The sequence below is a fragment of the Hylemonella sp. W303a genome (genome assembly GCF_046452315.1).
Lineage (GTDB): Bacteria > Pseudomonadota > Gammaproteobacteria > Burkholderiales > Burkholderiaceae_C > Hylemonella.
On the sequence record NZ_JBKFDG010000007.1, the window covers coordinates 1 to 230,686 of the forward strand.

At 63.5% G+C, this 230,686-nt stretch carries 199 protein-coding genes, 2 tRNA genes, 1 pseudogene and 2 riboswitches (1 of these 204 cut by a window edge); of the genes and pseudogenes, 121 read left to right on the forward strand and 81 right to left on the reverse strand.

The window, feature by feature from the left end; translation table 11 throughout:
• The first annotated feature begins 57 nt into the window (after positions 1-57).
• The 3 genes from ylqF to ACLBKS_RS13495 all read left to right on the forward strand — a co-directional run bounded on the left by ylqF (position 58) and on the right by ACLBKS_RS13495 (position 2,240).
• Positions 58-1,056 carry a ribosome biogenesis GTPase YlqF gene (gene ylqF, locus ACLBKS_RS13485; RefSeq protein WP_410193327.1) on the forward strand — a complete coding sequence of 333 codons (999 nt, stop codon included), beginning with the start codon at positions 58-60 and terminating at the stop codon, positions 1,054-1,056.
• On the forward strand, positions 1,050-1,964 hold the full coding sequence (locus ACLBKS_RS13490; protein WP_410193328.1) for a DHH family phosphoesterase: 915 nt from the start codon (positions 1,050-1,052) through the stop codon (positions 1,962-1,964). The genes ylqF and ACLBKS_RS13490 overlap by 7 nt, the downstream gene beginning before the upstream one ends.
• 69 nt (positions 1,965-2,033) lie before the next feature.
• Positions 2,034-2,240, forward strand: coding sequence for a hypothetical protein (locus tag ACLBKS_RS13495; protein WP_410193329.1), 207 nt, complete (start codon positions 2,034-2,036; stop codon positions 2,238-2,240).
• 107 nt (positions 2,241-2,347) lie between these two features.
• Here the strand turns inward: ACLBKS_RS13495 and ACLBKS_RS13500 are convergent, their stop codons facing one another.
• Positions 2,348-2,656 (reverse strand): 2Fe-2S iron-sulfur cluster-binding protein, encoded by a 309-nt coding sequence (locus ACLBKS_RS13500; RefSeq protein ID WP_410193330.1) that lies wholly within the window; start codon positions 2,654-2,656, stop codon positions 2,348-2,350.
• A gap of 171 nt (positions 2,657-2,827) precedes the next feature.
• Between ACLBKS_RS13500 and ACLBKS_RS13505 the strand changes: the two genes are divergently transcribed.
• Positions 2,828-3,730, forward strand: a complete 903-nt coding sequence (locus tag ACLBKS_RS13505; RefSeq protein WP_410193331.1) for a DUF3014 domain-containing protein — start codon at positions 2,828-2,830, stop codon at positions 3,728-3,730.
• 4 nt (positions 3,731-3,734) lie between these two features.
• Here ACLBKS_RS13505 and ACLBKS_RS13510 read toward each other — a convergent pair whose 3' ends face one another.
• The 6 genes from ACLBKS_RS13510 to ACLBKS_RS13535 all read right to left on the reverse strand — a co-directional run bounded on the left by ACLBKS_RS13510 (position 3,735) and on the right by ACLBKS_RS13535 (position 7,943).
• Positions 3,735-4,166 carry a DUF6691 family protein gene (locus tag ACLBKS_RS13510; protein WP_410193332.1) on the reverse strand — a complete coding sequence of 144 codons (432 nt, stop codon included), beginning with the start codon at positions 4,164-4,166 and terminating at the stop codon, positions 3,735-3,737.
• Entirely contained in the window at positions 4,163-4,651 is a 489-nt protein-coding gene (locus ACLBKS_RS13515; RefSeq protein ID WP_410193333.1) for a YeeE/YedE family protein, read from the reverse strand. Before ACLBKS_RS13515 ends, ACLBKS_RS13510 begins: the two co-directional genes overlap by 4 nt.
• Positions 4,652-4,720: 69 nt before the next feature.
• Positions 4,721-5,362 carry a DUF938 domain-containing protein gene (locus ACLBKS_RS13520; protein WP_410193570.1) on the reverse strand — a complete coding sequence of 214 codons (642 nt, stop codon included), beginning with the start codon at positions 5,360-5,362 and terminating at the stop codon, positions 4,721-4,723.
• Positions 5,343-6,503, reverse strand: a complete 1,161-nt coding sequence (locus ACLBKS_RS13525) for a GGDEF domain-containing protein (protein WP_410193334.1) — start codon at positions 6,501-6,503, stop codon at positions 5,343-5,345. The genes ACLBKS_RS13520 and ACLBKS_RS13525 overlap by 20 nt, the downstream gene beginning before the upstream one ends.
• Before the next feature lie 50 nt (positions 6,504-6,553).
• A complete protein-coding gene (locus ACLBKS_RS13530) occupies positions 6,554-6,877 on the reverse strand; it encodes a hypothetical protein (RefSeq protein WP_410193335.1) in 324 nt (107 codons plus the stop codon).
• 19 nt (positions 6,878-6,896) lie between these two features.
• On the reverse strand, positions 6,897-7,943 hold the full coding sequence (locus ACLBKS_RS13535) for a tetratricopeptide repeat protein (protein WP_410193336.1): 1,047 nt from the start codon (positions 7,941-7,943) through the stop codon (positions 6,897-6,899).
• Positions 7,944-8,014: 71 nt separating this feature from the next.
• On the opposite strand from ACLBKS_RS13535, the pseudogene ACLBKS_RS13540 reads away from it, so the two are divergent.
• Positions 8,015-8,218 (forward strand): annotated as a pseudogene (locus ACLBKS_RS13540) (DDE-type integrase/transposase/recombinase); the annotation flags it as partial.
• A 35-nt stretch (positions 8,219-8,253) separates the two neighbouring features.
• On the opposite strand, the gene ACLBKS_RS13545 reads toward ACLBKS_RS13540, so the two are convergent.
• The 5 genes from ACLBKS_RS13545 to ACLBKS_RS13565 form a co-directional block, all read right to left on the reverse strand.
• On the reverse strand, positions 8,254-9,477 hold the full coding sequence (locus tag ACLBKS_RS13545) for an alpha/beta hydrolase family protein (RefSeq protein ID WP_410193337.1): 1,224 nt from the start codon (positions 9,475-9,477) through the stop codon (positions 8,254-8,256).
• Between the two features lie 93 nt (positions 9,478-9,570).
• Positions 9,571-9,987: an OsmC family protein gene (locus tag ACLBKS_RS13550; protein ID WP_410193338.1), complete on the reverse strand. Its 417-nt coding sequence runs from the start codon at positions 9,985-9,987 to the stop codon at positions 9,571-9,573.
• Positions 9,988-9,999: 12 nt separating this feature from the next.
• Positions 10,000-10,248 carry a hypothetical protein gene (locus ACLBKS_RS13555; RefSeq protein WP_410193339.1) on the reverse strand — a complete coding sequence of 83 codons (249 nt, stop codon included), beginning with the start codon at positions 10,246-10,248 and terminating at the stop codon, positions 10,000-10,002.
• Positions 10,249-10,442: 194 nt separating this feature from the next.
• A complete protein-coding gene (locus tag ACLBKS_RS13560; protein WP_410193340.1) occupies positions 10,443-11,777 on the reverse strand; it encodes a c-type cytochrome in 1,335 nt (444 codons plus the stop codon).
• A gap of 30 nt (positions 11,778-11,807) precedes the next feature.
• A complete protein-coding gene (locus ACLBKS_RS13565; protein WP_410193341.1) occupies positions 11,808-13,679 on the reverse strand; it encodes a glutamine--tRNA ligase/YqeY domain fusion protein in 1,872 nt (623 codons plus the stop codon).
• Between the two features lie 303 nt (positions 13,680-13,982).
• On the opposite strand from ACLBKS_RS13565, the gene ACLBKS_RS13570 reads away from it, so the two are divergent.
• Positions 13,983-14,843: an undecaprenyl-diphosphate phosphatase gene (locus ACLBKS_RS13570; protein ID WP_410193342.1), complete on the forward strand. Its 861-nt coding sequence runs from the start codon at positions 13,983-13,985 to the stop codon at positions 14,841-14,843.
• A 112-nt stretch (positions 14,844-14,955) separates the two neighbouring features.
• A complete protein-coding gene (locus ACLBKS_RS13575) occupies positions 14,956-15,441 on the forward strand; it encodes a glutathione peroxidase (RefSeq protein WP_410193343.1) in 486 nt (161 codons plus the stop codon).
• Between the two features lie 34 nt (positions 15,442-15,475).
• Here ACLBKS_RS13575 and ACLBKS_RS13580 read toward each other — a convergent pair whose 3' ends face one another.
• On the reverse strand, positions 15,476-16,729 hold the full coding sequence (locus ACLBKS_RS13580; RefSeq protein ID WP_410193344.1) for an HD-GYP domain-containing protein: 1,254 nt from the start codon (positions 16,727-16,729) through the stop codon (positions 15,476-15,478).
• Positions 16,730-16,887: 158 nt separating this feature from the next.
• Here ACLBKS_RS13580 and ACLBKS_RS13585 point away from each other — a divergent pair, with 158 nt between their 5' ends.
• Positions 16,888-18,720, forward strand: coding sequence for a hybrid sensor histidine kinase/response regulator (locus tag ACLBKS_RS13585; RefSeq protein WP_410193345.1), 1,833 nt, complete (start codon positions 16,888-16,890; stop codon positions 18,718-18,720).
• 36 nt (positions 18,721-18,756) lie between these two features.
• On the opposite strand, the gene ACLBKS_RS13590 is transcribed toward ACLBKS_RS13585, so the two are convergent.
• From ACLBKS_RS13590 to mutS, 3 genes are read right to left on the reverse strand one after another with little or no spacing between them, the layout of a single operon-like run.
• Complete coding sequence (locus tag ACLBKS_RS13590) at positions 18,757-19,410, reverse strand: response regulator (protein ID WP_410193346.1); 654 nt, start codon at positions 19,408-19,410, stop codon at positions 18,757-18,759.
• Between the two features lie 3 nt (positions 19,411-19,413).
• On the reverse strand, positions 19,414-20,253 hold the full coding sequence (locus ACLBKS_RS13595) for an alpha/beta hydrolase (protein ID WP_410193347.1): 840 nt from the start codon (positions 20,251-20,253) through the stop codon (positions 19,414-19,416).
• Positions 20,250-22,883 (reverse strand): DNA mismatch repair protein MutS, encoded by a 2,634-nt coding sequence (gene mutS, locus ACLBKS_RS13600; protein WP_410193348.1) that lies wholly within the window; start codon positions 22,881-22,883, stop codon positions 20,250-20,252. Before mutS ends, ACLBKS_RS13595 begins: the two co-directional genes overlap by 4 nt.
• Before the next feature lie 162 nt (positions 22,884-23,045).
• Between mutS and ACLBKS_RS13605 the strand changes: the two genes are divergently transcribed.
• From ACLBKS_RS13605 to ACLBKS_RS13635, 7 genes are all read left to right on the forward strand, one after another.
• Positions 23,046-25,952: an EAL domain-containing protein gene (locus ACLBKS_RS13605; protein WP_410193349.1), complete on the forward strand. Its 2,907-nt coding sequence runs from the start codon at positions 23,046-23,048 to the stop codon at positions 25,950-25,952.
• A gap of 128 nt (positions 25,953-26,080) precedes the next feature.
• Positions 26,081-26,827: a response regulator gene (locus ACLBKS_RS13610; RefSeq protein ID WP_410193350.1), complete on the forward strand. Its 747-nt coding sequence runs from the start codon at positions 26,081-26,083 to the stop codon at positions 26,825-26,827.
• 112 nt (positions 26,828-26,939) lie between these two features.
• Positions 26,940-27,311 (forward strand): hypothetical protein, encoded by a 372-nt coding sequence (locus ACLBKS_RS13615; protein WP_410193351.1) that lies wholly within the window; start codon positions 26,940-26,942, stop codon positions 27,309-27,311.
• Positions 27,312-27,369: 58 nt separating this feature from the next.
• Positions 27,370-29,961, forward strand: a complete 2,592-nt coding sequence (locus ACLBKS_RS13620; RefSeq protein ID WP_410193352.1) for an ATP-binding protein — start codon at positions 27,370-27,372, stop codon at positions 29,959-29,961.
• A 567-nt stretch (positions 29,962-30,528) separates the two neighbouring features.
• Entirely contained in the window at positions 30,529-31,467 is a 939-nt protein-coding gene (locus ACLBKS_RS13625; protein WP_410193353.1) for a LysR family transcriptional regulator, read from the forward strand.
• A 205-nt stretch (positions 31,468-31,672) separates the two neighbouring features.
• A complete protein-coding gene (locus ACLBKS_RS13630; protein WP_410193354.1) occupies positions 31,673-34,396 on the forward strand; it encodes a putative bifunctional diguanylate cyclase/phosphodiesterase in 2,724 nt (907 codons plus the stop codon).
• Positions 34,397-34,494: 98 nt separating this feature from the next.
• Positions 34,495-36,171 (forward strand): methyl-accepting chemotaxis protein, encoded by a 1,677-nt coding sequence (locus ACLBKS_RS13635; RefSeq protein ID WP_410193355.1) that lies wholly within the window; start codon positions 34,495-34,497, stop codon positions 36,169-36,171.
• Between the two features lie 75 nt (positions 36,172-36,246).
• Here ACLBKS_RS13635 and ACLBKS_RS13640 read toward each other — a convergent pair whose 3' ends face one another.
• Positions 36,247-37,122 carry an inositol monophosphatase family protein gene (locus ACLBKS_RS13640; protein ID WP_410193356.1) on the reverse strand — a complete coding sequence of 292 codons (876 nt, stop codon included), beginning with the start codon at positions 37,120-37,122 and terminating at the stop codon, positions 36,247-36,249.
• A 346-nt stretch (positions 37,123-37,468) separates the two neighbouring features.
• Here ACLBKS_RS13640 and ACLBKS_RS13645 point away from each other — a divergent pair, with 346 nt between their 5' ends.
• Together ACLBKS_RS13645 and cysE are read left to right on the forward strand one after the other, a co-directional pair.
• The gene (locus ACLBKS_RS13645; RefSeq protein WP_410193357.1) at positions 37,469-38,233 is read left to right on the forward strand and encodes an RNA methyltransferase; all 765 of its coding nucleotides are present in this window, start codon (positions 37,469-37,471) and stop codon (positions 38,231-38,233) included.
• 33 nt (positions 38,234-38,266) lie between these two features.
• Complete coding sequence (cysE, locus tag ACLBKS_RS13650; protein ID WP_410193358.1) at positions 38,267-39,040, forward strand: serine O-acetyltransferase; 774 nt, start codon at positions 38,267-38,269, stop codon at positions 39,038-39,040.
• Positions 39,041-39,397: 357 nt separating this feature from the next.
• Here cysE and ACLBKS_RS13655 read toward each other — a convergent pair whose 3' ends face one another.
• Together ACLBKS_RS13655 and ACLBKS_RS13660 are read right to left on the reverse strand one after the other, a co-directional pair.
• The gene (locus ACLBKS_RS13655; RefSeq protein ID WP_410193359.1) at positions 39,398-40,276 is read right to left on the reverse strand and encodes an EamA family transporter; all 879 of its coding nucleotides are present in this window, start codon (positions 40,274-40,276) and stop codon (positions 39,398-39,400) included.
• A gap of 57 nt (positions 40,277-40,333) precedes the next feature.
• Positions 40,334-41,317, reverse strand: coding sequence for a sodium-dependent bicarbonate transport family permease (locus ACLBKS_RS13660; RefSeq protein WP_410193360.1), 984 nt, complete (start codon positions 41,315-41,317; stop codon positions 40,334-40,336).
• 86 nt (positions 41,318-41,403) lie between these two features.
• Between ACLBKS_RS13660 and ACLBKS_RS13665 the strand changes: the two genes are divergently transcribed.
• Positions 41,404-42,321, forward strand: coding sequence for a LysR family transcriptional regulator (locus ACLBKS_RS13665; protein WP_410193361.1), 918 nt, complete (start codon positions 41,404-41,406; stop codon positions 42,319-42,321).
• 43 nt (positions 42,322-42,364) lie between these two features.
• Here ACLBKS_RS13665 and mog read toward each other — a convergent pair whose 3' ends face one another.
• Both mog and yjgA read right to left on the reverse strand, forming a co-directional pair.
• On the reverse strand, positions 42,365-42,985 hold the full coding sequence (gene mog, locus ACLBKS_RS13670) for a molybdopterin adenylyltransferase (protein WP_410193362.1): 621 nt from the start codon (positions 42,983-42,985) through the stop codon (positions 42,365-42,367).
• Positions 42,978-43,640, reverse strand: coding sequence for a ribosome biogenesis factor YjgA (yjgA, locus tag ACLBKS_RS13675; RefSeq protein WP_410193363.1), 663 nt, complete (start codon positions 43,638-43,640; stop codon positions 42,978-42,980). Before yjgA ends, mog begins: the two co-directional genes overlap by 8 nt.
• Positions 43,641-43,830: 190 nt before the next feature.
• On the opposite strand from yjgA, the gene ACLBKS_RS13680 reads away from it, so the two are divergent.
• The 12 genes from ACLBKS_RS13680 (at position 43,831) to ACLBKS_RS13735 (ending at position 61,603) form a co-directional block, all read left to right on the forward strand.
• Entirely contained in the window at positions 43,831-44,256 is a 426-nt protein-coding gene (locus ACLBKS_RS13680; RefSeq protein WP_410193364.1) for an ArsR/SmtB family transcription factor, read from the forward strand.
• Entirely contained in the window at positions 44,237-45,238 is a 1,002-nt protein-coding gene (locus ACLBKS_RS13685) for an SRPBCC domain-containing protein (RefSeq protein WP_410193365.1), read from the forward strand. The genes ACLBKS_RS13680 and ACLBKS_RS13685 overlap by 20 nt, the downstream gene beginning before the upstream one ends.
• A 55-nt stretch (positions 45,239-45,293) precedes the next feature.
• Positions 45,294-46,688 carry a metalloprotease PmbA gene (gene pmbA, locus ACLBKS_RS13690; protein WP_410193366.1) on the forward strand — a complete coding sequence of 465 codons (1,395 nt, stop codon included), beginning with the start codon at positions 45,294-45,296 and terminating at the stop codon, positions 46,686-46,688.
• A gap of 821 nt (positions 46,689-47,509) precedes the next feature.
• Entirely contained in the window at positions 47,510-51,574 is a 4,065-nt protein-coding gene (locus tag ACLBKS_RS13695; protein WP_410193367.1) for a response regulator, read from the forward strand.
• Positions 51,571-52,581: an HD domain-containing phosphohydrolase gene (locus tag ACLBKS_RS13700; RefSeq protein WP_410193368.1), complete on the forward strand. Its 1,011-nt coding sequence runs from the start codon at positions 51,571-51,573 to the stop codon at positions 52,579-52,581. Before ACLBKS_RS13695 ends, ACLBKS_RS13700 begins: the two co-directional genes overlap by 4 nt.
• 145 nt (positions 52,582-52,726) lie before the next feature.
• Positions 52,727-52,834, forward strand: a riboswitch (guanidine-I (ykkC/yxkD leader).
• A 76-nt stretch (positions 52,835-52,910) separates the two neighbouring features.
• Entirely contained in the window at positions 52,911-53,972 is a 1,062-nt protein-coding gene (locus ACLBKS_RS13705; protein ID WP_410193571.1) for a putative urea ABC transporter substrate-binding protein, read from the forward strand.
• 92 nt (positions 53,973-54,064) lie between these two features.
• Complete coding sequence (locus ACLBKS_RS13710) at positions 54,065-54,880, forward strand: ABC transporter permease (protein ID WP_410193369.1); 816 nt, start codon at positions 54,065-54,067, stop codon at positions 54,878-54,880.
• Entirely contained in the window at positions 54,877-55,674 is a 798-nt protein-coding gene (locus ACLBKS_RS13715) for an ABC transporter ATP-binding protein (RefSeq protein ID WP_410193370.1), read from the forward strand. Before ACLBKS_RS13710 ends, ACLBKS_RS13715 begins: the two co-directional genes overlap by 4 nt.
• Positions 55,671-56,420 (forward strand): urea amidolyase associated protein UAAP1, encoded by a 750-nt coding sequence (locus tag ACLBKS_RS13720; RefSeq protein ID WP_410193371.1) that lies wholly within the window; start codon positions 55,671-55,673, stop codon positions 56,418-56,420. The genes ACLBKS_RS13715 and ACLBKS_RS13720 overlap by 4 nt, the downstream gene beginning before the upstream one ends.
• Before the next feature lie 10 nt (positions 56,421-56,430).
• Positions 56,431-57,066, forward strand: a complete 636-nt coding sequence (locus tag ACLBKS_RS13725) for an urea amidolyase associated protein UAAP2 (RefSeq protein ID WP_410193372.1) — start codon at positions 56,431-56,433, stop codon at positions 57,064-57,066.
• Between the two features lie 112 nt (positions 57,067-57,178).
• On the forward strand, positions 57,179-60,832 hold the full coding sequence (gene uca, locus ACLBKS_RS13730) for an urea carboxylase (protein ID WP_410193373.1): 3,654 nt from the start codon (positions 57,179-57,181) through the stop codon (positions 60,830-60,832).
• 126 nt (positions 60,833-60,958) lie between these two features.
• Complete coding sequence (locus ACLBKS_RS13735; RefSeq protein ID WP_410193374.1) at positions 60,959-61,603, forward strand: dihydrofolate reductase family protein; 645 nt, start codon at positions 60,959-60,961, stop codon at positions 61,601-61,603.
• Between the two features lie 45 nt (positions 61,604-61,648).
• On the opposite strand, the gene ACLBKS_RS13740 is transcribed toward ACLBKS_RS13735, so the two are convergent.
• On the reverse strand, positions 61,649-62,620 hold the full coding sequence (locus ACLBKS_RS13740; RefSeq protein WP_410193375.1) for a LysR family transcriptional regulator: 972 nt from the start codon (positions 62,618-62,620) through the stop codon (positions 61,649-61,651).
• A gap of 190 nt (positions 62,621-62,810) precedes the next feature.
• Between ACLBKS_RS13740 and ACLBKS_RS13745 the strand changes: the two genes are divergently transcribed.
• A complete protein-coding gene (locus ACLBKS_RS13745) occupies positions 62,811-63,917 on the forward strand; it encodes an alpha/beta hydrolase (protein WP_410193376.1) in 1,107 nt (368 codons plus the stop codon).
• A 68-nt stretch (positions 63,918-63,985) separates the two neighbouring features.
• The gene (locus ACLBKS_RS13750; RefSeq protein ID WP_410193377.1) at positions 63,986-64,543 is read left to right on the forward strand and encodes a cyclophilin-like fold protein; all 558 of its coding nucleotides are present in this window, start codon (positions 63,986-63,988) and stop codon (positions 64,541-64,543) included.
• A gap of 113 nt (positions 64,544-64,656) precedes the next feature.
• Here ACLBKS_RS13750 and garD read toward each other — a convergent pair whose 3' ends face one another.
• The 9 genes from garD to ACLBKS_RS13795 all read right to left on the reverse strand — a co-directional run bounded on the left by garD (position 64,657) and on the right by ACLBKS_RS13795 (position 74,659).
• Positions 64,657-66,225 (reverse strand): galactarate dehydratase, encoded by a 1,569-nt coding sequence (gene garD / locus ACLBKS_RS13755; RefSeq protein ID WP_410193378.1) that lies wholly within the window; start codon positions 66,223-66,225, stop codon positions 64,657-64,659.
• Positions 66,226-66,234: 9 nt separating this feature from the next.
• Positions 66,235-67,269 carry a lactonase family protein gene (locus ACLBKS_RS13760; protein WP_410193379.1) on the reverse strand — a complete coding sequence of 345 codons (1,035 nt, stop codon included), beginning with the start codon at positions 67,267-67,269 and terminating at the stop codon, positions 66,235-66,237.
• 38 nt (positions 67,270-67,307) lie between these two features.
• A complete protein-coding gene (locus tag ACLBKS_RS13765; protein WP_410193380.1) occupies positions 67,308-68,315 on the reverse strand; it encodes a Bug family tripartite tricarboxylate transporter substrate binding protein in 1,008 nt (335 codons plus the stop codon).
• A gap of 41 nt (positions 68,316-68,356) precedes the next feature.
• Positions 68,357-69,460 carry an SMP-30/gluconolactonase/LRE family protein gene (locus ACLBKS_RS13770; RefSeq protein WP_410193381.1) on the reverse strand — a complete coding sequence of 368 codons (1,104 nt, stop codon included), beginning with the start codon at positions 69,458-69,460 and terminating at the stop codon, positions 68,357-68,359.
• Positions 69,461-69,489: 29 nt separating this feature from the next.
• On the reverse strand, positions 69,490-70,797 hold the full coding sequence (locus tag ACLBKS_RS13775; protein WP_410193382.1) for a glucarate dehydratase family protein: 1,308 nt from the start codon (positions 70,795-70,797) through the stop codon (positions 69,490-69,492).
• 31 nt (positions 70,798-70,828) lie between these two features.
• Entirely contained in the window at positions 70,829-72,121 is a 1,293-nt protein-coding gene (locus ACLBKS_RS13780; RefSeq protein ID WP_410193383.1) for a TRAP transporter large permease, read from the reverse strand.
• A gap of 41 nt (positions 72,122-72,162) precedes the next feature.
• Positions 72,163-72,651, reverse strand: coding sequence for a TRAP transporter small permease (locus ACLBKS_RS13785; protein WP_410193572.1), 489 nt, complete (start codon positions 72,649-72,651; stop codon positions 72,163-72,165).
• Positions 72,652-72,813: 162 nt separating this feature from the next.
• Entirely contained in the window at positions 72,814-73,791 is a 978-nt protein-coding gene (locus ACLBKS_RS13790; RefSeq protein WP_410193384.1) for a TRAP transporter substrate-binding protein, read from the reverse strand.
• Between the two features lie 40 nt (positions 73,792-73,831).
• The gene (locus ACLBKS_RS13795; protein WP_410193385.1) at positions 73,832-74,659 is read right to left on the reverse strand and encodes an NAD-dependent epimerase/dehydratase family protein; all 828 of its coding nucleotides are present in this window, start codon (positions 74,657-74,659) and stop codon (positions 73,832-73,834) included.
• 123 nt (positions 74,660-74,782) lie between these two features.
• On the opposite strand from ACLBKS_RS13795, the gene ACLBKS_RS13800 reads away from it, so the two are divergent.
• From ACLBKS_RS13800 to ACLBKS_RS13825, 6 genes are all read left to right on the forward strand, one after another.
• Positions 74,783-75,547, forward strand: a complete 765-nt coding sequence (locus ACLBKS_RS13800; protein WP_410193386.1) for a FadR/GntR family transcriptional regulator — start codon at positions 74,783-74,785, stop codon at positions 75,545-75,547.
• Between the two features lie 197 nt (positions 75,548-75,744).
• Entirely contained in the window at positions 75,745-76,656 is a 912-nt protein-coding gene (gene kdgD, locus ACLBKS_RS13805) for a 5-dehydro-4-deoxyglucarate dehydratase (RefSeq protein WP_410193387.1), read from the forward strand.
• A 123-nt stretch (positions 76,657-76,779) separates the two neighbouring features.
• Complete coding sequence (locus tag ACLBKS_RS13810; RefSeq protein ID WP_410193388.1) at positions 76,780-77,754, forward strand: Bug family tripartite tricarboxylate transporter substrate binding protein; 975 nt, start codon at positions 76,780-76,782, stop codon at positions 77,752-77,754.
• A gap of 39 nt (positions 77,755-77,793) precedes the next feature.
• Positions 77,794-78,750, forward strand: a complete 957-nt coding sequence (locus ACLBKS_RS13815) for a Bug family tripartite tricarboxylate transporter substrate binding protein (protein ID WP_410193389.1) — start codon at positions 77,794-77,796, stop codon at positions 78,748-78,750.
• A gap of 87 nt (positions 78,751-78,837) precedes the next feature.
• Entirely contained in the window at positions 78,838-80,172 is a 1,335-nt protein-coding gene (gene gudD / locus ACLBKS_RS13820; protein WP_410193390.1) for a glucarate dehydratase, read from the forward strand.
• Positions 80,173-80,238: 66 nt separating this feature from the next.
• The gene (locus ACLBKS_RS13825; RefSeq protein WP_410193391.1) at positions 80,239-81,732 is read left to right on the forward strand and encodes an aldehyde dehydrogenase (NADP(+)); all 1,494 of its coding nucleotides are present in this window, start codon (positions 80,239-80,241) and stop codon (positions 81,730-81,732) included.
• A gap of 124 nt (positions 81,733-81,856) precedes the next feature.
• On the opposite strand, the gene ACLBKS_RS13830 is transcribed toward ACLBKS_RS13825, so the two are convergent.
• From ACLBKS_RS13830 to ACLBKS_RS13840, 3 genes are all read right to left on the reverse strand, one after another.
• Positions 81,857-82,303 carry a GatB/YqeY domain-containing protein gene (locus ACLBKS_RS13830; protein WP_410193392.1) on the reverse strand — a complete coding sequence of 149 codons (447 nt, stop codon included), beginning with the start codon at positions 82,301-82,303 and terminating at the stop codon, positions 81,857-81,859.
• Between the two features lie 117 nt (positions 82,304-82,420).
• A complete protein-coding gene (gene rpsU / locus ACLBKS_RS13835; RefSeq protein ID WP_006296472.1) occupies positions 82,421-82,633 on the reverse strand; it encodes a 30S ribosomal protein S21 in 213 nt (70 codons plus the stop codon).
• Between the two features lie 174 nt (positions 82,634-82,807).
• A complete protein-coding gene (locus tag ACLBKS_RS13840; protein ID WP_410193393.1) occupies positions 82,808-84,103 on the reverse strand; it encodes an NAD(P)/FAD-dependent oxidoreductase in 1,296 nt (431 codons plus the stop codon).
• Between the two features lie 300 nt (positions 84,104-84,403).
• Between ACLBKS_RS13840 and ACLBKS_RS13845 the strand changes: the two genes are divergently transcribed.
• Both ACLBKS_RS13845 and tsaD read left to right on the forward strand, forming a co-directional pair.
• The gene (locus ACLBKS_RS13845; protein ID WP_410193394.1) at positions 84,404-85,516 is read left to right on the forward strand and encodes an HD-GYP domain-containing protein; all 1,113 of its coding nucleotides are present in this window, start codon (positions 84,404-84,406) and stop codon (positions 85,514-85,516) included.
• Between the two features lie 38 nt (positions 85,517-85,554).
• The gene (tsaD, locus tag ACLBKS_RS13850) at positions 85,555-86,664 is read left to right on the forward strand and encodes a tRNA (adenosine(37)-N6)-threonylcarbamoyltransferase complex transferase subunit TsaD (protein ID WP_410193395.1); all 1,110 of its coding nucleotides are present in this window, start codon (positions 85,555-85,557) and stop codon (positions 86,662-86,664) included.
• Positions 86,665-86,788: 124 nt separating this feature from the next.
• On the opposite strand, the gene ACLBKS_RS13855 is transcribed toward tsaD, so the two are convergent.
• The gene (locus tag ACLBKS_RS13855) at positions 86,789-87,172 is read right to left on the reverse strand and encodes an Hsp20/alpha crystallin family protein (RefSeq protein ID WP_410193396.1); all 384 of its coding nucleotides are present in this window, start codon (positions 87,170-87,172) and stop codon (positions 86,789-86,791) included.
• 153 nt (positions 87,173-87,325) lie between these two features.
• Between ACLBKS_RS13855 and ACLBKS_RS13860 the strand changes: the two genes are divergently transcribed.
• The 25 genes from ACLBKS_RS13860 (at position 87,326) to ACLBKS_RS13980 (ending at position 111,829) form a co-directional block, all read left to right on the forward strand.
• On the forward strand, positions 87,326-88,624 hold the full coding sequence (locus ACLBKS_RS13860; RefSeq protein WP_410193573.1) for a branched-chain amino acid ABC transporter substrate-binding protein: 1,299 nt from the start codon (positions 87,326-87,328) through the stop codon (positions 88,622-88,624).
• Positions 88,621-89,886 carry a pyridoxal phosphate-dependent aminotransferase gene (locus ACLBKS_RS13865; RefSeq protein WP_410193574.1) on the forward strand — a complete coding sequence of 422 codons (1,266 nt, stop codon included), beginning with the start codon at positions 88,621-88,623 and terminating at the stop codon, positions 89,884-89,886. The genes ACLBKS_RS13860 and ACLBKS_RS13865 overlap by 4 nt, the downstream gene beginning before the upstream one ends.
• A gap of 230 nt (positions 89,887-90,116) precedes the next feature.
• Complete coding sequence (rpsO, locus tag ACLBKS_RS13870; protein ID WP_410193397.1) at positions 90,117-90,383, forward strand: 30S ribosomal protein S15; 267 nt, start codon at positions 90,117-90,119, stop codon at positions 90,381-90,383.
• Between the two features lie 257 nt (positions 90,384-90,640).
• The gene (gene pnp / locus ACLBKS_RS13875) at positions 90,641-92,794 is read left to right on the forward strand and encodes a polyribonucleotide nucleotidyltransferase (RefSeq protein WP_410193398.1); all 2,154 of its coding nucleotides are present in this window, start codon (positions 90,641-90,643) and stop codon (positions 92,792-92,794) included.
• 19 nt (positions 92,795-92,813) lie between these two features.
• Entirely contained in the window at positions 92,814-93,803 is a 990-nt protein-coding gene (locus ACLBKS_RS13880; RefSeq protein ID WP_410193399.1) for an NAD(P)H-quinone oxidoreductase, read from the forward strand.
• Positions 93,804-93,810: 7 nt separating this feature from the next.
• Positions 93,811-94,554: a triose-phosphate isomerase gene (tpiA, locus tag ACLBKS_RS13885; RefSeq protein ID WP_410193400.1), complete on the forward strand. Its 744-nt coding sequence runs from the start codon at positions 93,811-93,813 to the stop codon at positions 94,552-94,554.
• Positions 94,555-94,625: 71 nt separating this feature from the next.
• Entirely contained in the window at positions 94,626-95,048 is a 423-nt protein-coding gene (gene secG, locus ACLBKS_RS13890) for a preprotein translocase subunit SecG (RefSeq protein WP_410193401.1), read from the forward strand.
• A gap of 223 nt (positions 95,049-95,271) precedes the next feature.
• Positions 95,272-95,356 (forward strand) — tRNA-Leu (locus tag ACLBKS_RS13895).
• An 86-nt stretch (positions 95,357-95,442) separates the two neighbouring features.
• Positions 95,443-95,802: an NADH-quinone oxidoreductase subunit A gene (locus tag ACLBKS_RS13900; protein ID WP_410193402.1), complete on the forward strand. Its 360-nt coding sequence runs from the start codon at positions 95,443-95,445 to the stop codon at positions 95,800-95,802.
• Between the two features lie 60 nt (positions 95,803-95,862).
• Entirely contained in the window at positions 95,863-96,342 is a 480-nt protein-coding gene (locus ACLBKS_RS13905) for a NuoB/complex I 20 kDa subunit family protein (protein WP_006296490.1), read from the forward strand.
• A gap of 36 nt (positions 96,343-96,378) precedes the next feature.
• Positions 96,379-96,987 carry an NADH-quinone oxidoreductase subunit C gene (locus ACLBKS_RS13910; protein WP_410193403.1) on the forward strand — a complete coding sequence of 203 codons (609 nt, stop codon included), beginning with the start codon at positions 96,379-96,381 and terminating at the stop codon, positions 96,985-96,987.
• Positions 96,988-97,000: 13 nt separating this feature from the next.
• The gene (locus tag ACLBKS_RS13915; RefSeq protein ID WP_410193404.1) at positions 97,001-98,254 is read left to right on the forward strand and encodes an NADH-quinone oxidoreductase subunit D; all 1,254 of its coding nucleotides are present in this window, start codon (positions 97,001-97,003) and stop codon (positions 98,252-98,254) included.
• A complete protein-coding gene (gene nuoE, locus ACLBKS_RS13920; protein WP_410193405.1) occupies positions 98,251-98,796 on the forward strand; it encodes an NADH-quinone oxidoreductase subunit NuoE in 546 nt (181 codons plus the stop codon). The genes ACLBKS_RS13915 and nuoE overlap by 4 nt, the downstream gene beginning before the upstream one ends.
• The gene (nuoF, locus tag ACLBKS_RS13925; protein WP_410193406.1) at positions 98,793-100,136 is read left to right on the forward strand and encodes an NADH-quinone oxidoreductase subunit NuoF; all 1,344 of its coding nucleotides are present in this window, start codon (positions 98,793-98,795) and stop codon (positions 100,134-100,136) included. The genes nuoE and nuoF overlap by 4 nt, the downstream gene beginning before the upstream one ends.
• An 8-nt stretch (positions 100,137-100,144) precedes the next feature.
• Positions 100,145-102,271 carry an NADH-quinone oxidoreductase subunit NuoG gene (nuoG, locus tag ACLBKS_RS13930; RefSeq protein ID WP_410193407.1) on the forward strand — a complete coding sequence of 709 codons (2,127 nt, stop codon included), beginning with the start codon at positions 100,145-100,147 and terminating at the stop codon, positions 102,269-102,271.
• The gene (nuoH, locus tag ACLBKS_RS13935; protein WP_410193408.1) at positions 102,268-103,344 is read left to right on the forward strand and encodes an NADH-quinone oxidoreductase subunit NuoH; all 1,077 of its coding nucleotides are present in this window, start codon (positions 102,268-102,270) and stop codon (positions 103,342-103,344) included. The genes nuoG and nuoH overlap by 4 nt, the downstream gene beginning before the upstream one ends.
• 181 nt (positions 103,345-103,525) lie before the next feature.
• Positions 103,526-104,053, forward strand: a complete 528-nt coding sequence (gene nuoI / locus ACLBKS_RS13940; protein ID WP_410193409.1) for an NADH-quinone oxidoreductase subunit NuoI — start codon at positions 103,526-103,528, stop codon at positions 104,051-104,053.
• Positions 104,054-104,146: 93 nt separating this feature from the next.
• A complete protein-coding gene (locus ACLBKS_RS13945; RefSeq protein ID WP_410193410.1) occupies positions 104,147-104,800 on the forward strand; it encodes an NADH-quinone oxidoreductase subunit J in 654 nt (217 codons plus the stop codon).
• Positions 104,797-105,105 (forward strand): NADH-quinone oxidoreductase subunit NuoK, encoded by a 309-nt coding sequence (gene nuoK / locus ACLBKS_RS13950; RefSeq protein WP_410193411.1) that lies wholly within the window; start codon positions 104,797-104,799, stop codon positions 105,103-105,105. Before ACLBKS_RS13945 ends, nuoK begins: the two co-directional genes overlap by 4 nt.
• 34 nt (positions 105,106-105,139) lie before the next feature.
• Positions 105,140-107,200 (forward strand): NADH-quinone oxidoreductase subunit L, encoded by a 2,061-nt coding sequence (gene nuoL / locus ACLBKS_RS13955; protein WP_410193412.1) that lies wholly within the window; start codon positions 105,140-105,142, stop codon positions 107,198-107,200.
• A gap of 34 nt (positions 107,201-107,234) precedes the next feature.
• A complete protein-coding gene (locus ACLBKS_RS13960; protein WP_410193413.1) occupies positions 107,235-108,734 on the forward strand; it encodes an NADH-quinone oxidoreductase subunit M in 1,500 nt (499 codons plus the stop codon).
• 55 nt (positions 108,735-108,789) lie between these two features.
• Positions 108,790-110,289, forward strand: coding sequence for an NADH-quinone oxidoreductase subunit NuoN (gene nuoN, locus ACLBKS_RS13965; protein WP_410193414.1), 1,500 nt, complete (start codon positions 108,790-108,792; stop codon positions 110,287-110,289).
• A gap of 22 nt (positions 110,290-110,311) precedes the next feature.
• Positions 110,312-110,623, forward strand: a complete 312-nt coding sequence (locus ACLBKS_RS13970; RefSeq protein ID WP_410193415.1) for a DUF2818 family protein — start codon at positions 110,312-110,314, stop codon at positions 110,621-110,623.
• A gap of 83 nt (positions 110,624-110,706) precedes the next feature.
• Positions 110,707-111,312, forward strand: a complete 606-nt coding sequence (locus tag ACLBKS_RS13975; RefSeq protein ID WP_410193416.1) for an NUDIX domain-containing protein — start codon at positions 110,707-110,709, stop codon at positions 111,310-111,312.
• Between the two features lie 25 nt (positions 111,313-111,337).
• Complete coding sequence (locus tag ACLBKS_RS13980) at positions 111,338-111,829, forward strand: DUF1178 family protein (RefSeq protein ID WP_410193417.1); 492 nt, start codon at positions 111,338-111,340, stop codon at positions 111,827-111,829.
• 24 nt (positions 111,830-111,853) lie between these two features.
• Here the strand turns inward: ACLBKS_RS13980 and ACLBKS_RS13985 are convergent, their stop codons facing one another.
• The 3 genes from ACLBKS_RS13985 to ACLBKS_RS13995 all read right to left on the reverse strand — a co-directional run bounded on the left by ACLBKS_RS13985 (position 111,854) and on the right by ACLBKS_RS13995 (position 115,354).
• Positions 111,854-112,351, reverse strand: a complete 498-nt coding sequence (locus tag ACLBKS_RS13985; protein ID WP_410193418.1) for a TspO/MBR family protein — start codon at positions 112,349-112,351, stop codon at positions 111,854-111,856.
• Positions 112,352-112,395: 44 nt separating this feature from the next.
• Entirely contained in the window at positions 112,396-114,219 is a 1,824-nt protein-coding gene (locus ACLBKS_RS13990; protein WP_410193419.1) for an ABC transporter transmembrane domain-containing protein, read from the reverse strand.
• Positions 114,220-114,388: 169 nt separating this feature from the next.
• Positions 114,389-115,354, reverse strand: a complete 966-nt coding sequence (locus ACLBKS_RS13995; protein ID WP_410193420.1) for a chemotaxis protein — start codon at positions 115,352-115,354, stop codon at positions 114,389-114,391.
• A 309-nt stretch (positions 115,355-115,663) separates the two neighbouring features.
• On the opposite strand from ACLBKS_RS13995, the gene ACLBKS_RS14000 reads away from it, so the two are divergent.
• Positions 115,664-116,752 carry an alkene reductase gene (locus tag ACLBKS_RS14000; RefSeq protein ID WP_410193421.1) on the forward strand — a complete coding sequence of 363 codons (1,089 nt, stop codon included), beginning with the start codon at positions 115,664-115,666 and terminating at the stop codon, positions 116,750-116,752.
• Between the two features lie 6 nt (positions 116,753-116,758).
• Here the strand turns inward: ACLBKS_RS14000 and ACLBKS_RS14005 are convergent, their stop codons facing one another.
• Genes ACLBKS_RS14005 through ACLBKS_RS14025 form a run of 5 tightly spaced genes read right to left on the reverse strand, consistent with a single transcriptional unit; the run spans position 116,759 to position 123,200 of the window.
• Positions 116,759-117,973: a murein transglycosylase domain-containing protein gene (locus ACLBKS_RS14005; protein WP_410193422.1), complete on the reverse strand. Its 1,215-nt coding sequence runs from the start codon at positions 117,971-117,973 to the stop codon at positions 116,759-116,761.
• Positions 117,970-119,127, reverse strand: coding sequence for a tRNA (adenosine(37)-N6)-dimethylallyltransferase MiaA (gene miaA / locus ACLBKS_RS14010; RefSeq protein ID WP_410193423.1), 1,158 nt, complete (start codon positions 119,125-119,127; stop codon positions 117,970-117,972). The genes ACLBKS_RS14005 and miaA overlap by 4 nt, the downstream gene beginning before the upstream one ends.
• A 57-nt stretch (positions 119,128-119,184) precedes the next feature.
• Positions 119,185-120,147: an alpha/beta hydrolase gene (locus tag ACLBKS_RS14015; protein WP_410193424.1), complete on the reverse strand. Its 963-nt coding sequence runs from the start codon at positions 120,145-120,147 to the stop codon at positions 119,185-119,187.
• Between the two features lie 54 nt (positions 120,148-120,201).
• On the reverse strand, positions 120,202-122,208 hold the full coding sequence (mutL, locus tag ACLBKS_RS14020) for a DNA mismatch repair endonuclease MutL (protein WP_410193425.1): 2,007 nt from the start codon (positions 122,206-122,208) through the stop codon (positions 120,202-120,204).
• Between the two features lie 59 nt (positions 122,209-122,267).
• On the reverse strand, positions 122,268-123,200 hold the full coding sequence (locus tag ACLBKS_RS14025) for a LysR family transcriptional regulator (protein WP_410193426.1): 933 nt from the start codon (positions 123,198-123,200) through the stop codon (positions 122,268-122,270).
• Positions 123,201-123,331: 131 nt separating this feature from the next.
• Between ACLBKS_RS14025 and ACLBKS_RS14030 the strand changes: the two genes are divergently transcribed.
• The 5 genes from ACLBKS_RS14030 to ACLBKS_RS14050 all read left to right on the forward strand — a co-directional run bounded on the left by ACLBKS_RS14030 (position 123,332) and on the right by ACLBKS_RS14050 (position 127,010).
• A complete protein-coding gene (locus tag ACLBKS_RS14030) occupies positions 123,332-124,300 on the forward strand; it encodes a Bug family tripartite tricarboxylate transporter substrate binding protein (RefSeq protein WP_410193427.1) in 969 nt (322 codons plus the stop codon).
• A gap of 30 nt (positions 124,301-124,330) precedes the next feature.
• Complete coding sequence (gene ttdA, locus ACLBKS_RS14035; protein WP_410193428.1) at positions 124,331-125,230, forward strand: L(+)-tartrate dehydratase subunit alpha; 900 nt, start codon at positions 124,331-124,333, stop codon at positions 125,228-125,230.
• Positions 125,227-125,835, forward strand: coding sequence for a L(+)-tartrate dehydratase subunit beta (gene ttdB, locus ACLBKS_RS14040; protein WP_410193429.1), 609 nt, complete (start codon positions 125,227-125,229; stop codon positions 125,833-125,835). The genes ttdA and ttdB overlap by 4 nt, the downstream gene beginning before the upstream one ends.
• 69 nt (positions 125,836-125,904) lie before the next feature.
• On the forward strand, positions 125,905-126,552 hold the full coding sequence (locus ACLBKS_RS14045; protein ID WP_410193430.1) for a DedA family protein: 648 nt from the start codon (positions 125,905-125,907) through the stop codon (positions 126,550-126,552).
• A 110-nt stretch (positions 126,553-126,662) separates the two neighbouring features.
• Positions 126,663-127,010, forward strand: coding sequence for a hypothetical protein (locus ACLBKS_RS14050; protein WP_410193431.1), 348 nt, complete (start codon positions 126,663-126,665; stop codon positions 127,008-127,010).
• Positions 127,011-127,043: 33 nt separating this feature from the next.
• Here ACLBKS_RS14050 and ACLBKS_RS14055 read toward each other — a convergent pair whose 3' ends face one another.
• Entirely contained in the window at positions 127,044-128,471 is a 1,428-nt protein-coding gene (locus tag ACLBKS_RS14055; protein ID WP_410193432.1) for an N-acetylmuramoyl-L-alanine amidase, read from the reverse strand.
• Complete coding sequence (gene tsaE / locus ACLBKS_RS14060; protein WP_410193433.1) at positions 128,468-129,043, reverse strand: tRNA (adenosine(37)-N6)-threonylcarbamoyltransferase complex ATPase subunit type 1 TsaE; 576 nt, start codon at positions 129,041-129,043, stop codon at positions 128,468-128,470. The genes ACLBKS_RS14055 and tsaE overlap by 4 nt, the downstream gene beginning before the upstream one ends.
• Between tsaE and queG the strand changes: the two genes are divergently transcribed.
• The 12 genes from queG to ACLBKS_RS14120 all read left to right on the forward strand — a co-directional run bounded on the left by queG (position 129,026) and on the right by ACLBKS_RS14120 (position 144,520).
• A complete protein-coding gene (gene queG, locus ACLBKS_RS14065; protein ID WP_410193434.1) occupies positions 129,026-130,213 on the forward strand; it encodes a tRNA epoxyqueuosine(34) reductase QueG in 1,188 nt (395 codons plus the stop codon). The genes tsaE and queG overlap by 18 nt on opposite strands.
• A 78-nt stretch (positions 130,214-130,291) precedes the next feature.
• Entirely contained in the window at positions 130,292-131,245 is a 954-nt protein-coding gene (locus ACLBKS_RS14070; protein WP_410193435.1) for a histone deacetylase family protein, read from the forward strand.
• Between the two features lie 9 nt (positions 131,246-131,254).
• Positions 131,255-132,592 carry a mechanosensitive ion channel family protein gene (locus ACLBKS_RS14075; RefSeq protein ID WP_410193436.1) on the forward strand — a complete coding sequence of 446 codons (1,338 nt, stop codon included), beginning with the start codon at positions 131,255-131,257 and terminating at the stop codon, positions 132,590-132,592.
• Between the two features lie 61 nt (positions 132,593-132,653).
• Positions 132,654-133,403, forward strand: a complete 750-nt coding sequence (locus tag ACLBKS_RS14080; protein WP_410193437.1) for an electron transfer flavoprotein subunit beta/FixA family protein — start codon at positions 132,654-132,656, stop codon at positions 133,401-133,403.
• Positions 133,404-133,413: 10 nt separating this feature from the next.
• A complete protein-coding gene (locus tag ACLBKS_RS14085) occupies positions 133,414-134,346 on the forward strand; it encodes an electron transfer flavoprotein subunit alpha/FixB family protein (protein ID WP_410193438.1) in 933 nt (310 codons plus the stop codon).
• 14 nt (positions 134,347-134,360) lie between these two features.
• Positions 134,361-134,831, forward strand: coding sequence for a DUF4442 domain-containing protein (locus ACLBKS_RS14090; RefSeq protein ID WP_410193439.1), 471 nt, complete (start codon positions 134,361-134,363; stop codon positions 134,829-134,831).
• Positions 134,832-134,862: 31 nt separating this feature from the next.
• A complete protein-coding gene (locus ACLBKS_RS14095; protein WP_410193440.1) occupies positions 134,863-136,641 on the forward strand; it encodes an acyl-CoA dehydrogenase C-terminal domain-containing protein in 1,779 nt (592 codons plus the stop codon).
• 674 nt (positions 136,642-137,315) lie between these two features.
• Entirely contained in the window at positions 137,316-137,903 is a 588-nt protein-coding gene (locus ACLBKS_RS14100) for a sigma-70 family RNA polymerase sigma factor (RefSeq protein WP_410193441.1), read from the forward strand.
• Positions 137,904-137,960: 57 nt separating this feature from the next.
• Positions 137,961-139,247 (forward strand): FecR family protein, encoded by a 1,287-nt coding sequence (locus ACLBKS_RS14105; RefSeq protein WP_410193442.1) that lies wholly within the window; start codon positions 137,961-137,963, stop codon positions 139,245-139,247.
• Between the two features lie 146 nt (positions 139,248-139,393).
• Positions 139,394-141,778: a TonB-dependent receptor domain-containing protein gene (locus ACLBKS_RS14110; RefSeq protein WP_410193443.1), complete on the forward strand. Its 2,385-nt coding sequence runs from the start codon at positions 139,394-139,396 to the stop codon at positions 141,776-141,778.
• Positions 141,779-141,824: 46 nt separating this feature from the next.
• Positions 141,825-142,997 carry a PepSY-associated TM helix domain-containing protein gene (locus ACLBKS_RS14115; RefSeq protein WP_410193444.1) on the forward strand — a complete coding sequence of 391 codons (1,173 nt, stop codon included), beginning with the start codon at positions 141,825-141,827 and terminating at the stop codon, positions 142,995-142,997.
• Between the two features lie 542 nt (positions 142,998-143,539).
• Complete coding sequence (locus ACLBKS_RS14120) at positions 143,540-144,520, forward strand: NAD(P)H-dependent flavin oxidoreductase (RefSeq protein ID WP_410193445.1); 981 nt, start codon at positions 143,540-143,542, stop codon at positions 144,518-144,520.
• A 156-nt stretch (positions 144,521-144,676) separates the two neighbouring features.
• Here the strand turns inward: ACLBKS_RS14120 and ACLBKS_RS14125 are convergent, their stop codons facing one another.
• Positions 144,677-145,015, reverse strand: coding sequence for an ArsR/SmtB family transcription factor (locus ACLBKS_RS14125; RefSeq protein WP_410193575.1), 339 nt, complete (start codon positions 145,013-145,015; stop codon positions 144,677-144,679).
• 111 nt (positions 145,016-145,126) lie between these two features.
• Between ACLBKS_RS14125 and ACLBKS_RS14130 the strand changes: the two genes are divergently transcribed.
• From ACLBKS_RS14130 to ACLBKS_RS14145, 4 genes are all read left to right on the forward strand, one after another.
• Positions 145,127-146,101, forward strand: coding sequence for an efflux RND transporter periplasmic adaptor subunit (locus tag ACLBKS_RS14130; RefSeq protein WP_410193446.1), 975 nt, complete (start codon positions 145,127-145,129; stop codon positions 146,099-146,101).
• Between the two features lie 16 nt (positions 146,102-146,117).
• Positions 146,118-149,450 carry an efflux RND transporter permease subunit gene (locus tag ACLBKS_RS14135; RefSeq protein ID WP_410193447.1) on the forward strand — a complete coding sequence of 1,111 codons (3,333 nt, stop codon included), beginning with the start codon at positions 146,118-146,120 and terminating at the stop codon, positions 149,448-149,450.
• Between the two features lie 55 nt (positions 149,451-149,505).
• Positions 149,506-149,715, forward strand: a complete 210-nt coding sequence (locus tag ACLBKS_RS14140; protein ID WP_410193448.1) for a DUF2892 domain-containing protein — start codon at positions 149,506-149,508, stop codon at positions 149,713-149,715.
• 175 nt (positions 149,716-149,890) lie between these two features.
• The gene (locus ACLBKS_RS14145; protein ID WP_410193449.1) at positions 149,891-151,132 is read left to right on the forward strand and encodes an MFS transporter; all 1,242 of its coding nucleotides are present in this window, start codon (positions 149,891-149,893) and stop codon (positions 151,130-151,132) included.
• 58 nt (positions 151,133-151,190) lie between these two features.
• On the opposite strand, the gene ACLBKS_RS14150 is transcribed toward ACLBKS_RS14145, so the two are convergent.
• From ACLBKS_RS14150 to moaA, 10 genes are all read right to left on the reverse strand, one after another.
• The gene (locus ACLBKS_RS14150; protein WP_410193450.1) at positions 151,191-152,216 is read right to left on the reverse strand and encodes a cytochrome d ubiquinol oxidase subunit II; all 1,026 of its coding nucleotides are present in this window, start codon (positions 152,214-152,216) and stop codon (positions 151,191-151,193) included.
• A 14-nt stretch (positions 152,217-152,230) separates the two neighbouring features.
• Positions 152,231-153,625: a cytochrome ubiquinol oxidase subunit I gene (locus ACLBKS_RS14155; protein ID WP_410193451.1), complete on the reverse strand. Its 1,395-nt coding sequence runs from the start codon at positions 153,623-153,625 to the stop codon at positions 152,231-152,233.
• Positions 153,626-153,627: 2 nt separating this feature from the next.
• Positions 153,628-154,215 (reverse strand): GbsR/MarR family transcriptional regulator, encoded by a 588-nt coding sequence (locus tag ACLBKS_RS14160; protein ID WP_410193452.1) that lies wholly within the window; start codon positions 154,213-154,215, stop codon positions 153,628-153,630.
• A gap of 86 nt (positions 154,216-154,301) precedes the next feature.
• The gene (locus ACLBKS_RS14165; protein ID WP_410193453.1) at positions 154,302-154,964 is read right to left on the reverse strand and encodes a hypothetical protein; all 663 of its coding nucleotides are present in this window, start codon (positions 154,962-154,964) and stop codon (positions 154,302-154,304) included.
• A gap of 191 nt (positions 154,965-155,155) precedes the next feature.
• Positions 155,156-156,289, reverse strand: a complete 1,134-nt coding sequence (dnaJ, locus tag ACLBKS_RS14170) for a molecular chaperone DnaJ (protein ID WP_410193454.1) — start codon at positions 156,287-156,289, stop codon at positions 155,156-155,158.
• Positions 156,290-156,424: 135 nt separating this feature from the next.
• The gene (gene dnaK, locus ACLBKS_RS14175) at positions 156,425-158,395 is read right to left on the reverse strand and encodes a molecular chaperone DnaK (protein ID WP_410193576.1); all 1,971 of its coding nucleotides are present in this window, start codon (positions 158,393-158,395) and stop codon (positions 156,425-156,427) included.
• A 44-nt stretch (positions 158,396-158,439) separates the two neighbouring features.
• On the reverse strand, positions 158,440-158,964 hold the full coding sequence (gene grpE, locus ACLBKS_RS14180) for a nucleotide exchange factor GrpE (protein ID WP_410193455.1): 525 nt from the start codon (positions 158,962-158,964) through the stop codon (positions 158,440-158,442).
• Between the two features lie 164 nt (positions 158,965-159,128).
• Positions 159,129-159,488, reverse strand: coding sequence for an FKBP-type peptidyl-prolyl cis-trans isomerase (locus ACLBKS_RS14185; protein WP_410193456.1), 360 nt, complete (start codon positions 159,486-159,488; stop codon positions 159,129-159,131).
• A gap of 156 nt (positions 159,489-159,644) precedes the next feature.
• Positions 159,645-160,268, reverse strand: a complete 624-nt coding sequence (gene mobA / locus ACLBKS_RS14190) for a molybdenum cofactor guanylyltransferase MobA (RefSeq protein ID WP_410193457.1) — start codon at positions 160,266-160,268, stop codon at positions 159,645-159,647.
• Positions 160,261-161,400 (reverse strand): GTP 3',8-cyclase MoaA, encoded by a 1,140-nt coding sequence (gene moaA / locus ACLBKS_RS14195; RefSeq protein WP_410193458.1) that lies wholly within the window; start codon positions 161,398-161,400, stop codon positions 160,261-160,263. The genes mobA and moaA overlap by 8 nt, the downstream gene beginning before the upstream one ends.
• 478 nt (positions 161,401-161,878) lie before the next feature.
• On the opposite strand from moaA, the gene ACLBKS_RS14200 reads away from it, so the two are divergent.
• From ACLBKS_RS14200 to ACLBKS_RS14210, 3 genes are all read left to right on the forward strand, one after another.
• Positions 161,879-164,026, forward strand: coding sequence for a TonB-dependent receptor plug domain-containing protein (locus ACLBKS_RS14200; protein WP_410193459.1), 2,148 nt, complete (start codon positions 161,879-161,881; stop codon positions 164,024-164,026).
• Between the two features lie 75 nt (positions 164,027-164,101).
• Positions 164,102-165,178, forward strand: a complete 1,077-nt coding sequence (locus tag ACLBKS_RS14205; protein WP_410193460.1) for an ABC transporter substrate-binding protein — start codon at positions 164,102-164,104, stop codon at positions 165,176-165,178.
• 119 nt (positions 165,179-165,297) lie between these two features.
• Complete coding sequence (locus tag ACLBKS_RS14210) at positions 165,298-167,331, forward strand: ATP-binding protein (RefSeq protein ID WP_410193461.1); 2,034 nt, start codon at positions 165,298-165,300, stop codon at positions 167,329-167,331.
• A 37-nt stretch (positions 167,332-167,368) separates the two neighbouring features.
• Here the strand turns inward: ACLBKS_RS14210 and ACLBKS_RS14215 are convergent, their stop codons facing one another.
• On the reverse strand, positions 167,369-168,055 hold the full coding sequence (locus tag ACLBKS_RS14215) for a response regulator (protein WP_410193462.1): 687 nt from the start codon (positions 168,053-168,055) through the stop codon (positions 167,369-167,371).
• 425 nt (positions 168,056-168,480) lie between these two features.
• Positions 168,481-170,544 (reverse strand): sodium-translocating pyrophosphatase, encoded by a 2,064-nt coding sequence (locus tag ACLBKS_RS14220; RefSeq protein ID WP_410193463.1) that lies wholly within the window; start codon positions 170,542-170,544, stop codon positions 168,481-168,483.
• Positions 170,545-170,746: 202 nt separating this feature from the next.
• On the opposite strand from ACLBKS_RS14220, the gene ppa reads away from it, so the two are divergent.
• The 3 genes from ppa to ACLBKS_RS14235 all read left to right on the forward strand — a co-directional run bounded on the left by ppa (position 170,747) and on the right by ACLBKS_RS14235 (position 173,818).
• Positions 170,747-171,283: an inorganic diphosphatase gene (gene ppa / locus ACLBKS_RS14225; protein WP_410193464.1), complete on the forward strand. Its 537-nt coding sequence runs from the start codon at positions 170,747-170,749 to the stop codon at positions 171,281-171,283.
• A gap of 118 nt (positions 171,284-171,401) precedes the next feature.
• Positions 171,402-171,902 (forward strand): chemotaxis protein CheW, encoded by a 501-nt coding sequence (locus ACLBKS_RS14230; RefSeq protein WP_410193465.1) that lies wholly within the window; start codon positions 171,402-171,404, stop codon positions 171,900-171,902.
• A 197-nt stretch (positions 171,903-172,099) separates the two neighbouring features.
• A complete protein-coding gene (locus ACLBKS_RS14235; protein WP_410193466.1) occupies positions 172,100-173,818 on the forward strand; it encodes a methyl-accepting chemotaxis protein in 1,719 nt (572 codons plus the stop codon).
• Positions 173,819-173,833: 15 nt separating this feature from the next.
• On the opposite strand, the gene ACLBKS_RS14240 is transcribed toward ACLBKS_RS14235, so the two are convergent.
• A complete protein-coding gene (locus ACLBKS_RS14240; protein WP_410193467.1) occupies positions 173,834-175,060 on the reverse strand; it encodes a GNAT family N-acetyltransferase in 1,227 nt (408 codons plus the stop codon).
• A 37-nt stretch (positions 175,061-175,097) separates the two neighbouring features.
• Between ACLBKS_RS14240 and ACLBKS_RS14245 the strand changes: the two genes are divergently transcribed.
• Positions 175,098-176,795, forward strand: coding sequence for an NAD+ synthase (locus ACLBKS_RS14245; protein ID WP_410193468.1), 1,698 nt, complete (start codon positions 175,098-175,100; stop codon positions 176,793-176,795).
• Positions 176,796-176,835: 40 nt separating this feature from the next.
• Positions 176,836-177,174 (forward strand): P-II family nitrogen regulator, encoded by a 339-nt coding sequence (locus tag ACLBKS_RS14250; RefSeq protein ID WP_006298395.1) that lies wholly within the window; start codon positions 176,836-176,838, stop codon positions 177,172-177,174.
• A gap of 79 nt (positions 177,175-177,253) precedes the next feature.
• On the opposite strand, the gene ACLBKS_RS14255 is transcribed toward ACLBKS_RS14250, so the two are convergent.
• The 3 genes from ACLBKS_RS14255 to ACLBKS_RS14265 are packed head-to-tail and all read right to left on the reverse strand — an operon-like array spanning position 177,254 to position 178,853.
• The gene (locus tag ACLBKS_RS14255; protein ID WP_410193577.1) at positions 177,254-177,865 is read right to left on the reverse strand and encodes a TIGR00730 family Rossman fold protein; all 612 of its coding nucleotides are present in this window, start codon (positions 177,863-177,865) and stop codon (positions 177,254-177,256) included.
• Positions 177,866-177,898: 33 nt separating this feature from the next.
• On the reverse strand, positions 177,899-178,306 hold the full coding sequence (locus ACLBKS_RS14260) for a diacylglycerol kinase (protein ID WP_410193469.1): 408 nt from the start codon (positions 178,304-178,306) through the stop codon (positions 177,899-177,901).
• Entirely contained in the window at positions 178,299-178,853 is a 555-nt protein-coding gene (locus ACLBKS_RS14265; RefSeq protein ID WP_410193470.1) for an RDD family protein, read from the reverse strand. The genes ACLBKS_RS14260 and ACLBKS_RS14265 overlap by 8 nt, the downstream gene beginning before the upstream one ends.
• Before the next feature lie 249 nt (positions 178,854-179,102).
• Between ACLBKS_RS14265 and ACLBKS_RS14270 the strand changes: the two genes are divergently transcribed.
• The 6 genes from ACLBKS_RS14270 (at position 179,103) to ACLBKS_RS14295 (ending at position 186,771) form a co-directional block, all read left to right on the forward strand.
• Positions 179,103-180,878, forward strand: a complete 1,776-nt coding sequence (locus ACLBKS_RS14270) for an acetolactate synthase 3 catalytic subunit (RefSeq protein ID WP_410193471.1) — start codon at positions 179,103-179,105, stop codon at positions 180,876-180,878.
• Between the two features lie 122 nt (positions 180,879-181,000).
• Positions 181,001-181,492, forward strand: a complete 492-nt coding sequence (ilvN, locus tag ACLBKS_RS14275; protein WP_410193472.1) for an acetolactate synthase small subunit — start codon at positions 181,001-181,003, stop codon at positions 181,490-181,492.
• A 57-nt stretch (positions 181,493-181,549) separates the two neighbouring features.
• Positions 181,550-182,566, forward strand: a complete 1,017-nt coding sequence (gene ilvC, locus ACLBKS_RS14280; protein ID WP_410193473.1) for a ketol-acid reductoisomerase — start codon at positions 181,550-181,552, stop codon at positions 182,564-182,566.
• 207 nt (positions 182,567-182,773) lie between these two features.
• Positions 182,774-183,598 carry a CDP-diacylglycerol--serine O-phosphatidyltransferase gene (gene pssA / locus ACLBKS_RS14285; RefSeq protein WP_410193474.1) on the forward strand — a complete coding sequence of 275 codons (825 nt, stop codon included), beginning with the start codon at positions 182,774-182,776 and terminating at the stop codon, positions 183,596-183,598.
• A gap of 225 nt (positions 183,599-183,823) precedes the next feature.
• Complete coding sequence (gene leuA, locus ACLBKS_RS14290) at positions 183,824-185,515, forward strand: 2-isopropylmalate synthase (RefSeq protein ID WP_410193578.1); 1,692 nt, start codon at positions 183,824-183,826, stop codon at positions 185,513-185,515.
• A 215-nt stretch (positions 185,516-185,730) separates the two neighbouring features.
• Complete coding sequence (locus ACLBKS_RS14295; RefSeq protein ID WP_410193475.1) at positions 185,731-186,771, forward strand: serine hydrolase; 1,041 nt, start codon at positions 185,731-185,733, stop codon at positions 186,769-186,771.
• 45 nt (positions 186,772-186,816) lie between these two features.
• Here ACLBKS_RS14295 and ACLBKS_RS14300 read toward each other — a convergent pair whose 3' ends face one another.
• From ACLBKS_RS14300 to ACLBKS_RS14330, 7 genes are all read right to left on the reverse strand, one after another.
• Positions 186,817-187,614, reverse strand: coding sequence for an IclR family transcriptional regulator (locus ACLBKS_RS14300; RefSeq protein ID WP_410193476.1), 798 nt, complete (start codon positions 187,612-187,614; stop codon positions 186,817-186,819).
• A 155-nt stretch (positions 187,615-187,769) separates the two neighbouring features.
• Positions 187,770-188,546 carry an arginyltransferase gene (locus ACLBKS_RS14305; RefSeq protein WP_410193477.1) on the reverse strand — a complete coding sequence of 259 codons (777 nt, stop codon included), beginning with the start codon at positions 188,544-188,546 and terminating at the stop codon, positions 187,770-187,772.
• Positions 188,547-188,565: 19 nt separating this feature from the next.
• Complete coding sequence (aat, locus tag ACLBKS_RS14310; RefSeq protein WP_410193478.1) at positions 188,566-189,354, reverse strand: leucyl/phenylalanyl-tRNA--protein transferase; 789 nt, start codon at positions 189,352-189,354, stop codon at positions 188,566-188,568.
• 21 nt (positions 189,355-189,375) lie between these two features.
• A tRNA-Pro gene (locus ACLBKS_RS14315) sits at positions 189,376-189,452 on the reverse strand.
• A gap of 32 nt (positions 189,453-189,484) precedes the next feature.
• Positions 189,485-190,315 carry a glutamate racemase gene (gene murI, locus ACLBKS_RS14320; protein WP_410193479.1) on the reverse strand — a complete coding sequence of 277 codons (831 nt, stop codon included), beginning with the start codon at positions 190,313-190,315 and terminating at the stop codon, positions 189,485-189,487.
• 4 nt (positions 190,316-190,319) lie between these two features.
• The gene (locus tag ACLBKS_RS14325) at positions 190,320-191,873 is read right to left on the reverse strand and encodes a fumarate hydratase (protein WP_410193480.1); all 1,554 of its coding nucleotides are present in this window, start codon (positions 191,871-191,873) and stop codon (positions 190,320-190,322) included.
• Positions 191,874-191,920: 47 nt separating this feature from the next.
• A complete protein-coding gene (locus ACLBKS_RS14330) occupies positions 191,921-192,541 on the reverse strand; it encodes a YqhA family protein (RefSeq protein WP_410193481.1) in 621 nt (206 codons plus the stop codon).
• A gap of 250 nt (positions 192,542-192,791) precedes the next feature.
• On the opposite strand from ACLBKS_RS14330, the gene acs reads away from it, so the two are divergent.
• The gene (gene acs, locus ACLBKS_RS14335) at positions 192,792-194,795 is read left to right on the forward strand and encodes an acetate--CoA ligase (RefSeq protein ID WP_410193482.1); all 2,004 of its coding nucleotides are present in this window, start codon (positions 192,792-192,794) and stop codon (positions 194,793-194,795) included.
• Between the two features lie 165 nt (positions 194,796-194,960).
• Here acs and ACLBKS_RS14340 read toward each other — a convergent pair whose 3' ends face one another.
• Positions 194,961-195,935, reverse strand: coding sequence for a LysR family transcriptional regulator (locus ACLBKS_RS14340; protein WP_410193483.1), 975 nt, complete (start codon positions 195,933-195,935; stop codon positions 194,961-194,963).
• A gap of 151 nt (positions 195,936-196,086) precedes the next feature.
• Between ACLBKS_RS14340 and ACLBKS_RS14345 the strand changes: the two genes are divergently transcribed.
• From ACLBKS_RS14345 to ACLBKS_RS14365, 5 genes are read left to right on the forward strand one after another with little or no spacing between them, the layout of a single operon-like run.
• On the forward strand, positions 196,087-197,088 hold the full coding sequence (locus ACLBKS_RS14345) for a TRAP transporter substrate-binding protein (RefSeq protein ID WP_410193484.1): 1,002 nt from the start codon (positions 196,087-196,089) through the stop codon (positions 197,086-197,088).
• An 8-nt stretch (positions 197,089-197,096) separates the two neighbouring features.
• Positions 197,097-198,878, forward strand: coding sequence for an IlvD/Edd family dehydratase (locus ACLBKS_RS14350; RefSeq protein WP_410193485.1), 1,782 nt, complete (start codon positions 197,097-197,099; stop codon positions 198,876-198,878).
• 8 nt (positions 198,879-198,886) lie between these two features.
• On the forward strand, positions 198,887-200,086 hold the full coding sequence (locus ACLBKS_RS14355; protein WP_410193486.1) for a fumarylacetoacetate hydrolase family protein: 1,200 nt from the start codon (positions 198,887-198,889) through the stop codon (positions 200,084-200,086).
• Between the two features lie 9 nt (positions 200,087-200,095).
• Positions 200,096-200,635 (forward strand): TRAP transporter small permease, encoded by a 540-nt coding sequence (locus tag ACLBKS_RS14360; protein ID WP_410193487.1) that lies wholly within the window; start codon positions 200,096-200,098, stop codon positions 200,633-200,635.
• A 4-nt stretch (positions 200,636-200,639) separates the two neighbouring features.
• Positions 200,640-201,923: a TRAP transporter large permease gene (locus tag ACLBKS_RS14365; protein ID WP_410193488.1), complete on the forward strand. Its 1,284-nt coding sequence runs from the start codon at positions 200,640-200,642 to the stop codon at positions 201,921-201,923.
• Positions 201,924-202,044: 121 nt separating this feature from the next.
• On the opposite strand, the gene ACLBKS_RS14370 is transcribed toward ACLBKS_RS14365, so the two are convergent.
• Entirely contained in the window at positions 202,045-202,359 is a 315-nt protein-coding gene (locus ACLBKS_RS14370) for a c-type cytochrome (RefSeq protein ID WP_410193489.1), read from the reverse strand.
• 192 nt (positions 202,360-202,551) lie between these two features.
• Between ACLBKS_RS14370 and ilvD the strand changes: the two genes are divergently transcribed.
• Positions 202,552-204,411, forward strand: coding sequence for a dihydroxy-acid dehydratase (ilvD, locus tag ACLBKS_RS14375; protein ID WP_410193490.1), 1,860 nt, complete (start codon positions 202,552-202,554; stop codon positions 204,409-204,411).
• Between the two features lie 27 nt (positions 204,412-204,438).
• On the opposite strand, the gene ACLBKS_RS14380 is transcribed toward ilvD, so the two are convergent.
• Positions 204,439-206,325 (reverse strand): TIGR03545 family protein, encoded by a 1,887-nt coding sequence (locus ACLBKS_RS14380; protein WP_410193491.1) that lies wholly within the window; start codon positions 206,323-206,325, stop codon positions 204,439-204,441.
• Entirely contained in the window at positions 206,322-206,858 is a 537-nt protein-coding gene (locus ACLBKS_RS14385) for a TIGR03546 family protein (RefSeq protein ID WP_410193492.1), read from the reverse strand. The genes ACLBKS_RS14380 and ACLBKS_RS14385 overlap by 4 nt, the downstream gene beginning before the upstream one ends.
• Positions 206,859-206,993: 135 nt before the next feature.
• On the opposite strand from ACLBKS_RS14385, the gene lgt reads away from it, so the two are divergent.
• From lgt to ACLBKS_RS14415, 6 genes are all read left to right on the forward strand, one after another.
• Positions 206,994-207,830, forward strand: coding sequence for a prolipoprotein diacylglyceryl transferase (gene lgt, locus ACLBKS_RS14390; protein ID WP_410193493.1), 837 nt, complete (start codon positions 206,994-206,996; stop codon positions 207,828-207,830).
• A gap of 116 nt (positions 207,831-207,946) precedes the next feature.
• On the forward strand, positions 207,947-208,612 hold the full coding sequence (locus tag ACLBKS_RS14395; protein WP_410193494.1) for a GntR family transcriptional regulator: 666 nt from the start codon (positions 207,947-207,949) through the stop codon (positions 208,610-208,612).
• Complete coding sequence (locus ACLBKS_RS14400; protein ID WP_410193495.1) at positions 208,609-210,093, forward strand: malonyl-CoA decarboxylase; 1,485 nt, start codon at positions 208,609-208,611, stop codon at positions 210,091-210,093. Before ACLBKS_RS14395 ends, ACLBKS_RS14400 begins: the two co-directional genes overlap by 4 nt.
• Before the next feature lie 40 nt (positions 210,094-210,133).
• The gene (locus ACLBKS_RS14405; RefSeq protein WP_410193496.1) at positions 210,134-211,135 is read left to right on the forward strand and encodes a Bug family tripartite tricarboxylate transporter substrate binding protein; all 1,002 of its coding nucleotides are present in this window, start codon (positions 210,134-210,136) and stop codon (positions 211,133-211,135) included.
• A complete protein-coding gene (locus ACLBKS_RS14410) occupies positions 211,135-211,911 on the forward strand; it encodes an enoyl-CoA hydratase/isomerase family protein (RefSeq protein ID WP_410193497.1) in 777 nt (258 codons plus the stop codon). Before ACLBKS_RS14405 ends, ACLBKS_RS14410 begins: the two co-directional genes overlap by 1 nt.
• A 28-nt stretch (positions 211,912-211,939) precedes the next feature.
• Positions 211,940-213,532 (forward strand): malonate--CoA ligase, encoded by a 1,593-nt coding sequence (locus tag ACLBKS_RS14415; protein ID WP_410193498.1) that lies wholly within the window; start codon positions 211,940-211,942, stop codon positions 213,530-213,532.
• A gap of 53 nt (positions 213,533-213,585) precedes the next feature.
• Here the strand turns inward: ACLBKS_RS14415 and ACLBKS_RS14420 are convergent, their stop codons facing one another.
• On the reverse strand, positions 213,586-214,029 hold the full coding sequence (locus ACLBKS_RS14420) for a universal stress protein (RefSeq protein WP_410193499.1): 444 nt from the start codon (positions 214,027-214,029) through the stop codon (positions 213,586-213,588).
• Between the two features lie 118 nt (positions 214,030-214,147).
• Positions 214,148-216,970 (reverse strand): DNA internalization-related competence protein ComEC/Rec2, encoded by a 2,823-nt coding sequence (locus tag ACLBKS_RS14425; protein ID WP_410193500.1) that lies wholly within the window; start codon positions 216,968-216,970, stop codon positions 214,148-214,150.
• A gap of 100 nt (positions 216,971-217,070) precedes the next feature.
• Between ACLBKS_RS14425 and ACLBKS_RS14430 the strand changes: the two genes are divergently transcribed.
• Both ACLBKS_RS14430 and ACLBKS_RS14435 read left to right on the forward strand, forming a co-directional pair.
• Positions 217,071-218,438 carry a diguanylate cyclase gene (locus tag ACLBKS_RS14430; RefSeq protein WP_410193501.1) on the forward strand — a complete coding sequence of 456 codons (1,368 nt, stop codon included), beginning with the start codon at positions 217,071-217,073 and terminating at the stop codon, positions 218,436-218,438.
• A gap of 12 nt (positions 218,439-218,450) precedes the next feature.
• Positions 218,451-219,674 carry a winged helix-turn-helix domain-containing protein gene (locus tag ACLBKS_RS14435; RefSeq protein WP_410193502.1) on the forward strand — a complete coding sequence of 408 codons (1,224 nt, stop codon included), beginning with the start codon at positions 218,451-218,453 and terminating at the stop codon, positions 219,672-219,674.
• 61 nt (positions 219,675-219,735) lie between these two features.
• Here the strand turns inward: ACLBKS_RS14435 and ACLBKS_RS14440 are convergent, their stop codons facing one another.
• On the reverse strand, positions 219,736-220,566 hold the full coding sequence (locus ACLBKS_RS14440) for a TOBE domain-containing protein (protein ID WP_410193503.1): 831 nt from the start codon (positions 220,564-220,566) through the stop codon (positions 219,736-219,738).
• 154 nt (positions 220,567-220,720) lie between these two features.
• On the opposite strand from ACLBKS_RS14440, the gene modA reads away from it, so the two are divergent.
• From modA to modC, 3 genes are read left to right on the forward strand one after another with little or no spacing between them, the layout of a single operon-like run.
• Complete coding sequence (gene modA, locus ACLBKS_RS14445; protein ID WP_410193504.1) at positions 220,721-221,515, forward strand: molybdate ABC transporter substrate-binding protein; 795 nt, start codon at positions 220,721-220,723, stop codon at positions 221,513-221,515.
• 9 nt (positions 221,516-221,524) lie between these two features.
• Positions 221,525-222,208: a molybdate ABC transporter permease subunit gene (modB, locus tag ACLBKS_RS14450; protein WP_410193505.1), complete on the forward strand. Its 684-nt coding sequence runs from the start codon at positions 221,525-221,527 to the stop codon at positions 222,206-222,208.
• Complete coding sequence (gene modC, locus ACLBKS_RS14455) at positions 222,205-223,365, forward strand: molybdenum ABC transporter ATP-binding protein (protein WP_410193506.1); 1,161 nt, start codon at positions 222,205-222,207, stop codon at positions 223,363-223,365. Before modB ends, modC begins: the two co-directional genes overlap by 4 nt.
• A gap of 33 nt (positions 223,366-223,398) precedes the next feature.
• On the opposite strand, the gene ACLBKS_RS14460 is transcribed toward modC, so the two are convergent.
• Positions 223,399-224,334, reverse strand: a complete 936-nt coding sequence (locus ACLBKS_RS14460; RefSeq protein ID WP_410193507.1) for a 2-dehydropantoate 2-reductase — start codon at positions 224,332-224,334, stop codon at positions 223,399-223,401.
• 114 nt (positions 224,335-224,448) lie between these two features.
• Here ACLBKS_RS14460 and ACLBKS_RS14465 point away from each other — a divergent pair, with 114 nt between their 5' ends.
• Both ACLBKS_RS14465 and ACLBKS_RS14470 read left to right on the forward strand, forming a co-directional pair.
• Positions 224,449-225,279, forward strand: a complete 831-nt coding sequence (locus ACLBKS_RS14465; RefSeq protein ID WP_410193508.1) for a cupin domain-containing protein — start codon at positions 224,449-224,451, stop codon at positions 225,277-225,279.
• A 46-nt stretch (positions 225,280-225,325) separates the two neighbouring features.
• Positions 225,326-225,491: riboswitch (yybP-ykoY riboswitch) on the forward strand.
• 15 nt (positions 225,492-225,506) lie between these two features.
• Positions 225,507-226,091 carry a TMEM165/GDT1 family protein gene (locus ACLBKS_RS14470; RefSeq protein ID WP_410193509.1) on the forward strand — a complete coding sequence of 195 codons (585 nt, stop codon included), beginning with the start codon at positions 225,507-225,509 and terminating at the stop codon, positions 226,089-226,091.
• A 182-nt stretch (positions 226,092-226,273) separates the two neighbouring features.
• Here ACLBKS_RS14470 and ACLBKS_RS14475 read toward each other — a convergent pair whose 3' ends face one another.
• From ACLBKS_RS14475 to ACLBKS_RS14490, 4 genes are all read right to left on the reverse strand, one after another.
• Positions 226,274-227,521, reverse strand: a complete 1,248-nt coding sequence (locus ACLBKS_RS14475) for a hypothetical protein (RefSeq protein ID WP_410193510.1) — start codon at positions 227,519-227,521, stop codon at positions 226,274-226,276.
• Between the two features lie 367 nt (positions 227,522-227,888).
• Entirely contained in the window at positions 227,889-228,497 is a 609-nt protein-coding gene (locus ACLBKS_RS14480) for a hypothetical protein (protein ID WP_410193511.1), read from the reverse strand.
• 117 nt (positions 228,498-228,614) lie between these two features.
• Positions 228,615-229,757 (reverse strand): DNA alkylation repair protein, encoded by a 1,143-nt coding sequence (locus ACLBKS_RS14485; protein WP_410193512.1) that lies wholly within the window; start codon positions 229,755-229,757, stop codon positions 228,615-228,617.
• A 93-nt stretch (positions 229,758-229,850) separates the two neighbouring features.
• Positions 229,851-230,686: the final stretch of a putative bifunctional diguanylate cyclase/phosphodiesterase gene (locus ACLBKS_RS14490; protein ID WP_410193513.1), read on the reverse strand. 1,507 nt of this gene lie beyond the right edge of the window; 836 of the gene's 2,343 nt are visible here — the last part of the coding sequence; its start codon lies beyond the right edge, outside the window; its stop codon occupies positions 229,851-229,853.

Here is a 230,686-nt window from a genome sequence, read left to right on the forward strand (position 1 = left end):
GGCGTCGCTCGCCCTAGCTTCCTCCAAAGTTTCTCTTAAGGTTTCGCTCAATCTACCATGGCAGTTCAGTGGTTCCCAGGGCACATGCACCTGACCCGCCAAGCCATCGAAGACCGCATCAAGCAGGTGGATGTGGTCATCGAGATGGTGGATGCACGCTTGCCAGCTTCCAGTGCCAATCCGCTGTTGGCCCAGTTGACGGCCAAGCGACCTCGCTTGACGGTACTGAACAAACAAGATCTCGCTGATCCGGAGCGTACGGCGGAGTGGCTTGCCCATTACAACGCGCGAGAGGGCATGCGGGCCATCGCCTTGGATACGACCGATGGCCAAGCCGCACGACGCTTGATCGCGCCGTGCCAAGAGTTGGCCCCAGGTCGCGGCAGTCTTTCCAAGCCCTTGCGCGTGTTGATTTGCGGCATCCCAAATGTTGGCAAATCCACGCTCATTAACCGAATGATTGGCAAGAGCGCCGCCAAGGCCGCCGATGAGGCTGGGGTGACGCGCAAGGAACAACGCTACGTTCTCGAGGATGGCTTCTATCTGTTCGATACGCCTGGGGTGCTGTGGCCTCGCATCATCGTCGCTCAGAGTGGCTATCGTCTGGCCGCCAGCGGTGCCGTAGGGCGCAATGCCTTCGATGACGAAGAGGTCGCGCTTGAACTCTTGGACTATTTGAAGCTTGCCTATGCTCAACTACTGGCGACTCGTTATGGTTTGAAGGCCGGTCTCGACGATGAACGGGGACACGCGTTGGAAAGCGATGTCTTGCTGGAGACCATCGGCCGTTCTCGTGGAGCATTGATGTCCGGCGGCAAGATCAACTTGCAGAAAGCTGCTGAGTTGCTGCTGCATGATTTCCGGTCCGGTGCTCTTGGTCGCATCACCCTCGAAACCCCTTCGGAATTTGCTCGTTGGCTGGCCGAGGGCAAGAAACTTGACGCTGAGCGCCAGTTACGCAAGGAGGCGCTGGCCGAGGAGGGGCATATCCGTGCGCGCCCCTCAACTAGAAAAGCGCCATCCAAGAAACCTCTTCCGAAAAGATCCGCGTGGTGAAGCTGCTCCTACCCCAACAACTCCAGATCGCGCCTGACCGCCTAGACCCGAATCCTCTGGTCATTTACCACGCGCGTTGCCCGGATGGATTCGGCGCGGCGCTGGCAGCTTGGCTGTTTTATCAAGGACAGGCAGAGTTCCGCGCTTGCGACCATGGCGACGTGCGCACCGTTGACGACTTGCCCGCGCTCGAAGGGCGCGCTGTCTACATCCTCGATTTTTCGTTTGCACCAGATCTTCTGGGCGATATTGAACGCCGGGCCGCCAAGTTGGTGCTCTTGGATCATCACAAAAGTGCTGCCGAGAAACTGACGGGCTTCGCCTGCAGGTGCGGCGCTGTGCACTTCGATATGCAGCGGTCGGGAGCACGTCTGGCCTGGGACTACTTCCAATCGGATCGCTCGGCTCCAGCACTGGTTCGCTATATCGAAGACAGGGACCTCTGGAACTGGGCCTATCCTGAAAGCGCGGCCTTTCTGGCCGCCCTGGACATGGAACCGATGGAGTTCGACCGTTGGGCGGAAATTTCACGTTATGACGATGCCCAGCTCCGAGAATTCATGTCCCGAGGCCAAGCGATGGACGAGAAGTTCCGTAAGCTGGCGCAGGACATGGCCATGAATGCTGAGCCGATTGTCTTCAACGGTCATGCGGGCTTGATGCTCAACGCCCCAGGTGCCTTTCACAGCCTGCTGGGTGACATCCTGTCCCGTCAAAGCGGTACTTACGCCCTGTTGTGGTCGGCTGGCAAAGGCGGCGTCGTGAAAGTGGGTCTGCGGTCCCAAAAAGAATTTGATTGCATTCCACTGGCAGAAAGCATGGGCGGCGGCGGCCATGCCCAAGCCTGTGGCTTTCGGATGAGAGCCGAACGGCTGCCGGAACTGCTTACGGGGGTATTTAACCCCTGAAACAGGTCGGTTACAGCCCAGGGGTTGATGGCCGCTTAAAATGGAAAAACCGTTTCAAGGAGACCCACCATGGACATCAGCGCCAATACCGGGGCCGAGCAGGCCGCACTTTCCTCAGGGCAAGTGGCTTGGCAGGCCCAGGTCTACACCAAGAAAAAGTCGGAAGACATCGTCGAGCAAACCGTGGGCACCTTGCTGTCCTCGGTGCCTCAGATGGGGTCGCAGCCGCTGGCCTCCTCGGGCACGCTCGGCACTCGGCTGAACGCCTACGCCTGAGCAAATCGATATCCGACGCATCGCGTTGATACGGCTGGCTGAATGCCAGCCGTTTTTCATGGCGGCTTTTGGAAAACCCCAGGTTTCTCGACGACCTCGTCGGCAGATCAGTAACCCTCTTGCAGGATCACGTCCGAGCAGGGGTAGGCTGCACAAGGCAGCACATAACCCTCTTCCTTTTCTTCCCTGCTCAGGCCTGGCCACTCAATGTCATAGCGTACGCGGCCGCTGAGCAAGCGTCCGACACAAGTGCGGCAGGTGCCGTTGCGGCAGGAACTGGGCCATGGGATGCCCGCCGTCTCCATCGATTGCAGCAGAGTCCGGTTGCTCCAGGCCTCGAATGGCTGACGCTCTTGCGGGGTGAAGGCATCCTGGCAGGAACCCTGGTGGCGCTGAAGGTTGGGAGCGTCTTCCATGTGCTCGAACGCGGGATTGAGGGGAAATCGTTGCCAATTCAGCGCGTGGATCCGCCGCTCAAAAGCGTGGAATTGTAGGCTCTGCTTGCCCTTTTGCGCCCTATGAAGTCAACGGTGGTGCTAGCATGCCACTCCAATAGTTTCGCCTACACGCTTTTCCGTAGAAGACTCATGAAGATCAGCCGTTTTGGTGTCGTTTCCATCGTTGTCGTCGCCATCGTCGCCGCGGCTGCTTGGTACTTCCGCCCTCGTACCGAAGATGCTCCCTCTACTCCCGTGCAGGACGCATCCAATCCCACATTCGTTGGGTCCGCGCCCCAGGCGTCCAAAAGCCCGGCCTTGACTCCGGTGACGCCTGCGCCTCCCATCCGTCATCCCGTCCAGGCCATTGAACAGAATCAGCCAGAGTCTGCCGTCGCCAAGGTTCGCTCCCTGCCGACGCTGGAAGAGTCTGATCCGCGTCTCAAGGAAGACCTGGGCACGCTGCTGGGCCGCAAGAAGGTTGAACAGTTCTTCCTCCTGGATAACTTCGTGCGCCGCGTCGTGAGCACCGTGGACAACCTTGGCCGTGACCATGCGCCGCCCATGATGTGGCCAGTGCATCCCTCGCCCGGGCGTTTCTCCACCTTGCCCCGCTCCGACGGCGAGATCATCAATCCCGACAACGGCCAGCGCTACAGCGCCCTCGTGCAGTTCATCGAGACCGTCAATCCGCGCCAAGTGGTGCAGCTTTACGTGAGCCTCTACCCGCTGTTCCAGCAGGCTTATGTCGAGATGGGCTATCCCCAGGGGTACTTCAATGACCGGCTGATCGCGGTCATTGACCAACTGCTCGCCACACCCATCGTCGAGGAGCCCCTGCACGTCGCGCTGGTGAACGTGAAAGGACCCTACCAGTCGGAGCGCCCCTGGACACGGTACGAGTTCGTTGACGAGAAGCTTGAATCTCTCTCGGCAGGCCAGAAGATTCTGTTGCGCACCGGCCCCACCAACCACCGCCGTCTGCGCGCCAAGCTGGTTGAGTACCGCAACCTGCTGACCAAGGCCGCCATGCCGGCCGCTGCCAAGCAGTAAGGACTCAGCCCTTCGCCCGCAGCCCCTGGGCCAGCGCTCCCAGCGCGATGCCGGTCAGGGCCCAGAGCAAGTCCAAGTTGCCGGTTCCGAGCCCTGCGATCGCCGGGCCTGGGCACACACCACACAGTCCCCAACCCAGCCCGAACAAAGCGGCGCCTAGCCAGGTGTCGCGGTTCCAAACGCTGGGGTGTTGGCCAAACGTTCCGCCGAGTAGGGGGCGCGCCAGCCAGCGCGGCGCGCCCTGGTAGGCCAGCAGCACGACCAGCACCGCGCCGCCCATCACCAGCATCAAGCCCCAGTCCTGCAGGCGCAGGAAACTCAGCACCACCTCTGGCCTCACCATGCCAGAAAGCGACAGGCCGAAACCAAACAGCGCACCCGCAGCCAGGGTGGCCAGCGGTGCGGCGAGCGGATGTTTGAAGTTGGCTGTGTTCATGCGAATCTCGCTGACAGGTAGGCGACCGCATTGGCCGTGAGGAAAGCCGTGGCCATGAAGGTCAGCACCGCACCCAGGGAAGACAGTTGCAGCGAGCCCAGGCCGCAGATGCCATGCCCTGACGTGCAACCGTTCGACAGCCGCGCGCCATAGCCGACAAAAAATCCGCCCAACAGCAGCTGCCAGGCTGGTACGCGCGTGCTCAGCGCAGTGCCGTCGCTGAAGCCCAGCCACCAGGCCAGGGCGCCCACGATCAGCCCCGCCGCGTACACTAGGCGCCAGCCGCGCGTCTCGACATAGCGCGCGGCCTGGAAGTAGGGGCGGCGCACCAGCCAAGACCAAGTGCTGGAAAACACCGAACTCATGCCGCCAATGCGGCCCGTGCAGACGAACAGCAGCGCCGTGCCCGCGCCGACCAGCAGGCCACCGGCCAGGTAGTGCTCCCAACCCGTGGGAAAGAGCGTGTTCAGAAGGGGGGTACTCATGTGTGTCTGTGTCGAACTGGAGAGGTCGGCTGATCAGGGTGAGGTTTCTCGACCGGATTATCTGGCTTGCTATGTGGCTTGCCACACCAGCAGCAAATTGTTGGCGGGCAGTGCGTGTCGGGCCACCAGCTGCAGCCCGGCGTCTTGGGCCTCCTGTTCCACCGCCTCGCGGCGACGCAAGCCCCAATCGGGGTTGCGCGCGCGCAGGGTGGCGTCGAAGGTCAAGTTGCTGTCGGCGGTGGGCACGTCGTCCTCCAGGTAGGGACCGTAAATCACCAGCTGCCCACTCGGTGCGAGGTGCTGGGCGGCGCCTCGCATCAGCGCCCCGCAACAGGCCCAGGGCGCGATGTGCAACAGGTTGGCGCAATAGATCAGGTCAAAGTGCGCGCGCTCCAGGGGCCACGATTCTTGTCGCACGTCCAGCAGGCGCGGTGCCTCCACACGCTCTTGCAGGTCCTCGGGCAAGCCTGCCTGGACATGCGCTATCAGCTCGGCGAAATGCGTGTCCCGCAGGTCCGTGGGTAGCCAGGTCCAGCCGGGCAGATGCTGAGCAAACCAGGCCACATGTTGGCCGGTGCCGCTGGCGATTTCCAGCGCACGGCCGTGTGCGGGCAGCAAGCCGCGCAGCGTGTCCAGGATGGGGTGCTTGTTGCGTTCGGCTGCCGCGCTGAGGGCGCTGCGGGCGGCGCTGTTAAGAGGCGGCACTGTCAGTCACCATTTGACCCCGTCCTGCGTCCTTCGCGCGGTACAGCGCCGCGTCGGCCCGCGCCAGTGACCGCTCCAGCGTGGTGTCGTCGTCGCGGTGGAGCGTGTGGCCAGCGCTGTAGCCCACGGCAACGGGCATGGTCTCTTGCCGTGTTAACTCCGCGCGCAGACGCTGGTCAAAGGCACGCGCTGCGGCGGTGTCGGCATTGTTGAGCAGCACCCAGAATTCCTCCCCACCCATGCGGGCGCACACATCGCCCGAGCGCAGGCAATGGCGCAGCGCCTGCGCGAATCGGCGCAGCACTTCGTCCCCCGCTTCGTGACCTTGCACGTCGTTGATCTGCTTGAAATGGTCCAGGTCCAGCACGAGCAGTGACAGCGGCATGTTGTCTCGCTGCGCCCGTCGCAGCACGCCCGCCGTCCGGGAGGCCCAGCCATTGCGGTTCAGCAGACCGGTCAGCGGGTCCGTGATGGCCAAGCGGTGCAACTGCTGCTCGGCCTCTTCGCGCCAGGCTCCCAGAATGGTCAGGGTGCCGAGCACCTGGGCAATATTGGCCCCGACCAAGGCGGCGATGTTCACCGGCGTGGGCGCACGGAAATAGGGATACAGCGCGGTGAACCAGCCGGCCAGGATGCCGCGGGTTGCGGTGAACCCGGCCATCACCACCAAGCAGCCAAACAGGGGGTAGCGCCAGGACGCACGACCGAAGTCGCTGTCTGTCGGGTACAGGCAGGCACGGGCCACGATGAGCATCTGCGCGGCCAACAGCAAATTTGCAAAGCTGACCCGCGCTGCGTAGCTCGAAAAACTCAGCGCGTAGCCGATGGGCATCAGCCAGACCATCACCCGCAGCGACCGCCTTAGGGGCCGACGCCCGAGCCAATTTTCCAGGGCGCGATAGAGTGCCCACTGGCTGTAGCTGATCAAGACCATCGCCAGGACAGAGAGCAAGAAATCTGGCGGCACGCTACCCCACACCGTCGAGATCAGCATGCAGAGCCATGCCAAGGCATTCAGGATCAGCGCCCGCCGACCCCAGGCCGCCGCCTTGCTCAGCCCCTGCCCCATGATGACTGGCAATGCAACGCCCATCACCAGCAAGTTGGCGACATTCATGAAGATGAGCGTGACGGGATCGAGCAGCATGCCTGCGAGGGTAAGAGAGGACGCCGAAGCAGTCTAATCCGTGCCAATTCTCAGGCTTGCCAGACCCCGAAACCCGCTGAGCGCAGATCAATGCCGATTTCCACCTCGCGCGCCTGCGCGTCTTCGTAGCGCATGGGGTTGAAGCCCTCGTACAGATCGGGCAGCAGGCGCAGGCCGTACTTCGTCACGTAGCTGTTGGCCTGGATGCCGGCCTTGTGCTTGTCGAAACGCACGTCCGGGTCCAGCCCCGTCATGCCGACGTAGACGCAGGGCTGGCCTTCCACATAGTCCGGGTTGTTCTTGCGAAAGCGCGGCTCCAGCAGCACGTCCTTCGACAGTTCGATGACGTAGACGTGGTAGTGGGGGCGGCCCATCGCAAGATCCGCACGTGCCTCAGTTCTTGGCCTCGTTGACGGGGATGCCGTATTCCTGCAATTTCTTGATGGCGGCTTGCACCAGTCGACTGCTCATGTTGGTGCCCTGGAATGCGTCCAGCAGCTCCTTGAACTTCTCAAAATCCGCCTTGGCCGCTTCCCGATTGGCCAGGCCTTCGTAGGCCAATCCGCGCAGGTAGTAGGTGAAGGGGAAATTGGGCTGTGCCGGTATCGCATCCGTCAGCACCTTCACGGCCTCTTCGTTGCGGCCCATCAGCTGCAGATTCCAGCCGATGGGGTATTGCGTGTTCATGCTTATGCGACGGGCCTGCTTGTCGAACACCTCCGCCTGGGCCAGCGTGGTCAACGCCTCCTGATACTGCTTCATCTCCCTGAGGTAGAGGGCCATGTTGACGAGGTCGCCATAGCCTTGGGCAGGGGAGATGGCAAAGGCGGCCTGCTGGTCTTTCAGGGCTGCCGGGAAGTTCTCCAGCGAGTAATGGGCCCAGGCACGGTAGATGAACGCCTGGCGACGCTGTTGATCGTTCTTGGCCGAGCCTTTGACGCATGCTTCCAGCAAGGGCAGGCTGTCCGCGTGCTTGCCGTTGGACACGGCGGCCTGGCCGGCCATGCATTGCTGGTAGATGGGATCGTTCTTGTCCGGAAAATCAAACCACACGTTGCGGATCGCCTGCAGCTTGCCCCAGGAAAAATCGCATTTCCTGCCGACCTCGGTCTTCTGCTCCGAGATGGGCACGCACCCGCCGGAAATCTTGACGCGTTTCAGCCCAGGCTGCTTCGACAGCGGGAACTCCAGGGCCGGGCCTTCGGGGATGATGTGTTCCAGTTCGACCTTCTCGACATAGTCATCCACCAGCACGAAGATGAGCTGATCGTTCAGGCTCAGCGAGAAATGGTAGTGCTGGAACAGCCCCGCCGGTCGATGGCAGAGGGACACGATGTTCTTGTCCACCACCTGATGCCGGCAGTCGGGCTTGTTGTCGTCCTGGGCCTGGCTCATCGTGGCGGCCAGGCACAGGCAGAGGGCCGCGGTCAGTTTCATCATGGTTGTGCTCCCATTGTTGCTGAGGGTAAGGGGCAGGGGCGCGTGCCGCGCGTCGGCCCGAGCTATTTTCCGACGATTTCAGCCATGAGAGCGTTGAGATCGCCGTGGACTTCGGCATCTCAGGCCAGTACGTCACCCGCGTTCTGGATCGGGCGGCCCTATTTCGCGGTTACCCGCTGGCTGCGCGCACCGACAACGGCCCTGAGTTCACAAGTCGACCGTTCCTAGCCCGGGCGCAGGCGCATGGCATTCGCCACATCCTGATCCAGCCGAGATGACCTATGCAGAATTGCTACATCGAGCGCTTCATCTACTGAGAACGTGCCGAGCCCGCGATCTTCGTTTCAAGCAGACTGCCGTCTGGAGCGGAGAGTGTGATGGACGGGTCTGGTCTCAGGTATCGATCAAAGAAAGCGAGAGTGAAGGCATTGGTTTCGGCGAATCCCCGATAGGGATCAACCGGCCCACTCAAGCCAAACCAGCCGATGATGGGTGTCCAGATCGGCGCATCTGTCCAGTTGATGTGAAACATCTGGTTCATGGACAGGTAGAAGGCATCGCCCCGATTGTTGGAAAACAGCGCGCGCTGACTGTCGACCGTATGTGCAATTTCAGCTTCGCTCCAGCCTCCAGCGGCCTCACGCTCGCGCCGCATCACGTCCGCGTCACGAGAAATGATCGCCAGGGGCTGCGTCAAACCTTGCTTCACCACATCGCGGGTATGTCCAGAGTCAACGGCGAGGCAGGCGCGGAACCGCTCGTCCACAAGGCAGGAATGCGCAGCAATGTAGCCACCGAGTGACATCCCGAATATGCCCGCCCGATTCGGATCGACAGTACTGGGAAAATTCAATCCAATCTGATCGAGCACGAAGCTCATGTCCTGGGCAAGGTAGGGAATGATGCCTCCCGGCAAATTGACCCCGTTCAAGCTTGGCGAGGCTGCCCCGTTGTCTGAGAGCGACATCGGCATGTAGCGGTCAAAGTCGGCCTTGCTCGCCATCAGAGGGATCACCGCCCCGTTTTCCAACACCGTTGCCGCTGCGGTACCAGGTTGATCCATTCCCACCACGACATAGCCGTGGGACACCAGGTGTTCGATCCAGAACAGGTTGGCGTTGCGAAAGCCGCTGAAGCCGGTCGGATTGATCAGGACCGGAAAGCGCCCCTGGGCCGGTTGCGCATCGGTGACGGCATGGGTCGGTGCGTTCTGGATGTTCCTGAACACGAACGCGGGCAGGTGCAGCCGCTCAGCAAGAGCAGCCGTAATAGCTGGTTGATCGATATATGGCTGTAGCGTTCCTGGTGTGTTTGCTGGATACCAGACCTGGATCGTCAAGCGGCGTCGATCTTCGGAATCGGCTGTGAACGGCTCGGGTCTTGTCACATCCGTCCACTGGAAGACCTTGGTGCCGATGGGGTGAGGACCGGTCGGCTGCGGGAAATGTGGCGTGGGAAAAAAAGTCACCCACAGAGCAACTCCGATGGCCACCAACACCACCAAAAAGACCGCGACCCATCTGTTCATGTTCATCCCCACGCTCGTGATCGCTACCTTGACCCTGTTGGAACTTGGTTAAGTTCTCATATCCAGAATCGAATCCAGATATGCGGGACAGATTGCTGATTATGGGCGGCGCAGCGTGCCCGCCAGGTCCGTGCCTGGGGCGATGGTGTTGAACACCGTGCCGTACTTCTTCACGTTCTCGTGCAGCAGGGCCAGGCGCTGGTCGCTCTCGTCCGTGTCCACGATGATCTCGTAGCGGATGCGCTCCAGCCTGGGCGGCACGTCCTGGCGCACGCCGTCCACCACCTCCACGCCACGCAGCTGGAACTTCAGCATCGGCGTCACGCGCTCGATGCCCTTGACCATGCAGGCCGTCAGCGCGGCCAGCAACAGCTCGGCCGGGTTGAAGGCCTGGGGGTTGCCGGCCAGGTCCGTGTCCAGCGCGATCTCGGCGTTCTTGCAGACGGCGCGGCTGAGGTGGGCGTCCACGCGCCGGGTTTCGACGTGGAAGCTCATCTTGGCGGTGGGCGCGCTCATGGCCGGCGCCGTTCAGTGCTGCACGAAGCTGTAGCGCACGTCCTCGTTCTCCACCATCTCCAGGAAGTTGTCCAGCACCTCTTCGTCCTCGGTGCTGCGCCAGATGTCTTCCGGGTCGCTGGCAAACAGCGGCTCCACGGCCAGGTCCAGGTACTGGCCGTCCGGCAGCTTGAGCACCTGCGTGCCCTCCGAGGTGGGCACGATCTCCCAGTCGTCCGGGACGGCGAGTTCGAGCTGGATGGTGACGCGGAGTTGTTTCATGATGCTGGCCCTTGTGTAGGGTGCCAGCTTAGCTGAAGACGGGTTGCTTCCGCGATCCAGAAGCTTTCCACCGTTCGAGCACGGCCAAAGCAAGTTCAGATATTGACCTATATAGCTAACAGCATACTTATCGATAGTTCGAGGCTATAAATCAATGACCGTGTGTGTAGCAAACATGTCATTGAATATCTAGCTCATTGCGGTTGTGACAGGATCCATGGAATCAGAATGGCTAGATCAGAATCACTGGCTTGCGGGTTCGCAGGCATGGGAAAAGAACCATAGACACCTGAATTGCTACCGCTTTTTACTCGACTTTCCAGTACACCGGGGGCGGGAGGACTATTCCGATAGCGCTCGGCTATGCGTTCGAAAGATGGAAAACCGACGCTGTAACCAGTGCCAGTCACCGCGTGGCAGGCAAGGCAGTTCTTGGCCTGTGCAAGCTGCATGGGGTCAGTGATGGGCGGCGGCGGCGTGTTGCAGATACCGGCGACAATAGGAGCCCAAGTACCGTTGCTCTGGCAATTCATGATTTGTCCTCCTTGCAGGCCCGGAGTGGTGTTGGTGACGGACACTGTATTTCCAGCGCCCGTCAGAGAAACCGACCCTGAGCAAGTGTTGGCTCCGGAGGTCCAATTGATCGTCTGTGCTGGGCAAGTGACCGGGACGTAAGAGGTGCTGCATGTGCCTCCTGCCTGCACGGACCAGGAACCGTTTTGGCAGATGGCTGTTGTTGCACCACTAATACCGCCGAAAGAGTACGTCAGAGCGATGCTGCGTCCCGACGCGGTAGGTACAGTGGACGAGTGGCAAAAATTGGACGTGGAGCTCCAACCTAATGCCGTGGCACCAACACAAGGTTCTTCCGGTGCTGATGGCAGCGACGGTACCCGTTTGGCCCATACCGTGGATGATAGGCTCACGGGGAAACCTTCATTGTCATAGGCAGTCTCGTCGCCGTCATAGAGGTTGTCATCCTTGAGACGCCAAAGGTCGCTTGTATAGAACCCAGTGGCCAGAATTCGCGGAATTTTCAAACGGAGCACACTGCCTAACAGGACTGTGTCCGAGGTCGGACCGGCACTGTAGCTGACGTTACCGGAAGTCATTAACTCTAAGATGACCTTGTGCGCAGCGCCTCCCGCAATGGATTTTTCCGATACAAGGTAGAGGTGGCTACTGCCAACGTTGTAAGAGACAGCCCCCAGAGCGGTACCTGTGCAGGCATTGTCGTCGTAGAAGTCAAAGCGGCCGCTCAAACTCGCGACGCTACTTTCAGTTTGCAGAGCCACTGTGAAAACCAACTTCGCGTAAAGCGGACTACCGGTTTCGTAATTGCTGCCGTCAGGTACAGCTGAACATTCGCTGACATAGTGGCCGTTGTACAGCCGGGCATCGAGTTCAGGGCTCTGCGGAGTAGTGGAATTACTGCCGTCGCCGCTCCCTGTGTTGCCATCGCTACCACCTCCACAACCCATCACCAAGGCCGCAAGTGTTGCCGCGGCGTACCCCCAGAATCGCCTCACAGACATTCCTCCTTTTGGGTTTTATGAGCCTTACTTGTTCCAAGAATCCTTGAGCCCGGTGACTCTATTGAACACCGGCTTACCCGCCCCGTGGTCCTTGCGATCCGCCACGAAGTAGCCATGCCGCTCAAACTGGAACTTCTCGTCCGGTTTCGCGCTGGCCAATGAGGGCTCCACATAAGCGGTGACGGTCTTGAGGCTGTCGGGGTTGAGGCTGGCGAGGAAGTCCTTGCCGCCCGCGTCGGGTTGCGGGTCGGTGAACAGGCGGTCGTAGAGGCGCACTTCGGCGGCGATGCCGTCGTTCACGCCGACCCAGGTGATGACGCCCTTGACCTTGATGGCATCGGCGCCCGGTGTGCCACTCTTGGTGTCGGGGATGAGTTCGGCGTGCACTTCGGTGACTTGGCCGCTCGCATCCTTGACCGCGCCCTTGCACTCGATGACGTGGCCGTACTTCAGGCGCACTTTGTTGCCGGGGAACAAACGGAAGAAGCCCTTGGGCGGCGTTTCTTCGTAGTCACCGCGCTCGATCCAGAGTTCCTTGCCGAACTTGAACTGGCGCTGGCCGCGCTCGGGGTGGTGCGGGTGGACGGGGGCGTGGCAGTCGTCGAGCTTGCCCACAGCAGCTTGACTGCTGTCTTCCGGTACACCCATGACCTCATCCCAGTTCGTGATGACCAGCTTCACCGGGTCCAGAACGACCATGGCACGTGCGGCCTTCGGGTCCAAGTCTTCGCGCAGGCAGGCATCCAGCGTGCCGTAGTCGATCCAGGAATAGTCCTTCGTCACGCCGATGCGTTCGGCGAAGAGCTGGATGCTGTCGGGCGTGTAACCACGGCGGCGCAGGCCGACGATGGTGGGCATGCGCGGGTCGTCCCAGCCGGTCACATGGCCTTCGTTCACCAGTTGCGCCAGCTTGCGCTTGCTGGTGATGACGTAGGTCAGGTTGAGCCGCGCGAATTCGTATTGGCGGGGCTGGGGGCTGTTGATCAGGCCACCTTCGCGCAGGCGGTCCAGCAGCCAGTCGTAGAAGGGGCGTTGGTCTTCGAACTCCAGCGTGCAGATGCTGTGGGTGATGTTTTCCAGCGCGTCCTCGATGGGGTGCGCGAAGGTGTACATCGGGTAGATGCACCAGGTGTTGCCGGTGTTGTGGTGCTCGGCGTGCTTGATGCGGTAGATGGCCGGGTCGCGCAGGTTGATGTTGGGCGAGGCCATGTCGATCTTGGCGCGCAGCACCGCCGCGCCATCGGGCAGCTTGCCGTCGCGCATTTCGCGAAAGCGCGCCAGGTTCTCTGCGGGCGTGCGGCTGCGGAAGGGGCTGTCCTTGCCGGGCGTGGTGAAGTCGCCGCGGTTGGCGCGCATTTGCTCGGGCGTCTGCTCGTCCACGTAGGCCTTGCCGGTCTCGATCAGGTGCTCGGCCGCGCGGTACATGAAGTCGAAGTAGTTGCTGGCGTAGTAGCGGTGTTCCACGTTCACACCGTTGTACGTCGCGTTCCAGTCAAAGCCCAGCCATTGCACGGCGTCGCTGATGCTGTCGACGTATTCCTGTTCTTCCTTCTCGGGGTTGGTGTCGTCGAAGCGCAGGTGGCAGATGCCGCCGTAGTCGCGCGCCAGGCCGAAGTTCAGGCAGATGCTTTTGGCGTGGCCCACGTGCAGGTAGCCGTTGGGTTCGGGCGGGAAGCGGGTGCGGATCTTCGCCGGGTCGGGCTGCCCCGCCTGCTGCGTGGCTGCGTCACCGGGTTGACCGGCCCAGCGGCGCGCGGCATAGGTGCCCGCCTTCAGGTCGTTTTCAATGATCTGGCGCAGGAAGTTGCTGGGGGCCTGGGGGGACGGACTGGTCTTGGCGACGTCGTTCTTGGACGGTTCCGGCTGGGAGGCTGCGTTGTTGTGTGGGGCGCTCATTGGGGCAGGGAAGAAACGACGAGAGTAGACGGGCGAGAGTAGACGGCCAAAACCGCGTGGTTCCGCGCGGGGCGCGGCAATCCGCAGGATTTTATGACGCGGCCGTCACACAGGGACGGCCCTGCCTAGGCAAGGTCAGCGGCATTTGTATCGCGGGGGCAAGGCTGGTATGCTGCGCCGCGTCGCGGACCTCCCCCGCGACAAACCGCGCCAGCCTCGCCAAGGGGGCGGGCGCGGTCTTTGACGGCGCTTACCCAAGCGCCGTTTTTTCTGGTGAGGCTTCTTTTTGGGCAGATTGCGCGCGTGGATGCACTACTTTTGTTGAAGGCCGCCCTGATGGGCGTCGTTGAGGGCCTGACCGAATTCCTTCCCATCTCCAGCACGGGGCACTTGATCTTGGCGGGCAGCCTCTTGGGCTTTCACGACGAGAAGGCTAAGGTGTTCGACATCGCCATCCAGACCGGGGCGATCTTCGCGGTGATCCTGGTCTATTGGCAGAAGATCCGCGCCACGTTGGTCGAGCTGCCCACGCAGGCGCGAGCAAGGCGCTTCGCGCTCAATGTGCTGATCGCCTTCTTCCCCGCCGTGTTGCTGGGCCTGCTGGCAGGCAAGGCCATTCAGGCGCACCTGTTCACGCCCGAGGTGGTGGCCACCACGTTCATCCTGGGAGGCTTCGTCATTCTCTGGGCTGAGCGGCGCCAAGCCCGCCTCGCCGCCTTGCCGCTGACGCAGGGCACCCGCGCGCCCTTGGTGCAAGACGTGGACGACATGCGCTGGCAGGACGCGCTCAAGGTTGGCCTCGTGCAGTGCCTGGCCATGGTGCCGGGCACCAGCCGCAGCGGCGCCACCATCATCGGCGGCATGTTGCTGGGCCTGTCTCGCAAGGCCGCGACCGATTTTTCTTTCTACCTCGCCATGCCCACGCTCATTGGCGCGGGGGCCTACAGCCTCTACAAGGAGCGTGCCCTGCTGAGCTTGGCGGACGTGCCGATGTTCGGCGTGGGCTTGTTGTTCTCTTTCATCAGTGCCTGGCTCTGCGTGCGGTGGCTGCTGCGCTTCATCGCCACCCACAGCTTCGTGGGCTTCGCCTGGTACCGCATCGTTTTCGGCCTGATCGTGCTGGGCACGGCCTGGAGCGGTGTGGTGGAGTGGCGCGCGGCTTGAGGGGCCTGCGCGGCACGCAAAGGCCTGGAATCGACCAGGCCTTTTTCTCGGCTAAAATATTGCGCGCAATTTGATTGCGTCAACTTTTTCAACGCCTCGCGAGGAAATCCCCATGTCCGAACTGCAGCAACTGAGCGCCCTGTCCTTGGGCGGTAAGCCCGTGTCCCTGGGGGACTATCAAGGCAAGGTGGTGTTGGTGGTCAACACCGCCAGCCAATGCGGCTTCACCCCCCAGTACGCGGGCCTGGAGCAGCTCTACAAACAGTACAAGGACCAGGGCCTGGTCATCCTGGGTTTTCCGTGCAACCAGTTCGGCCAGCAGGAGCCGGGCGGCGCCAAGGAGATCGCCGAGACCTGCGAGATCAACTACGGCGTGAGCTTCCCGATGTTTGCCAAGGTGGACGTCAACGGCCCGCAGGCGCACCCGCTGTTTCAGTGGTTGACGGCCAAGCTGCCGGGTTGGTTCGGTCGGCGCGTGAAGTGGAACTTCACCAAGTTCCTGATCGGCCGTGATGGCCAGCCCATCAAGCGCTTTGCCCCGATCACCAAACCGGCTCGCCTGGAGTCGCAGGTGCGCCGCGCGCTCGGCTTGTCCTGAACTTGGCCAGTCTGGTCGAGGCGGTGCGGAGTGTTCAGGCCGCCTCCAGCCAGAGCTTGTCCAGGTTGGGGAAGTTCCACTGTTCTGGGTTCTCGCGCGACACGATGCGCACCGGGCAATCCGCGCTGGCGAGGTTGAAGGTCTGCGGTGGAATGCGCCGGTCCCGTTCCACCGAGTAGAAGGCACGGATGATGGGCTTGGTCAGCGCCTGCTCCGACTGGTCGACCACGATGCCGAGCATCAGTCCCGAAGGCGCGCCGGGGCTGCTGGCGTTGAGCCGCAGCAGTGAGCCGATCGGGTAGATTCCCACGCTCTTGACGAAGGCCTGGAACACGCGCTGGTCAAAGTGCCCGCCGGCCCACTCGGCCATCTTGTGGAGGGACTCCGCGGGGTCCCAGCCGTTCTTGTAGGGGCGGTTGGAGGTGATGGCGTCGTACACGTCGCACACGGCGCCCATCTTGGCGTACAGGCTGATCTCTTCGCCCTTGAGGCCATGCGGATAGCCGGTGCCATTGATTTTTTCGTGGTGGTGCAGCACGACGTCCAGCGCCTCGGGCGGGAGGTTTTGCATGCCGCTCAGGATGTCGTAGCCCTGGGCCGGGTGCCCGCGCATGATGGCGAATTCGTCTTCGGTCAGCTTACCCGGCTTGTCCAGCACTTCCTTGGGCATCTTGGCCTTGCCCACGTCATGCAGCAGCCCGGCCATGCCGGCTGTTTCCGTCTGCCGGTCGTCCAGCCCGAGCTGTCGCGCCAAGGCGATCATCAAAGCGCAGACCGCCACCGAATGCATGTAGGTGTAGTCATCCGCCGTCTTGAGCCGGGCCATGCTGATCAGGGCGCTGGCATTGCGGTTGATCGACTGCGAAATCTGCTCTACCAGCTGGTGGGCGTTGCGAGTGTCGACGGCGTGCCCCATGCGTGCCTCTTGGAACATGGACAGCACGGTGTGTTTGGCCTCGGCGCAAATCTGCGCGGCGCGCTGCAACTCGATGTGGATGGGTTCGCTGGGCCGTGAGCGCGAGGGTGGGTGGAGGCTGGCCCGAGGGGGCGGCGGGTCTTCCGCACCTGCATGGCTGTTCTCGCTTGCCCGCCCTTGCGCTGGCACATCCAGGCCCTTGCGGGTGTCGATCCAAACCTCGCGCACCTCGCTGGCGAGAATGCGTTCCAGGTCTTCGCGTTGATCGAGCAGGAAGCTGTTTCGCCAGAATGGGTGGTCGCTCCAAGATCCTCGCAACTCCTCAATCCACATTCCCAATTCAAGACGGTCGACACTGATGCACTTCAGCATGGATTCCTCGCCATTCCAGGGCGCCAGAGAGCAGAAAGATGGGTTTTTGTAGCCTAGGTTGGCCATTCTTATTGTTACACTTGTAACTATGCCTGTCTCTTTGTTGTTTGGCATCACCCAAAAGAATGATCGCCCGCGAAAAGCAGGGAATTGATCACATGCGTGCGAATAATCTCGACGCTTCCCCATGCCTGGACGGGGCTGTGGTCGCAGAGGCCGTGCGGGAGCACTACCGCAACCAGCCGATCGCCTTGTTCGCCAGTGCCGCCGCGTCGGCATTCACCGCCGTCATCGTGGCGCCTGCCACACCCTCCTGGGTGTGGGTGACTTGGCTGCTGTTGATGTACGCCCAGGTTGGCGTGCGCCTGCTGATGCTGCTGGCTTATCAGCGCGACCAACCGGACGAGGAGGCCATGGCCCGCTGGGGCCGCAGATCCAGCGTCGGGCAGTTGATGTCGGGCCTGGCTTGGGGGGTGGGAGCGTTGGTCCTCAACCCCACCGGGGCGATGGAGGTGCAACTGTTCCTGACGGTGATGATCGCCATGCTTGCGATCACCGCGGGCGGGGCGTTTGCCACGCTGCGCCCGGCCTTCCTGGCCTTTTACCTTCCGTGCATGCTTCCGCTGCCTTTTGCCTTGTTCGCGATCGGCGGCGACATCGGCCATGTCGCGGGCCTGACCCTGCTGATCTACACCTATTTCTTCGCGGTCTTCTCTCTGCGCGTGAACCGTCGCCTGCTCGAGTCCATACGGCTGCGCCTGGCGCAGACCGAGCTGGCCGAGCAGTTGGCCCAGCGCACCGCCGTGGCGGAAGCGGCGGCGGCGGACAAATCTCGCTTCCTGGCCGCGGCCAGCCACGACCTGCGCCAACCCTTGCACGCCCTGGCGCTCTTCGTGGATGCCCTCAAGTCCTGCCCGGACAACGCAACCGCGACCCGCGAGGCGCTGGTGCGCAACGTCGAGCAATCGTTGGGGGCGATGGACTCGCTCTTTCACGCCTTGCTGGATATTTCGAAACTGGACGCGGGCGTGGTGCGGCCGGTGTGGGCGTCCTTCCCCGTGCAGGCCCTGCTCGATGACGTGTTGCTGAACTTCAGCGGTCCGGCTCAGGCACAGGGGCTGCGTCTGATCGTTCATCCCAGCGCCGCCTGGGTGCGCGGGGACCGCGTGTTGTGTGGGCAGATGCTGGGCAACCTGGTGTCCAACGCCTTGCGCTACACGCGCCAAGGTGGCGTGTTGGTCGCTTGCCGCCGCGAGCGGCGCGGTGGGCGTGAGGGGCGCGACGGTGGTTGGCGCATCGTGGTCGTCGACACCGGCATCGGAATTGCGCCGGATCAATTGGACGAGGTGTTCAAGGAATTCGTCCAAATTGGGAATCCCGAGCGCGATCGCCGCCAGGGCCTGGGTTTGGGGCTGGCCATCGTGCGCCGCATCGCCGATCTGACGCGGATTCCAGTGCATGTGCGTTCATTGCCTGGTCGTGGGTCGACCTTCGGTTTCTCGCTGCCGCGCGCCGAGCCGCAGGCCACTGCGGCGCCCGCAGTGACCGCCAACGCGGTGGGCGATGCGACGCGGCGGCTCGAGGGGCAACTGACGGGGCGCCTGGTGGCCGTGCTCGACGATGAAATTCAGGTGCGCGAGGGCATGCGGGCCTTGCTGCAGAGTTGGGGAGCGCAGGTGGTGGCCGCGCCGACCAGCGCGGCCTTGATCGCCGAGCTGAACGCGCAAACCCGCGCGCCGGACCTGCTGGTGTGCGACTACCGTCTCCAGGGCGGAGCGAGTGGCATCACGGCCGTGCACGAGGTGCGGGAAGAGTTCAACAGCCCCATCCCCGCCTTGCTGGTCACGGGGGACACGGCCCCGGACCGCTTGGCGGAAGCCACCGCCAGCGGTCTGCCCTTGCTGCACAAGCCGGTGCCGCCCCGCGCCCTGCGCCGCATGCTCGCAGCGTTGGCTCGCCAGGGCGCGCAGGCCCATCTGGACAAGGCCTGAGCCTGGGTGCGTCGCCGCATTCAGCGGCGGACCGACTCAATCCTTGACGATCCCGCGCAAGCGTGATTCGACGACGGCCTGCGTGCGGCTCACCACGTTCAAGGCTTTGAAGATCGCCGAGATGTGCGTCTTCACGGTGTTGTGTGTGAGGTTCATCTCACGGGCAATTTCCTTGTTGGACAGACCTTGGCAGAGTCGAGCCAGCACCTGATGCTGCCGCTTGGTCAAGCCGTATTCGTCCGTTCCCCCGTTGCCGGGCTGCGGGGCCGTGTCCAAGATCGCATCCGCCATCGACGGTGGCGCGTAGACACCGCCTTCGAGCACGTGTCGCAAGGCGTTCAGCATGTCGGGTGGTGGCAAGGACTTGGGCACGAAGCCCTGTGCTCCGGCCGCCAGCGCGGCACGCGCGTCGGAGGGCTGCTCTGAACCCGAGACCATGGCGATGGGCGTGTCTGGCTGCCATTCGCGCAGCAGCCCGATGGCCGCCAGTCCGCTGATGCGCGGCAATTGCAGATCGACCAGGATGAGGCGCACGGCGCTGGGGTGGTTCTTCGCCATGGCCAAGCCAGACTCCACATCGCCCACCCCGGTGATGTCTGCGTCGGGCAGCAAGTGCCGCAGCAAGTGGGTCAGCGCCTCGCGAAACAAGGGATGGTCATCGATGACCAGGACGCGCTGTGGCGTTTGCATGCTTCAGCGCGCCTGCTTCAGCGCGCGCACGCGCAGCAGATTGCGCAGGGAGGCCTCGACGGCCGCGGCCGTGGCGACGGGCTGCTCCATCGGGAAGAGATGCGAGCCATCCAGCATCATGATGCGACCCTTGGTCACTTTTTCCGTCATCGCCATGCCGACCTGACGCATCTCCGCCGAATGCCGCCCGCCAATGAAGGCCACGGGGCATTTGAGCGGATGGCGCTTGAGCAGACTGTCCAGGTGGTGGGGCAGGGTGTTGTAGATCGCGGTTTCCACCTCGCGGCTGAAGCTCAACACGCGTTTGCCATCCTGATCGTGCATGCCGTGCTCGACATAGTCGCGCAGCACTTCGGGCTGCCAGTGCGCGAACGCTTTCTTGTGACGGAAGTGCTCATAGGCGGCGTCGGCGTCGGGCCAGTTGTCGCGTCGCTTGCGGCTGATCGCGCCCGGCGAGATGGCGCTGATCAACTGCGTGTGCTTGACGACACCCACGCTGGCTGCGCGCCAGCCGCCCAGGATGGGTGAATCGATCAGCAGCACGCCCAGGGCCAGTTCGGGGTGGCGTGCCGCCGCCATCAGGCTCAGGAAGCCGCCCAGGGAATGGCCGACCAGGAAGGCGGGTTCACCGTTTTTCTCCTGCTCGTCGCTGGCGAAGTCCGCCAGTTGCTGCACCAAATGCGGCCAGTTGCTGGTGACGGGGTAGCGCGGGTCGTGGCCATATTTCTCCACCGCACTGACGCGAAAACCGCGCTGGCGCAAGTCCTCCAGCAGCTGGCGATAGGTGCCCGCTGGAAAACCATTGCCATGCGAGAAGATGATGGGCGGGAGGTTCTGCTTCATGGATGGGCCAGCTTCTTGAGCGCGTAGAGCGCGTCCAGCGCGTCGCGCGGACTCAGGGTGTCGGGGTCGATCTCGGCCAGCCGCGCCTCGACCGCGCTGGGCACGGCCAGCGGTGCTTCTGGAGGGGGTGCGAACAAGTCCACCTGGGCGCGCGACTGAGTGGCGGACTGTTCCAAGGCCTCCAGGGCGTGTTGGGCGTGGCGCAGCACGGCGGAGGGCATGCCGGCCAGGCGCGCCACCTGGATGCCGTAGCTGCGGCTGGCCGGGCCGCTCTGGATTTCGTGCAGGAAGACGATGCCATGACCGCCCTTGCCCGGCGATCCGGCGGTCTCGGCCGCGCTGACGTGCACGTTCACCGCCGCGCGGTGCTGGCTGGGGAACTCGGTCAGCTCGAAATAGTGCGTGGCGAAGAGCGTGAAGGCCTGGGTCTTGTCGTGCAATTGGCTGGCGATGGCCCCAGCCAAGGCCAGGCCGTCGAAGGTGCTGGTGCCGCGGCCGATCTCATCCATCAGCACCAGGGAATAGGGCGTCGCGGCATGCAGGATCTGCGCGGCCTCGGTCATCTCCAGCATGAAGGTCGATTGCGCGTTGGCCAAGTCGTCCGCCGCGCCGATGCGGGTGTGGATGGCGTCGATGGGGCCGAGCCGACACGACGTGGCGGGGACGTAGCTGCCCATGGACGCCAAGAGCACGATGAGCGCGACCTGCCGCATGTAGGTCGACTTACCGCCCATGTTCGGCCCGGTAATGATCTGCATGCGCTGCCGCGGCCCGAGTTGCGTGTCGTTGGCGATGAAACTGCCTCCGCTGCTCTCGGCCAGGCGCGCTTCCACCACCGGGTGCCGCCCTGCCTCAATGGCGATGCACGGCTCCGTGACGAAGACCGGTGCGTTCCAACCCAGCGTGAGGGAGCGCTCGGCCAGCGCGCACAGCGCGTCCAGCGCGGCCAGCGCGCGGGCGTGACGCGTGAGTGTGGGCAGGAAGTCGTCCAGCTGTTCCAGCAACTGTTCGTACAGCCATTTCTCGCGCGCCAAGGCACGTTCCTGCGCGGACAGGGCCTTGTCCTCGAAGGCCTTGAGCTCGGGGGTGATGAAGCGCTCGGCGTTCTTCAACGTCTGGCGGCGGCGGTAGTCTTCCGGCACCTTGTCGAGGTTGCTGCTGGTGATCTCGATGTAGAAGCCGTGGACCTTGTTGTACTGCACCCGCAGGTTGCCGATGCCGGTGCGGGCGCGCTCGCGCGCTTCCATGTCGAGCAGGAAGCCGTCGCTGTGGGTCTGGATCGCGCGCAGCTCGTCAAGCTCAGCATCAAAGCCATCGTTGATCACGCCGCCGTCGCGCACCAAGGCGGCGGGTTCCGCCAGCACGGCGCGCGTCAGCAATTCGGCGCAGCCAGGGGGGGGGCGCAGGTCCCGCGCGAGCTCGGTCAGCAAATCAGCGCGGGTCTCGGGCGAGCCCAGGACCTCGGTGAGAAGGGGAGTGAGCGTCGCCGTTTTGGCCAAGGTCTGCGCCAGCCCAGTCAACTCGCGCGGGCGCACCTGGCGCAGCGCGATGCGCGCGACGATGCGTTCGACGTCGCTGCTGCCCTTGATCTGCTCGCGCAGCCTTTGCCACGGGCCTCCATGCGCGCTGCCGCCGGGTGCGCCCGCGCGCAGCAGCGTGATGGCCGCGATGCGGGCGGCTGCCTGCGCACGGTCGCGCGGCGGCTCCAGCAGCCAACGCTTGAGCAAGCGACTGCCCATGCCGGTCATGCAGGTGTCGAGCAGCGAAAACAGCGTGGGGGCGTCTTCTCCGCGCAGGGTCTGCACCAACTCCAGGTTGCGGCGCGTGGTCTGCGGCAAATCAATCTGCTCGTCCTGGCGTTGCACGCGCAGGCCATGCACGTGGCTGAGCGCGCGGCCCTGGGTGTGTTCGGCGTAGGCAAGCAGCGCGGCAGCCGCGGCATGGGCCTGCGCGCAGTCCTGCGCGCTCCAGGCTTGCAGGCTGGCGGCCTGCAGCAGGGTCTGAAGCCGCTCGCGCCCCAACGTGGCGTCGAACTGCCATTCGGGGCGAATCGACAGGGGGGCTGCGAGGCCACCCTGTTGCAGCGCCTGCAGGCGTTGCTCGAAGGCGGGCGACACGCCCGCGCTGTAGATCACTTCACCTGGTGCGATGCGCAGCAACCATTCGGTCAACGCCTCGGCGTCGCATTCGGCCAGTTGCACTTCGCCTTGGGTCACGCTGAGCCAGGCCAGGCCGACGCTGTTGCGCGGGCCCTGGTGCAGGGCCAACAGCAGGGATTCGTTTTTCTCGCCGAGCAGGGCACTGTCGGTCAAGGTGCCTGGGGTGACCACGCGCACCACCTTGCGCTCGACCGGTCCCTTGGCGGTCGCCACGTCGCCCACCTGTTCGCAGATGGCCACCGACTCGCCCAGTTTGATCAGGCGGGCCAGGTAGGTTTCCACCGAATGGAAAGGCACGCCGGCCATGACCACCGGTTGGCCAGCGGATTGGCCGCGCTGGGTCAGGGTGATGTCCAGCAACCGGGCGGCTTTTTCAGCGTCCTCATAAAACAGTTCGTAGAAGTCCCCCATGCGGTAGAAGAGCAGCGTGCTCGGGTACCCGGCCTTCAGGCTCAGGTACTGCTGCATCATGGGGGTGTGGGCGGAAAGGACGGTCGCTTCGGAGGGGGCTGCGGGCATACGGGCGCGAGTCTATCAACAGGGCCATGGATTACCATTTGGTCACATAATGAAACAAAAAAGCCGGGAATTCTTTCCCCACAAGGCTTGGTGACTACAGCAATCAGGGATTTCATGACAGCTTTCAACGACAGTAAGGCGCGTGACCCGGGCGGTGGCCCGCGAGACGAGGACAACGCGGCGGGGGACGGCTTGTTTCAGGCTGTTTTTGATAGAAGTCCAGGCGCTACCGCCCTGATCCGGCAGACGGATGGGTGCGTGGTCCGCGCCAATCAAGGATGGTTGGCGCTGACAGGTTGCACCCTTGAAGAGGTGCAGGGGCGCCATTGGGTGGAACTTGGCTGTTGGGTCGACGCGCAGGAGCTGCAAGAGTGTTGGGCTCAGATGGCCACCCACGGTCGCTTGAAGGCCCGTGAGGTGCGGGTCTGGTTCACTGACCGTGGGCGCGGGCCGCACCGTGCTCGGATCCAAGCCTCCTTGCTGGATGGGTCCCGGGTATCGGAAGGGCGTCACATCCTGCTTTCCCTGGACCACGTTCCCGCCGCGCGCGACACCGGGGACATTTCGGTTTCGGGCGTGGTGGCGCAGGACGTCGCGAATGACCGACTTGCGGCACAGCTGGACCTGTATGCGCTGACCGAGGAACTGGCGCGGGTAGGGCACTGGAGCAGCGATGGCAAGACCGTGTATTTTTCCCCGGGCTTGCAGAAGATGTCGGGCGCTCAGACGCCCGCCATGTTGACGGTCGAGGAGGCCCGCCGCCGTATACACCCCGAGGATCTTCAAACCTACTTGGCAGCGCGTGAGGCGATGGACGGGCGTGTGTTCGAGTACCGAATCGTGGGGCCGAATGGCGACGTGAACTGGCGCCGCGCCCGAATTCACCGACATCGCAACAGCGATGGCAGCTTCTTGGATTTTGGCGTCATTCTCGACGTGACGGCCGAGACCGAGGCCGCCCTCGTGCTGCGCGAACAGCTCGCCTTCATCGAGAAGATCACCAGCCACGTGCCGTTGATGCTTTTTTTGTACGAGCGTCGTAGCGATGGCACCGAGGTCTTTCCCTTTCTCAGCCCCGGTGTGCGGAAGTTGTTTGGCGTGGACGCCGAGGAGGCTCGACGTGATGCCTCGTTGCTGTTCAAACGCCTGCATCCGGAGGACCGCGAGGGCGTGCGCCACAGCATGGACGCGGCCCATTTCGATGGGGGCATCTGGTCGCATGAATTCCGCATCATTGGTGAAGACGGGTGGGAGCGTTGGCTGCTGGGCCACGCCATCAACCGTTTGGAGGGGGATCATCTGGTCGCTTATGGGTCTGTCTCGGACATCACCGACCGCAAGCTGGCGGAGCAACGCCTGCAGGACAGCGAAGCCCGCTTCCGCAGCTTGACGGATTTGTCCTCCGACTGGTACTGGGAAACGGACGAGCAACTGAGATTCATCCATTTCGTCGGCTACCAGCAAAACAAGATTCTGCGCAGCGAATCCGAAATCCTGGGCAAGACTCGCTGGGAAATCGGTGCCCTCAACATGAGCGAGGAGGACTGGGCCGTCCATCGACAAGTGCTGGAATCACGCCAGCCCTTCCGTGACTTGGAACTGCTGCGCATGGGCGCTCATCGCCAGCAGTACTGGGTGTCCATCAGCGGCGCTCCGATCTTCGACGAGCGTCAACGCTTCCGCGGCTACCGTGGCATCGGGCGCGACATCAGCGACCGCAAGCGTGCCGAGGGGGAGACCCAGCGCCTGGCGTTCTACGACACGCTGACGGGACTGCCCAACCGCCGCCTTTTGCTGGATCGATTAGCCCAAGCCCAAGCCACGTGCGCGCGCACCAAGCGGCATGGCGCGCTCTTCTTCTTGGACTTGGACAACTTCAAGGATCTCAACGACACCCTGGGCCATGACGTGGGCGACCTGCTGCTCAAGCAGGTCGCGCAGCGGCTGCTGAGTTGTCTGCGCGAGAGCGACACCGCGGCGCGCCTGGGCGGCGATGAGTTCGTCGTCATGCTGCTGGAGTTGGACGAGGATGAGAACGACGCAGCGGCGCATGCCGAGCGCGTGGGCGAGAAAATCCTCAAGCGGCTGAATGCGCCGTATGAGCTGGCGGGGCGGCAGCACAACAGCTCTCCCAGCATCGGCCTCACCGTGTTCAGCGGCGGCACCCTCGGCGTCGACGAGCTGCTCAAGCGCGCCGATCTCGCGATGTACCAGGCCAAGGCGGCGGGACGCAACACCCTGCGCTTCTTCGACCCGCAAATGCAGGCGGCCGTTTTGGCCCGTGCCGCGCTGGACGCGGATATGCGTCAAGCAGTTCAGAACAAAGAACTGCTGTTGCACTATCAGCCCGTGGTCGATGCGGCCGGTGGCGTGCGCGGGTACGAGGCCTTGCTGCGTTGGAATCACCCCCGCCGGGGCTTGTTGGCGCCCGGCAGCTTCATCGGGCTGGCCGAGCAGAGTGGCCTCATCCTGCCCATCGGGCAGTGGGTGCTGCGCGCTGCTTGCCACCAACTCGTGGCGTGGAGCCGGGGCCTGGACACCCAGGGTCTGAGCCTCGCCGTCAACGTCAGTGCCCGCCAGTTCCGCCAGCGTGATTTCGTGGACCAGGTGCTGGCGGTGATCGACGAGACTGGCGTCAATCCTCAGCGCTTGCGGCTGGAGTTGACCGAGAGCCTGCTCATTTCGGAGGTGGAAGATGCCATCCGCAAGATGGCCGAGCTGCGTGCGCGCGGCGTGCGCTTCTCGCTCGACGACTTCGGCACAGGCTATTCGTCGCTCAATTACCTCAAGCGCCTGCCCTTGGATTCGCTCAAGATCGACCGCAGCTTCGTCAGTGATGTGCTCACCGACCCGAACGATGCCGTCATCGTGCGCACCATTTTGGCCCTGGCGCAGAGCATGGGGTTGCAGACCGTTGCCGAAGGCGTCGAGACCGAAGGTCAGCGCGATTTTCTGCGGGACAATGGCTGCACCCTGTTTCAGGGCTATTTGTTCGGCCGGCCAGGATTGCCCGGGCATTGACGCGACGCGCGGGCGACAAAGTGCTTGCCGTGAACACGAGGGATGCCGGGCCTGCCGCACAAGGGCCCGTGTCGGGTTGGGCGCGTGATCGCCCGCGAGGTCTGATCTCTCCTGCACAAGAACACGCTGTGAATACGCTGAAGGCGCCGCACATTCTGGTGGTCGACGACGATCCCGCCATCACCGAGATGGTGGGGCACTACCTCTCCGAACATGATTTCAAGGTCAGCGCCGCGCGCAACGGCGCGGAGATGCACCAGGTGCTACGCCAGTCCACGGTTCAGCTCGTTCTGATGGATCTGCGCCTCAAGGGGGAGAGTGGCCTGAACCTCGCGCGTGAACTGCGTGAGCGACGGTCGCTGCCCGTGATCATCCTGACCGGTCAGTCCGAAGAGGCGGATCGGGTCATGGGGCTGGAACTCGCCGCCGATGATTACGTGGTCAAGCCCTTCAGCCTGAGAGAGCTGCTGGCGCGTATCCGCGCCGTGTTACGTCGCTACGCCTCAGCCGTTTTCGAGACCGGAGCGATCTCCACCCATCCTGCCCCCGGGATTCGGGCTTACCGTTTTGAAGGTTGGGAGTTGAATCTGCGTCTGCGCCGCTTGCGCGCACCCGATGCACGCGAGATTGAACTCAGCGTGGGTGAATTCAGCTTGCTGCACGCCCTGTGCCGTGCTCCTGGCCGGGTGCTCAGCCGCGATCAGCTGCTCGAGATGACGCGCCGCGACGCGGGCGCCGTGTACGACCGCGCCATCGATGTGCAAATCCTGCGGTTGCGACGCAAGATCGAATTGGACGCCTCAACGCCCCGCTACATCCGCACGGAACGCGGCGCGGGCTATCTTTTCGACACGTCAGTCGAGCCCATGATGTGAGCGCTGTAGGTTTCAGCTGCAACAGGACAGCCCAGCTGAAACGGCGTTGAAATCAGGCGACTTGCCGCCTGCGTTTCAATGTGGCACAGACACACCGCAGTCCCAGGGAGTCATGTTCGAAATGTTGGAATGGGTGATCGTCGTCGAATTCGATCCACTGGTGCGCGCGTTGCTGGTCGAATGGCTGGAGGAGATTCGGCCAGACGTTCTGTCGTTTGACGGTCGGCAAACCTTGCCAGCCGTCGGCGCTAGCCTGGTCGTCGTTGACCTGGGCAACGACAGGCGGCAGGGCGCTGACAACATCCGCCGCCTGCGCACGATCTACCCTGGGGTTCCCCTGCTGGGGCTTTCCACTCACGCGCGCGAGGGAATCGCCGCAGGCGGTGAAGCGGCTCGCAGACTGGGCGTGGACATGCTCTTGCCCAAACCCTGTGAGCGGGAACTGCTGCTGCAGGCTGCGCGAGCCCTCATGGCCGCGACCTAGGGCCTGTTCACACTTGAGAAATTGGTGTGAACAGCCCCTAGTCTTGTCCCAGATCGCCATGCAAAACCGCACTTGTCTGATGCGATACGCGGTCATTTTTGCCGGCGTGGCCTTCACGCTGGTGTTCGCTGGTTCCTCGGCCTATGACGCGTGGTACCAGCGAGACCAGATCTACCAGGCCTCGGAGCGGGAGCTTGGCAATTTTTCCCGGCTATTGGCCGTTGAAACAGCGCGCAGCGTGCAGACTGTCAACGTGCTCTTGCGTGACACGGCGTGGTGGTATCAGCAACAAGGTCGCCATCTGCGAGCCGACGACGTCAACCGAACGCTGAGCACTTTGTCCGAGCTTGTACCTCAGGTGGCGGTGTTGAATCTGATCGACGCCAGCGGCGCGCAGCGCTATCGGTCCTCGCCCCTGAGCCACCCATCCGCTGACTTCACGCGGCGCCCGTATTTCCAGGTCCATCGCGACAACGAAGATGCAGGTCTCTACATCAACGCACCTCAGTTCTCGCAGGCCATCGGCCGCATGGGCTTGGTGATGTCACGTCGCATCAACGACCTGCAAGGGCGTTTCGCGGGCGTCGTCTCGGCGACTGTGCGGCTGGACCAGCTTTGCGCGACCTATGACAGCATCGATTTCGGCAGCCAGACCGAAATGCACGTGACCTTCCTTGATGGCACCCCTGTCATCTCACCTGTCCCGCGTGGCGAGGGCATGCCCAGCTCTCCTCCAACGCGAGTGCACGCAGGGTTGGATGGACTTGTGCCCCCGGATGACGGAGGGTTGCACCTGCGGCGGGTCACTGGCGACCGCCCCAGGGTGGTCGCCGCCGCGCGCGTGCCGGGTCATCCCTTGGTCATTTATCTTTCGCGTGACGAGGCCGAGATCCTACGGGGATGGCATTCGGAAACTCAGCACATGCTGGTCCGGACGTTGATTCTCTCTGTGTGCGTGCTGCTCTCGGTCTTGCTGGCCATGCGCCAGTTGCGCAAGCTGGACCAGCATGAACAGGCGCTTTCCTTGAGCGAGCAGCGCTATGCCTTGGTCATGGATGCGGCCAACGAAGGTCATGCCGAGTGGGATTTGCAGCACGACACCATCTACCTCTCCCCGCGCTGGCGGGAGATGCACTTCATCGAAGATGGTGCTGATCTGTCCTTCGAGCAGTTCCGCGCGATGAAACGCGTCCACCCCGAGGATCGCGACGTGCTCATCGCTGCCATGCAAACGCATTTGCGAGGGGAAACCCGCTTCTTCGAGGCGGAGTACCGGGTCAAGGATGGCCAAGGCGATTGGCATTGGATCCACGCCCGCGGTTGTGTGCACGGCGACTTGCCTAAAGATTGTTTCCGCTTCTACTGGACAACTCGGGATGTCAGTCATCGCAAGGCCGCCGAGGTGGAAAAGCGCCAACTGGAAGCCAAGCTTTTGCGAGCCCGCCACCTGGAGTCGTTGGGAACCATGGCGGGCGGCATCGCCCATGATTTCAACAACATCCTGGGTGCCATCCTGGGATATGGCGAGATGGCGCAGCGACTTGCCGTTCCCGAAAGCACGCAGGCTCGCTATCTGGATCGCGTCATGCAAGCCGGGCATCGGGCCAAGGCGCTGGTTCGGCGCATCATCGATTTCAGCCGCAGCGGATATGGAGAGAAGACGCGCGTTGCAGTTCAACCCCTGGTGGAAGAGGCGATGGCCTTGCTCGCGCCAACTCTGCCTCAGGGGGTCGTGCTACGCCCTTGTCTGTCGGCGCCCCGGGTGGCCATCCTGGGCGAGGTGTCCCAGGTGCACCAGATCGTGATGAACCTTTGCACCAATGCCATCGCGGCGATTGAAGGCTCTGGTACCGTCACCGTGTCCTTGTCCCAGGAGCACATACAGACTGAGAAGCACTGTTGTCATGGCGTCTTGAAAGTCGGCGATCATGTCCGTCTCCAGGTGCAGGATACCGGACGAGGCATGGAGGCCCAAACCTTGGACCGGGCCTTCGATCCCTTCTTCACCACCCGACCCGTTGGCGAGGGGGCTGGATTGGGCCTCTCCGTGGTGCACGGTATCGTCGCGGACCTGGGCGGGACGATCGACGTTGTGTCTCAGTTGGGCCGGGGTTCGACTTTCACCATTTGGTTGCCTTCTCACGGGCAGCTTGATGCCGTGCCACACGAGTCGCCGCCGCCACCGCCAACGGGCCGAGGTGAAACGCTCATGGTGGTGGACGACGAACCCGCCCTGGTCGAACTGCTTGAGGATTCACTCGCTGCATTGGGCTACGAGGCCGTTGGTTACACCTCCAGCACCAAGGCCGTCCAGGCCTTCCATGCCGATGCCGATCGCTTTGACTTGGTTCTGACCGATCAACAGTTGCCGGAGTTGAGCGGTACTGAGTTGATCTCGCAGCTCAGGATCTTGCGTCCTTTGCTTCCCGTGGTCTTGATGACGGGCCATGGCGGCTCGGGGTTGGAGCCGCGCATCGAGTCGGTCAACATCGATGCCGTCCTGCACAAGCCCGTGTCGGTTCGGGACATCGCGATCTGCGTCGCCCGAGTGCTGAAGTCCGCAAGCGATCGTCGAGTGCAAGGCGACACAGGATCGGCGTCGCAAAGCGCCGTGGGTGGCGATGCGCCTGGCTCTGGCAAAGCGCGGTGATTCGTCGGCCCGGGCCTGTCTGTCAGACAACCCGGTCGTGATCACAATCCGCAGGGTCGAACACGGACTGCTGTTCTGATCGCTTGCTCTCGGGTTGAGGCTCCAGCTCGCTTGCCGAAGGAACCTGTTACGACTTTGTTGCACTTCGATCAAGTGCCTGACCCTGCGCATTGTTGCGGTTGAAATTCGTAACACCTGATCTGAAATCGTTCATCAACAAAAGCCTTTCACAGTTGCTGAGTCACAGGGTCACAAGCCCTGCATGAGCACTGTCTTGTTCGGATGGCTCCCATCGCGGTCGCGCGGAGTGTCCCGATGGAGGTCATTCATTTCTATTCCAAATTGGAATTGAAAGCATTCGAACTTTTCACTTCTCATACGCGACGCGCAAATCTAGACTCGGCGCGCTCCTGCTTCAAGGTAGGCAAGGGGTGTCACGGCGCGTCACATGCTCTGTGCATGCGCCCGCCGATCCGAGTCCGATGCACTGGCAGATTTCAGACGGTTGCGGCCGGGACGCCGCTGTCCGTGAAGGTTGAGAAACCCATTCGCACATCGGTACCGGCAATGAATTCCATTGGTTTTCCCAGGCGGCCCAACGTTGAATTCCGCCACCTGCGTGTTTTTGCGGAAGTGGTTCGGCATGGAGGATTCACGCGCGCGGCGGAAGTCATCCACGCGACGCAATCAACAGTCAGCAAGGTCATCAGCCAGCTTGAGAACGAAGTTGGCAAGCCCTTGTTGCGACGTCATCGACGCGGCATCGAACTGACCCGTGTCGGGGAGATCGTGTACCGCCGTGCCCAAGTGATGCTGGCGCAGCGCGAGCTGCTGGCGGACGAACTGCACGCCCTGGCGGGTAGCCCTTACGTCACGCTCAAACTGGGGTTTTCGCGCATGGAGACGAGCACCTTCTTTGGGCGCGCGCTCGCGGAGTTCCGCCGTCGTTACCCCGACGTGGAAATCTCCATCGCCGTCGAGTCAGAGAACCAGATCGTGCGCCGCCTGCTCAAAGGGGATCTGGACCTTGCGGGATTGGTGTCGCCTCGTGACCCAGGACTGGAAGTGTTGGAGCTGCAGCGCGAGCCGGTTTACGTGGTGGTGTCCCGCGAAAATCCGCTGGCCTTGCGCACCCGGATTGGCATCAACGACCTCAAAGACCAGCAACTCGTGCTGTTCGAGGAGAAGTGCCAACTCAATGAGATGGTGGTGGGCGCTTTGGCCCAAGCTGGCATTCTGGCACCCGTGGCCATCAAGACCTCGCAGGTCGGTCTCATCCACGAACTGGTGGCCGAGAACATCGGCGTCGGATTTCTGCCCAGGGCATTGGCGCTCAACCGCCTGCACCCCATGGTGGTCGCCCTGCCGCTCGAAGGTTTCCAGCCACAGTGGATTTACACCCTGGCTTGGGCCCGAGCGGCGCGTCTTACTCCTTCGGCGCGCACCTGGATCGCAGTGGCTCGGTCCGTGCACGCCTTTGCGGAACTGTCGGGGGACCTGCAATGACGATGTCGAGGTTTGATTCCCGCGTTGCACGCCGTGCATGCCCTGCATGCCGATTCTTCATTTTCTCCACCCACGCCCCCCAATTCGACTCAACCCAAACACCGAAGGAAAGTCAGGGGGGAACAAAGGGCCGTGTCGTGGGCGACGGCATCCGACCGTTCAGTGAACGATGCATTGGCCATTTGACCTCTGGGAGCGCGCTGGCATGAACAACGCTCGCGAACGGACGTCCCTCAATGCAAGTGCACAGCGAATTCGTATCGAATGGATCTTGGCAGGCCTGCTGGTCTTGCTCAGCGTCTTGCTGTGTGCATTTTCGGTGCTGAGCGAGCGCAATCTGGTTCGCTCCCTGGCTTCTGAACGCCTTATGGGCCAGACGCTCGCGATCGAAGGGGGGCTGCTCAGGCGCATGCAGGGGGCCCGCGCGACGCTGTTTCAAATTCGCGAGGCGTGGCAGGCCTCAGACCGCGGGGCCAGCATGGCCTTGCTTACCGCGTTCCGTTCCCTGGTGCACGGCGTGCAGCGCGCCGTGATCATCGACCGCGAGGGAACGGTCTTGCTCAGTGCGGGCCTCTATTCCTCGCCGTGGGTCGCGGAGGTCGATTACTTGCAGGGCCTGGCTGACATGAGGGACTCCGACCGCGTCTACACACGGGCGCTGCCGGATTCCCTCATTGGCGGTGCCACGTTGCGGCTGACCCTGCCGATCTTGGATACATGGGGACAAGCGCGGCAATTCGTCCTGGCGGAGCTGAGCGCGGATTACTTCAACATGCTCCAGCGCATGGTGCTGGAGACCGACGACACTTGGAGTTCCCTCAGCATGGCCGATGGCACCCTGCTGGGCTTGCTCGCCAGCGATCCGCAGTCCGCGCAAGTCGCGGCGATCTGGCGTTTGGATGGGATCGGGTCAGCGTTGGGCAGCGGCCCCGCGCCTGGGGTGCATATCCTCGATCCCGCTGGCCAGCCGCGCCGTTTGCTGGTCCGGCGCACTGTGGGTTCTAGCGAGCTGATGCTCGACCAACCCTTGGTCTTGACCCTGAGCCGGGAACTGCGGCCGGTGGATGCTGCCTGGCACCGGCTGGCGACTGTGTACGCGATCACTCTGGTGGTGCTCGTCGTGGCGGGCTGTGGCATGCTGCGCTTGGCGCAAATCCGGCGCGCGCGTTGGGAGGGACTGGTGCATGCACAGGACCACGAGCGCGTCGAAAATGTGCAGCGCATGGAGCTGGCCTTGGAAGGCGCCGTGCTGGGTCTGTGGGAGCTCTCAATTCCCGACGATCGCATGCGGGTTGACGCCCGCGCGGCAGCGATCCAGGGCTACCAGCTCGGTGAGCTCGACACGCGCTGGCATGACTGGCGCGAGGACCTCCACCCCGACGACGCGGGTCTTTTCCTTCAGCAGTTTGCGCAGCATTTGGAGGGCCACACCTCCAAGTTCGAGGCCGAATGTCGCTTGCGCCGCAAGGACGGGGGGTGGGTCTGGGTGCAATGCCAAGGCCGCGTGATCGAGCGTGACGCCACGGGACAGGCGCTGCACTTCCTGGGCACGCGCATGGACATCAGCGCACGCAAGCAGCACGAGACGGAAATCGAACGACTGGCGTTTTATGACAGTCTGACCGGCCTACCCAACCGGCGCCTGTTGCACGAGCGGCTTGACCGTGGCCTGATAGCCAGTGAGGAGAGGGGGCAGGTCGGCGCCATCGTTCTCATTGATCTGGACAACTTCAAAAGCCTCAATGACACCTTGGGGCACGATCTGGGTGATCAGCTGCTGGTGTCTGTGTCCGCGCGCTTGCGCCAAATCGTGCGTGTCCACGACACGGTGGCTCGGCTGGGCGGGGACGAGTTTGTCCTGTTGCTGGAGTCGCTGGGCAGCAGCATGGCCGAAGCCCGTCGCAACGCGGAGACCTTGGGGCGCGATCTGTTGCAGCGACTGTCCTATCCCTACCATCTTGCGGGCAGGCAGATCTACAGTACGCCCAGCTTGGGCATCACCTTGTACGCAGGGGGGGCCAGCAAGTTGGACGATTTGCTGAAGCAAGCCGACATGGCGATGTACGAAGCAAAGGCTCAGGGGCGCAACACCTTGAGCTTCTTCGAACCCAAGATGCAGGTGCAGACCAGCGCGAATGCCCAACTGCAATCTGATCTGCATCGGGCGCTGGAGCGTTGCGAACTACTGCTGCACTACCAGCCCATCCTGGATCGCGACCGCCGCATCATCGGCGTCGAGTCCCTGGTGCGTTGGCAACATCCCGAGGCAGGCATGGTGTCGCCAGCCCGCTTCATTCCCGTGGCCGAGCAGTGTGGCTTGATCTTGCCCTTGGGCGACTGGGTGCTGGAGCAGACCTGTCGCCAACTGGTGTCCTGGGCGGCCCATCCGTCCACTGCGGATTTGTTTGCGGCGGTGAACATCAGCGCACGGCAACTGAGCCAGCCCGACTTTGTGGTCAAGGTTCTTGAGACGGTGCGTCGCACGGGGGCTGCTCCAAGTCGGCTCAAGCTGGAGTTGACCGAGAGCATGTTCTTGCTCGACGTGGAAGGCGTGATCGAGAAAATGTCCGCGCTCAAGAGCCAGGGCATCGGCTTCTCGCTCGACGATTTCGGCACAGGGTATTCGTCGCTGTGTTATCTGCAGCGCCTGCCTCTGGACCGGCTCAAGATCGACAAGTCTTTCGTGAGTGACCTGCCACACAACGCCAACAGCGCGACCATTGGTTCCGCAATCATCGGCCTGGCCCACAACCTGGGGCTTCAGGTGATCGCAGAAGGGGTCGAGAACCAGGGGCAATTGCAGTTCTTGCTGGAGGGGCAGTGCGATGCTTTCCAGGGGTATTTTTTCTCGCCCCCGTTGCCCGTGGAGGAGCTGGAACGTCGGCTTTCCTCTGGTTCAGATCAGATCGCCCTGGATGCTCTTGCATAAAGATTGCGGTGCATTGACACGCGCATTCCCCTGAGATGCAATGAAAGGGCGCCGCGCTCCAGTTTTCACGGAGCGCGACCCACTCAGGGAGTGCATTCATGAGTAACTTCAGGATCTCGACCCGGCTGTTGATACTGTTGGGCGTGCTTTCTGCCTTGCTGGCTTTGATCGGGGCGGTGGGGCTGTACGGTTTGAATCGAACCAGTGACGGACTCAGGACGGTTTACGAAGATCGAACCGTTCCGGTTTCCCAGTTGGCCCGGATCGATGCCTTGATGCAGCGCAACCGGACCCTCGTACTGATGACCGTGATGTCTCGTGACGCGGACAGCGTACGAAGCAACTCCGAGTCCATCGAGTCGAACATCGCGACCATCACCAAGAGTTGGCAGCAGTACATGGCGACCATGCTCACCGAGGAGGAGTCCCGGGTGGCCAAGCGTTTCGCTGAAGTTCGTGGACGCTACGTTGCCGAGGGCTTGCGACCGTCCATCGCTGCCATGCGCGCGGGGGATTTCACGCAACTCGAGTCCTTGGTGAAGGACAAAGTCTTGCCGCTGTATGAGCAGGCCAACCAGTTGTCGCAGCAATTGATCAACATCCAGCTGGACGTGGCCAAGCAGGAATACGAGGAGGCGATAGCGCGCTATAGGACCATTTTCGCCACCGCAGTCCTGGTCATCGTGCTGGGCATCGCCTTTGCTTGGCTGTTCGGGATCACACTGATCCGCAGCATTGCGCAGGCGCTGAACCAGGCGGTCACGCTGTCGGAGGCCGTGGCTCAAGGCGACCTGACCCGAGAGGTTCAAGTTCAGGGGCGGGACGAAATCGCCCGGGTTTTGCAATCCCTGGATGTCATGCAGCGCAACCTCGCCAATTTGGTCCTGCGTGTTCGTGATGGCAGCGAAAGAGTCTCCATGGCCAGCGCCGAAATCGCCCAGGGAAATCAAAACCTGAGTTCGCGCACCGAAAGTCAGGCCAGCGCCTTGGAGGAGACCGCAGCCTCGATGGAGGAGCTGTCCTCGACCGTGACGCAGAACGCGGACAACTCGCGCCAGGCCAATCAGCTTGCGCAGAAAGCGTCGTCCGTCGCTGTGCAGGGAGGCGAAGTCGTGACCCAGGTGGTCGAAACCATGAAGGGCATCAGCGAGGCGAGCAAAAAAATCTCCGACATCATCAGCGTGATCGATGGCATTGCCTTTCAGACCAATATCCTCGCCTTGAACGCGGCAGTGGAAGCGGCTCGCGCGGGTGAGCAAGGTCGCGGCTTCGCGGTGGTGGCCAGCGAGGTGCGCAGTCTTGCGGGGCGCAGCGCGGAAGCCGCGAAAGAGATCAAGGCGTTGATCTCTGATAGCGTGAACCGCGTGGATGCGGGCGCCGCCTTGGTGGATCAGGCCGGCAGCACCATGCAAGAGGTGGTGATCAGCATCCGGCGCGTGACCGATTTGATGGGGGACATCAGCGCCGCCGGCACCGAGCAAAGCCAGGGGATGGCGCAAATCGGTGAAGCGGTGCAACAGATGGACCAGGTCACCCAGCAGAACGCGGCGTTGGTGGAGGAAATGGCGGCGGCAGCCAACAGCCTCAAGAGTCAGGCCCAGGAACTGGTGGACTCGGCGTCCATCTTCAAGACTGGTTCACAGGACCTGTTGCCGGGCGCCTCCAGCATTGGCATGCCTGAGGCGCTGGAGCCTCGCGCACAGGGCGCTGCTTCGCCGCCCCTGGGTCTTCGCCGCAGATCGCCTGCGAGGTCGCTGACGGCTTCGATGCGTTAACGCGGTGCTTTGCCGTCCCGTGCGCGGTAGGGTGGCATCCGCGGACAGTGCAACACCTGGTCTGGGGTGTTCAGGTCAGGCGGCCGGACGCGACAGTTTGAGCTTCTCGGCATTCTGGCGTGCCAACGCCTTCTCTTCCGCGCCCGCGAACTTGCTGTATTTGTTGAGCAGCGGCACCATCTGCCCGTAGATGCGTGGGTTCGCGGCCAAGCATTCCTTGTGCTCCAGGAAATCCGGTTCGCCAGTGAAGTTGCCCACCAGACCGCCGGCTTCGGTGACCAGCAGCGAGCCTGCGGCCACGTCCCAAGGCGAAAGACCGGTCTCAAAGAATCCGTCGGTGCGGCCTGCGGCCACGTAGGCCAGGTCCAAGGCTGCCGCGCCCGGACGGCGCAGGCCCGCGCAGCGCTGCATGATGTCGCTCATCATCGCCAGGTAGCTGGGGAAGTCGTCGCCCTTTCGGAAAGGGAAACCCGTGGCGATCAGACTTTGCTCCATCTGAGTGCGCTTGCTGACGCGGATGCGCCGCTCGTTGAGGAAGGCGCCGCGGCCCTTGGTGGCCGTGAACAGGTCGTTGCGCGTTGGGTCGTAGACCACGGCCTGCTCAACCTTGCCATTGACGGCCAGCGCGATGCTGACGCAATAAACAGGGAAGCCGTGGATGAAGTTGGTGGTGCCGTCCAGCGGGTCGATGATCCAGACGAAATCCGAATCTTGCGCGCCGCGCGTGCGGCCGGTCTCCTCGCCCCAGATGGCGTGGCCGGGGTAGGCGGTCAGCAGGGTCTCGATGATGGCTTCCTCGCTCGCATGGTCCACCTCGGTCACGAAATCGTTGACCTGCTTCTGCGAGACCCGCACGGACTCAACGTCCAGGGCGGCGCGGTTGATGATGGCGCCAGCGGCGCGTGCGGCCTTGATGGCCACGTTGAGCATGGGGTGCAGGGTGGACGACATGAGTTGTGGGGAGGAGCGTGACGGCGGCTGCGCCGGGAGGGCTTGGCGATGCAAGCCGATGAGGGACGGAATTTTACTGCGTGTGCCTGTCGTGTGTGTTTTGGGTGCGTTGTGCCTGCTTGTTCAGCCTGGGGGGCGGACGCGGGAGCCGGGCGCGGCGGCCCGGACGCTCATGGGGTGATGGTCGGCTTGCAGCCGACTGCGCGTTGACGGACGGCGTTTTGCCCTGGCCGATGCGGAGTCTGCGAAGCAGACCGCCTCCATAGGAGCGCTCCGGCCCCAGGGCCACGGCTTGCGCCTACCCACCATTCCGACCTGCCAATGCAGGCCAGCGACAATCGGCGCCATGACCGTGCCTTTCCGAACTCGCTTCGTCCTCATCGAACCCAGCCACGCCGGCAACGTGGGCGCCGCCGCCCGGGCCATCAAGACCATGGGTTTCGAGGAGCTGGTGCTGGTGCGCCCACGCTGGGCCAATGTGCTGCGGCGCCAGGAAACCATCGAGCGCGCAAGCGGCGCCAATGATGTGCTGGATCGCGCTCGCATTGTCGAGACCCTGGACGAGGCGCTGGACGGGATGACCCATCTCTGCGCCACCGCCATGACGCCCCGCGACTTCGGTCCGCCCACGCGCGCGCCGAGAGCGCATTTCGCGCAGTTCGTGGCGGCGGCGCCCCCGGAGGAGAACCAGGGCATCGCCTTCCTCTTCGGTTCGGAACGCTACGGCATGAAGAACGAGGACGTGTACCGCGCCCATGTCTGCCTGAGCATTCCGACCCATCCTCAATTCGGATCGCTCAATCTCGCCGCTGCGTTGCAAGTCATTGCCTACGAATGGCGGCAGGCGCTCTCTGCCCAGTTCGGTGGATTCGAGGTGGCGTCGGCCACCGCACCTCCGGTGTTGGCGGATTCGCCCCAAATCGCCGGTCTGTTGACCCATCTGGAACAAGCCCTGGTGGCAGTGGATTTCCTCGACCCCGCCGCGCCCAAGAAGCTGATGCCGCGCCTAAATGCCTTGTTCAACCGGGCTCAGCTGACGCAGGAGGAAGTCCATATCCTCAGAGGTGTCGCGAAGGCCATGCTCGAAACCGCCGCCCGGGCCAAGGGATAATTCCTCCCCCGCATAAGCAAAGAAGATTTCCTCATGTTTGCCCGCCTGCGTTCCGACATTCAGTGCATCCTCGAGCGTGACCCCGCTGCGCGCAGCGCCTGGGAGGTGCTGACCTGCTACCCCGGCCTGCACGCGCTGATGTTCCACCGTTGGGCGCATGCGTGCTGGACGCATGGTTTCAAGTGGCTGGGGCGTTTCATCTCGCATTGCAGCCGCTGGCTGACGGGCATCGAGATCCACCCGGGCGCCAAGATCGGCGAGCGCGTCTTCATCGACCATGGCATGGGCGTGGTGATCGGCGAGATGGCCGAGATTGGCGATGGCTGCACGATCTACCAGGGCGTGACCCTGGGCGGCACCTCGCTGGTCAAGGGCGCGAAGCGCCACCCGACGCTGGAGGCCGGCGTGATCGTGGGCGCGAATGCCTGCGTGCTGGGCGGATTCACGGTGGGCGCGGGCGCGCGCATCGGTTCCCTGGCCGTGGTGACCAAGCCGGTGCCCGCCGGTGCAACGGCCGTGGGCAACCCGGCGCGCATCATCGAAGCGCAAGGAGACGCCAAGCGTGAAGAGGCTGCGTCGCGCATGGGCTTCTCGGCCTATGGCGTGACACACAGTGACGACCCCTTGTCGCAGGCCTTGCGCGGCCTGATTGATAACGCGGCTGGGCAGGACCATCAGATCGCGCTGCTCTGGCAGGCGATCGAGAAGGTCTCTGCTGGGCAGAAACCCCGGGATTGCGTGCCCGAGGACGCTGCGCGTGAGGAGTGCTTCGAGCGCGAGAAGCTGAGTCAGTTGGTCGGTAAATAAGACACGGGTCTTGTCTTGTCCGCTGGGGTGGGGAGCAAGCCAGCACTGTGGGTGGAGCCCGAGGACGCGGGGTGACTGCTCCGCGGCTGTCCTCCTTCAAAGACCTCCCGTTCTTTGAATTCCCCCTTGATGCCGCTGCGCAGTCACCCCACGCCCTCGGGCCGGTGGTGTTCGTGGTGATCTCTTTCCGCGATCCTGGTGATTCTCCAATTACATAGCCGGAGCCTGAGCGTTGGGGGCGAAGGCCAAGCGAAGTAAAGGAGGAGCCCAGGCAACGCCTGGGCGGGGGACATGAGCGCAGTCTTTGCCCCCAACGCTCAGGCGATACAGCAGCGTTGGCGCAATCAGCCAGTCACTTCAGATCTTGCGCGGCAACCGAGCCGCCAGCACGTTCAGCGCCAACCCGCCTATGACCAAGGCCGTGGCCGCCACCTTCCAGCTTTGTAGCTCTTCACCCAGCAGCAGGCTGGACGCGCCCATACCGAAGATGGGGATCAGCAAGGCCATCGGCGTGATGGTGGCCGCCGGGTGGCGTGCCAGCAGCCAGCCCCAGGCGCCGAAGCCGAACAAGGTGTTGCCCGCCGCCTGCCAGAGTACCGCACCCCAGGCGGCCAGGCTGATGTGAGGGAGCGTGGCGGCGATCTGTGCCGGGCCTTCAAACCACACAGCACACAGCAGCAAAGGCGGCATCGCGAAGAGGCTGCTCCACACCATGAAGCCCAGCATGTCCACCTTGCCAATGCTGCGCGATATGAGGTTGGCGCAGGCCCAGGACAGGGCACCGCCCAAGGCGAGCGTCAGACCCAGCGGCGTGACATCGGCATGGTTCTGGTCGAAGCTCTGCCAGGCGATCAGCATGAAACCCAGGGTGGCGATCGCCAGCGCCGCCAGCTGGGGCAAAGCCATGCGCTCATGCTGAACCACCGCCACCAAGAGCAGCGTCATGAACACCTGCGACTGCATGAGCAGCGAGGCCAACCCCGGCGAAATGTCCTGCCGCATGGCAAGGAAGAGCAGGGCAAATTGCAGGCCCATGAACAGGCCGTAGCCAATGAGATGCCGCCACGCCACGGCGGGGCGCTTGACGAACAGCAACAGGGGCAGGGAGCTGAGCGCGAAGCGCAGTGTCGCGAACAGCAGCGGGGGCATCTCACCCAGCCCGACCTTGATGACGACGAAATTGGTGCCCCAGACCGCGACCACGGTGAGGGCGAGCAGGAGATGAGAGAGCGGCAAGTTCTGGCGGGCGGTTAAGACGCAGGGGGCGGCGGGCCTGCGTCCGGACCCGCTTCTTCAATTCAAAACCGATTGTGCCACCCATGCGTAGAGCGGTATGCCCAGCAGGATGTTGAGCGGGAAGGTCACGCCCAGCGACATGCCGAAGTACAGCGCAGGCTGGGCCTCGGGGATCGCATGCCGCAAGGCTGCCGGCACGGCAATGTAGGACGCGCTGGCCGCGAGCACCATGAGCAGGATGGCGTCCCCGGTTGGCACGCTGAGCCAGCGGGCTAGCAGTAGGGCCAAGCCCGCATGCGCGAGGGGTGCGAGCACCGCGTAGCCCAGCAGCCAGGGGGATTGACGCGGCAGTTGCCGCAGGTTGCGCGCGGTCAGCAGCCCCATGTCGAGCAGGAAGAAGGCCAGCATGCCCTTGAACAGGTCGCCCGAGAACGGTTGCATCGCCACCTTGCCGGCTTCGCCCGACAGCATGCCGATCACCATCGCGCCCAGGAGCAGCATCTGCGCACCGTCGGTGAGTGATTCGCGCAACATGGGTCCGATGCCCACGCTGGTGTGGGCCGGCGTGGCGCCTGGCGACAAGGTCGCGCCGATCTGCCGCCGGTGGGCATTGGCCAACAGCACGGCCAGCACGATGGCGGGCGACTCCATCAGCGCCATGGCGGCGGCCATGTAGCCCCCATAAGCGATTTGCTGGTTATCCAGAAACTGGGTCGCGGTGACGAAGGTGACCGCGCTGACCGAGCCGTAAGTGGCCGCGAGCGCCGCGGCGTCGAAGGGCGATACCAATCGCCGCAGCAAGCGGTAGCCGAGCAGCGGCACGGCCACCGCGAGCAGCAAGGCGCAGCCCAAACTGATGGCGACCTCACTGGTCAGGCCGGAGCGCGACAGCGCGAAGCCACCCTTGAGGCCCAGGGCCATCAGCAGGTAGAGCGACAGGAAACGGGAAATCGGCGCGGGGATTTCGAGGTTGGATTTCAGGGCCCCTGCCAACATGCCGAACAGGAAGAAGAGGATGGCGGGATCAAGCAAGTTCTGCATCGGTTCACTCCAGATGCGCAGATGATGCGAGGGAGAGCATCAAAAGTAAAATCGATATTCAGGCATTGATGCATAGAGATTTATCTATGAATGTGACTTTCCGCCAGCTGCGCCTCTTTCTTGCCTTGGCCGAGACCGGTAGCGTCAGCGGAGCAGCCCGTGCCATGCACGTGACCCAACCCACGGCCTCCATGCAATTGCGCGAGATCAGCGAGGCCGTGGGCCTGCCGCTTTACGAGGTGGTGGCGCGCCGCGTGCACCTGACCGAGGCGGGCCTAGAGTTGGCGCGCACGGCGCGGCGCATGGCCAGTGAGTGGGACGCTTTCGGTCAGACCATCGATGGCTTCAAGGGCTTGACGCGCGGACGGCTCAAGGTCGCGGTGGTCAGCACTGCCAAGTACTTTGTTCCGCGCTTGCTCGGGCATTTCTGCGGCCGTCATCCCGAGGTGGAGGTCGCGTTGGAGGTGCTCAACCGCGATGGTGTCGTGGGCCGCCTGCGCGAGAACCTGGACGACCTCTACATCATGTCTCGGCCGCCCGCTGAATTGGATCTAGAGGACCAAGTGTTCCTGCCCAATCCCCTGGTGCTGATCGCCAGCACGACCCATCCGTTGGCCCGCAAGCCGGGGCTGCAGTTGCAGGATGTGCGTGGCACCCGCTTCATCTTGCGCGAGCAGGGCTCGGGCACGCGGCTGGCCACCGACGCGCATTTCCGCAAACAGCGTTTCGCACCGGAGCTGCGGATGGAGCTGGGGAGCAACGAGGCCGTGCGCGAGGCCGTGGCGGGTGGGCTCGGCCTGGCGGTGATCTCGGTGCACGCTTTGGCGCCTCGGCCGGGCACGCAGGGCGTGGCCGTGCTGGACGTGGCGGGGTTTCCCATCGCGTCGCAGTGGCACATCGTCTACCCCAAGGGCAAGCGCTTGACGCCGATCGCGGAGGTGTTTCGCCAGCAATTGCTGGCTCAGGCCGGGCAACTCGTGCCACAAGCCCAGGCCTCGCGTTGAGGGGGATGTGGGCGCGCGGCGTCCACCCGCGCCCCGGTCAGGTTCAGACCGTGGGGCGAATGGCCGATTTGGGGCGGAAGGATTTGCAGACCTCGTCCCGGGTTTCCAGGTAGGGGCCGCCGATCAAGTCCACGCAGTAAGGCACGGCGGCGAAGATGCCGGGCACGATGGACTTGCCTTCTGCGTCCTTCAATCCTTCCATTGTTTCCTGGATGGCCTTGGGCTGACCGGGCAGGTTGATGATCAGGCTCTTGTCCCGGATGACCGCGACCTGGCGCGACAAAATGGCCGTGGGCACGAAGCGCAGGCTGATCTGGCGCATTTGTTCGCCGAAGCCCGGCATCTCCTTGTGCGCGACGGCCAGCGTGGCTTCGGGTGTGACGTCGCGTGGCGCAGGGCCGGTGCCGCCCGTGGTGAGTACCAATGAGCACCCCGCGTCCACCAAGCCGATCAAGGTCGCGCTGATCTGCGATTCTTCGTCGGGGATCAGCCGCGATTCGAAGGTGATGGGGTTCTTCAAGGCACGCGAGAGCCAATCTCGCAGCGCAGGCAGCCCCTGGTCTTCGTAGACACCGCTGGACGCGCGGTCGCTGACGGAGACGATGCCGATCCGCACCGGGTCGGCGGCGCGGGCGTCTTGAGGGGCGGTGGCGATCTCACTCATCGTCGCGGACCTCGTCCATCGCGGGATCGGTCTCGTCCACCGCACCGGCGAGTTGCGCGCGCAGCAGCTGGAACAGCTCGCGGTAGGCCCGCCCCTGACGCGGGGCCTTGCCCTGCGAGATGGCGGCTTGGTCCGCGGGCACGGCGTCCTTGCGCGCCTGGCGCACCAGGGCGCGCAGTTGCTGGCTGTCGGTGGCGGGGAAGTCGCTCATCCACCGCGCCAGAGCCGTGTCGTCGGCGATGAGCTGCTCGCGCCATTGTTCGGCGGTGTGCAGCAGGGCGGTTTCCTGGGCCGAGGGCAGATGCTGCTCGGCCAGCGCGGCACGGGCGGCTTCCAGCGTTTCGGGCGGCAACTGGCGCATCAGTTTGCCCACGAACTGGCTCTGGCGGCGCCGACCCTCGAAATTCGTGATGCGCTGCAGCTCGTTCAGCGCGTCCAGCAGCTTGTCAGGCAGGCCCAGACGGCTCAGCAAGTCAGCGCGCAGCGTGAGCAAGGCCTCGCCCAGTTTTTGCAGCTCCGTGCTTTCGCGCTTGAGATCGGTCCGGCTGACGTCGACATCGCCCTTGAGTTCGCGTTTGAGTTCCAGGTCCAGTTCGCTGCCTTCCGCGACGAACTGACCTTTGACGTAATAACCTTTGGTGGGCTTGCGGGACATAGCCCGGAATCATAGCCTTGCCCACGGCGACGCCCTGGGCCCTGAACCCTGGCCTCAGCCGCTCGCCTGCCCAGGGACGTCTATCGGGAACCGGGCGGTGGGCTCGGGTCGGACGCTTGACGAATCCTCGGTCTTTATTTAACCTATAGGTAAATTAGCTGATTGGTTAAATTAAAAAGGTGACACGCCCATGCCCGACGGACTCAGCCAGACTTTCGCGGCACTCGCGGACCCGACACGCCGGGCCATCCTGGCGCAGCTCGCGCGCGGGGACGCGAACGTCTCCGATCTCGCGCAACCGTTCATGAGCGACATGAGCCTGCCCGCCGTGACCAAGCACCTCAAGGTGCTGGAACGCGCGGGCTTGGTGCGCAAGACCCGCGCCGCGCAATGGCGCACCTGCTCCCTCAATCCACAGCCCTTGAAAGACGCGACGGACTGGATCGAGGAGTACCGCCGCATGTGGGAAGCCAGCCTGGACCGCTTGGGCGACTACCTGCAAGAACTGCAGGCCGCTCAACCCCTGGCCTCAGAACCGGGGGAGTCCGAGCGGCCCCCCCCAACCAAATCCAAAACCGAAAGACAAGGAAAACGCCATGCAGGCAAAGCCCAATGAAATCCGCATCGTCCGCGTCTACGACGCGCCCGTCGCACTGGTCTGGGACGTTTGGACCGATCCGCGGCATGTGGCGCGGTGGTGGGGACCGCGTGGCTTCACCCTGACCACGCACCACAAGGACTTCCGTGTCGGCGGCCATTGGCGCTACACCATGCATGGCCCCGATGGCAAGGATTGGCCGAACTACACGCGTTACCTGGAGATCGTGCCTAACGAGAAGATGGTCTATGACCACGGTGCGAGCGACGAGAACGCGCCACCCTTGTTTCGTGTCACGGTCTTTTTCTCCGAGCTCAAGGGCCCGGCAGGGTCGGGCCCGGCAGGGTCGAAAACGCAGATGGACATGACGATGGCCTTGGCCACCGCGGAGGCCGCAGAACAGACCCGCCAATTCATCAAACAGGCGGGCGGCAACTCCACCTGGGATCGCCTGGCCGAATACCTCGGTGAACACCCTTTTCAAGGGCAGGCCAAGCGAGCTTTCTTCATCAGCCGCTCGTTCAAGGCGCCCATCGCGCGCGTGTTCGAGATGTGGCGTGACCCCCAGCATCTGGCGAAGTGGATGGCGCCCAGGGGCGCGAGCATGACGGTACGTGGTGACATCGCGCCGGGCAAGAGCCTGTATTCCACGATGAAGGGTGAGCATGGGACCATGCACGGTCGAGCCACGTACCGCGAGGTCTCGCCCCCGATCACGTCCGAGGTCCATGCAGAGCAAGCGCGCATCGTCTATGAACAGCAGTTCACCGATGAACAGGGCCAGGTCGCCCGGCATCCCATGGCGCCGACTTGGCCCGAGACCCTGCTCACGACGGTGACCTTCGTGGAGGAATGGTCGAACGAGACCCGCGTGACCATCGAATGGGAGCCCCTGGAAGCCAGCGAGGGCGAAATCCAGACCTTCGTCGACGCGCGTTCCGGCATGACCGCAGGCTGGACGTCCTCGCTCGACCAGTTTGAAGAGGCCCTGCGGGTCTGAAGGGACCTTGGGCTGCTGGTCGTGTTGACTAGAGGGGCAAGTATCATTGCCCGCCATGACTTCGACGACCACACCGCAAAGCGGCTTCAGCTATAGCCGCGCCACCTTCGAGAGCCTGGTGGACCAGGCCCTTGCCCATGCCAAGAAAATCGGCGCCAGCGCGGCCGGCGCCGAAGTCTCCGAGGGCTGCGGCCTGTCGGTCTCGGTGCGTCAGGGCGAGTTGGAGAACGTGGAGCGCAACCGCGACAAGTCCCTGGGCGTCACGGTCTACTTGGGGCAACGGCGCGGCAATGCCAGCACCTCTGATTTTTCCCCTGCTGCCATTGAGCAAACGGTGCAAGCGGCTTACGACATCGCCCGCTTCACCGCGGAAGACCCGGCCGCCGGACTGCCCGATGGGGATGATGTGGTCGGGCTCGCTGAGGCGGGGCGTGACTTGGACTTGTTCCATCCCTGGGCCATCAGCAGCGAGCAAGCCGCGGACATCGCGCGCGCCGCCGAGGCCGCGGCCTTCAAGACCGACAAGCGCATCACCAACAGCGAGGGCGCCTCGGTCTCCGCGCAGCAATCCCACTTTTTCAGCGCCCATCGGGTCATGGATGGCGGCACGCCGGACTTTCGCGGCGGTTACGCCAGCTCGCGCCACACGGTCTCGGTGTCGCCCATCGCTGGCCGTGGCGAGGGCATGCAGCGCGACTACTGGTACAGCTCCCAACGTCACCCGGATGAACTGGCCGCGCCCGAAGCCATAGGCCGCTACGCCGCCGAGCGCGCGCTCAGCCGTCTCAAGGCGCGCAAGATCAGCACCCGCGAAGTGCCCGTGCTGTTCGAGTCGCCACTGGCCGCAGGCCTGCTGGGCGCCTTGGTGCAAGCCCTGTCGGGCGGCGCGCTGTACCGCAAGAGCAGCTTCCTGCTGGACTCACTGGGCAAGCCGGTGTTGCCCGCGCACATCGATTTGCTGGAAGACCCATTCTTGCCGCGTGGCAAGGGCAGTTCGCCTTTCGACGAGGAGGGGGTGCGCGTCAAGGCGCGCAAGGTGATTGAGGCGGGGCGAGTGCAAGGCTATTTCCTGAGCAGCTACTCGGCCCGCAAGCTCGGCATGAAGACCACCGGCAATGCGGGTGGATCGCACAACCTGGTGCTGAGTTCGCGCTTGACCCAGCCCGGCGATGACCTGGACGCCATGCTGAAAAAGCTCGGCACCGGGCTCTTTGTCACCGAACTCATGGGCCAAGGTGTGAACTATGTCACGGGCGACTATTCACGGGGCGCCAGCGGCTACTGGGTCGAGAACGGGCGCATCGTCCATCCCGTGGAGGAAATCACCATCGCGGGGAACATGAAAGACATGCTGCTCGGCATCGAAGCCGTGGGCGCCGACACGTACAACTACGGTGCGAAGACCGTGGGGTCCATCATGCTCAACCGCATGAAGGTGGCGGGGAGCTAAAGTGCGTGGGGTGGAGGCTGCTCATCTTGTCCCTTACAGGGGTCGGAGTTGGTCCTCGTGCAGTGGTGCCGCGCGCCGAGCATGCCGTTTGCTGACCACGTTTTGGGCGGGAGCCGCGCTGTCCGGCTGCGTGTTCTTTCCTCGGACGACGCCGTCGTACACAGGGGACTGCCTGGTCGTTGAAAATCGACTGACGTTGGACCATGTGCCGTTGGAACTCCGTTTGAGCGGATGTCGTGGTGAAAGCTGCTTGGTTGTTCTGGCCTTGTATGGCGGTGTCACTGCAGGTTCTGCGGTGGTCTCTGGTAGCGTCGTGTTGGTTGGAAACACGCTGTATTGGCTGGAAAAAAAGGGTCGATGCAATATGCCTTCCATCGCTCGGGCTACCTCCGAGTTCTTGCGTGATCCGGTGTCATGGCGGGGACGGTCTCCGACGGAGTTCGAGGCCACTGAAGCCGCATCTCCCGCAGACGAATGATCGTCGCTACTCCCTGATGCGCTGACCCATAGTGACTTTGCTCGAAGCGCGGGGGGTGGCTTGCTCACGCCTTGAGCTTCGCGGTCTACGTTCCTGCAAAGAAAACACCCGTTTGCTAGGGGGTGAAATTGTGCGAAGATGGTTTGAAGAATTGCGTGGTTGACCGGTTCGTGAACGAATCCGAAGACGCCGGCTGAAGAGTCAAGACCGCCAGATGACTGCAACGCCGACTGTCACGCGCACGAAAAAGCACTGATTTCCTGGTCAAGGGCAACCCTAGTGAGGCATTTGATGGCCTCCCGTTGGTTGACCTTGAACTGCGGGCGAGGTGTAAGGGGGTGACATGCACAAGAAATCGGGGCCTTTGACCTGGTCCTTGACCGTTTTCGCGACGGGATGCTTCGCCGCGACTTTGACTTGGTTCATCTTGACCGCTGCGCAGGAAGCCGAAACCGCATCTCGTTTCGACGCCTTGACGCGAACGGTGGTGGATCAGTTGAAGCAGCGGATGACGCTCTATCAGTATGGTCTCCGAGGGACGCGAGGCGCGGTGATATCAGCGGGAGTGAACGAGATCTCTCGCGGGGCATTTGTCCGTTACAGCCAGTCACGCGACATCGCCCTGGAGTTTCCGGGCTCCCACGGATTCGGCTTCATACGCCGGGTGCCGCGCGCGAATGAAGCGGCGTTCCTGCGCCTGGCGCGCAGCGAACATGGCCTGGATTTTCAGATCAAGGAGTTGGCGGCGCACTCGGATGACCGTTTGGTCATCCAGTACATCGAACCCTTGGCGCAGAACCGTGCCGCGTTGGGGCTGGACATCGGGTCGGAAAGCCGTCGCCGCCTTGCGGCCGTCGAAGCCATGCGAGAGAACCGCGCGACCCTGTCTCAGCCGCTGACGCTGGTGCAGGCGGCGGGCAAGCAGGATCAGGGTTTCCTGTTCTTCCTGCCGGTGTATTCCGAGGACGTGCGTGCGAAGGCACCGCAAGATCGCCTGCGATCGGCCATTGGGCTGGCTTACACCCCCTTGGTCATCAGCGAGGTGGTTTTTCAAATGGACTTGCCCTGGCCACAGGTGGCCGTGAATCTCTATGACGCGGAGGAACAGGGTGGGCCGCGGCGCTTTTTCTCGTCCTCCGCCCTCGATGCGCCAGCGGCCGAGGGCTTGACCCGAACCCTCCCCGTGGAGTTGTATGGCCGCCGGTGGCTGCTTGAGGTCAAGGCAACGCCGGTGTTCATCCAGGCGATGCAACTCAACTCGCCACGTTACGTCTTGGGACTCATGGTCGGCGCGTCGGCGCTGGTCGCCTCGCTCCTGTACGTTTCGCTCGTGAGCGCCCAGCGGCGGCGACGCGCCCTGATCGAGGACGCGAGGCTGGCCGCCATCCTGGATGGCACGAGCGACGCCATCATCGGCAAGGATTTGCATGGGCGCGTGACGAGCTGGAACCGCGCCGCAGCCGAGATTTTTGGCTATGCCTCGTGGGAAGCGGTGGGCAAGACATTGGCGGAGCTCATCGTTCCCGCGGACAGGCAGGCCGAGGAGCTGTCCATCCTCGCGCGCATTGGGCGCGGAGAAACCGTGTCGCCTTTGGCGACCCAGCGCCTGCGGCGCAACGGAACCTTGATCGACGTGATGGTCACCGCTTCGCCGGTGCGCGATGCCGATGGGCAGGTGGTGGGAGCCGCGTCCACCCTCCATGACATGACCGACGAGTTGATCGCTCGCAAGAGCATGCTCGAACTCAATGCCTCTCTTGAAGAGCAGGTCAGGGAGCGAACCGCCCGGCTCGCCGCCAGTGAGCGGTTTTTGCACTCTCTGATCGATGCCTTGCCGGGCCTGGTCTCTTACTGGGACACCGACATGCGGTGCCGATACTCCAATCGAACCTATCAAACATGGTTCGGCCGCTCCCCGGAAGAAATGAATGGCATCTCACGCCAGGAACTGATGGGTGAGGAATTGTTCCGTTTGAACGAACCCTACATCCAAGGCGCCCTACGGGGCGAGCCGCAGGTCATGGAGCGCGCCGTGACCTTGCCCGATGGCAAGACCATCCACACCCTGGCGAACTTCCTTCCTGTTTTCGAGGAGGGCGTGGTGTGCGGTTACATCGTGGTCTCGACCGACGTGACCGTGCTCAAGCAGGCGGAAGAGGCGCTGGTCAAGGCCAAGCAGAAGGCCGAAGATGCCACGCAGGCCAAGAGTGATTTCCTGGCCAACATGAGTCACGAAATCCGCACGCCGATGAACGCGATCCTGGGTCTGTGTTATCTGCTCGAACAACACCCGCTGTCGCCGACGTCCCGCGAAATGGTTCAGAAGATCCATGCGGCGGGCAAGACCTTGCTGACCATCATCAACGATGTGCTGGACTTCTCCAAGATCGAGGCGCAGCACATGGTGATTGAGCAGGTGCCGTTCCGGCTCTCGGACGTCTTGGACAACTTGGCCAGCATCATGTCCGCGTCTCTCGGGAGCAAACCGCTGGAGCTGGTCGTGGGGCCACCCCCCGATGGCGCGAATTTTTTGATCGGTGATCGGTTGCGCCTGGGGCAGGTCTTGGTCAACCTCGCCAGCAACGCGATCAAGTTCACGGGGCAGGGCGAGGTCGAGGTGCGCGTGGACCGTCTGCAGGACACAGGCAACGGCCGTGTCATGCTGCGCTTCAGCGTGCGAGACACTGGCATCGGCATCGCACCCGACAAGCAGGAAATGATCTTCCACGCTTTCAGTCAGGCCGACACATCCACCACGCGCAGCTTTGGCGGCACGGGCCTGGGGCTGGCCATCAGCAGGCATCTGGTGTCGCTCATGGGCGGCCGCTTGCAGGTGCACAGCGCACCAGGGCACGGCAGTAACTTCCATTTTGAGTTGCCGTTTGAACTGAGCAATCCCGTGGACAGCGCCTTGCCGGACATGGCGCATCTGCGCGTGTTGGTGGCCGATGACCATGACGCGACCCGCAAGGTGCTGGTCGATATCGCGCACAGCCTCGGATGGCACGCCGACGCCGTTGAAACCGGCGAGGAAGCCGTCGCGCGGGCCACCCAGTCCTCGGGGGACCCGTATGACCTGTTGCTGCTGGATTGGCACATGCCGGGCATGGATGGACTTGTCGCCGCCGTGCAGATCCGCGAGCTGAGTCAACGTGAGACGGTCCCCATCATCGTCATGGTCACCGCTTACGAGCGCGAGCGCCTGGCGCGACAAGAGGGCGCGCGAGCCACGGATGCCATCATTTGCAAGCCCATCACCAGTTCCGGCTTGTACAACGCGGTGCTGGAAGCCCGGCGGCACCGCGGTGAATTGCATTCGGAGACTGTGCGCGTGGGCGCGTCCAAACGCTTGCAGGAGATGCGCGTGTTGGTGGTGGACGACAGCGAGATCAACCGTGACGTCGCTCTCAACATCCTGGCGGGAGAAGGTGCGTTGGTGGCGACGGCCGAGGATGGCCAAACCGCCTTGACCATGCTGCGGGAGCAGCCCTACGCGTTCGACGTCGTGCTGATGGACATGCAAATGCCGGTGATGGACGGGTATGTCACGACACGGCTGATCCGAAGCATCGACGCCTTGGCGAGGTTGCCGGTCATCGCTTTGACTGCGGGTGCATTCTCGACCCAGCGGGCCCTGGCGCTGGAGGCGGGTGTCGACGACTTTGTCGCCAAGCCCTTCGAGGTCGACCAACTCGTTCAGGCCATATTGGATCTGGTTCACCGCTCCAACCACGCGCCGCAGGTGCGGGAGCCCAGCAAGCCTGCGACGGAACCACGCGTGACTCCGCTGGTTCAGAAAGCCGTGGAACCCGTGGTTCTGAACGCTGAACGTGCGCTGCGGGTGTGGGGGGAACCGGCCAACTTGATCACTTACCTGCGCAAGTTTGCCGCCAGCCATCACATGACGGCTGCCCGTCTGGCGGAGTTGACGCCGGAGCCTGCGGCCGCCCTGGCCCATCAGGTCAAGGGAGCGGCGGCGCAGCTGGGCTTGGAGCAAGTCGCCGAGCTGGCGGGACGTCTGGAGCACGTGCTGCGCGATGGTCAGGACGCGCGGGACGTTCTGATGGCGTTGCAAACGGCGATGGAGGCAGCATTTCAGGCGATTGCGGCTTACAGTGCCGACACGCTGCCGGTGGCGGTCCCAGCCAGCGCCATGGAAACGCCGCCTTCTGACGCTTGGGGGAGCCGGGGGACATGGGCTTTGGGGCTGGAGCAACTCAGTGAGGCCCTGCGCTCCGACGATCCCGAGCAGGTTGAGCCCGTGCTGGAAGCTCTGTCATCGCACATTCCCACGGCCCACCTTGAAGCGCTGAGAGCAGCGCTCGCGGCCTACGACTTTCGCGGTGCCGAGGGCCTGGTCCGCGAGCTGGCCTTGGGTTTGAACACTGAAAAGGAAATCGAGCCATGAGTGTCGGTCCCATTCTCGCCGTCGATGATGAACCTTTGAACCTGGATGCATTGCGCCAGGTGCTCAGCCGTGACCACCGGCTGGTGTATGCCCGCAACGGCCAGGAAGCCTTGGCCGCGGCCTTGGCGCATCATCCTTCCTTGATCTTGCTGGACATTCAGATGCCCGACATGGACGGTTACAGCACCTGTCTGGCCCTGAAGCGCAACCCGGCGACCGCCCACATTCCCGTGATCTTCGTCACCAGCATGGCCGATGTTTGGGATGAAGCCAAGGGGTTCGAGTGCGGCGCGGTGGACTACATCGTCAAGCCCATCACGCCCGCGACGACCCGTGCCCGAGTCAAGACCCATCTCTCGCTGGTCCATGCGAGTCAGCTGGAGCAGAGCTACCACGACGCGATCTCCATGCTTGGCAAGGCAGGGCACTACAACGACAACGACACCGGGGTCCATATTTGGCGCATGGCGTCCTACGCCCGTGAGCTGGCCTTCGCCATCGGCTGGAGCACGGAAGCCTGCCGCAATCTGGAACTGGCCGCCCCCATGCACGACACCGGAAAAATCGGCATCCCCGGTGAGATTTTGCGCAAGCCCGGCAAACTGAACCCGGAAGAATGGGAAATCATGAAGACCCACACGCGCATTGGTTACGACATCTTGCGCATGAGCCACTCACCCGTTTTCGAGACGGCGGCGGAGGTCGCCCTGCGGCATCACGAGAAGTGGGATGGCAGCGGGTATCCCGATGGCTTGTCAGGCGAGGGCATCCCGGAGTCGGCCCGCATCGTCGCGATCGCCGACGTGTTCGATGCGTTGATGGTGCGACGGCCCTACAAAGAACCCTGGCCCATCGAAAGGGTGGTGGCGTTCATGCGAGAAGAGTCGGGAACGCATTTCGACCCCCGTCTGATCGACAACTTCCTCGCGATCCTTCCCAAAATCATGAACATGAAGGAAAACTGGGATGTGTTTGAAGTCACCCATGGTGCGACCGAGCCGGGCTGAAGCCCGTTTCTTGGACGCTGCGTCACCGCGCCGTGCACCGCGCCTTGCACCGCGTCAGTGCGTTCTGACCGCGCAGACGCATCATATTCCTGGCATGCCACTTGCATGCAGGGTTGCACGGGAGCAGCCTCAGCGCTGCATCACCTCAATGGTTGGCTAGGGTTCCGGTTCGCATGCCTCGCATGCGGATGTCTGGTCCGAGAGCTGGCGACCTCGGTTCGGGGTTACACGGCGGGACAAAAGCCCGGGAGAGAAGCAAGGCCACAGTGCCGTGCTGCTCCCGCGCCGTGCTCTTTTGTCCATTCAACGCCACCTCTTACCGGAGTGCCATCATGAATCTGCGTCGCCTTCTCGGTGTTTCCGTGCTCGGTTTCGCCGCCTTGCTGGGCCTGTCGGCCCACGCCGCGCCCAAGAAAACCTTCGATGTTTGCTGGACCATCTACGCGGGCTGGATGCCCTGGGACTACGCCCAGACTTCGGGCATCGTGAGCAAGTGGGCCAAAAAATATGGCATCGAGATCAAGGTCACCCAGCTCAATGACTACGTGGAGTCCATCAACCAGTACACCGCGGGCAAGTTCGACGGCTGCACCATGACCAACATGGACGCGCTGACCATTCCCGCCGCGGGCGGCGTGGACAGCACGGCCCTGATCGTGGGCGACTACTCCAGCGGCAATGACGGCATCGTGCTCAAGGGCGCGGGCAAGACGGTCAAGGACCTCAAGGGCCTGGATGTGAACCTGGTCGAGCTGTCCGTCTCGCACTACCTGCTGGCCCGGGCGCTGCAAAGCGCTGGCCTGTCCGAGAAGGACGTGAAGGTGGTCAACACCTCGGACGCCGACATCGTGGCCGCGTTTGCCACCCCGAAGGTCAAGGCCGCCGTGGCCTGGAACCCGCAGCTTTCCGAAATCAAGGCCGCGCCGGGTTCGACCCTGGTGTTCGACTCCAGCAAAATCCCCGGTGAAATCCTGGACCTGATGGTCGTCAACACGGCCACCCTCAAAGACAACCCCGCCCTGGGCAAGGCCCTGACCGGCGCCTGGTACGAGGTGATGGCGCTGATGAAGGCCAAGAACGCGGCCGCGCTCACGCACATGGCCAAGGCCTCGGGCACGGACCTGCCGGGCTATGAGGCGCAGCTCAAGACCACGGCCATGTACTACACGGCTGCCGACGCGACGAAGTTCACCACCAGCGCTGATCTGCCCGCCATCATGAAGCGGGTCTCGCAGTTCTCCTTTGAGAAGGGCCTGCTGGGCGACGGTGCCAAGAGCGCGGATGCGATCGGCGTGGCCTTCCCGGGTGGCAAGACCAACGGTAACGCCAAGAACGTCAAGCTGCGCTTCGACGCGAGCTACATGCAACTGGCCGCCGAGGGCAAGCTCTGAGCCAGCGACTCGCCGGGCCGCCGACCGCGGCCCGATGTCGCCGCCGGACGCGCATCCGGCGACTCCCCGCACACGCCTGACGGAAGGTCACCATGCGATTCATCAACCGCCAACCCAGCCGAGGCGGTCGCTGGCTGCTTGCGCTGCTGCCGCTGATCCTGCTCGCGCTGGTCTACGGCATTGCGTCGTCGGCGCGCCTGGCCGACAACCCGGACGACAAGCTGTTGCCCGGCCTGACGCAGATGGTGGATGCCATGGCGCGCATGGCCTTCGAAGCCGACAAGCGCAGTGGCGACTACCTGTTGTGGAGCGACACGGCGGCCAGCCTGGTGCGTCTGGGCCTGGGCTTGGGCATCGCGGCCCTGACCGGCCTGGTGTTCGGCGTGGCGGCGGGCGTGTTCCCCCTGCTGCGCGCGCCGCTCTCGCCGATGATGACGGTGATCTCCATGGTGCCGCCGCTGGCCGTGCTGCCCATCCTGTTCATCGTCTTCGGGCTGGACGAGCTGTCCAAGGTCATGCTGATCGTGATCGGCGTCGCGCCCATCCTGGCGCGTGATCTGGAACAGCGCGCGCGCGAGATTCCACAAGAGCTGTTCGTGAAAGCCCAGACCCTGGGCGCGAACAGCTGGACGCTGGTCCTGCGCGCGGTGCTGCCGCAATTGCTGTCACGCCTGCTGGTGTCGCTGCGGCTGATGCTGGGCTCGGCCTGGCTGTTCCTGATCTCGGCCGAGGCGATTTCGGCGACGGCCGGACTGGGCTACCGCATCTTCCTGGTGCGTCGTTACCTGGCCATGGACGTGATCCTGCCCTACGTGGTCTGGATCACCTTGCTGGCCTGGTTGATGGACTGGGGCCTGCGTGGGCTCAATCGCTGGCTCTTCCCTTGGTCGGAAGGAGCACGGACATGAGCGCCTACCTGGACATCCGCAACGTCTGGCAGCGCTACGGCGAGCACGTGGTGCTCGAAGGCTTGAATCTCACCGTCGACGAAGGCGAGTTCTGCACCCTGGTGGGGGCCTCGGGCTGCGGCAAGTCCACGTTTCTGCGCTTGCTGCTCGGGCAGGAGCGTCCGAGCAAGGGCCAGTTGCTGCTGCAGGAGCGGCCTCTGTGCGATGAACCCGATGCCGACCGGGGTGTGGTGTTCCAGCGCTACTCGGTGTTCCCGCACCTGACCGTGCTGGACAACGTGGCCCTGGGGCTGGAGTTGCCGCGCTCGCCGCTGAGCGGGCGTTTGTGGGGCGCGGCCAAGAAAGAGGCACGTGCGCAAGCGGCGCAGATGCTGGAGCGGGTGGGCCTGGGGCACGCGTTGCGCCAGTACCCCAGCCAGCTCTCGGGTGGCATGCAGCAGCGCCTGGCCATCGCGCAGGCCTTGATCGCGCGACCGCGCCTCTTGCTGCTGGACGAGCCCTTTGGCGCCCTCGACCCCGGCATCCGCAAGGACATGCACGTGCTGCTGCTGGATCTGTGGCGCGAGACGGGCTTGACGGTCTTCATGGTCACTCACGATCTGAGCGAGGGCTTTCATCTCGGCACGCGCCTGCTGGTCTTCGACAAGGTCCGTCATGACCCCCATGCGCCGCAGGCTTACGGCGCGCGCATCACCTACGACATCCGGCTCAATGCCGATCGCAAGTTGGCCCGCGAGGCGATCGCCGCCTTGCCGCCGCATCTGCTGAACGAACATCGCCAGGAGGCTGAATGAACCCCAACCCTGAATCGCGCGACGAAGGCCTGGCCTTGCGCGCCGAACTTTACGAAGAGACGGTGCCCGGCGGCGGCCACCTGTCTTTCGTGCTCCAGCGCGGCCAAACGCTGCGCGTGACCGACCTGACCGGCGGCGCCAACGTCAGCCTGTTGTTGCTCAACGCGCGCGAGCACAGTGAGCGCCTGAACCTGCCGGACACGCTCAAGGGGCAGCACACCGCCAAGCTGACTGCAGGTCATTGCCTGTACTCGGACATGGGTCGCGTGTTGGCCGCGATCACCGCCGACACCTGCGGCTGGCACGACAGCCTGGGCGGCGTGCTGGACGCGGCCGAGGTGCGCGAGAAGTACGGCAGCGGCCGCTACCAGGAACTGCGCAATGGCTTCTTCCGCAACGGCGTGGACAACCTGCTGGTCGAGATGGGCAAGTGGAACCTCGATCTGCCCGACCTGCTGATGGTGCTCAACCTGTTCAGCAAGGTCACGGTCGACGCGCAAGGCACGTTCCATTTCGTGCCCGACCATTCCAAGCCCGGCGATTACATCGAGTTGTACGCGCCCATGGACACGCTGGTCGTGCTCACCGCCTTGCAGCACCCGATGGACCCGAACCCGGAGTACGCACCACGGCCCGTGCGGCTGAACTGGCGCACCGACAAGAGCGGTGATCCGGCTGCCGCATGCCGCGCCTCGCGGCCCGAGAACGCGCGTGCCTTCCACAACACCGAACGGCTTTATCTGTGAGGAGCCCCGCATGACACTCACCACCAGCCACAAGCAGCCCGACCAAGCCATCTTTCGCCATGTCATCCCTGCGGGCGAACCCTATCTGTTCGAAGTCAAGAAGGGGCAGACCCTGCGCATCCTCGACCTCGAAGGCAATCAGGCCGTGGACACCTTGTTCTACAGCGCGAGCAACCCGCGCGAGCGCTACGACGCGCAACGCACCTTGCGCCGGCAAAACCGCGTGTACCTGAGCACGGGCACGGTGCTGTATTCGAACCGGGGCAATCCGCTGCTGACCATCGTAGCCGACACCTGCGGTCGCCACGACACCCTGGGCGGGGCCTGCGCGCAAGAGAGCAACAGCGTGCGCTACGCCCTGGGCAAGCGCTACATGCACAGCTGTCGCGACAACTTCCTCTGCGCCTGCCTGCATGACGGGCGCCTGGGCAAGCGCGACATTGGCGCGAACATCAACTTCTTCATGAACGTGCCGGTCACGCCCGAGGGCGGCCTGACCTTCGAGGACGGCATCTCCGCGCCCGGCAAGTACGTGGAACTGCGCGCCGAGATGGACGTGATCACGCTGATCTCCAACTGCCCCCAGCTCAACAACCCCTGCAACGGCTGGAACCCGACACCGGCCGAGGTGCTGGTCTGGAACTGAGGCAGGCGCGAGCGCCTGCATGAAGTGGCGGCCCAAGCCGCTCCCGCCATGGACGGCCATGGCGCGGTGTCACTGACGCGGGACGGCCCGCGAACGATCGAGGACCCCTCGCATGTTCGATTCCCTGCTCATCGCCAACCGCGGCGCCATCGCCTGCCGCATCCTGCGCACGCTGCGCGCCTTGCACGTGCGGGGCGTGGCGGTGTATTCCGAGGCCGACGCGGCCAGCCTGCACCTGCGTCAGGCCGACCATGCGGTCAGCCTGGGCGAGGGCCCCGCGGCGCAGACCTACCTGGTCGTCGACAAGATCCTGGCCGCGGCCCGCGCCAGCGGCGCGCAAGCCATCCACCCGGGTTACGGGTTCCTCTCCGAGAACGCGGCCTTCGCCGAAGCTTGCGAGCAGGCGGGCATCGCGTTCGTCGGCCCCACGCCGGAGCAACTGCGGGTCTTCGGACTCAAACACACCGCGCGTGCCATCGCCCGGCAGCAAGGCTTGCCCCTGCTGGAGGGCACGGACTTGCTGGACTCCCTGGATGCTGCGCTGTCTGCCAGCCGCAAGGTGGGCTACCCCATCATGCTCAAGAGCACGGCGGGTGGGGGTGGCATCGGCATGCGTGTCTGCCATTCCGCCTCCGAACTGCGCGAAGCCTACGAGGCCGTGCGCCGTCTGGGCCAGAACAACTTCAGTGACTCGGGTGTCTTCATCGAAAAGTACATCGAGCGCGCGCGCCACCTGGAGGTGCAGATCTTCGGCGACGGCCGGGGCGAGGTGATCGCATTGGGCGTGCGCGATTGCTCGGTGCAGCGGCGCAACCAGAAGGTGCTGGAGGAAACACCCGCACCCCATCTGCCCGCAGGCATGGCCGAGGAACTTTGCGCCGCCGCCATTCGGCTCGGCAAGGCCGTAAACTACCGCAGCGCGGGCACGGTGGAATTCGTTTACGACGACCAGGCGCGGCGCTTTTACTTCCTGGAGGTCAACACGCGCCTGCAGGTCGAGCACGGCGTGACCGAGCAAGTCTGGGGCGTGGACCTGGTGCGGTGGATGATCGAACTCGCTGCCGGGGATCTGCCGCCTTTGCAGCAACTGGCGAGCGCGCTGCGGCCGCGTGGCCATGCCATCCAGGCGCGGTTGTACGCCGAAGACCCGGGGCGCAACTTCCAGCCTTCACCGGGCCTGCTGACCCAGGTTGAATTTCCCGAGGCCGATGGCCGCGCCCTGCGCATCGACACCTGGGTCGAGGCGGGTTGCGAGATTCCACCCTTCTTCGACCCGATGGTGGCGAAACTGATCACCTGGGCGCAAGGGACGGATGTGATTGACGCCCGTGAGCAGGCGCTGCGCGCCCTCGACGACGCTTTGGCGCGCACGCAGCTCTACGGCGTGGAGACCAACCGTGGTTACCTGCGCCAAATCCTCGCCGATGCTCCCTTTGCCCAGGGCACACCTTGGACGCGCTGCCTGGAGCAACTGGTTTACCGCGCCGACACGGTCGAAGTGATCGCAGGCGGCACGCAGACCACGGTGCAGGACTGGCCAGGCCGTGTGGGTTACTGGGCGGTCGGTGTGCCACCGTCAGGGCCCATGGACGACCGCGCGTTGCGTCTGGGCAACCGCTTGCTGGGCAATGCCGAAACGGCCGCTGCGCTCGAAATCACCATGAACGGGCCGACGCTGCGCTTCCATGCGGCGGCCGTGGTGGCAGTCACGGGCGCGGCGTTGAGCATCACGCTGGACGGCGAAGCGCGGGCTATGGACACGGTGTTCCATGTCCCCGCCGGGGCCACGCTGCGCCTGGGCGCGCTGGTGGGCTTGGGCGCGCGTGCCTACCTCTGCTTGCGAGGCGGCATGGATGTGCCCGACTACCTGGGCAGCCAGAGCACTTTCACCTTGGGCCAGTTCGGCGGACATGTGGGCCGGGCCTTGCGCGCCGGGGATGTGCTGCATGTGCAGCCCTTGCGCGAAGTCAGCGTGGGCGCCGCGCTGCCGCCCGCGCTGCGGACCGCGCTGCCCAGCGTGCGCACACTGCGCGTGATGTATGGGCCGCATGGCGCGCCCGAGTATTTTCAGCCCGCCTACATCGACACCTTCTTCGCCACCGAGTGGGAGGTGCACTTCAACTCCAGCCGTACCGGCGTGCGCTTGATCGGCCCCAAGCCCGAGTGGGCGCGCGACAGCGGTGGCGAGGCGGGCCTGCACCCGTCCAACATCCACGACAACCCCTACGCGGTCGGCGCGGTGGATTTCACGGGTGACATGCCGGTGATCCTCGGTCCTGACGGGCCGAGCCTGGGCGGTTTTGTCTGCCCGGTCACGGTGATCGAAGCCGATCTCTGGCAACTCGGTCAGTTGAAGGCGGGTGACAAGCTGCGCTTCGTGCCGGTGGATCTGTCCACCGCGCGCGCGTTGGCCAAGGCGAGGCGCGAAGAGGTGGATTCACTGCAGCCCTCGGCCTTGGAGTGGTCGCCCACGCCGGTTGACGTGCAACGGTCTTCGCCCATCGTGCTTGACCTCGGGCAGGGGGAGCAGCGACTCGTGGCACGTTTGTCGGGCGACACCCACTTGCTGCTCGAAGTCGGCCCGCCCGAGCTGGACCTGGTGCTGCGTTTCCGCGTCCACGCGCTGATGCAGACGCTGGAGACGCGTCGTGCCGAGGGCACGCTGCCGGGCGTGATCGACCTCACGCCCGGCATCCGTTCCTTGCAGGTTCACTACAACCCCGATCAACTGCCCTTGGCGCAGCTGCTGCAAGACCTCGCCGCGCTATGGGACGGCGTTTGCGCGGCGAGGGATCTGAAAGTGCCCTCACGTGTCGTGCACCTGCCGCTGTCCTGGGACGACCCAGCCTGCCAGCTCGCCATCGAGAAATACATGACCACGGTGCGCAAGGACGCGCCCTGGTGTCCCAGCAATCTGGAGTTCATCCGGCGCATCAACGACCTGGGTGGCATCGACGAGGTGCGGCGCATCGTCTTCGAGGCCAGCTACCTGGTGCTGGGCCTGGGCGACGTTTACCTGGGCGCGCCGGTGGCCACGCCGCTGGACCCGCGCCATCGCCTGGTGACCACCAAGTACAACCCGGCGCGCACCTGGACGGCGGAAAACTCGGTGGGCATCGGCGGCGCCTACCTTTGTGTCTACGGCATGGAAGGACCGGGCGGCTACCAGTTCGTGGGACGCACCCTGCAGATGTGGAACCGCTACCGCTACATGCACGAGGACATGGCCGCCTTTGGTGGCCAGCCCTGGCTTCTGCGCTTCTTCGATCAGATCCGCTTCGAGCCGGTCAGCGCCGAGGAGCTGTTGCGCATTCGACGCGACTTTCCGCTGGGGCGTTACCCGCTGCGCATTGAGCAGACCGAGCTGGCCCTGGCCGATTACCAGGCCATGCTCGCGCGCGAAGCCGAGGGCATCGCCGCGTTCCGCGCGCACCAGCAGGCTGCGTTCAACGCAGAGCGCGAGCGCTGGATCGCGACCGGCCAGGCTCATTTCGAGAGCCAGGAGGCGGTCGTCGAGACTGCGGACGAGGCGCCGCTGGCATCAGGCCAGGTCGGCGTGGAAAGCTTCATCGCAGGCAACCTCTGGCAGTTGCAAGTCAGCCTGGGCCAGGCCGTGCAAGCGGGTCAGGTGCTGGCGGTGCTGGAGTCCATGAAGATGGAAATCGCCCTGCACGCGCCGTGCAAAGGCGTGGTGCGGGAGCTGCGGGTGCAGCCCGGCGCGCCCGTGCGCGCGGGGCAGTACGTGGTGGTGCTGGAAGAAGTCTGAGGCCCGTCGGGCATCGGCGCGGCCGGGGGCTGAGCGGGGGAGGGGGAGGGCATGTCGCCTATAGTCCCAGGCGCGCGCTCGGTTTTGCTTGTTCGCGCACCTTCCATGCACACGCAGGAGAACCCCATGTCCAAACTCCGGGTGGCCGCTTTCTCGGTCTCGCTCGATGGCTATGGAGCCGGTGTCGACCAGAGTCTGGACAACCCGCTCGGCGTCGGCGGCATTCGCTTGCACGACTGGTTTTTCGGCACGACCACCTTCCAGGCGATGACCGGTGCGGGAGGCGGCGAGGCCAACGTCGACGATGGTTACGCCAAGCGCAGCTTCGAGAACGTGGGCGCGTGGATACTCGGGCGCAATATGTTCGGGCCGGTGCGTGGCCCTTGGCCGGACGATGCGTGGCGGGGCTGGTGGGGTGACAACCCGCCGTACCACGTGGCGGTCTTCGTGCTGACGCACCACGCGCGGCCACCGCTGGAGATGGAAGGTGGCACGGTGTTCCATTTCGTCACGGGAGGCATTCACGAAGCGCTGGCCCGTGCCCGCGAGGCGGCCGGTCCGCGCGATGTGCGCGTGGGGGGAGGCGTGGCGACGGTGCGCCAGTACCTCGAGGCGAGGCTGATCGACGAGATGCACCTGGCGATCACGCCGACGCTGTTGGGCCGTGGGGAGTCCTTGCTCGCCGGGATCGACCTGGCGACTCAGGGTTTCCGTTGTGTCGAGCAGGTGGGCACATCGCAGGCCCTGCACGTCGTGCTCGCGAAAGACTGAGGCCACGCGGCCTGCCCTGTTCAGCCCGAACCTTGAGGGGCGGGCTCAGCGTCGCCGTCGCGTGCGGTTCCACTGTTGCGAGGCCGCGAGCAGTTCCTTGTTAGACAACACGTAGTCCGGGCTGTCCAACAAGCGGGTGATCGCCAGATCGAGAAAAGCTCGCACGCGTTTGGGTTGCGCTGCGCGACTGCCGTAGTAAATGTGCAGCCCCATGTGATGGCTGATGTGAGGCAGCAGCAAGGGCACCAGCCGCCCCGAGCGAATGTGGGCCGCGACCAGAAAATTGGCCAGTTGACCGATGACTTGGCCAGCGAGCACGGCCTCCAGTTCCAGCTCTGCGTCATTGGTCGAAAAAGCCGGTGACAGGTGCCGGTGTTCGATCTCGCCGTTGACAGTGAGGTACCACGGAAAGACCTTGCCCGTGGCTGGGAGCCGATAGACGCTGCAGCGATGCGCAGCCAGATCGTCCAGGCTGACCGGAGCGCCATGGTCGGACAAGTAGGAGGGAGCGGCGCAGACGATCAGTTGCATGGGAAACAGCTGGCGACTGATGACGCCTTCCTCCGCCGACGCGCCAACGCGAAACCCCACGTCCACGCGACTTTTGACCCAGTTTCCGATGCCGTCGTCCAACTGAACATCGGGCTGGATGCCAGGGTAGAGACGGCAGAACTCGTCCAGAAGTGGCATCAGCAGGGATGCGAACGATGACTTGGGGCCGACGATGCGCAACGGCCCCGCGATCTCGTCCTTGGCGTCGCGAGTCACGGCCAGCGCCCGGTCCAAGGCGGACAGCGCGGGCTGGGTGTTCTCCAGAAAATGTCGCCCCTCTTCCGTCAGGGCGAGGCTGCGCGTGGTGCGGTGCAAGAGGCGCACCCCCAGATGCTGCTCCAGTTGAGCGATGGCTTGGCTGGCCGCCTGCGGAGTCACGCCATGCGCCAGCGCCGCTCGACGGATGCTGCCCAGCTCGACCGCCTTGGCGAACGTCGCGATGGCCTTGAATTCATTGATTGGCATGGATGGATTATCAAATTTTTCTTTCTACTGAAGCAAGTCGAAAGCCACTAGTTGATTGCGATTCAAATCCCTAAAGTTGGAGCTCAAACAGAGCGCTCATTGGAACTTTTGGGATCTTTCGAGCAAGGCTGCCACGCAGCTGACCAAGTGACCCTCGCCGTCTGAGCACGGCCTATTCGGAGAAATCGCCATGAACAAGCACCGTGAAACGGATACCGCAATCGCCCAGCAGGACGCGCCCGACTCAGCGCGCCGAGACTGGCTGAAAATGACCGGAAGCGGTATTGCCGCCTTGAGCGTAGGAGCGGCCGCAATGGGGCAAGCCCACGCGCAGTCCAAGATGCAACTCGGCGACCCATGGGACAAGACGTTCCCCAAGAGCCCCAAGGTCGATCACAAAAAGGTCACGTTCAAGAACCGCTATGGCATCACCTTGGCGGCCGATCTGTACCAACCCCAAAACATCCGCGGCAAACTGGCGGCGATCGCGGTTGGCGGTCCGTTTGGCGCGGTGAAAGAGCAATCGTCCGGGCTCTATGCGCAAACGATGGCCGAGCGTGGATTCATCGCGCTGGCCTTCGATCCGTCTTACACCGGAGAAAGTGGTGGCGAGCCGCGCAACGTCGCGTCACCGGACATCAACACCGAGGATTTCAGCGCCGCCGTCGACTTTCTCGGGTTGTTGCCCAACGTTGATCGCGAGCGCATTGGCATCATTGGCATTTGCGGCTGGGGAGGCATGGCCTTGAATGCAGTCGCCGTAGACAAGCGCGTCAAGGCGGTCGTGGCCAGCACCATGTACGACATGGCACGCGTGATGTCCAAGGGCTACAACGACAGCGTGACCCCGGAGCAGCGCAGCCAAGTGTTGGAGCAGTTGAGCCGGCAGCGCTGGAAGGATGCGGAAAAGGGAAGTCCTGCCTATCAACCGCCCTACAACAAGCTGCAAGGTGGCGAAGCACGATTCCTGGTGGACTACCACGACTACTACGCCACACCGCGCGGCTACCATCCGCGCGCGGTCAATTCCCTCAATTCATGGACGCAGACGACGCCCTTGTCGTTCATGAACATGCCCATACTGAGCTACATCAAGGAAATCTCTCCGCGGCCCGTCCTCTTCATCCATGGCGAAAAGGCTCACTCGCGCTACTTCAGTGAAACAGCTTATGCCGCTGCAGCACAACCCAAGGAGCTCATGATCATCCCTGGCGCCAGCCACGTTGATCTCTACGATCGTGTCGATGTGATCCCGTTCGAAAAACTGACCTCCTTCTTCAAGCAGCACCTGGCATAGTCAGGATGGACCCAAGGTCCCGTGGCGTAGCCGTGGGAGCTTTTCTCATGGACGTTGAAAGGAAGCCGATGTTCAATCCCATCCAGGATGCCGGTGCTGCGCAACCTTGCGAGCGGCTGGGAATCGCAGGTAGCCGCGTCTTCTCACGACGGTCTCTGCACTGGCGAGGATGGACGCTGCTGATCGCGCTACTGAGTGGAGGCTTCGGCGCCCAGGCAGCAGGCCCTGCTGACCCCGTGATCGCCCAGCAGCCCGTTCAGGCATACACGGAGGAAAAACGCATGTGGATCACCGTGGGAGACCATCACCGCTACTCCATCACGCTCGCCGACACCGATGCCGCGCGCGCGTTCGCGGCACGGCTGCCGCTGACCTTGGACATGGAGGAACTCAACGGGAACGAGAAAAAGAAGGAGCTAGCGGCACCTCTGCCGACAGATGCGAGCAAGCCTGGGACGATCCGCAATGGCGACTTGATGTTGTGGGGATCGCGGACCGTGGTCTTGTTCTACCTGACCTTCGATTCGCCCTACGCCTACACCCGCATTGGCCGGATCGACAACCCGGCGAATCTGCCTCAAACGCTGGGCCGAGGCGACGTCCGAGTGAAATTCTCCAGGAACTAGCGCGCTGGTTTCACCATGCTCTCCTGAAACCGATCACATGCCGCGAGGCGCAGCTTGGATGCACCGACAGGGAGCGGTCGCGGGAGCGCTCTTTGGGGAGGGCTCTGCTCAGGTCAGGTGATCGGCGCCGGGTTGAACAGCACCAGGGAGTTGTGCAACTTCCACTGTTCGGCCCAGGTCTTCTTGCCGCTGGCGACATCGAGCAACAGGCGGAAGAGTTCCCAACCCGCTTCCTCGATCGTGAGTTCACCGTCGGCCACGCGGCCAGCGTTGACGTCCATCAGGTCGTGCCAGCGCTTGGCCAGTTCGGTGCGCGTGGCGACCTTGACCACCGGGCATTCGGCCAGGCCGTAGGGCGTCCCGCGGCCCGTGGTGAAGACGTGCAGGTTCATGCCTGCGGCGAGCTGCAGCGTGCCGCAGATGAAGTCGGAGGCGGGCGTGGCCGCGTAGACCAGGCCGCGCTGTTCGCGGCTCAGCTTGTTGCCCGGCGAGAGCACGTGCGCGATGGGTGCCGTGCCGCTCTTGATGATGGAGCCCATGGCCTTCTCGACGATGTTCGAGAGACCACCGGCCTTGTTGCCGGGGGTGGTGTTGGCCGCGCGGTCCACGCGGCCGCGTTCCAGGTACTGATCGTACCAGCCGAGTTCGCGCACGATCTCCTCGGCCACGGCGGGCGTTGCGGCGCGGCTGGTGAGCTGTTCCACCGCGTCGCGCACCTCGGTGTTCTCGCTGAACATGATGGTGGCGCCCGCGCGCACCAGCAAGTCGGCCATGTAACCCACGGCCGGGTTGGCGGTCACGCCAGAGAAGGCGTCGCTGCCCCCGCACTGCACACCCACCACCAACTCGCTGGCCGGCACGGTTTCACGCCGCCGCGCGTTGAGGCGCTCCAGATGCCTTTGGGCCGTGACCATGATGTCGTCGATCATGCTCATGAAGCCGATGTGCGCGCTGTCTTGCAGGCAGACCACGTCCAGTTTTTCTTCCGTCGCGCCTGCTTCGCGAATCGGGATGCTGCCCGCGGGCAGCAAGCGATCGGGCTGCAGCTTCTCGCAGCCCAGGCTGACCACCATGACCTCGCCGCCGAAATTGGGATTGAGGCTGATGTTGCGCAGCGTGCGAATCGGGATGGGCGCTTCGGGCGCGTCAATCGCCACGCCGCAGCCGTAGGTGTGTTCCAGACCGACCACGCCATCGACATTCGGGTACTTCGGCAGCAGTTCCTTGCGGATGCGCTCCACCGCCACGTCCACCACACCGGCCACGCACTGCACCGTGGTCGTGATCGCCAGCAAGTTGCGCGTGCCAACCGAACCGTCCGGGTTGCGGTAGCCCTCGAAGGTATAGCCCGTCAAGGGTTCCGCCGCCGGTCGCTTGACGGTGGCCATGGGCAGGCCGTGCAGCTCGCGCGCGGCTGGCATGTCCAACAGGCGCTCATGCACCCAGCTGCCCGCGAGGATGTCCGCCTTGGCGTAGCCGATGGGCACGCCGTAGCGCAGCACGGCCGCGCCTTGGGGAATGTCGACCAGCGCGACCTTGTGCGCTTGCGGCACTTTCTCACGCAGCGTGAGGCCTGGGTACTGGGCCCCTAGCGCCGTGCCCGCAGGCAGGCCTCCTTCGTTGGCGACGATGGCCACGTTGTCCGTGGCCTGCATGCGGATGATGATGGCTTGGGTGCTCATGCTGAAGGGTCAGGGGCGATCAACGATCTCGATCCAGTTCGGTCCCTTGCCCACGGGAACGCGTTGGGCCTGGCTCAAGCGGCCACTGTCTGGGTCGATGCGGTACAGCGTCACGGAATGCGAGAGTTGACCTGCTGCGATGAGCCACTGGCCGGAGCTGTCGATTTGGAAGCCGCGCGGTTGCTGCTCCGTGGCTTGATGTCCGACCAGGGTCAGAGCGCCGCTGCTTGCGTCGACGCGCCAAATCGCCAGGGTGCTGGAAGTGCGCTCGCTGGTGTAAAGAAAGCGACCGTCGGGGGTCAGATGCAAATCCGCCGCCCACGGCTTGCCCGTGAAGCCCGCCGGGAGGGTCGACCAATGCTGCTTGCGGCTCAATTGGCCTTTGGCGGCATCAACGTCGAGCAGCTCCACGCTGGCGTCCAATTCGCCCAGCAGATAGGCGTGTCGACCATTCGGATGAAACACCAAGTGGCGGGGGCCGCTGCCAGGGCGCGCGGCCATGGCCGGCGGGTCGTTCGGCGTCAGCTGGCCGGTGGCGGCGTCAAAGCGCCACTGCAGCGCCTGGTCAGTGCCCAGGCTGGTGATGTAAACGTGGCGGTTGGCCGCATCGGGAATCGCGGCGTGCGCGTTCTTGCCATTGGGCACGATTTGTACCGAGGCGGCGGGTTTGCCGTCGGCATCGATGGGCGAGACGCTGGCGCGATGGCCACCATAGGACGCAGCGAAGAGCCATCGTCCGGAGGCATCGGTGGAGATGTAGGCCATGCTGTCCGGCAGCGCGGCACGGGCCAACTCGCTGAGCTGGCCCGTGGTCGGGTTGATCGTGCACGCCAGCACCGTGTAAGGTTCCGAACGCAGCGCCGCGTACAGCACGTTTCTCTGGGGGTTCAGGGCCAAGGGCATCACCATGCCGCCCACCGGCAGGGTCTGCACCAGGCTCAAGCTGCCACGCTCACGGTCCAGGCGCAGCACGCTGATGTCCTGGCTGTCGGCGTTGGAGACATAAACCGAGGCCGAGGAGGAAGCAGAGAGAGAAACGGTCATGGTGATGGGTGATTGACGCTGGGTTCAGTCGGAGGGGATCAGTCGGCCTTGATGCCGGCGGCCTTGATCACCTGCGCCCATTTGGCGACTTCGGCCTTTTGGTAGTCGCCCAGTTGAGCAGGTGTCATGGTCGAAGGCACCATGCCAAAACTCTTCAGTCGTGCCTGGATGTCCGGCGTGGTGACGATCTTCATGATTTCCGCGTGCAAGCGATCCACGATGGGCTTGGGCGTGCCAGCGGGCGCGAACACGGCTTGCCAGGACCCCATGTCGAAACCCTTCTGACCCGCTTCGGCGATGGTCGGCACATTGGGCAGCGATTCAAGGCGCTTGGAGCTGGTGACCGCGATGGGGCGCAGCTTGCCGGACTCGATGTGCGGTCCCACGATCAGCGTGGTGTCGAACATCATGTCCACCTGTCCACCGATCACGTCCTGCACGGCCGGGCCGCTGCCTTTGTAGGGCACGTGCGTGAACTTCACGCCAGTCTGGTAGGACAGCAACTCCAGCGCCATGTGCGGCGAGGTGCCGGTGCCCGGCGATGCCGAGGACAGTCCGCCGTCTCGGGCTTTGCTCGCGGCCAGCACATCGTTCAGTGTCTTGTAGGGACTAGAGGCGGGCACTACCAGCACCAACGGCCCGGAGCCCAGCATGGCCACCGGCGTGAAGGACTTGATCGGGTCGTAGTCGATCTTCGCGTACAGGCTCACGTTGATGGAGTGGGAGCTGATGGTGCCACCCAGGATGGTGTAGCCGTCGGCAGGCGCGCGGGCCGCGATCGCGGAACCCACGCTGCCGCCCGCGCCGCCCTTGTTGTCGATGACCACCGGGGTGCCCAAGGCCGTGCTCAAGGCGGGCGCAATCAGACGTGCCAGCGTGTCCGTGTTGCCACCAGGCGCGAAAGGCACGACGTAGGTGATGGCCTTGCCCTTGGGCCAGCTACCTTGCGCGGCGGCAGGCGTGCTGGCGACCAAGACAGCACATGCGCTGCCGAGCAGCCATGCGCAGGCGGCGAGAGCACGCCGAAACTGTGTATTACGCTTCATATTCATCTCCTTAAGTTTCTGTTATGAAGGGCTGGCAAAAATTAGGTCGCTCCGTGTGCTTCCACGTACAAGGCGTAGATTGAATGGCTGCTGGCCATGTAGAGGCGGTTGTTCTTGGGGCCGCCGAAGCAAAGATTGGCGCAACGCTCGGGCAAACTGATGTGCGCCAGCGGTTTTCCGTTGGGACTGAATACGCGGACTCCGTCGAGTTCTTCGGGCTTGCCTTTGAGTTGAAACACCTTGCGCCCCGCGACTTCCGTGGGTTCGGACTGCAGTGCCCCATTGCTGCCCCATCCGCACCAAAGGTTCCCATCGCGATCGACGCGAAAGCCGTCCAGCGAGCCCTGGTCTGCGGCGTCGATCAGCTTGGTCTTGTTGGACAGCGTCTGCCCATCGGCATCCACGTCGTAACTCCAGATACTGCGGTTGGGCGTGCCTTTCCATTCAACGACATACAGCTTCTTCTCGTCGGGAGAAAACGCCAGACCATTGGGATTGACCAAATCGGTGATGACGGCAGTGACGCGGCCATTCGGGGCGATGCGAAAGACGTTGGTGTTGGCCTGTTCCGATTTGGCGCGATAGCCTTCCCACTCACCATTGATGCCGAAGAGAGGGTCAGTGAACCAGATGCTGTCGTCGGACTTGACGACGACATCGTTGGGAGCGTTCAGTTTCTTGCCCTCGAAACTGTCGGCGAGCACCTTGATCGTGCCGTCCTTTTCCGTGCGCGTGACCCGGCGAGTCACCGAATGCTCGCAGGTGACCAGGCGGCCCTGGCGGTCTCGGGTGTTGCCGTTGGCGAAGTTGGCCGAACTGCGAAAGACGCTGAGCTTCCCGTCTTTTTCGCTGTACTTCATGATCCGGTTGTTGGGGATGTCGCTGAACAGCAGATACCCTCCTTCGGGAAAGTACGCCGGTCCCTCGCACCAGCGCATCCCGGTGGCAACCTGTTCCACGGTGCTGCTGTAGATGCGGTACTTGGCAAAGCTGGGATCGAGAATCTGCACCGCAGGATCAGGGTAGCGCTGGTTCGGTTGGAACGCGAACGACTGGGCACCCGCCCATCCGCTCGTCAAGGCCAAGCTTGCGCCGGCGGCGGTTTTCATGAACCGGCGGCGATCTGAATGCTGAGGTGAGTTCATGTCGGTCTCCTGCTTGTTGTATAGATAACTTAGAAACGGGGTTGGACTCCCGTGAAGGACGGGTCGTACTTCTTCATCTGCCCGAGGTCGTCCCGGTTGCGGATGCCGCAGCGCAGGTAGTTGTCGTGCAGGCGAGCCAAGGCTTCGCGGTCAAGCGTCACGCCCAAGCCCGGGCCAGTGGGCACGCGCAGGCTGCCGTTTTCGAACTTCAGGCGGCCGCCCGTGACGATTTCCTCGTCTTGCCAGGGGTAGTGGGTGTCGCAGGCGTAGGTGAGCAGCGGCACGCTGGCGCACAGGTGCGTCATGGCCACCAGGCTGATGCCCAGGTGCGAATTGCTGTGCATGGACAAGCCGAGGTCGAACGTGCGGCAGAGCATCGACAACTGCTGCGTGGCACGCAGGCCGCCCCAGTAGTGGTGGTCGCTCAACACGATCTTGACGGGGCAGCCCATGTCGGCGTTGCGGCGGAACTCGGCGAAGTCCGTCACGACCATGTTGGTGGCGAGGGGCACGTCACATTCGCGCGCCACTGCGGCCATGCCGTCGAGGCGAGGGGCCGGGTCTTCGTAGTACTCCAGCACGCCGCGCAGCTGTTGCACGATCTTCAGGCTGGTTTCGACCGTCCAATTGCCGTTGGGATCGATGCGCAACGGCGTGCCGGGAAAGGCCTTGGCCAGCGCGAGGATGCCAGCGGCCTCCTGCTCGGGCGGCAGCGCACCCGCCTTGAGCTTGATGCTCTGGAATCCGTATTGGTCGATCATGCGCCGTGCTTGCGCGACGAGCTGCTCGGGCGTCAACGCCTCACCCCAGACGTCCGGCGCGTAGGGCTTTTCGATGTGCTCGGCGTACTTGTAAAACAGGTAGGCCGAGTAGGGCACGCGGTCACGCGCCGCGCCGCCCAGCAAATCCACCACGGGAGCGTTGGCGAGCTGGCCCTGCAGGTCCATCATCGCCACTTCGAAGGCGCTGATCACCTTGGCCACGGTCTTGGACACATGCGTGCCGGGCGCCAGCGAGACCTGCTGCGTCAGGAACTCCGAGGTGGTTTGCTTCGGCGGCGTGACCAGTGCGCGCACGCGCGCTTCCATCTCGTTCAGCGACCAGGGCGACAGCCCTTGCAGAGCAGGCGCGGCCTTGGCCAAGGCCTCCAGCATGGGCAGGTCGCCGTAGCTTTCGTTGATGCCGAGAAGCCCCGATGCTGTCTCGATTTCGATGATGGAGCGCAGGGCCCAGGGTTCGTGGATGCCCGCGGCGTTGAGCAGCGGCGGATCGCGGAACGCGATGGGTGTGATGCGGACATGCCGGATGGCGTGCCGCGTGTCGAGCGGTGAAGTCATGGGCGTAGCAGTCACGGCAAGGCGGTCTTGATCAGCGCCCCATCAGGCTGGGAAGCCAGAGCGAGAAAGCGGGCACGTAAGTCACAAGCAGCAAGCAGAAGGTGAGCGCGCCGTAGAAAGGCAAGATGGATCGCATGACCTGCCCCACCGATATGCCTCCGATCGCGCAGCCGACGAACTGGGTCACTCCCACCGGAGGGGTGTTCAAACCCAGCGCACAGTTGATCAGCATGACGATGCCGAACTGCACGGGGTCCATCCCGTACTGCATGGCGATGGGCAGCAGGATGGGCGTGCACACCAGGATGGTGGCGGCCATGTCGAGGAAGGTGCCGAGCAGGAACAGCAAGACGTTGATCATCAGGAAGATGATCCAGGGTTCGCTGGTGATGCTTTGCATCAGCTCGCCGGTCCTCTGCGGCACTTCGTACAGGGCCATGAAGTAACCGAAGGCCGAGGAAATGCCGATCAACAGCAGCACGATGCCCGTGGTCTTGGCGGCCTTGGCGCAAGCCTTGACGAAATTGCCCCAGGACAGCGTGCGGTAGACCAGTGCCGTCACCAGCAACGCCCACAGCACGGCCGTCGCGGCAGACTCTGCAGCGGTGAAGATGCCCGACAGGATGCCACCGAGGATGATCAGCACGATCAGCAAGCCGGGCATCGCTGCAACCAAGGCCACGGCCACTTCGCGCCAGCCCGGGAAGCTGCCGCGCGTGGGGTAGCCCCGCTTGACGGCCACGTAGTAAGCCGCCGCCAGATTGCACAGCGTGAGCAGCAGCGCGGGGATGATGCCGGCCAGGATCAGGCTGAGCACGCTGACCGAGGCAATGCCCGTGGTGGCCAACGTGAAGATGATGAGGTTGTGTGAGGTGGGCATCAACACGCCGACCAACGCGGCGTGGGTGGTGACGTTGACGGCGTAGTCAGCGTCGTAGCCTTCTTTCTTCATCAGCGGGATCATCACCGAGCCCATGGCGGACACGTCGGCCAGCGCCGAACCTGCCACGCCGCCGAACAGAGTGCAGCCAACGACGTTGCTCATGCCCAGGCCGCCGCGTACGTGGCCCACCAGGCTGTTGGCGAAACGCACGATGCGTTCGGCGATGCCGCCATAGAGCATGAGTTCACCAGCGAACACGAAGAAGGGGATCGCCATGAAGGAGAAAACCTGCATGCCGCCAACCATCTTCTGGAACACGATGGGTACCGGAACACCGGCGTAGAGCACGGTGGCCACGGAGGCCAGGCCGATGGAGAAAGCCACCGGCACGCCGATGATCAGGAGAATGATGAAGGTGATCGAGAGTACGGCCAGTTCCATGATGGTCGGTGCCTTGTCGCTGTGTATTCTTGGGAAAGGGGTCAGTGCCAGGCCGGAACGACTTCTTCACCGCGCAGCAGCGCGATGATGTGCTCGAGCGAGAAAAGCAAGATGAGCACGCCGGCGATCACCAGCGCCAGGTAGTCCAAGCCAGCAGGAATGCCGAGCATGGGGTCCAGTTCGTCCCATTTCAGACGCGTCCAGATCCAACCGCTCCAGGCCATGATCGCGCCAAACAGTGCCACCAGCGCATGGATCAAAACCTCGACCTTGAGGCGCATCCATACAGGCAACAAGCTCACCATCGACTCCAGGCCGATGTGGCCCGCGTCGCGCACGCCCACGGCCACGGCCAAGGCTGTGATGTAGAGAACCAACTGGAGCGCCAAAGCCTCGGTCCAGGTCGGCGTGTCGTTGAAGACATAGCGGCCGACCACCTGGGTCTGCACCGACACGATCAGGGCGATCAGTCCCAGGATGGCCAGGAACAGGCTGATCCTGCTGAGAACCGCGCAAAACCGCGTGTAGATATGGGTGGCAGGGGGATGCGAGGCGTCAAGCGTGCCCGCGGGGAGCGAGGAGGTCATGGGGCTTCTGCCGGAAAAAACGGGAAAAGAAACGGGCGCGTCCGCCGAGAAGGGCAGGTCGGGCAACCCCGACCCGCCCAGGCGGACGCGCCATTGAGATTGGACTTACTTGGTGTCCTGGACAGCCTTCACCAGGCGCTGCAGGTCAGGCGTGGTGATGAACTTGTCGTAAACCGGCTTCATGGCATTCTGGAACTCGGCCTTCTTCACGTCCTTGACCAGCGTGGCGCCGGCCTTGGTCACGACCTCGATGGCCTTGGCGGTCTGCTCGTCCCACTTTTGACGTTGGAACTTCACCGATTCCTTGGCCGTCTCGCGGAACAGCGCCTGGTCAGCCGGGGACAGCTTGTCGAAGAAAGCCTTGGAGATCACGAGCATTTCCGGTGCCATCGAGTGCTCGGTGTACGAGTAGAACTTGACAGCTTCGTAGTGCTTGAAGCCTTCGTAGGAGGGCTCGTTGTTCTCGGCGGCGTCGATCACGCCGGTCTTGAGGGCGGTGTAGACCTCGGCGGTCGGCATGGGGGTGGCGTTGGCGCCCATGGCGCTGGCCACGGCGACCCACAGGTCGGACGGTTGCACGCGGATCTTCATGCCCTTGACGTCAGCCAGGGTGCGCACCGGCTTCTTGGAATAGATGGAGCGCGCGCCGCTGTCATAGAAAGCCAGGCCGACCAGACCTTGGTGCTCGCAGCCCTTCAGGATTTCCTCGCCGATCGGGCCGTCCAGCGACTTGCGCATGTGCGAGATCGAACGGAACAGGAAAGGCATGGTGGGCACCAAGCTCTTGGGGCAGATCGCATTGAGCGAGCTGATGTTCACGCGGTTCATCTCCAGCGCGCCAATCTTCACTTGGTCCAGGGTTTCCTTTTCGGAACCCAAGGCGCTCTTGTTGAACACCTTGATCTTGTACTTGCCGCCGCTGCGCTTGTCCAGCTGCTCGCTCATGTAGCGCACGGCCGCGACGGTGGGGTAGTCATCGCTGTTGTGCACGTCAGCCGAGCGCAGCTCGACGGCGGACGCAGCGCCGGCCAAGCCGATGGCGGCCAGCAGCGCGACGAGGGGGCGCAAGGATTTCTTCATCATGGTTGTCTCCTGGTTGGTTGTGAGTGGAGGGAAGGGAAACTCAGGTCTTTTCGAATGGGCCTTGCTTGACGAAGCCGCCACCGTGGTGGATCAAGCCGGCGTCCTTCGAGTCGATCACGGGCTGGCGGGCTTCGACGGCGGCGCGGAAACGCTCCGAGCTGTCTTGTGGGCGATAGCCGATGTGCCGAGCCTTGCTGTTGTCATACCAGGCCGTGGCGTTGTCGCTGATGCCGTAGATCACGCTGTGGCCGACCACGGGAGCGGTCAGCGAGGACACGACCAGGCGTTCCAGGTCGTCGTAACTCATCCAGGTGCCGAGCATGCGACGGTCGCGAGGCTCGGGGAAAGACGAGCCGATGCGCATGGACACCGTCTCGATGCCGTAGCGGTCCCAGTAGAACTGGGCCAGGTTCTCGCCGAACGCCTTGGACAGGCCGTAGTAGCCATCGGGGCGCATGGGAATGTCGGTGCCAACCACTTGGTCTTGGCGGTAGAAGCCCGTGACGTGGTTGGAACTGGCGAAGACGATGCGCTTGACGCCGTGGCGGCGCGCGCCTTCATACACATGGTAGGTGCCCGTGATGTTGGCCGGCAGGATGTCTTCGAAAGAATGCTCGGTGGAGATGCCACCGAGGTGCACCACGGCACTGACGTCCTTGAGCAGGGCATCCACGGCAGCCTTGTTTTCCAGGGCTGCGGGCATGACTTCTTCTCCAGGCCCGGCGGCGCCCAGATCGGCGATGTCGGACAGGCGCAGCACCTCGCAGTAGGCCTTGAGGCGGCGACGCAGCTCCCGGCCCAAGCCGCCGGCAGCACCGGTCAAGAGCAGGCGGGGGAAGCGCAGGGAAGTGGAATGGGCAGCGGACATAAGGGGAAGCGAGGGGCTGTGGCGGTTTAAAGCGCGGAGTGGATCAGATAAAGTCGCGTGACAACTTGCTATTTGTTATCAGTTGTCGTACAACGATCTTCGTGCCTCACTCAAGCCTTGTCAATGCCAAGTAACTCAGGGGAATCCCCAGTGCACACCGCTTTTCGTCGCCGTCCCCGCACCTTGGCTCTGGAGTTGGTGGAGTCGCTTGGCGACCGCATCCGCGACGGCCGCATCGCCTCCGGCGACAAGCTGCCGACCGAAGCCGCGATCATGGCCGAATTCGGTGTCAGCCGCACCGTGGTGCGCGAAGCCATTTCCAAAATGCAGGCGGCCGGTTTGGTGGAGACTCGGCACGGCATCGGCACCTTCGTGGTCGGTCTGGGTGACAGTGCGGCCTTTCGCATCGCGCCGGAGCAACTGGGCACCTTGCGCGACGTGATCGCCGTGCTGGAACTGCGCATCGGCATCGAGACCGAGGCGGCGGCACTCGCGGCCACCCGCCGAACCCAGCGTAATCTCGAGGAAATGCGGGCCTCGCTGGACGCTTTCGCGGCGGCCTTGGTCGAAGGGCGCGACGCTGTGGGGCCGGATTTTCAGTTCCATCTGGAAATCGCGCGTGCCACGCAAAACCCGCATTTCGCCGAGTTCATGGGCACCTTGGGGGCGATGATCATCCCGCGCGCGCGTCTGGGCGCGGGCGAGGATGCGCAGGAGGAGGCCTTGCGCTACCTACGGCGCGCCAACGGCGAGCACGAGAACATCTACGACGCCATCGTCAGTCAAGATCCGGAAGCGGCCCGCGCCGCGATGCGCACCCACTTGGCCAACAGCCGGGAGCGCCGCCGCCGCGTGGCCCAGCTGTCCGGCGAATTCGGCGCCAAATAAGAGAAGAGAAAAACTCCGCCCGCCAGCCGGTGAGGAGGGGTGGGGTGGTCTTCCCAAGGGTTTGCCTGAGCTTGACAGATGGTGTTCATGTTGTACGATGACTGATAAGTTGTGAATCCCGTCGCACATCCGGTCTCGCATCCCTCGTTCTTCACTGCCCGCACTTCGCGCGGGCCTTCGTACAGCTCAGGAGCCCCATGAATCCGCAAGAACTCAAATCCATCATGTCTCACGGCTTGTTGTCGTTCCCGATCACGGACTTCGACGAGCAGGGCAATTTCCGTCCCAAGACCTACATCGAGCGCCTGGAATGGCTGGCCCCCTACGGCGCGAGCGCGCTGTTCGCCGCTGGCGGCACGGGTGAATATTTCTCTCTGTCCGGCCCTGAGTACGGCCAGATCATCAAGACAGCCGTGGACACCTGCCGAGGCAAGGTGCCGATCATCGCTGGCGCTGGCGGCCCGACTCGCACCGCCATCGCCCACGCTCAAGAGGCGGAGCGCCTGGGCGCCCACGGCATTCTGCTGCTGCCGCACTACTTGACCGAGGCAGGCCAAGAGGGGCTGATCGCCCACGTGGAGGCCGTCTGCAAGAGCGTGAAGTTCGGCGTCATCGTCTACAACCGCGACCGCACCCGCCTCACGCCCAACTCGCTGGCCATCTTGGCCGAGCGTTGCCCCAACTTGATCGGCTTCAAGGATGGCGTGGGCAACATCGAGATCATGTCCTCCATCTACATGAAGATGGGTGAGCGCTTCGCCTACCTCGGTGGCTTGCCGACCGCGGAAGTCTATGCCGCCGCCTACAAGGCGCTGGGCACGCCGGTGTATTCGTCGGCTGTGTTCAACTTCATTCCCAAGACCGCGATGGAGTTCTACAAGGCCGTGGCCGCCAACGACATGGCGACCCAGCATCGCCTGCTGAAGGAGTTCTTCATGCCCTACCTGAACATTCGCAATCGCGTTGAGGGCTATGGCGTGAGCATCATCAAGGCCGGTGCCAAGATCGTGGGCCACGACGGCGGCCCGGTGCGCGCGCCCTTGACCGACCTCACGCCGGCCGAGATGGAAGAGCTTGCCGCGCTGATCAAGAAGCTCGGTCCGCAATAAGGTGGGTGGGGCGGTTCATTCGCCCCTGCGTCCGTGCCTGAGCGCAGTGTGTAGTTCGTCCCAATGCGCTCAGAACGGCCGTGCCGTGCAACGCTTCATAAAAAAACAAGGAGACAAACCATCATGAAAAAACGCGCTTTCCTATTCGGTCTGTTCACCGCCCTGGCCTTGGTCGGCGCGTCGGTGTTCGCGCAGTCGGCGGCTTACCCCAGCAAGGCGATCCGCATCGTCGTGCCATTTCCTGCAGGAGGCACATCGGACGTGCTGGCTCGCCTGATTGGCACGAAGATGAGCGATAAGTTTGGCCAGCCGGTGATCGTTGAGAATCGCCCGGGCAGCGCTGGAAATCTGGGGGCCGACCTGGTGGCCAAGTCGCCCGCCGACGGGCACACCTTTGTGTTGATGGACGTGGGCAATCTGACCATCAGCCCCGCGCTGTACAAGCTGCCGTTTGACGTGCTGCGTGACTTCGCGCCCGTGGCCATGGTCGGCTACTCGCCCCACCTGCTGGTGGTGAGCACCCAGGTGCCCGCTGACAACCTCGCTGACTTCGTGAAGTACGCCAAGGCCAACCCCGGCAAGCTCAATTTCGCGGCGGCCGCTGGCATGGGCAGTGCCACCCATCTGGCTGGCGTGCAGTTCGCGCGCCGTCTGGGCATTGATTGGAGCTACGTGCCCTACAAGGGCGGCGCCCAGGCCATGACCGATCTGGTCGGCGGGCACATGGATGTCACATTCAATGGCATGGTGGCCACCTACCCGCACGTCAAATCCGGCAAGCTCAAGCTGCTGGCGGTGTCCAGTGCCAAACGCTGGAGCGAATTGCCCAACGTGCCGGCCGTGGGCGAGAGCCTGCCGGGTTTCTTGACCGGCAGCTGGCAAGGTTTGCTGGCACCCGCAGGAACGCCGCCCACCGTGATCCGCGCGGTGCACGACGAAGTGCTGCGTATCACCGCTTTGCCCGAAATTCGTGAAAAACTCCAAACCTTGGGCTTTGAGCCCTCGCAGATGAGTCCTGCAGAGTTTGGCGCTTGGCTCAAGGCCGAGATTCCGGCGATGGCCAAGATCGTCAGCGACGAGAAAATCACGGTTGAGTAATGCTGCCGCCCGTGGCAAGCAGCGACCAGGAGAAAAATGATGAGAAAGACGTTGTTGACGTTCCTGTTGGCGATCAGCGCCAGCTTTGGCGCCTGGGCCTGGCCTGACAAGCCGGTCACTTTGCTCGTGCCTTTCCCGCCGGGCGGTTCAACCGACTTGATCGCACGCACGCTCGCGGCCAAGCTGCAAGAAAAACTCGGTGGCACTTTCATCGTGGACAACAAGGCCGGGGCCACCGGCACCATCGGCGCCGCCCAGGTGGCACGCTCGGCGCCGGACGGCCACACCATCTTGGTCGCATCCCTTGGTCCGTACGTCATTGCCCCGCATTTGCTCGCGAAAGTGCCTTACGACGCGCTCAAGGACTTTGACTACGTCACCGTCGCTGTCCAGGCGCCCAATGTGCTCGTGGTGCCCGAGGCTTCGCCGCACAAGTCCCTGAAGGACGTGCTGGCCTACCTGCGCGCGAATCCGGACAAGATGACCTTTGCGTCCTCCGGCAGCGGCAGCAGTGACCACCTGACCGCCGAACTTTTCTGGCAGCAGACCAAAACCTCCGGCGTGCACGTGCCCTACAAGGGCGGTGGCCCCGTGATGACGGATCTGCTGGGCGCTCAGGTGGACTCGTCTTTCATGAACATCAACACCGCGATGCCGCAGATCAAGGCGGGCAAGCTCAAGGCCCTGGCCATCACCAGCGCCAAGCGTTCGCCCCTGCTGCCCGAGGTGCCCACCTTGGAAGAATCGGGCATCAAGGACGCCAATGTCTATTCCTGGCAAGCCATTGCCGCGCCCAAGGGCCTGCCCGTCGCGATCAAGACCAAGTTGCATGCGGCCATCGTGGCGGCGCTCAACGAGCCCGACGTCAAACCGAAATTGCTGGATTTGGGCTTTGAGATCGTCGGCAACACGCCGGCCCAGTTCACCGCCTACCAAGCCGCCGAGTTCGCACGCTGGAAGAAGCTGATCGCGGATCGCAACATCACGGCCAACTGAGTTTTTTCGACCTTACCTAACCGCAACCCGCGACCTCGCAACCCAGGCCTGCCGTTTTGGAGGTTCTGGGTCGTTCAATTTCGATCCATGCCGACTTTTTCCACTCCCGTCATCACCGAACTGCGTGCCGTGCCCGTCGCCGGCCAGGACAGCATGTTGCTCAACCTGTCGGGTGCGCACGCTCCCTATTTCACGCGCAACCTGCTCATCTTGCGCGACAGCGCGGGTCGTACCGGCGTGGGTGAAGTGCCGGGGGGTGAGAAGATTCGTCAGACCTTGGAGGACGCCGCGGAACTGGTCGTGGGCCAGCCACTGGGCGAGGTGCAGGCGGTGCTGAACGCCATGCGCGCGCGTTTCGCTGACCGTGACGCGGGTGGGCGCGGTTTGCAAACCTTCGACCTGCGCACCACCATCCATGCCGTGACGGCGGTGGAGAGCGCCATGCTCGACCTGCTGGGACAGCACCTCAACGTGCCCCTGGCTGCTCTGTTGGGCGAAGGGCAGCAGCGCGCTTCGGTCGAAATGCTGGGCTACCTCTTCTTCATCGGTGACCGGCGCAAGACCGATCTGCCCTACCGCGAGGAGTTGGGCTCCGACGATGACTGGTTCCGACTGCGCAACGAGGTCGCCATGACGCCTGAGGCTGTGGTTCGCCTGGCCGAGGCCGCGCATGCCAAGTACGGGTTCAATGATTTCAAGCTCAAGGGCGGAGTGCTGCGCGGCGACGAGGAAGTCGATGCCGTGATCGCCCTGCATGAGCGTTTTCCGCAGGCTCGCGTCACGCTGGACCCCAATGGGGGCTGGTTGCTCAAGGATGCGATCCGTCTGGGCCAGCGCATGCGCGGCGTGGTGGCTTACGCCGAAGACCCGTGTGGCGCCGAAGAGGGATTCAGCGGCCGCGAGGTCATGGCCGAATTCCGGCGCGCCACCGGCCTGCCCACGGCCACCAACATGGTGGCGACCGACTGGCGCCAAATGGTGCACGCGCTGTCGCTGCAAAGTGTTGATATTCCCTTGGCCGACCCCCATTTCTGGACCATGGCTGGCTCCGTGCGCGTGGCCCAAACCTGCCGCGATTGGGGCTTGACTTGGGGCTCACATTCCAACAACCACTTCGACGTTTCCCTGGCGATGTTCACCCACGTGGCCGCCGCGGCGCCGGGCAAAGTGACGGCCATCGACACGCACTGGATCTGGCAGGACGGTCAGCGTCTCACCAAAAACCCGCTGCAGATCGTTGGGGGTCATGTGCGGGTTCCCGCGAAGCCGGGATTGGGCGTGGAACTCGATATGGCTGAAGTCGAAAAGGCACACCAGTTGTACCTGCAGCATGGCTTGGGCGCGCGCGACGATGCCGTGGCCATGCAGTACCTGATTCCTGGCTGGAAGTTCGACAATAAGCGTCCTTGCCTCGTGCGTTGATGGCTTGTTCGCGACAACGATGCAACCTTCTGCGGCGTGATGGCCGCGTTTTTCCTGGACCTCCTCATGAGCACCACCTTTTCCTCCTACAACGCGCGCACCGGTGAGGTGCTGTCCACCCTGAATGCTTCCACGGCGCAAGACATCGACGCAGCCTGCACGGCAGCGGCAGCGGCGTTCCCACTCTGGCAAGCCAGCAGCGGCGCGCAGCGCGCTACCTTGCTGCGGGGCCTCGCGCAGGGGCTGGAAAACGAGCGCGAGGCCCTGATCGCCCTGGCTGACCAAGAGACCGCCCTGGGCCTGCCGCGCCTGACGGGTGAACTGGACCGCACGGCGTTTCAACTGCGCCGTTTCGCCGACATCGCCGAGCGAGGCGTGCCTTTTGAGTTTGTGGACGATCCCGCCGTGGCTGGCGCCCCCCCAGCGGGCCATCCGGCCATGCAGCGCTGGAGCGTGCCCCTCGGTCCGGTCGCCATGTACGCGGCCAGCAATTTCCCCTTCGCTTTCTCCGTGCTGGGCGGTGACACCGCTTCGGCTCTGGCCGCCGGTTGCCCGGTCGTCGTGAAGGCGCACCCCGGCCATCCGCGCCTGTCGCGCCAAGTCTTCGACATCGTTCAGCGCACCCTGAGCGCGCAGGGCTTGCCGGCGGGTCTCGTGGGGATGGTGCAGGGCATCAGCAACGAGGTGGGCGTGCAACTGGTCCGCCACCCTGCCATCGCGGCGGCTGCCTTCACGGGTTCGACGCGCGGTGGCGCCGCCTTGTCCGCCGAGGCCGCGGCCCGTCCGCGCCCGATCCCGTTCTACGGTGAGCTGGGCTCCATCAACCCGGTCATTGCCTTGCCGGCCGAGCTCCAGGCCAAGGGTGCGGACCTCGCTACAGCGCTGGCGGGTTCCATCGCTCTGGGCTCAGGCCAGTTCTGCACCAACCCCGGCGTGGTGGTTCTGATCGATGGATTGCTGTCCGAGGGCAAGGCCATCAACGATGGCTTTGTTGCTCAGCTGGCCCAGGCTTTGGGCGGTCAGAAGCCGCACGCCATGCTCACGCAGGGCATGCGCAAGAACTTCGCTGCCGGCGTGGAACATTGGGCCGAGGCGGGGGCCACCCTGGTCTTGCACCAGCCGGCGCCGCTGGAGCAACCTCCCCATCCGGAATTGGCACAGGTCACCGCCACACAGTTCATCGCCAAATCCGTGCTGCGCGAGGAGGTTTTTGGCCCGAGCAGCTTGGTGGTGCGCGCCGCCAACGTGGCTGAGGCTTTGCAGGTATTGCAGGCTGTCGGCGGCAGCTTGACTGTGACTGTCTGGGGCGCGCAGGCCGAAAGCGCCGAGGTGCAGAGTCTGGTCCGTGGAGCTATGGCGATCGCTGGCCGCGTGTTGTTCGCGGGCGTCCCGACGGGCGTGGCCGTGACGGCGGCTCAGCAGCATGGCGGCCCCTGGCCCAGCAGCAGCCGTCCCGAGAGCACCTCGGTCGGCGACGCTGCGCTGGCGCGCTTCCTTCGCCCGGTGGCTTTGCAGGACGCCCCCGCTTGGCTGACCGCGCGTCAGGGGCGGCCGCTCTGAGCGAGTAGCCCCCTCCGCTGCGCAGAACACAACCGCCACCGGAAGGTGGCGGTTTTTTTCAGATCCGGCCGCCTACAGGGCGGCCGTTTCTTTGGTCCTGACCCTGCGGTTCAGGACGTTCGACTCAACCATTGAGCGCGGCCTTGACCGCAGCGCTGACTTGGCCCATTTCAGCCTTGCCGGCCAGCTTGGCTTTGACCGCACCCATGACCTTGCCCATGTCGCCCGGGCCCTTGGCTCCGAGTTCGGCAACGATGGCCTTGACCTCGGCGGCCACTTCTTCTGCGGACAGGCGCGCGGGCAGATAGGCTTGGAGCACCGTCACCTCGGCCTTTTCCTTGTCCGCCAGGTCTTGGCGCCCGGCCTTTTCGAAGGCTTCGATGCTGTCCTTGCGCTGCTTGAGCAGCTTGTCCACGACCGCGACGACCGCGGCGTCATCGAGGGTGACGCGCTCGTCGACTTCCTTCTGTTTGATGGCGGCCGTCAGCAGGCGTATGGTGCCCAGGCGCTCCATGTCCTTGGCGCGCATGGCGCTCTTCATGTCTTCGTTGATCTGGTCCTTGAGGCTCATGGTCATCTCCATCGGAAAGAGAAAGGGCGGCCGAAAAAACAAAACCCACGCCAAGCGTCCCCGGCGCGGGTTTCACGGGACTGAAGCTCGAACGGCGTTCAGACCTGCCGTACCGAATCAATACAGCTTCTTGGGCAGCTGCATCGAGCGGATGCGCTTGTAGTTGCGCTTGACGGCGGCAGCCTTCTTGCGCTTGCGCTCGGCGGTCGGCTTTTCATAGAACTCGCGGGCGCGCAGGTCGGTCAGCAGGCCCAGCTTTTCGATGGTGCGCTTGAAGCGGCGCAGGGCCACGTCAAACGGCTCGTTTTCTTTGACACGGATGGTGGTCATTCAATCGTTCCGAAGTGTGCGGTCAGAGGGATGGCAGGAAGATCGGGCCTGTCAGCCATGCACCGCGAAGAGTCCCCCGTCTATGGTCTTAACTAGTATTTGGCCGACGGGGTTATGCCAGCAAAGCCGCAAATTATAGCTGGTTTGCCATGCGCGACAAGTTGGCCCAGGGCTTCAGGCCGGGCCCTGAGGCAGCGCCATGGCGCAGGCATGGGCGCTGGCCCAGGCCCATTGGAAGTTATAGCCCCCGAGCCAACCCGTCACGTCCACCACTTCACCGATGAAATACAGGCCTTCCTGATGGCTGGCCTCCAAGGTCTGACTGCTCAGTTGGCGGGTGTCCACGCCGCCGGCAGTCACCTCGGCCTTGGCATACCCTTCGCTGCCTGCGGGTGTGAGCGTCCAACGCTTCAGCCGCTCGGACAAGGCGGCAAGCGCTTTGTCACTGGTTTCCGCCACGGGGCGTTGCCATGAGGGGTCTTGCGCAGTCCAAGTTTCCGCCAAACGGGTCGGCAGCAGAGTAGCCAGTTCATTGGCGAGCAGCTTGCGCGAATGCTGTTTGGTCTCGGCCAGGTGGGCGGCGATGTCCTGACCCGGCAGCAGATCAATGCGAAGCGGCGTACCCGGCTGCCAGTAGCTCGATATCTGCAGAACCGCCGGACCAGACAGGCCGCGGTGGGTGAACAGCAGGTCTTCCAGAAACGCCACCTCGGTGTGTCGGCTCTTGCCTCGGGGGCGCTTCGGGGTGCCATCGGCTTTGTCGCTTGCCGGGGGCGCGGCCGACGGTTCGGCCTCGATCCTCACCGGCAGGGCCAGGCCCGCCAGTTCGGCATAGGGCGCCCAAGCCGAGCTGTCGAAGGTCAAAGGCACCAAGGCGGGTCGCGGTGCGACGACGCGCAGACCGAACTGCCGCGCGAGGCGATGGCCGAAGTCCGTCGCGCCAATCTTGGGAATGGACAGGCCGCCGGTGGCGACCACGAGGGAGTGGCTTTGCACCGGACCGCGATCGGTGTCCAGTTCATAGGCCGTTCCCCCGGCAAGACCAACACCATGGCGCACGGACCGTACTGCGCACGGTTGCCAGTGCGTCACCCCACCGGCCCCACATTCGCGCAGCAGCAGCTGGACGATGTCGTCGGCTGAGCGATCGCAGAAAAGTTGGCCTTTGTGCTTTTCATGCCAGGGAACCCCCGCGCCTTGCAGCAGATCGATGAAGTCAGCCGGTGTGTAGCGCGCCAATGCAGACCGACAGAATTCAGGGTTTTCACTGAGGTAGTGTTTGTGCGGGGCACGCGGGTCCAGGTCCCGATTGGTGAAGTTGCAGCGACCACCACCCGAGATACGGATTTTTTCGGCCACCTTGATGGCGTGGTCGATGAGCAAGACCTTGAGACCGCGTTGTCCCGCGATGCTTGCGCAAAACAGGCCGGCCGCGCCTGCCCCTATCACCACCACATCGAACTGCTCCATGGGGCGGGAGTGTAAGTGCCGTGCTTTTTCTCACCCCACAGGTCGCAGAACAGAAGAATGGAGGCCGACGTTGCTGATCGGCACAGGCCAGCCAAAGGCCTCAAAAAAATGATTTCGGTGTAACGGCCAATCTGATTACGATTGGCGATTGATTTGTCTCATCTTGTGCGCCAGGTCCTGTCAGCGCCATGATGTATTCTTTTCGCCCAAAAAACGAGCGAGCTGATCGAGACATGGGCAAAGGGATCGGCACATAAGAAAGGTCCGTACAAGATGGCTGCAGAGAAAGCATTGGTTCCCGTGAACATTTCGGGAATCCGGGAGGGTGAGCCTTTGCCCTTTCACCTACGCAACGAAGACGGCCAGATCTTGGCTTATCGGGGGCAGCTGGCCCAGCGTGACGTCCTGGAACGCCTGGTGTTTCGCGGTAGGCAGCTGTTCATCGACGCTGCGGAGGACTATTCCGGCGCTTGGGACGAATCGAGCAACACGGGTCCGATCTTGCGCCCCCGCGGGCAAAACTGGTACGACTACCAAGAGGAAGCCAACGTCCTGTTGCGATTGCCCGATGACCCGCGCTTTTTGGCGAGGCTGACTCGTTTCCATGATCACCTGCGCGAACTGGCCATCGCCAACCCGGATGCGGCCCTGCTGGCGCTTTTTTATCTGTCCACCATCGAGGTGCGCTTCTACAGTGCGACCCACGCTATGTTGGTCAGTGTGATGTGTGGACTCGCGGCGCGCAATGTGTTGAATTGGCCCGAGGACAAGGAGCGGACGCTGAGCCTCGCCGCGTTGTCCATGAACGTTGGCATGACGGAACTTCAGGACACGCTCGCGCGCCAGACCACGGCGCTCGCGCCCGATCAAAAAGTGCTGGTGGCCAACCACTCTTCCCGGTCCATGAGCCTGTTGCACCGTGCGGGCGTGACTGACCCGGAGTGGCTGGAGGCCGTGCGCATGCACCATGCCACGTTCACCGGTGGCTTGGGTGCCGAGGTGCCCTGGGCTGAGCGCATGGCCCATTTGATCCAGCGCGCGGATTCCTTTGGCGCCCGTCGAGCGCCCCGCGCCACGCGTGCGCCCCTCGTCGCCGCACGCGCCATGCAGTCCATTTATTTCGATCAAAACAAGCAGATCGATCCTGCGGGTGCGGCCCTCATCAAAGCCGTGGGCATCCACACGCCCGGGTCTTTCGTGCAACTGGAGACCGGGGAAGTGGCCATCGTGGTCAAGCGTGGTCAAATCACGACCACGCCCAAAGTGCTGGTGTTGACCAATGGCGATGGCGTCGCTCTTTCTCGCTTCGTTCCGCGAGACACCGCACTGCCCGGGCAGCGAGTGGCTCGTGCGGTGGAGCGCAGTGAGATCAAGCTCAGCATCAACCTTGAGAGAATTCTCGCGTTCGCGTGAGTCCGCGCGTGTTGCGGGGAGGGCCTACACTGCGTGTCATGCCCGATCAAGCTGTTTCTTCATCGTCTGACGCCGTCACGCTCATCCTGGGCATTGAGTCCTCTTGTGACGAGACCGGGGTGGCCTTGGTCGAAACCAGTGACCGATCCGCGCCTCGACTGCTGGCCCACGCTCTGCACAGCCAGGTCGCCATGCACCAGGCCTACGGCGGCGTGGTGCCTGAACTCGCCAGCCGTGATCACATCCGCCGTGTCTTGCCGCTGACGGATCAGGTGATGCGCGAGGCTGGCCGCAACTTGGCTGACCTTGACGTGGTGGCCTACACGCGCGGTCCCGGCCTTGCGGGTGCGCTCCTGGTGGGCGCGGGCGTGGCTTGTGCGCTGGGCGCGGCCTTGGGCAAGCCCGTGTTGGGCGTGCACCACCTTGAAGGCCATCTGCTTTCGCCTTTCCTGAGTGCGGATCCACCCCAGTTCCCCTTTGTGGCCTTGCTGGTCTCGGGGGGGCACACGCAACTGATGCGCGTGGATGGGGTGGGGCAGTACCAGTTGCTGGGAGAAACCATCGACGATGCCGCGGGTGAGGCCTTCGACAAATCGGCCAAGCTCATGGGACTGGGGTATCCGGGTGGCCCGGCGCTGGCGAAATTGGCGGAGCAGGGCGACGACCAAGCCTTCAAGCTGCCCCGCCCCTTGATGCACAGCGGTGACCTGGACTTTTCATTCGCGGGCCTGAAAACCGCAGTGCTCACTCAATCGCAGCGCCTGCGGCAGATTTCCGACGCTGAGTTCGAGACCCGCAAGGCCGATCTGGCGGCGTCCACACAGGCGGCGATCGTGGACGTGCTGGTGAAAAAGTCATTGGCTGCTTTGGAGTCCACCGGACTCAAGCGTCTGGTCGTGGCCGGTGGCGTGGGCGCCAACAAGTCGCTGCGTGAGCAGCTCAACGCCGCTTGCTCCAACCCTCGGCGCAAGGGAGGTGCGGTGCGCGTTCATTACCCCGAACTGCACCTGTGCACCGACAACGGAGCCATGATTGCGCTGGCTGCCGCCATGCGTTTGCAATCGGGACGGCAGCGTGCACTGCCTGCGGTCAGCTTCGAGGTCAAGCCACGCTGGCCGCTCGATGCAATCACCGCCGACACGGTCTGAGCCGCTTGCGCGGCTCAGACCTCTCTGACGTCTCGTTGTTCACTTCACGCAAAGCGCTGTGCCATCCCACCCCATCGCAAGTGGGGTGCAACCGCCGGTTGAGCGTGCGTGGTTGTGAGCGCTTTCAGTTAACCGTCAGCTTGACGCTGCGGTCCTGCGGCTGCACCTTGGCCAGCTTGAGCGTGAGCACGCCATGCTCGAGCTTGGCTTCACTCGCACTGGCGTCGATGTCTTGGGCCAGCTCGTACACGGCCTTGTACTGCCGCTTGGCTTCGGCCAGCGTCTCGATGCGCACCACATTGCCTTCGATGCCAATGGACAGCTGCTCGCGAGCGACGCCGGGCATGTCGAATGTCAGTTCGATGAACTTGTCGTCTTGCGTCGCCTCGGCGGCCTCGCCAAAGAAGCGGCCACGAGCGGCATGGTCGAACACTCGATCGAGCGAGCGGTCAAATGCGCGCAGAGAGGGAACGAAGGTGGAACGACGTAGAGCGGGAACGAACAACATGGTCAACTCCTGTGTTGAAAATCGGTGGGCTCCTGCACGCGACCCGCGTGCTCGCAACCCTTACACTGCGCGGCTTTCAACCACGATCGCCGCATGGCCTACATCTGTTGGCGCGGCCCTGTTTTTCAAGAGAGTTCCTCCGTGCACCACCGCATGTTTTCCCAGGTCTTGAAGCTGGCCATGGCGGCCTTATTTGTCGCCATTTCGACCCATGCGCAGCCTGCCGCGCCGGCGCCTCAGGGCGCGTCGGCATCCGCCGCGCAGCCCATCCGCATCGCGATGATCGAGGGTCTGAGCGGGCCGTTGGGCAACGCGGGCGAGGCGGTGCACCGCAACCTGGTGTGGGCCATCGAGCGTGTCAACGCTCGCGGCGGTCTGCAGCTGGAGCTTCGCCGCTACGACAGCAAGGGGCAGACCGAGGAGGCGTTGGCCGCCCTGCGCGCCGCGATCGATGACGGCGCGCGCTTCATCATGCAGGGCAACAGCTCGTCCGTGGCGGCTGCGCTGATCGACGCCATCGACAAGCACAACGAGCGTGACCCGGCGCGGCGCGTGCTCTTTCTCAACTATTCGGCGGTGGACCCCATCCTCACCAATGAGAAGTGCAGCTTCTGGCACTTCCGTTTCGACGCGCATGCCGACATGCGCATGGCTGCGCTCATGCGGGTGTTGCAGGAAGACCGCGCGGTGCGCTCCGTCTACCTGATTGGTCAGGACTACAGCTTTGGCCAAGCGGTGTTGCGCGAGGCCCGGAGGCAACTCGGCGCCTTGCGGCCCGACATCGAGATCGTGGGCGAAGAGTTGCACCCCATCGGCCGCGTGAAGGACTTCTTGCCCTACGCGCAGAAGATCAAAGCCAGGACGGCCGAAGTGCGTGGCACCTCGGCTGTGATCACGGGCAATTGGGGCAATGACCTCACCCTGCTGATCAAGGCGGCCCGCGAGGCGGGGTATGACGGCAAGTTCTACACCTTCTACGGAAATGCCTTGGGCGCGCCTGCCGCCATTGGCGCGGCTGGCGTGGGTCAGGTCGTGGCCGTGGCGGACTGGTTGCCCAATGTGCCCGGGGCTCAGAGCGAGTCCTTCTACCGCGCCTTCCGCGAGCGCTTTCCTCGGTCCGAGGACGACTATGTGCACATGCGCATGCAGTTGATGATGGAAGCCCTGGCGCAAGCCATTCAAAAATCGGGTTCCACGGACGCGACGGCGGTGGCCCGTGCGCTGGAGCAGGCGGACGTGACCCTGTCCGGTCAGCGAGGGCGCATGCGCTCGGTTGACCACCAATTTCAGCAGCCCTTGGTGGTGGGGGTGATGGCTCGTCAGGCCCGCGATGGCGAAAAGGACGGCGTCAAATTCGATGTCGAGGGCTCGGGCTACGGATTCCGTGTGATTCGCCAACTGAAGGCGGAGCAGGCTGAGCAGCCAACGTCCTGTCAAATGGCCCGGCCCTGATCACTCTCGATGCAGCCCAGAAGTGCCCAAGTGCTCTTTCCGCCGTTTGCCCTGTTTCAACAACCGCTCTTACCTCGTGGTCAGCCATGCGAAGCATCATCCGAAATCTTGAAGAGTCCAAAATCCGCGAAGTGGCCAATGCGGGTCTGGGGCGTGCTGACCTGCTGACTTTCTGGTTTGGTGAGAGTGATGAAACCCCGCCAGACTTCGTGCGCCAAGCGGCGATCGACTCTTTGGAAAAGGGTGAGGTCTTCTACACCCACAACCTGGGCCTGCCCGAATTGCGCGAGGGACTGGCCGCGCACCTGAGCCGCCTGCACGGCGCGGTCAGCGCGGACCGCATCGCCGTGACCTCGGGTGGCGTCAATGCCCTGATGATCGCCATGCAGGCCCTGCTGGACGCAGGGGACGAGGTGGTCATCGTCACGCCGGTCTGGCCCAATCTGGTGGCCCAGCCGCAGATTCTGGGCGCCAAGCTGAAGTCCGTGCCGCTGCGGCCCATGGGTGGCGCCTGGACGCTGGACATGGACGCGCTGCTGGCGGCGGTGACGCCTGCCACCAAGCTGCTCGTGGTCAATGCGCCGTCCAACCCCACGGGCTGGGCGCTCACGCGGGCCGAGCAGCAGCGCATCCTCGACCATTGCCGTGGCACGGGCACCTGGATCTTGGCCGACGAGGTCTATTCGCAGCTCTATTACGACCAGGAGGGCGCGGGTCCACAAGGCGCCGCGCCCAGCTTCCTCGACATCGCGACGCCGGAGGACCGGCTCATGGTCGTGGGCAGTTTCTCCAAGGCCTTCCTGATGACGGGCTGGCGCCTGGGCTGGCTGGTGTTGCCGCCTTCGTGCACGCACGATGTGGGCAAGCTCATCGAGTTCAATACCTCGTGCGCCAGTGTCTTCACGCAGCGCGCGGCCATCACTGCCCTGGGGCGCGCTGACGAAATAACGCCTCGCGTCGTGGCGCATTTGAAACAATGCCGCGACACCTTGGTCCCGCTCCTGCAGGCGTTGCCGGGCGTTGAACTGGCCATGCCTCGGGCGGGCATGTACGCCTTCTTCCGCATCGCCGGCGGCGCCGCTGAGCTCGCGGATGGCGTGGCGCTGGCCAAGCGCCTGGTGGCCGAGGCGGGACTCGGATTGGCGCCCGGTGAGGCCTTCGGTTCTGAATCCACAGGGTGGCTGCGCTGGTGTTTTGCCTCGCGGGATCTGGAGCGCTTGTCGCAAGGCGTGGCCCGATTGCGCGGGTGGTTGAAAGCCTGAGAGGGACTTGATCTCTGGCTGCATTGCTGGCCGTGATAAGGTTTTGGCTATAATTTCGAGGTTTTGCACGCCCGGAAGCCTTGGGAACAGGGTCGTCAGGTCTGCGGAACGCACGTCAGCAAGCAGTTCCAGCCGCTGGCGCAAGTTGAAACCCGGGACGTTGTGGTCAGGCTCTCCGATATCTGGCGAGTGCCGTCTGCCCTATGTCCCTTCCGCTCTGAGGAAAGAAAATGATTGCATCCAATGTCAAGGCCGAAGTCGTCAAGGCCAATGCCCGTGCCGCCAATGACACCGGCAGCCCCGAGGTGCAGGTTGCCCTGTTGACTGCTCGCATCAACGAGCTGACTCCGCACTTCAAGACCCATGCCAAGGACCACCACGGCCGCCGCGGCCTGCTGCGCATGGTGAGCCGTCGCCGCAAGCTGCTGGACTACCTGAAGGCCAAGGATGCCGCGCGCTACACCGCGCTCATCACCAAGCTGGGCCTGCGCAAGTAAGGTCAGATCATGAACAACGACGCCTGAGTTGGTGCCCATCCGTCAAGATGGTCTGCTGATTCAGGCGTTGTTCACTTCGGAGCCCGCGAGCACAGAGCGAAGCTGTGTCATTCCAAAGCCCCCCCCCCGGTCAGGGAGTTGCTCTGGAATGGCATCGTGTTCTGTGAGGCCTGCTTCGAGCCATGCGGGGGCATTGCCCTCCGTTCACTGAAAGCGGAAAGAGCATCTCTTTCACGCACAACTTAAAGGAGCAGCACATGAGCATGTTCAACAAAATCACCAAGACCTTCCAATGGGGTCAGCACACCGTCACCATGGAAACCGGCGAAATCGCTCGCCAATCCAGCGGTGCGGTGCTCGTCAACGTCGATGACACCGTCGTGCTGGCCACTGTGGTGGCCTCCAAGTCCGCCAAGCCTGGTCAGGACTTCTTCCCCCTGACGGTCGACTACCTCGAGAAGAGCTACGCCGCAGGCAAGATTCCTGGCAGCTTCTTCAAGCGCGAAGGCCGCCCCAGCGAATACGAAACGCTGACCAGCCGCCTGATCGACCGTCCGATCCGCCCCCTGTTCCCCGAGGGCTTCTACAACGAAGTGCAGGTGGTCATTCACACCGTCTCGCTGAACCCCGAGGTCGATGCCGACATCCCCGCCATGATCGCCACCAGCGCGGCCCTGGCCATCAGTGGCATTCCCTTCAACGGCCCCATCGGTGCCGCACGGGTGGGCTACATCAATGGTGAATATGTCTTGAACCCGGGCCAGACCCAGCGCAAGGACAGCCAAATGGATCTGGTGGTCGCCGGCACTGAAGCTGCTGTCCTGATGGTGGAGTCCGAGGCGTTGCAGCTGTCCGAAGAGATCATGCTGGGCGCCGTGGTCTTCGGTCATGACCAAGGCAAGATCGCCATCAACGCCATCCATGATCTGGTGCGCGACGCTGGCAAACCGGTCTGGGACTGGAAGGCCCCGGCCAAAGACGAGGCCCTGATCGCCAAGGTGGCCGCGCTCGGCGAGGAGAAGCTGCGCGCTGCTTACCAGATTCGCAACAAGCAGGCTCGCACCCAGGCTTGCCGCGAGGCCTATGCCGCCGTCAAGGCGGGGCTGACCGAGCAAGGCGTGGAGTTTGACGACGTCAAGGTCGAAGGTCTGCTGTTTGAGATCGAAGCCCGCACCGTGCGCGGTCAGATTCTGGCGGGCGAGCCGCGCATTGACGGTCGCGATACCCGCACCGTGCGTCCGATCGAGATCCGCGACAGCGTGTTGCCGCGTACCCATGGCTCGGCGCTCTTCACGCGCGGCGAAACCCAGGCCTTGGTGATCACGACCCTGGGCACCGAACGCGACGCCCAGCGCATTGATGCGCTGGCGGGTGAGTTCGAGGACCGCTTCATGCTGCACTACAACATGCCGCCCTTCGCCACCGGCGAAACGGGTCGCGTGGGCACGCCCAAGCGTCGCGAGATCGGTCATGGTCGCCTGGCCAAGCGTGCGCTGGTCGCCGTGTTGCCGACCAAGGAAGAGTTTCCTTACACCATGCGCGTGGTGTCGGAAATCACCGAGTCCAATGGTTCCTCGTCCATGGCGTCCGTCTGTGGTGGCTGCCTCTCGCTGATGAACGCGGGCGTTCCGCTCAAGGCGCACGTGGCGGGTATCGCGATGGGCCTGATCAAGGAAGACAACAAGTTCGCCGTGCTGACCGACATCCTGGGCGACGAGGACCACCTCGGCGACATGGACTTCAAGGTGGCTGGCACGACCAACGGCATCACAGCCCTGCAGATGGACATCAAGATTCAGGGCATCACGCGCGAGATCATGCAGGTCGCCTTGGCCCAGGCCAAGGAAGCGCGCATGCACATCTTGGACAAGATGCAGGCCGCCGTGGGCGAGGCCAAGGCTGAGGTGAGCCAGTTCGCGCCGCGCCTGTACACCATGAAGATCAACCCCGAGAAGATCCGCGACGTGATCGGCAAGGGCGGCGCGACCATCCGCGCTCTGACCGAGGAAACCGGCACCCAGATCGACATCGCGGAAGACGGCACCATCACCATCGCCTCGACCGACAGTGTGAAGGCCGAGGAGGCCAAGCGCCGCATTGAGCAGATCACCGCCGAAGTCGAGATCGGCAAGGTCTATGAAGGCCCGATCACCAAGATCCTGGACTTTGGTGCCCTGGTCAACTTGCTGCCTGGTAAGGACGGCCTGCTGCACATCAGCCAGATCGCGCACGAGCGCGTCGAGAAGGTCACGGACTATCTGTCCGAGGGCCAGATCGTCAAGGTCAAGGTGTTGGAGACCGACGAGAAGGGCCGCGTCAAGCTGTCCATGAAGGCGCTGTTGGACCGTCCGGAGCAGCCGCAACGCGCGGAACGCGCAGAGGCCTCCGCGAATGGCGGCGAACAAGGCTGAGGCCTGAGGCGGTGTGGGCATGAAGGCCGTTGAAATCACGCGCTATGGCGAGCCCGAGGTGCTGGTGCTGGGCGAGCGCCCCGATCCGGTGCCAGCGGCTGGCGAGTTGCTGATCCGTGTCGCGGCCAGCGGCATCAACCGGCCCGATGTGTTCCAGCGCCAAGGCAATTACCCGGTGCCGCCGGGTGCTTCCGATATTCCGGGTCTGGAGGTGGCGGGGCAGATCGTTGGTGGAAATGCCGACGAACTGACTGCCGCCGGCTTGAAGCTGGGCGACAAAGTGTGTGCTTTGGTGGCTGGTGGTGGCTATGCCGAGTTGTGCGCGGCGCCGATCGCGCAGTGCTTGCCATATCCGAAGGGGCTCAGCGATGTCGAGGCGGCGTCGCTGCCAGAGACCTTCTTCACGGTGTGGAGCAATGTCTTCGACCGAGGGCGCCTGCAACCGGGTGAGACGCTGCTGATCCAAGGCGGCTCCAGTGGGATCGGCGTGACCGCTATCCAATTGGCGAAAGCCTGGGGCGCGACGGTCATCGTGACGGCAGGCAGCGATGACAAATGCGCCGCCTGTCTGCGTTTGGGCGCGGATCACGCCATCAACTACAAGACGCAGGACTTCAAGGAAGAGGTCAAGCGATTGACGGACGGCAAGGGCGTCGATGTGATCCTCGACATGGTGGGTGGCGAGTATGTCGCCCGCGAGGTCGAGAGTCTGGCCGAGGATGGGCGCATGGTCATCATCGCCGTCCAGGGCGGCACCAAGAGCAGCTTCAACGCTGGCCTGGTGTTGCGCAAGCGCCTGACCATCACTGGTTCTACCTTGCGTCCGCGTCCCGTGGCGTTCAAGGCAGCGATCGCCCAAGCCTGTCGCCAACATGCTTGGCCGCTGATCGAGTCCGGCAAGATCAAGCCCGTCATTTACAGCACATTCCCGCCCGCGCAAGCTGCCCAAGCCCATGCGCTGATGGAGTCGAACCAGCACATCGGCAAGATCGTGCTGAAGTGGAACTGAGTCAGCCATGACGAGCAAGCTGATTGCCGGTAACTGGAAAATGAACGGCAGCCTGGCCGCGAATGCTGCCCTGCTGCAGGCCATCGTGTCGGGTGTGCGGCAGCCTGCCTGTGCTGTGGCGGTATGCGTCCCCGCGCCCTATCTGGCGCAGTGCCAGGCTTTGCTTGCGGGGGCGCGCGTTGAACTCGGTGCGCAGGATGTCTCGGCGCACGAAGCCGGTGCCTACACCGGCGAGGTCTCCGCACCCATGCTGCGCGACTTCGGCGTGCGTTACGCCATCGTCGGCCACTCGGAGCGTCGCCAGTACCACGGTGAGACGGACCAAGTGGTGGCCGAAAAAGTTCAACGTGCGCTGGCTGTTGGCATCACGCCCATCGTTTGCGTTGGAGAGACTTTGGCCGAGCGCGAGGCTGGCTTGACGGAAGAGGTCGTCAAGCGCCAGCTGGCCGCCGTCATTCATTTGAATGGCCATTGCATCAGCGAGATCGTCGTTGCCTACGAACCTGTCTGGGCCATTGGCACGGGCAAGACCGCCACGCCGGAACAGGCGCAAGCCGTTCATGCCGTGCTACGAGCGCAGTTGCAGGCTGCCTCGACCCACGCCGGACGCATTCGCATCCTCTACGGTGGCAGCATGAACGCTGCCAACGCGCCCAGCCTACTGGCCCAGCCCGATATCGATGGTGGCCTGATCGGTGGCGCGTCGCTCAAGGCGGCGGATTTTCTTTCCATCATCACTGCGGCGACTTGAGCGACATCCCTCGGCGCCGCATCCAAGCTCTCAGTCTCACGACATTTGTCTCGAATTCAGGAGTTCATCGCATGAGTTTCATCGTCACCCTACTTGTCACGGTGCAGATCATCACGGCTTTGGCCATGATCGGCCTCGTGCTGATCCAGCATGGCAAGGGCGCCGACATGGGCGCAGCTTTTGGCAGCGGCTCATCGGGTAGCCTGTTCGGTGCCAGCGGTAGCGCAAATTTTCTTTCGCGCACGACAGCGGTGCTGGCAACGGTGTTCTTCTCCGTGACGCTGGCGCTCGCCTACTTTGGCAATGCACGTCCGACCCACTCTGGCAGCGTGTTGGAAGGTCCTGCCGCGGTGGTGCCTGCTGCGCCTGCGTCGTCCGAGAATGCCGCGCAGATCCCTGGGGGCGCGCCTGTGTCTGCTGACAGCCCGGCGGCGCCAGTGAAGAAGGATGCGGCGCCCGCTGCGGGCGGTGCCGCGCAGATTCCTGCGCAATAAAACACAAGAGACGACAGTGTCCCGCGCATGCAAAATGCTGCGCGCGGTGATGGCTCGTCCTTGAGCGGGTGTGTGACTCACATGCGTGGGTGGTGCCGCCCCTTGTCCGGAATCAAGTTTTCATAACTTCTCTGTTTGCCGTCCCCGGAAGTGGGGGAATTCCGGGTAAACTTCCAGCTGCTGGTCGATCGCAACTCCTCATGCAAGGCCGGCGGACAAATCAGCCGTCGTGGTGAAATTGGTAGACACGCTATCTTGAGGGGGTAGTGGCGAAAGCTGTGCGAGTTCGAGTCTCGCCGACGGCACCAAACATAAGCCGACCTGGCCCGCGGCCCTCGCGCGGTGCCGGTCGAATGCGTGATCTAACCCAGAGCAGCAGAGGCAAAGCAGCAAGATGAGCCTTGACCAGTACCTTCCCGTTCTGTTGTTCATCTTGGTGGGTTTGGCCGTGGGTGTGCTGCCCCAGGTCATCGGTTACGTGCTCGGGCCCAACCGCCCCGACGCCGCCAAGAACTCTCCCTACGAATGCGGCTTTGAAGCCTTCGAGGATGCGCGCATGAAGTTCGACGTGCGCTATTACCTCGTTGCCATTCTGTTCATTCTTTTCGATCTTGAAATCGCTTTCCTCTTCCCCTGGGCTGTTGCGCTCAAGGAGGTTGGGGCGGTCGGTTTCTGGGCGGCGATGGTCTTCATCGCCATCCTCGTCGTTGGTTTTGTCTACGAGTGGAAGAAGGGTGCTCTCGACTGGGAGTAGTTCCGCACGAGCTCACCAGACGCACCGCGGGACCACTGATTCTTTGCAAGGAACGCAGCCATGATTGAAGGCGTGTTGAAAGAAGGCTTCGTCACCACCAGCTACGACACCGTGGTGAATTGGGCCAAGACCGGTTCTTTGTGGCCCATGACTTTCGGTCTGGCTTGCTGCGCCGTGGAAATGATGCATGCTGCCGCGGCGCGCTACGACATCGCGCGTTTTGGCTCCGAGGTGTTTCGCGCCAGTCCGCGGCAGTCCGACCTGATGATCGTCGCCGGCACGCTTTGCAACAAAATGGCGCCCGCCTTGCGCAAGGTTTATGACCAAATGAGTGAGCCGCGCTGGGTCATTTCCATGGGTTCCTGTGCCAACGGCGGCGGGTACTACCACTACAGCTATTCCGTGGTCCGCGGCTGCGACCGCATCGTGCCGGTGGACGTCTACGTGCCGGGCTGTCCGCCCACGGCCGAGGCATTGATCTACGGCATCATTCAACTGCAGCAGAAGGTCCGCCGCACGCAGACCATCGCGCGCGTCTGAAGCGCCTACCCAGGGCCTGCGCCTGAAGGAAAACAAATGACCGCTGTTGCCGTGAACCCCGAGGTTCTCAAGAACGCCGTGACCGCCGCGCTGGGCGATCTGGTGCGCCGCATCGAGCTGCGCCTTGATGAAGTCACCGTGGAAGTCGCTCCCAAGGACTATCGCACGGCAGCCATGCTGCTGCGTGACGCGCCAGGCTGCCAATTCGAGCAGCTCATCGATTTGTGCGGAGTGGATTACTCTGCTTATGGCGACGGTGCCTGGGAAGGTGCTCGTTATGCCGTGGTGTCGCACCTCCTTTCCGTCAGTCTGAATCAGCGCGTGCGCGTCAAGGTCTACGCCACCGACGATGAATTCCCTGTGCTGGACTCTTTGACCAGCGTTTGGGCGTCGGCCAACTGGTACGAGCGCGAGGCCTTCGATCTGTTCGGCATCGTTTTCGAGGGGCACGATGATCTGCGTCGGATCCTGACGGATTACGGTTTCATCGGTCATCCTTTCCGCAAAGACTTCCCGCTCTCCGGGCATGTCGAGATGCGCTACGACGCCGAGTTGCAGCGCGTGGTCTACCAGCCTGTGAGTATCGAGCCGCGCGAGATCACGCCGCGCATCATCCGTGAAGACAACTACGGTGGCCTGAAGTAAGGCGAGACGGCATATGGCAGAAATCAAAAACTACACGCTGAACTTCGGTCCCCAGCACCCGGCCGCGCACGGCGTGCTGCGGCTCGTGCTGGAGTTGGATGGCGAGGTCGTGCAGCGCGCCGATCCGCACATTGGCTTGCTCCACCGTGCCACCGAGAAGTTGGCCGAGAGCAAGACCTACATCCAGTCCTTGCCTTACATGGATCGCTTGGATTACGTCTCGATGATGTGCAACGAGCAGGCTTACTGTCTTGCCATCGAGAAGATGCTGGGTATCGAGGTGCCGCTGCGCGCCAAGTACATCCGTACCATGTTCGGCGAGATCACGCGCCTGCTCAACCACCTGATGTGGCTGGGTTCGCATGGCAACGACTGCGGCAGCTCGACCATCCTGATCTATACCTTCCGTGAGCGTGAAGACCTGTTCGACATGTACGAGGCGGTCTCGGGCGCGCGCATGCACGCGGCCTATTTCCGCCCGGGCGGTGTCTACCGTGACCTGCCTGACACCATGCCCCAGCACCAAGCCAGCAAGGTGCGCAGCAACCGCTCCTTGGCGGATCTCAACGCCAAGCGCCAGGGCTCGCTGTTGGATTTCATCGATGACTTCACTCAGCGTTTCCCTAAGTGCGTGGATGAGTACGAAACGCTGCTGACGGATAACCGCATTTGGAAGCAGCGCACGGTGGGCATCGGCGTCGTCACGCCCGAGCGCGCGCTGAACCTGGGCATGACCGGTCCCATGTTGCGCGGCTGCGGCATCGCTTGGGATCTGCGCAAGCAGCAGCCTTATGACGCCTATGACCGCGTCGATTTCGATATCCCCGTGGGCAAGACCGGCGACAGCTACGACCGTTATCTGGTCCGCGTGGCCGAGATGCGCGAGTCCAACAAGATCATCAAGCAGTGTGTGGACTGGCTGCGCGCCAACCCTGGCCCGGTCATCACCGACAACCATAAGGTGGCGCCACCCTCGCGCGAATCCATGAAGTCCAACATGGAGGAGCTGATTCACCACTTCAAGCTCTTCACCGAAGGCTTCCGCATTCCGGCGGGTGAAGCCTATGCTGCGGTCGAGCACCCGAAGGGCGAGTTCGGCATCTACCTCGTGAGCGACGGCGCGAACAAGCCCTATCGCCTGAAGATCCGTGCCCCTGGCTTCGCGCATTTGGCCACGCTGGATGAACTGGCACGCGGCCACATGCTGGCTGACGCGGTGGCCATCATCGGCACGCTGGACATTGTTTTTGGAGAAATCGACCGATGATTTCCGACGCGACCAAAGCACGCACGTCGCCGCTGTCGGCGGCGACCTTTGCCCGATTCAGCAAGGAAGTGGCGAAGTACCCGGCGGAGCAGAAGCAATCCGCCGTGATGGCATGCCTGTCCATCGTGCAGCAGGAGCAGGGGTGGGTCAGCAGCGAGGCCGAGGCCGAGATCGCCGCCTACCTGGGCATGCCCGCGATGGCCGTGCACGAGGTCACGACCTTCTACAACATGTACAACCAGCGGCCGGTGGGCAAGTTCAAACTCAACGTTTGCACCAATCTGCCGTGCCAGTTGCGCGATGGCCAGAAGGCGCTGAACCATCTGGCGGCCAAGCTGGGCATTGCCAAGGGCGAGACCACGGCCGACGGCCTGTTCACCCTGCAGGAAAGCGAGTGCCTGGGTGCTTGCGCCGACGCGCCCGTGATGTTGGTCAACGACCGCACCATGTGCAGCTTCATGAGCAATGACAAGCTGGATCAGCTGATCGACGGGCTGAAAGGAGTGGCTGGCGGCAGCGACTCCAAGGGAGTTGCGGCATGAACGCAGAACAAATCCTTTCGCAGTTCGCCGCCACGGGCGTGCAGACCTGCTTCCACGACCGCCATATCGGCCCACAGATCTACGCGGGACTGAACGGCGCCAACTGGCGCCTGAAGGACTACGAGTCGCGCGGTGGCTATGAAGCGCTCAAAAAGATCCTGAAGGAAGGGTTGACCCAAGACCAGGTGATCGCCACCGTCAAGGAATCGGGTTTGCGCGGCCGTGGCGGCGCGGGCTTCCCGACCGGTCTGAAGTGGAGCTTCATGCCGCGTCAGTTCCCGGGCCAGAAGTACTTGGTCTGCAACTCGGACGAGGGCGAACCCGGCACCTGCAAGGACCGCGACATCCTCATGTACAACCCCCACATCGTGATCGAAGGCATGGCGATCGCCGCCTATGCCATGGGCATCACGGTGGGCTACAACTACATCCACGGCGAGATCTTCGAGGTCTACGAGCGCTTCGAAGCCGCGCTGGAGGAGGCGAGGGCGGCTGGCTACCTGGGTGACAAGATTCTGGGCAGCGGCTTCAGCTTCCAGCTTCACGCTCACCATGGTTTCGGCGCCTACATTTGTGGCGAAGAAACTGCCTTGCTCGAGTCGCTCGAAGGCAAGAAGGGGCAGCCGCGCTTCAAGCCGCCGTTCCCGGCCAGCTTTGGCCTTTACGGCAAACCGACCACCATCAACAACACCGAGACCTTCGCGGCGGTGCCCTGGATCATCCGCAACGGTGGACAGGCCTATCTGGAGATCGGCAAGCCCAACAACGGCGGCACCAAGATCTTCTCGGTCAGCGGCGACGTGGAGCGCCCGGGCAATTACGAGATTCCGCTGGGCACGCCCTTCAGCAAGCTGCTGGAACTGGCGGGCGGCGTGAAGGGCGGGAAGAAGCTCAAGGCCGTGATTCCTGGCGGCTCTTCGGCGCCGGTGTTGCCGGCCCACATCATGATGGAATGCACGATGGATTACGACTCCATCTCCAAGGCGGGCTCCATGCTCGGCTCGGGCGCGGTCATCGTGATGGACGAGACGCGCGACATGGTGGAGTCGCTCAAGCGCCTGTCTTATTTCTACATGCACGAGTCCTGCGGCCAGTGCACGCCGTGCCGCGAAGGCACGGGCTGGCTCTGGCGTCTGGTTGACCGCATTCAGCGCGGCGAAGGCCGCCCCGAAGACATGGCGACCCTGGACTCCGTGGCGGGCAACATCATGGGGCGCACCATTTGCGCCTTGGGCGATGCGGCAGCCATGCCGGTGCGCGCCATGATCAAGCACTTCCGCCCCGAATTCGAGGCGCTGATTCCCAAGCCCACGACTCAAAAGTCGGTTACCGCGGCCTGAAAGTAGCTATGGTTGAAATCGAACTCGACGGCAAGAAGGTGGAGGTGGTCGAAGGCAGCATGGTCATGCATGCCGCCGAAAAGGCCGGAACCTACATTCCCCATTTCTGCTATCACAAGAAGCTCAGCATCGCCGCCAACTGCCGTATGTGCCTGGTGGACGTGGAAAAGGTGCCCAAGCCGGTGCCCGCCTGTGCCACGCCCGTGACCCAGGGCATGATCGTGCGCACCAAGAGCGACCGCGCCATCAAGGCCCAGCAGTCGGTCATGGAGTTCCTGCTGATCAACCACCCGCTGGATTGCCCCATTTGCGACCAGGGCGGTGAGTGCCAGTTGCAGGATCTGGCCGTGGGTTACGGCGCGTCGGCCTCGCGCTACGAAGAAGAAAAGCGCGTGGTCTTCCACAAGGACGTGGGCCCGCTCATCAGCATGGAAGAGATGAGCCGCTGCATCCACTGCACCCGCTGCGTGCGCTTCGGCCAGGAAGTGGCCGGCGTGATGGAGCTGGGCATGAGTCACCGCGGCGAGCATTCCGAGATCGAAACCTTCGTCGGCAAGTCGGTGGACTCCGAGCTGTCCGGCAACATGATCGACATCTGCCCCGTTGGCGCGCTGACGAGCAAGCCGTTCCGCTACAGCGCCCGCACCTGGGAGTTGTCGCGTCGCAAGTCGGTCAGTCCGCACGACAGCACGGGCGCCAACCTGATCGTGCAGGTCAAGAACAACAAGGTCATGCGGGTCGTTCCGCTGGAGAACGACGCGGTCAATGAATGCTGGATCGCCGACCGTGACCGTTATTCCTACGAGGCTTTGAACGGTCCGGACCGTCTGACACAGCCCATGCTCAAGCAGGGCGGCGAGTGGAAGGAAGTGGATTGGCAAACCGCGCTGGAGTATGTGGCGACCGGCCTGCGTGACATCAAGGCTCAGCACGGCGCGAACAGCATCGGTACCCTGGTCAGCCCCCACAGCACCTTGGAAGAGCTGTTCCTGGCGACGAATCTGGTGCGCGGCCTGGGTGGTGACAGCATCGACCATCGCCTGCGTCATGCAGAGTTCACCAAGAGCGAGGGCGTGCGTCATCTCGGCCTTCCGATCGCCGCGTTGAGCCAGCTGCAGCGCGTGCTGGTGGTCGGTAGCAACCTGCGCAAGGACCATCCGCTGTTCGCGCAGCGCATCCGCCAGGCTGCGCGTCACGGCGCTCAAGTCAACGCCATCACTTCAGCCAAGCTCTACAACAGCGCGGACGCCTGGGCCCTGCCCGTGGCGAACTCAGTCGTGACCGACGCCGCGCAGTGGGCGCAGGCCCTGGCAGCCGTGGCTGCAGCAGTCGCCGCCGAAAAAGGGGTGCCTGCGCCTGTTCCGGCTCAGGCCACTGCCGAGGCCACGGCCATCGCCAAATCGCTGCTTGGCGGCGACCGCAAAGCCGTGCTGCTGGGCAACGCCGCCGCGCACGCGGCCAACGCATCGACGCTGCTGGCTCTGGCCAACTGGATCGGCGCGCAGACCGGCGCCTCCGTGGGTTACCTGACCGAGGCGGCCAACACCGTGGGTGCTCAATGGGTCGGTGCTCAGCCTCAGGGTGCTGGCTTGAACGCGGCGCAGATCCTGGGCGGTCAGAGCAAGGCGGTCGTTTTGCTTAACGTTGAACCCGAGGACACGGTCGCGGGCCCGGTGGCCGGGATGGGTCTGGGCAAGGCGGAGATGGTTGTGACCTTGTCGCCCTTCAAGACCAACCTGGCCTTCAGCGACGTGCTGCTGCCCATTGCGCCCTTCAGTGAAACCTCGGGTAGCTTCGTCAATGCCGAAGGCCGTGTGCAGAGCTTCCACGCGGTGGTCAAGCCCCTGGGCGAGACGCGTCCGGCCTGGAAGGTGCTGCGTGTGCTGGGCAATCTGCTGGGGTTGCCGGGCTTTGATTTCGATGCATCGCAGGACGTGCTGGCCGCTGCGACGGCCAAGCCGGCGCATCTGTCAAACGCCACCAGTGCTGCCATCAACCTGTCCGTGCCGGCCGGTGAACCGGTCAGCGCGGCGATTTATCAACTGGATGGGCTGGTGCGCCGGGCCACGTCACTGCAATTGACGGCCGATGCCAAAGCCAGCCCACAACGCGCGAACGAGGGAGCCGCCGCATGATAGACGCGCTCTACAACGGGGGATTGAACCTGATCGCCGCAGGCTGGTGGGGTGACATCGCCTGGCCCGTGATCTGGACGCTGATCAAAATCGTCTGCGTGCTGCTGCCGGTGCTGATCGCCGTGGCCTACCTCACGCTGTGGGAACGCCGCCTGCTGGGTTTCATGCAGGTGCGCCTCGGGCCCAACCGCGTCGGTCCTCTCGGGTTGCTGCAACCGTTCGCCGACGCGCTCAAGCTGCTCACCAAGGAAATCATCCAACCGACGGCCGCGGCCAAGGGCCTGTTCGTGCTCGGCCCGATGCTGGCCATCATGCCAGCGTTGGCCGCCTGGGTGGCCATTCCCTTCGGACCGGACGTCGCGTTGACCAATGTCAACGTCGGCCTGATGCTGATCATGGCCATCACCTCGATCGAGGTCTACGGCGTGATCATCGCGGGCTGGGCCTCCAACTCCAAGTACGCCTTCTTGGGTGCACTGCGCGCCTCGGCGCAAATGGTGAGTTATGAAATCGCAATGGGCTTTTGCTTCCTGGTCGTCCTGATGGTGACAGGCAGCATGAACCTGACCGATATCGTGCAAGCACAAGAGCAAGGCCAGTTCGCCGCCATGGGACTGAATTTCCTCTCCTGGAATTGGCTGCCTCTGTTGCCCATCTTCGTGGTGTACCTGATTTCCTCGGTGGCCGAGACCAACCGCCATCCCTTCGACGTGGTCGAAGGCGAGGCCGAAATCGTGGCCGGTCACATGGTCGAATATTCGGGCATGGGCTTCGCCATCTTCTTCCTGGCGGAATACGCCAGCATGTGGCTGGTGTCCATCCTCGCGGTGGTCATGTTCCTGGGGGGCTGGTCGGCGCCCGTGGCCGCGCTGGATTTCATCCCTGGCTGGATCTGGCTCGGCTTGAAGACCTTCTTCATCGTGTCCTGCTTCATCTGGATCCGCGCTACCTTCCCGCGCTTCCGTTACGACCAGATCATGCGTCTGGGCTGGAAGATTTTCATCCCGGTCACCTTGGTGTGGCTGCTCGTCGTCGGCATCTGGATGCAGACGCCGTGGAACATCTGGAACTGAGCATGAGCCCCCACGCTTGTCACTTCGTGTACCGCGCTGCCCCCCGAGGGGGTGCGCTTTCCCTTGGGACTGCCCGGCGGGAAAACATGCGCCCCCACGCTCATCACTTCGTGTATTCGCTGCCCCCCGAGGGGGCGCCGTCTGCCTTGGGGCGGCCCTGCGGCAGCCGAGGAGAGTAGTCATGACTGTTGCTTCCACAAGCTCCGCCGCCGCCGTGCGCGCCTTTTCGGTCAAGGACTTCTTCAAGAGCTTCATGCTCGTGGAGTTGCTCAAGGGCATGGCCCTGACCGGACGCTACACCTTCGCGCGCAAGGTCACGCTGCAATACCCCGAGGAAAAGACCCCGCTGTCCCCGCGTTTCCGGGGCCTGCACGCGCAGCGCCGTTACGAGAACGGGGAGGAACGCTGCATCGCCTGTAAGCTGTGCGAGGCAGTCTGTCCGGCGATGGCCATCACCATCGAGAGCGATGCGCGCGCCGACGGCACGCGTCGCACCACGCGTTACGACATCGACCTGACCAAGTGCATCTTCTGCGGCTTCTGTGAGGAGGCTTGCCCGGTGGACGCCATCGTCGAGACGCACATCCTTGAATACCACGGCGAGAAGCGTGGTGATCTGTACTTCACCAAGGACATGCTGCTGGCCGTGGGCGACCGTTACGAAAAGGAAATCGCCGCGGCCAAGGCGGCGGACGCCAAATACCGCTGAGGAAACTCGTGCGCATGGCGTTAGGCGTCACGCGGACACCCCCGACACGCCCAACCTTTCAGGCCTGAAACGCAACGGATCATTCCAACGACCATGGACGTCAAAACCGGTTTCTTCTTTCTGTTCTCGGCGGTGCTGCTGATCGCGGCGCTGCGCGTCGTCACGGCGCGCAACCCGGTGCACGCCGTACTGTTCTTGATGCTCGCCTTCTCGCAAGCGTCCGCGATCTGGCTGCTCCTGCAGGCGGAGTTTTTGGCCGTGGCCTTGGTGCTTGTGTATCTGGGCGCGGTGATGGTGTTGTTCCTGTTCGTGGTCATGATGCTGGACATCCGCATCGACCAGTTGCGACAGGGGTTTTGGAAGCATCTCCCGCTGGCCCTGCTGTTGGGTGGCATCGTGGTCGTTGAAATGGCGGCAGTGCTGCTGACTGGCTTTGACATGGTCGACCCGATGGTGGCAGCGCAACTGCCCTCGGGCGTGGTCGAGGAGTCGAACGCCAAGGCGCTGGGCATCCTGCTCTACACCCGCTATGTGTGGCCCATCCAAATCGCCGCCGCCATCCTGCTGGTGGCGATGATCGCCGCGATCGCGTTGACGTTGCGTTCCCGCAAGGACAGCAAGGCGATTGATCCGTCCATCCAGGTGCGCGTGCGTGCCGCAGACCGGTTGCAACTCGTCAAGGTGGAGGCCACGCGCCCCGCAGAGCCCGTGGCCGATGCGGCCACGACCGAGGAGAAAAAAGCATGACATTGACGCTGGGTCACTACCTGACGCTGGGTGCCGCTCTGTTCGCGATCGCGGTGGTCGGCATCTTCATGAACCGCAAGAACCTCATCGTGCTGCTCATGGCCATCGAGTTGATGTTGCTGGCCGTGAACACGAATTTCGTAGCCTTCTCGCATTTCCTGGGCGACATGCATGGCCAGGTCTTCGTGTTCTTCATCCTGACCGTCGCCGCGGCTGAGTCCGCCATCGGCTTGGCCATTTTGGTGCTGCTGTTCCGCAATAAGAGCAGCATCAACGTGGAAGAACTGAACGAGCTGAAGGGCTGACAGGCCAACGGGGCAAGAAAAAGGCAAGAACGACATGAGTGCAACCCTGAACGCATCCACCCTGCTGGCCGTGCCGCTCGCGCCACTGGTCGGCGCCGCGCTGGCCGGCATCTTTGGCACCAAGCTCGGCGGAAATCTGCTCGGCCGCCGCGCCTCCCATGGCGTCACCATCCTTGGCGTGCTGGTGGCATTCATCCTGTCAGTGCTCACGCTCAAGAGCGTGGCGCTGGATGGCGCCCGCTTCAACGCCACTCTTTACGAGTGGATGGTGGTGGGCGGCCTGAAGATGGAGGTGGGTTTCCTGGTGGACGGTCTCACCGCCATGATGATGTGCGTGGTGACGTTTGTATCGCTGATGGTCCACCTCTACACCATCGGCTACATGGAGGAAGACGAGGGCTACAACCGCTTCTTCTCCTACATCTCGCTGTTCACCTTCTCCATGCTCATGCTGGTCATGAGCAACAACCTGCTGCAGCTGTTCTTCGGCTGGGAAGCGGTGGGCTTGGTGTCCTACCTGCTGATCGGCTTCTGGTACAATAAGCCCACGGCCATCTTCGCCAATATGAAGGCCTTCCTGGTCAACCGCGTGGGTGACTTCGGCTTCATCCTCGGCATAGGCCTCATCGCTGCCTACGCTGGCACCCTGAACTACAGCGAAGTCTTCGCCAAGGCGAATCAGCTCGGCGCGATTGAGTTTCCCTGGTACATCCTGGGCCAGGATGCCATGCTGATCACCGTGATCTGCATCTGCCTCTTCATCGGCGCCATGGGCAAGAGCGCCCAGTTCCCTCTGCACGTCTGGCTGCCGGATTCGATGGAAGGCCCGACCCCGATTTCCGCGCTGATCCACGCCGCCACCATGGTGACGGCCGGCATCTTCATGGTCGCGCGCATGTCTCCTCTGTATGAGCTCTCCGACACGGCCCTGAGCTTCATCATGGTCATTGGTGCGATCACGGCGCTGTTCATGGGTTTCCTGGGCATCATCCAGAACGACATCAAGCGCGTCGTGGCCTATTCCACGCTGTCGCAGCTGGGTTACATGACGGTGGCGCTGGGTGCTTCGGCCTATTCCGTCGCCGTGTTCCACCTGATGACGCATGCCTTCTTCAAGGCGCTGCTGTTCCTGGGTGCGGGCTCGGTCATCATGGGCATGCACCACAACCAGGACATTCGCTGGATGGGGGGCGTGCGCAAGTACATGCCCATCACCTGGATCACCTCCCTGCTGGGCTCGCTGGCGCTGATTGGCACGCCACTGTTCTCGGGTTTCTATTCCAAGGACAGCATCATCGAGGCGGTGCATGAGAGCCATCTCTGGGGCAGCGGCTTCGCCAGCTTCGCAGTGCTGGCTGGTGTGTTCGTCACCGCTTTCTATTCGTTCCGCATGTATTTCCTGGTCTTCCATGGCAAGGAGCGCTACGACCAGAACCCCGATGCGCACCACGACGACCACCATCATGACGATCATGGGCATGGCCACGACGCCAAGCCGCACGAATCGCCTTGGGTCGTGACGGTGCCGCTGGTGCTGCTGGCGATCCCTTCCGTGCTCATCGGCTACTTCACCATCGAGCCGCTGATGTACGGTGATTTCTTCAAGGACGCCATCTTTGTTGACTCGGCCAAGCACCCGGTGATGCAAGAGTTGCGCGAGATCTTCCACGGGCCCTTGGCCATGGCGAGCCATGCCTTCAGCACCGCGCCGTTGTGGTTGGCGCTGGCCGGTGTGGTGACGGCCTGGGTGTTTTACATGCTGGCGCCGGCCATTCCGGCCGCGCTCGACCGCGTTTTCAAGCCGCTGCGTGTCGTGCTGGAGAACAAGTACTACATGGACTGGATCAACGAGAACATCCTCGCGCGCGCTGCGCGTGGCCTGGGCCTGGGCCTGTGGAAGGGCGGGGACCAGGGGGTGATCGAGACCGGCGTGGTCAACGCCAGCTGGAAGCTGGTGGGCAAGGTGGCTGGCGTCGTGCGCTGGCTGCAGTCCGGCTATCTGTACCACTACGTGCTGCTCATGATCGTCGGTATCGTCGTGTTGATGTCGTACTTCGTGACCTGGCCCTCGCTGCGCGTCATGTTCGGCCTCTGAGTCGTCGGCCTGGCTATTACTGGAGAACAACAGAATGGGTTTGCTGAGCCTGGCAATTTGGTTGCCAATTGCTTTCGGCGTGCTGCTGCTCACGCTCGGGCGCGAGAGTCAAGCGCGCGCGGTGCGCTGGGTTGCCTTGATCGGCGCGTTGGCGAGCTTCCTGGTCACGTTGCCGCTGTGGATCGGTTTCGACAACAGCACGGCGGCCATGCAGTTCGTCGAGCAGACGGTCTGGATGGCGCGCTTCAACGTCAACTACCAGGTGGGCGTGGACGGCATCTCGCTTTGGTTCGTGCTGCTGACCGCCTTCATGACGGTGATCGTGGTCATCGCTGGCTGGGAGGTCATCACCGAGCGCGTGAATCAGTACATGGGGGCCTTCCTGATCCTGAGCGGCCTGATGATCGGGGTGTTCTCAGCGCTGGACGGACTGCTGTTCTACGTTTTCTTCGAAGCCACGCTGATCCCGATGTACCTCATCATCGGCATCTGGGGCGGCCCGAACAAGATCTACGCGGCGTTCAAGTTCTTCCTCTACACCTTGCTGGGCTCCTTGCTGCTGCTGGTGGCGCTGATCTACCTCTACCTGGCCTCGGGGGGGAGCTTTGATATCGCGACCTGGCACCAACTGCCCTTGACCGGCACTGCCCAAACCTTGGTCTTCTTTGCCTTCTTCGCGGCCTTCGCCGTGAAAGTTCCGATGTGGCCGGTGCACACTTGGTTGCCTGACGTTCACGTCGAGGCGCCCACGGGCGGGTCCGCGGTGTTGGCGGCCATCATGCTCAAGCTGGGTGCCTATGGCTTCCTGCGTTTTTCGCTGCCCATCGCGCCGGACGCGGCGCATGAATGGTCCTGGCTCATGATCACGCTGTCGCTGATTGCCGTGATCTACGTGGGCCTGGTAGCCCTGGTGCAGCAGGACATGAAGAAGCTCGTCGCTTACTCGTCCGTGGCGCACATGGGGTTTGTGACCCTGGGTTTCTTCCTTTTCAATGACCTCGGCATCAGCGGGGGCCTGGTCCAGATGATTGCCCACGGCTTCGTCTCTGGCGCCATGTTCCTGTGCATCGGCGTGCTTTACGACCGCATGCACTCGCGTCAGATCGCGGACTACGGCGGCGTTATCAATACCATGCCCAAGTTCACGGCCTTCGCCTTGCTGTTTGCGATGGCGAATTGTGGTCTCCCAGCCACGGCAGGGTTCGTCGGTGAATGGATGGTCATCCTGGGCGCGGTCAAGGCCAACTTCTGGGTGGGCCTGCTGGCAGCCACCGCCTTGATCTTCGGCGCCGCTTACACGCTGTGGATGTTCAAGCGCGTTTACCTGGGCCCGGTGGCCAACGACCATGTTCAGGAACTGACGGATATCAATGGCCGCGAGTTCTTCATGCTGACTGTGCTGGCTTTGGCCGTGCTCTGGATGGGCGTCGATCCCAAGCCGTTCACTGACGTGATGGATGCTTCGGTGGCCGAACTGCTCAAGCATGTGGCCGTTTCCAAGCTGCCCTTGCCGGGTGGCGTTTTGGGCAATTGAGCACGTGCCCTCGACGCATTGAACTACCGCATCAAAACGATTAGCGAGTACCCAAATGATTGATGCCTTTAGCTGGATCGCGGTTTTTCCCGAGCTGGTCCTGCTCGTCATGGCCTGCGCCATCACCTTGCTGGACCTGCTGGTCAAGAGCCGTCTGCGCACGGGCAGTTTCGCGCTGACCCTGATCACCTTGGGGGCCGTGGCCATCCTGCAGGCTTTCTATGCCAACACGGGCGCCACGGTGTACGGTTTGTCCAACACGGTGGTCAGCGATCCCATGGGCAACTGGCTCAAGTGCTTCTCCGCCTTGGCCGTGATGCTCACGCTGATCTATGGCCGGGCTTACGCGGGGGATCGCGACATGCTGCGGGGCGGCGAGCTGTTCAGCCTGTCGCTGTTCGCGCTGCTGGGCATGTTCATCATGATCGGTGGCAACAACTTCCTGATGATCTATCTGGGCCTGGAGTTGCTCACGCTGTCCAGCTACGCCCTGGTGGCCCTGCGCCGTGATCATGGTCAATCCACCGAAGCGGCGATGAAGTACTTCGTCCTTGGCTCGTTGGCTTCCGGCCTCTTGCTCTACGGCCTCTCCATGATGTATGGCGCCACCGGCACGCTCAATATCAACGAGGTGTTTCGCGTCACCAACTCGGACTTGGTGAATCCTCAGGTCCTGACCTTCGGCATCGTCTTCGTGGTAGCCGGCTTGGCCTTCAAACTGGGCGTGGCCCCCTTCCACATGTGGATTCCGGACGTGTACCAGGGCGCGCCCACCGCCATCACGCTCATGATCGGCGGCGCGCCCAAGCTGGCGGCCTTCGCCATCGTCATCCGTCTGCTCGTCGAAGGCATGCTGCCCCTGTGGTTCGATTGGCAGCAGATGCTGATGATCCTCGCCGTGGCTTCGCTGCTGGTGGGCAACTTCGCCGCCATCGCGCAGACCAACCTCAAGCGCATGCTGGCGTTCTCCACCATCGCGCAGATGGGCTTCGTGTTGCTGGGCCTGATGTCGGGCGTGGTGAACGGCCATGCCGGTTTCGCCGCCAATGCCTACAGCTCGGCCATGTTTTACATCCTGAGCTACGTGCTGACGACACTGGCCTCCTTCGGCATCATCCTTCTGCTGGCGCGCGAAGGTTTCGAGAGCGAGGAGATCAGCGACCTCGCCGGTCTGAACCAGCGCAGTCCCCTGTACGCAGCCGTGATGGCGATCTGCCTGTTTTCCCTGGCTGGCATTCCGCCCATGGTTGGCTTCTACGCCAAGTTGTCCGTCCTCCAGGCCCTGATCGCTTCAGGTAGCGTGCTCAACCTGGGCATCGCCATTTTCGCGGTCATCATGTCCCTGGTCGGCGCGTTCTACTACTTGCGCGTGGTCAAGGTGATGTACTTCGACGCCCCCGTTGCCCACGGCCCTGCCAGCGAGGGCGTGCGAGCACCCTTCGGCACCCGCGCGGTGCTGACGGTCAACGGTCTGCTGGTGCTGGTGCTCGGCATCTTGCCGGGTGGCCTGATGATTCTCTGCGCCCGCGCCGTGGTGCAGATGCTCAGCGCCTGACGGCGAGTTTTCGGGAGATGTGATGAGCTCCTCCAGTGGTGCCATCTGGTTCCTGATCTTGCTCGCGGTGCTGGCAGCCAATCTGCCTTTTTTCACCGAGCGCTTGCTGGCCGTGCTGCCATTGCCTGCTGCCCTGGCTCCGAAGAATCTGGCCTGGCGCTTGCTGGAGCTGGCATTGCTTTACTGTGTCGTTGGCGGTGTGGGCCTCTTTCTGGAAGCGCGCGCGGGCCGCGTCGTCGTGCAAGGCTGGGAGTTCTATGCTGTCACGGCAGCGCTCTTCCTGACCCTGGCATTTCCAGGTTTTGTGTGGCGGTATCTGAGGCGGCAGCCCTGAGTTGCCCGTCTCGGCATGCAGTCGCCGCAGGTCGAATCAAGAGATCCACATCGTTTTTCACCGCGTGCAAACGCGAACATCTCATGCCCCAGGCTGACGAACACCTGATCGAGCGGCCTTTGGCCAGCGAGACCCTGTTTCGGGGCAATTTTCTTGATGCCCGTCGCGATACCGTGGCCCTGCCAGATGGGGGAACCGCGACCCGTGAATACGTGGTTCACCCTGGCGCCGTGGTCATCGTGCCCCTGTTGGACGACGGCCGCGTCGTCATTGAGCGGCAGTACCGTTATCCCGTCGCCCGTGTGATGATCGAATTCCCGGCCGGCAAGCTCGATGCTGGCGAGGACCCGCTGCTCTGCGCTCGGCGTGAGTTGCTGGAGGAAACCGGTTACACCGCACGGGAGTGGGCCAAGGCGGGTCAGATGCATCTGGCGATTGCCTATTCCACCGAAGTGCTGCACATCTACTTCGCGCGCGGCTTGCGCCAGGGCGAACGCAAGCTCGACGAGGGTGAGTTTCTCGACGTGTCCACCGCCACGCCTGTCGAACTGCTGGATTGGAGCCGCCGCGGTGAACTCACCGACGCCAAGACTCTGAGCTGTCTGCTCTGGCTGCACAACGTTCTGTCGGGTACCTGGAGTCTTGATTGGCAAGCCGATCCTGGCAACACCCCCACGTCGGCAGGATGAACTGGAAGGCCGGAGAATCCCGCCCATGAAAGTCTTCAACCTGCGCTGTGGCGCGAACCATGCCTTCGAGGGCTGGTTCGCCTCGGAGGAAGACTACGTCGGCCAGACCGAGCGCGGCTTGCTCGAATGCCCTTTATGCGGTGACCGGGCCGTGCACAAATTGCCGAGTGCCCCACGCCTCAACCTGGGCGCCAAGCCGGCAGTCCCAGCCGTTGATAACCCAGAACGCGCAAACACCGACGGCCAGCACCCCGCGAATGCAGGTCACGTGCCCAGCCCGGACCCACTGCAAGCCTTGCAGGCCGCCTATTTGCAATTTGCCCGACACGTGGCCCAGCATACGGAGGACGTGGGTGAACGCTTCGCCGAGGAAGCACGCAAGATCCACTACGGGGAAAGCGAAGAGCGGGGCATACGCGGCAAGACTTCACCCAAGGAGGCCGAGGCCTTGCTGGAAGAAGGCATCAGCGTGATGCCCTTATTGCTGCCCGAGGGCATCGAAGGTCCGCTGCAGTGAGCAGCGCAGCCTTCGCTCATCCAGTCAGAGCAGCAGCGCTGGGTTGTTCAGCCACACCGACCAGGTGAGGGCCGAGGCAAAAGTCACCCAGGCGAGATAGGGCAGCAAGAGCAGAGCCGCCAGACGGTGGACTCGCCAGAACAGCCCCATCGTCATCGCGATCAGTCCGAACAGCAGCAACGCGTCCGCGAAGGCCCAGGCACCCAGGTGCCAGACGAAGAACAGCCAGGACCAGAGCGCGTTGACGGTCAGTTGCGCGACGAACACGCCCAATGCGAGGCCCAGCCGTGGCGCGCCTCGCTCACGCCAGACCAGCCAGGCCGCCACCCCCATCATCAGGTAAAGCACCGTCCAGACCGGCCCGAAGGCCGACGCGGGTGGTGCCCATGCCGGGCGCAGCAGCTGGCGGTAGAAACTGCCGGCCTCGACCGATGCGACGGCGCCCACGGCTGCCGCCGTGAAAGCCAGAGCCAGCCAAGCCAGCAAGCCAAGGATTTGTGCGGATAGTGGGCGTCGAGACATCGGGCTTTAAAGGGATCGCAGAAAGGAAGGGGGGCTTTGGGGGCTCAGGACTTGAACTGCAAAGCCGCGAGCCGTGCATACAGTCCGCCCGCCGCCGTCAGCTCGGCGTGCGTGCCCTGTTCCACGATGCGGCCCTGGTCGATCACCACGATGCGATCGGCCTTCTGCACGGTCGCCAAGCGATGCGCGATGACCAGGGTCGTGCGGTCGCGCATGGCGGATTCCAGCGCGGCCTGAACCATGCGTTCACTCTCGGCGTCCAGGGCGCTGGTGGCTTCGTCCAGCAGCAACAAGGGAGCGTTCTTGAGCATGGCCCGCGCGATGGCAATGCGCTGGCGCTGACCGCCCGAGAGGCGCACACCGCGCTCACCGAGAAAGGTGTCGTAACCCTCGGGCAGCGCGCGGATGAAATCGTCCGCGTGCGCAGCCCGCGCGGCGGCATGCACCTCCTCATCGCTTGCGTCGGGACGGCCATACCGGATGTTTTCCAGGGCGGTGGTTGAGAAGATCACTGGCTCCTGCGGCACCAAGGCCATGCGCGAGCGCAGTTCCTGCAGGTCTGCGCTAGCAAGGGGAGAGCTGTCCAGCACGACACGACCGGCTTGCGGATCGTAGAAGCGCAGCAGCAGTTGCAGCACCGTGCTCTTACCCGCGCCACTGGGGCCGACCAGAGCCACGGTTTCGCCGGGGCGAACATCGAGCGTGAAGTCACGCAAAGCCGCCTGCGTGGGGCGCGAGGGGTAGTGGAAGGTCACGGCCTCGAAACGGACATGGCTGGGGCCGTCGGCAGCAGACAAGCGTTGCGCCCGCGCCGGCGAGCGGATGGGGGAGCGCAGATGCAACAACTCCATCAGCCGCTCGGTGGCACCCGCCGCGCGCAGCAGGTCACCATAGACCTCACCCAGCACGGCAAAAGAACTGGCCAGCATGATGACGTAGACCACGGTCTGGCCCAGGTGCCCGGCGCTGATCTGCCCGGAGAGCACGGCCTGCGTACCTTGGTAGAGGCCCCAAAGCAGTGCGCCGGAAGTGGCGACGATGATGAAGCCCATCAGCGTGGCGCGCGCGCGCACCCGTCGGCGGGCGGTCATGAAGGCGTCTTCGGTGGCATTGGCGAAACGCTGGGTTTCGCGTGCTTCGGCCGTGTAGCCTTGAACCACCGGAATCGCGTTCAGCACCTCGCCCGCGATGGCGCTGGAATCGGCCACGCGGTCCTGGCTGGCGCGCGACAGACGCCGCACGCGGCGGCCGAACCAGACGCTGGGCAGGACCACCAACACGAGCACGCCCAACACCTGGATCATGATCCAAGGGTTGGTCCAGATCAGCATGGCCAGCGCGCCCAGGCCGGTGACGGCGCTGCGCAGGCCCATGGAGAACGACGAACCCACCACGGTTTGCACCAGGGTCGTGTCGGCGGTCAGGCGCGACAGCACCTCCCCGGTCTGAGTGGTTTCGAAGAATTCTGGGCTCTGACGCAATACGTGGGCATAGATGGCGTTGCGCAGGTCGGCGGTGACGCGCTCACCCAGCCAGCTCATGAGATAGAAGCGCACCGCGGAGAACAGGCCCAGCGCCGCCGCCACGCCAAAGAGCAGGGCGAAATGCTCGCGCAGGGCCAGCAACTGTTCGCCTCGGCCCTGCGCCGATGTGGGGGCGCTCAGACCTTGGTCGATCAGGGTCCGCAGGGCGAGTGGAAACGCCAGCGTGGCGGCTGCGGCCAGGGCGAGAAAAACCAAGGCCAGCACGATGTGTCCGCGGTAGGGCCGCAGGAATGGACCGAGTCCACTCAAGGACTGAGGTCGTGCGCGCGATGGCTCAGGAGCAGAAGGGGTAGCGGGGTGCGGACGCGTCGGAGTGTCAGACATGGCGGCAGAGCATAGCCGCCTGGCGCGAAATGTGTTGCGGTTTGAGCTTGTCCCGTGGCCGCGCACGGTGATGCGGGCGTGACAGGAGCCTCGTCGTCACTGTGTCGCTGGTGGCACCTTCACGGGGTGCCCACCCATGCTCGCCCCACCGCAGCCGGGATCGGCGTGCTCAGCGCTGGGCCAGCACCTTGCGCAGGGTGTCGGCCAGTTCGTCGATGTTGAATTTGGTGATGTAGGCGTCCGCCCCGGCACTCTTGGCCTGCATCTCGCTGGCACTGCCGGTGAGGGAGGAGTGGATCACGACCGGGATGTCACTGAACTGCGGGTTGGATTTCACCAGCCGTGTCAGATTGAAGCCGTCCAACTCGGGCATTTCCAAGTCGGTCAGCAGCAGAGCGACCTTGTCCTTGGCCCGTTTGCCCTCCCGGCTGGCCTGGGCTGCCAAGGCTTGCAGCTGCTCCCACGCCTCCTTGCCGTTGTGGGTCATCACGCAGGGAACGCCCAGCGCTTCCATGCCCTTTTGGATGAGTTCGCAGGCCATGGCGGAGTCGTCCGCTGCCAGCATCACTGCGCCAGGAGGCAAGGAAATACGGCTTCCCGTTGGTTGATCAAACTTGGCGCTTTCAGGCTGCACATCGTGCAGGATGCGCTCCACGTCAATCACCTGGGCCAGTCGTGAGTCCTCCGCGTCGCCGTCAACCCGAGCGATGCTGGTGACGAACTGGCCGCCGCGCCCCGCAGCGGTCAGCACATGCTTCCAATCCACCTGCACGATTTCGGTGACTTCTTCCACCGCGAAGCCTTGGGTGGTGCGAGCGAACTCGGCCACCAGCAGAATGCGGTCTTCCTTTCGCGGCTTGCAACCGGTGAGAGCGGGCAAGTCGATCACCGAAATGATCTGCCCGCGAATGTTTGCCACGCCCAGCACATGGGGCGGCGCGTTCACCATCTTGGTCAGGGCGGGCATGGTCATGATCTCGCGGACCTTGAAGATGTTGATGCCAAACAGCTCCCGCCGCTCGCTGTCCGCGGCTTCACCCAAGCGAAACAGCAGCAGTTCAAAACGGTTGTTGCTCGACTGGCCCTGGTGTTGAGTTGCATTCACGGAACGAGCAGGTGCTGCGGGGGAGCTCATGGGAGTGTCCTTTGCGGTTTGTTCTCGGCGCGGCGTGCGCGCCCGTATGGTTTGTCAGCCTAATACACGGGGACGAGTTTAAGCAAGTTCGATGCGGAGAAATTGACACATCCGCGCAAGAAAGCGCAGGAGCGCATGGCCGGATGTGCCTAAACCAGCCAGCGGCTGCGTGCAAGCCAGAGACAGAACGGCCAAACACCCGATCGGGGCATCGGTGCAGCGGGCTGCGCGCGTGACGTGCTTGAGGCACCATCGGGGCTGAGGGGTTCTTGCCCCGTGCTTCAACCTGCTTTTAAGCTCCTTCACACCATGACCTCAGCTCTTTTCTCTCCCCTCCAAGTGGGCGCGCTGACCGTGCCCAACCGTGTCTTCATGGCGCCCCTCACCCGTGCCCGGGCGGGCGAATCCCATCTGCCCAATGCCCTGATGGCCGAGCACTACGCGCAGCGTGCCAGCGGCGGCCTGCTGATCGCCGAGGCCACCATGGCCATGGAAGGCAACTCGGCTTTCTGGAAGGAGCCGGGCGTGCACTCCCAGGCCCAGGTCGATGGTTGGCGCCTGGTGACCGACGCGGTCCACAAGGCGGGCGGTCGCATCTTCTTGCAGATCTGGCACGGCGGCCGGGCCTGCCACCCGGATCTGAACGGCGGTGCCCAGCCCGTGGCGCCCAGCGCCATCCCGATCACCAGTGACATGGTGCACACCCCCAAGGGAAAGGTGGCCTACGCCACCCCGCGTGCATTGCGCGACGATGAACTGCCCGGCATTGTGGAGGGTTTCCGCAAGGCCGCGCTGAACGCCAAGGCGGCGGGTTTCGATGGCGTCGAAGTTCATGGTGCGAACGGCTATCTGTTGGACGAGTTCCTGCGCGATGGTTCCAACCAGCGCAGTGGTCCCTACGGCGGCTCGCGCGAGAACCGCGCCCGCCTGCTGTTCGAGGTGATCGAGGCCACCATCGGTGTCTGGGGCGCTGATCGTGTCGGCTTGCGTCTCTCGCCGCTCAACAGTTTCAACAGCATGAAGGACAGTGACCCCGTGGGCCTGACCACCTGGCTGGCTGGGGAGCTGAACCGCTTCGGTCTCGCCTACCTGCACCTGATGCGCGGTGACTTCAAGGGCCTGCAAAAGGGCGACCTGATGACGCCAGCCCGCGCCGCCTACCAGGGCGTGCTGATTGGCAACATGGGGTACAGCGGCGCGGAGGCCGCCCAGGCCATCGCTGAGGGCAAGCTGGACGCGGTGGCTTTCGGCACCGCTTACCTGGCCAACCCCGACCTGCCCGAGCGCCTGCGAGCCGGTGCACCGCTCAACGCACCCCATCCCGCCACCTTCTACACAGAAGGCCCGGCCGGCTACACCGACTACCCGCGCTGGGATGGCGTGAGTCGAGCTGCCTGAACCCGCTCACATGGCCGTGTAGGCCTTCTTGGCCTGCACGGCCTTCACGATGTAGCCGCGCGTTTCTTCATAAGGCAGTTTCAAACGCAGTGCGTTGTAGACCGCGTCGGTGCGCATGGCATTGATGCGGTCGATGGCCTCGTCCTGCCGTGCCTTGCCGGTCTTCTCGCTGAATGCGCGGTACACATTGCCAGTCCCGGTGTTGTACGCGGCAATCGCGCAGTACTCACGCGCGAGCGGGTCCCGGATGTCGTTCAAGGGACTGTCATGGAGCAGCAGTCCGAGGTAGGTCGTGCCCAGTTCGATGTTGTTCTCGGGCACGAAGAGAAACTCCTTGCTGGGCGCCACGTCCTCCCCGCGTGCCTTGCGGTAGGCGTCTCGCCCGCCGCTGGAGGGCACGAGCTGCATCATCCCGTAGGCGGGCGCGCTGGAGACGGCGTAGGGGTTGAACGCGCTTTCGATGCGGATGATGGCGTAAATCAGGCTGCGGCTGACGTCGTTCTTCTCCGAGTGCTTGCGCACGATGCTGGCGTAACGCAGCGCGCGTTTGTCGATGCTGGCGTTGACCATCTTCATCTGCACGTAGTGCACGGTCTTGGGCTTGCCATTGACATCAATCTGGCGCTGTTGGACGCTGCGAGTGCTGAGCCAGTCGGCATAGGCTTCGGCTTCGGCGCGCGTGTCGATGACCGCGTTGTTCTGGTTGACCACCAGCCCTTGCAGATACGGCGTGCCGCTCAAAACCACCTCCTTGTCCGAGAACAGGTCCACCGCGCCCGGGTCACTGGGCGTGAGCAGGGCCACGACACTGGCGCGACGGAGTTTGTCGCGCACCTGAGGATCGTCCAGATGCTCGATCAGGAGGGTGCCCGCGTCGTAGTCGACGACCACGCGGCTTTTGTAGTCGTCCGTGTACTTGACGTAGCGCGTGCGGCTGGGCAGCGTGCTCGATTCGCGCTCACCCCATTGCTTGCCACTGTTCTTGCGCAACGCGTCCATGAGCTTGTTGTACTCGGCTTGCGCGCGCTTGATGTCCGCCATCAGCAGCTCGGGATTCGTCTTGTAGGACTCGACCCGGTTTTCCGCGGCAGCCTGAAGCGCCGCCTTGGGGTCCTTGGCCATGGCGATGTTGATGGCCTGCTGGGTGCTGCAGGCCGTGAGGGCCCAAGTCGCGCCCGCGCAGCCGGCCGCGCCCAATAGCTGGCGACGATGCCTGTTCATGCCATGCTTCCTTTCATCGGGGTCCGGGCTGGGCCGTGCGTTGCGGCGAACTGTCGCGCCAACTCCAGCACACGGCTTTCTGCATCTGGCGCGTCGCAAGCGACGGCATGGCGCACCAGACCCGCTTGCGCCAAACCGCGCAGCCAGGTGATCTGGCGCTTGGCCAGTTGGCGTGTGGCGGCGATGCCGCGTTCACGCAATTCATCCCAGGGCGACGTCGCTGAGGGCTTGCCTGGCTTGACCTTGGCCCGCACGGCGGCGCCTGTTGTATCTCGCGTCGTCCCTGCTTCATCGAGTTGCTGCGCGTCCAAGAATTCCCAAACCTGACGGTAACCCACGCAGCGCATGGAGGGCAGGTCGGGATGCAGGTCCCCGCGCGCGCGCAAAGCCTGCACTTCGTCGAGCAAACCGTTTCGCAGCATGGTGTCAAAACGCCGGGCGATGCGTTCGTGCAGCCAGGCGCGGTCCTGCGGCTCCAGGGCAATCAGCGTGATGGCCGCCGCGGCGCTGGAAGTGTCAGACGAAGCGGCTGCATCTGCCCGGGTATGGAAGCTCGACAGTGGTCGCCCAGTGAGTCGATGCACCTCCAGCGCGCGCTGGATGCGCTGAGTGTCACCGGGGGGCAGGCGCGCCGCGGTGACCGGGTCCACGCGGCTCAGTTCGGCGTGCAAGGCAGCCCAACCCCGCGTTTGGGCTTCGGCATCCAGGGCTGCGCGCACCGTGGCATTGGCCGGAGGCAGATCGTCCAGGCCTTGCAACAGGGCCTTGAAATACAGCATGGTGCCACCTACCAGCAAGGGCAAATGGCCGCGCGCGTGGATCTCATGAATCAGCCGTGTAGCGTCGCGAACGAAATCCGCGGCACTGTAGGCCTCCGAGGGATCGAGGATGTTGATCAGGTGGTGCGGCGCCATCGCCAGCTCCGCTGCGTTGGGCTTGGCGGTGCCGATGTCCATGCCGCGGTACACCAGCGCCGAATCCACGCTGACGATCTCCACGGGGCAGGTGCTTGCCAAGGCCTGCGCGATGGCCAGCGCGGCGGCGGTCTTGCCGCTGGCCGTTGGGCCCGCGATGGCCAGCGTCGCGGGCAAGGATGCACCCCATACAGGGTTCTGGGGCTGGGGTGCGACCGTGACGGGGCTGGGGGCGGACATCGCCGCAAGGCTAGCAGATCAGAGAGGGCCGCTTGGCGTCCGAAGCGGTGCTGGGATTCAGCGGCTGGCCTGACGCGGCGAACGGAGCGTGCCCGAGGTGCCTACGGCGGCGCCCAGACCGAACAGCTCCGCCAGCGCCTCGCGGTAATACGGCCTGCCGATCGTGTTGGTGTTGTGGTGGGTGCCACCGTCGACCAGCACGAAACGCTTCGGGCCGGTCGCTGCGTCGAACAACTGCCGGCCGAGCGCGGGCGCGATCGTGCTGTCCTCGCTGCCGTGCACCACCAGCAGCGGCGAGCCGATCTGTCCGACCCGCTTGATGGATTCCATCTTTTGTGTGATCAGCGCGCGGTCCAGTGGCCAGAACAGCAGCCAGCCCCATTTGTAGCTGCTCACCACGTCGGGGATGGAGGTAAAGGTCCCCTCGACCAAGGTGCCGCGCTCGTCGGACACTTCGGCCGCCAGGTGGATGGCGATGGCGCCGCCCAGCGAGTGGCCGAAGATGTAGCGCGGCCGGTCCGGGTACTGGCGGGCCAGCCAGTCCCAGGCGGCACGCGCGTCCTCGTAGGCGCTCGCCTCGGACGGCAGGGCGGCCGTGCTTTTGCCGAAACCCCGGTAGTCAATGGCCAGCACCGAGAAACCCAGTTCCTGCATGTGGCGCGCTCGCAAGGCCGAGCCCACCACGTTGTAGCGCGCGCCGTGCAAGTAAAGCAATACGGGGGCTTCGTCGAGCTTGAGATGGCGGCGCGAGAGATCCGGGTGGGCCAGCCAGAGTCCGTGCAGCTTGGCGGGTTGAGGCGTCCCGGCGGCATCGTCGTGCTCCTGCGCCATGAAGTCGATCCAGACCTCGCTCATGCCTTGCGCCGCGCTCTCGCCGCCCCACCAACTGCGGTCCGAAGGCTGGAAGATCCAGCCGCGTTGCTTTTCGTCGAGCGTGCCGCAGCCCGCGAGCAGGCCGAGCAGGGTCAGAAGCAGGAACGGGGGCAGCAGCGGGATCAGCCAGAGACGCCGGATTTTCATGGAGTCCGATGATGCCTTGCCGGATGAGGAACCTGCTGCCGTGGGGGCATCCCCTCAGCGTCCACGCAGGAAGAGCGCATCCAGGTCCTTGAGCGTGACCTGACGCCAAGTCGGACGGCCATGGTTGCACTGGTCGGAACGTTCGGTGCGTTCCATGTCGCGCAGCAGCGCGTTCATCTCCGCCAGGGTGAGTTGGCGGTGAGCGCGCACCGCGCCATGGCAGGCCATGGTGCCCAGGATTTCGTTGCGCGCGCGTTCAATCACTCGCGCGCCTTCACCCTGCGGGAGTTCGGCCAACTCGGCCAGCACGCCGCGGGTCAATTCGACCGGGTCGCCCTGGGCCAGGGTGCTGGGTACGGCCCGCACGGCCAAGGTCTTGGGCGACAGGGCGCTGACTTCCATGCCCAGGCTGTTCAGCGTGTCCGCGTGGGCCTCCGCGGTGGCCACTTCCTGAGGCGTGGCGGCGAAAGGCGCTGGGATCAGCAGGGGTTGGCTGGTGAGGGTGTGCAGGTCGAGTTGCTGCTTCAGCCGTTCGTAGACGATGCGCTCGTGCGCGGCGTGCATGTCGACGATGACCAAGCCTTGCGCGTTCTCGGCCAGGATGTAGACGCCCTGCAGCTGCGCCAGGGCCTTGCCCAGGGGCCAATCTGATTCGCCGGTTCTTTCCTGAGAGGACCTGTCTGGCAACTCGACCCAGCCCGGGGTGTCCGCAAGCCCCCCTGATTCTTGCGCGTCGCTCACCGGTGAGGCGCGAACCGTCGACGGTTGCCAGAGCGCGGCCAAGTCCTGGATGGGGTGGCCACGGGAGGCGTCCACGGGGGCCCCGGTCCAACGGCTACCGTAACTTGGGGGCGGCGTTTCGCGCGCCTCGGTGCCCGGTGCGTCGAAGCGCATCGCGGGTTGCGTCCAGGCTGGCGCCGGCGGGGGCAGCGTCGTGCTCAGTTGCGCGTAGGCGGGAGCGATGTCACCGTTCACGGCGGCCTGCGCGCGCGGCGCGGCGAGTGCGTCCTCCAGCGCATGGCGCACCGCCTGGTGCACCTCGCGGCTGTCGCGAAAGCGCACCTCGATCTTGGTGGGGTGCACATTCACGTCCACCCGGGTCGGGTCAATCTCGATGTGCAGCGCGTAGACCGGTTGTCGCTGGCCGTGCAGCACGTCTTCGTAGGCACTGCGGGCGGCGTGGGTCAAGACCTTGTCGCGCACATAACGGCCATTGACGTAGCTGAACTGCTGGTCTGCGCGGCTGCGCGCGGCGTCGGGTACGCCAGCCCGCCCGCGCACGCGGATGACTCGCCCGCCAGCGTCGCGACCTTGGTAGTCCACGGCGATGGAGGCGGTGATGAAGTCCTCGCCCAGCACATCGGCCAGTCGTTGGTCGAAGGCCCGGTCCTGTTGCAGCGGGGCAGTGTCGCCCGATGACGCTGCCTCGGTCACGCGGCAGGCGCGCCATTGCTCGACCAGCTTGCCTTCGTGCCAGATCGCGAAGCCAACCTCGGGCCGCGCCAGCGCGTGGCGCCGCACGGCATCGATGCAGTGCGCCAGTTCCGTGGCGTCGGTCTTGAGGAATTTGCGGCGGGCCGGTGTGCTGAAGAAAAGCTCTTTCACCTCGACCGTGGTGCCTTGGCCGCGCGCCGCCGGCTGGATCTCGCCGGTGCGGCCGTCGAGTAGGAAGGCCGTGGCTTGGTCCGCCGAGCGCGAGAGGAGGCTCAACTCGGCGACCGAATTGATGGCCGCCAAGGCTTCACCCCGGAAACCCATGGTGGCGACCGATTCCAGCTCTTGCAGGCTCGCGATCTTGCTGGTGGCGTGGCGCTTCAGCGCGATCGCCAGTTCGCCGGGCGGGATGCCGCCGCCGTCGTCTTCCACCGCGATCAGGCGCACTCCGCCGGCCAGCAGGCGCACGGTGATTTGGGTCGCGCCCGCGTCCAGCGCGTTGTCCACCAACTCGCGCACCACGGAGGCGGGACGTTCCACGACCTCGCCTGCGGCGATCTGACTGATGAGTTCATCAGGCAGTTCGCGGATGGGGCGTCGGGGCGGGGCGTTGAGGGGGGCGTTCACCGGAGGAATTGTAGGGCGGGGAGCGCGAGCGGACAGTGAAGGTGGAATGGCCAGTGGGCTCAATGCTTGCGCTGCTCGCGTTCAAAGGCAGCGGCCACGAAATCGATCAGGGCCTGGATGCGCACGGAAGATTTGTGCCGCTGCGCGTAGACCGCGTAAATGTCGGCGTCGGGGGTGGTCCAAGGCCGCAGCAGTTGAACCAGGCGTCCGCTGCGCAGGTAGCGCGCCACGTCCCATTCGGCGCGCAACAGGATGCCCCTGCCATCCAGCGCCCAGTTCACGGCGATCTCGCCATCGTTGGTGGTCAGGTTGCCCCTGATCTTCACCTGCTTGCCAGGGCCGGAACTGGTCTTGTTCGCTTTCGGGTTGCTGAAGCGCCAGACGCCATAGGCCTCGTCGCCTTGGCGGATGCCGATGCAGTTGTGCCGGACCAAATCTTCCGGCGCGCGGGGCTCACCATGTTTGCGCAGATAGGCCGGGGAGGCGACGACGATGCGCCGGTTGGGCGCGATGAGGCGGGCGATGACGCGGGAGTCTGGCGGATGTCCGAAACGGAAGCAGACGTCGCAAGCGTCTTCCGCGATGGAAGGGGGGGTCACGGAGAGTTGCAGTTGGATGTCCACCTTGGGATTGCGCTCCACGAATGCCGAAATCAGTGGGGCGATACGGATGCGGCCGAAGCCCAGTGTCGCGTTCACGCGCAGCAGACCCTGGGAATCGCTCTTCGCCCCCCTGAGCTGATGTTCCAGATCATCGATGTCGCCCAGGATGCGGCGCGCATGCTCCAGATACACCTCACCCTCCGGGGTGAGGCTCATGCGGCGTGTGGTTCGGTTGATCAGGGTCAAGCCCAGGCGTGCCTCCATCTGGGCCAGATGCTTGCTCACGGCGGGCGTGGTGATGCCCAGTTCGCGGGCCGCACCGCTGAGGCTGCCCGCCAGGACGAGCGTGGAAAAGAAGCCCAGATCAGCGGGATGAACACTGTGTGGCATGGATCGATTGTTGAATTTTAGTTATCAAATATTTTACTTTCGCGGTCAATTTTGATTTCCAACGGTTCTAGAGTTCGTTCAATCCCAAGTCCTGTGAACGGCTGGGTACATAAAAACCCGAGGAGATTCGAATGTTGAAGTGCTTTTTCCGATGCGTGCTCGCCGCTCATCTAGCGGCTCTGTCTTTCCTGGTCTCCGCCCAAGATTGGCCAGCCAAAACCGTGACCATCGTCGTCCCCTTTCCTCCAGGCGGAACCACGGATGTGCTGGCCCGCGCCGTGGCCAACAAGCTTTCTCCCGTTCTGGGGCAACCGGTGATCGTGGACAACAAGCCGGGCGCCGGCGCCACGCTCGGCGCGGCCCTGGTGGCGAAGTCTCCAGCCGACGGATACACCCTGTTGATGGGGGCTGTCCATCACACCATCGCGCACAGCGTGTTCAAGAAGCTCACGTACGACTTTCAGAAGGACTTCGCTCCCATCACGACCGTCGCGTTGGTGCCCAATGTCTTGGTGGTGAACGCGCAGAACCCCGCTAGCAACGTGCGGGACTTGGTGACCGCTGCCAAGAGCGCCACGCACAAGTTGTCCTACGGCTCCAATGGCAATGGCACCGCCCAACACATGATCGGCACCCAATTTCAGCAGGTCACTGGCGCGCAAATCCTGCATGTTCCCTACAAGGGCAGCGCTCCTCTGACGACCGATCTGATCGGTGGTCAGGTCGACATGTCCTTCGACACGGTGACGCCGGTCCTGCCCTTCATCAAGGAAGGCCGCCTCCGTCCACTGGCCGTCACCACTGCCAAGCGTTCCTCGGCCCTGCCTGACGTGCCCACCTTGCAGGAGGCAGGCGTGCCCGGCATCGCCATCGGCACCTGGTTTGGCCTGCTGGATCCTGCCGGGACGCCCGCGCGTGTTGTCGCCAAACTCAATGCCGAGTTGGTCAAGATCATTCAGTCGGCTGATTTCAAGAAACAGATGCTCGACATCGGCGCCGAGCCCGTGGGTGACAAGCCCGAGGAGATGGCGCGTCAGATCAAGGAAGAAACCGCCAAGTTCGCCAACCTCGTCAAGACCGCGAACATCACGCTGGATTGAAGAGTTACTTTTCCACTGCAGGAGCTTTTCGTGAACAAAGAAGCAGCGGTCGCTGACCTGACCCATCTCATGGCCAGATTCACGGCCTACATCGGCAAGCGCCTGCCGGTGGACGTGACACACAAGCTGGGGGAGCTGCGCGAGCAGGAGGTGAACTTCCTGGCGAAGGAAGTCTATGAGTCCATGCGCGCCAACCAGGAAGCCGCGGACAAGCTGGACCGTCCGAGTTGCCAGGACACGGGCGTGATTCAGTACTTCCTCACGGCTGGCGCGCGCTTTCCGCTGTTGGGCGAACTGGAGGACATCCTGCGCAACGCCACCTTGGGCGCCACGCGCGATGGTCCGCTGCGCCACAACGCCGTCGAGACCTTCGAGGAAAAGAACACCGGCACCAACACGGGTTCCAAGATTCCCTGGTTGGATTGGGAGATCGTGCCCGATGACGACAGCGTGACCATCGATGTCTACATGGCGGGTGGCGGTTGCACGCTGCCCGGCGCGGCCAAGGTGTTGATGCCGGGGCAGGGCTACGAAGGCGTGGCGGAGTTCGTGTTCGACGTCATCACCTCGCGCGGCGTCAACGCCTGTCCGCCACTGCTGGTGGGGGTGGGTGTGTCGACCTCCGCGGAGACCGCCGCGCGTCTTTCCAAGAAAGCCATTCTGCGTCCCGTCACGTCGCGCAACGCCAACGACAACGCGGCGTTGATGGAGGAACTGCTGGCCGAGGGCCTGAACGAACTGGGGCTCGGCCCGCAGGGTCTGACGGGCAACGCCAGCGTGATGGGCGTGAACATTGAGTCGTCCGCGCGCCATCCCTCAACGATCGGCGTGGCCGTGTCCACGGGTTGCTGGGCCCACCGCCGAGGCAAGATCAAGATCAAGTCCGACCTGTCTTACGAAGTCATCTCGCACCAAGGATTCAAGCCGTGAAGAAAATCCTGACCACGCCCATCAAAGACGAGGACCTGGAGTCGCTGAACATCGGAGACGTCGTCTACCTCACGGGCACCCTGGTGACCTGCCGCGACGTGGCCCACCGCCGATTGATCGAATTGGGCCGAGAACTGCCCGTGGACCTGCGGGGCGGTGCGATCTTTCATGCCGGTCCCATCGTGCGTGACAAGGGCAATGGCGAGTATGAAATGGTGTCCATCGGCCCGACGACCAGCATGCGCATGGAGAAGTTCGAGAAGGAGTTCATCCGACAGACCGGCGTGAAGCTCATCGTGGGCAAGGGCGGCATGGGGCCGGAGACGCAGGAGGGCTGCGCCGAGAACAAGGCCGTGCATGCGATTTTTCCAGGAGGCTGCGCGGTGCTCGCGGCGACCAAGGTGGAGAAGATCGAGGCTGCCGAATGGAAGGATTTGGGCATGCCCGAGACGCTTTGGGTGAATCGCGTGCGCGAGTTCGGCCCCTTGATCATTTCTATCGACACTCAGGGACGCAATCTGATCGAGGAGAACAAGAAGGTGTTCAACGAGAAGAAGAAGCCGATCCTCGAGCGCATCAATGCGCAGGTGCGCTTCATCAAGTGACTTCCAGGCGGGGGAGAAATCCCCACGCCCCATCTGGATGCCGTTTCATCGCCAGGGATAATCCGTGGCATGGAACTCATCACTTTTTTGATCGACTTCATCCTGCATGTTGATCAACATCTTCAAGCCTTTGTTCAAGCCTACGGTGTCTGGGTCTATGCCCTGCTATTCCTGATCGTATTCGTCGAGACGGGCGTGGTTGTCATGCCCTTCTTGCCGGGGGACTCCCTGCTGTTCGTGGTGGGCGCGCTGGCGGGCGCGGGCCTGATGAGCTACCCAGTCGCCGTCGCCGTGTTGCTGGCCGCGGCGATCTTGGGTGACCAGTGCAATTACACGATCGGGCGCTGGGTGGGGCCGCGGGTCTTCCAGTGGGAAAACTCACGCTTCTTCAACCGGCAAGCGTTTGAACGCGCGCATGCTTTCTACGAAAAGTACGGCGGTATCACCATCGTGCTGGCACGTTTCATGCCCTTTCTGCGCACCTTCGTGCCCTTCGTCGCGGGCGTGGCGGAAATGAGCCGCGTCAAGTTCACCCTCTACAACATCGTGGGCGCGGTGATCTGGGTGGTGGGGATTTGCACGGCAGGGTATTTCCTGGGCAGTTTGCCTTGGGTGAAGCAGAACCTGGAATTCATCATCTGGGGCATGATCTTGTTGCCTGGGGTGCTCGTGCTGGCTGGCGCCTGGCGGGCGCGCCAGCGGGCCGTGGCTCCGTGACGCTTGCGGCCCGTGCTCGGTCAGGCCATTCCATGATTTGATACGAACGTTACCGGCAGTGGATGAATGTCCAGCTTGCGAATCAAGCGGCGCTGCGTGAATATCTGTCCATGCCGAGCAAGAAGTCGCTCCCCCTCGAAGACAACCCTGTCCCCGTCACGTCCTGCATGAAGGCCGTGCCGGAGGCCGATGAACAATTCGTGGGGCAGGTCATCAAGCGGCCCGGTGGCTACTACTGGAGCTTGGCCGACGCCGATGGCAAGGAGGGGCGGGAGTACGGGCCCTACGACACTTTCGCGGAAGCGCAGGCCGACATGGAAGCCGCGGCCGATCTCGATGCGCCCGAACCGGGCGAAAGCCTGGAAGAGGCCGAAAGCGAGCTGGGCATCGCCGATTGGATCGACCCGGAAACCGGCGAGCCTGCGGAAGGGCAGTCCCGCCCTCACCTGGACGATTGAAGCCCCGAGCCGTGGCAGTCTCGACGCGGCGTGTCAGAGACTGCGGGTTCTTGCTAGCGGCGGGTTCTTCGCGAAATAGGCTTCGATGCCCTTCATCAGAGCGTCAGCGAGTTGTGCCTGGTAGCTGGCGCTATTGAGCCTTGCTTCTTCAGTCGGGTTGCTGATGAAGGCCGCCTCCACGAGCACGCTTGGGATGTCCGGCGCCTTCAGCACCGCGAAGCCCGCCTGCTCCACACGCGGCTTGTGCAGCTTGCCCACGCGGCCAATTTCCTGCAGCATCGCGCCGCCCAGTTGCAAGCTGTCGCGGATTTGGGCGCTGGTGCTCATGTCCAGCAGCGCGCGCTGCACTTGGACATCCTGCGTCTCGATGTTGACCCCGCCGATCAAGTCGGCCTTGTTTTCCTTGGCAGCCATCCAGCGTGCCGCGCTGCTGGAGGCGCCGCCGTGGCTGAGCGCGAACACGCTCGCACCCTGCGGGCGCGGGGTGTAGAAGGCATCGGCGTGGATGCTCACGAACAGGTCGGCCTTGACCTGGCGCGCCTTATTGACGCGCACGTGCAGCGGGACGAAGAAATCTCCATCGCGCGTGAGGAACGCCCGCAAGGTGTGACCATTGACCTGGCTCGCGTTGATGCGGTCGCGCAGCTGGCGCGCCAGGCGCAGCACCACATCCTTTTCGCGGGTGCCGCGCCGGCCGATCGCGCCGGGGTCTTCACCACCGTGCCCCGGGTCGAGCGCGATGATGATGAGTCGGTTGGTTCCGCTGGTGCTTTCGCGAATCAGCTCAGGCGGAATGTTGCCCGGCTGCGTGGATGAGGTGGCATGGGTGCTCTGCGCGTCCGGTGTGGACGCCTTGCCCTGTCTGGCCATCAGCTCGGCCAGAGGGTCGATGACCTCGGGCACCGCATGCCCGGTGCCCACGGTGCCCTTGCCTCCGGTGGGGCCGTTGACCACGGGCGGCAGCTTCTTGTCGGCCTCCTGGGTTTGACGCAACTGCTCGGCGATCAGCGCGGTCAACGGGTCGGTGCTGACCTTGGGGTACAGATCGAACACCAGACGGTGCTGGTAGGGCTCAATGGGTTTGAGCGCGAAGACCTGGGGCTCGATGGCCTGCTTCAGATCAATCACCAGTCGCACCACGCTCTTCGTGTATTGGCCAACCCGAATACCGGCGATGTTGGGGTCATCGGCCTGCACCTTGGCCACCAGTTCGCGCAGCGTGGGGTTGAGCGTCAGGTTGTCAATGTCCACCGCCAGGCGCGGCGGCTGGCTGATGAAGGTTTGTTTGGCGTGCAGGGGCGCGTCTGACTCCAGCGTGACGCGGGAATAGTCTTGGGCGGGCCAAACGCGCACCGCGACGATCGAGGGCGCGTTGCGTGTGTTGGCGCTGTGCGCAAGTTCGGAACGACCCAGCAACAGGACCACGGCACCGGCATGGAGGAGCTCGCGGCGCTGCATCATGCGGTGGCCTCGGCGGCGGAGATGGCACGCAGCAAGGTGGCGCCCGTGGCGCTGCGCGCGGTCATCGTGACCTGGCGCCCGCCGTCCCCAGGGTGTGCAGTGTCCCGGCCCGCGTCGGGCGGCGCACTCAACGCGATTTCCAGGTCGGGCGGGGGCAACAGGCCGCCCGCCTGCTCAGGCCACTCCGCCAATTTCAGCCCGGGACTGGCGTACAGATCACGCAGTCCCGCGTCTTCCCATTCGTTGGGATCTTTGAAGCGGTAGAAGTCGAAATGCCAGATGGGCAGCGCGGGCTGGGTCGCGGTGGCGGGTGCTTCGTGGGGTTCCACCACGGCGTAAGTGGGGCTTTTGATGCGGCCGGTGACACCCAGGGCGCGCAGCAGGTGGCGCACAAAGGTGGTCTTGCCTGCGCCCAAGTTGCCATGCAATTCGATGATGGCACCCCGTGTCGCGAGCGATGAGGCAGGCAAGGCCGCGTAAGCCTGCGCAAGAGTCGAAGCGAGGGCCTGCGTGGCGGCTTCGTCACGCAGGAAGCGGTTTTCTACAATGGGTGCGTGCAGGTCAACAGTCACATCGACAAGGGGCAATTCATCTCGCAAGTCCGGGTTTGGGCTCGTGAGCTGGGATTTTCTCAAATTGGCGTGCACAACGTGGATTTATCTTCGGCCGAGCCGGGATTAAGGGACTGGCTGTCGCATGGCTTCCACGGCGAGATGGCCTACATGGCCGCCCACGGCATGAAGCGCGCGCGACCCGCGGAACTCGTTCCAGGCACGGTCAGCGTGCTGACAGCTCGGATGGACTACCTGCCCCGCAATACCCCCGAGGGATGGCAGTCCGCGGAGCTTGCGCGCTTGCAGAACCCTGCATCGCCGGGCGAGGGCGTCATTTCCATCTATGCGCGTGGCCGGGACTATCACAAGGTGCTGCGGTCCCGCTTGCAGAAACTGGCCGAGCGCATGGAGCAGCACTTGCGGGAGCTGTCGGTCGCTGGCGTTGGCTCGGACGAGCGCGATGCCTTTGAATACCGCGTTTTCACCGACTCCGCGCCAGTACTCGAGGCTGAATTGGCCGCGCGAAGTGGCCTGGGCTGGCGCGGCAAGCACACCCTGGTGCTGAACCGCGACGCGGGCTCCATGTTCTTCCTGGGTGAAATTTTCCTCAACCTGGAGTTGCCGCCGACCGAGCCCGTCAGTCCCCACTGCGGCAGCTGCGATGCCTGCATCACTGCCTGCCCAACGCAGGCCATTCTGGGACCGGGACGCCTGGACGCGCGGCGCTGCATTTCCTACCTCACCATCGAGCACCCCGGGTCGATCCCGCAAGAGCTGCGGCCCCTGATGGGCCAGCGCATCTACGGCTGTGACGACTGTCAACTGGTCTGTCCCTGGAACAAATATGCGCAGCGCAGCACCCTGCCGGATTTCGATGCCCGCGAGGGCATGGCCGGGAGCGGTCTGCTGACTTTGCTGGCCTGGGACGAGGCTGAATTCCTGCGCCGCACTGAGGGCAGCGCGATCCGACGCATCGGTCATGAGCGCTGGCGGCGCAACATCCTGGTGGCCCTGGGCAACGCCTTGCACGGTGGCAAGCTCGGTGTCGCCGACTCGGTCGCGGTTCGTGCGGCGCTGCAGCGCTACGCCGACCCGGAGGCGAACGTGTCCGACTTACTGCGTGAGCATGCCCGGTGGGCTCTTGCACTGCCCGTGTCCGACGACGGTCGAGAGTCTGGGGTGTTTTAATTCGACGATGCGCAAGCGTTCCGCGGCCAAACCCACGGCTGGCGGATCAGCCAAGACAACCACGAGGAGCAAGCGGCGATGAGCGGAACCGGTTACTACACCCACGGCGACTGCCGCAAGCACGAGATGGGGCCTGACCACCCAGAGTGCCCGCAGCGCCTGGACGCGATTGACGACCGGCTCATCGCCAGCGGCTTGGACGTGGCGCTCACGCGCGTGGAAGCACCGAAAGCCTCACTGGACGAGCTGGAACTGGCGCACGAGCGCATGCACATCGCCGCGCTGCGCGGCCTGTGCGCGACCCTGGCCGAGGATGAAGCGGCCGGCGGGCCGCACTACGCCGTGATCGACCCCGACACCTCCATGAACACCGCGAGCTGGGACGCGATCTTGCGTAGCGCGGGCGCGGCCATGGCTGCGACCGACGCGGTGATCGCGGGCGAATTCCAGAACGCTTTTTGCGCGGTGCGCCCGCCAGGCCACCATGCCATGCGCAACAAAGCCATGGGATTTTGTTTCATCAACAACGTCGCCGTGGCCGCGAAATACGCGCTGGAGCGGCATCGCCTCAAGCGCGTGGCCATCGTGGACTTTGACGTGCACCATGGCAATGGCACGGAGGACATCATCGCGGGCGACAAGCGCATTTTGATGGCCAGCTTCTTCCAACACCCCTACTACCCGCACAGCGGGGAGCCGCCCAGCGCGGACAATATGATCAACATTCCCGTGCCTGCCTACACCAAGGGGATGGAAGTCCGCGAGTTGATCGAGACCTACTGGATGCCTCGCCTCGAAGCGCACCGGCCGGAGATGATCTTCATCAGCGCGGGGTTCGACTCCCACCGGGAGGACGAGATGGGCCAACTCGGCCTGGTCGAGGCCGATTACGCCTGGATCACGGAGCGCTTGATGGACGTGGCCCGCCGGCATGGCAAAGGCCGCATCGTGTCCTGCCTGGAAGGTGGCTACAACCTCAGTGCCTTGGGGCGCAGCGTGGAAGCCCATGTGCGCGTGTTGGCGGATGTGTAATACACGGATATGGAAATCACTGAACTTGGCAATCTGCTGAAAGAATGGGACGAGGCCGTCGTCTGGATCGAGGCCCTGGTGTTGCTGGCCTGCCTCGGACTGGCCTGGGGCGTGACCCGGTACGTGGGTTACCGCGTGGGGCGTGGCGCCGCGCCGATTGGCGCGGACCAAAAGTCTGAGTCACACCGCTTCGATTCGGTCTTGTTTGGTCAGCACACCATCGACGGACTGCTGTTTCCTCTGTTGAATCTGCTGCTGATCTACGCGGCGCGGCATGGCGTGGCCTTGTACCAGCCCGTGCTGCTGCTCAAGGTGGCTTTGCCCATCTTCGTGTCCCTGGCCGTCATCCGCTTGTTCGTGCGCGTGTTGCGGGCCTCCTTCCCCGAGTCAGCCTCGGTGAAGTTCATCGAACAGTCGGTGTCCTGGCTGGCCTGGGGCGGTGCCGTGCTGTGGATCACGGGCTTGCTGCCCGCGGTGCAGGCCGAAATGGAGGACATCACTTTCGCCTTCGGACAGACGCGCATCAGCCTGCGTACCCTCTTCGAGGGCGCGATCTCCTCATCGCTGATGTTGGTGGTGGTGTTGTGGATCTCGGCCACCCTGGAAAAGCGCATCTTGCGCGGCGGCGTGGGCGATCTGTCCATGCGCAAGATCGCGGCCAACGCGATCCGCGCCGGATTGCTGTTCATCGGCCTGCTGTTCGCCTTGTCCGCCGTGGGGGTGGATCTGACCGCGCTGTCGGTGCTCGGCGGTGCGCTGGGGGTGGGTTTGGGTTTTGGCCTGCAGAAACTGGCGGCCAACTACGTCAGCGGCTTCGTGATCCTGCTGGAGCGCTCATTGCGCATTGGGGACATGGTGCGAGTGGACGGCTTCGAGGGTGTGGTCACCGACATCAAGACCCGTTACACCCTGATCCGCGCGCTCAATGGCCGCGAGACCGTGGTTCCCAATGAACTCTTCATCACCCAGCGCGTGGAGAACCTGTCGCCGGGAACCCATGTGTCACTGACCCTCAAGATCGCGGTCGGGTATGACAGCGACCCGACCCAGGTGATGCAGATCCTGGTGGATGCCGCGCTCGAGCAGCCCCGTGTTCGTCGCACGCCCGTGCCCGTCGCCACACTGGACAACTTTGGCGCCGACGGCTTGGAGTTTTCGCTCACCTTCGCCATCGACGACCCGGAGATTGGTCACAGCGCCCTGCGTTCGTCCATCAATCTGTACATCCTGGAGGCCTTGCGCGCGGCAAAAATTGACATTCCCTATCCGCAGCGCGTGGTGCATTGGCGGGATGAAACTCCCTCGCATCTCGCACCGACGGATGGTGGGGGCAAAAGCTCCGTTTAGAATGCGGCCTCACAGAAATCGCACGGTCGTTCTATTTTCTTAATTTTGCAGGAGAGCGCGCATGAAAGTCCTCGTCCCCGTCAAACGCGTGGTGGACTACAACGTCAAAGTCCGCGTCAAGGCGGACAACACCGGTGTGGACATCGCCAACGTCAAGATGAGCATGAACCCTTTTGACGAAATCGCCGTCGAGGAGGCCGTGCGCCTGAAGGAAAAGGGTGTCGTGACGGAGGTGATTGCGGTGTCCTGCGGTGTGACGCAGTGCCAGGAAACCCTGCGCACGGCCATGGCCATCGGCGCCGACCGCGCCATCCTGGTCGAGACGAGTGAGGAACTGCAGCCTCTGGCGGTGGCCAAACTGCTCAAGGCCCTGGTGGACAAAGAACAGCCTGGCCTCGTGATCCTGGGCAAACAGGCCATCGACGACGACGCCAACCAGACCGGCCAGATGCTGGCCGCCTTGGCCGACCTGCCGCAAGCCACTTTTGCCTCCAAGGTGGAAGTGGCCGATGGCAAGGCGAAGGTGACGCGCGAGGTCGATGGGGGCCTGGAAACGCTGTCCGTCTCGCTGCCCGCCGTGGTCACGACCGACTTGCGCCTGAACGAGCCGCGTTACGTGACGCTGCCCAACATCATGAAGGCGAAGAAGAAGCAACTGGACACGGTCAAACCCGAGGACCTCGGTGTCGACGTGAAGCCGCGCCTCAAGACCTTGAAGGTCACCGAGCCGCCCAAGCGCGGCGCCGGCGTGAAGGTGCCGGACGTGGCGACCCTGGTGGCCAAGCTGAAGAACGAAGCGAAAGTGATTTGAGGGAAACACCATGACTGCACTCGTTATTGCCGAACACGACAACGCGTCCCTCAAGGGCGCCACCCTCAATACCGTCACCGCTGCGGCTCAAGCCGGTGGCGATGTGCATGTGCTGGTGGCGGGTCACAACGCCAAGGCTGCTGCCGAAGCCGCCGCCAAGATCGCTGGCGTCGCCAAAGTCATCCATGCGGATGCGGCTGGTTTGGCGCATGGCCTGGCCGAGAACGTCGCGGCCCAAGTGTTGGCCATCGCTGGCAATTACAGCCACATCCTTTTTCCTGCCACCGCCTCTGGCAAGAACGTCGCTCCGCGTGTCGCCGCCAAGCTGGATGTCGCCCAGATCAGCGACATCACCAAGGTGGTGAGCGCCGACACCTTCGAACGCCCGATCTACGCGGGCAATGCCATCGCCACCGTGCAAAGCGCGGACAAGGTGAAGGTCATCACCGTGCGCACCACGGGGTTTGATCCGGCGGCGGCCACGGGCGGCTCGGCCACCGTGGACAGTGTCGCGGCGGCCGCTGACAGCGGCAAGAGCAGCTTCGTCGGCGCCGAGCTGGCGAAGAGTGATCGTCCGGAGCTGACGGCCGCGAAGATCATCGTGTCCGGCGGGCGTGCCTTGGGCTCCAGTGAGAAGTTCAACGAGGTCATGACCCCGCTGGCCGACAAGCTGGGCGCCGCCATCGGTGCGTCCCGCGCGGCGGTGGACGCAGGCTACGCGCCCAACGACCTGCAGGTCGGCCAGACCGGCAAGATCGTCGCGCCGCAGCTCTACATCGCCGCGGGCATCAGCGGCGCAATCCAGCATCTGGCGGGCATGAAGGACTCCAAGGTGATCGTGGCGATCAACAAGGACCCCGAAGCGCCCATCTTCAGCGTGGCTGACTATGGCCTGGAGGCCGATCTGTTCGTGGCCGTGCCCGAACTGGTGAAGGCCCTGTAAGCGGCTGGAGGCCGATGAAAATCACGCCTCGACTGTTGCGTGCGGCCATGAATCTATGGCCGCCCTTTCTGTTTTCCGGCATCCATGTGACCGCGATTGCCAAGGACTGGCGGTACGCGCGCGTGGAACTGCGCTCCCGGCCCTGGAACCGGAACTATGTCGGCGTGCATTTTGGCGGCAATCTGTTTTCGATGACCGACCCGTTCATGATGATTCTGCTCAAGGAATCGCTGGGCCGGGATTACTACGTGTGGGACCGGGCTGCGGAAATCGAGTATGTGAAGCCGGGTCGCGGCACGGTCGCGGCCGAGTTCCAGATCACCGACGCCTTGCTGCACGACATCCGCGCCGCTGCCGCCCGGGGCGAGAAATACGAACCGTGGCTGGCGGTGGACGTGGTGGATGCCAAAGGTGAAACCGTGGCCAGAGTGCGCAAGCAGCTCTACATCCGACTGAAACCCGAGAAGCGCCCCGAGGCGCCTTAAAGACAGACGCCACCTTGGCGAGGAGACCCTCATGACTTATCGCGCTCCCCTGAAAGACATGCTGTTCAATCTGCGTTACCTGGCGCGGATCGATGAGATTGCCAGCCTGCCCGGCTTCGAGGACGCGGGTTTCGAGACAGCCCAGGCGGTGCTGGAAGAAGCCGCCAAGTTCAATGAGCAGGTCGTCGCCCCTTTGAATTGGGCAGGTGATGTCCAGCCCTCTAGCTGGAAGGACGGCATCGTCACCACCACGCCCGGGTTCAAGGACGCCTTCCGCCAGTTCGCCCAGGGGGGCTGGCAGGGCCTGCAACACCCGGTGGACTTCGGCGGCCAAGGCCTGCCCAAGGCCATCGGCGCGGCCTGCATCGAGATGGTCAACAGCGCCAACTTGAGTTTCGCGCTCTGCCCCTTGCTGACCGATGGCGCCATCGAGGCCCTGTTGACGGCGGGCTCTGACGAGCTCAAGGCGACCTACCTGGAGAAGCTGGTCAGCGGCGAGTGGACCGGAACCATGAACCTGACCGAACCGCAGGCCGGCTCTGATCTGTCCCTGGTGCGCAGCCGCGCCGAGCCCCAGCCCGATGGCAGCTACAAGGTTTACGGGACCAAGATCTTCATCACCTACGGCGAGCACGACATGGCGGACAACATCGCCCATCTGGTGCTGGCGCGTGTGACGGGTGCGCCCGAGGGCATCAAGGGCATCAGCCTCTTCCTCGTGCCCAAGTTCCTGGTGAACAAGGACGGTTCGCTGGGTCGGCGCAACGATGTGCACTGCGTGAGCATCGAGCACAAGATGGGCATCAAGGCCAGTCCGACCGCGGTGCTGCAATACGGAGACCACGGCGGTGCCGTGGGCTACCTCGTGGGCCAGGAGAACCGTGGCCTGGAGTACATGTTCATCATGATGAACGCCGCCCGCTATGCCGTGGGCGTGCAGGGCATCGCCGTGGCCGAGCGCGCGTACCAGCAGGCCGTGGCCTACGCGAAGGACCGTGTCCAGAGCCGACCGGTGGACGGCAGCATCAAGGCCAGCGCGACCATCATCCACCACCCCGATGTGCGGCGCATGCTCATGACTTCGCGTGCGTTGATTGAAGGTTGCCGCGCCATGGCCAGCGTGGCCGCTGCCGCTTATGACGCCGCGCACCACCACCCAGACGCCGAGGCGCGCAAGCAGAACCAGACCTTCTACGAATTCCTCGTGCCCTTGGTCAAGGGCTACAGCACCGAGATGAGCCTGGAAGTCACCTCGCTGGGCGTGCAGGTGCATGGCGGCATGGGCTTCATCGAGGAGACTGGCGCGGCCCAGCATTACCGCGACGCCAAGATCCTGACCATCTACGAAGGCACCACGGCCATCCAGGCCAATGACCTCGTGGGGCGCAAGACCCTGCGCGACGGCGGCCAGACCGCCAAAGCCATCGCGGCGCAGGTGGAGGCCACCGAGGCCGAGCTCAAGCGCCAGGGAGGCGCCGACGCGCTGGCCGTGGCTCGTCATCTGGCCGCCGCACGCGCGGCCTTCGTGGACGTGGTGGAGTTCCTGGTCGCCCAGCAGGACCCGAACGCGGTGTATGCAGGCAGCGTGCCCTACCTGATGTTGGCCGGCAACCTGATGGCAGGCTGGCAACTGGCCCGCGCCTTGCTGGCCGCGCAGACGAACGCGGCGGCGGACCAGGCCTTCATGCAAGCCAAGATCAGCACGGCGCGTTTCTACGCCGAGCACATCCTTCCGCGCACGGCCGGTCAGCGCGCCGCCATCGTTGAAGGAGCGGCCAGCGTCACTGCCCTACCGCTGGAAGCCTTTTGACGTTAATAAAGTCGCTTTGTTGCGACGCGGTAGCGCCATTTCTTTGCTTTTGTAATGATTGCGCCGCAGTGGAATCCTGCGCCAGGCGACGCTTCATCGATTGAATCTAGCGAGCCTCAGGCTGACGCCTGCACGCCGTACCATGAGGGATGCACTGGACGGCAACACGTAACTGTTGCTGGATATGCAAACGCGGCACAGGGCGGCACACTGCGAGGCCATCAACGTCAACCGGGTGTCGGTTTAGCGCATCCTGGTCGAGAGGGAGAGGGCCAGAATCGACCAGTCCGCCAGACCGGGCGCTCGCGTGCGCGATATGCAAGTATCCGATGACGAAGTGGTACAACCGCACTTCGTCCGCACGGGCTGCTGCCTGGCTTGGCCGCTCGGAAATGATGCGCGGATGTCCCATCCATCCGAGTGTGCGGGGCGGCATAGCTTTCATCTGAGCCCGCAGATTGCCTTGCTTCAGCAAGCAGGACAATCAGCCGTAGGCTCCAACAGCCAAGCACCTTCGGCAGGATCAGCAGCGCGCAGGCGCGTCCGATGGATTCCCGCAAGAGTTTCCTGCATATAATAAGAACAATTCTTATTACGAGAAGACCGCGGACCTGCCGCAGCCAGTCTCCACGGACCTGTCCTGCGTTTTTCTGCATTTTCCCCAGGGTCTGCACGTGCTGGAGAGCTACCACCGCGAACTGCTGAATTTCCTCTCGCGCCAGGTAAGAGACCGCGACGCTGCGGCTGACCTCGCGCAGGAAAGCTTCGTGCGCGTGCTTGCCGCTCAGTCCTCCGGACGGGCCGTGCTGGACATACGAGCCTTGCTCTACCGCACGGCTCGCAACCTCGTCATCGACCAGCACCGGCGCAACGAAGTGCGCCGTCACGACGACTTGGACGCCGTGCCCGAACACCAGCATCCACGGGCGCCTCAACACCTTCAGCCCGAAGAACTGCTGGCTTCGCAGCAGGTGATCTGCGCCTACGTGACCACCATCGAGGCCCTGCCCGAGCGCTGCCGAGAAGCGTTCGTGCTGCATGTGTTCGACGAATTCAGTCACGTCCAGATCGCCCAGCGCATGAGCATCTCCGTGAGCATGGTGGAAAAGCACATCGTGCGTGCCATGGTGGCCTGTAAGCTCTGCGAGCGCCGTTTGCGCGGCGAAGGCGGGCAGACCCAGGCCGCCGGGGCGGCGTCCGCAAGCATCCAGGTAGCCCCACCCGCTGCCGACGTTCCGCTGTTGGACACCAGCCAGAGGTGAGGTTTCCGTTCCTCTGCGCGTCTACATTGACAAGAGCAATCCGTTTGCGCTAAAGCCATGTCCTCCAACCCCCCTCCACCGCGCGCTGAGCAAGAAGTGGCGACGCGCGTCAGTGCGAGCCATGGCGCTGGGGCGAGCGCCGACGAGCGCGAGTTCGATGCATTTGCACAAGATCAGGATCCATTGGACATTGAAGCGGCCACCTGGGTGACGCGTAAGCGCAGCGGCCTGAGCGCCGAGGGCGAAGTCCAACTGCAAGACTGGCTGGACGCCGACCCCCGCCATGTCCAGGCCTTTGATGACATGGACGCGACCTTTGGCGAGGTGCAGCAGCTGCCCGACCAGGACGTTGCCCAGTTCCTTGCTGGGTTGCCAGATCGGGATACGGACAGCCAGTCTGCGCCACCCCGTGTCACATCACCCTGGGCCCAGGCGCCCAAGCCCAAGCGCTCAAGCACAGGCAGGGACGCGGCCTTTCCGGGCCTGAATGGCCTGCTGGGCCTGCTGCGCCCGCTGGTGCCCCAGGCGGTCGCCGCAGCCATGGCTTTCGCGATGGTGGGGGGAGGCTGGATGGGCTGGAGCCACTGGCAGCGCCGACCCGTGTTCGAGCAGGTTTACGTCACCAAGCGGGGCCAGCAGCTCAAGGCGACCTTGCCAGATGCCGTAGAAACAGCTTCGGCTTCGGGCAGCACCCTTCAGTTAGACACTGCCACCCAGATCCAGGTGCGCCTCTACCGCAACCGGCGCGAGGTGCACCTGCAAAGCGGCCAGGCCTTGTTTGCCGTGTACAGCGACCCGCAACGCCCGTTCCATGTGTATGTCGGCGCCCTGCGCATCACGGTGGTCGGTACCCGATTTTCGGTGCGGCAGACTGGCACAGGGCTGGATGCGGGCCAGACCGTGGTGGCCGTGGAGGAAGGCCGCGTGCGCGTGGAAAAGCGACCTACCGCAGCAGACAACCCTGGTGGCGCCGATGCACCGCAAGATCAGGTCGCATCCACCGAGGCTCCTGCGGACTCTCCGGTCGTGCTGATCGCTGGGCAGACGGTGGTGGCCGACGCCCAAGGCCACATCGGCCCGGTGGCTACCCTGGCCACCAACGCCATGGCCCCCTGGCTCGGAGGGCGCCTGAACTTCGACCAGACCCCGCTGGCCCAAGCCATCGCCGAGTTCGAGCGCTACGGCCGCACCGGCTTGGAGGTTCGCGACCCCGCCGTGGCCGCCCTGCCAGTGGGCGGCAGCTACAGCTTGAATCAGTGGCAGCGCTTTGCCGAGACTCTGCCGCAAGTGCTGCCTGTACGCTTAGTGCGCCGGGGTGAAGCCACGGAAGTGGTGGCGCGATGAGTTAGATCGGGCCGCAAAAAAAATCCTCCGATTTCTCATTTGCGACGTGAGGGTTGCGCAGGGGTACTGCGTCTTCATGGGTAGGTGAGGCTGGCGCGTGTTGCGCCGGCCCGGCAACTCAGCAACCGACCGAGGAGTTTTGACCCATGCGACCCACGCGACCTTTAGTGCTGCATCAGCGCTTCACCCCTGCACCTTTGGCCCTGGCCGCCGCTATGGCCATCTCGCTGGCTATGGGTCATGCGCCGCTGGCCTATGCGCAAAGTGCTGCGGCCACATCGGCAGCCAATCCCATCGTCATCAATATCCCCGCGCAGCCGCTAGGGCAGGCGCTGAACGAACTGGCGCGTCAGGCGAATTTGCAGATGACATTTCCTGCGGCCTTGGTGGCGGGGAAGCAGGCGCCGGCCGTGAGCGGCAATCTGACCCCTAGACAAGCCCTCGACAGGTTGATAGCAGGTCACGACCTCTTCGCGAGCATAGAAGCCGCCTCGGTCATAGTCAGACCCGTACCTCCAAGTCGCGAAGCCAGCCCTGCCGTGGAAGATGGCGTTCTGCCCGTCGTGGTGGTCACCGGAACGAAGCGCGATCAAGGCGTTCAGCAGGCAACCCAAAGCGTGGCGGTTTTTCGGGAACAGGATACCGTCGGCCTATCGTCTGTGCCGCAAGCTTTCGAGCGGGTGCCCAATGTGACACAGCAGTCGATCGGGTTCTTGCCGACGGTCCGGGGGCTGGACGGCAATGGCATCGCAGCAGGTGGCGGAGGTGCGGTCACAGGCGCAAGCCCGCGGCTGTCCACTTACATCGATGGCGTCGCTCGCACGTATGGCGCGACTCCGGACGGACAGGGCAGCTTCTGGGACATGGCTCAGTTGGAGGTCTATCGAGGAGCGCAGTCCACCCAACTTGGACAAAACGCCATTTCCGGCGCCATCGTTCAAACCACGAACGATCCAAAGTTCAAGGATGAGGCGGCCGTCCAAGTCGGTGCCCGTACAGGCGGAACCACCTACGACGCTGCCTTCATGCTCAACAAGGTGCTCAGCGACCAGGTCGCAATCAGGCTTACCGGCGAGGCCGTCGACGGCAAGAACGCCATCGACTACTCGGGCTTCACGGGCACGGGGCTGACTGCGGCAGACCGAGACGAAATGGGGCGCATGAAGTATGGACGCTACCGCTTCAAGGCGTCGTATCTGCCAACGGATGATCTGCTGCTGAAACTGACGCTGGAACGAGAGGATCGTAAGAACCCATTCACGCCAGATCTGGGCTCAAACTCATCACGGCGCGAACTTGTCGGGGGCAGGAATGGTGACTATTTTGATTCTGTGACCGATGTCGCCGCGCTCAATACTGGCTACGAAATCAATGGTGAATGGTCTTTCGACACCATACTGTCCCAGCAGAAGGCCGACACCAGTTTCGGCCCACCGGTCGTAGGCAACCCCGACCCCGCAGCCTTCTACGATTTCCGCTTCAAGTCGGATGAGAAGGCGTTCGAGCCGAAGCTGGCCTACAAGTCACAGAACAGTCGCACTGGCGCGGTGGTTGGCGCATTTGTCAAAGAACGAGAACGCACAGATACCGGTAAGCCAGGGTCAGCATTTGCACTGGAGGCAGACGATCAGGCCAGCAGTCGCTCCCTCTACGCTGACACCACCATCGAACTGAGCCCAAGCTGGGACATTCTGCTGGCTGGGCGCTATCAAAATGACACCCAGAAACGTGACTTCTCAGCGCTTGGTGGACTCCTGACCTACAACTTTAACGAGAAGAACACTGTTTTTCTTCCCAAGATCGGTGCCACCTATCACTACAGCCCAGATGCCGCACTCAGTCTGTTGGCGTACAAGGGATACAACGCCAGCGGCGGAGGCGTGAGTTTTGTGACGTTTACACCGTACACCTACAAAAAAGAAACCTCCACGACCGTGGAACTGGTCTCTCGCACCCAATGGCTAAACAAGATCCTGACAGCCAATGCCAATCTGTTCTTCACGGAGTTGAACGATACCCAAGCCATGGGTGTTGGCCCTGGAGGTGCGGCAGATCGCATCTATCTCAACATTGACAAGGCCCGAACAAAAGGCTTGGAAGTTGACCTGATTTATCAGCCCGACAGTCGTACGCAACTCGCGGCTGCGCTGGGTCTGCTCGAAACCGAAATTGTCAACTTCGGTTCAGCAGCCAACAGTTCAAAAAATGGCAATGAGTTGGGAATGGCTCCGAGGGTCAGCGCAAATATAGAAGCGAATTTTGTTGCCACGCAACGCCTGACCCTTGGTGGCAACGTCACCTATGTCGGTGAGCGGTTTTCCAACTTTGACAACCTTCCTGAAGATCGCCTGGATAGCTACACGATCGCTAGCTTGAATGCTCGATACAGGATCTCCGACTCCATTACCGCCACGCCATACATCAACAACCTGTTTGACAAGGAGGTACAGACCGACCGGACTACCTCTACCAACGTCGCGTATTTCAACTCACCACGGACTGTGGGCGTAAAACTGAAGGCGGACTTCTGAACATGTGTTCATCCACGTCGTCGTTAGTGCGCCCGGAGATCCGCCTATGACACCAAAGTCGCTTCGAGTCTGGTCCTGGCTGCATACCTGGAGCAGTCTGATCTGCACCGTCTTCATGTTGCTGCTGTGCCTGACCGGCTTGCCGCTGATCTTCCACCATGAGATCGGACACCTCTTGGGAACAGAGGTTGAGGCGCCGGTCATGCCAGCCGATACGCCCAAGGCCTCGATGGACAAAGTGTTGGCAAGCGGTCAATCACGCGTACCAGGTCTGGTGCCGATTTTTGCTGTCCAGGAACCTGATGACACTGACACGTGGTTGATGGCTTTTGCTCCTGATCCGAAAGCGCAAGAGGGAATACGCATGGTGGTGGTGGACTCCCGAACTGGTGAGGCCATTGGCGAGCCACCGGCTGAGGAGGGCTTCATCTACGTGATGTTCAAACTGCACGTGGACCTGTTCGCAGGCCTGCCAGGCAAGCTGTTCTTGGGATTGATGGGGCTGTTGTTTGTGATTGCCATCGTCTCAGGCGTCGTGTTGTATGCCCCCTTCATGCGTAAGGTTCCGTTCGCGACGGTGCGTCGGGATCGGTCCACTCGTCTCAAATGGCTGGACATGCACAACTTGCTGGGGGTGGTGACGCTGAGTTGGGCGCTGGTGGTGGGATTCACCGGCGTCATTAACACGTGGGCGGATCTGGTGATCAAGTTGTGGCAGTTCGATCAGCTGGGTGCTGTGCTCGCGCCCTATAAAGACCTGCCTGCTCCGACGACGCGCAGCTCGCTGCAAGCGGCGGCAAGTGCGGCGCAAGCACTTGAGCCGGACATGAAGCAGGCATTCTTCGCTTTCCCTGGCACCCAGCTCTCAAGCCCTCATCACTACGCCGTTTTCATGCGTGGGACTGAACCGTTGACTGCGCGCCTATTCAAGCCCATTTTGGTGGACGTCAAGACTGGGACGGTGACCGCAAGCCTAGATCTGCCTTGGTACGTCACTGCGCTACTCGTGTCGCAGCCACTTCACTTTGGAGACTATGGAGGACGAGCCATGCAGATCCTCTGGGCCGTTCTGGACGTCATCACCATCGTGGTGCTTTGTAGCGGCCTGTACTTGTGGTGGCAGAGACGCCGGGCTCCGGCGCGAAAACCATTGTCCGAGAACCTCGAATTGGTTGCGAGTGAACCTGGCGATGCGACGGCCCGGAGTGCATCAAAATGACATCTATTCGGATCTTTGCTTGGCCATTGGCGATATGTCTACTCACGACATCAGGATTGATTGCCGGACTTGCATTTGACGGGTGGGGGGATGCGCTTGCAGCAATCGGGCTCGGCGTGCCAGTTGGCGTCGTGTTGTGGGCTACTTCTTCCGGGAAGGGGCTGAGACTAAAGCAGCGAGCTATAGATCCCACGCGCGAGCAGTGAACTCGTGCCCCTGATGGGCGAAGGAATCCAGTACAGTTCCAACTCAGTTGAGGTTCTTCCCGCAGTCACTGTCCCGGCAATGAAGCGGCTACCATGCTGCCGTGGCTGGGGCCGCGCAGCATGGCGGACGACTGGGCTGCTGGGCCAAGAATTGAACGCAAGCGATGCACGAGTTCGCGATCCTCAAGGAAGTTCGATGCATCCTGAACCACTGCGTAGAATCTGACCAGCAACCCGGTCGCACGGGGCTCTTAGCGCCTTGAATACAAAGAATCAGACAGGACTGGGTGCTTTTTCGTTTTCTTCAGGTGAACTAAACCATTGAGAGTCTCCTTCATGTTACTGACTCGAGAGCTGCTGCCTATCTTCAAGAAACTGCGCCTGCCCGTCATCGGTTCGCCGTTGTTCATCATCAGCAATCCGCAACTCGTGATCGCTCAATGCCAGGCTGGCATCGTCGGTGCCATGCCGGCCTTGAACGCCCGACCGGCCTCGCAACTGGACGAATGGCTGGCCGAGATCACCGAAGCCTTGGCCGCCTGGGACAAGGCGCACCCGGACCGTCCTGCCGCGCCCTTCGCGATCAACCAGATCGTGCACAAGAGCAATGAGCGCCTTGAGCAGGACATGGCCTTGTGCGTGAAGTACAAGGTGCCGCTTTACATCACCTCGCTGGGCGCGCGCGAGGAAATCAACCAGGCCGCGCACAGCTACGGCGCCGTGGTGCTGCACGACGTGATCAATAACGCTTACGCCCACAAGGCGATCGAGAAGGGCGCCGACGGCTTGATTGCCGTGGCCTCGGGCGCAGGTGGGCACGCGGGCACCAAGAGCCCCTTCGCCCTGGTGCAGGAAATTCGTCAATGGTTCGATGGCCCCTTGGCCTTGTCAGGCTCCATCTCAACCGGCGCCTCCATCCTGGCGGCCCAGGCCATGGGCGCGGACTTCGCCTACATCGGCACGGCCTTCATTGCCACGCACGAGGCGCGCGCGGTGGAGGCTTACAAGCAGGCCATCGTGCAGGGCACGAGTGACGACATCGTTTACAGCAATCTGTTCACGGGCGTGCATGGCAACTACCTCAAGCCCAGCATCCGTGCGGCGGGACTGGACCCAGACCACCTGCCGGAGAGCGACCCCAGCAAGATGAACTTCGGTGGCGATGCCAAGAAAGCCTGGAAGGACATCTGGGGTTCAGGTCAGGGCATCGGTGCCATCGACCGCGTGCAGGGGGCGGCGGACTACATCGCCCAGTTGGCGCGTGAATACCAGGCGGCGCGCGAGCGCGTACAGGCTTTGCCCAAGGCTTCAGCCTGAATCCGCAGGGGCGCAGCGTCGCCCGCTCAAGACCGACGGCCCGGAACTTCCGGGCCGTTTCATTTCAGATTTCGGGCCAGGCCCGCAGGCGTCTTGGTTTCCAAGTCGCGGCTGGCGCGAGTGTGTTTGCGCTCCAGCCCTTGTGTTGCCCCCGTTTCAGGCCTGGCGCTGAAAGGCGCTGCGGCGGGCCTCGCCGCGTTCCAGGTGGCGCGCGATGTTGCCGCAAACCAGGTCGCACAAGGCGTTGACCGAGGGATCGGCGATCCGGTAGTAGGCGTTGGCGCCTCGGCTGTCGCGTTCGACCAGCCCATGCTTGGACAGCATGGTCAGATGGCGCGACACATTGGCCACGCTGCATGCGCAGGCTTCGGCGAGTTCGCTGACATTGGCTTCCCCGCCGCGCAGCTTATTCAGGATCATCAAGCGCGTGGGTTCCGACAGGGCCTGGAAGTAGGCGGCGACGTCCCGCAAGGCCTCCAGCGGCATTGATTCCATGGCGAGCTTGTTCTTGGACATGGGTGGATGATATCTGCATTCCATCATTTGCGCAATTGCGCAAATGATGGAATAATGGCCATCATTGATTGTTTGGCAGGGATCTCAACCATGAAGCACAGCTCTACTTTCTTTCGGCGAGTCAGCCTGAGTGTTTTGGCGGCAGCGACGGTTTCGGTGATGACCTGGCCCTTGTCGGTTCATGGCGCGCAGGCGTCATCCCCGCCCTCGATCATCGTGCGGGCGGCGACTCAGCCGCGCTGGGTCAGCCTGGAGGCCAGCGTGGAAGCCGTGCGTGAGACCACCGTCTCGGCGCAGGTACAAGGAGCCATCATGGAGCTGCGCGTGAAGGCCGGTGACGCCGTGCGGTCAGGGCAGCCCCTGCTGCGCATCGACTCACAGGCCGCGCAGGTCCAGAACGATGTGGCTGCCAAGGAGTACGAACGCCAGCGCCAGCTGTTCGACCAGCAATTCATCAGCCAGGGTGCGCTGGACCGCGCCTTGGCGCAGGCGCGTGCCAGCCAGGTGCAGACCGATCTCTACGTGCTGACCGCGCCTTATGCGGGCGTGGTGCGCGAGGTGCCGGTGGCGCTGGGTGACATGGCAATGCCCGGGCGGCCCTTGCTGGTTCTGTATGACCCGGCAGCCCTGCGCGTGACGGTCTCGGTGCCCCAAGCCCTGCTGGCGAGCGTGGGCACCGAACCCGTGCTGCGTTATGAATTGAATGGCCAGGCTCCGAGGCTTGTCGAGTCGGCCCGTCTGCTGCCCACGGTGGACCCGGTCTCGCGCACGGCTCAGTTGCGCTTCGATCTGCCGAAGTCGGTCTCGGGCGTGGTTCCCGGCATGTACGTGCGGGTCTGGCTGTCAGTGCAGGAACAGGCCGGGGGGCGCATCCTCGTTCCCGCCACGGCCTTGGTGCGGCGTGGTGACATGAACGGCGTCTATGTGTTGGACGCGGGCGGTCAGGCACGCCTGCGTCAGGTGCGGCTGGGCCCAGTGGACGGTGAGCGCGTTGAAATCCTCAGTGGCGTGGCAGACGGCGACCGGGTGGTCATCGATGCAGGGCGCGCCTTGCGGTTGCCCTGAAAGCGAAAGGTCAGACATGTCGAATCTTTCCAACGATTCCAGCTCCGCGGCCTCAGGTCCCGGCAAGCTTGGCGTCTCCGGCCGTGTGGCGGCGCTGTTCCAGTCCGCTCAGATTACGCCGCTCTTGGCCGTGGTGGCGCTGCTCTTGGGTGTTTTTGCGGTGGCGGTCACGCCGCGCGAGGAAGAGCCACAGATCGACGTGACCATGGCGAATGTGATGGTGCCTTTTCCAGGTGCCTCGGTGCGGGACGTGGAACAGGTCATCGCCACGCCCGGTGAGCAGGTGCTGTCGCGCATGGCGGGCGTGGAGCACGTGATGTCGGTGTCGCGTCCTGGCTTGGCGGTGTTGACCGTGCAATTCAAGGTCGGCGTCGCGCAGAGCGAGGCGCTGGTGCGACTGCACGACACGCTGCGCGACCATGCCGATTGGTTGCCAGCCAACCTGGGCGCACTCACACCCATCGTCAAGCCCAAGGGGATCGACGACGTCCCCATCGTCAGCCTGACCTTGTTCGACCGTCGGCCCGAGGCCAGTGCCATGGATTTGGAGCGCGTGGCCCACGCCATGGAAGCGGAACTCAAGCGCGTCAAAGGCACCAAGGACGTGCGCACCCTGGGGGGGCCGGGTCGGGCTGTGCGGGTGCAGCTCGATGCAGCGCGCATGGCTGCCGCGGGCGTCAGCGTGTCGGATGTGCGCGCCGTCCTGCTGTCGGCCAACGCGGGCGCGTCCGTCGGCGAACTGATTTCAGGCAATCGGGCCGTGGCACTTGACGCTGGGCCCTGGCTGGAGCGGGCCGAGGACGTCGGGGCGCTGGTGGTCGCCGCGCGAGGTGTTGCCGCCGATCGTCGCCCGGTCTACCTGCGTGATGTCGCCGTCATCAACGATGGATCGCCACCCCCCCAATCCTACGTCTGGCATGGCATTCCCGCCGAGAGGGCGGGTGTGACCGGCGGCGAATACCCGGCCGTTACCCTGACGCTGACCAAGAAGCCTGGGGAGAACGCGATCGATGTGGCCAACGCCGCCATCGCACGGGTTGAATCGCTCAAGAACACCGTGATTCCTGCGGATGTGGACGTTGCCGTCACGCGCAATTTCGGCGCCACTGCCAATGACAAGGCCCAGAAGCTGATTCAGAAGCTGCTGTTCGCCACGGCCTCCGTGGTGGCCCTGGTGTTCCTGGCCTTGGGTCGGCGCGAGGCCGCCATCGTGGGCTCGGCCGTGCTGCTCACCCTGACGGTCACCTTGTTCGCTTCTTGGGCCTGGGGTTTCACGCTCAATCGCGTGTCCTTGTTCGCGCTGATCTTCTCCATCGGCATCCTGGTGGACGATGCCATCGTCGTGGTGGAGAACATCCATCGGCATCAGACCTTGTACCCCCACAAGACCCTGGCCGAGTTGATTCCCGGCGCGGTGGACGAAGTGGGCGGCCCGACGATCCTGGCGACGCTGACGGTCATCGCGGCCTTGCTGCCGATGGCCTTCGTGAGCGGACTGATGGGGCCCTACATGAGCCCGATCCCCATCAACGCCAGCATGGGCATGGTGCTCTCGCTGGTCATCGCCTTCGTGGTCACGCCCTGGTTGGCACGCCTGTGGATGAAGCCGTCCCCGACGTCCCCAAAGCACGACCATCACGGCGCCCCAGGAGATGGCGCGCATCAGGGCCTTGGCGCGCGGCTGGACCCTTTCTTTCGCAAGGTGTTTGGGCCGCTGCTGCACGCGCGGCACGGCGCGGTCCAGCGCCGCAAACTGTGGCTGAGCATCCTGGCGCTGATCGTCGTGTCCGTGCTGCTGCCGGTGATCGGCTGGGTGCAGCTCAAGATGCTGCCCTTTGACAACAAGTCCGAGTTCCAGGTCGTGGTGGACATGCCTGCGGGCACGCCGCTGGAGCACACCGCCGCTGCCCTGCGTGACATCGGTGCCTACCTGGCCACCGTGCCCGAAGTCAGCGACTATCAGGCCTACGCGGGCACGGCCTCGCCCATCAACTTCAATGGCCTGGTGCGTCAGTACGATCTGCGCGCGGCGGGTGACGTCGGGGATGTGCAAGTCAATCTGGTCGACAAGGCCCATCGCAAGGCCCAGAGCCACGCCATCGCCACACGCGTGCGGCCGGTCTTGCAAGAGATCGGCGCGCGTTTCGGCGCCAACATCAAGGTGGTGGAGGTTCCGCCTGGTCCGCCCGTGCTCGCACCCATCGTGGCGGAGGTCTATGGACCGGACGCCGAGGGGCGCCAGGCCGTCGCGCGCCAAGTCCGCGAGATCCTGAAAGCCACGCCGGGCGTGGTGGACGTGGACGAGAGCGCCATCGCGCCGGCGCCGCGTCGTCTTTTGTTGGTCGATCGCGCCAAGGCGGCGATGGCCGGTGTCACCCAGGCCGATTTGGTCGCCACACTGCGCGCGGGGCTGGCGGGTGAATCCGTCACCTGGTTGCGCGATGGGAGCAAGTACCCGACCCCCGTGGTGCTGCAACTGCCCGCCGAACGTCATGGTGACTTGGAGGCCTTGTTGCAATTGCAGGTGCATGGCAACACGGGCCAGTTGGTGCCCATCCGCGAGCTCACTCGCGTGGTGGACGCTCAGCGCGAGCAGCCGGTCTATCACAAGGACCTGCGCCCGGTGAACTTTGTCTTCGCCGACATGGCCGGCCGGTTGGACAGTCCGATCTATGGCATGTTCGCGGCGCGTGCCGACATCCTGCGCATCACGCCGCCGGGCGGTGAAACGCTGAGCGAGCATTTCGTGGCCCCCCCCGATGACACGCTGCGCGGCTACGCGATCAAGTGGGACGGCGAATGGCAGATCACGTACGAAACGTTCCGCGACATGGGGCTGGCCTATGCCGTGGGCCTGATCCTGATTTATCTGCTGGTGGTGGCGCAGTTCGGCTCCTACCTCACGCCCTTGATCATCATGGCGCCGATCCCGCTCACGGTCATTGGCGTGATGCCGGGCCATGCCTTGCTGAACGCGCAGTTCACGGCCACCAGCATGATCGGCATGATTGCCCTGGCCGGCATCATCGTGCGCAACTCCATCCTGTTGGTGGACTACATCCACCTGCGCCAGGCCGAGGGCGTGGCGTTCGCCGAGGCCGTGGTGCAGTCGGCGATCACCCGCGCCCAGCCCATCGTGCTGACGGGGCTGGCGGCCATGGCGGGTGCTTTCTTCATTCTTGACGACCCGATTTTCAACGGTCTGGCCATCGCGCTGATCTTCGGCATCTTGGTTTCCACGGTGCTCACGCTGGTGGTGATTCCGACGCTGTACTACGCGGCCTATCGCAAGGCGCATGAGCCGATCCGGCTCGGCACCGACGTGCCCCGCGCCGCCACGGCATCCTGATTGCCATCTCTCTCGACCACCAACTCTCGACCATCATTTCATCAAGGAGAACCTCATGACTTCCTGGCGCATCGTCCGCATCATCGCTGGTTTTTTTGTACTGCTGTCCGTGGCCTTGGGTGTGCCCGGTAGTCCGCTGTTTCTCAGTACCTGGTGGCTGGTCTTCACCGCGTTTGTCGGTCTCAACCTGCTGCAAAGTGGCATCACGCAGTGGTGCCTGATGGAATCCATCCTGCGCCGCCTGGGCGTGCGCGGCGGCTGCTGAAAGCCGCGCAGTGCTGTGGGGTGGGGTGTTTGGGCCAAGCCGCACGCCGCGGCAAGCTGCCCCATGAGACCCCGCCTCCCGGAAGATGCACACCGGCCTGGATGGGTTCGGTGCGTCGGCCCACCGAGGAGGACAATGCCGAGCCCTGTTTCAGCATTCTCTTGAATCCGCCCCTATGAACTCTCCTGCCATGACCGTGAGCGCGCGGCGCAATCTCGGCTTGTTGATCGCCGCCCAGTCCCTGGGTGCGGCTTCCGCGCCCATCATCATCTCCCTGGGAGGCATCGTGGGACAGATGCTGGCCAGCCGGCCCGCCCTCGCCACTTTGCCCGTGAGTCTCTACAGCCTGGGTCTGGCTTTGTCCACTTTGCCTGCTGCCTTCCTGATGCGTCGACTGGGGCGCCGCGTGGCTTATGTGCTGGGCGCGCTGCTGGCGGTGGTGTCCGGGGGCGTGGCAGCGATCGGGATCGTGCAAGGCAGCTTCTTGCTGTTCTGCCTGGGCACGGCCCTGGCCGGTTACTACGGTGCGAATGTGCAGAGCTACCGCTTCGCGGCGGCTGACACCGTAGCGCCACCGCTGCGCGCGCAGGCCATCTCGCTGATCATGATTGGGGGGCTGGTGGCCGCGGTGATCGGACCGCAGGCCGTGATCTGGACGCGTGATGCCTGGCCCGGTGCGCCTTTCGCGGGCAGCTTCGCGGCGCAAGCCGTGCTGGCGCTGCTGGCTTTGCCCTTGCTGTTGGTGCTGCGCATGCCCAAGGAGACGGGGCTCGTCCATGCAACGGGGGCGGATGGGTCCAAGGAGGCCAATGCCCGGGCCCGCTCCCTCGGGCAGATCGCGCGCAACCCGCGTTTCATCGTCGCCGTCTCGGCGGGGGTGGTGTCCTACGGGCTGATGGCCTTCATCATGACGGCGGCGCCCATGGCCATGGTGGGTTGTGGCCACACCGTGGGCGAGGCGGCGCTGGGCATCCAGTGGCATGTGCTGGCCATGTTCGCGCCCAGCTTCGTCACGGGCAGTTTGATCACGCGGTTTGGCAAGACCCAGGTCACCGCGGTGGGTCTGGTGCTGATCGCAGCTTCCGGCCTGCTGGCGCTCGCCGGGCTGGAACTCCTGCATTTTTGGGGCGCGCTGGTGCTCCTGGGCGTGGGGTGGAATTTCGGCTTCATCGGCGCCACGGCGTTGTTGACCGACGTGTACCGCCAGGAGAACGCGGCCGAACGCGCCAAGGTGCAGGCCTTCAACGACTTTTTGATGTTCGGCGTGGTGGCGGTGGCGTCCTTTGCTTCTGGGAGTCTGCTGGGCAGCGCGGGCTGGAACGTTATCAACGCCCTGATGCTGCCCTTGATTGCCGCCGTGCTGGTTCTGCTGGCTTGGGGTGCGCGCATGAACCGACAGTTGCAGCGCCCGGTCTGACCGCGGCCATCGATGGCGAAGCGATCCGGTTCTGGGCGCTGGGTTCAAGGGCTTGGTTTCAAGACCCGGTGGACGGGCCGTAGCTCAAGGCGCCCGCCCGTCCCCAGAACACGCGGTACATGAAGATTGTGTAGACGATGATGACCGGCAGGGTGATGGCGACACCGATCAAGATCACCACCAGCGACTCGGTCGCGCTCGCGGCTTGCCAGACGGTCAACCGGTCCACCACGATGTAGGGGTAGAGGCTGTAGGCCAGACCAAAGAAGGCCAGCACGAAGACGATGACGGTCGCGACGAACACGATCCAGCCGTAACCCGCTTCCACCACGCGTGGGCGATGCAGCACCAACCAGGCGGCGGCCAGCGCAGCGGCGCTGGCCAAGGGGATGGGCAGGAGGGCAAAGAACTCCGGCAGCACGAACCACTTCGCGTACACCGCCGGACTGGCCAAGGGGGTCGCGATGGAGATCGCCCCCAGTGCCGCGGCCATGGGCCAGAACACGCGCCGGCCCCAAGCCATGGCGCGTGCGCGCAGCTCGCCCTCGGTCTTCATCAGCAGCCAGCCCGCGCCCAGCAGCGCGTAGGCCGTGGGCAGGGTGAGGGCGATGCCGGCTGAGAACACAAGCGCGAAGGCGTGGGTTTCGAAGCCCGTGAGGTAGCTGCCCAGCATCCAACCTTGGGCCAAGGAGGCCAGCAGCGAGCCCAGCGCGAACAGGCGGTTCCACAGTGTCTTGTGCCCAGCGGGGGCCTTGACGCGGAAGTCGAAGGCCACCCCGCGCAGGATCAGGCCCAGGAGCATCAAAGCCACTGGCAGGTACAGCGCCGACAGCACGATGCCGTGGGCCAGCGGAAAGGCCACCAGCAGCACGCCCACTCCGAGCACCAGCCAGGTTTCGTTGGCGTCCCAGAAGGGGCCGATGCTCGACACCATGAGGTCCTTCTGTGCTTCGGTGGCGAAGGGCAGCAACAGGCCCACACCCAGGTCGTAGCCGTCGAGCACGACGTAGACCAGCAGGGCCAGGCCCATCACAGCCATGAAGATCAGGGGGAGCACGGTGGCCCAGTTCAGCGACAAGTCCATGGTCATCTCCTTCGTCAGGCTTGGGGCGCGGGCGGATTCACCGGCGCGCTGTCGGGCTGAGGGCGTGGCGTGACAGGGGATGAGGGATTGGTGTGTTCCGCCATGTACTTCAGCACGCCGATGTAAGCGAGCAGCAGCAAGGCGTAGACGACCAGGTAGGCCACCAGCGTGGTCACCACCATGCCCGTGGCGTGGTCGGCCACCACATCGGCCGTGCGTACCAGGCCGTAGACGATCCAGGGCTGGCGGCCGATCTCGGTCACGTACCAGCCCGCCAGCGTGGCGACCCAGCCGGAGAACGTCATGGCCGCCAGGGTCCACAGCCAATAACGGGGCAGACCGGCGCTGCCGACGCGGTGCAGCTTCCACGCCGACAACCAAGCCACGACCAGCATCAGCAGCCCGATGCCCACCATCACACGAAAACTCCAAAAGACCGGGGCCACGGGCGGATGCTGGCCTGGGAAGGATTCCAACCCTTGCAGCTCGGCGTCGGCGTCATGCGCCAGGATGAGGCTGGCACCCTTGGGAATTTGGAGGGCGTACAGCGTGCGGCCTTCCTTTTCGCTGGGCCAGCCCAGCAGGGTCAAGGGCGCGCCGCGCTCGGTGTGCCAGATGCCTTCGATGGCGGCGATCTTGGCGGGCTGGTGGGCCAGGGTGTTGAGGCCGTGCAGGTCACCCATCCAGATTTGAAGCGGGATGGCGAAGGCCGCCGTCACGATGGCCGTGCGCAAGGCCTTGTGCGTGCCGGGGGTGGCGGTGCGGCGCAGCAGTTGCCAGGCGCTCAGGCCCGCCATCAGGAATGAAGCGGTCAGCGCCGAGGCCAGTAGCTTGTGACCCAGGCGGTAGGGGAACGACGGGTTGAAGACGATGGCCCACCAGTCATCGGCGTGGAAACGGCCATCGATCAGCGTGTAGCCGGCCGGCGTCTGCATCCAGGAATTGAGCGCGAGGATCCAGAAAGCCGAGAGCGTGGTGCCCAGCGCCACCAGCAGCGTGGCGATGAAATGGGTGCGCTCGGAGACCCGGCCACGTCCGAACAGCATGATGCCCAGGAACGAGGCTTCGAGGAAAAAGGCGGTCAGCACCTCGTAGCCCAGCAACGGGCCGGCGATGTTGCCCGCGCGTTCCATGAAGCCAGGCCAGTTGGTGCCGAACTGGAAGCTCATGGTGATGCCTGACACCACGCCCAGCGCGAAGGTCAGGGCGAATACCTTGGTCCAGAAGTAGTAGGCCTGTTCCCAGGCGAGTGCGTTGGCGCTCTCGGCGCCTTCACGCCGAGTGGCGAGGGACTGGCGGATGCGGAAGAACAGCAGCAGCCAACACAAGGCGATGGTGATGGTCGGGAACAGGATGTGAAAACTGATGTTGGCGGCGAACTGAATGCGCGCTGCGAGCAGGGCGTCCATGGTCATTGACTCCGGTTGTCCGGATCACGCCGGGGCGTGCGTCCCGTCACGCGGTCCTTGAATTCGAGCACCTTGGTCACGGCGCTGCCCATGCCCATGAGCTGCAGCGCGGTCTCATTGCTGAGTTTTTGCACGTCGTCAAACCAAGTCATGAGCCGGTCGATCAGCTCGTGCATCTGGCGCATGCGCTCTTGCGCATGCCGTTCGGCTTCGCTGCCGGGCTCTTCCAGCAGGGCCATGCGCAGCATGGAAAGAGTGGGCTCGATCTCGCGGCGGCGGCGTTCCTCGGCCAGCACGCGGAAGATTTCCCACACATCGGACGGCGCTTCGAAATACTCGCGGCGGTCGCCCGGCTGGTGGCGCAGATGAACCAAGCGCCAGGCCTGCAGTTCCTTCAGGCCCATGCTGACGTTCGAGCGGGAAAACTCCAGCGTTTCGGCGATGTCATCCGCGTTCAGCGGACGTTGAGAAATGAAGATGAGCGCATAAATCTGGCCCACCGTCCGGTTGATCCCCCAGCGGCTGCCCATTTCGCCGAAATGCGAGACGAACTGGCGCGACAGCGGGGCAAGTGAGTGCTTGTCTGACATGCCGACATTGTGTCATGGACTTGCTGAATTTTCAGTAAATACTGAAAATTCAGGACGACGACAGGGTCATGCGTGCCAGCGTGCGCTCAGCGCATCAGACTGAGTAAGGTGTTGAAGGGACTGAGCAAGTCAATCCAGGGGGTGCTCTGCAACGCCGGCAGGAAGGAATTCCGTCCGATGAACCAGACGGCCGCGAGCGCAGTGGCCCAGAAGATCGCCAGCAGCAGATTTTGAGGGAAGCGACGGCCCAGTCTCACCCGGCGGATGTTGAGATTCCACAGCCAGAGCGTAGGCAGCGCCGCGAGCAGACCCAGGAACACCAAGTGTTGCCACCATGGACGATGGCTAACGTGGGTGATCAAACCGCCCAAATTGCTTTTGAGATGGGCGACGTCCAGCAGCAAGGCGGTCTGGCCCGTCCAGAGCAACTCTGCGTTGAGAGCGGTGAGCCATAGCAGCAGGGTGGCCACGACCTTGAAGAATGCAGACCAGTTGAATGCGGTCAGCAGCAATCCCAGGGACGTCGCGCAAAGCAGGGCGAAATACAGGGTCAAGCCGAACACGCTGTGTCCCGCTAGGGCGGCTTCCGGCGCGCGCGAGATCGCTCGCCACAGGGGAATATTGCCTGCCAGTGTGATCCACAGGGTGATCAACACCAACACTGTGGTGGGGTGCCAAGACGAACGCTGCGCCGCCGGAGAAATGGACGATTGCGCGAATTCAGTGACGTGAAAGAGACGCAGGGCCATGGCGGCGCATTGTGGTCCCGTTCACCCAACTTTCCTACGGATTTGGGGTAACAACGCGTTACTCCCTGCAGCGAACGTAATTTTCAAGGTAGCTTCATGTCCAGAGCCCGTCACAGCCAATCACAGTCCAACGCGGCCCCGGTGCATGGCCACGCCGTCCGTCCGAGGGCGAAGCGGCGCGGTCAGCGACATCAGCTGAAGAAGCTACGCAGCCGGTCCGCCCAGCCGCCTTGGCTGGGGGAATGCTTGGCGCCGCCTTTTTTCAACAAATCGTCCAGCTCACGCAGCAACTTGCGTTGGGCCTCGGTGAGCTTGACGGGTGTCTCCACGCTGATGTGGCAGTAGAGGTCGCCCGGATAGCTGGAGCGCACGTCCTTGATGCCCTTGCCGCGCAGGCGGAACTGCTTGCCCGTCTGGGTGCCTTCAGGGATATCGATGGCGGCCTTGCCTTGCAAGGTGGGGACTTCGATCTCACCGCCCAGCGCCGCCGTCACGATGCTGATGGGCACGGTGCAGTGCAGGTCGTCACCATCGCGCTCGAAGATGTCGTGCTTCTTGATCCGGATCTCGATGTACAGGTCGCCCGGCGGGCCGCCATTGATGCCGGGCTCCCCATGGCCAGTGCTGCGGATGCGCATGCCGTCGTCGATACCAGCCGGGATCTTCACCTCGAGTGTCTTCTGACGCTTGATGCGCCCCTGGCCAGCGCAGCTGGGGCAGGGTTCGGGAATGATCTTTCCCGTGCCTTGGCAATGCGGGCAGGTCTGCTGCACGCTGAAAAAGCCCTGACGCATCTGCACCTGGCCTGAGCCGTGGCAGGTGGTGCAGGTCTTGACCTGGGTGCCCGGTTTGGCGCCGCTGCCATTGCAGGTGGTGCAGCTGTCCCAGCTGGGAATGCGGATCTGCGCATCCTTGCCGCGCGCCGCTTCCTCGAGCGTGATTTCCATCGCGTAGCTCAAATCGCCACCGCGGTACACCTGACGCGCGCCTCGTGCGCCACGCTGTTGGCCGAACATGTCGCCAAAGATGTCGCCGAACGCTTCCGCGAAACCGCCTGCGGCGAAGCCGCTGTCCGCGCCGCCACGCATGTTGGGATCGACGCCCGCATGACCGTACTGGTCATACGCGGCGCGTTTTTGCGCGTCGGTCAGCATCTCGTAGGCCTCTTTGGCCTCCTTGAACTTCTCCTCCGCGGCCTTGGCGCCATCCCCCTGATTGCGGTCAGGGTGGTACTTCATCGCCAGCTTGCGATAGGCCTTCTTGATGTCGTCCTCGCTGGCGCCCTTGGCGACGCCCAGGACTTCGTAATAGTCACGCTTTGCCATCTGCTTGTTCCGATGTTCTTTCAAGCGAAACCGCCGCGCCGACGCACGGGGCAAGCCCGTTCGTCGACGCGGCAGCGTCAACCGTCCAGGGCGGCGACGTCCCGTCCATGGAGCCAGGACGGGCGGCGCCCCGCATCACTTGCGGACTTCCTTGACTTCGGCGTCCACCACGTTGTCGTCCTTGGGGCGCGACGCGCCTTGCGGTTCGGCCTTGTCCGTGGCTTGTCCGGCTGTGGCGGCCCCTGCGGCGGCAGCCTGCTGCTCGGCATAGAGCTTCTCGCCGAGCGTCTGGCTGGCCTTGAGCAAAGCCTCGGTCTTGGCGTCGATCGCGGCCTTGTCGTCGCCCTTGATGGCCTCTTCCACTTCCTTGATCGCGGTCTCGATCTCGGATTTCTCGGCTTCGGACAGCTTGCTGCCATGTTCGTCCAGGCTCTTCTTCACGCCGTGCACGGTGGCGTCAGCCTGGTTGCGGGCCTGGATGATCTCCAGCTTCTTCTTGTCCTCGGCGGCGTTCAGTTCCGCATCCTTCACCATCTTCTGGATCTCTTCCTCGGACAGTCCCGAGTTGGCCTTGATGGTGATCTTGTTCTCCTTGCCCGTGCCCTTGTCCTTGGCGCTAACGTGCAAGATGCCGTTGGCGTCGATGTCAAAGGCCACTTCGATCTGCGGCAGACCGCGCGGGGCCGGGGGGATGCCTTCGAGGTTGAATTCGCCCAGCAGCTTGTTGCCGCTGGCCATCTCGCGTTCACCTTGGAAGACCTTGATGGTCACGGCCGGTTGGTTGTCATCGGCGGTGGAGAAGGTCTGCGCGAACTTGGTCGGGATGGTCGTGTTCTTGCTGATCATCTTGGTCATCACGCCGCCCAGGGTCTCGATGCCGAGGGACAGCGGGGTGACGTCGAGCAGCAGCACGTCCTTGCGGTCGCCGCTGAGCACCTGGCCTTGGATGGCGGCGCCGACGGCGACGGCTTCGTCCGGGTTCACATCCTTGCGCGGCTCCTTGCCGAAGAACTCCTTGACCTTGTCCTGCACCTTGGGCATGCGGGTCATGCCACCGACCAGGATCACGTCTTGGATGTCACCCACGGCGACGCCAGCGTCCTTGATGGCGGTGCGGCAGGGGGCGATGGTGCGATCAATCAGCTCTTCGACCAGGCTCTCCAGCTTGGCGCGCGTGAGCTTGATGTTCAGGTGCTTGGGACCTGACGCGTCGGCCGTGATGTAGGGCAGGTTCACGTCGGTCGAGGTGCTGGAGGACAGCTCGATCTTGGCCTTTTCGGCGGCTTCCTTCAGGCGCTGCAGGGCCAGCACGTCCTTGGTCAGGTCAACGCCCTGTTCCTTCTTGAACTCGGAAATGATGTAGTCGATGATGCGCTGGTCGAAGTCCTCGCCGCCCAGGAAGGTGTCGCCGTTGGTCGACAGCACTTCGAACTGCATCTCGCCATCCACGTCGGCGATTTCGATGATGGAGATGTCGAACGTGCCGCCGCCCAGGTCATAGACGGCGATCTTGCGGTCGCCCTTGCCGCCCTTGTCCAGGCCGAAGGCCAAGGCTGCGGCGGTGGGCTCGTTGATGATGCGCTTAACTTCCAGCCCGGCGATGCGGCCAGCGTCCTTGGTGGCCTGGCGCTGGGCATCGTTGAAGTAGGCCGGAACGGTGATGACCGCCTCGGTGACCGGCTCGCCCAGGTAATCCTCGGCGGTTTTCTTCATCTTGCGCAGCACTTCGGCGCTGACTTGCGGAGGTGCCAGCTTCTTGCCACGCACCTCGACCCAGGCATCGCCATTGTCGGCCTTGGCGATGGTGTAGGGCATGAGGTCGATGTCCTTCTGGACTTCCTTTTCCTCGAACTTGCGGCCGATCAGGCGCTTGACCGCGTACAGCGTGTTGCGCGGGTTGGTGACGGCCTGGCGCTTGGCGGACGCACCCACCAGCACTTCGCCATCTTCCTGGTAGGCGATGATGGACGGGGTGGTGCGCGCGCCTTCGGCGTTCTCGATCACCTTGGTGGTGTTGCCTTCCATGATGGCCACGCACGAGTTCGTGGTGCCGAGGTCGATGCCAATGATCTTGGCCATGTGCTTACTCCTGGAATGGTGTGAAATTCGGATGAGGATTACTTGTGGATAAGTCGCTGGCTTTCAAGGCCTCATTTGGGCGCTGCCACCGTGACCAAGGCTGGGCGCAGCACGCGATCCGCGATGGTGTAACCTTTTTGCAGCACGCTCACCACCGTGTTAGCTTCTTGTTCGGCCGGCACCATGCTGATGGCTTGGTGCTGGTGCGGGTCGAACTTGGTGCCCGGTGCGGGGGCGATGGCGATCACCTTGTTGCGTTCCAGGGCTGCGGCCAGCTGGCGCAGCGTGGCCTCGGCACCTTCTCGGATCTGGGCCGACGTTGCGTCCTTGATCGCCAGGCCAGCCTCGAGGCTGTCGGCCACGGGCAGCAGGCTTTCCGCAAAGGCCTCAATGGCGAACTTGCGAGCCTTGGAAATCTCTTCATCAGCCCGGCGCCGAGCGTTCTGCACATCGGCTTGGGCCCGCAGGTACTGGTCTGCCAGTTCAGCGCTCTTGGCTTTCAACTCGGCCAACTCGGCGTGTGCCTGGGCCAGCGGATCGCCATTCAGATCAACATGGGTGCTCTCAGTGGAGGGCGTGGCTTGAGGGTCGGTCATCGGTGAAAAGAAGACAAAAGAAAACAATAGCCGCCCAGATGAGGGCGGCTTTTATATTTTCAAGGGCTCAAACGGCGTTGATCGCCGAAAAAAGCCAGGTTTTGGCCCGAAACCCGGCACGTTCTGTCGAGACGGCGCCAGCGCAGGACTTCAGTCCGTGGGTCTCAGCCCGCAAGGGACAGCAGTTCGATGTCGAACTTCAGGGTGGAGTTCGGCGGAATCACGCCACCCGCACCCAACAGGCCATAGCCGAGTCCGGGGGGGATGATCAAGGTGCGCTTGCCGCCGACCTTCATGCCGGTGACACCCTGATCCCAGCCCTCGATCACCATGCCCGAGCCGAGCGCGAATTCAAAAGGTTCCTTGCGGTCAAGGCTTGAATCGAACTTTGGGCCTTGCTGGCCATTTTTGTAGAGCCATCCGGTGTAATGCACCGTCGCAGCTTGGCCGCGACGGGCTGCGGGGCCCTCACCGACGACTGTGTCTTCGTATTGCAGGCCGCTCGGGGTGGTGATGAATGCCATGGAAATCCTTCTGATCCGGGGAGGGCAGCGCAGCCTCGCGCAAGCAGCGCTCCGATTTTGATAGCTTGTCCGCGATTATGCCATTCGAGAGCAAGCTTGTTACATATTGTTGGGGTCGCTGCGGCTCGCTGATTGCACGGGGAGGCGGTCGCGAGCTCAAGCGCCCTGCGGGTTCGAGTGGTCGGGCATGCGCTGCTGCTCGAGCAATTTCAGTTCTTCTTCGGTGTTGAGGTTCGCGAAGGCGAAGGCGTCGTTGCCCTGCAATCGGTAAGGAACCTCCACCCAGCGATGTTGTCGGGCCCAGGCTTCGACCTTGCGTTCTCCCATGCCGAGGTACTTGGCCAAATCGTCGCGCAACGACGTGGCGACCAAGCAGAACGCCGGTTCGAGTCGGTCCGTCACCGGCAAGGCGATATCGGCCCCTCGCTCCCGCACCGCGCGGTAGAGGCGAGATGCGAGGTCCGTGGGAAAACGCGGTGCATCACAGGGCACGGTGAGCACCCAGGGCGTCGCCGCGTGCGTGAGCCCGCTCAGCAGACCTGCCAGCGGGCCGGGATAGTCTGGGAGCAGGTCGGGCCAGACTGGCACGCCATAGGCCTCGTAGGCAGGGAGATGGCGATTCGCGCTGATGGCCACAGCCGAGACCTGGGGGCGCAACCGCCTCAGGGCATGCGCCACCATGGGTTCTCCCTCGAACGCTTGCAGGCCCTTGTCCACGCCGCCCATGCGACTGCCTCGCCCGCCGGCCAAGATCAGGCCGGTGATGTTCGCGTCAGCCACCGATGTAACTCATCTCAATGCGCGGCCGCATGGATCCTGGAGACTCGGTGGGCAAGGACGCACGGAGTTCCGAATAACGGTCCGTGCGTTCTTGCCAGACGCCCGAGATCGCCGCGGCGATGTCTTCGTCACTCGCGCCAGCGCGCAAGAGGCCGCGCAGGTCGTGGCCTTGATGGGCAAAGAGGCACAGGTAGAGTTGGCCTTCTGTGGAGAGTCGGGCGCGGTTGCAGTCACCGCAGAAGGCATGGGTCACGCTGCTGATGAAGCCGACCTCGGCGCTGCCATCGGCGTAGGCCCAGCGCTCGGCGGTTTCACCGGGCGCGGCGCGTTCCAGGGGGGCGAGCGCAGGCAGCAAGCCTTGCGCCGCCGCCTCGCGCAAGCGCGCCAGCACATCGGCGCTGGGCAGCACTTCGTCCATGCGCCAGCCATTGGTCGCGCCCACGTCCATGTATTCGATGAAACGCAAGGTCAGCCCCTCGCGCTGGAAGTGCCGCGCCATCGGCACGATCTCGTGGTCGTTGACACCGCGCTTGACCACCATGTTGATCTTGAGCGGCCCGAGCCCCGCTGCCCGCGCGGCGGTGATGCCCTCCAGCACCCCGGCCACGGGATAGTCCATGTCGTTCATCTGGCGGAAGATGGCGTCGTCCAAAGCATCCAGGCTGATGGTCGCGCGGCGCAGGCCGGCCGCCTTCAGGGATGCGGCTTTGCGTGCCAGCAGGGTGCCGTTGGTGGTGAGGGTGAGTTCCAGTGGCTGTCCTTGCGGTGTGCGGATATCGGCCAGCTGTTCGATCAATCCCTCGATGTTCTTGCGCAGCAAGGGTTCGCCGCCCGTCAAGCGAACCTTCCGAACCCCCAGGGACACGAAGGCCCGGGCAAGACGGGAAATCTCCTCGAAGGTCAGCAGGTCGCCATGCGGCAGATAGGGGTAGTCCTTGGTGAAGACTTCCTTGGGCATGCAATAGCTGCAGCGAAAGTTGCACCGGTCGGTGACGCTGATGCGCAGATCGTGCAGCGGGCGGCTCAGTTGATCCCGCGGCAGGCCGGGGGCCACGGGCTTGGACCCGTCGATCTGCTTTGATCTACGGGTGCGCTGATCAAGGATGGGGATAACACGTGAGGAGGACGTCATGGTGAAAGCCGGCGCGAGGGGCTGGACGCAGATTGTGCAGCGGTATCGAGTTTTCGCAGGCCAAGGGTGTGATGGCAGCCTATTCAAGCTAAGAAATCAGGAACTCAGAAGTATGAGCCTGATACGGGTGTTGGTGCTGGATCGGCGAGCCTCGGCGGATCGAGGCGCGGCTTGAAGGCTCGCATTTTCCGCAGATAGCCGGTTTTTTGCCACGGGGGTTTCATCATGGCGGAGCTACTGCGACCGCATCAGATCGCCTAAACACCCTGGCGTGATCGCGGTCTTGGTGCCGAGATCTCAGTGGATGCAGGCTTGGTATAGGGCTTCGTCTGGCCTTGATCTTGCGTGGCTACCATCTCCGCGACATCTTGCAGTGGGCTCGTTTTTCAGATGGGCTGGTGCAAAATGATCAGCGCGGGGAATGTCAATGTCACGGTTCTGTTTCCGCGTTCACAAGGTTTTTCCGTTTTACTCCCCAATGGCCCGTTCGCTCCGTGATTTCGCCGCGTTGATGGCAATGCTGGTGGGCTTGGTTTTCGAGACCGGCGCGGCCTCTGGCGTTGAACTAGCCTCCGAATCCGAAATGCCCCTGCCGCAGACTGACCCGGAGGCGGGCCCGCCTACAGCCGCTTCATCGCCGTGGTTGCTCTCTGAGCAGGATTACTTGGAACCTCAGGTGCCCGTGGTCTTGACCGTATCGCGCCTGCCTCAGCGGCTTGAAGAGATCCCGGGCGCTGTCACGGTGATAGACCGAGAGGCCATACGCGCCAGCGGAGCGCGTGACGTGGCCGATTTGTTGCGATTGGTGCCTGGCTTCTCGGTTTCCAATTCCTTCGAAGAAGGCGCGTCCGCCGGCAGTTACCACGGCTTGAGATCCACTTTCCCGAATCAGATGCAACTGTTGGTCGATGGTCGTTCTGTTTATTCCCTCCATCTGGGCGGCAGCGTCGGACCCGGCTTGCAGACCGTTGCGCTGGACGATATTGAGCGCATCGAAATCTTCCGCGGACCGAACTCCGCCACTTATGGTGCGCGGGCGTTCAAGGGCAGCATCAACATCATCACCCGTGATCTGGTGGAGACCCAAGGCGTGATGGCAAGGCTCACGCGGGGCGTGGGTCAAAACGGCGCGGGCGTCAACGATTGGGGTGTCCGTTTGGGAGGCGTCGCGGACAGCGATGGTGTGTCAAACGCGGGTGATCGGTTCTCTGGACTTGGCTTTACCGGCTGGCGGCTGAGCGCCGACCGGCGCTTGGACGAGGGCTTGCAAGGGGCGGGTGGGGCCGTGGAAGTGAGGCGGGTCAATGCCCGCGCGGATGCCAATGTCAGCCAGCAGGATCAACTGAGTTTCCGGGCCGGACAGAGTTGGATCGAGAGCTGGATTGGCCAGCATTACGATTTTCCAGGGCTACACACGAGGGGCATGACAACCTCCTACGCTCAGATCGACTGGAATCGCAATCTGGACGTCAACGCCGATCTCTGGATTCAGTTCTCGCACACCGATGAGCAGGTGGACGAACGCGAGCGAGGAAGCCTGCCCTATCCCCCTCAGGGCTCGGATGGACAAGGCGTCCTGTATGACCGCAGTGGGCGCACGAGCAGCACCAACTTGCTGGCGCAACAGACGCGGCGTCTGAATACGGCGTTGCGCGCTGTGTGGGGCGGCGAGTGGCGTCGCGAGACCTCGGACTCCTATGCCTTGTATGCCACCCACCAGCCTTATGTGGAGGATTTCGCCCGATTGTTCGGTAATGTCGAATGGCATTTCGCCGACGATTGGCTACTCAATGCCGGTGCCTTGATCGAGCGCAGTAGCTTGATCGAGGAGAACGAATTGGCACCTCGCCTCATGCTCAATTGGAACGTCGGAAAAACAGGCACGGCCACGCACACGCTGCGTGCGGGTGTCTCCCGGGCTTTCCGTCCGGCGAGCATGTTCGAGCGCGAGGCGGATGTGCGTTACTACGACCCTCAGACCGGACAAGAAATCGGCTATGAGTACGACGCGTCCCTGGGAGACCCGTCACGCCCCGAGCGTGTGGACAGCGCGGAACTGGGCTGGTTGGTGGATGCCGGTGCAGCGCTCAACTTCGACTTGCGCGTATTTCAGGAACGGGTGCATGGTGTCATCGTCGATCGTCGCGCCAGCAAGGTCGGTGGACAGTTGGCCCGGCGCGGCAGGGTGTTCACTTACGTGAATGGCGAGGATTTCGATCTTCAAGGGGCGGAGGCGCAATTGATCTGGCAACCCTGGCGTGGCGCGCAACTGCGCTATGCCCATGCACAATTCACCAGCGACCAAGTGATAGGCCGCTCTGAACAGCCGGTTTACCGTAGCCACAGCGTGTTCTTCACCCAACGTCTGCCCAAGGGCTGGAACTTCAGCCTCTGGGACTACTACATGGACGAGCGAATCTATCCAAACAATATCGAGGTCGCTCCCTCTCACAGCCGAGTCGATGTGCGCGTGGCGAGGACATTCAATTGGGGTTCCAGCACGGGCATGGGTCGGCAAGCTGAATTGGCCTTGACCCTGCAAAACATCGACGGCGCGGATGCGGATGATGTGCCAGAGATCCGTTTCCAGCGTCGAGTTTTCCTCACCTTGCAACTGGGATATTGAACCGCCGTGTGGAACTGGCGCCCGCGCTCTCAAGGCCTGCAGGCTGTTCGACACCAGCGGCGTTGCGCGCTGACCATGCTGTTCTGGATGGCGCAGACGTTGTTACCTGTCTGCGCGCAACCTGCTGCACTCCCAACCCCGGTACCTCTGCCGTCCCAGGGTTCCACGGTGGTCGCGGTGTACAGCGGGACTGGAGAGGCCTATGAGCAAGCCGCGCAAGCCCTTGAGAAGTCTCTGGCTCAGGCCCTGCGCCAGGACGGCAAGGTGGCTCTGTTTGTCCGGTCGAACGTCCCGACTGATAACTTGCCGTTCTCTCCGTTGCAGCCTGCGCCTCGGCTGCACATCGCACTTGGCGTTCAAGCCTGTGCGCTGTTGGCTCGGCAGACTCTGTCCACGCTCGCTGGGGCCCCGGTGCTGTGCACCTTGTTGCCGAGGCAGAGCTTCGAATACCTGATGCGCGAAGCCGGTCGTCGTCCGGGAGCGGATTTTTCCGCCCTGTATTTGAACCAACCGTTGGCGCGTCAATTGGACTTGATCCGCTTGGCCTTGCCGCAGGCCCGTCGTGTTGGCCTGCTGGTGGGTGCGGCGCCAGGCGCGTTGCAAATGGAGGAACAACTTGCCGATTTGGCTCGCGACCGTGGTCTGCGCTTGGTCAGCGCCCGCATTGCAGGCAATGACCCCATTTTCCCTGGCTTGAAGCAGGTTCTGGACGAGTCTGATGTGCTGCTCGCCATGGCAGATCCGCAGATCTACAACAGCCACACCATCCAAAACATCCTGCTGGCGTCCTTCCGCGCGAAGGTGCCCATGCAGGCTTTCTCGCCGGCTTACGTCCGCGCGGGCGCGCTGCTCGCTCTGTACGCCACACCGGAGCAAATCGGCGCGCAGGTGGCCGTGCTGGCTCGCGATGCTCTGAACGAACAAAACGGCAAAGCGCGCGGTTTGGGGCCGCCCCAGTACACGCAGTGGTTCGAAGTCAGCGTGAACGCGCACGTGGCACGCTCAATGGGCTTGCAACTCGATGCCGCTGACCTGGCAGAACGTTTGCGTCGCTTGGAATCGAGGGGGGGGCAGGAGCGCAAGTCGTCTACATGGTCTCCCACTTTCTCAGACCGCTTCGCGCAGACCGGTGCGCACGAGGAGAGTCGGTGATGCTGAGCCGGCCACGTCACTTACTGCCGCCTATCTTGGCCCGATTCTGCGCGACCTATTTCCGCCCGTGGTTACTGCGACTCATCCCCTTCAGGCTGCTGCGCGACATTCGTGCTCGCATGGCTGTCGCCGCCATGCTGCCAGTCACGCTGGTGACCTTGGTGCTCTCAGCGGTCTTTCTGACGGGTCGTTATGACGATCTTGATGAAGCACATCAGCAGTGGACGCGCACGCTCGCGCGCCAGTTAGCCAGTGCCAGCGAATACGGACTGTTTTCCGCCAATCTCGAGAACCTGCAAGCGCTGACCGCCGGCGCTTTGCGGGAATCCGGCGTGCGCATGGCCTTGGTGCTGGACCCGCGGGGACAGGTGTTGGCGGCCTCTGGTGGCGCCCGCGTCGACCCCAACACGCTCGCGCCGCGCTTGGTCATGCGGCTTGAGGATCTTTACCTGCCTGCGGATCTGTTGCCTCTCTCCGGTCGTGAACGGCGCTGGATCGATCCGTCCAGTGCGGACGAATTCCTGATCCAGCCAGTATGGTCTTCCCGTCTGCGCTTGGACGAGGTGTACGAGGGGGAGGGCGTCGCCGTTGACCTGGGAACGCCCAGCGTGCTGGGCTATGTCATGGTCGAAATCTCGCGCGAGGTCGTGGCCGAACGCAGCCGTTTCATGCTTGGCATCGGTTTGGCCGTGATGGTGGGCGGTCTGTTGCTAGGCGTGCTGATGGCCTGGGCCTTGGGGCGAGGTGTCGTGACCCCTGTGTTGCGGGTTTCTCGCATGATCGGACGCATCGGTGCCGGTGATTTGTCCGTGCGCGGTCAACTCCTGCCCGATGACCCGCTGCGTGAGCTTCAGGCGGGCCTGAACCAAATGGCCCAGCGTTTGCAAAAGCACCACGAGGAACTTGAGCAGCGCGTGGCCCAGGCGACCACGGAGTTGCGAGCGCGCAAGGAGGAAGCTGAACTGGCGACGCAAGCCAAGTCCCGTTTTCTCGCAGCCGCCAGCCACGACTTGCGGCAACCCATCCACGCGCTGGGCATGTTTGTGGCTCGTTTGACTCAGTTGCCTCATGATTCGGAGACGCGCCGTCTGATTGGCAATCTGGAAGCTTCGGTTCGCGCCATGCAGGATTTGCTGGACGCCTTGCTCGACGTTTCCCGGCTGGATGCGGATGCCGTGCAAGCCCAGGTTCGGCCTGTTCCTTTGCCCCCACTGATCGCCCAACTTCGCGGCGCCCTGTTGCCCGTGGCTCAAGACAAGGGCCTGCAGTTCAGGGTGCGTCAGCCCCGCGAGACGGAGCTCTGGGTCTCCACCGACCCCGCGCTGCTCCACCGGATCCTGCTCAACCTATTGAGCAACGCGCTGCGATACACCGGGGAAGGTGGGGTGTTGCTGTCGTGTCGCGCCCGCCTGCCCAAGGGCGGTGAGTCCGCGACCTGGGAGAGAGGTGTGGTCCTCATCGAGGTTTGGGACACGGGCGTGGGCATCGCGCCCGAGCATCAAGAGGACATTTTCCGGGAGTTTTATCAGATCGGTAACCCCGAACGGGATCGGGCCAAGGGCTTGGGTCTTGGGCTCAACATCGTGCATCGCACTGCCCGTCTGCTCGGACATCCCCTGCGTCTGACGTCCCGACTGAGGCAGGGTACTCGGTTCACCTTGGAAGTTCCTCTCGCGCCGGAAGGGGAGCGTCAGTTCGTTCCGCCGACGGTGGAGCCCGCGCGGGCACCGGACGATCTCCGGGGCTTGCGTGTACTGGTGATCGAGGACGATGGCGCGTCGGCCCGCGCCTTGGAGGATCTGTTGCAGTCCTGGGGCTGTGCAGTGGCCGTGGTGGATGGCCTGCGAGACGCGCTGTCTGTGATCGATGATGGCTTCGAGCCAGATGTGCTTTTGAGCGACTACCGACTCCGTGCTGGTGAGAACGGCATGTGGGCCGTTCAGGGCCTGCGCCAACACATGCGGCGACAGGCGGGATCGGCCCATGACCTGGACCGTGATCTGCCCGCCGCGTTGATGAGTGGTGATACGGATCCCGATCTGATCCAGCTCTGCCGTGAGATCAGTCTTCCCCTGCTGCACAAGCCCGTGCGACCCGCCAAGTTGCGCACACTGTTGCGTCGCCTCAGTCGACATCAACCCTTGGACATGTGATGGGCTCAGTGCTCATGCCCACGTGGACATCCGTGGCTCAGAGCCCATTTTCAGGGGACAGTCCGGGATCTTCCATCCGTGGGTAGTAGCCGTGCTTGCGCGCGGCTAAAACGGCTTGCGTCCGGGTGGCCACGCCGAAGCAGCGCAGGATGTTGCTGACGTGGTTTTTCACCGTTTCGTCTGAGAGGTCAAGCAGGCGGCCGATCTCCTTGTTGGTCAGACCGTCCAGGAGCAATCGAAGGACTTCCTCCTGCCGGGGTGTCAACGCGGGAAGAGCGGGGGCGGGCACGAATGCGGGTGTCGCGGGTGAACCACCAGCAAGTACCAGTCGCGTGACAGAAAGAAGCTCATCGCTCATGCCTGATTTGGTGAGGAATGCGGCCGCGCCACGTTCCATGACCTGTTGGCGTACCCGCGGATTCACGGAGCCTGACAACATGATGATGGGCAAGTCGGGATGGCGACGCGCAAAGACATCGAGCGCCTCCAGTCCGTTCATGTCTGGCAGGTGGTAGTCCAGCAGCACCAAATCGAGGTCGGATTCCTTGGCGAGGTCAAAGGCTTGGGCGCAAGAAGCAGCTTCAAGCACTTGAACGGGTTCCGCCGAGAGCGTTTCGCCGGGGCAATCCGGCGCTGCTGCGCAGGCGGCGGTGTCGAGTCCTCGCAGGACTTGGCGCAAACCTTCTCGGATCAGGGCGTGATCGTCAACGACGAGAATTTTCAAAACGGACTCTCTTGTGCGCAGTATTCGCATTTGGAATAGTCCTATTTTGCGACAAACACCGCCTGCGCGTAGCCATCTTCCATTTTTTGGCCGTGCGCCTTGCTGGTGCGGGTTGTATCGGACAGTCCGAAGGCCAGCGCCCATGGGGTGCTGGGCGCTGATCGATGGGTGATCGCGCGGAATGTTGCGTTGCACCGACACTCGGTTGGGGGGGGGCGTCACGCTTGCCCAGTGACTCGGGGAGACTTGTGGCACACAGGCTTGGTTCGGCCTTGCCTCTGTCAGGGCGTTCCCGGCATCGCTGCCTTTCCAGTTTTGCTCAGGATGCTGAGCCGCCGGTGACCATCGGCTACTGGAGCCCGAAGAAAGGGACTGGCAGGCTCATCGCCTAGCCCCCGGGGGCCGGGCGATGATGGGCTCTCACCTCAGCCGTGGAATTTCACCACCAGGGGCACGATGAGCAGGGCCACGATGTTGATGATCTTGATCAAAGGGTTCACGGCCGGACCGGCCGTGTCCTTGTAGGGGTCGCCCACGGTGTCGCCGGTCACGGCGGCTTTGTGCGCCTCGCTGCCCTTGCCGCCATGGTGGCCTTCCTCGATGTACTTCTTGGCGTTGTCCCAGGCGCCGCCGCCGGTGCACATCGAAATGGCGACGAATAGACCGGTGACGATGGTGCCCATCAGCAGTCCGCCCAAGGCCGCCGGACCCAGCACCAGCCCGACGACGATGGGAACGACCACGGGCAGCAGGCTGGGGATCATCATTTCTTTGATGGCCGCGCCGGTCAGCATGCCCACGGCCGCACCGTAGTCTGGCTTGGCGGTCCCTTCCATGATGCCTTTGATCTCGCGGAACTGGCGCCGCACTTCGACCACGACCGCGCCCGCCGCGCGTCCTACGGCTTCCATGGCCATGGCCCCGAACAGGTAGGGAATCAGGCCGCCAATGATGAGGCCGATGATCACCAGGGGGTCGGACAGGTCGAACTTGACGCTTTGCCCCAGTGTGTCGAGCTTGTGCGTGTAATCGGCGAACAGCACCAGGGAAGCCAGTCCTGCCGAGCCGATGGCGTAACCCTTGGTCACGGCCTTGGTGGTGTTGCCCACGGCGTCCAGCGGGTCGGTGACGTCGCGCACGCTGTCGGGCAGTTCGGCCATCTCGGCGATGCCGCCCGCGTTGTCGGTGATGGGGCCATAGGCGTCCAATGCGACCACGATGCCCGCCATGGACAGCATGGCCATGGCAGCCACGGCCACGCCATAGAGTCCGGCCAGAGCGTAGGACACCCAGATGGCTGCGCAGACAAAGATCACAGGCCAAGCCGTGGAGCGCATGGACACGCCCAAGCCCGCGATGATGTTCGTGCCGTGGCCTGTGGTGGAGGCTTGCGCAATGTGACGAACGGGACTGTATTGCGTGCCGGTGTAGAACTCTGTGATCCAAACCAGCAGGCCGGTCAGTGCCAGGCCCACGACGCAGGCGCCGTAGAGCTTCATCTGCGCTCCTGTGCCGCCCAGGGCGTTGTCAGGGATGAGCCACTGAGTCACGAAATAGAAAGCGACCAATGACAGCACGCCCGCGACGATGAGTCCTTTGTATAGCGCGGGCATCACGTTCTTCATGCCAGGCTTGGCTTTAACGAAGAAGCAGCCCACGATAGAGGCGATGATGGACACTGCACCCAGTGCCAGCGGGTACAGCACGGCGTTGAGCGGAGCGGCCGTCACCAGCAGCGCGCCCAGCACCATGCTGGCGATCAGCGTGACGGCGTACGTCTCGAACAGGTCGGCGGCCATGCCGGCGCAGTCACCCACGTTGTCGCCCACGTTGTCTGCGATCACGGCAGGGTTGCGCGGGTCATCCTCGGGGATGCCCGCTTCGACCTTGCCGACCAGGTCCGCGCCCACATCGGCGCCCTTGGTGAAGATGCCTCCCCCCAAGCGCGCGAAGATCGAGATCAGCGAGGAGCCGAAGGCAAACCCGATCAGCGGGTTCAGCAACTGCGCCAGTGTCTGCCCTTGCGGGGTGCCACCGCCGACCAAGAACCAGTAGAACGCGGTCACGCCCAGCAGGCCCAGGCCCACGACCAGCATGCCGGTGATCGCGCCGCCTCGGAAGGCCACGTCCAATGCGGGGCCGATGCCCTGCGTGGCAGCCTGAGCCGTGCGCACGTTAGCGCGCACCGAGACGTTCATACCGATGAAGCCGCAGGCGCCCGACAGCACGGCACCCACCACGAATCCAAATGCCGTGGTCGGGTCCAGGAAGAGAGCGATCAGCACGGCCAGCACCACGCCCACGAGGGCGATGGTCTTGTACTGCTTCGCGAGGTAGGCGGCAGCGCCGGCCTGGATCGCCGCCGCGATGTCTTGCATGCGGGGATTGCCTGGATCCTTCCCGAGTATCCAGCTGCGGGCCCAGATGCCGTAGGTCACGGCGATCAGGCCGCAGACGAGCGCCAGAATCAGTGCACTGTTGCCTGTCATGTCGAACTCCTCTGTGTGTTGTGGATGGACGCGAGAGGGGCGGCAACGCAAGGCGGGGCCGCCGCTGCGTTGCTTCCTCGTCGCGCCGCCGCCCAGTGAGCAGAAGCATGACGATTGGCCAACGCGACCATTCTGGGGGTCGGAGTGCGCCGCTAGAATCGGGGTTAGTCCTGACGCAACCCAAGGAAACTCAAAGGAAATCATGGCTCTCGACAACGTCCCTGCCGGCAAGAACATTCCCGAAGCCTTCAACGTGGTCATCGAAATCCCGATGAATGGCGACCCCATCAAGTACGAGGTGGACAAGGAAACCGGCGCCATCTTCGTGGACCGCTTCATGAGCACGTCCATGCACTACCCCACGAATTACGGTTACGTGCCGCAGACCATCGCGGGTGATGGCGATCCCGTGGATGTACTGGTGATCACGCCTGTGCCCTTGATTCCTGGCGTGGTCGTGCCGTGTCGTGCCATCGGCATCCTGAAAATGGAAGATGAAGCTGGCGTTGATGGCAAGGTGTTGGCAGTGCCGACGGACAAAATCTTGTCGCTTTACACACAGTGGCAGAAACCCGAGGACCTGAACCCGATGCGTCTCAAGACCATCGAGCATTTCTTTGAGCACTACAAGGACCTTGAAAAGGGCAAGTGGGTCAAGGTGCAGGGTTGGGAAGGACCGGAGGCCGCCAAGAAAGAAATCATGGACGGGGTCGCCGCCTACAAGAAGTCCCAGGCCTGAGGCCGAGCTTGAACACGGGACGCCACGGCAGCGTCGTGGCGTGTATCATGGCTGTGCAGCTGTCCGGTTTTCCCGTTTCCTCACCACGGCGTGCAATGCCCGCCCAGGAGCCTTCATCATGTCCTTCAGCGAAACTCAGACCCACATCGGCGCGATCGCTTCCACGACCTCCGGCCAGTACCTGACGCTGCGCCTGGGTGATGAGGATTACGCCATCGATATCCTGCGGGTGCAGGAGATTCGGTCGTACGAGGAGCCGACTCGCATGGTCAATGCGCCGGCATTTGTCAAAGGCGTTGTGAATTTGCGGGGTGTCATCGTTCCCATCATCGATTTGCGCATGAAGCTGCAACTCGACAAGGTGGCCTACAACGAATTCACGGTGGTCATCATCCTCAATGTGCGTGGGACCGTGATCGGCGTGGTGGTTGATTCCGTCTCTGACGTGGTGACGCTGTCGGCTGACCAAATTTCTCCCGCGCCGCAGTTTGACACCACGCTGGATGCGCGATTCATCACGGGCCTCTCCAATGTGGGCGATCGCATGCTCATCATCATGAACATGGAGGCGCTGATGGGCAGTGCCGAAATGGGGATGTTGTCCTCTGTTTCGGGGTGACGAACAGCGCCTGAGTAGGCAAAAGCACAAGGGCGCTGATCGGCGCCCTTTTTTCATGTTTTCATGGCAAGGTGTCGATTTGACACGGCCCACACCTGATTTCTGGCCCCTTTTTTGCATGAATCCCAAGCTCGGGAGATATGTGACATTTCCGAGGGCCGCACATCCTGCAAGTGGTTTGGGGGCGGATATCAACGATGAAACAGAGCAAGAAAACAAACATCCAGAGTTTCGGATCGCGCATGACCATCGGCATGCGACTGGGGCTGGCTTTCGCGCTGCTGCTGATGATCATGGCCACCGTGGCGGGCGTTGGCATCTGGCGCTTGAACACCCTCAAGAATGCCAGTGAGAAGGTCTCTACGCTCGAGATGCGGCGCAGCCTGCTCGCCGAGCGCTGGGGGGCTCAGATCGAACTGAACTGGACCCGGGCCGAAGCGGCTCTTAAGACGAACAATGGGTACTTTCGAGATCAACTCCAGGACGCGATCAACGCCACTTCCAAGGACATCAGCGCCGATCAAGTAGAACTGGAGAAGCTGCTGGCCGGTGACGAGCAGGGCCAAACCCTGTTGCGTGACGTCGCGCGTCGGCGCAGTGAGTACGTCAACGCGCGCGCGGAGTTGATCAAGCAGCAGCAAGCTGGCAAGGATGTGTCCATCGCCATCGACAGCGAATTGCAACCCTTGGCTGCGTTGTACCTGCGCGATGCGCGCAAGGTGGCCAAGTACACCAGCCAGATGTTGGTGGATTCCCAAACCGAGGCACAGGCCAATGCGTGGCAGAGTCAGGTCATCCAGATCGTCGGTGCCGTGACGGCGATACTCTCTGGCATCGTCCTGGCCACCTTGGCCACGCGCTCGATTGTTCGCCCGGTACGGCGCGCTTATGAGGTCACCCAGCGCATCGCCGAAGGAGATTTGCGCTTGGATGAACGTCAACGAGCCGCCTTGCTCAAGGGGGCCAATGGGCATCTCGCCAACCAAACCCCCAGCGCGGACGAGGTGACGCATTTGCTGCGCGCGCTATTGCGCATGCAGCAGAACCTGTCCAGCATTGTGGGGCGGGTCCGTTTGGGCAGCGAGTCGGTCTCGGTGGCCAGCGTCGAAATCGCGCAAGGCAACCAGGATCTAAGCGCGCGTACCGAGAACCAAGCGGCTGCGCTTGAGCAGACCGCCGCGTCGATGGACGAATTGGGCAGCACCGTGAAGCAGAACGCGGCCAATGCCCAGCAGGCCAATCAACTCGCCCAGAGTGCCTCGACCGTCGCAGTGCAGGGCGGCGAGGTCGTGGCCCAGGTCGTGGACACCATGAAGGGCATCAGCGACAGCAGCCGCCGCATCGCCGACATCATCAACGTCATCGACGGCATCGCCTTCCAGACCAACATCCTGGCGTTGAACGCGGCGGTGGAAGCCGCGCGCGCGGGCGAGCAAGGCCGAGGGTTCGCGGTGGTGGCCGGTGAGGTGCGCGCGTTGGCGCAGCGCAGCGCCGAAGCCGCCAAGGAGATCAAGGGCCTGATCACCGACAGCGTGCACCGCGTGGAACAAGGCACGGCCCTGGCTGACAAGGCCGGCGGCACCATGAACGATGTTGTGTCCAGCATCCAGCGGGTCAGCAGCATCATGGCGGAGATCAGCGCGGCCAGCAGTGAACAAACTGCGGGCGTGACCCAAGTTGGTGAAGCTGTCGCCAACATGGATCAGACCACCCAGCAAAACGCTGCCTTGGTCGAAGAAATGGCCACTGCGGCCAGTAATCTCAAGATCCAGGCCAAGGAACTGGTTGATCTCGTTGCCGTGTTCCAGGTGGAAGGGCAGGAGTCCCTGGCAGGCGCTTTGGCTGCGACAGATGCTTCGCCCGCCCCTGTCCGTCGCGCAGGCCCGGCAGCGCTGGAGATGGCTGTCGCGGCCTGAGCCTGGTCGATCTGATTATTTGTCCATCCGCCTAAGCGGGGAATGCTGAGCCAGTTCCTCAAGATATCGGTCGATGTGCTCTCCCTCGACAGCCAGAAACTGCTGAACCGCGCGCGCGAAGTCTGGCTGGGCCAACCAGTGGACGCTGGGTGTTTGCACCGGCAGCAGCGCTCGAGCGAGTTTGTGCTCTCCCTGGGCACCGCCTTCGAAGCGGTGGATTCGATGCGCGATGCACCACTCCAGGGGGGCGTAGTAGCAAGCTTCGAAGTGCAGGCAGTCGACCCTCTCCAGCGCGCCCCAGTAACGTCCCCAAGCGACTGAACCGGTGCCCATCTGCCTGTCCAGACCCATTCTGGTTTCCGGGCCCTGGGCTTCTTCTGGTGCTGTGGCTGTGCCTAAGGCAATCAGGCTGGATGCGATGGCGCGACCGTCTCGTTCAGCCAGGAAGAGCAGCCAGTTCTGGGCCTGCCCTGCCGCGATCTGTGTGAAGAAGTCGCGCTGGAGGTAAGGCGGATTGCCGTGTTCCATGTAAGTGCGTTCGTAGCAGCGGTAGAAAAAGTCCCACTCCTCTGGGCCAATCTCATGCCCTCGCAGGGCCCGCATGGTGACACCCGCTTCGCGGACCTTGCGCCGTTCTTGGCGAATTTTCTTGCGCTTGTCTTGGCTGAGCGTGCCCAGGAACTCCTCAAAATCCGCGTAAGGCGAATGCTCGCGATTGTTCCAGTGGAATTGGACCGTGTGGCGTTGCATCCAACCGTTTGCCTGGGCTGCAGCCAAATCTTCGCGGCTGCCGAAGAGCAGATGCAGCGAGGAGAGACCGAGTTCACGGCCTTGATCCGCCAGACCTTGAAGCAGCGCATCGCGGGCGTCGTGATCCCGGGCTAATAATCGGCTGCCGGGCGCGGGCGTGAATGGAACCGCCACCACGCCCTTGGGGTAATAGGCCAGGCCATGACGGTGGTGAGCGTCAGCCCAGGACCAATCAAAGACGTACTCGCCGCGCGAATGGCTTTTGAGGTACAGCGGGCATGCCGCTTGGAGTTGTCCCGCGCGGTCGTGCAGGGTCAGGAAACGCGGGCTCCAGCCTGTGGCGGGTGTCGCGCTGCCGCTGTCATGCAGTGCGGCCAAGTACTCGTGCCGCATGAAAGGCGTGGGTTGTGTCTGCTGTGCCAGGAGCCCGTTCCAAGCCTTGGCATCGAGGGTGGACGGGTTCTCGTGAACCCGGATGACATAATCGTTCAAGCTCACTGCGATCCGCTTTCTTTCCAGCTTCCCATTTATGTCTTTGCGTCTTGGCATCGCCCAGTCCAACTTTGTCGTCGGAGATCTTGCGGGCAATGCGCAAAAAATCATAGCGACTGCGCGCCAAGCTTGCACGCAAGGCGTGCATTTGCTGCTCACGCCCGAGCTGGCCATTTGTGGCTACGCGGCGGAGGATCTGTTGCTCCGGCCCTCGTTCGTCGCCGCCTGCAACGAGGCGGTTTTGACCGTGGCGCGGGAACTGGCCGATCTACCTCAGTTGACGGTCGTCGTAGGACATCCGATGGTGACCGACGACGGTGGCTGGCGTACCCGCTCCGTCATGCGTCCCGGCCGTTACAACGCGGCCAGTGTGTTGAGGGGTGGACAAGTCATCGGTCGCTACGCCAAGCGTGAATTGCCCAACTACCAGGTTTTCGACGAGCGTCGTTATTTCGAACCCGGCGATGCGACCTGCGTCTTCGATGTGGAGGCTGACGGTGAACCCATACGGGTTGGCTTGCTGATCTGCGAGGACGCTTGGTTTGACGCTCCCGCTCGAGAAACGCGCGAGGCTGGCGCCGAGTTGTTGGCCGTGATCAACGCCTCGCCCTTCCATGCGGGCAAGGGCGGCGAACGCGAGCTCATGATGAGCGAGCGGGTGCGGGATTGCGGCTTGCCCTTGGTCTACGCCCATCTGGTGGGCGGCCAGGACGAGGTCGTGTTCGAGGGGCACTCCTTCGCCCTGCAGCCGTCATCCGACGGGCAAGCAACCGTGGCTGCCCGGGCGCCAAGTTTCGTGGAGGACCTGTTTGTCGTGGATGCCAGCCGGCATCCGCATGGGGTGAAGCTCAGCGGGCCTATCTCGCCTGAGCGGGACCGAGACGCCGATCTCTGGGACGCCTTGGTGCTGGGCGTGCGCGACTATGTGGGCAAGAACGGCTTTCCTGGCGCCATCATCGGCCTGTCCGGAGGCATTGACTCCGCCTTGGTGCTGGCCATCGCCGTCGACGCGCTGGGTCCTGCGAAGGTGCGCGCGGTGATGATGCCCTCGCCTTACACGGCTGACATCAGTTGGATCGACGCCCGCGACATGGCCGCGCGCTTGGGCGTGCAGTACGACGAAATTTCCATCGTGCCCGAGTTCGAGGCTTTCAAGACCTCGCTGGCTCAGGAATTCGCGGGTCTGCCCGAGGACACCACCGAGGAAAACATCCAAGCCCGCATCCGCGGGACCTTGTTGATGGCGTTGTCGAACAAGAGCGGACGCATCGTGCTGACCACGGGCAACAAGAGCGAGATGGCCACAGGCTATTGCACGCTCTATGGCGACATGGCGGGCGGGTTTGCAGTCATCAAGGATGTCCTGAAGACCGCGGTGTTCCGCCTCGCGCGCTGGCGCAACGCCCATGATCCCTACGGCACGGGCGCCGCGCCAATCCCAGAGCGCATCATCACCCGACCGCCCAGCGCGGAGCTGCGACCGGACCAGACCGACCAAGACAGTCTCCCACCTTATGAGGTGCTGGACGCCATCGTCGAGCGCTACATGGAGAACGACGAAAGCATCGAAAACATCGTCGCGGCAGGATATGCCCGCGCCGACGTGGACCGCGTCACCCGACTCCTGCGACTCAACGAGTACAAGCGGCGCCAAGCGCCCGTGGGCATCCGGGTTACTCACCGTGGCTTTGGCAAGGATTGGCGCTACCCTATCACCAACAAGTTCCGCGCTTGAGTTCGGAATCGTGAATTCAAATCAAGAAAGAGAGACTCAGATGAAATTGATCACCGCCATCATCAAACCCTTTCGGGTCGAGGAAGTCCGCGAGGCTCTGGCCGCCTGCGGTGTGACCGGGCTGACCGTGACCGAAGTGAAGGGCTTTGGTCGTCAGAAAGGCCATACCGAGGTCTACCGAGGTGCCGAGTACGCGGTGGATTTCCTGCCCAAGGTCAAGATCGAGGCCGTTGTGCCCACCGTCATCGTGGATCAATGCATCGACGCCATCGTCAAGGTGGCACGCACCGGCAAGATTGGTGATGGCAAGATCTTCGTGACCTCCGTCGAGCGCGTGGTGCGCATCCGCACCGGAGAACAAGACGAAGCGGCAATCTGACAGCCGAAGCCGGTTCCAGGTTCAAGCAAACAGAGGGTCGGGGACGACCTGCCATCAAGCCGCCCCGAGCCGCCCCGCTTCAGATCACACGGCCGAGCGCCGCGCTGTCTTGACTCCAGCCAGCGGCCTGAACAAGTCGGCGCAGCAGGGCTTCGACTTCATCGTCGCTTTCCAGCACCGAGCCCGCGTCGATCAGCCCCATTTGGCGCTGGTCCATCAGCTCCTGCGCCACGCAGCGCTGCAAAAACGATAGCAGGCCATCGTAGTATCCGTGGGCGTTGACGATGCCAATTGGCTTATCGTGGTAGCCCAGTTGGCGCCAAGTCCAGACCTCGAACAATTCCTCGAAAGTGCCAATGCCGCCTGGCAGGGCAAGGAAGGCGTCGCTGCGCTCGGCCATCATGCGTTTGCGCTCGTGCATGGTGGACACGACGTGCAGTTCAGTGCACTCCGCGTAGGCCCACTCGCGCTCCACCAGTGCCTCGGGGATGATGCCGATCACGCGACCTCCGGCCTGCAATGTGGCTTCGGCGACCGCTCCCATCAAGCCGGCCCGTCCACCCCCATACACCAGTTGACCGCCGTGGCTGCCGATCCAGCGGCCGACGACGCGGGCCAATCCGATCTGCCGCGGATCGGCCCCTGGGCGCGAGCCGCAGTAGACGCACAGCGAAAAATGAGGTTCTTGCACGGAGCTCATGGTGTTCAAAGGGCGGGGAAGGCCTCAGCCGCCGAAGCGGTGCCAGAGCGCGGCGGCCCAAATGCCGACGCACAGCAGCAAGGCCAGCAGCACCGCCGCGCTGCCCATGTCCTTGGCGCGTTTGGACAGGTCGTGCCACTCGGGGCCAATGCGGTCGATGGCGGTTTCGATGCCCGTGTTGAGCAATTCCACGATCATGAGCAGCACCACGCTGCCCGACAGCAACGCCACCTGAACCCAGTCGCGCCCCAGCCAGAATGCTAGCGGCAGCAACACGATCGCAGCCATCACCTCCTGTCGAAAGGCCGCTTCTTTCCAGCCCGCACGCAGGCCTTCAAAGGAATAGCCCAGTGCGTGCACCATGCGGTTGAGGCCGGTGCGGCTCTTCTGCAGATTGACGGGTCGCTGTTCGTTGGAGGTTGGGTCAGTCATGGCTAATGCTTCTAGGGCGCGCATCCACCAGCTGAGTGCCCGCGAGCACGTCATGCCAGAACTGGCGCCGGGTGTGGAAACGTGCGAGCAGGGCCCATACCAAAATCCAGCCGATCATCAACACCGACGTTTCCCCTGCACCGAGGTGAAACGGCGCGATCAGCGCCAACGGGGGCAGAAACCATAACCATGACAGCACATAGCGCAGCAGGGCCCTGGCTTGTGTGAGCGACTGGCCACGCAGATCGGTCACCCGGATGTGCCACGTCTTCATGGCCAGCGTCTGGCCTTTGCTCCAAAACCAGGTGAAATAAATGCCCAGCACCAAAAAGAGAAAAGCCATCAGCGCATGTCGACCTGTCAGAGCGTGGCGCTGCTGCGTGAGGGCTGAAAACAGGTATCCCGCGATGAACAGCACGCCAAACAGCAGCATGCCTTCATAGAGCCAGCAGGCCATGCGGCGCATCAGACCGGGTGTTTCGTTTGCACCGATGGCGGATGTCACGGAGGGGGAGGGGGCCTCGGAGGGCTGTTTGGAATCGGTCATGCGTTCAAGACGTGTGGTCGGCGGATTATCTCAGCCGGACCGGACTGACTCCTCAAATTTGCCGCAGGCCATCCGGGCAATGCCATAATGCGTGCTGCTCATTCAAATCATCCGATTGGCAAACGGGTCACAGTCCGGCGCGGTTATCCGATGCGCTCATGGCTTTGGCCTCAAGTTCCGACGCGGTGCCACAAGCGCTGGCGAAGGAGCACCCCAGGTTTTTCGTCAGAGAAATACTCGAGGTTCATCATGGAAATTTCCAAAGCTGAAATCGCTTCCGCCGCTGCTGCGGCCGAAGGCACCACGGAAGATCTGCGCGGCGCGGAGATTCTCGTCAAGGCGCTTCAAGCCGAGAACGTGAAATACGTCTGGGGTTACCCAGGCGGCGCGGTGCTTCACATTTACGACGCTTTCTACAAGCAAGAGACCATCCAGCACATCCTCGTTCGTCACGAACAGGCCGCCGTGCACGCGGCGGATGGCTACGCCCGAGCGACGGGCGATGTGGGCGTGGCCCTCGTCACCTCCGGGCCTGGCGTCACGAATGCGGTGACCGGCATCGCGACGGCCTACATGGACAGCATCCCCATGGTCATCATCAGCGGCCAGGTGCCGACGGCGGCCATCGGGCTGGATGCCTTCCAGGAATGCGACACCGTGGGCATCACGCGCCCCATCGTCAAGCACAACTTCCTGGTGAAGGACGCCCATGATTTGGCCGACACCCTGAAGAAGGCCTTTCACATCGCCCGCAGTGGTCGGCCTGGGCCGGTGGTGGTCGACATTCCCAAGGACGTGTCCTTCAAGAAAGTGCCCTACAAGGGGTATCCCGAGAGCGTGCACATGCGCTCCTACAACCCGGTGCGCAAGGGGCATGCGGGCCAGATCCGCAAGGCCCTGCAACTGCTGCTGACCGCCAAGCGTCCCTACATCTACACCGGTGGCGGCGTGTTGCTTGGCAATGCCGTGCCGGAGTTGCGCGAGTTGGTCGATCTGCTGGGTTACCCGGTGACCAACACGCTGATGGGCTTGGGCGCCTATCCAGCGACCGATCGCAAGTTCCTGGGCATGCTCGGCATGCACGGCACCTGGGAAGCCAATAACGCCATGCAGAACTGTGACGTGCTGCTGGCCGTGGGTGCGCGCTTCGACGACCGCGTGATCGGCAACCCCAAGCATTTCGCCTCGGTGGATCGCAAGATCATTCACATCGACATCGACCCGTCGAGTATCTCCAAGCGCGTCAAGGTGGACGTGCCCATCGTCGGAGACGTGAAGGATGTGTTGTCCGAGATGCTGGTGGCCATCAAGGAAAGCCCGCTGCGCCCCGAAGCCGGCGCGCTGCAAGCCTGGTGGGACAGCATCGAGGGCTGGCGCGCCCGTGACTGCCTGAAGTACGACCGCGCCAACCAAGACGTCATCAAGCCGCAGTTCGTCATTGAGACGCTGTGGAACATGACCAAGGACGCGGACGCTTACGTCACCTCCGACGTGGGTCAGCACCAGATGTGGGCCGCGCAGTACTACCGCTTCAACCAGCCCCGGCGTTGGATCAACTCCGGTGGCCTGGGCACCATGGGCGTGGGCATACCCTACGCCATGGGCATCAAGCTGGCCAAGCCCGAGAGCGAGGTGTTCTGCGTGACGGGCGAAGGTTCGGTGCAGATGTGCATTCAGGAATTGGCCACCTGCCGCCAGTACGACACGCCGATCAAGATCCTCTCGCTGAACAACCGCTACCTGGGAATGGTGCGGCAGTGGCAGGAGATCGAGTACTCGGGTCGCTACAGCCACAGCTACATGGACTCCTTGCCTGATTTCGTGAAGCTGGCCGAGGCCTATGGTCACGTTGGCTTGTTGATCGAGAAGCCGTCCGACGTGGAAGGCGCGCTGCGCGAGGCGCGCAGGCTGAAAGACCGCACGGTCTTCCTCGACTTCCGCACTGACCCCACCGAGAACGTGTTCCCGATGGTTCAGGCAGGCAAGGGCATCACCGAAATGCTGCTGGGCGCCGAGGATCTCTGATCCCGCAAGCAGGTCCTGGGCTTGCCTGGGGCCTGCATTCATTCAATCCTGGACGAATCTATTGACCACCGAGCCTGCTGCTTACCGGCAGCCGGGGAGGGTGGCAAAAAGAGGAATCGCAAATGAAACACATCATCGCCGTGCTGCTGGAAAATGAACCCGGCGCACTGTCCCGTGTCGTGGGCCTTTTTTCGGCCCGCGGCTACAACATCGAGTCGCTGACCGTCGCGCCCACCGAGGACGCTTCGCTTTCGCGCATGACCATTCACACCACCGGATCGGACGAGGTGATCGAACAGATCACCAAGCACCTGAACCGATTGATCGAGGTCGTGAAGGTGGTCGACCTCACCGAGGGCAGCTACATCGAGCGCGAGCTCATGATGGTCAAGGTCCGCGCGGTCGGCAAGGAGCGCGAGGAAATGAAGCGCACGGCCGATATCTTTCGCGGACGCATCATCGACGTGACTGACAAGAGCTACACCATCGAGTTGACCGGCGACCAGGCCAAGAACGATGCCTTCCTTGATGCCATTGATCGCAGCGCGATTCTCGAAACCGTGCGCACCGGCAGCAGTGGCGTCGGCCGTGGCGAGCGGATTCTGCGTGTATAGCCTTTGAGTTCTGTTTTAACCCCACCCCAATTTCACGTTTTCCACAGGAGCAGCAAAGTGAAAGTTTTCTACGACAAAGATTGTGATCTGAGCCTCATCAAGGGCAAGACCGTCGCCATCATCGGTTACGGCTCGCAAGGCCATGCGCATGCGCAGAACCTCAACGACAGCGGCGTCAAGGTCGTCGTCGGCCTGCGCAAGGGCGGCGCCTCCTGGGACAAGGTTGGCAAGGCCGGCCTGACCGTGATGGAAGTCAACGACGCGGTCAAGGCGGCGGACGTGGTGATGATCCTGTTGCCCGATGAGCAGATCGCCGAGGTCTACAAGAACAACGTCGAGCCGAACATCAAGAAGGGCGCGTCCCTGGCCTTCGCCCACGGCTTCAACGTGCACTACAACCAAGTGGTGCCGCGCGCCGACCTCGACGTCTGGATGGTCGCGCCCAAGGCCCCCGGCCATACCGTGCGCTCCACCTACACCCAGGGCGGCGGCGTTCCGCACCTGGTGGCCGTGCACCAGGACAAGAGCGGCAAGGCCCGTGACCTGGCGTTGAGCTACGCGATGGCCAATGGCGGCGGCAAGGCCGGCATCATCGAGACCAACTTCAAGGAAGAAACCGAGACCGACCTGTTCGGCGAGCAGGCCGTGCTGTGCGGTGGCGCCGTCGAACTGATCAAGATGGGTTACGAGACCCTGGTCGAGGCCGGTTACGCGCCGGAGATGGCTTACTTCGAGTGCCTGCATGAGCTGAAGCTGATCGTGGACCTGATCTACGAAGGCGGCATCGCCAACATGAACTACTCGATCTCCAACAACGCGGAGTTTGGCGAGTACGTGACCGGTCCCGAGGTGATCAACGAGCAGTCGCGCGCCGCCATGCGCGACGCGCTCAAGCGCATCCAGAACGGCGACTACGCCAAGATGTTCATTCAGGAAGGCCGTTTGAACTACCCGTCGATGACGGCTCGCCGCCGCAACACGGCCGACCACAGCATCGAGAAGGTGGGCGGTCAGTTGCGCGCCATGATGCCCTGGATCGCGAAGAACAAGCTGGTGGACCAATCCCGGAATTGATCCCGGGGCGAGCCAACAGGGGGTTGGGAGTAACCGCCGCTGACGTTCTTGAGACGGCTCAGCGTTCGCGGATCCCCTTTGGCTCGGCTGATCTGGCTTTTTCGCAACAAGGCTGCCTTGCGCAGCCTTGTTGCTTTTCCGGGCTTGCCGGGCAAGCTGAGCGCTCGCTTACACTTGCGCTCCATTCGAAACGATGTGCAGGACGATATGGCTGACAACAACGAGCGGGCAGCGAGCCCGCTGCTCAAGAGCCCAAGCAAGGGCATCTACATGCTGCCCAATCTGGTGACCCTGGCTGCTTTGTTTGGTGGCTTTTACGCCATCGTGATGGCCATGAACGACCGGTTCGGATTGGCCGTCATTGGCATCTTCTGCGCGATGGTGCTCGATGGCCTGGATGGTCGGGTGGCGCGCATGACCAACTCGCAAAGCGCGTTTGGTGAGCAGATGGACTCCTTGTCCGACATGGTGTCCTTTGGCGTGGCGCCCGCGCTGGTGGCTTATGCCTGGGCTTTGAAGGACGTGGGTCGCTGGGGCTGGATGGCCGCGTTTGTGTATTGCGCCTGTGCTGCCTTGCGGCTGGCCCGATTCAACGTCAACACCGCTGTGGTGGACAAACGCTATTTCCAGGGTTTGCCTTCGCCTGCGGCGGCCGCGCTCCTTACTGGGTTCATCTGGATCATGATCGAGTGGGATGTGAAGCCGGAGGAAACGCGTGCGGTCTGTTGGTTCGTGTTCGCGCTGGCGCTTTATGCCGGCTTGACCATGGTGAGCAACGTGCCTTTCTACAGCTTCAAGGACATCGGCTTCAAGAAGAGCGTGCCTTTCGCGGCTGTCATCTTGATCGTCCTGATTTATGCGTTGATCACCATCGACCCGGCCACGGTGTTGTTCGGCATTTTCGCGCTCTATGGCGTGAGTGGCTACCTGGTCTATGCCTGGCGCAGGGTCAAGGGGCAGCGGGTCAGCGTGATCAGCACCTCGATCGATGAGCCCGAAGAAAGTGGCTTGCATCCGGACCGTGATCGATGAATTTCCCCTCCGCCCATCGGTTTTGTGCTAAATTCCCCGCCATGAACTTCCTGGCGCTAGCCCTACTGATTTCCTCCCTCCACGGGCGGCTACGGTAGCGCACGCGCACTTCCCAAACCTCAAGGCCCGTATGCACCTGCAGCGGGCCTTTGTGTTTTGGAATGTTCGAACTAGCCGCAGGTGAGCATCAACGACTGACCAACTTGCTGGAGATTCACGATGACGATGTTGAAGAACCCCGCCGCCAAATACCGCGCTTTCACCCCGGTTGGCCTCAAGGATCGCACCTGGCCTGATGCCACTCTGACCAAGCCGCCGGTCTGGTGCAGCGTGGACCTGCGCGACGGCAACCAGGCGCTGATCGAGCCCATGGACATTCCGCGCAAGCTCAAAATGTTCCAGACCCTGGTGGACATTGGCTTCAAGGAGATCGAAGTCGGCTTCCCCTCGGCCTCGCAGATCGAATACGACTTCGTGCGTAAGCTGATCGAAGACCAGCTTATTCCCGACGACGTGACCATTCAGGTGCTGACCCAGGCCCGCGAGCACCTGATCCGCCGCACCTTCGAATCCCTCAAGGGTGCCAAGCGCGCCATCGTCCACCTCTATAACGCGACTGCGCCGGTGATGCGCAAGGTGGTCTTGGGCTTGACCGAGGATGGCATCGTCGAACTGGCCGTGACGAATGCCAAACTCTTCAAGCAGATCGCGTCCGAGCACCCTGAAACCGAGTGGACCTTCGAGTACTCCCCGGAAATGTTCTCGGGCACCGAGTTGCCCTTTGCCAAGCGCGTGGTGGATGCAGTCACCGAGGTCTGGCAGCCCACGCCCCAGCACAAATGCATCATCAATCTGCCCTCGACGGTGGAGCATTCCACGCCCAACATTTTCGCGGACATGATTGAATGGATGCATCGCCACCTGGCGCGGCGTGACAGCATCGTGCTGTCCATCCATCCCCACAATGACCGGGGCACCGGCACGGCGGCGGGTGAACTGGCCATCATGGCGGGCGGTGATCGGCTGGAAGGCTGCCTGTTTGGCAATGGCGAGCGCACCGGCAACCTGGATCTGGTCAACGTCGCGCTCAACCTTTACACCCAAGGCGTGGATCCCGGCTTGGATTTCTCCGACATCGATGAGATCCGCCGTGTGGTCGAGCATTGCAATCAGTTGCCCGTGCATCCGCGCCATCCCTACGTGGGCGAGCTGGTTTACACCTCTTTCTCGGGATCGCATCAGGATGCGATCAAGAAGGCCTTCGCGGCTCGCAAGGAGGGGGACATTTGGGTCATGCCCTACCTGCCCATTGACCCCAAGGACCTGGGTCGCAGCTACGAGGCGGTCATCCGCGTCAACAGCCAGTCAGGCAAGGGCGGCATCGCCTACCTGCTTGAGAGCGAGTATGGCCTCGAGCTGCCGCGTCGCTTGCAGATTGAGTTCAGCCAGGTGGTGCAAGCCGTGATGGATGCCAGTGGCAAGGAACTGAGCGCGCGGGACATCCACCAGGTCTTTCTGCGCGAGTACGGCCTGAATGAAGTCGCCGCTCCGCGCTACCGCGCCCAGGAGGAGGGTGAGAACGCCGCTGGCGTGCGCATGACAACCCTGCAAGCCGACGTGGTGGTGGAGGGCAAGAACCTCGCGATCGAGGGCGCGGGCAACGGCCCCATCGAGGCTTTTGTCGAGGGCCTGGCCACGGCAGCCGGCGAGTCCATCCGAGTTCTGGACTACCACGAGCACGCCGTGGGTTCGGGTGCGAATGCCCAAGCCGTGGCGTATCTGGAGTTGCGCGTGGGCGAGCGCACCCTGTTCGGCGTTGGCATGGATGCGAACATCGTTTCTGCTTCGCTCAAGGCCATTGTGTCGGGGCTGCTGCGCGCCCGCCGCGGGGCCGAGCAGGTGGCGACGTCCGCGTGATGCCCGCGGCGCGCCGGGTGCAGCACCCAGGCGCGCTGGGATGAAACCTGAAAAAGGCAGGTTACATCCCTTTGTTTTTGCCGTAACAGAACGTTAAAAATTGCGCCCAAGTGATTGATTGAGAACAGTATTTTCTGTATAACCTCACGCAGGCTGGTGTCAGCCATCAAACGATGGTGGCGTATCTTGAAAGTCAGCGTGCAGGTTGCGCGGAAATGTCATCTTTTTTCACATCATCGTGGCTGAATGCCTTGGGCGCCGTCCTCCGGCCGCTGTCGGTCGCTTGTTTTTTGATGGCATCCGCTGTGCTGGCGCTGCCGTTTCAAGTTCAGGCAGCGTCCGAACCTCGTCAGACGGTCAAAGTCCAAGGTGCTGGCGTCAAGGCCGCGCCCAAGCGCCAGCCCGTGCGTCGCCTGATCATTCCGGCGAAACCTTCCATGGGCATGCAAGCCGGCTTGCATCGGGTGAACGATCCACTCTCGCTGCGCTCCAGCGTGGCTTACGTGATTGATCAGGACACTCAGGAGGTTCTGTTCAGCAAGAACGAGGAGGCTGTGCTGCCCATTGCCTCGCTGACCAAGCTGATGACCACGCTGCTGATCAGCGAGGCCGAGTTGCCTCTGGATGAGCGCATCACCATCACCCAGGATGATGTGGACACCGAGAAGTACAGCGTGTCCCGACTGCGCGTAGGCACCGTCCTCACTCGGGGCGAGCTCTTGCACTTGGCCTTGATGGCGAGCGAGAACCGGGCCGCGAACGCTCTGGGGCGTACCTACCCCGGCGGGCTGGGCATCTTCGTCACCATGATGAACGCCAAGGCGCAGCTGCTGGGCATGCAGGACACGCGTTTCGTCGAGCCTACCGGACTGTCCAGCCGCAACCAGTCCAGCGCCCGCGATCTGGCCTTGCTGGTCGATGCCGCCTCGGCGGATCCGATGCTGCGCGAGTTTTCCACCACCCGTGCTTACCAGGTGGCCGTCGGTCAACGCAAGATGGTGTTCGCCAACACCAACCGGCTGGTGCTGAACCAGCGCTGGGACATTGGTCTGCAGAAAACGGGCTACATCAGTGAGGCCGGGCAGTGCCTGGTCATGCAGGTCACCGTGGCGGGCCGAAAGCTGATCATGGTCTTCCTCGATTCGGTCGGCAAGCTCAGCCGCTTGGGGGACGCCGAGCGCGTGCGTCGCTGGGTGGAGACCAACGAGGCCCGACAGGACGGTGACGGCGTGCTGGATCTCGCCAGCAAGACCTGACGCCCTTCGCTAGCGCGGCGGCGATCCCCGCCGCCTGGGGTGTTGTTAGTTCTTTGCTTCCATTGCCGGGTTGTGGTAGCCCAGCATGCGGGAGATTTCGTTCGCGACGCCCTGCAGTTTCACCGCCCATTCTTTGTCCAGTCGCCCGGTGGGTGCGGAGATCGATAGGCCCGCCACGAGCTTGCCTTGGTCATCGTGGATGCCTGCGGCTAGGCAGTGCACGCCGAGTTCCAGTTCTTCGTCATCGTGCGAAATCCCAGACTGGCGGATTTTCACCAGTTCCCGCTCAAGCACGGGCAACTGGGTGATGCTGTTCTTGGTGTGACCGGCCAGCCCAGTGCGCGTGGCGTAGGCGCGCACGCGTTGCGGGTCATCCGCCGCGAGGAAGAGTTTGCCGACCGAGGTCAGGTGCAGCGGCGCGCGACCACCCACGGCACGAATCACTTGCATGCCTGAGCGTTCGCTGTAGGCGCGTTCGATGTAGACGATTTCATCCCCTTGACGCAGGCTGAGGTTCACGGGTTGCTGGATTTGACGATGCAGCTCGCGCATGGGTGCGATGGCCGCGTCGCGCACATTGAGTCGGGCTTTGACCAAGTTACCCAGCTCCAGCAGCCGCATGCCGAGCCGGTAGCTGCCGGGTTGGGGGCGGTCCACAAAGCGGCCTGTGGCCAGGTCGTTCAAGATCCGGTGGGCCGTCGAGGGATGCAAACCGGTCTTTTCGCTGATCTCTTTCAGCGAAATGGCGTCTTCGCGCGACGCCAGCACGTCCATGAGCGTGAACATGCGTTCAATCACTTGCACGGTCGGGGTACTGATGGCATCCGGGTCTTTTTTCCTCATCGGGCTTCTCTCCTGCAATACGCGTTTTCAAGGCGAGACTATTTTATGCCTTGAAATTCAAAGGAGAGCCAAAAATGCTGCGGCGCACAAAGAACTGTGTGCCGGAATGCACAGCCCGGGCCGTACCCGGGAGGCGCTAGTGTCCTGAGGGTGGCTCAGGGGTCCGATGAGGCCACGGTTGCGAGGCCTTCCTGCCACTGCCCCCGACGCAGCAGCTCGTGCGGCAAGAAGCGCGCCTTGTAATTCATCTTCGGGCTTTGCTCGATCCAGTAGCCCAGGTAGACGTAAGGCAGGCCCAACTGCCGCGCCTGTTCAATCTGCCACAGCACGTTGTAGGTGCCATAGCTGGTGCCACCGGAGTCGGCCGCCGGAGTCGGGTCGTAAAAGGTGTAGACGGCCGACAAGCCATCGTCCAACACATCCAGCACGGACACCATGCGCAAGGTGCCCGGTGCGCCGTCCTCCCCGGGTTCCCGGAATTCGACCAGCCGGGAATTGACCCGGCTTTGCAGCAAGAACTGGGTGTATTGGTCGATGCTGTCTTGATCCATGCCGCCACCCGCGTGGCGACCCGTCTGGTAGCGCAGGTAGAGCTGGTAATGCTCCGGACTGAAGGCCAGCCGCGTGATATGGACTTGCAGCCCGGCGTGCCGCTTCCAGGCGCGGCGCTGGCTCCGGCTGGGGATGAAATCCGCCGCGCGCACCCGCAACGGGACACAGGCCTGGCAGCCATCGCAATGCGGACGGTACGTGAACATGCCGCTGCGACGGAAACCTTGGGCCACCAGTCCGGTGTAGATGCTGGTGTTGATCAGGTGGCTGGGGGTGGCCACCTGGGAGCGCGCCTGTCGCCCTTCCAGGTAGCTGCACGGGTAGGGCGCCGTGGCGTAGAACTGCAGGTGCTGGAGCGGCAGATCTTGGAGGTGCGTCATGGGCGGACGGCGCGCGGTGTCAGGGGCGGACGACGGCGTTGGGTATGAGTGCGTTCCAGTATAGGCGGTCGAATCGCCAATTGGGAGCGGGGAGATCGCGCGTCTTGGCCAAGTGCTCCAGGAACAGGGGGCGTGGGATGGGATGGGCGCCGAGCGACGCCAAATGCGCGGTGTTCTGCTGGCAGTCGATCAGGCCAATGTCGTTGTTCCGGCAAAAAGCCACCAGCGCCGACAGGGCAATTTTGGACGCGTCCGTGCTGCGGGCGAACATGGATTCGCCGTAGACCGCGCGACCCAGCGAAACACAGTACAGCCCGCCCCGCAGTTCGCCGCCTATCCATGTTTCGATGCTGTGAGCATGGCCCGCGCGATGCAGGTCCGCATAGGCTCTTCGCATGGCGGGCGTGATCCAGGTCCCATCCTGGCCGGGACGTGGGCTTCCCGCGCAAGCCGCCACCACTTCGTCAAAGGCTGTGTCGACGCGGATTTCGCAGGCGGGGTTCTCCATGAAGCGCTGCAAGGTTTTGCGCAAGGATCGGTGCAGGCGAAAGCCCCTGGGTGCGTCGGCGGCGGTTTGCAGCACCATGCGCGGCTCGGTGCTCCACCAGAGGATGGGCTGACCCGCGCTGAACCAAGGAAAGATGCCGCGTGCATAGGCCCGCTTGAGCGTGGCCACGTCCAGGCTACCCCCGGCAGCCAGCAGTCCGGGCGCTTCGGAATCACGCCCCCAGGCCTGTTCAACCGGTGGAAAGTCGTCCCCGGGCTGCAACCAGGGCAAGGGGTCTGGGCGCGTGCGCAAGAGGGCCATCAGGGAGGGATGGTCAGAAGATGGTCGGGGCGACACGATTCGAACGTGCGACCTCCTGGTCCCAAACCAGATGCGCTACCAGACTGCGCTACGCCCCGACGAGCCGCGTATTGTACTGGTGCAATCGGCCTCAGCTGAGCTCAAGGGGTTCCACCCGCGCATCGGCTTCGACCCAGCGCCGGGCGGCGGCTTGCAGGGCACCGATCTGGCCCGTGGTGTAGTAGACCGTGCGGGGTGTTCCCGTCTCACCGATGTGAGGCAAGATGCGCCGTGTCTGGCGCGCCACGGGCGCGCCGCTTTCGATCATGGCGACGTCCGGGCCGAGCAACGCGCGCAACCGGGGCGCGATCAGCGGGTAGTGCGTGCAGCCCAGGACCACGGTGTCGATGCAGCCGGGCGCCGTGCCGCACGGCCCCAAGGCCGAGGCGTACTGCGCGCTCAAGGTCGCGATGCGTTCTTCGTCCTGGCGCTCTATGGCGCCAGCCAATCCATCACAGGGTTGCAGCACGAACTCCGCTTGCTGAGCGAGGCTGGCGTGCAGTACCCGGAATTTTTCGCTTTGCAGTGTGCCGCGCGTGGCCAGCACACCCACACGATGGTTGCGGCTGTGCTGAGCCGCGGGTTTGATGGCGGGTTCCAAGCCCACCAGCGGCAGCTGCGGATGCTCCGCGCGCAACAGGTGGATCGCGATCGCGGTGGCGGTGTTGCAGGCGACCACCAGCGCCTGGATGCCATGGCGCGCGACCAAGTGCTCGGCCGCCGCCATCGTGCGGTCAATGACATGCTGAGGTTCGCGTTCGCCATAGGGCGCGTGCCCGCTGTCGGCCACATAGACATAGCGCTGGTGCGGCAGCTCGGCATGCAAGGCCTGGAGCACGCTCAAACCGCCGATGCCGCTGTCGAAGACGCCGATCGGGCTTTCTGACGTGCGCGTTGGCGCAGACGATGCAGGTGAGACCAAGATATCAGGCCATCGCGACCGTGATGCCCTTGAACTCTCCCGAGGCGATGCGCTTGCTCCACTCGGCCGGGCCAGTGATGTGGGCGCTGGTTCCGCCAGCGTCGACCGCCACGGTCACCGGCATGTCCACCACGTCGAACTCGTAGATGGCTTCCATGCCCAGGTCCTCGAAGCCGACCACCTTGGCTTGCTTGATCGCCTTGCTGACGAGGTAGGCCGCGCCACCCACGGCCATCAGGTAGGCGCTCTTGTGCTTCTGGATGGCGGCGATGGCCTCGGGCCCGCGCTCGGCCTTGCCGATCATGGCGATCAACCCGGTCTTGGCCAGCATCATGTCGGTGAACTTGTCCATGCGCGTGGCCGTGGTGGGGCCCGCGGGGCCGACGGCTTCGTCCTTCACCGGATCCACCGGACCGACGTAGTAGATCACGCGGTTGGTGAAGTCCACGGGCAGTTTCTCGCCCTTGGCCAGCATGTCTTGGATTCGCTTGTGCGCGGCGTCGCGGCCCGTGAGCATCTTGCCATTGAGCAGCAGGGTCTGGCCGGGCTTCCAGCTGGCGACTTCTTCCTTCGTCAGCGTGTTCAGGTCCACGCGCTTGCTCTTTTGCGTGTCGGGTGTCCAGTGCACGTCGGGCCACAGGTCCAGGCTGGGCGGGTCCAGGTACACCGGGCCGCTGCCGTCGAGCACGAAATGCGCATGCCGCGTGGCAGCGCAGTTCGGGATCATCGCGATCGGCTTGCTGGCTGCGTGCGTCGGGTACATCTTGATCTTGATGTCCAGCACCGTGGTCAGGCCGCCCAGGCCCTGCGCGCCGATGCCCAGGGCGTTGACCTTCTCGTACAGCTCCAGGCGCAGTTCCTCGACCTGGGTGAGCTTCTCGCCCTTGGCCGCCTTGGCCTGTAGTTCATACATGTCGAGGTCGTCCATCAAGGACTCCTTGGCCATCAGCGTTGCCTTTTCCGCCGTGCCGCCAATGCCGATGCCCAGCATGCCGGGCGGACACCAGCCCGCGCCCATCGTGGGCACGGTCTTGAGCACCCAGTCGACCACGCTGTCGCTGGGGTTGAGCATGTACATCTTGCTCTTGTTTTCGCTGCCGCCGCCCTTGGCTGCCAGCGTCACTTCCACGGTGTTGCCCGGCACGAGTTCCGTGAAGATCACGGCGGGGGTGTTGTCCTTGGTGTTTTTGCGCGCGAACTGCGGATCGGCCACGACCGAGGCACGCAGCATGTTGTCTGGGTTCAAGTAGCCGCGGCGCACGCCCTCGTTCACGGCGTCTTCCAGGCTGCCGCTGAAGCCCTCCAGGCGCACGCCCATGCCGACCTTGAGGAAGACGTTGACGATGCCGGTGTCCTGGCAGATCGGGCGGTGACCTGTCGCGCTCATCTTGCTGTTGGTCAGGATCTGCGCGATGGCGTCCTTCGCCGCCGGGCTCTTTTCGCGTTCATAGGCCCGCGCCAGATGGGCAATGTAGTCCGCCGGGTGGTAGTAGCTGATGTACTGCAACCCTGCGGCGATGGATTCGATCAGATCGTCTTGGCGGATGGTCGTGCTCATGGCAAGTTCCTCTGGGAGCGGTGTCGGGGGCGTTCTCGTGACGCGGTTCAGTGCTTGTCGTCCGTGCCGCCATTCATAAGACGGTCGGTGTAGGCGATGGCCATCGCGGACAACAGGAACGCGATGTGAATCACGGTTTGCGCGATCAGCACGCGGTCACTGTAGTTCGCCGCGTTGATGAAGGTTTTGAGCAGGTGAATGGAGCTGATGCCGATGATGGCGGTCGCCAGCTTGACCTTGAGCACCGACGCGTTGACGTGGTTGAGCCATTCGGGTTGGTCGGGGTGGCCTTCCAAATTCATGCGGCTCACGAAGGTCTCGAAGCCACCGACGATGACCATGATCAGCAGGTTGGAGATCATCACCACGTCGATCAGCGCCAGCACCACCAGCATGATGACCGTTTCATTCAAGGTGCTCAGCGGCGCATCGGCCTTGTAGCCGATGCTGCGGATCAGGGCGTCCAGCGCGGCCTGGTCACCGAAGGCAGCCATGACCAGGTGTTCCAGTTCGATCAGGAAATGCACCACGTACACGCCTTGGGCGATGATCAAACCAAGGTAGAGCGGCAGTTGCAGCCAGCGGCTGGCGAAGATCAGGGAGGGCAAGCGGCGCATGCTGGAAGCGGCGCTCCGGTTTTCGTGCTTGGGCGCTTCGGGCTGGGACATGATGGCGATGGTTGAAGGTAATGAGAGAGAAAGCCAGTTGAAAAAGGGATGCGGTGATCCGGGAAAACCATGAATTCTAGGCTGCATTTCCCGAGGCTTTCACCCCAGGGAGGATGCAGTGTTTTCCCCTGCGGTTTTGTCGGGCTAGCGTCAGTACCTTGTAAGCGCATGTCGGACAATAAGCGGCGCTGCAAACATCAGCATGAAGGCAGCTTGTTCCACGCTTATAACGATCTTGAGGACGCAAACCATGAGCTCATCCACCGCCTCTTCCTCGGCCATCGAATCCGTGTTGGTTGAAAACCGCGTGTTCCCGCCGTCCGCGGCGACCGTGAAGGCCGCACGTGTGTCCGGCATGGCGCAGTACCAGGCCATGTGCGAGGCTTTCGACAAGGATTTCGAAGGTACCTGGGCGCGCCTGGCCCGTGAGAACCTGGTTTGGAACAAGCCTTTCACCAAGACCTTGAACCAGGGCAGCAAACCGTTCTACAAGTGGTTTGAAGACGGCGAGTTGAACGCGAGCGCCAACTGCCTGGACAAGCACATCGGCACGCCGGTCGAAAACAAGACCGCCATCATCTTCGAAGCCGATGACGGCGCAGTGACGAAGGTCAGCTACAAGGAGCTGCTGGCCAAGGTCGGTCAGTTCGCCAATGCCCTCAAGGCTCAAGGCATCAAGAAGGGCGACCGCGTTCTCATCTACATGCCCATGACGATCGAGGGCGTGGTGGCCATGCAGGCTTGCGCCCGCATCGGCGCGACCCACAGCGTGGTCTTTGGCGGCTTTTCCGCCAAGAGCCTGCAGGAGCGCATCATCGATGCTGGAGCAGTCGCCGTCATCACGGCCAACTACCAGATGCGTGGCGGTCGCGAACTGCCGCTCAAGGCCATCGTGGACGAGGCCCTGGGCATGGGAGGCTGCGACAGCATCAAGACGGTGTTGGTCTACCAACGCACCGCCACGGCGTGCAACATGGTCGCGGGGCGCGACAAGACGTTCTCCGAGGCCTTGGCCGGTCAGAGCACGGTGTGCAAGCCCGAGCAGGTGGGTGCCGAGCATCCGCTCTTCATCCTCTACACCAGCGGCTCCACCGGCAAGCCCAAGGGCGTGCAGCACAGCACCGGCGGTTACCTGCTGTGGGCGCGGCTGACGATGGACTGGACCTTCGACCTCCAGCCGAGCGACATCTTCTGGTGCACGGCCGACATCGGCTGGATCACCGGCCACACCTACGTGGCCTACGGCCCGCTGGCCGCTGGCGCGACGCAAATTGTTTTCGAGGGTGTGCCCACCTACCCGAACGCCGGGCGCTTCTGGCAGATGATCGAGAAGCACAAGGCCACCATCTTCTACACCGCGCCCACGGCCATCCGCTCGCTGATCAAGGCCGCCGAAGGTGACGAGAAGGTCCACCCGGCCCGCTCGAACCTCAGCAGCCTGCGCATCCTCGGCTCGGTGGGTGAGCCCATCAACCCCGAGGCCTGGATGTGGTATCACAAACATGTGGGCGGCGAGCGTTGCCCCATCGTGGACACCTTCTGGCAGACCGAGACCGGTGGCCACGTCATCACGCCTTTGCCGGGCGCGACGCCGCTGGTTCCGGGCTCCTGCACCTTGCCCCTGCCGGGCATCTCCGCCGCCATCGTGGACGAGATGGGCAACGACATCCCGAACGGCACCGGGGGCATCCTGGTCATCAAGAAACCTTGGCCTTCGATGATCCGCACCATCTGGGGCGACCCGGAGCGTTTCAAGAAGAGCTATTTCCCTGAAGAGCTCAAGGGCTACTACCTGGCGGGTGACGGTGCAGTGCGCTCCGCGGACCGCGGCTACTTCCGCATCACCGGCCGCATCGACGATGTGCTGAACGTCAGTGGCCACCGACTGGGCACGATGGAGATTGAATCGGCCTTGGTGTCCAAGACTGATCTGGTGGCGGAAGCCGCCGTCGTGGGCCGTCCCGATGATCTGACCGGCGAGGCCATTTGCGCCTTCGTGGTCTTGAAGCGTGCACGCCCCACGGGCGAGGAAGCCAAGCAGATCGCCAACGAGCTGCGCAACTGGGTGGCCAAGGAAATCGGCCCCATCGCCAAGCCCAAGGACATCCGCTTCGGTGACAACCTGCCCAAGACCCGCAGCGGCAAGATCATGCGCCGCCTGCTGCGCTCGCTGGCCAAGGGCGAAGCCATCACCCAGGACATCACGACGCTGGAGAACCCAGCCGTTCTGGATCAATTGGCGCAGACCAATTGATCCAGAAGCAGCCGGAGGCTGCATGCGCGTGAGCGCATAGGCTGGATTCCGCCGCAGGCTAACTTGGCGCAAAGCGCCAAGTTAAGCCGCGTAGCGGCGGCCGAAGCCAAAATCCCCAGTAGAAATCCAACGGTCTTGCTGCAATTAGCCCAGACCCACTGAGCGTCAGACCTCCATCCCCACCCCCGCCTTCTCCCGCAACACTGCCACAAAGGCCTGCGCGGAAGGCGACAGCGGCTCACCCAGGTGCGTGATCAGGCCATAGTCCGGCATGCGGTCCGGCAGCTCGACCTGGATACGGGTCAGAAGTCCCTTTCTCGCGTACTCCTCCGCCAGCGACGCGGGCTGTAGCGAGAGCATCTGCGTTGTTTGCAGCAGCTCCAGCGAGAACCAGAAGGAAGGCGTTTCGACCACACCCGACGTTGGCGTCAAGCCGATGCTGCTGAAGATGTCGTCGGTGACGCGGCGCAAAGCGGTCGGTGACGGGTACAAGATCCAGGGCCAGCGCGCCAGTTCGGTCAAATCCTGGACCCGCTTGTTTCGCAAGGGATGGTCCACCCGACCCACCACCTGCAAGGGTTCGGCCGACAGGCGTTCGTAGCGGAATTGGGCCTGCTGCTCGCTGCTGGTGAAGCGCCCGATCATGAGGTCGATCTTGCGCTCGGACAGCCACAGCGCGAGTTGGTCACTGCTTTGTTCCAGCATTTTCAGCACCAGCAACGGCCGCAAGCGCTGCACCTCCGACACCGTGGACATCAGCAGGTGCGCCGCGCCGGAGATCGCACCGATGGTCAGATGTCCCGCGCCACCGTGCCGCAGCGTGTCGAACTCGCGGGCGAACTTGCGATGTCCTTCCAGGGCGCCGCTGGCGTAGCGCAGGGTGAAGAGGCCCAGCTCGTTGGGCGCGACGCCACGCGACAGGCGATCGAACAGACGCGCGTTCAAGATGATCTCGATCTCCATCAGCATCTTGGTCGCTGCCGGCTGCGTGATGTGCATCCATTCCGACGCCAGCCGCAGATTGCGGGTCTGCCCCAGGATGTCCAGGAACTGCAGATGCCGGAACCGCAACCGGCCGAAAGCACGGGCGATGGAAGGCTCAGGGCTACGGGTGAACCCGGGTGTCTCGACTGTATTCATAACGTTATGGAATGACTTTCTACAGAAATTTCAGTGGACCGTGTCTGCTGTCTTCCCTAATCTCGCGCTCGCCCTGAGACCGCCGTGCCACTCGTGCTCGCCGCCGAGCGACTCGCTGCCCAGGACATATTCCAATCATCAGGAGACAAGCATGAAATTCAGATCCGTCATCGTGGCGGCGTTGGCGCTCGGCCTGGCGGCCGGCTCGGTGTCCGCGCAAGTCCGGGAACACGTATTCAAGATTGGCATAGGCCTGAGCGAGGACCACCCGCAGGGCGTGGCGCTCAACCACTTCGCCAAACTCTTGTCCGAGCGCAGTGGCGGCAAGATGACCGCCAAGGTGTACGCGAGTGGCGCGCTGGGCAACGACATCACCATGACCTCGGCCCTGCGCGCCGGCATCCAGGAGATGACGGTGCCCGACGCCTCGACGCTGATGTCCTTGGTCAAACCCTTTGGCGCGCTCAACTTGCCCATGCTGCTCAACAACGAGCAGGAAGCCGACGCCTTGCTGGACGGCCCGTTCGGGCAGAAGCTGCTGGCCCAGTTGCCTGAGAAAGGTCTGATCGGCTTTGCCTTCTGGGAAAACGGCTTCCGCCACGTCACCAACTCGCGCCGCGCCATCAACACGGCGGCCGACCTGGAAGGCCTGAAGCTGCGCGTGATCCAGAGCCCGCTCTTCCTCGACACCTTCACCGCCCTGGGCGTCAATGCCACGCCCATGCCTTTCCCCGAGGTCTACACGGCCATGGAGCAGAAGGCGGTTGATGGCCAGGAAAACCCCACGCCGACCATCCTGGCCAGCAAGTTTTACGAAGTGCAGAAGTACCTGGCCCTGACGCGCCACATGTACAGCGCCTGGGTGCTGCTGATGTCCAAGAAGACCTGGGACGGACTCTCGCCCCAGGAGCAAAAAATCGTGCGTGACAGCGCCTTGGACGCGACCCAGTTCGAGCGCAAGACCATCCGCGAGTTCAGTCAGAAGGCGTTGGCCCAACTGAAGAGCAATGGCATGACCGTCACCGAGCTCAGCCCCGCAGAGCAGGCCAAGCTGCGCGCCAAGCTCGCGCCCGTGGTCGCCAAGTACGGCCAGGACTTCGGCGACGCCTTCCAGGAATTGAACGCCGAGCTGGCCAAGATCCGCAAAAAATAAACGACTGCATGGCTAAAACACCCAGCCGTCCGTTCCGCTCGCGGGATTGGTTCGCCGACCCGCAGCGTTCGGACATGACCGCGCTCTACCTGGAGCGCTTCATGAACTACGGGCTGACGCCACAGGAACTGCGTTCCGGCCGCCCCATCATCGGGATCGCGCAGACGGGCAGCGACCTGTCGCCGTGCAACCGCATTCACTTGGAGCTGGCGCGCCGCGTGCGCGACGGCATCCGGGACGCTGGCGGCATTCCGATGGAGTTCCCTGTCCATCCGATCTTCGAGAACTGCCGCCGACCGACCGCCGCGCTGGACCGCAACCTGGCCTACCTGGGCCTGGTCGAAATCCTCTACGGTTACCCGATCGACGCCGTGGTGCTGACCACGGGTTGCGACAAGACGACGCCGGCCGGCATCATGGCCGCCTGCACCGTGGACATCCCCGCCATCGTGCTGTCCGGCGGTCCCATGCTCGACGGTTGGCACAACGGTGAGCTGGTGGGATCGGGCACCGTGATCTGGCGCAGCCGCCGGCAACTGGCCGCGGGTGAGATCGACGAAGAAGAGTTCCTGCAGCGTGCCTGCAGCAGCGCGCCTTCGGCCGGGCACTGCAACACCATGGGCACGGCCTCGACCATGAACGCCGTGGCCGAGGCTCTGGGTCTGTCGCTGACGGGCTGCGCGGCCATTCCCGCGCCCTACCGCGAGCGCGGCCAGATGGCGTATGAAACCGGGCGGCGCATCGTCGAGATGGCGTATGAAGACCTGCGGCCCTCGCGCATCCTCACGCGCGAGAGTTTTCTGAACGCGCTCTCGGTGGTGAGCTGCGCCGGCGGGTCGAGCAATGCGCAGGTCCACATCATGGCCATGGCGCGCCATGCCCAGGTGCAGTTGGAGCCGGACGACTGGACCACCCAGGCCTACGACCTGCCGCTGTTGCTGGACATGCAGCCCGCGGGCCGCTTCCTGGGGGAGCGCTTCTTCCGCGCTGGCGGCGTGCCCGCCTTGATGTGGGAGTTGCTGCAGGCGGGGCGCCTGCATGGCGACTGCCTGACCGTCACCGGACGTCGCATGGCCGACAACTTGGTCGGTCGTGAAGCCAGCGACCGCGAGGTGATCCGGCCCTTCGACCAGCCCCTGCTGGACAAGGCCGGTTTCCTGGTGCTGCGCGGCAACCTCTTTGATTTCGGCATCATGAAAACCTCGGTCATCTCCGAGCGCTTCCGCGCGCGTTACCTGAGCCGCCCCGGCCAGGAGGGCGTGTTCGAGGCGCGCGCCGTGGTGTTCGAGGGCGGCGAGGACTACCACGCGCGCATCAACGACCCGTCGCTCGGGATCGACGAAGACTGCATCCTCGTCATGCGTGGCGCGGGCCCGCTGGGCTGGCCCGGTTCGGCCGAGGTGGTCAACATGCAGCCGCCCGACGCGCTGATCCAGCGCGGCATCAGCGCGCTGCCTACCTTGGGCGATGGTCGGCAGTCCGGCACCTCGGACAGCCCGTCCATCCTCAACGTCTCGCCCGAGAGCGCGGCAGGAGGGGGCCTGCGCTGGCTGCAGACCGGTGATCGCATCCGCGTGGACCTGAACCAGGGGCGATGCGATGCGCTGGTGTCACCGGAAGAAATCGCGCGTCGTCTGCGCGAGCTGCCAGCGCCCCCGGTGCCTCCCAGCCACTCGCCGTGGGAAGCCTTGTACCGCGAGAAGACCGGCCAGCTCGACCAGGGTGCCACGCTGGAGTTTGCGCTGGAGTTCCAGCGCATTGCGCAGCGCACGCCCAGACACAACCATTGAGGACACACATGACTTCGACTTTCAAATTCCACGACCCCATGTCCATCCTGCCGGAGGACGGCCTGGTCGGTACCCTGGTGGGGCGCGTCTGGGTGCCCGGGGCGGGCGCCGGCCCCGCGATCGTTGCCCTCCGTCCCGAGGGCGTGTTTGATCTGACCCGTGCCTTTCCCACCATGAGCACGCTGCTCGACGTGGATCAGCCAGCCCGGGCCGCGCGCGCCGCGTCCGGACAAAGACTTTGCGGCGTGGATGAACTGCTGGCCAACAGCCTGCCCGGCACGCGCGACGTCCGCCGCCCCTGGCTGCTGGCGCCCTGTGACCTGCAGGCCGTCAAGGCCAGCGGCGTGACTTTCGCGTCCAGCCTGATCGAACGTGTCATCGAGGAACAGGCGCGCGGCGATGCCAGCCTGGCCAATGAGTTGCGCACCCAGGTGGTGTCTCTGATCGGGGGCGACCTGTCGGAGATCAAGCCCGGCTCGCCCGAGGCCATGGAACTGAAGGCGCTGTTGCAGAAGAAGGGCCTGTGGTCGCAGTATCTGGAGGTGGGCATTGGCCCGGACGTGGAGGTGTTCACCAAAACCCAGGCCATGGCCTCGGTGGGGTGTGGCGACGACATTGGCATCCGCTCCGATTCCTCCTGGAACAACCCCGAACCCGAGGTGGTGCTGGCGGTCAACAGCCGCGGCGGCATCGTGGGCGCGACCCTGGGCAACGACGTCAACCTGCGCGACATCGAGGGCCGCAGCGCGCTGCTGCTGGGCAAGTCCAAGGACAACAACGCGTCCTGTGCCATCGGCCCCTTCATCCGTCTGTTCGACGAGGGCTACACCCTGGACGACGTGCGTCAGGAAACCGTGCACCTGCATGTGATCGGCCAGGACAATTTCGAACTGCGTGGCATCAACCTCATGAGCCGCATCAGCCGCGACCCAACCGACATCGTCGCCCAGACCGTGGCCATGCACCAGTACCCGGATGGCTTCGTGCTATTCCTTGGCACGCTGTTCGCACCCATCGAAGACCGCGATCGCCCAGGCGGTGGGTTCACCCACAAGCTGGGCGACATGGTGACCATCCGCAGTCCCCGCTTGGGCGCCTTGATCAACCGCGTCACGCATTGCGAAACCGCGCCGCCCTGGCGTTTTGGCCTGCGTGCCTTGATCGGCAACCTCGCCGGTCGTGGGCTCCTTCAAGACGCCGTGATCTAGGAGGACGCCATGTTGAACCACATGCTCGATAGAAGCTGCCGCGTCCTGAACCTCACCATCGCCCTGGCCCTGGCCGTCATGGTCGTGCTGGTGTTCGGCAACGTGGTGCTGCGTTACGTCTTCAATTCCGGCATCGCCGTGAGCGAGGAGATGTCGCGCTGGCTCTTCGTCTGGATCACCTTCCTCGGCGGCATCGCCGCCATCCACGAAAACGCCCACCTCGGCACCGACATGCTGGTGTCGCGCCTCTCGGTGGGTGGCAAGAAGGTTTGTTACGTGGCGGCCCATCTGATCATGCTCTACATCACCTGGCTGTGCCTCAAGGGCAGCTGGCAGCAGACCCTGCTCAACGCCGACATGAACGCGCCGGTGACCGGTCTGTCCATGGCGATGTTTTACGCGTCGGGCGTGGTCTTCTCGGTCTGCGCGGCCGTCTTGCTATTGCTGCGTTTGCTGCGTGCCCTGACGGGCAAGACGCAGGAGCAGGAGCTCGTGATGAGCACCGAGTCCGAGGAATCGATCGCGTCCGTCGGCGTGAAGAAGGCTTGACACCATGACGATTTTCATTTTTCTCGGTAGCCTGCTCGGCGCCATGGCGCTGGGCATGCCGATCGCGTATGCCTTGCTGGCCAGCGGTGTCGCGCTGATGCTGCACCTGGACATGTTCGACGCCCAGATCCTCGCGCAGAACTTCATCAACGGCGCCGACAGCTTCCCCTTGCTGGCCGTGCCTTTCTTCATGCTCGCCGGTGAAGTCATGAACACGGGCGGCCTGTCGCGGCGGATCGTCAACCTGGCCATGGCCCTGGTGGGGCATGTGCGCGGTGGACTGGGTTATGTGACGATCCTGGCGGGTTGCCTGCTGTCCTCGCTGTCGGGTTCGGCCGTCGCCGACGCGGCTGCTTTGACGGCCTTGCTGCTGCCGATGATGACAGCCGCTGGCCACTCCAAGCAATCGGCCGGTGGGCTGATTTCTGCCACGGCCGTGATCGGCCCGATCATCCCGCCCAGCATCGGCTTCGTGATCTTTGGCGTGTCCGCCAACCTGTCGATCGGCAAGCTGTTCATTGCGGGCATCTTCCCCGGCATCATGATCGGCCTGGGGCTCGCGGTCACTTGGTGGCTGATGTGCCGCAATAGCACGCTGCAACCACCGCCCAAGAAGGAGCGTGGTGAGGTCTGGACTGCCGCACGCCAGGCGGTCTGGGCACTCATGTTGCCCCTGATCATCATCGTCGGCCTGCGCATGGGCGTGTTCACGCCGACCGAATCCGCCGTGGTCGCCGCCGTGTACGCGCTGTTCGTCTCCACCGTCATCTACCGCGAGTTGTCGTTGAAGGCCTTGGTGCCGGTGTTCGTCAACGCGGCCAAAACCTCGGCCGTGGTCATGTTCCTGGTGGCGGCCGCCATGGTGTCGTCCTGGCTGATCACCGTGGCCAACATCCCCCAGCAGCTGGTGACCTTGCTCAAGCCCTTCATGGACAACCCAACCCTGCTGCTGCTGGCCATCATGGTGTTGGTCATGGCCGTGGGCACGGCGATGGACATGACGCCCACCATCCTCATCATGACGCCGGTGCTGATGCCGGTGATCAAAGCGGCGGGTATCGATCCCATCTACTTCGGCGTGCTCTTCATCATCAACAACTCCATCGGCTTGATCACGCCGCCGGTGGGCACGGTGCTGAACGTCGTGGCGGGGGTCGGCCGCATGAAGATGGACGACATCTTCAAAGGCGTTCTGCCCTTCATGTGGGCCGAGTTCGGCGTGCTGCTGATCATGACGCTCTTTCCCCAGACCGTGATCTGGCCCGCGCGTTTCCTGATGGGAGGCTAGGGCTCGAGAGCCCGGGGCTGCCGCGTGCAGCCTTGACCCGCGCTCCAACCGATCCGCGCTTGGAGGCGGAAACGAAAACGCGCCCGGGTGGGCGCGTCGGTGGGGGTCGAGCCAGTCGTGCTTACTTCTGGCTCAGCACCCAGGCCGCCAACTTCTTGGCCTCGGCTTCGCTGACCTGGGGGTTGGCCGGCATGGGCACCGGACCCCAGACACCGGAGCCACCCTTCATGATCTTGGTGGCCAGCATGGCAGCGGCGTTCTTATCGCCGGCGTACTTCTTGGCCACGTCCTTGTAGGAGGGACCGACCACTTTCACGGCCACCTGGTGGCAAGCCATGCAGTTCTTGGATTGAGCCAGGGCCATGTCGGCTTGGGCACCCGTGCTGAAGGTGGCGAGGGTGGCGGTGATGAACAGGGCGGGCAGGATGGGTTTCATGGAATTCCTCATGAGAGTCAGGACAGGGTTGAGAGGATAATGGCCGCCTGAATTCTAAGGTGCCCGATGTCAAAAGGGTCCTTGAAATCGATGCTGCAGGGCAGCACGAATTTCGGGTTCGGCCGCTGGCACGCACTTTGCCCCACGGTCGGTCCTTTGCCCCTGATTGTTTGACCTCCTTCCAGAGTTTGTATGCCCGTATACCGTTCGCTGACATCCACCGCCGGCCGCAACATGGCTGGTGCCCGTTCTCTCTGGCGCGCCACTGGCATGAAAGATGGCGACTTCAATAAGCCCATCATCGCTGTGGTCAACAGCTTCACGCAGTTCGTGCCAGGCCATGTGCACCTGAAAGACCTGGGCCAGCTCGTGGCCCGCGAGATCGAGGCCGCGGGCGGCGTGGCCAAGGAATTCAACACCATCGCGGTCGATGATGGCATCGCCATGGGCCACGACGGCATGCTGTACTCCTTGCCCAGCCGCGACATCATCGCGGACTCGGTGGAGTACATGGTCAACGCGCACTGCGCCGACGCCATGGTCTGCATCTCCAACTGCGACAAGATCACGCCCGGCATGCTGATGGCTGCCATGCGCTTGAACATTCCCGTGGTGTTCGTATCGGGTGGGCCGATGGAAGCGGGCAAGGTGCGCCTGGCGGTGCCCGGCACGCAAACCATTCAGATCAAGAAGCTCGACCTGATCGACGCCATGGTCATGGCGGCCGACGACAAGGTCAGTGACGCCGACTTGGCCGAGGTGGAGCGTTCCGCCTGCCCGACCTGCGGTTCCTGCTCGGGCATGTTCACGGCCAACTCGATGAACTGCCTGACCGAAGCCTTGGGCTTGTCGCTGCCTGGCAATGGCACCGTGGTGGCGACCCATTCAGACCGTGAACAGCTGTTCAAGCGCGCGGGTCATCTGGTGGTGGAACTGTGCAAGCGCTACTACGAGCAGGATGACGACACCGTGCTGCCGCGCTCCGTGGGTTTCAAGGCCTTCGAGAATGCGATCACGCTGGACATCGCCATGGGCGGCTCGACCAACACCATCCTGCATCTGCTGGCCGTGGCTCAGGAAGCGAACATCGATTTCACGATGGACGACATCGATCGACTCTCGCGCAGCGTGCCGCAGCTCTGCAAGGTCGCGCCCAACACCAACAAGTACCACATCGAGGACGTGCACCGTGCGGGCGGCATCATGGCCATCCTGGGCGAACTGGACCGCGCGGGCAAGCTGCACACCGACGTGCCCACCGTGCACAGCAAGACCCTCAAGCACGCGCTCGATGAGTGGGACATCATGCGCAAGCCCTCCGAAGCCGTGAAGACCTTCTACATGGCTGGCCCCGCGGGCATCCCGACCCAGGTGGCCTTCAGCCAGTCCACGCGCTGGCCCAGCCTGGACACCGACCGCGCTCAGGGGTGCATACGCGCTTACGACCATGCGTTCTCGAAGGAGGGTGGCCTCGCGGTGTTGTTCGGCAACATTGCCCAGAACGGCTGCGTGGTGAAGACGGCCGGTGTCGATGACAGTCTCCTGGTCTTTGAAGGCCCGGCCCACGTGGTCGAGTCCCAGGACGAAGCCGTGGAACACATCCTGGGCGACCAGGTGAAGGCGGGTGACGTCGTGGTCGTGCGCTACGAAGGTCCCAAGGGCGGACCCGGCATGCAGGAAATGCTCTACCCTACGAGCTACATCAAGTCCAAGGGCCTGGGCAAGGCCTGCGCCTTGCTGACCGATGGGCGTTTCTCGGGCGGCACCTCGGGTCTGTCCATCGGCCATTGCTCGCCCGAGGCGGCGGCGGGCGGCGCGATCGGCCTGGTGAAGAACGGTGACCGCATCCGCATCGACATCCCCAATCGCGGCATCAACGTGCTGGTCAGCGACGAGGAACTGGCCAAGCGCCGCGCCGAGCAGGACCAGAAGGGTTGGAAACCCGCCCAGCCGCGCCCGCGCAAGGTCTCGGCCGCGCTCAAGGCCTATGCCTTGCTGGCCATGTCGGCGGACAAAGGCGCGATTCGCGACCTGTCCTTGCTGGGCGACTGAAACCCAAGGACACCCGAGGGCCTGCGCTCAAAGCAGGCTCTTGAGCTTGTCCTTGGCCTTGGACTTGAACCGGTTTTCCTCGGCTTTGAGTTTCTGATTCAGTTCGGCTTCCAGCTTGGCACGCGCCGCGTCCAACTTGTCGGCGTCGCCCAGCGCGGCGGACAAGGTGCCGGATTGGTCAAAACCATCGAGTTGCTGTTTCAGCGGCGCAAGGGCCTGGTCCACTTCGGCGTTGAAGCGGGCACGCAGTTCGCCGTTGAACTTCGCGACCTGGCTGGCCACGTAGGCGCGCAGTCGCGCGTTCAGTAGGGGCTCCAGATTGCTGCGCAAGCGGGTGGAGGTGCGCGCGCCTTGCGGGCCTTTTTCCTGGACGTAGTCCAGGTCGACGGTCAGCAAGTCAATCTGGGTCAACACCGCGCTCAGCATGCCTTCCATGTCCTTGCCGACGCTGCCGGGCTTCAGCCTCAGACCCACGTTGCGGCCTTCGATGCGCAGCGCCAGCGCCAGGGCTTGAGGCGTGTCGGTCAGCGTGGCGCGGATATCGGCCTTGCCGTCCAGGCCCGCCAGGTACTGGTTGCTCACCCCCTTGGACAGACCTTGCAGAGGAGACTGACGCAGGGTCAGTTGGATGTTGGAGTTCAACCCTTCCTTGCTGCCCGACATGGAGCCGCGGAGCGTACCGACGTCCGCCTTGCCTTGTGCGTCGCGGAAGTCCACGTTGATCAACAGAGGTTTGTAGGACAGATCGGAGCTTGCGTTGAGCACGGTGCCCGACAGCGAGGACGATCCGGACGTTCCCGACAGGTCAATTTGACCGATGTAGACCGTGGGCAAGGTGCCCGCGCGCACGAAATCCACCGTGGTGCCATGCGCGCGTTCGCGCTGCACGACCTTCACGTCGGCGGCCTGCTTCTGTTCGGGCAAGTAGCCCTTGAACTTCTCGTAATAGCCCAGGTACTGCCGCGCGCTGTCCACCAGAGAATCGCCGAGCAGCGCGGACAACAAATTGCTGGCGCTGAAAAGGTCACCTTGCGGATCGATCAGGAGGTCCTTCAGCTTGGCCTCGCGCAGTTCGTTGACCTGTGCGTAAGCCGTGCGCAGTTCCGTTAGGTCGGTCTGCAGGTCTTGGCGGGCTTGCTTCAAGACGTCTTGCTTGGCTTGCACCTGTTGCCGAGCATTCTTCAGGGTGTCCAAGTCCTTGCGCAGTTGAGCCAAGTCGTCTGGCAACTTGTATTTGCGGCGCGCGATGGCTTGGATTTCGTCCGAAGTCCCTTGCAAATCGCTCAAATTCGTCACCGTCGGCAAGCGTTGCTTCCAGAGGTCTGAGCGCGCCTGGACCTTGGCTTCCAGTTCCTTGCCCATGCGCACGGCGGGAATGTCCTCAGGCTGGCCAATCTTGCTGGCGATGGCTTGGTAGTCGATGCCCTTGGCATAGGCTTCAATGGATTCCAGCGTGCCGCCCGAGGCAGGCGCGGTGTCGGAGGCCTTGGGTTCCTTCGCAGGCAAGGCGCCGGATTGCGCGCGGTCGGTGCCTAGGCGCAGGTCTGAGACCGACATGCGCGTGACCACGAACTTGCCCACCGACAGGGGATTGGGCTGTAGCGTGAACTCCGTGGCTCCAATCTCGAAGAGGTTCTTCGTTGGCGCGTCGGCGTTTGTCCATTGAATGCCGCGCGTCTTGACCGAGGTATCGAGCAGGCTGAAATCAAAACTGCCGATCTCCACCTTGGCCCCATTGATGGCCGTGAAAGAGGCTTCCAGGCCGCGCTTGACGAGGCGGTCAAAGAAGAGCAGATAGCCGCCGACCAGCAACGCCGTGATCAGGGCGAAAGGAATCAGCGCCGAAAAGCGGAAAAACCGCACCTTTTTCGCTGCGACGATCTCGCTCGAGGTATTGGAGTCAACGGCGCTCATCGGCCACCTCCGTACAGGAAGTTGTAGGCTTTTGAGCCCCATACAAAGAACCGTGACATGGAAAACCAGCGGTAGAAGCGTGAGCGCAGGATGACGGCTCGCCACGAGTCGCGATAGCGCCGCACCGCGAGCGCGACAAGCCAGGCAATCGGGACGAGCAGCAGCAGCGAGGCGACCAGTGAGCCCAGCACCACGGTGTTATTGAGCCGCGTGAACACCATGAAGGGGGCGTTGAAGAGGGCAGTCCAGAAAGCCGTCAAGCCGTCCAGGTCCACCAACAGCAGATGGCCCAGGCGATCAAACATCCCGTCCAAGGCATAAGCCAGTGGGGACATGAGCACCATGCCGAGCAGGCCGGCTGAGAAACTCACGTTGATGATGCAGAGCAACAAGAGCACGAGCAGGTTGTGCGGGCTGCTCAAGGGCGTGAGCGCGATCACGCTGCCCAGGGCGAAACCGAGGCCGATCTGCATCGGCCGCTCCTCGCTGTGCAGCAGTTTCACGACCTTGTGGGCGAAGTCGAGGACGAACATGGGAAGGAGATTCCTGGCGGCAAGAAGGCCCGGATGTTAACTGCCTCTCATGTCGCGAGCCCATTTCCCCGACCCCGGCGGGCGCAAGATCGTGGAGGAGGGGCGGGCCACGCAAATGCACCGACAATACCGGCCATGTTGCTCGCACCCCAAATCGATCCCATTGCCGTACAAATCGGCCCGCTGGCCGTGCATTGGTACGGCCTCATGTACCTGGTGGCTTTTGGCCTCTTCTACGCGCTGGCGCGTTTGCGACTGCGGCATCCCGCCTATGCGGCCACCAGCGGCAAGGCTGCTGCCAAGAAAGGACCGAACCTCTGGGCGCCCCGCGATGTCGAAGACATTCTTTTTTATGGCGTGCTGGGCGTCATCTTGGGCGGGCGGATCGGTTATTGCTTGTTCTACAAGCCTGCCTACTACCTGTCGCATCCGCTGGAAATCTTCGCTGTTTGGCAAGGTGGCATGAGCTTCCATGGGGGCTTGATTGGCGTGCTGCTGGCCATGGTCTGGTTCGCGCGCTCGCGCCAGCGGCCCTGGTTGCAGGTCATGGACCTGATCGCCCCTTGCGTGCCGACGGGCTTGGCGGCGGGGCGACTGGGCAATTTCATCAATGGGGAGTTGTGGGGGCGCGCCGCCTCCGCTGATCTGCCCTGGGCCATGGCGTTTCCGCAAAGTGGCTCCTTGCTGCCGCGCCATCCCTCGCAGCTCTACCAGTTCCTGTTGGAGGGCTTGCTGCTGTTCGTGCTGCTCTGGTTGTACGCACGCGGTCCGCGCAAGATGGGGCAGGTGAGCGGCGCCTTTCTGTTCGGATACGGCGTGCTGCGCTTCGTCGCCGAGTATTTCCGTGAGCCGGACGACTTCCTGGGCCTCCTGGCCCTGGGCATGAGCATGGGTCAATGGCTGTGCCTGCCCATGATTGCCGGGGGTGCGGCCTTGTGGGTCTGGGCGGGGCGCCAGCCGCAACGGCCTTGACGCGCCTGGGGTCACCGCGATGTCGGTGACCTCGGTGTTTGGGGGGGCAGGGTTCGCACCGACTCCATAATTACGCATAATTACGGAGAATCTCGCGAAACCCCACGCCCTTGGTCATGCGCCTCGTCCACAACTCATTGCATGTTCAGGTCGCAGACACGCTGCGGCAGGAAATCTTTGCTGGCTCTCTGGCGCCCGGCAGCTTTGTGGACGAAGTGGCGTTGTGCGAGCGGCTGGAGATTTCGCGCACGCCGCTGCGCGAGGCGCTCAAGGTCCTGACCGCCGAAGGCTTGGTCCGGCATGAGCCGCGCCGGGGTTGTTTCGTCAACGAAGTCACCGAGCGTGACTTGGACGAAATCTTCCCCGTCATCGCCTTGCTGGAAGGGCGTTGTGCCCACGAAGCCGCCTTGCGCGCCAGCGACGCTGATCTGGCGGCGCTGGAGACTCTGCACGAGCAACTGCAGAAGGCCGCGCGCGGCAAGCGCATCGTGGACTATTACGACATCAATTTCGCCATCCATGAGGCCATCATCACCTTGGCCGACAACCGCTGGCTGGCGCAAGTCATCGGCGATCTGCGCAAGATCCTCAAGCTCGCTCGCCTGCAACAGTTGCATGCTCCGGGCCGTTTGACCCAGAGTCTGAGCGAGCATCTGGCCGTATTCGCCGCCCTCAAAGCGCGTGATGCCGAAGGGGCCGAGGCGGCCATGCGAACTCACCTCACGCGCCAGCGCGAAGCGCTGCGCGAGCTCGCCCGTCAACAGAACCGGAGATTGGCATGAACGCCGCCAGTTGGATCAGCCGCCACGTCACACGCCTGTTGCCGGTGACGCGTCAGGGGATGGCGTCGGGGCGATCCGCGGCGCCCCGCGCTGGGACAATCGCCATCGCCCCGCCCGATTCCGCGCAAGCCGAACGACCGACCCGCGAGCGTTTGACCGCCAATCTGCGCCACAAGGCCGAAGCGATGTCGCCGCGCATGCTGCGCCGCACGTTGGACGAGTTGAAGGCCATCATCGATCCGCAGATCAGCGAGGTGGAGGGCGGGCGCCGTGCGCAGGTGCTGATTCAACGCTACACGCGAGCGACGCTCGGGAGGCGCCGCGACATGTGGCTGTTGATGAGCGAGATGTTCACGGCCGACCCCGAGAAAGTCCGTTCCGCCCAGGCCAAGTTCGCCGCCGCCGTGGGCACGCCCGACGAGGCGGCCGCCGAGGTGCAGTACCGTCGTGCCACGGTGTCGCCCAGACGCCGCCTGCTGCAGCGCTTCAGCGTGCTGCCCGAGGGCATCCGCTTCCTGGTGGACCTGCGCGCCGAGATGCAGCCCGCGCTCAAGCAGGACAAGCGCCTGCAGGCGCTGGACGTGGAGATGGAGTACATGTTCTCCACCTGGTTCGACGTGGGCTTTCTGGAGCTGCGTCGCATCAGCTGGGACTCGCCGGCCTCTTTGGTGGAAAAGCTGATCAAGTACGAGGCCGTGCACGACATCCGCAGCTGGGACGACGTGAAGAACCGGCTGGATTCCGACCGCCGCTGCTATGGGTTCTTCCACCCGCGCCTGCCCGACGAGCCACTGATCTTCGTGGAGGTCGCGCTGATCGACCACATGGCCGACAGCATCACGCCGCTGCTGGACGAGAAGGCCGCCGCGGCCGATCTGGACAAGGCGACCTGGGCCATCTTCTATTCCATCAGCAACACGCAGAATGGGCTGCGCGGCGTGAGCTTTGGCGACTCGCTGATCAAGCGGGTGGTCGAGACCTTGAGCGCCGAGTTTCCGCGCCTCAAGCATTTCTCCACCCTCTCGCCCATCCCCGGTCTGCGCAAGTGGCTGAACCAGAACGCCCAGCGCATGCTGGCGCTCACGCCCGAGAAGGAACAGGGTGAGCTGGGCCGCGCGGCCGGGTTCGAGCCGCCCACCGCTGCCCATGTGTTGCGGGCACTGGATCACGTGACGTCGTTGGATGCGCGCTCACCCTTGCGGCGTTGGTTGCTGCAATGTGCCGCGCACTACCTGGGGCGCGAACTCGGCGACGGCAAGCCCGCGGACCCCGTGGCGCGCTTTCACCTGGGCAATGGCGCGCGCGTCGAGCGGCTCAACTGGCTGGGTGATCCCTCGGCAAAGGGCTTGCAGCAGTCCTACGGCCTGATGGTGAACTATTTGTACGATCTCAAGCGATTGGACAAAAACCGATCCCAGCTCGCCGAGGGCAAGATCGCCGTGGCCGGGGTCATCGAAGAACTGCAGTTCCGGATGCAGTGATCCACCGCGTGGATCTTCATTTCAACAAGAGGAGACAAACATGATCGACACCACCCTTCGGGGTTTGAACCGACGCAGCGTGCTGCGTTACGCCGCAGCGGGTCTGGCCGCTGGCCCGCTGCTGGGTCATGCCCAGTCGAAGGACTGGCCGACCAAGCCCGTCACCATGGTCGTGCCATTTCCCGCGGGCGGCGGTACCGATGCCTTCGCCCGGCCGCTGTCGGCGGCCTTCAGCAAAGTCACGGGCCAACAACTCGTGATCGACAACCGGGGCGGCGCCGGCGGCACCTTGGGCGCCAGCATCGCGGCCAAGGCGGCTGCGGATGGTTACACCCTGTTCATGGGCGCGGTGCACCACGCCATCGCGCCGGCCATGTATCCCAAGCTGGACTACGACATCGAGAAGGACTTCGTGCCGCTCGTTCTCGTGGCCACAGTCCCGCAAGTGCTCGTGGTGAACCCGCAGAAAGTGCCCGAGAACGACTTCAAGTCTTTCCTCGCGCGGGTGCTCAAGAACCCCGACAAGCTGAATTACGCCTCGGCCGGTGGCGGTACCTCGCACCACTTGGCGGGTGAACTGTTCAAGCAGCAGACGGGCGCCGCCATCACGCACATTCCCTATCGCGGCTCCGGCCCGGCCTTGCAGGACCTGATCGCCGGCAATGTGGACATGATGTTCGATGGCCTGGGTTCGTCGGCCACCCATATCCAGAGCGGGCGGGTCAAAGCGCTGATGGTCGCTGGGGCCAAGCGCAACGCGGCCTTCCCCGACGTGCCTTGCGCGGCCGAGGTCGGTCTGCCGGACTACACGGTGCAGACCTGGTACGGCATCTGGGCGCCCAAGGGCACGCCCGCCGCGGCCCAGACCCGCGCGGTGGAAGCCATCCGCGCGGCTGGGGCCACGCCTGATGCACAGGCGGTCTGGGCCAAGCAAGGCGCGGAGTTCAGTCCATTCACTCAGCGCCAGTTCGGCCAGTTCGTGAGCGCCGAAGTCAAGCGCTGGGCCCAAGTGGTCAAGCTCTCGGGGGCCAAGCTCGACTGATGAGTGGACGTGTTCGCCTGACGCGCCAGGGCAAGATCGCCTTGGTCACGCTGGACCATCCCGGCAAGTTCAACGCCATGTCGCGCGCGATGTGGCGTGAACTGCGCGCGGTTTTCATGGGGTTGCAGGCCGAGGCCTTGGAAACCGCGTCACGCTGCGTGGTGCTGCGGGGCGAGGGTGGTCATTTCTGCGCGGGCGGTGACATTTCCGAGTACCCGGGATTCCGCTTCGACGAGGCCAGCCTGGCGGCCTTCCACGAAGAGGAGGTCTGGGGCGGCTTGCAAGCTGTCCTGGACTGCGACCTGCCCGTGATCGCCCAGATCGAAGGCAACTGCATGGGCGCTGGCGTCGAAATCGCGAGCGCCTGCGACATCCGCGTCGCGGGCGTCGCCGCCCGCTTCGGCGCGCCCATCGCCAAGCTGGGCTTCCCCATGGCGCCGCGCGAGGCGGCGCTCGTGGCGCGAGTCGCCGGACAGGCCACCGCACGCGAGATGCTGCTCGAGGCAGCGGTCCTCGACGCCGCCGAGATGAAGTCGCGAGGTTTCCTGCAGCGTGTCCTGGCGGACGCCGACGTGGCGGACCATGCCCTGCACAGTGCCTTGCGCATCGCCAGCTTGGCGCCTCGGGCGGCCCGCTGGAACAAGCAGACCCTGCGCGCGCTCGCACAGGGTCAAGAGGCCGATGCCTTGGTGCCTGGTGCCTATGCTTACGCCCCTGGTGCCGAGCACCGCGAAGGCATCGCTGCTTTCAACGAGAAACGCAAACCCGATTTTTGATCCACGACCCTAGCACCCGAACTCCACCATGAGCCTCGACCACAACCTCTACACCGCATTGCGCGCCGCATTTCCCGCCGACCTGGACAGCCCCGCCATCGAAACCGACGGTGGCGCGTCGGGTCAGGCGCTGGTCTATTCCTGGCGTGACCTGGACCGCGCCAGCGCCATGCTGGCCAATCTGCTGGCTTCGCTGGAACTGCCGGCGGGCTCGCGCATCGCGGTGCAGGTCGAAAAATCCGTCGAGGCCCTCGCGCTCTATTTGGCCACCTTGCGCGCGGGGCATGTCTATCTCCCGCTGAATACCGCCTACCAGAGCGGCGAGATGGCCTACTTCATTGGCAACGCCGAACCCGCCGTGGTCGTTTGCACGCCTGCCAATTTCGGCTGGGTCAGCAAGCTGGCTTTCCAGGCTGGCGTCGCCCACGTCTACACCCTGGGCGATGACCGCAGCGGTTCTTTGCTCGAACGCGCCGTGCACCACAGCGATCGGCATCAACCCGTGGTGCGCGCGTCCGACGACCTGGCCGCGATCCTCTACACCAGCGGCACCACGGGCCGCAGCAAGGGCGCCATGCTCACGCACGGTAACCTGCTGTCCAACGCCCGCGTGCTGAAGGAGTACTGGGGCTGGCGGTCCACTGGGGGGCCTGATGGCCGGGGCGACGTGCTGATCCACACACTGCCCATCTTCCATGTGCATGGCCTGTTCGTGGCCGTGCACGGCGCGCTGCTCAATGGCAGCAAGATGCTCTGGTACAGCCGTTTCGATCCGAAAAAGATCATCGCCCGCTTGCCCGAGGCGACGGTGTTCATGGGCGTGCCCACGCTTTACGTGCGCATGCTGGCCGAGCCGTCCTTGACCCGCGAGGCGGCGCGCAACATGCGTTTGTTCGTCAGCGGGTCCGCTCCCTTGCTGATCGAAACCTTCAACGAATGGCAGGAGCGCACGGGCCACACCATCCTGGAGCGTTACGGCATGAGCGAGACCGTGATGCTGACTTCCAACCCCTACGCACCCGATACGCGCTATCAAAACCAGAGCGAACGGCGTGGAGGCACCGTTGGTTTCCCTCTGCCCGGCGTGGAGTTGCGTGTTTCTGGTGACGATGGCGCGGCGCTGCCGACCGGAGAAATCGGCGGCATCCAGGTGCGCGGTCCGGGGGTGTTCCAAGGCTATTGGCGCATGCCCGAGAAAACCGCGGAGGAGTTCACGCGGGATGCGCAGGGCAAGCCGTGGTTCAAGACCGGCGACGTCGGCAAGGTGGATGAGCGGGGCTACGTCACCATCGTGGGCCGGGCCAAGGACTTGATCATCAGCGGGGGCTACAACGTCTATCCCGCCGAGGTCGAGAGTTATCTGAACGACCTGCCCGGTGTGATGGAAAGCGCCGTCGTGGGCGTGCCTCACCCGGATTTCGGGGAGGTTGGCGTGGCCGTGGTGACGGCCAAGCCAGGCGCGACACTATCCGCCGAGGACCTGATCGCGACCCTCAAGACCAAGCTGGCGGGCTACAAGATACCCAAGCGCTGCTTCATCGTGGCCGAGCTGCCGCGCAACGCCATGGGCAAGGTGCAGAAAAATGTGCTGCGGGAGCACCACAAGGGCTTGTTCGCCTAGTCCTCGCGACGAGGAGCGCGCGCATCCTGCCGATGGCGCGCTCAGGTTCCGTGTCAGCGCAGCACCAGTACCGGCACGGTCGAGTGCGTTAGCACCTGCTGGGTTTCGCTGCCCAGCAGCAGCCGCTTGAGGCCCTTGCGGCCGTGAGAGGCCATCACGATGAGGCTGATTTTTTGTTTCTTCGCGGTGGCGATGATGGCCTCGCTCACCAACTCGGCCTTCACGACCTGCCCCTTGGCTTGCACTCCCTTGGCGCTGGCCGTTTTCACCACGGCATCCACCACGGCCTGTGCTTGCGTGGTCCATTGCTTCTCGATCTTGGCGATGTCGCTGGTGGGAAGCATCAGGCCCCCTTCGTAATACGACTGCGGGTAGCGTGGCACGACCTTGAGCGCGACGAGTTCGGCGCCGCTGAGTTTGGCCAGCGCGATGGCGTGGCTCACGGCTTTTTTCGACAGGGTGCTGCCATCGGTGGCAACGAGGATGCGCTGGTACATGAGAGCTCCTTTCGTGTGAGTCGGTAAAGCGACCCGGCCATTGTGGATCGCATGGGCCGGTTTGGCGACATCCTTGGCGCGTTTTCGGCTTGTCTCTTTGATCTGGCGCAAGCTTCTTTCAGGGGCGGTGCTGCCAGTAGCGCGGGTCGGCCACCCGTTCACAGCGCAGTGACTCGGGTTGCGCGGAGCGCCAGGTCGCGGCGCCACAGCGTGGGCTGTCGTGCACCGTGATGCCTCGCGCGCTGTAGCGGGCGATCACCTCCGGCGCAGGGTGGCCGTAGCGGTTGCGGTAACCGGCCTGGACCAGGGCGATGCGCGGAGTTACCGCGTCGAGGAAGACTTCCGAGCTGGAAGTCTTGCTGCCATGGTGGGGCACCAGCAGCAGATCCGCCGCCAGCCAGCCCGGTTCTTGTGTCGCCTGGGCCGCGAGGCGCGCTTCCTGCATTTTTTCGATGTCACCGACGAGCAGGGCCGTGCGAGGCCGTGCGCCCTCGGGCGCGGCGGCGCGCACGCGCAGCACGCACGACACGGTGTTGGCGCGTGGCGTGCGTCCGGCGATCAGCCCGTAATCTCCGGCTTGCGGGTGCAGGATGTCGAACCGCACGCCGTCCCACTCCCACGATTGCCCGGCTTCGCAGCGCACGGCCTGGCGTCCCGTGCGCAATTCGTGCGAGAGGTCCAGCGAGCTCAGCAACACCGCTCGGGGGTGAGCGCTCAAGATCGCCGCGGCGCCGCCCGCGTGGTCGGTGTCGCGGTGGCTCAGCAGCAAGGCGTCGAGTCGCACCCCGAGCGCGCGCAGCAGGGGCACGAGCACGCGCTCGCCCGCGTCGCTTTCATTGGTGTAGCGCGGTCCCGCGTCGTAGAGGATGGCGTGCCGCGCGGTGCGCACCAGCACGGCCTGGCCTTGCCCCACGTCCGCAGCCAGCAGTTCGAATTGTCCCTGCGGGGGCACCGGCGGTTGCCACAGCAACACGGGCAGCAGCAAGGGCAGGCCTGCCAGGCGCAGGCTCCAGGGCAAGCGCAGCACCAGCAGCAGCCCGCCCACCACGCCGACCCAGGCCAACCACGGCGGGGCTTGCGGCACGCTGTAAGTGGCCAGGGGCAGCGCGGCCATGGACGCGAGCAGGGTATTGAGCCATTGCACCGCCCAGGCCGCCGCGTCCCAAAGCGGCGCGCTGTAGACCGCCAGCGGTTCGGCCGCCACGCCCAGGCTGCCCAGCAGCGCCAGCGGTGTCACGACCAGTGTCACCCAGGGGATGGCGACCAAATTCGCCAGCAGGCTGATCAGGGACATCTGTCCAAAAAACAGCAAGGTCAGCGGCGCCAGCGCCAGCGTGACGATGCCTTGCTCGCGCAGCAAGCGCACCAGGGGTCGCAGCACGCGGCTGCCCCAACGTGCGAGCGCGCGGTGGTTTGAGGCATCGACGGCTTCCGCGCTCGCCTTGGTTACCTCCTCGGTTCGTCCCTGCGCGAACAGCACCCCCACGGCGACGAAACTCAACCAGAAACCCGCTTGCAAGCAGGCCCAGGGGCTCACGGCCAGCACTACGGCCGCCGCCGCCAGCCAAAGCAGCGGCCAGGGCCAGCGACGACCACTCAGACGCAGCAGCGTCACCACGGCCAGCATCAACACCGTGCGTTGCGCGGGCACGCCCCAGCCGCTGAACACGGCGTATGCGGTCGCCAAAAGTAAGCCGCCCAGCAGGCCGGCCTGGGTGGCGGGCCAGCGCAGGCACAAGCGGGTGCCCAGCACAGGGGTGTAGCGCCACAGCGCGCCGACCAATCCTGCGGCCAGCCAGGCGAACAGGGTGATGTGCAGGCCGGAGATGCTCATCAGGTGCGCGACGCCCGTCGCGCGAAACACGTCCCAGTCGGCGCGTGCGATGGCTTGCTGGTCGCCCGTGACCAGCGCCGCGACCACGCCATAGGCATTGCGCAGGTTCATGGCGTCGACACGGTCTTGTGATGGGTCGGCCAGCGCGGGGCCGGTGACCGGGGAGGGCGCGGCCATCTCTGTCGGCTTCGCCGAGGGTGGCTCGAATTCGGCGGGCGTCCGGGCGGAGACGGTGGCGGGCCGGAGGGGCATCACCGGCGTGGCGGCTGGCGCGCGCTGAACGATGGCGTCCCGCACGGCCTGGCGCGCTTGCTCAACGCGGTACCGGCTGGCCCACGCGGGGGGCGCTGCGCTCAGTAGGGCGGGTACCGGGTCGCGGCGCGTCGTTCTCACGTAGCCAACGGCGTGCAGGTCTTGTTCCCACATCCACAGCTCGTAGTCGAAGCCGTGTGGATTGCGCGCACCATGCACCGCGCGCAGCCGCGTGTTGAAGCGCCAGCGCTCGCCCGCACGCAGGTCAGGAGCCTGGATGAAGGGTTCGAGCAAGGCGCCGTTGTCGTCACGCCAGGCGCCGTACCAGGTCAGCATGAGTTGCTGGGGCACCTGCAGCGTCTTCGGGATGGGCGCCGCGCGACCCTGCTCGAAGAGCTGGGCCGATTCCACCTCGAACAGAAAGCGCGTGCCGTTGTCCGTGCGCTGCGGCATGGCGGCGATGTGACCAGTCAACGTCAAGTCGCGCCCTTCCAGTGCGGGGGGCAGGGCTTGGGCTTGCCGATGCAGTGCCCGCCACCCCGTGCTGCCATAGGCCAGCAAGACCGCAGCCACCAGGGCCAGCAGCGTCGTGAAGAAGGGCTGGTCGGTTCGAATCCGGGCCGACGATGGAGGCCCGAGGCGCGCGATCGGTCTCAGGCTGCGCCAGGCCGCAGTCAGCAAAGCCAGGCCGGAGGCGGCGAGCAGTGCGTAACTGGCCTGGGGCCACAGCTGGGCCTGCTGCACTTGCACCGCGATGCCGATCAGCCAGCCCAGCAGAACGGGTGTGATCAGGCGTGCGGGGTTCGCCGATTCAGGGTAACTCAGAGGTGCGGGTGCGGCTGGCGGCGACGACATGGGCAGAGATGCTAAGGCAGGCGGGCCGCGCCCGGCCCCGGGTGTACTTCTTGATGCACCTTGACATGCGACCCGGATTCCGGCGCTGTAACATCTTGGGATGAAAGAACTTGGAACGGGTGGCGAGCCCGGCGAGGTGGCCGGCAAAGTCGCCGGCGCGTCTGGCTCGCCGCTGGACCTGCTGCGCGGAGAGAACGCGCGCCTGCGCGAACAGCTCGACAGCGCGCAGGATCAGCTGTCCGGCTTGCGCACTCAGTTCGACCGCCTCTTGAGCGAAGCCCGCCTGAACCAGGCCAAGCTGCGCCGTTTTGACCAGATCGAGCGTCAACTGATCGCGGCGCCCTCCCTCACGGCCTTGGTCCAGGCGCTCTTGGTCGACTTTGGCGTGCTCTTTGAGCTTGACGCCGTCACGCTGGCCCTGGTGGACCCGCAGTACGAAGCCGCGCGCGTGCTCAGTGAAGGTTGGAGCGAGTCCGCTCAAGCCGCGATGGACGATGCCGAAACTCACCCACAAACCACCACGGAATCACCTCCCGCTTTCCAATCAACTTCCGGCGAACGCAGCGAAAAGCCGGCCCCGGATACCACGCCGGGCACCGACTGGTTCGCTCGGCTGCTGTTGCTGGGCAGCGGGCAACTGCTGAGTCAGATTTATGCGCGCGGTTGGCGACCCATGCTGGGCTCGCCCGATCCCGCCCAGGCCGCGCTTTTTCAGGGCGTGAATGTGCGTGGTCTGGGCAGCACGGCCTTGCTGCCTTTGCTGCACCGGGGCGAATGCATTGGCAGCCTCAATTTGGGCAGCCGCGATTCGGCGCGGTTTTCGGCGGGCAACAGCACCGATTTCCTGGAGCGTCTGGCCGCCTTGGCGGCGATTTGCCTGGACAACGCCCTCGTGGCGGAGCGCCTCAAGCTGGTGGGCCTGACGGACGCACTGACCGGCGTGCACAACCGCCGGTATTTCGAGGCCCGCTGCCTGGAGGAGGTCAAGGCCGCCCAGCGCAGTCGGCAGCCCCTGGTCTGTTTGCTGCTCGATGTGGATCACTTCAAGCGCATCAACGACACCCATGGCCATCCGGCGGGTGATGCCGTGCTGCGCGAGGTGGGGCAGTTGATCCGAGGTCAGTTGCGTGGCAATGATGTGGTCGCGCGTTATGGCGGCGAGGAGTTCGTCTTGTTGCTGCCGAACACCCCGCTCCAAGGCGGCGTGGAGACGGCGGATCGCATCCGGTTGGCGATCGCCGCGGCGGCCATGCCGGTGCAAACAGATCTCTCCACGCCCTTGCACATCACCGTGTCACTGGGCGCGGCTCAGCTCGACGTGGAGGAGCGCAAGCCTGCCGCGGGCAGCGATGCCGCGCCGCGTCGTTTCACGCCGGTGGAGGGCATGAAGCTCTTGGTGCACAAGGCCGACCAGGCGCTGTACGCCGCCAAGCAGGCAGGTCGCAATCGCGTGCAAGCGGCGCAGTGAAGTGGTGACTCGGTGACGCAGCATTTGTCGCTGAGCGCCGCCCGCGCGCTCCACCTGTCCGCCCAAGGTCTGTTGACGCCGCCGCGCAAGAAGGCCGTCAAGGCCGACGTGCTGGCGGCCATCGAGCGCATGGCCTTGCTGCAAATCGACACCATCCAGGTGGTCGCGCGCAGTCCCTACTTGGTGCTGTTCAGTCGCCTCGGCGCGTATGACCCGGCTTGGCTGGATCAGACCTTGGCCGAGGGAACCCTCTACGAGTACTGGGCCCACGAAGCTTGCTTCGTGCCGACACAAGACTACGGCCTGCTGCGCCACCGCATGCTCGACCCCTCGGGCATGGGCTGGAAGTTCTCCGCGCGCTGGATGGAGACGCACCGCAAGGACATCGACGCCTTGCTCGCGCACATCCGCGCGCAGGGTCCGGTGCGCTCGGCCGACTTCGAGCGCCAGGGTGCGGCAAAGGGCAAGGGCACGGGCTGGTGGGACTGGAAACCCGAGAAGCGGCACCTGGAGGTGTTGTTCACGACCGGCCGCCTGATGGTCTCGGAGCGCCGCAACTTCCAGCGTGTCTATGACCTGGCCGAGCGCGTGCTCCCGCACTGGGACGACCGCCGTGACCTGCCCCCGCCCGAGGTCGCGCAAGCGGCCATGGTGCGTCGCTCCTGTCGGGCCCTGGGCCTCGTGAAGGCGGGCTGGGTCGCGGACTACTACCGCCTCAAGCGGGGCAAGTACGACGCGGCGCTGCACGCGCTGGCCGACGAGGGCGTGCTGCTGCCAGTGCGCGTTGAGGGATGGAAGCACGACGCCTTCGTGCACGTCGATCTGGCGCCCTGGCTGGCGCAGGCCGAGGCGGGAGAGCTGGCGTCGACCGTGTCCACCTTGTTGTCGCCTTTCGACCCCGTGGTCTGGGACCGCAAGCGGGCGGTGGAGTTGTTCGATTTCGATTACCGCCTGGAGTGCTACACGCCTGCCGAAAAGCGCCAGTACGGCTACTTCGTGCTGCCCATCCTGAGTCGGGGCAAGCTGGTGGGTAGGCTGGACGCCAAGGCGCATCGCAAGCAGGGCGTCTTCGAAGTCAAGGCGCTCTATCTGGAACCGGGCCTGCGAACCAGCCAGCGGTTGATCGGCGACATCGCCTTGGCAGTGCGGCGCTGCGCCGCGTGGCATGGCACGCCCACGATCAGCGTGGGCCAGGCGCCCTCGGCCGTGGCTAGCGCCCTGACCGCCTCGGCGTGATGCGCTGATCACACCAGCCTGCGCGCCAGCTTTTTTTTGGGACACCGCTGAGGCGGTGAACTCAATCGACCGCCGCGATCACCACGGCCGACTCGTCCAAGCCGATGTAGGCCGTCTGCCCAGTTCGTAGCCCATGACCCGCCGCCGCGAAGCCCACGATGGACGGGCCGGAAACACCGGGTTCGCTGGACAAGCGCAGGCTGACCTCTCCGCCCGCCGCCGCCCGCGAAGCACGCATGACCACACCCGTCAGTCGATTGATGGCGTCCGCGAGCTCGTCTCGCACTCCGCCACGCGCCGACGCGGGCCGTGCGGTGACACGCACCGCCGTCGCCTTGCACAGCGCCAGCACTGGCAGCCCCGGGCGCAGGCCGAGCAATTGGGCGCTTTCACGGGTGATGCGCGCGTGCAGGGCCATTGGCGTTTCGCCATCGCGTGCCAGCAGCAGCTGGACCCGCACCTGGCCTTGCACCGACCGCAGGGCGCCGACCGTGCACGCGAACTGGTTGCGCATGCTGGTGCGCAAGGCCGATGCGGCGCGACTGGACGCCGCACCTGCGGTGGCACCGTCGTTGGCCTTCGTGTCCAGCGTTGCCAAGGCCAGGGCACGCGCCTGGGCCAAGGCGTCGGCGGCCTGCAGCACGCGCTGACCCGCTGCGGTCAACACCGCGCCGCCACCGCCGCTGCCCCCCACGGCCTTCTCCACCAGAGGCAAGCCTGCCAGATTGCCCAGCGTTTCCAGGGCCTGCCACGCGGCCTTGTAGCTCACGCCCGCGCCGCGCGCGGCCTCCGAGATGGAGCCGACCTGGCCGATGCGCCGCAGGATGTCGATGCGCTTGTCGCTGGCTTCGAAGCCCAGCACGTCGGCCAGCGGCAATGATTTTTTGCTCATGGGGCTATGGTAGTCGTGCGTCGTTTGGGCATGCCGGTGCATTCGCTGATCTTGATGTTCATGGCTTGGAGTGGATCGCTATTCTTGCTGTGAATAGCGGTTCGTTGTTTCGTGCTAGAGTTTCGCTGTTCATTTTAGGAATAGCGAGACCGTCATGATCCAGCGCTTTGTCTTTGTATTTCTTCCAGCCTTTACCGCGTTTCTGAGTTTGTTTGCTGTGCCGCTGACGGTCGCTCGCGCTGGCGAAGTGAATGTGGCCGTGGCCGCAAACTTCACCGCGCCCATGCAGAAGATCGCCCCGATGTTCGAGGCGGACACGGGCCACAAGGCCGTGTTGTCGTTTGGTTCCACGGGCAAGTTCTACGCGCAGATTCAGAACGGCGCGCCGTTTGACGTGCTGCTGTCCGCCGACGACACAACACCGGCCAAGCTGGAGCAAGAAGGGCAGGGCGGTGGCGGCAAGGACGGCCGCTACACCTACGCCATCGGCACGCTGGTGTTGTGGAGCAAGCAGCCTGGCCTGGTGGACGCGAAGGGGGAGGTGCTCAAGCGTGGTCAATTCGACAAGATCGCCCTGGCCGATCCCCGGCTCGCGCCCTACGGCGCGGCGGCGGTGGAAGTCTTGACCGCGCTCGGACTGCTTGATGCGCTGAAACCAAAGTTTGTGCAGGGCCAGAGCATCGGCCAGACCCACCAGTTCGTGGCCACGGGCAACGCGACGCTGGGCTTCGTCGCACTGTCGCAGGTCTGGGCGCCGGACGAGCAGGGCGGCAAGCTGAAGGAGGGTTCGTTCTGGCGCGTGCCTGCGAATCTGCACCCACCGATCCGGCAGGACGTCATCTTGCTCAAGACGGGGCGAGACAATCTCGCCGCGGTCGCCTTCCTGCAATACCTGCGCGGCGAGAAGGCCCGAGCCGTGATTCGGTCTTTTGGTTACGGTCTCGACTGATCTGGGGCGATGGTGTTTTCCGATGACGACTGGCAGGCCATCCGGCTCACGCTGGAACTGGCCGCGCTGACGACCTTGCTGCTGCTGCTCGTCGCCACGCCCCTGGCCTGGTGGCTGGCGCGCAGTGCTTCACGTTGGCGCGCGCCCGTCAGCGCGCTCGTGACCTTGCCTCTGGTGCTGCCTCCCACGGTGCTGGGTTTTTACTTGCTGCTGCTGATGGGGCCCAACGGCTGGGTGGGGCAGATCACCCAGGCGTTGGGCTGGGGCTCACTGTCGTTCACCTTCACGGGCCTGTTGATCGGCTCGATCATCTTCTCTCTGCCTTTTGCGGTGCAGCCGCTGCAGCACGCCTTCGAGTCTCTGGGCGCGCGTCCCTTGGAGGTGGCGGCCACGTTGCGGGCGCGTCCGCTCGATGCCTTCTTCACCGTGGCCCTGCCGCAGGCCAAGGGCGGGGTGCTGACGGCGGCCATCCTGAGCTTCGCGCACACCGTGGGCGAGTTCGGGGTGGTGCTGATGATTGGCGGCAACGTTCCCGGGCAGACCCGCGTCGTCTCGACCCAGATCTACGGCCATGTGGAAGCCATGGAATACACGCAGGCCCACTGGCTCGCGGGCGGCATGGTGCTGTTCAGCTTCGGGGTGCTGTTGGTGCTGGCCGGTCTGCGGCGCGGGCGTGATCGGGTCATGCCATGAACAAACTGGCAGCGCATGACGAGGAGCAGGCCGAGCAGACCCGGGCGGACGTGCCTTTTCAGGTGCGTCTGAGCCTGGCGCGCGCGGACTTCACGCTCTACGTGGATCTTGATCTGCCCGCGCGCGGCATCACCGTGCTCTACGGGCCTTCGGGTTCGGGCAAGACCAGCGTGCTGCGTTGCGTGGCCGGGCTGGAGCGCGCGCGATCCGCTGCCGTGGATGCACCAGCCCGCGTGGTCGTGGGCGGCGAAGTTTGGCAGGACGAGGCGGCGGGCGTCTTCCTGCCCACGCACCGCAGGCCATTGGGCTACGTGTTCCAAGAAGCCAGCCTGTTTGAACACCTCGACGTGCGCGGCAATTTGCACTACGGGCTGAAGCGCAGCTGGCGCGGCGCGCTCCTGGCCCAAGGTCAGCGCACGCTGGACGAGGCCGTGGCCTTGCTGGGCATCGACCACCTGCTCGCGCGGCGCGTGCAGCAATTGTCGGGCGGTGAGCGCCAGCGCGTGGCCATCGCACGGGCCCTGGCCACGGGGCCGCGCCTGCTGTTGCTCGACGAACCGCTGGCAGCGCTCGATGCCGCGCGCCGACAAGAGATCCTGCCCTGGCTGGAGCGCCTGCGCGACGAGCTGCGCCTGCCCATGCTCTACGTCACCCATTCGGCCGATGAGCTGACGCGGCTGGCTCAACACCTGGTGGTGCTGGACCGTGGACAGGTGCGCGCGGCTGGCCCCGTGGCGCAGGTGCTGTCCGCCCTCGACAGCCCCCTGGTGCTGGGCGAGGACGCAGGCGCCTTGCTGCAAGGCACGGTGCTTGAGCGCGATGCGTCCTGGCACCTGGCCCGCGTTGGCTTCGAGGGGGGTGAGTTGAGCGTGCGCGACGAGGGCCTGCCCGTGGGCCGCGCGGTGCGCCTGCGCGTGCTGGCCCGCGACGTCAGCTTGGCACTGGTTGAGCCGCAACAGACCAGCATCCAGAACCTGCTGCCCGCCGTGGTGGATGCCATCGTGCCCGATGCCCACGCTTCGCAAGTGCTGGTGCGTCTGCGTTGCGGTGAGTCTGTGCTGCTGGCACGCATCACCCGCCGCGCTTGTGAGGCGCTCGGCTTGGGCCCGGGGCTCGCCGTCTGGGCGCAGGTGAAGTCGGCCGCGCTGGTGCGTTGAAAGCACCGGGCTGGGGGCCGACAGGGACTGGGCTCAGGGCTGCGTCGTGGATGGCGCTTTGGCTTGCGCGGCCCGTACCGCCATGTGCGTGTAGGCCAGACGCAGCAGGTCCACGCCCACGCCAAGCTGCTGGCCACGGCGCGCCAGCGCGCCCAGGATGTGTTCGTGCTCGGTGGGTAGCCCGCCTTGCAGGTCCCGCAGCATCGAGGCCGTGAAGGCCGAGCCCGGCTGCGTCAGCATCGTCAGGGCCTGGGTCTGCGCCGCCGCGCCGACGGCGTGGTCCTCGGCCTGGGCCACGGCGCATGCCTGTGCATACATGGCGCGCGTCAGGGCTTCGCCTTCACTCGTCGCCACGATCTCGCCCACCGAGCCTTGGCAAACCGTGGTCATGCCCGCCAGCGTGGCGAGGAAGACCCACTTGTCCCACAGCACCTGTTCGATGTCCTCGCTGAGCACGCTGTCGTAACCGGCGCCCGTGCCCAGGGCTGCGAAGTCGCGTGCCAGGGCGGCGTGGGCCGGGTCGCGCGCACCGACGGTCAGGCGGTGCAGATCGCTGAGTTGCTTCACCACTCCCGCGGGCGTGAGCGCGGCCGCGATGTGGGCCACGCCGCCCATGACGCGCGCGCGGCCGTAGCGCGCATCCAGCGCCTGTAGATGGTCGATGCCGTTGAGGAAAGGCAGCAGCACGCCGCGCCCATCGGCGCGCGCCAGCGAGGCCAGCGCGCTGTCCAGGTCATAGGCCTTGGGCGTGAGCAAGATCAGGTCATAGTCCGGCCCCACGGTTTGCGCCGTGACCGTGCGCGGCTGCACGCTGAAAGGGCCGCGCGGCGTTTCGATCTTCAGGTCCTCGCTGTCCACCTGCTGCTTGCGCCGCTCGCGCAGCAGAAAGGTGACGTCCGCGCCCGCCTGGATCAGGCGCGCGCCGAAATAACCGCCGATGCCACCGGCGCCGAGGATCAGGATTTTCATGTCGAGGTTCCCTCTGGAAGTTGAATCGTGTGAGACCGCATCGTAGAAGGTAATCCGGTACGATGGGTGATCAAAATGACCAATTGATTTACCGTTCGTCCTGGAGTTGGCCTTGTGGACCGACTGACCGATTTTCTACAGCGCTTCGAGTTGCGCGCCATGTTGCTGCACAACGGTGCATTAGTGCGTCCCTTGCAGGCCGAGACCTCCGAAGGCACGGGCCGCCTCTATCTGCTGCGGCGCGGCACGGTGGAACTGGCCGGACCGGGCCGACGCGCCTGCGTCCTGCGCGAGCCCTCGCTGATCTTCTACGCCCGTCCCCAGCGCCATGTTCTGCGGTCCGCGGGCGAGGGGCGCGCCGATGTGCTGGGCGCGGCGGTTGAGTTCGGCGCGGGCGACGAAAACCCGCTGCTGCAAGGGCTGGATCTGCCCCTGTGCCTGCCCTTGGCCAGCATGCCGGGCGCGACTGCCTTGATCGACTTGCTGTTCGAGGAGGCCACCAGCCGCCGCTGCGGCCAGGCCGCAGTGCTGGAGCGACTGTCCGAGGTGTTGGTGGTTCGCCTGCTGCGCCTGGCCATGGAGCGCAAGTTGATGGACCGGGGTGTCATGGCCGGGCTGTCCGATCCGAGGCTGGCGCGCGCGTTGACCGCCGTGCACGCCGCACCCGAGTCGGGCTGGACGCTGGAGCGCATGGCCGCGCGCGCAGGCATGTCGCGTTCGCGCTTTGCGGAGCATTTCAGCACCGTCATGGGCCTGCCTGCCGCCGAGTACCTCAAGCGCTGGCGGGTGGGCTTGGCCAAGCGTTTTTTGCGCGAAGGGCGAGCCGTCAAACAAGTGGCGCTGGACGTGGGCTACGGCAGTTCGGCCAGCTTCGGCCGCGCTTTCGCGCAGATCGAGGGCATCACACCCACAGCCTGGTTGCGTGGCTCACATGAAGTCGCTTGAGCTTGAAGCAGGCGGCCGGGTCGGCCTCAGACCCGCTGTTAGAATCCGCCTCGTCATTGGGGAGTAGCCGCTCTTCACCCTGAAGAGGTTTGCGTCAACACACTTGGCCTATCGGCCATGGCGTAAGCAGCTCCTGGCCTGGCAAGACCTTTGACCACGAAGCCTCCGAATTGGCCGGGGATGCGTCGTGGTCAATCGTCTCTGTACACCGGCCTTGGACATTTCTCATGGAAGCACTCCTCGTCTCCACTGGCGTCGTGGCCCTAGCCGAAATCGGCGACAAGACCCAACTGCTGGCCTTCATCCTCGCCGCCCGCTTCAAGCGCCCCTGGCCCATCATCTGGGGCATCCTGGCCGCGACCTTGCTCAACCACGCCCTGGCGGGCGCCGTGGGCGCCTGGCTCACCAGCCTGGTCAGTCCGCAAGTGTTGCGCTGGGTGCTCGGCTTGTCCTTCATCGCCATGGCCGCGTGGACCCTGGTGCCCGACAAGATGGACGACGATGACAGCGATGCCCGCAGCGCGCAGCGCCTGGGTGTGTTTGGCGCGACCTTCGTCGCTTTCTTCTTGGCCGAGATGGGCGACAAGACCCAGATCGCGACCGTGGCCATGGCCGCACGCTACGCCGAAGCCTTCCTGGTCGTGGCGGGCACCACCCTGGGCATGATGCTGGCCAACGTGCCCGCCGTGCTGATCGGCGACAAGCTCGCGCACAAATTGCCCATCCGCCTGGTGCACGGCATTGCGGCGCTGATCTTTGCCGTGTTGGGTGTGGCGACTTTGCTGGGTGCGGGGGCCAGTCTCGGGTTTTGAGGCGTCCCTGTGACGATCAGCCAGGGGCTGGGGCCCTGGCGCGGGGGATTGTTTGGACCGTAAGCGTCGAAAACAATCGTTATGGGATGTTCTACGAACGTGGAGTGGCTGATCAGCAGCTGTACGCGTCGGTGGTGATCAGCAAGCGGTTCAAGGGTGAGCCTCAGAAAACTGTCACCCGTTTAGTCTTGATCCTTCATTTCGGGTCCGATCTGAACCCAGGATCCGCGAGTCCGGCTAACCTCCCGTTTGATGATCATGGCCTCAAGATCATCATTGGTCGAGCGACGAGATGCCGTGACGGTCGACGCCGATTCCCAGCGCTTTATATCCTCCAGCAGCTTTTCGTGTACAGCGCCGTCGATTTTTTCTGGGTTAACAGCTGTGGCCGGTTCCAGCAAATTCGGCGTGTACTTTTCGAAGAGTTTGCGAATGAGACCTTGTGATTCCGTTGGTAGTCTGTTGGCAAATTTGTAGATGCCTTGCTGCTTTTTCTGTGTCGGCATTGCGCCGTAGTGAGCGCTCAAGGTTGCCAAATCGGCCTTTAGATCAATTCCCCATACGAATTCCTGGTTCGGTCGCATGAACAGCGGAGCACATTGACGATGTAGTTTGTCACTTGACGTGAACAGAGTGCAGAACGGCAGATAGAACAAATAAGCCATGTCCACCTTATGGCTAGAACGGGTGCTCGCCACAAGGTTGGCTCCCAAGGCAGCGCGAAAGAATAACTCGACGCGCAAGATGTGGTTGGCATAAGGCGCGAATATCCGTAGCGGTGGCTTGCCCTTGCGCTTCCATCGATCTTTAATATGCAGGCGTAGTTTGAGTGGAATCTTCAATACTTCCAGCATTCCATCGAAGCGAAATGGCGTCTTCGTTAGATCAGCAGCAATTGAATCAGCCAACTTAAGTGCTTCACCCAAGCTCTTGCATGTTTTTGAGTTAATACCGATCTGCTTCATGGCGTGCTCGATAGCAGATAAATCGATGTTCTCTACCTGAGTGCGCCACTCTCGTGCACTGAATCTTTCAACTTCGAAGAAGTCCCCTCTCTGCCACCGGTGAAAGGCCCTCGCTTCCCGAGATACCTCAGCAATTGCACCTTGCTTGCCACTGCGTATGACTTGCCGCATTCCCGCCATGGGAATCTGCCCAGTCAATGGCACTGGATTTCCCAGCAAGTCTTGAATGCAGAGCTCCATATGAAAATAGCAAGGGCCTCCGTGGAGCTGAGGTGTCTTCGCAGCAATGATCCCTACTTCTTCTTCGGGAGTCTTTCCATTCCTTGGCGCTTTGTAGAGATCCGCTAGCGTCTCAATATAGAAAAGAGGGGCAATCACTGGATAGAAGAAATTGTCAAACCAGACGGCCTCGTCTAGGCTTAGGCCTTGCAGGAATGATTTATCGAATAGAGTGATCGGTCCCACTTGCGTATGCCTCCTCTTAACAGAGTGAACCGCAACAGAAATAGTCTAGGGTTGGTTCGCAAAGTTGAATCGCCTATCGTGGATCGCGCAGAAATTTTTCCTCAAAGTACTGCGCGCGAATGTATTTTTTTGATCGTTTTCAGTTCCCTGCACAAAAACTTCGAATTACCTTTTTTCTATCAATAGATTGGTCTGTCGTGATTGCTGATCTGGCCACGATCTTGCGTACGAGTAAGTCATATTTTTTAGTGCGGAAACTTCTTGCGAATTTTTTATCTAGCACTTTATCCTCGCTGGTCGGCCGCAAGCCGACGTGTATTAATCCAGGAGCTATATCAGCATCTAGACTTGAAACTTTCAGGTTGAATTAATTATCAAGGCGCTTTTCAGCTTTCTTGACCTGCTCCTCAATCCAGCGAACAATTTCTGGAGGTGGGTGTTTGTTCTCATCGAAGAAAATTTTTACACGGTGCTTGGTACGCAGAGAGTGAGCGGACGCGAGCTCCAAGACTGCCCAATCAAGATGAGGCAACACCAACTGATGCAGTGCATTCTCAAGTTGAGCGGCCTCGGATGCCGGAAGTTGGGATTGTGTGGTCAATTTCATCGGCAATGATTGAAGATCCAGTATTCGATCTTTTGATCGCAACTGGAAAGCCAAAACAGGATCGACTTCTGCCAATGACGAGATAGAGTCGTTGTATCTCTTGTGAATATCAGGATCAATCGGGAATATTTCCTTCAACATGTTGCCCAGAACTATTGAGAATTCGGCCGGAAGGGAGACATGTCTCCGGAGTTCCCGGATCACTAAGTCAATGGCATTCATTTGATGGCGCACCTCAAGCAATTCACTTAATGCTCTAGCGATGGACCTCTTTCTTGCTTGACGATCCTTCCATACTGAACCGGCTCCAGTGATCGCTGCTCCTAGTAGAACGCCAAGCAATGGAATTAGTAGTTCTATTAATTTCATCTTGCTTCTAAATTTTTTCCATTAAAAATCGCCGATCAATCTCATTTTTTTGTCCGTGTTCAATAATCCAAGTGGCTGCAACCATTCTGGATCTGCCCACTGACCCTAAGCCTCGCTTCATTCCGTCACCAAACGGAATCGCCCCGTTCCCACACTCACCCCATTGACCAGCAACTCCACCGCATGCACGCCCGCATAGTGCTTGCGCGTGGTGTAGTCCTGCACGGTCTGCTGTTTCTCCAGCGTCAGCGTGGCGCCCGCTTCCAGCGGCAGGGTGCGCCACTTGAACACCTTGCGGCTGGTGTCGCCGTTTTTCTTGACGTAGTGGATGGCGTAGTCCACCACGAGGTTCTGCGTGGCGCGCGCGGTGGAGCGTAGTGTGGCGCTCAGCCGCAGGGGTTGGCCAAGCCGCAGCGTGGCGGGTTTCACGCTGAAGTGGTCTAGCGCCACTTGCACGTTCGCGCTCGCACCGATGAGGCCGAGCGCGCGGGGGTGGCCGGCCTTGATGAGGTTGCGCAGCGCGTGCTTGGCGATCCAGCCCGTCTCGGGCTGGTCGGTGGGCCAGCTTTCCAGCAGGTCCAGCATCCACTCGGGGTGGTCCTTGGCGATGTCGTTGAGGTGGTTGGCCACCGAGCGGCGCACGTAGTCGCTGGGGTCGGCTTGCAGCCGTTCGAGGATGGGCAGGGCGTGCCGGGGTTCGGCGATGAACAGCGGCAGGCGACGCGCCCAGGGCAGGCGCGGGCGCGTGCCTTCGCTCGCCAGGCGGCGCACGTGCTCGTTGTCGTCCTCAGCCCAGCGCAGGGCGTGGGCCAGCGCCGCCGCCGGGGCCTGCGCGAGGAAGGGGCGCACGGCGAACTCCGCGCTGCTGTAGGGCGTGAGTTCGCGCAGCGCGTCCAGTGACAAATCGAAGTGACCCAGGCCATGCCGCCCGACGAACTCGGGCAGCACCAGGCCGGGCAGGCCGCGCGGTGCGTGCGGCGCCATGCGGCGCAGCAGGGCCAGGGCGCGCGGGTAATCCTCGGGCAGGTGGGCGCGCAGGCCGTCGGCTGCGTGGGCGATGCGCGCCATGATGGACAGATCATCCAACCCGCGCCGGGTGCGGGCCAGAAAGGCCTTGCGGTCGAAGGCGGGGTGCACCTGCAATGCTGCGTCGGCGATCTGCGCCAGCACCTGGGCGTCGAGCAGGTTCTTGAGCAGGGGGGCGGATTCCTGCGCTTCGGTGGCGGTGGAGGTGGCAGTAGCAGTAGGGGGGCGGGCCATGGACCGATTGTGCCGCGCGCTTTGAACTGCGCTGGAGCGCGCAACATCAGTGCGCGTGAGCCCGCTCAGCGCATGGCCGTTGCGGTGCGTCTCTCAGGGCCAGCGGCCCGAAATCGGATCAGCTTGCGACCTTTTGGACACTTCGGCTTCGAAGTTGCGCTGGAACTCTGCCAGCGGCCTCGGGCGGGAAACCAGATAGCCTTGAATCTCGTCACACCCCGCGGCGCGCACCGCTTGCATCTGTTCCACCGTCTCGACGCCCTCGGCCACCGTGCGCATGCCCAGGGTGGAGGCCAACTCGGCGATCATGTGCACGATCGCGCGTGACTGCTCCAGCGACAGCAATTCCTTGACGAAGGACTGGTCGATCTTGAGCGTGTCGAAGGGAAAGCTGCGCAGGTAAGAGAGGGATGAGTACCCCGTGCCGAAGTCGTCCATGGCCAGGTGCACGCCGGTCTGGCGGATGGAGCGCATCAGTTGCAAGGCCTGCTCCGCGTTTTCCATGAACACCGACTCGGTCAGTTCCAGTTCCAGGCGGCTCGGTTCCATGCCCGAACTGTCCAACGCCTCGCGCAACTGGCCCAGGAAATGCCCGCTCAGCAATTGGGCTGGCGACACATTCACCGCGACGGTGAGACCGGCCAGTTCCTGCGTGCCAGCACGACAGGCCTCCCGCAGTGCCCATAGGCCCATCGCGTCGATCAGGCCACACTGTTCAGCGACGGGGATGAACTCGCCGGGCGAAATGGGGCCCAAAGTCGGGTGGGTCCAGCGCATCAATGCTTCCGCCCCTGTGATGCGGGCCGAGGCAAGATCCAGCTTGGCTTGCCAATGCAGCACCAGTTCACCGCGCTCCAGCGCGCTGCGCAAGCCTTGCTCAATCGCCAATTGCCGCCGACTGTGTTCGCCCAGCAGAGGGGTGTAGCGCG

Coding starts and splice junctions, on each gene's coding strand:
- ylqF (WP_410193327.1), top strand. CDS start 58: ATGGCAGTTCAGTGGTTCCCAGGGCACATGCACCTGACCCGCCAAGCC.
- ACLBKS_RS13495 (WP_410193329.1), top strand. CDS start 2,034: ATGGACATCAGCGCCAATACCGGGGCCGAGCAGGCCGCACTTTCCTCA.
- ACLBKS_RS13500 (WP_410193330.1), bottom strand. CDS start 2,656: ATGGAAGACGCTCCCAACCTTCAGCGCCACCAGGGTTCCTGCCAGGAT.
- ACLBKS_RS13505 (WP_410193331.1), top strand. CDS start 2,828: ATGAAGATCAGCCGTTTTGGTGTCGTTTCCATCGTTGTCGTCGCCATC.
- ACLBKS_RS13510 (WP_410193332.1), bottom strand. CDS start 4,166: ATGAACACAGCCAACTTCAAACATCCGCTCGCCGCACCGCTGGCCACC.
- ACLBKS_RS13515 (WP_410193333.1), bottom strand. CDS start 4,651: ATGAGTACCCCCCTTCTGAACACGCTCTTTCCCACGGGTTGGGAGCAC.
- ACLBKS_RS13525 (WP_410193334.1), bottom strand. CDS start 6,503: ATGCTGCTCGATCCCGTCACGCTCATCTTCATGAATGTCGCCAACTTG.
- ACLBKS_RS13530 (WP_410193335.1), bottom strand. CDS start 6,877: ATGGGCCGCCCCCACTACCACGTCTACGTCATCGAACTGTCGAAGGAC.
- ACLBKS_RS13535 (WP_410193336.1), bottom strand. CDS start 7,943: ATGATGAAACTGACCGCGGCCCTCTGCCTGTGCCTGGCCGCCACGATG.
- ACLBKS_RS13545 (WP_410193337.1), bottom strand. CDS start 9,477: ATGAACATGAACAGATGGGTCGCGGTCTTTTTGGTGGTGTTGGTGGCC.
- ACLBKS_RS13550 (WP_410193338.1), bottom strand. CDS start 9,987: ATGAGCGCGCCCACCGCCAAGATGAGCTTCCACGTCGAAACCCGGCGC.
- ACLBKS_RS13555 (WP_410193339.1), bottom strand. CDS start 10,248: ATGAAACAACTCCGCGTCACCATCCAGCTCGAACTCGCCGTCCCGGAC.
- ACLBKS_RS13565 (WP_410193341.1), bottom strand. CDS start 13,679: ATGAGCGCCCCACACAACAACGCAGCCTCCCAGCCGGAACCGTCCAAG.
- ACLBKS_RS13575 (WP_410193343.1), top strand. CDS start 14,956: ATGTCCGAACTGCAGCAACTGAGCGCCCTGTCCTTGGGCGGTAAGCCC.
- ACLBKS_RS13580 (WP_410193344.1), bottom strand. CDS start 16,729: ATGCTGAAGTGCATCAGTGTCGACCGTCTTGAATTGGGAATGTGGATT.
- ACLBKS_RS13585 (WP_410193345.1), top strand. CDS start 16,888: ATGCGTGCGAATAATCTCGACGCTTCCCCATGCCTGGACGGGGCTGTG.
- ACLBKS_RS13590 (WP_410193346.1), bottom strand. CDS start 19,410: ATGCAAACGCCACAGCGCGTCCTGGTCATCGATGACCATCCCTTGTTT.
- ACLBKS_RS13595 (WP_410193347.1), bottom strand. CDS start 20,253: ATGAAGCAGAACCTCCCGCCCATCATCTTCTCGCATGGCAATGGTTTT.
- mutS (WP_410193348.1), bottom strand. CDS start 22,883: ATGATGCAGCAGTACCTGAGCCTGAAGGCCGGGTACCCGAGCACGCTG.
- ACLBKS_RS13605 (WP_410193349.1), top strand. CDS start 23,046: ATGACAGCTTTCAACGACAGTAAGGCGCGTGACCCGGGCGGTGGCCCG.
- ACLBKS_RS13615 (WP_410193351.1), top strand. CDS start 26,940: ATGTTCGAAATGTTGGAATGGGTGATCGTCGTCGAATTCGATCCACTG.
- ACLBKS_RS13620 (WP_410193352.1), top strand. CDS start 27,370: ATGCAAAACCGCACTTGTCTGATGCGATACGCGGTCATTTTTGCCGGC.
- ACLBKS_RS13625 (WP_410193353.1), top strand. CDS start 30,529: ATGAATTCCATTGGTTTTCCCAGGCGGCCCAACGTTGAATTCCGCCAC.
- ACLBKS_RS13630 (WP_410193354.1), top strand. CDS start 31,673: ATGAACAACGCTCGCGAACGGACGTCCCTCAATGCAAGTGCACAGCGA.
- ACLBKS_RS13635 (WP_410193355.1), top strand. CDS start 34,495: ATGAGTAACTTCAGGATCTCGACCCGGCTGTTGATACTGTTGGGCGTG.
- ACLBKS_RS13640 (WP_410193356.1), bottom strand. CDS start 37,122: ATGTCGTCCACCCTGCACCCCATGCTCAACGTGGCCATCAAGGCCGCA.
- ACLBKS_RS13645 (WP_410193357.1), top strand. CDS start 37,469: ATGACCGTGCCTTTCCGAACTCGCTTCGTCCTCATCGAACCCAGCCAC.
- cysE (WP_410193358.1), top strand. CDS start 38,267: ATGTTTGCCCGCCTGCGTTCCGACATTCAGTGCATCCTCGAGCGTGAC.
- ACLBKS_RS13660 (WP_410193360.1), bottom strand. CDS start 41,317: ATGCAGAACTTGCTTGATCCCGCCATCCTCTTCTTCCTGTTCGGCATG.
- ACLBKS_RS13665 (WP_410193361.1), top strand. CDS start 41,404: ATGAATGTGACTTTCCGCCAGCTGCGCCTCTTTCTTGCCTTGGCCGAG.
- mog (WP_410193362.1), bottom strand. CDS start 42,985: ATGAGTGAGATCGCCACCGCCCCTCAAGACGCCCGCGCCGCCGACCCG.
- yjgA (WP_410193363.1), bottom strand. CDS start 43,640: ATGTCCCGCAAGCCCACCAAAGGTTATTACGTCAAAGGTCAGTTCGTC.
- ACLBKS_RS13680 (WP_410193364.1), top strand. CDS start 43,831: ATGCCCGACGGACTCAGCCAGACTTTCGCGGCACTCGCGGACCCGACA.
- ACLBKS_RS13685 (WP_410193365.1), top strand. CDS start 44,237: ATGCAGGCAAAGCCCAATGAAATCCGCATCGTCCGCGTCTACGACGCG.
- pmbA (WP_410193366.1), top strand. CDS start 45,294: ATGACTTCGACGACCACACCGCAAAGCGGCTTCAGCTATAGCCGCGCC.
- ACLBKS_RS13695 (WP_410193367.1), top strand. CDS start 47,510: ATGCACAAGAAATCGGGGCCTTTGACCTGGTCCTTGACCGTTTTCGCG.
- ACLBKS_RS13700 (WP_410193368.1), top strand. CDS start 51,571: ATGAGTGTCGGTCCCATTCTCGCCGTCGATGATGAACCTTTGAACCTG.
- ACLBKS_RS13710 (WP_410193369.1), top strand. CDS start 54,065: ATGCGATTCATCAACCGCCAACCCAGCCGAGGCGGTCGCTGGCTGCTT.
- ACLBKS_RS13715 (WP_410193370.1), top strand. CDS start 54,877: ATGAGCGCCTACCTGGACATCCGCAACGTCTGGCAGCGCTACGGCGAG.
- ACLBKS_RS13720 (WP_410193371.1), top strand. CDS start 55,671: ATGAACCCCAACCCTGAATCGCGCGACGAAGGCCTGGCCTTGCGCGCC.
- ACLBKS_RS13725 (WP_410193372.1), top strand. CDS start 56,431: ATGACACTCACCACCAGCCACAAGCAGCCCGACCAAGCCATCTTTCGC.
- uca (WP_410193373.1), top strand. CDS start 57,179: ATGTTCGATTCCCTGCTCATCGCCAACCGCGGCGCCATCGCCTGCCGC.
- ACLBKS_RS13735 (WP_410193374.1), top strand. CDS start 60,959: ATGTCCAAACTCCGGGTGGCCGCTTTCTCGGTCTCGCTCGATGGCTAT.
- ACLBKS_RS13740 (WP_410193375.1), bottom strand. CDS start 62,620: ATGCCAATCAATGAATTCAAGGCCATCGCGACGTTCGCCAAGGCGGTC.
- ACLBKS_RS13745 (WP_410193376.1), top strand. CDS start 62,811: ATGAACAAGCACCGTGAAACGGATACCGCAATCGCCCAGCAGGACGCG.
- ACLBKS_RS13750 (WP_410193377.1), top strand. CDS start 63,986: ATGTTCAATCCCATCCAGGATGCCGGTGCTGCGCAACCTTGCGAGCGG.
- garD (WP_410193378.1), bottom strand. CDS start 66,225: ATGAGCACCCAAGCCATCATCATCCGCATGCAGGCCACGGACAACGTG.
- ACLBKS_RS13760 (WP_410193379.1), bottom strand. CDS start 67,269: ATGACCGTTTCTCTCTCTGCTTCCTCCTCGGCCTCGGTTTATGTCTCC.
- ACLBKS_RS13765 (WP_410193380.1), bottom strand. CDS start 68,315: ATGAAGCGTAATACACAGTTTCGGCGTGCTCTCGCCGCCTGCGCATGG.
- ACLBKS_RS13770 (WP_410193381.1), bottom strand. CDS start 69,460: ATGAACTCACCTCAGCATTCAGATCGCCGCCGGTTCATGAAAACCGCC.
- ACLBKS_RS13775 (WP_410193382.1), bottom strand. CDS start 70,797: ATGACTTCACCGCTCGACACGCGGCACGCCATCCGGCATGTCCGCATC.
- ACLBKS_RS13780 (WP_410193383.1), bottom strand. CDS start 72,121: ATGGAACTGGCCGTACTCTCGATCACCTTCATCATTCTCCTGATCATC.
- ACLBKS_RS13790 (WP_410193384.1), bottom strand. CDS start 73,791: ATGATGAAGAAATCCTTGCGCCCCCTCGTCGCGCTGCTGGCCGCCATC.
- ACLBKS_RS13795 (WP_410193385.1), bottom strand. CDS start 74,659: ATGTCCGCTGCCCATTCCACTTCCCTGCGCTTCCCCCGCCTGCTCTTG.
- ACLBKS_RS13800 (WP_410193386.1), top strand. CDS start 74,783: ATGCCAAGTAACTCAGGGGAATCCCCAGTGCACACCGCTTTTCGTCGC.
- kdgD (WP_410193387.1), top strand. CDS start 75,745: ATGAATCCGCAAGAACTCAAATCCATCATGTCTCACGGCTTGTTGTCG.
- ACLBKS_RS13810 (WP_410193388.1), top strand. CDS start 76,780: ATGAAAAAACGCGCTTTCCTATTCGGTCTGTTCACCGCCCTGGCCTTG.
- ACLBKS_RS13815 (WP_410193389.1), top strand. CDS start 77,794: ATGAGAAAGACGTTGTTGACGTTCCTGTTGGCGATCAGCGCCAGCTTT.
- gudD (WP_410193390.1), top strand. CDS start 78,838: ATGCCGACTTTTTCCACTCCCGTCATCACCGAACTGCGTGCCGTGCCC.
- ACLBKS_RS13825 (WP_410193391.1), top strand. CDS start 80,239: ATGAGCACCACCTTTTCCTCCTACAACGCGCGCACCGGTGAGGTGCTG.
- ACLBKS_RS13830 (WP_410193392.1), bottom strand. CDS start 82,303: ATGAGCCTCAAGGACCAGATCAACGAAGACATGAAGAGCGCCATGCGC.
- rpsU (WP_006296472.1), bottom strand. CDS start 82,633: ATGACCACCATCCGTGTCAAAGAAAACGAGCCGTTTGACGTGGCCCTG.
- ACLBKS_RS13840 (WP_410193393.1), bottom strand. CDS start 84,103: ATGGAGCAGTTCGATGTGGTGGTGATAGGGGCAGGCGCGGCCGGCCTG.
- tsaD (WP_410193395.1), top strand. CDS start 85,555: ATGCCCGATCAAGCTGTTTCTTCATCGTCTGACGCCGTCACGCTCATC.
- ACLBKS_RS13855 (WP_410193396.1), bottom strand. CDS start 87,172: ATGTTGTTCGTTCCCGCTCTACGTCGTTCCACCTTCGTTCCCTCTCTG.
- ACLBKS_RS13860 (WP_410193573.1), top strand. CDS start 87,326: ATGTTTTCCCAGGTCTTGAAGCTGGCCATGGCGGCCTTATTTGTCGCC.
- rpsO (WP_410193397.1), top strand. CDS start 90,117: ATGATTGCATCCAATGTCAAGGCCGAAGTCGTCAAGGCCAATGCCCGT.
- pnp (WP_410193398.1), top strand. CDS start 90,641: ATGAGCATGTTCAACAAAATCACCAAGACCTTCCAATGGGGTCAGCAC.
- ACLBKS_RS13880 (WP_410193399.1), top strand. CDS start 92,814: ATGAAGGCCGTTGAAATCACGCGCTATGGCGAGCCCGAGGTGCTGGTG.
- tpiA (WP_410193400.1), top strand. CDS start 93,811: ATGACGAGCAAGCTGATTGCCGGTAACTGGAAAATGAACGGCAGCCTG.
- secG (WP_410193401.1), top strand. CDS start 94,626: ATGAGTTTCATCGTCACCCTACTTGTCACGGTGCAGATCATCACGGCT.
- ACLBKS_RS13900 (WP_410193402.1), top strand. CDS start 95,443: ATGAGCCTTGACCAGTACCTTCCCGTTCTGTTGTTCATCTTGGTGGGT.
- ACLBKS_RS13905 (WP_006296490.1), top strand. CDS start 95,863: ATGATTGAAGGCGTGTTGAAAGAAGGCTTCGTCACCACCAGCTACGAC.
- ACLBKS_RS13910 (WP_410193403.1), top strand. CDS start 96,379: ATGACCGCTGTTGCCGTGAACCCCGAGGTTCTCAAGAACGCCGTGACC.
- ACLBKS_RS13915 (WP_410193404.1), top strand. CDS start 97,001: ATGGCAGAAATCAAAAACTACACGCTGAACTTCGGTCCCCAGCACCCG.
- nuoE (WP_410193405.1), top strand. CDS start 98,251: ATGATTTCCGACGCGACCAAAGCACGCACGTCGCCGCTGTCGGCGGCG.
- nuoF (WP_410193406.1), top strand. CDS start 98,793: ATGAACGCAGAACAAATCCTTTCGCAGTTCGCCGCCACGGGCGTGCAG.
- nuoG (WP_410193407.1), top strand. CDS start 100,145: ATGGTTGAAATCGAACTCGACGGCAAGAAGGTGGAGGTGGTCGAAGGC.
- nuoH (WP_410193408.1), top strand. CDS start 102,268: ATGATAGACGCGCTCTACAACGGGGGATTGAACCTGATCGCCGCAGGC.
- nuoI (WP_410193409.1), top strand. CDS start 103,526: ATGACTGTTGCTTCCACAAGCTCCGCCGCCGCCGTGCGCGCCTTTTCG.
- ACLBKS_RS13945 (WP_410193410.1), top strand. CDS start 104,147: ATGGACGTCAAAACCGGTTTCTTCTTTCTGTTCTCGGCGGTGCTGCTG.
- nuoK (WP_410193411.1), top strand. CDS start 104,797: ATGACATTGACGCTGGGTCACTACCTGACGCTGGGTGCCGCTCTGTTC.
- nuoL (WP_410193412.1), top strand. CDS start 105,140: ATGAGTGCAACCCTGAACGCATCCACCCTGCTGGCCGTGCCGCTCGCG.
- ACLBKS_RS13960 (WP_410193413.1), top strand. CDS start 107,235: ATGGGTTTGCTGAGCCTGGCAATTTGGTTGCCAATTGCTTTCGGCGTG.
- nuoN (WP_410193414.1), top strand. CDS start 108,790: ATGATTGATGCCTTTAGCTGGATCGCGGTTTTTCCCGAGCTGGTCCTG.
- ACLBKS_RS13970 (WP_410193415.1), top strand. CDS start 110,312: ATGAGCTCCTCCAGTGGTGCCATCTGGTTCCTGATCTTGCTCGCGGTG.
- ACLBKS_RS13975 (WP_410193416.1), top strand. CDS start 110,707: ATGCCCCAGGCTGACGAACACCTGATCGAGCGGCCTTTGGCCAGCGAG.
- ACLBKS_RS13980 (WP_410193417.1), top strand. CDS start 111,338: ATGAAAGTCTTCAACCTGCGCTGTGGCGCGAACCATGCCTTCGAGGGC.
- ACLBKS_RS13985 (WP_410193418.1), bottom strand. CDS start 112,351: ATGTCTCGACGCCCACTATCCGCACAAATCCTTGGCTTGCTGGCTTGG.
- ACLBKS_RS13990 (WP_410193419.1), bottom strand. CDS start 114,219: ATGTCTGACACTCCGACGCGTCCGCACCCCGCTACCCCTTCTGCTCCT.
- ACLBKS_RS13995 (WP_410193420.1), bottom strand. CDS start 115,354: ATGAGCTCCCCCGCAGCACCTGCTCGTTCCGTGAATGCAACTCAACAC.
- ACLBKS_RS14000 (WP_410193421.1), top strand. CDS start 115,664: ATGACCTCAGCTCTTTTCTCTCCCCTCCAAGTGGGCGCGCTGACCGTG.
- ACLBKS_RS14005 (WP_410193422.1), bottom strand. CDS start 117,973: ATGAACAGGCATCGTCGCCAGCTATTGGGCGCGGCCGGCTGCGCGGGC.
- miaA (WP_410193423.1), bottom strand. CDS start 119,127: ATGTCCGCCCCCAGCCCCGTCACGGTCGCACCCCAGCCCCAGAACCCT.
- ACLBKS_RS14015 (WP_410193424.1), bottom strand. CDS start 120,147: ATGAAAATCCGGCGTCTCTGGCTGATCCCGCTGCTGCCCCCGTTCCTG.
- ACLBKS_RS14025 (WP_410193426.1), bottom strand. CDS start 123,200: ATGCCACACAGTGTTCATCCCGCTGATCTGGGCTTCTTTTCCACGCTC.
- ACLBKS_RS14030 (WP_410193427.1), top strand. CDS start 123,332: ATGTTGAAGTGCTTTTTCCGATGCGTGCTCGCCGCTCATCTAGCGGCT.
- ACLBKS_RS14045 (WP_410193430.1), top strand. CDS start 125,905: ATGGAACTCATCACTTTTTTGATCGACTTCATCCTGCATGTTGATCAA.
- ACLBKS_RS14050 (WP_410193431.1), top strand. CDS start 126,663: ATGCCGAGCAAGAAGTCGCTCCCCCTCGAAGACAACCCTGTCCCCGTC.
- ACLBKS_RS14055 (WP_410193432.1), bottom strand. CDS start 128,471: ATGATGCAGCGCCGCGAGCTCCTCCATGCCGGTGCCGTGGTCCTGTTG.
- ACLBKS_RS14070 (WP_410193435.1), top strand. CDS start 130,292: ATGAGCGGAACCGGTTACTACACCCACGGCGACTGCCGCAAGCACGAG.
- ACLBKS_RS14075 (WP_410193436.1), top strand. CDS start 131,255: ATGGAAATCACTGAACTTGGCAATCTGCTGAAAGAATGGGACGAGGCC.
- ACLBKS_RS14080 (WP_410193437.1), top strand. CDS start 132,654: ATGAAAGTCCTCGTCCCCGTCAAACGCGTGGTGGACTACAACGTCAAA.
- ACLBKS_RS14085 (WP_410193438.1), top strand. CDS start 133,414: ATGACTGCACTCGTTATTGCCGAACACGACAACGCGTCCCTCAAGGGC.
- ACLBKS_RS14090 (WP_410193439.1), top strand. CDS start 134,361: ATGAAAATCACGCCTCGACTGTTGCGTGCGGCCATGAATCTATGGCCG.
- ACLBKS_RS14095 (WP_410193440.1), top strand. CDS start 134,863: ATGACTTATCGCGCTCCCCTGAAAGACATGCTGTTCAATCTGCGTTAC.
- ACLBKS_RS14105 (WP_410193442.1), top strand. CDS start 137,961: ATGTCCTCCAACCCCCCTCCACCGCGCGCTGAGCAAGAAGTGGCGACG.
- ACLBKS_RS14110 (WP_410193443.1), top strand. CDS start 139,394: ATGCGACCCACGCGACCTTTAGTGCTGCATCAGCGCTTCACCCCTGCA.
- ACLBKS_RS14115 (WP_410193444.1), top strand. CDS start 141,825: ATGACACCAAAGTCGCTTCGAGTCTGGTCCTGGCTGCATACCTGGAGC.
- ACLBKS_RS14120 (WP_410193445.1), top strand. CDS start 143,540: ATGTTACTGACTCGAGAGCTGCTGCCTATCTTCAAGAAACTGCGCCTG.
- ACLBKS_RS14125 (WP_410193575.1), bottom strand. CDS start 145,015: ATGGAATCAATGCCGCTGGAGGCCTTGCGGGACGTCGCCGCCTACTTC.
- ACLBKS_RS14130 (WP_410193446.1), top strand. CDS start 145,127: ATGAAGCACAGCTCTACTTTCTTTCGGCGAGTCAGCCTGAGTGTTTTG.
- ACLBKS_RS14135 (WP_410193447.1), top strand. CDS start 146,118: ATGTCGAATCTTTCCAACGATTCCAGCTCCGCGGCCTCAGGTCCCGGC.
- ACLBKS_RS14140 (WP_410193448.1), top strand. CDS start 149,506: ATGACTTCCTGGCGCATCGTCCGCATCATCGCTGGTTTTTTTGTACTG.
- ACLBKS_RS14145 (WP_410193449.1), top strand. CDS start 149,891: ATGAACTCTCCTGCCATGACCGTGAGCGCGCGGCGCAATCTCGGCTTG.
- ACLBKS_RS14150 (WP_410193450.1), bottom strand. CDS start 152,216: ATGGACTTGTCGCTGAACTGGGCCACCGTGCTCCCCCTGATCTTCATG.
- ACLBKS_RS14155 (WP_410193451.1), bottom strand. CDS start 153,625: ATGGACGCCCTGCTCGCAGCGCGCATTCAGTTCGCCGCCAACATCAGT.
- ACLBKS_RS14160 (WP_410193452.1), bottom strand. CDS start 154,215: ATGTCAGACAAGCACTCACTTGCCCCGCTGTCGCGCCAGTTCGTCTCG.
- ACLBKS_RS14165 (WP_410193453.1), bottom strand. CDS start 154,964: ATGGCCCTGCGTCTCTTTCACGTCACTGAATTCGCGCAATCGTCCATT.
- dnaJ (WP_410193454.1), bottom strand. CDS start 156,289: ATGGCAAAGCGTGACTATTACGAAGTCCTGGGCGTCGCCAAGGGCGCC.
- grpE (WP_410193455.1), bottom strand. CDS start 158,964: ATGACCGACCCTCAAGCCACGCCCTCCACTGAGAGCACCCATGTTGAT.
- ACLBKS_RS14185 (WP_410193456.1), bottom strand. CDS start 159,488: ATGGCATTCATCACCACCCCGAGCGGCCTGCAATACGAAGACACAGTC.
- moaA (WP_410193458.1), bottom strand. CDS start 161,400: ATGACGTCCTCCTCACGTGTTATCCCCATCCTTGATCAGCGCACCCGT.
- ACLBKS_RS14200 (WP_410193459.1), top strand. CDS start 161,879: ATGGCCCGTTCGCTCCGTGATTTCGCCGCGTTGATGGCAATGCTGGTG.
- ACLBKS_RS14205 (WP_410193460.1), top strand. CDS start 164,102: ATGCTGTTCTGGATGGCGCAGACGTTGTTACCTGTCTGCGCGCAACCT.
- ACLBKS_RS14210 (WP_410193461.1), top strand. CDS start 165,298: ATGGCTGTCGCCGCCATGCTGCCAGTCACGCTGGTGACCTTGGTGCTC.
- ACLBKS_RS14220 (WP_410193463.1), bottom strand. CDS start 170,544: ATGACAGGCAACAGTGCACTGATTCTGGCGCTCGTCTGCGGCCTGATC.
- ppa (WP_410193464.1), top strand. CDS start 170,747: ATGGCTCTCGACAACGTCCCTGCCGGCAAGAACATTCCCGAAGCCTTC.
- ACLBKS_RS14230 (WP_410193465.1), top strand. CDS start 171,402: ATGTCCTTCAGCGAAACTCAGACCCACATCGGCGCGATCGCTTCCACG.
- ACLBKS_RS14235 (WP_410193466.1), top strand. CDS start 172,100: ATGAAACAGAGCAAGAAAACAAACATCCAGAGTTTCGGATCGCGCATG.
- ACLBKS_RS14245 (WP_410193468.1), top strand. CDS start 175,098: ATGTCTTTGCGTCTTGGCATCGCCCAGTCCAACTTTGTCGTCGGAGAT.
- ACLBKS_RS14250 (WP_006298395.1), top strand. CDS start 176,836: ATGAAATTGATCACCGCCATCATCAAACCCTTTCGGGTCGAGGAAGTC.
- ACLBKS_RS14260 (WP_410193469.1), bottom strand. CDS start 178,306: ATGACTGACCCAACCTCCAACGAACAGCGACCCGTCAATCTGCAGAAG.
- ACLBKS_RS14265 (WP_410193470.1), bottom strand. CDS start 178,853: ATGACCGATTCCAAACAGCCCTCCGAGGCCCCCTCCCCCTCCGTGACA.
- ACLBKS_RS14270 (WP_410193471.1), top strand. CDS start 179,103: ATGGAAATTTCCAAAGCTGAAATCGCTTCCGCCGCTGCTGCGGCCGAA.
- ilvN (WP_410193472.1), top strand. CDS start 181,001: ATGAAACACATCATCGCCGTGCTGCTGGAAAATGAACCCGGCGCACTG.
- pssA (WP_410193474.1), top strand. CDS start 182,774: ATGGCTGACAACAACGAGCGGGCAGCGAGCCCGCTGCTCAAGAGCCCA.
- leuA (WP_410193578.1), top strand. CDS start 183,824: ATGTTGAAGAACCCCGCCGCCAAATACCGCGCTTTCACCCCGGTTGGC.
- ACLBKS_RS14295 (WP_410193475.1), top strand. CDS start 185,731: ATGTCATCTTTTTTCACATCATCGTGGCTGAATGCCTTGGGCGCCGTC.
- ACLBKS_RS14300 (WP_410193476.1), bottom strand. CDS start 187,614: ATGAGGAAAAAAGACCCGGATGCCATCAGTACCCCGACCGTGCAAGTG.
- ACLBKS_RS14305 (WP_410193477.1), bottom strand. CDS start 188,546: ATGACGCACCTCCAAGATCTGCCGCTCCAGCACCTGCAGTTCTACGCC.
- aat (WP_410193478.1), bottom strand. CDS start 189,354: ATGGCCCTCTTGCGCACGCGCCCAGACCCCTTGCCCTGGTTGCAGCCC.
- ACLBKS_RS14325 (WP_410193480.1), bottom strand. CDS start 191,873: ATGAGCACGACCATCCGCCAAGACGATCTGATCGAATCCATCGCCGCA.
- ACLBKS_RS14330 (WP_410193481.1), bottom strand. CDS start 192,541: ATGTCCCAGCCCGAAGCGCCCAAGCACGAAAACCGGAGCGCCGCTTCC.
- acs (WP_410193482.1), top strand. CDS start 192,792: ATGAGCTCATCCACCGCCTCTTCCTCGGCCATCGAATCCGTGTTGGTT.
- ACLBKS_RS14340 (WP_410193483.1), bottom strand. CDS start 195,935: ATGAATACAGTCGAGACACCCGGGTTCACCCGTAGCCCTGAGCCTTCC.
- ACLBKS_RS14345 (WP_410193484.1), top strand. CDS start 196,087: ATGAAATTCAGATCCGTCATCGTGGCGGCGTTGGCGCTCGGCCTGGCG.
- ACLBKS_RS14350 (WP_410193485.1), top strand. CDS start 197,097: ATGGCTAAAACACCCAGCCGTCCGTTCCGCTCGCGGGATTGGTTCGCC.
- ACLBKS_RS14355 (WP_410193486.1), top strand. CDS start 198,887: ATGACTTCGACTTTCAAATTCCACGACCCCATGTCCATCCTGCCGGAG.
- ACLBKS_RS14360 (WP_410193487.1), top strand. CDS start 200,096: ATGTTGAACCACATGCTCGATAGAAGCTGCCGCGTCCTGAACCTCACC.
- ACLBKS_RS14365 (WP_410193488.1), top strand. CDS start 200,640: ATGACGATTTTCATTTTTCTCGGTAGCCTGCTCGGCGCCATGGCGCTG.
- ACLBKS_RS14370 (WP_410193489.1), bottom strand. CDS start 202,359: ATGAAACCCATCCTGCCCGCCCTGTTCATCACCGCCACCCTCGCCACC.
- ilvD (WP_410193490.1), top strand. CDS start 202,552: ATGCCCGTATACCGTTCGCTGACATCCACCGCCGGCCGCAACATGGCT.
- ACLBKS_RS14380 (WP_410193491.1), bottom strand. CDS start 206,325: ATGAGCGCCGTTGACTCCAATACCTCGAGCGAGATCGTCGCAGCGAAA.
- ACLBKS_RS14385 (WP_410193492.1), bottom strand. CDS start 206,858: ATGTTCGTCCTCGACTTCGCCCACAAGGTCGTGAAACTGCTGCACAGC.
- lgt (WP_410193493.1), top strand. CDS start 206,994: ATGTTGCTCGCACCCCAAATCGATCCCATTGCCGTACAAATCGGCCCG.
- ACLBKS_RS14395 (WP_410193494.1), top strand. CDS start 207,947: ATGCGCCTCGTCCACAACTCATTGCATGTTCAGGTCGCAGACACGCTG.
- ACLBKS_RS14400 (WP_410193495.1), top strand. CDS start 208,609: ATGAACGCCGCCAGTTGGATCAGCCGCCACGTCACACGCCTGTTGCCG.
- ACLBKS_RS14405 (WP_410193496.1), top strand. CDS start 210,134: ATGATCGACACCACCCTTCGGGGTTTGAACCGACGCAGCGTGCTGCGT.
- ACLBKS_RS14410 (WP_410193497.1), top strand. CDS start 211,135: ATGAGTGGACGTGTTCGCCTGACGCGCCAGGGCAAGATCGCCTTGGTC.
- ACLBKS_RS14415 (WP_410193498.1), top strand. CDS start 211,940: ATGAGCCTCGACCACAACCTCTACACCGCATTGCGCGCCGCATTTCCC.
- ACLBKS_RS14420 (WP_410193499.1), bottom strand. CDS start 214,029: ATGTACCAGCGCATCCTCGTTGCCACCGATGGCAGCACCCTGTCGAAA.
- ACLBKS_RS14425 (WP_410193500.1), bottom strand. CDS start 216,970: ATGTCGTCGCCGCCAGCCGCACCCGCACCTCTGAGTTACCCTGAATCG.
- ACLBKS_RS14430 (WP_410193501.1), top strand. CDS start 217,071: ATGAAAGAACTTGGAACGGGTGGCGAGCCCGGCGAGGTGGCCGGCAAA.
- ACLBKS_RS14440 (WP_410193503.1), bottom strand. CDS start 220,566: ATGAGCAAAAAATCATTGCCGCTGGCCGACGTGCTGGGCTTCGAAGCC.
- modA (WP_410193504.1), top strand. CDS start 220,721: ATGATCCAGCGCTTTGTCTTTGTATTTCTTCCAGCCTTTACCGCGTTT.
- modB (WP_410193505.1), top strand. CDS start 221,525: ATGGTGTTTTCCGATGACGACTGGCAGGCCATCCGGCTCACGCTGGAA.
- modC (WP_410193506.1), top strand. CDS start 222,205: ATGAACAAACTGGCAGCGCATGACGAGGAGCAGGCCGAGCAGACCCGG.
- ACLBKS_RS14460 (WP_410193507.1), bottom strand. CDS start 224,334: ATGAAAATCCTGATCCTCGGCGCCGGTGGCATCGGCGGTTATTTCGGC.
- ACLBKS_RS14470 (WP_410193509.1), top strand. CDS start 225,507: ATGGAAGCACTCCTCGTCTCCACTGGCGTCGTGGCCCTAGCCGAAATC.
- ACLBKS_RS14480 (WP_410193511.1), bottom strand. CDS start 228,497: ATGAAATTAATAGAACTACTAATTCCATTGCTTGGCGTTCTACTAGGA.
- ACLBKS_RS14485 (WP_410193512.1), bottom strand. CDS start 229,757: ATGGCCCGCCCCCCTACTGCTACTGCCACCTCCACCGCCACCGAAGCG.